At 33.0% G+C, this 230,686-nt stretch carries 204 protein-coding genes and 1 pseudogene (2 of these 205 only partly in view); 105 read left to right on the plus strand and 100 right to left on the minus strand.

Going from position 1 to position 230,686, the window contains the following annotated elements; all coding sequences use genetic code 11:
* On the minus strand, positions 1-357 hold the 5' end (the start) of the coding sequence (locus K1X16_RS10970; protein WP_225036196.1) for a 3-hydroxyacyl-CoA dehydrogenase family protein. 534 nt of this gene lie to the left of the window's left edge; 357 of the gene's 891 nt are visible here — the first part of the coding sequence; it begins with the start codon at positions 355-357; its stop codon lies off the left edge, out of view.
* 89 nt (positions 358-446) lie between these two features.
* Positions 447-1,406 (minus strand): Gfo/Idh/MocA family protein, encoded by a 960-nt coding sequence (locus K1X16_RS10975; protein ID WP_225036198.1) that lies wholly within the window; start codon positions 1,404-1,406, stop codon positions 447-449.
* Positions 1,407-1,669: 263 nt separating this feature from the next.
* On the opposite strand from K1X16_RS10975, the gene K1X16_RS10980 reads away from it, so the two are divergent.
* Positions 1,670-2,311, plus strand: a complete 642-nt coding sequence (locus tag K1X16_RS10980; RefSeq protein ID WP_195870963.1) for a protein-L-isoaspartate(D-aspartate) O-methyltransferase — start codon at positions 1,670-1,672, stop codon at positions 2,309-2,311.
* Between the two features lie 82 nt (positions 2,312-2,393).
* Here K1X16_RS10980 and K1X16_RS10985 read toward each other — a convergent pair whose 3' ends face one another.
* The 6 genes from K1X16_RS10985 to msrB form a co-directional block, all read right to left on the minus strand.
* Complete coding sequence (locus K1X16_RS10985) at positions 2,394-4,235, minus strand: Xaa-Pro dipeptidyl-peptidase (RefSeq protein ID WP_225036200.1); 1,842 nt, start codon at positions 4,233-4,235, stop codon at positions 2,394-2,396.
* A 121-nt stretch (positions 4,236-4,356) separates the two neighbouring features.
* Positions 4,357-4,875 carry a hypothetical protein gene (locus tag K1X16_RS10990; protein WP_225036202.1) on the minus strand — a complete coding sequence of 173 codons (519 nt, stop codon included), beginning with the start codon at positions 4,873-4,875 and terminating at the stop codon, positions 4,357-4,359.
* Between the two features lie 27 nt (positions 4,876-4,902).
* Entirely contained in the window at positions 4,903-5,424 is a 522-nt protein-coding gene (locus tag K1X16_RS10995; RefSeq protein ID WP_225036203.1) for a DUF4348 domain-containing protein, read from the minus strand.
* Between the two features lie 21 nt (positions 5,425-5,445).
* A complete protein-coding gene (locus tag K1X16_RS11000) occupies positions 5,446-7,911 on the minus strand; it encodes a DUF5686 and carboxypeptidase regulatory-like domain-containing protein (RefSeq protein WP_225036205.1) in 2,466 nt (821 codons plus the stop codon).
* Between the two features lie 173 nt (positions 7,912-8,084).
* Positions 8,085-8,543, minus strand: a complete 459-nt coding sequence (gene smpB, locus K1X16_RS11005; protein ID WP_225036207.1) for an SsrA-binding protein SmpB — start codon at positions 8,541-8,543, stop codon at positions 8,085-8,087.
* Positions 8,544-8,686: 143 nt separating this feature from the next.
* On the minus strand, positions 8,687-9,205 hold the full coding sequence (gene msrB, locus K1X16_RS11010; RefSeq protein ID WP_195870957.1) for a peptide-methionine (R)-S-oxide reductase MsrB: 519 nt from the start codon (positions 9,203-9,205) through the stop codon (positions 8,687-8,689).
* A gap of 130 nt (positions 9,206-9,335) precedes the next feature.
* On the opposite strand from msrB, the gene K1X16_RS11015 reads away from it, so the two are divergent.
* From K1X16_RS11015 to K1X16_RS11040, 6 genes are all read left to right on the plus strand, one after another.
* Positions 9,336-10,739 (plus strand): glycogen synthase, encoded by a 1,404-nt coding sequence (locus K1X16_RS11015; protein ID WP_225036209.1) that lies wholly within the window; start codon positions 9,336-9,338, stop codon positions 10,737-10,739.
* Between the two features lie 23 nt (positions 10,740-10,762).
* Positions 10,763-12,028, plus strand: coding sequence for a glucose-1-phosphate adenylyltransferase (locus K1X16_RS11020; RefSeq protein ID WP_195870955.1), 1,266 nt, complete (start codon positions 10,763-10,765; stop codon positions 12,026-12,028).
* Between the two features lie 18 nt (positions 12,029-12,046).
* The gene (gene glgB, locus K1X16_RS11025) at positions 12,047-13,984 is read left to right on the plus strand and encodes a 1,4-alpha-glucan branching protein GlgB (protein ID WP_225036211.1); all 1,938 of its coding nucleotides are present in this window, start codon (positions 12,047-12,049) and stop codon (positions 13,982-13,984) included.
* A gap of 380 nt (positions 13,985-14,364) precedes the next feature.
* Complete coding sequence (locus K1X16_RS11030) at positions 14,365-16,782, plus strand: glycoside hydrolase family 31 protein (RefSeq protein ID WP_225036212.1); 2,418 nt, start codon at positions 14,365-14,367, stop codon at positions 16,780-16,782.
* A gap of 74 nt (positions 16,783-16,856) precedes the next feature.
* Entirely contained in the window at positions 16,857-17,684 is an 828-nt protein-coding gene (locus tag K1X16_RS11035; RefSeq protein ID WP_195870952.1) for a M48 family metallopeptidase, read from the plus strand.
* 98 nt (positions 17,685-17,782) lie between these two features.
* Positions 17,783-19,072, plus strand: coding sequence for an MFS transporter (locus tag K1X16_RS11040; RefSeq protein WP_195870951.1), 1,290 nt, complete (start codon positions 17,783-17,785; stop codon positions 19,070-19,072).
* Positions 19,073-19,284: 212 nt separating this feature from the next.
* Here the strand turns inward: K1X16_RS11040 and K1X16_RS11045 are convergent, their stop codons facing one another.
* Genes K1X16_RS11045 through K1X16_RS11060 form a run of 4 tightly spaced genes read right to left on the minus strand, consistent with a single transcriptional unit; the run spans position 19,285 to position 22,235 of the window.
* Positions 19,285-20,010: a head GIN domain-containing protein gene (locus K1X16_RS11045; RefSeq protein ID WP_225036215.1), complete on the minus strand. Its 726-nt coding sequence runs from the start codon at positions 20,008-20,010 to the stop codon at positions 19,285-19,287.
* Between the two features lie 35 nt (positions 20,011-20,045).
* Positions 20,046-21,137: a hypothetical protein gene (locus K1X16_RS11050; protein WP_225036216.1), complete on the minus strand. Its 1,092-nt coding sequence runs from the start codon at positions 21,135-21,137 to the stop codon at positions 20,046-20,048.
* Entirely contained in the window at positions 21,121-21,678 is a 558-nt protein-coding gene (locus K1X16_RS11055) for a hypothetical protein (protein WP_225036217.1), read from the minus strand. The genes K1X16_RS11050 and K1X16_RS11055 overlap by 17 nt, the downstream gene beginning before the upstream one ends.
* A 2-nt stretch (positions 21,679-21,680) precedes the next feature.
* Positions 21,681-22,235, minus strand: a complete 555-nt coding sequence (locus K1X16_RS11060; protein ID WP_225036219.1) for an RNA polymerase sigma factor — start codon at positions 22,233-22,235, stop codon at positions 21,681-21,683.
* Between the two features lie 390 nt (positions 22,236-22,625).
* Between K1X16_RS11060 and lon the strand changes: the two genes are divergently transcribed.
* From lon to cmk, 4 genes are all read left to right on the plus strand, one after another.
* Positions 22,626-25,079: an endopeptidase La gene (gene lon / locus K1X16_RS11065; RefSeq protein WP_195870946.1), complete on the plus strand. Its 2,454-nt coding sequence runs from the start codon at positions 22,626-22,628 to the stop codon at positions 25,077-25,079.
* Positions 25,063-25,659, plus strand: a complete 597-nt coding sequence (locus K1X16_RS11070) for a LysM peptidoglycan-binding domain-containing protein (RefSeq protein ID WP_225036221.1) — start codon at positions 25,063-25,065, stop codon at positions 25,657-25,659. Before lon ends, K1X16_RS11070 begins: the two co-directional genes overlap by 17 nt.
* A 73-nt stretch (positions 25,660-25,732) precedes the next feature.
* Positions 25,733-26,767: a type IX secretion system protein PorQ gene (gene porQ, locus K1X16_RS11075; RefSeq protein WP_195870944.1), complete on the plus strand. Its 1,035-nt coding sequence runs from the start codon at positions 25,733-25,735 to the stop codon at positions 26,765-26,767.
* A gap of 301 nt (positions 26,768-27,068) precedes the next feature.
* Positions 27,069-27,758 (plus strand): (d)CMP kinase, encoded by a 690-nt coding sequence (gene cmk, locus K1X16_RS11080; RefSeq protein WP_225036223.1) that lies wholly within the window; start codon positions 27,069-27,071, stop codon positions 27,756-27,758.
* Between the two features lie 87 nt (positions 27,759-27,845).
* On the opposite strand, the gene K1X16_RS11085 is transcribed toward cmk, so the two are convergent.
* Positions 27,846-28,223 (minus strand): LysM peptidoglycan-binding domain-containing protein, encoded by a 378-nt coding sequence (locus K1X16_RS11085; RefSeq protein ID WP_225036225.1) that lies wholly within the window; start codon positions 28,221-28,223, stop codon positions 27,846-27,848.
* A 283-nt stretch (positions 28,224-28,506) separates the two neighbouring features.
* Here K1X16_RS11085 and rpsA point away from each other — a divergent pair, with 283 nt between their 5' ends.
* Entirely contained in the window at positions 28,507-30,339 is a 1,833-nt protein-coding gene (rpsA, locus tag K1X16_RS11090; protein ID WP_225036227.1) for a 30S ribosomal protein S1, read from the plus strand.
* 682 nt (positions 30,340-31,021) lie between these two features.
* On the opposite strand, the gene K1X16_RS11095 is transcribed toward rpsA, so the two are convergent.
* From K1X16_RS11095 to K1X16_RS11120, 6 genes are all read right to left on the minus strand, one after another.
* Positions 31,022-32,509 carry a S10 family peptidase gene (locus tag K1X16_RS11095; RefSeq protein WP_225036228.1) on the minus strand — a complete coding sequence of 496 codons (1,488 nt, stop codon included), beginning with the start codon at positions 32,507-32,509 and terminating at the stop codon, positions 31,022-31,024.
* A 122-nt stretch (positions 32,510-32,631) separates the two neighbouring features.
* Positions 32,632-33,672, minus strand: a complete 1,041-nt coding sequence (locus K1X16_RS11100) for a GMP reductase (RefSeq protein WP_225036555.1) — start codon at positions 33,670-33,672, stop codon at positions 32,632-32,634.
* A 214-nt stretch (positions 33,673-33,886) separates the two neighbouring features.
* Complete coding sequence (locus tag K1X16_RS11105; RefSeq protein ID WP_225036229.1) at positions 33,887-34,657, minus strand: TIGR02757 family protein; 771 nt, start codon at positions 34,655-34,657, stop codon at positions 33,887-33,889.
* Positions 34,658-34,722: 65 nt separating this feature from the next.
* Positions 34,723-35,778 (minus strand): GNAT family N-acetyltransferase, encoded by a 1,056-nt coding sequence (locus K1X16_RS11110; RefSeq protein ID WP_225036230.1) that lies wholly within the window; start codon positions 35,776-35,778, stop codon positions 34,723-34,725.
* Positions 35,779-35,919: 141 nt separating this feature from the next.
* A complete protein-coding gene (locus tag K1X16_RS11115) occupies positions 35,920-36,300 on the minus strand; it encodes a RidA family protein (RefSeq protein ID WP_195870937.1) in 381 nt (126 codons plus the stop codon).
* 225 nt (positions 36,301-36,525) lie between these two features.
* Positions 36,526-39,288: a putative LPS assembly protein LptD gene (locus K1X16_RS11120; protein WP_195870936.1), complete on the minus strand. Its 2,763-nt coding sequence runs from the start codon at positions 39,286-39,288 to the stop codon at positions 36,526-36,528.
* A gap of 110 nt (positions 39,289-39,398) precedes the next feature.
* Between K1X16_RS11120 and K1X16_RS11125 the strand changes: the two genes are divergently transcribed.
* The 11 genes from K1X16_RS11125 to bshA all read left to right on the plus strand — a co-directional run bounded on the left by K1X16_RS11125 (position 39,399) and on the right by bshA (position 52,295).
* Entirely contained in the window at positions 39,399-40,514 is a 1,116-nt protein-coding gene (locus tag K1X16_RS11125; RefSeq protein ID WP_225036231.1) for an N-acetylmuramoyl-L-alanine amidase, read from the plus strand.
* A 55-nt stretch (positions 40,515-40,569) separates the two neighbouring features.
* A complete protein-coding gene (locus K1X16_RS11130) occupies positions 40,570-41,517 on the plus strand; it encodes an MlaD family protein (protein WP_195870934.1) in 948 nt (315 codons plus the stop codon).
* Positions 41,518-41,528: 11 nt separating this feature from the next.
* Positions 41,529-42,842: a (Fe-S)-binding protein gene (locus K1X16_RS11135; protein ID WP_225036232.1), complete on the plus strand. Its 1,314-nt coding sequence runs from the start codon at positions 41,529-41,531 to the stop codon at positions 42,840-42,842.
* Between the two features lie 87 nt (positions 42,843-42,929).
* Complete coding sequence (locus K1X16_RS11140) at positions 42,930-43,712, plus strand: (Fe-S)-binding protein (RefSeq protein ID WP_195870932.1); 783 nt, start codon at positions 42,930-42,932, stop codon at positions 43,710-43,712.
* A gap of 10 nt (positions 43,713-43,722) precedes the next feature.
* Entirely contained in the window at positions 43,723-43,920 is a 198-nt protein-coding gene (locus tag K1X16_RS11145) for a hypothetical protein (protein ID WP_195870931.1), read from the plus strand.
* Between the two features lie 42 nt (positions 43,921-43,962).
* The gene (locus tag K1X16_RS11150; RefSeq protein ID WP_225036233.1) at positions 43,963-44,481 is read left to right on the plus strand and encodes a PH domain-containing protein; all 519 of its coding nucleotides are present in this window, start codon (positions 43,963-43,965) and stop codon (positions 44,479-44,481) included.
* Entirely contained in the window at positions 44,468-45,973 is a 1,506-nt protein-coding gene (locus K1X16_RS11155; protein ID WP_225036234.1) for a PH domain-containing protein, read from the plus strand. Before K1X16_RS11150 ends, K1X16_RS11155 begins: the two co-directional genes overlap by 14 nt.
* Before the next feature lie 162 nt (positions 45,974-46,135).
* Positions 46,136-46,621: an ABC transporter ATPase gene (locus K1X16_RS11160; RefSeq protein ID WP_195870928.1), complete on the plus strand. Its 486-nt coding sequence runs from the start codon at positions 46,136-46,138 to the stop codon at positions 46,619-46,621.
* An 80-nt stretch (positions 46,622-46,701) separates the two neighbouring features.
* The gene (gene serB, locus K1X16_RS11165; RefSeq protein ID WP_195870927.1) at positions 46,702-47,925 is read left to right on the plus strand and encodes a phosphoserine phosphatase SerB; all 1,224 of its coding nucleotides are present in this window, start codon (positions 46,702-46,704) and stop codon (positions 47,923-47,925) included.
* Between the two features lie 131 nt (positions 47,926-48,056).
* The gene (locus K1X16_RS11170; RefSeq protein ID WP_225036236.1) at positions 48,057-51,014 is read left to right on the plus strand and encodes a glycoside hydrolase family 3 N-terminal domain-containing protein; all 2,958 of its coding nucleotides are present in this window, start codon (positions 48,057-48,059) and stop codon (positions 51,012-51,014) included.
* Between the two features lie 144 nt (positions 51,015-51,158).
* Positions 51,159-52,295, plus strand: coding sequence for an N-acetyl-alpha-D-glucosaminyl L-malate synthase BshA (gene bshA / locus K1X16_RS11175; protein WP_195870925.1), 1,137 nt, complete (start codon positions 51,159-51,161; stop codon positions 52,293-52,295).
* Positions 52,296-52,488: 193 nt separating this feature from the next.
* Here bshA and K1X16_RS11180 read toward each other — a convergent pair whose 3' ends face one another.
* Positions 52,489-53,010, minus strand: a complete 522-nt coding sequence (locus K1X16_RS11180) for a hypothetical protein (protein ID WP_195870924.1) — start codon at positions 53,008-53,010, stop codon at positions 52,489-52,491.
* Positions 53,011-53,141: 131 nt separating this feature from the next.
* Between K1X16_RS11180 and K1X16_RS11185 the strand changes: the two genes are divergently transcribed.
* A complete protein-coding gene (locus K1X16_RS11185; protein ID WP_225036237.1) occupies positions 53,142-54,704 on the plus strand; it encodes a hypothetical protein in 1,563 nt (520 codons plus the stop codon).
* Between the two features lie 169 nt (positions 54,705-54,873).
* Complete coding sequence (locus K1X16_RS11190) at positions 54,874-57,216, plus strand: ATP-dependent helicase (RefSeq protein WP_195870922.1); 2,343 nt, start codon at positions 54,874-54,876, stop codon at positions 57,214-57,216.
* Here the strand turns inward: K1X16_RS11190 and K1X16_RS11195 are convergent.
* A complete protein-coding gene (locus tag K1X16_RS11195) occupies positions 57,213-58,076 on the minus strand; it encodes an alpha/beta hydrolase (protein WP_225036238.1) in 864 nt (287 codons plus the stop codon). The two genes, K1X16_RS11190 and K1X16_RS11195, sit on opposite strands and share 4 nt — an antisense overlap.
* A 50-nt stretch (positions 58,077-58,126) precedes the next feature.
* Between K1X16_RS11195 and K1X16_RS11200 the strand changes: the two genes are divergently transcribed.
* Positions 58,127-58,747, plus strand: a complete 621-nt coding sequence (locus K1X16_RS11200) for an L-threonylcarbamoyladenylate synthase (RefSeq protein ID WP_195870920.1) — start codon at positions 58,127-58,129, stop codon at positions 58,745-58,747.
* On the opposite strand, the gene K1X16_RS11205 is transcribed toward K1X16_RS11200, so the two are convergent.
* The 7 genes from K1X16_RS11205 to K1X16_RS11235 form a co-directional block, all read right to left on the minus strand.
* Entirely contained in the window at positions 58,744-59,955 is a 1,212-nt protein-coding gene (locus tag K1X16_RS11205) for a multidrug effflux MFS transporter (protein ID WP_195870919.1), read from the minus strand. The two genes, K1X16_RS11200 and K1X16_RS11205, sit on opposite strands and share 4 nt — an antisense overlap.
* Positions 59,956-60,247: 292 nt before the next feature.
* A complete protein-coding gene (locus K1X16_RS11210) occupies positions 60,248-61,789 on the minus strand; it encodes an acyl-CoA carboxylase subunit beta (protein ID WP_195870918.1) in 1,542 nt (513 codons plus the stop codon).
* Between the two features lie 134 nt (positions 61,790-61,923).
* Positions 61,924-63,363, minus strand: a complete 1,440-nt coding sequence (gene accC, locus K1X16_RS11215) for an acetyl-CoA carboxylase biotin carboxylase subunit (protein WP_225036239.1) — start codon at positions 63,361-63,363, stop codon at positions 61,924-61,926.
* A gap of 84 nt (positions 63,364-63,447) precedes the next feature.
* Positions 63,448-63,927 (minus strand): biotin/lipoyl-containing protein, encoded by a 480-nt coding sequence (locus tag K1X16_RS11220; RefSeq protein ID WP_225036240.1) that lies wholly within the window; start codon positions 63,925-63,927, stop codon positions 63,448-63,450.
* A gap of 83 nt (positions 63,928-64,010) precedes the next feature.
* Entirely contained in the window at positions 64,011-64,688 is a 678-nt protein-coding gene (locus tag K1X16_RS11225) for a PrsW family intramembrane metalloprotease (protein WP_225036241.1), read from the minus strand.
* Entirely contained in the window at positions 64,685-65,242 is a 558-nt protein-coding gene (locus K1X16_RS11230) for an NUDIX hydrolase (RefSeq protein WP_225036242.1), read from the minus strand. The genes K1X16_RS11225 and K1X16_RS11230 overlap by 4 nt, the downstream gene beginning before the upstream one ends.
* A 182-nt stretch (positions 65,243-65,424) precedes the next feature.
* On the minus strand, positions 65,425-66,513 hold the full coding sequence (locus K1X16_RS11235; protein ID WP_225036244.1) for a M42 family metallopeptidase: 1,089 nt from the start codon (positions 66,511-66,513) through the stop codon (positions 65,425-65,427).
* Positions 66,514-66,643: 130 nt separating this feature from the next.
* Between K1X16_RS11235 and K1X16_RS11240 the strand changes: the two genes are divergently transcribed.
* The 4 genes from K1X16_RS11240 (at position 66,644) to trhA (ending at position 72,779) form a co-directional block, all read left to right on the plus strand.
* Positions 66,644-67,534: an ABC transporter ATP-binding protein gene (locus K1X16_RS11240; RefSeq protein ID WP_195870912.1), complete on the plus strand. Its 891-nt coding sequence runs from the start codon at positions 66,644-66,646 to the stop codon at positions 67,532-67,534.
* 22 nt (positions 67,535-67,556) lie between these two features.
* Positions 67,557-71,240 (plus strand): ABC transporter permease/M1 family aminopeptidase, encoded by a 3,684-nt coding sequence (locus tag K1X16_RS11245; RefSeq protein ID WP_225036245.1) that lies wholly within the window; start codon positions 67,557-67,559, stop codon positions 71,238-71,240.
* Between the two features lie 219 nt (positions 71,241-71,459).
* Positions 71,460-72,149 (plus strand): DUF4294 domain-containing protein, encoded by a 690-nt coding sequence (locus K1X16_RS11250; RefSeq protein ID WP_225036247.1) that lies wholly within the window; start codon positions 71,460-71,462, stop codon positions 72,147-72,149.
* A 3-nt stretch (positions 72,150-72,152) separates the two neighbouring features.
* Positions 72,153-72,779, plus strand: a complete 627-nt coding sequence (trhA, locus tag K1X16_RS11255; RefSeq protein WP_195870909.1) for a PAQR family membrane homeostasis protein TrhA — start codon at positions 72,153-72,155, stop codon at positions 72,777-72,779.
* On the opposite strand, the gene K1X16_RS11260 is transcribed toward trhA, so the two are convergent.
* The 17 genes from K1X16_RS11260 to K1X16_RS11340 form a co-directional block, all read right to left on the minus strand.
* A complete protein-coding gene (locus K1X16_RS11260; protein WP_225036249.1) occupies positions 72,776-73,540 on the minus strand; it encodes an SOS response-associated peptidase in 765 nt (254 codons plus the stop codon). The two genes, trhA and K1X16_RS11260, sit on opposite strands and share 4 nt — an antisense overlap.
* Positions 73,541-73,606: 66 nt before the next feature.
* On the minus strand, positions 73,607-74,605 hold the full coding sequence (locus tag K1X16_RS11265; protein WP_225036251.1) for a lipoate--protein ligase: 999 nt from the start codon (positions 74,603-74,605) through the stop codon (positions 73,607-73,609).
* A gap of 573 nt (positions 74,606-75,178) precedes the next feature.
* Positions 75,179-75,343, minus strand: coding sequence for a hypothetical protein (locus K1X16_RS11270; protein WP_225036253.1), 165 nt, complete (start codon positions 75,341-75,343; stop codon positions 75,179-75,181).
* A gap of 89 nt (positions 75,344-75,432) precedes the next feature.
* Positions 75,433-75,630 carry a hypothetical protein gene (locus K1X16_RS11275; protein ID WP_225036255.1) on the minus strand — a complete coding sequence of 66 codons (198 nt, stop codon included), beginning with the start codon at positions 75,628-75,630 and terminating at the stop codon, positions 75,433-75,435.
* 218 nt (positions 75,631-75,848) lie between these two features.
* On the minus strand, positions 75,849-76,298 hold the full coding sequence (locus K1X16_RS11280; RefSeq protein WP_225036256.1) for a DUF1440 domain-containing protein: 450 nt from the start codon (positions 76,296-76,298) through the stop codon (positions 75,849-75,851).
* 4 nt (positions 76,299-76,302) lie between these two features.
* Positions 76,303-76,911: a peroxiredoxin-like family protein gene (locus tag K1X16_RS11285; RefSeq protein WP_225036258.1), complete on the minus strand. Its 609-nt coding sequence runs from the start codon at positions 76,909-76,911 to the stop codon at positions 76,303-76,305.
* 3 nt (positions 76,912-76,914) lie between these two features.
* Positions 76,915-77,517 carry a YceI family protein gene (locus K1X16_RS11290; RefSeq protein ID WP_225036260.1) on the minus strand — a complete coding sequence of 201 codons (603 nt, stop codon included), beginning with the start codon at positions 77,515-77,517 and terminating at the stop codon, positions 76,915-76,917.
* A 95-nt stretch (positions 77,518-77,612) separates the two neighbouring features.
* Positions 77,613-78,161 carry an RNA polymerase sigma factor gene (locus K1X16_RS11295; RefSeq protein WP_225036262.1) on the minus strand — a complete coding sequence of 183 codons (549 nt, stop codon included), beginning with the start codon at positions 78,159-78,161 and terminating at the stop codon, positions 77,613-77,615.
* A gap of 204 nt (positions 78,162-78,365) precedes the next feature.
* Positions 78,366-79,271 carry a helix-turn-helix domain-containing protein gene (locus tag K1X16_RS11300; RefSeq protein WP_225036557.1) on the minus strand — a complete coding sequence of 302 codons (906 nt, stop codon included), beginning with the start codon at positions 79,269-79,271 and terminating at the stop codon, positions 78,366-78,368.
* Positions 79,272-79,296: 25 nt separating this feature from the next.
* A complete protein-coding gene (locus K1X16_RS11305) occupies positions 79,297-80,031 on the minus strand; it encodes an Atu4866 domain-containing protein (protein ID WP_225036264.1) in 735 nt (244 codons plus the stop codon).
* Positions 80,028-80,873 carry an SDR family oxidoreductase gene (locus tag K1X16_RS11310; protein ID WP_225036266.1) on the minus strand — a complete coding sequence of 282 codons (846 nt, stop codon included), beginning with the start codon at positions 80,871-80,873 and terminating at the stop codon, positions 80,028-80,030. Before K1X16_RS11310 ends, K1X16_RS11305 begins: the two co-directional genes overlap by 4 nt.
* Before the next feature lie 255 nt (positions 80,874-81,128).
* Positions 81,129-81,842: a DUF1570 domain-containing protein gene (locus K1X16_RS11315; protein ID WP_225036268.1), complete on the minus strand. Its 714-nt coding sequence runs from the start codon at positions 81,840-81,842 to the stop codon at positions 81,129-81,131.
* 343 nt (positions 81,843-82,185) lie between these two features.
* Positions 82,186-82,443 carry a DUF6952 family protein gene (locus K1X16_RS11320; protein WP_195870899.1) on the minus strand — a complete coding sequence of 86 codons (258 nt, stop codon included), beginning with the start codon at positions 82,441-82,443 and terminating at the stop codon, positions 82,186-82,188.
* Between the two features lie 147 nt (positions 82,444-82,590).
* Positions 82,591-82,899 carry a thioredoxin family protein gene (locus tag K1X16_RS11325; RefSeq protein ID WP_225036269.1) on the minus strand — a complete coding sequence of 103 codons (309 nt, stop codon included), beginning with the start codon at positions 82,897-82,899 and terminating at the stop codon, positions 82,591-82,593.
* Between the two features lie 61 nt (positions 82,900-82,960).
* Positions 82,961-83,599, minus strand: a complete 639-nt coding sequence (locus K1X16_RS11330) for a peroxiredoxin (protein ID WP_195870897.1) — start codon at positions 83,597-83,599, stop codon at positions 82,961-82,963.
* A 140-nt stretch (positions 83,600-83,739) separates the two neighbouring features.
* Positions 83,740-85,410, minus strand: coding sequence for a Na+/H+ antiporter NhaC family protein (locus K1X16_RS11335; RefSeq protein ID WP_225036270.1), 1,671 nt, complete (start codon positions 85,408-85,410; stop codon positions 83,740-83,742).
* Positions 85,411-85,557: 147 nt separating this feature from the next.
* Positions 85,558-86,757, minus strand: coding sequence for an aminotransferase class I/II-fold pyridoxal phosphate-dependent enzyme (locus K1X16_RS11340; protein ID WP_225036271.1), 1,200 nt, complete (start codon positions 86,755-86,757; stop codon positions 85,558-85,560).
* A gap of 163 nt (positions 86,758-86,920) precedes the next feature.
* Between K1X16_RS11340 and K1X16_RS11345 the strand changes: the two genes are divergently transcribed.
* From K1X16_RS11345 to fabV, 5 genes are all read left to right on the plus strand, one after another.
* Positions 86,921-87,382, plus strand: coding sequence for an Lrp/AsnC family transcriptional regulator (locus tag K1X16_RS11345; RefSeq protein ID WP_195870894.1), 462 nt, complete (start codon positions 86,921-86,923; stop codon positions 87,380-87,382).
* A gap of 33 nt (positions 87,383-87,415) precedes the next feature.
* Complete coding sequence (locus K1X16_RS11350) at positions 87,416-88,186, plus strand: LuxR C-terminal-related transcriptional regulator (protein ID WP_225036272.1); 771 nt, start codon at positions 87,416-87,418, stop codon at positions 88,184-88,186.
* A 324-nt stretch (positions 88,187-88,510) separates the two neighbouring features.
* Positions 88,511-90,124, plus strand: a complete 1,614-nt coding sequence (locus tag K1X16_RS11355) for a S41 family peptidase (protein WP_225036273.1) — start codon at positions 88,511-88,513, stop codon at positions 90,122-90,124.
* Between the two features lie 124 nt (positions 90,125-90,248).
* Positions 90,249-91,649 (plus strand): dihydrolipoyl dehydrogenase, encoded by a 1,401-nt coding sequence (gene lpdA / locus K1X16_RS11360; protein ID WP_195870891.1) that lies wholly within the window; start codon positions 90,249-90,251, stop codon positions 91,647-91,649.
* Between the two features lie 9 nt (positions 91,650-91,658).
* On the plus strand, positions 91,659-92,852 hold the full coding sequence (gene fabV / locus K1X16_RS11365) for an enoyl-ACP reductase FabV (protein WP_195870890.1): 1,194 nt from the start codon (positions 91,659-91,661) through the stop codon (positions 92,850-92,852).
* A 946-nt stretch (positions 92,853-93,798) separates the two neighbouring features.
* Here the strand turns inward: fabV and K1X16_RS11370 are convergent.
* On the minus strand, positions 93,799-94,389 hold the full coding sequence (locus tag K1X16_RS11370; protein WP_195870889.1) for a hypothetical protein: 591 nt from the start codon (positions 94,387-94,389) through the stop codon (positions 93,799-93,801).
* A gap of 100 nt (positions 94,390-94,489) precedes the next feature.
* Positions 94,490-94,627 carry a LytTR family transcriptional regulator DNA-binding domain-containing protein gene (locus K1X16_RS18090; protein ID WP_225036274.1) on the minus strand — a complete coding sequence of 46 codons (138 nt, stop codon included), beginning with the start codon at positions 94,625-94,627 and terminating at the stop codon, positions 94,490-94,492.
* Positions 94,628-94,834: 207 nt separating this feature from the next.
* On the opposite strand from K1X16_RS18090, the gene K1X16_RS11380 reads away from it, so the two are divergent.
* The 3 genes from K1X16_RS11380 to K1X16_RS11390 are packed head-to-tail and all read left to right on the plus strand — an operon-like array spanning position 94,835 to position 96,443.
* Complete coding sequence (locus K1X16_RS11380) at positions 94,835-95,428, plus strand: RNA polymerase sigma factor (protein WP_195870887.1); 594 nt, start codon at positions 94,835-94,837, stop codon at positions 95,426-95,428.
* The gene (locus tag K1X16_RS11385; protein WP_195870886.1) at positions 95,412-95,582 is read left to right on the plus strand and encodes a hypothetical protein; all 171 of its coding nucleotides are present in this window, start codon (positions 95,412-95,414) and stop codon (positions 95,580-95,582) included. Before K1X16_RS11380 ends, K1X16_RS11385 begins: the two co-directional genes overlap by 17 nt.
* Positions 95,583-95,615: 33 nt before the next feature.
* Entirely contained in the window at positions 95,616-96,443 is an 828-nt protein-coding gene (locus K1X16_RS11390) for a mechanosensitive ion channel family protein (RefSeq protein WP_195870885.1), read from the plus strand.
* A 231-nt stretch (positions 96,444-96,674) separates the two neighbouring features.
* Here the strand turns inward: K1X16_RS11390 and K1X16_RS11395 are convergent, their stop codons facing one another.
* Complete coding sequence (locus tag K1X16_RS11395; RefSeq protein WP_225036275.1) at positions 96,675-97,694, minus strand: formimidoylglutamase; 1,020 nt, start codon at positions 97,692-97,694, stop codon at positions 96,675-96,677.
* Between the two features lie 112 nt (positions 97,695-97,806).
* Here K1X16_RS11395 and K1X16_RS11400 point away from each other — a divergent pair, with 112 nt between their 5' ends.
* Positions 97,807-98,694 carry a chromosome partitioning protein ParA gene (locus K1X16_RS11400; protein ID WP_195870883.1) on the plus strand — a complete coding sequence of 296 codons (888 nt, stop codon included), beginning with the start codon at positions 97,807-97,809 and terminating at the stop codon, positions 98,692-98,694.
* Between the two features lie 65 nt (positions 98,695-98,759).
* Here the strand turns inward: K1X16_RS11400 and hutI are convergent, their stop codons facing one another.
* From hutI to fumC, 3 genes and pseudogenes are all read right to left on the minus strand, one after another.
* Positions 98,760-99,995, minus strand: a complete 1,236-nt coding sequence (gene hutI / locus K1X16_RS11405) for an imidazolonepropionase (protein WP_225036276.1) — start codon at positions 99,993-99,995, stop codon at positions 98,760-98,762.
* 100 nt (positions 99,996-100,095) lie between these two features.
* Positions 100,096-100,242: pseudogene (locus tag K1X16_RS11410) on the minus strand (T9SS type A sorting domain-containing protein); the annotation flags it as partial.
* 139 nt (positions 100,243-100,381) lie between these two features.
* Positions 100,382-101,779, minus strand: a complete 1,398-nt coding sequence (gene fumC / locus K1X16_RS11415; RefSeq protein WP_225036280.1) for a class II fumarate hydratase — start codon at positions 101,777-101,779, stop codon at positions 100,382-100,384.
* Positions 101,780-102,207: 428 nt separating this feature from the next.
* Between fumC and K1X16_RS11420 the strand changes: the two genes are divergently transcribed.
* Complete coding sequence (locus tag K1X16_RS11420; RefSeq protein WP_225036282.1) at positions 102,208-104,604, plus strand: DUF2339 domain-containing protein; 2,397 nt, start codon at positions 102,208-102,210, stop codon at positions 104,602-104,604.
* Positions 104,588-105,820, plus strand: a complete 1,233-nt coding sequence (locus K1X16_RS11425) for a DUF3999 family protein (protein WP_225036284.1) — start codon at positions 104,588-104,590, stop codon at positions 105,818-105,820. Before K1X16_RS11420 ends, K1X16_RS11425 begins: the two co-directional genes overlap by 17 nt.
* A 5-nt stretch (positions 105,821-105,825) precedes the next feature.
* Here the strand turns inward: K1X16_RS11425 and K1X16_RS11430 are convergent, their stop codons facing one another.
* Together K1X16_RS11430 and K1X16_RS11435 are read right to left on the minus strand one after the other, a co-directional pair.
* Positions 105,826-106,488: an ABC transporter ATP-binding protein gene (locus tag K1X16_RS11430; protein ID WP_195870974.1), complete on the minus strand. Its 663-nt coding sequence runs from the start codon at positions 106,486-106,488 to the stop codon at positions 105,826-105,828.
* A gap of 51 nt (positions 106,489-106,539) precedes the next feature.
* Positions 106,540-108,984 carry a DUF5916 domain-containing protein gene (locus K1X16_RS11435; RefSeq protein ID WP_225036286.1) on the minus strand — a complete coding sequence of 815 codons (2,445 nt, stop codon included), beginning with the start codon at positions 108,982-108,984 and terminating at the stop codon, positions 106,540-106,542.
* A gap of 263 nt (positions 108,985-109,247) precedes the next feature.
* On the opposite strand from K1X16_RS11435, the gene K1X16_RS11440 reads away from it, so the two are divergent.
* A complete protein-coding gene (locus K1X16_RS11440; RefSeq protein ID WP_195870877.1) occupies positions 109,248-109,532 on the plus strand; it encodes a hypothetical protein in 285 nt (94 codons plus the stop codon).
* Between the two features lie 81 nt (positions 109,533-109,613).
* On the opposite strand, the gene K1X16_RS11445 is transcribed toward K1X16_RS11440, so the two are convergent.
* The 8 genes from K1X16_RS11445 to K1X16_RS11480 form a co-directional block, all read right to left on the minus strand.
* Positions 109,614-111,884 carry a TonB-dependent receptor gene (locus K1X16_RS11445; RefSeq protein WP_225036288.1) on the minus strand — a complete coding sequence of 757 codons (2,271 nt, stop codon included), beginning with the start codon at positions 111,882-111,884 and terminating at the stop codon, positions 109,614-109,616.
* Between the two features lie 50 nt (positions 111,885-111,934).
* On the minus strand, positions 111,935-112,276 hold the full coding sequence (locus K1X16_RS11450) for a hypothetical protein (protein WP_225036290.1): 342 nt from the start codon (positions 112,274-112,276) through the stop codon (positions 111,935-111,937).
* On the minus strand, positions 112,273-112,767 hold the full coding sequence (locus K1X16_RS11455; RefSeq protein WP_195870874.1) for a DUF6787 family protein: 495 nt from the start codon (positions 112,765-112,767) through the stop codon (positions 112,273-112,275). The genes K1X16_RS11450 and K1X16_RS11455 overlap by 4 nt, the downstream gene beginning before the upstream one ends.
* Before the next feature lie 49 nt (positions 112,768-112,816).
* Positions 112,817-113,254, minus strand: coding sequence for a DUF6146 family protein (locus K1X16_RS11460; protein WP_225036292.1), 438 nt, complete (start codon positions 113,252-113,254; stop codon positions 112,817-112,819).
* A gap of 213 nt (positions 113,255-113,467) precedes the next feature.
* Positions 113,468-114,103 carry a DUF937 domain-containing protein gene (locus K1X16_RS11465; protein ID WP_225036293.1) on the minus strand — a complete coding sequence of 212 codons (636 nt, stop codon included), beginning with the start codon at positions 114,101-114,103 and terminating at the stop codon, positions 113,468-113,470.
* A gap of 104 nt (positions 114,104-114,207) precedes the next feature.
* Positions 114,208-115,158, minus strand: a complete 951-nt coding sequence (locus K1X16_RS11470; protein ID WP_195870871.1) for a D-2-hydroxyacid dehydrogenase — start codon at positions 115,156-115,158, stop codon at positions 114,208-114,210.
* A 120-nt stretch (positions 115,159-115,278) separates the two neighbouring features.
* Complete coding sequence (gene serC / locus K1X16_RS11475; RefSeq protein ID WP_225036295.1) at positions 115,279-116,340, minus strand: 3-phosphoserine/phosphohydroxythreonine transaminase; 1,062 nt, start codon at positions 116,338-116,340, stop codon at positions 115,279-115,281.
* Between the two features lie 284 nt (positions 116,341-116,624).
* On the minus strand, positions 116,625-117,686 hold the full coding sequence (locus K1X16_RS11480) for an acyl-CoA reductase (RefSeq protein ID WP_225036297.1): 1,062 nt from the start codon (positions 117,684-117,686) through the stop codon (positions 116,625-116,627).
* Between the two features lie 155 nt (positions 117,687-117,841).
* Here K1X16_RS11480 and K1X16_RS11485 point away from each other — a divergent pair, with 155 nt between their 5' ends.
* The 11 genes from K1X16_RS11485 (at position 117,842) to K1X16_RS11535 (ending at position 129,186) form a co-directional block, all read left to right on the plus strand.
* Positions 117,842-118,198, plus strand: coding sequence for a 4Fe-4S dicluster domain-containing protein (locus tag K1X16_RS11485; protein ID WP_195870868.1), 357 nt, complete (start codon positions 117,842-117,844; stop codon positions 118,196-118,198).
* A gap of 164 nt (positions 118,199-118,362) precedes the next feature.
* Positions 118,363-118,692: a hypothetical protein gene (locus K1X16_RS11490; protein ID WP_225036298.1), complete on the plus strand. Its 330-nt coding sequence runs from the start codon at positions 118,363-118,365 to the stop codon at positions 118,690-118,692.
* Positions 118,693-118,721: 29 nt separating this feature from the next.
* Positions 118,722-119,099 (plus strand): hypothetical protein, encoded by a 378-nt coding sequence (locus K1X16_RS11495; protein ID WP_225036299.1) that lies wholly within the window; start codon positions 118,722-118,724, stop codon positions 119,097-119,099.
* 581 nt (positions 119,100-119,680) lie between these two features.
* Complete coding sequence (ychF, locus tag K1X16_RS11500; protein WP_225036300.1) at positions 119,681-120,775, plus strand: redox-regulated ATPase YchF; 1,095 nt, start codon at positions 119,681-119,683, stop codon at positions 120,773-120,775.
* A 262-nt stretch (positions 120,776-121,037) separates the two neighbouring features.
* Positions 121,038-121,634 carry a hypothetical protein gene (locus tag K1X16_RS11505; RefSeq protein WP_225036301.1) on the plus strand — a complete coding sequence of 199 codons (597 nt, stop codon included), beginning with the start codon at positions 121,038-121,040 and terminating at the stop codon, positions 121,632-121,634.
* Between the two features lie 21 nt (positions 121,635-121,655).
* The gene (locus K1X16_RS11510; RefSeq protein WP_225036302.1) at positions 121,656-122,129 is read left to right on the plus strand and encodes an SRPBCC family protein; all 474 of its coding nucleotides are present in this window, start codon (positions 121,656-121,658) and stop codon (positions 122,127-122,129) included.
* Positions 122,130-122,176: 47 nt separating this feature from the next.
* On the plus strand, positions 122,177-123,073 hold the full coding sequence (locus K1X16_RS11515) for a DMT family transporter (protein ID WP_225036304.1): 897 nt from the start codon (positions 122,177-122,179) through the stop codon (positions 123,071-123,073).
* A 210-nt stretch (positions 123,074-123,283) separates the two neighbouring features.
* A complete protein-coding gene (locus tag K1X16_RS11520) occupies positions 123,284-125,143 on the plus strand; it encodes a DNA topoisomerase IV subunit B (protein WP_225036309.1) in 1,860 nt (619 codons plus the stop codon).
* A 10-nt stretch (positions 125,144-125,153) separates the two neighbouring features.
* The gene (locus K1X16_RS11525) at positions 125,154-126,038 is read left to right on the plus strand and encodes a hypothetical protein (RefSeq protein ID WP_225036311.1); all 885 of its coding nucleotides are present in this window, start codon (positions 125,154-125,156) and stop codon (positions 126,036-126,038) included.
* 13 nt (positions 126,039-126,051) lie between these two features.
* Positions 126,052-126,522, plus strand: a complete 471-nt coding sequence (locus K1X16_RS11530; RefSeq protein WP_195870859.1) for a hypothetical protein — start codon at positions 126,052-126,054, stop codon at positions 126,520-126,522.
* 6 nt (positions 126,523-126,528) lie between these two features.
* The gene (locus tag K1X16_RS11535) at positions 126,529-129,186 is read left to right on the plus strand and encodes a DNA gyrase/topoisomerase IV subunit A (RefSeq protein ID WP_225036313.1); all 2,658 of its coding nucleotides are present in this window, start codon (positions 126,529-126,531) and stop codon (positions 129,184-129,186) included.
* On the opposite strand, the gene K1X16_RS11540 is transcribed toward K1X16_RS11535, so the two are convergent.
* The 4 genes from K1X16_RS11540 to K1X16_RS11555 form a co-directional block, all read right to left on the minus strand.
* The gene (locus K1X16_RS11540; RefSeq protein WP_195870857.1) at positions 129,175-130,125 is read right to left on the minus strand and encodes an SGNH/GDSL hydrolase family protein; all 951 of its coding nucleotides are present in this window, start codon (positions 130,123-130,125) and stop codon (positions 129,175-129,177) included. The genes K1X16_RS11535 and K1X16_RS11540 overlap by 12 nt on opposite strands.
* A 3-nt stretch (positions 130,126-130,128) precedes the next feature.
* A complete protein-coding gene (locus K1X16_RS11545) occupies positions 130,129-131,538 on the minus strand; it encodes an MBOAT family O-acyltransferase (RefSeq protein ID WP_195870856.1) in 1,410 nt (469 codons plus the stop codon).
* Between the two features lie 226 nt (positions 131,539-131,764).
* On the minus strand, positions 131,765-132,151 hold the full coding sequence (locus tag K1X16_RS11550; protein WP_195870855.1) for a hypothetical protein: 387 nt from the start codon (positions 132,149-132,151) through the stop codon (positions 131,765-131,767).
* 40 nt (positions 132,152-132,191) lie between these two features.
* Entirely contained in the window at positions 132,192-132,572 is a 381-nt protein-coding gene (locus K1X16_RS11555; protein WP_195870854.1) for a helix-turn-helix domain-containing protein, read from the minus strand.
* 303 nt (positions 132,573-132,875) lie between these two features.
* Between K1X16_RS11555 and K1X16_RS11560 the strand changes: the two genes are divergently transcribed.
* The 3 genes from K1X16_RS11560 to K1X16_RS11570 all read left to right on the plus strand — a co-directional run bounded on the left by K1X16_RS11560 (position 132,876) and on the right by K1X16_RS11570 (position 135,167).
* Positions 132,876-134,018 (plus strand): M14 family zinc carboxypeptidase, encoded by a 1,143-nt coding sequence (locus tag K1X16_RS11560; RefSeq protein ID WP_225036316.1) that lies wholly within the window; start codon positions 132,876-132,878, stop codon positions 134,016-134,018.
* Positions 134,019-134,100: 82 nt separating this feature from the next.
* Complete coding sequence (locus K1X16_RS11565; RefSeq protein WP_195870852.1) at positions 134,101-134,580, plus strand: Lrp/AsnC family transcriptional regulator; 480 nt, start codon at positions 134,101-134,103, stop codon at positions 134,578-134,580.
* A 68-nt stretch (positions 134,581-134,648) separates the two neighbouring features.
* Positions 134,649-135,167 (plus strand): DinB family protein, encoded by a 519-nt coding sequence (locus K1X16_RS11570; RefSeq protein WP_195870851.1) that lies wholly within the window; start codon positions 134,649-134,651, stop codon positions 135,165-135,167.
* Here the strand turns inward: K1X16_RS11570 and aroB are convergent.
* Positions 135,164-136,234, minus strand: coding sequence for a 3-dehydroquinate synthase (gene aroB, locus K1X16_RS11575; protein WP_225036320.1), 1,071 nt, complete (start codon positions 136,232-136,234; stop codon positions 135,164-135,166). The two genes, K1X16_RS11570 and aroB, sit on opposite strands and share 4 nt — an antisense overlap.
* A gap of 100 nt (positions 136,235-136,334) precedes the next feature.
* Between aroB and K1X16_RS11580 the strand changes: the two genes are divergently transcribed.
* On the plus strand, positions 136,335-137,507 hold the full coding sequence (locus K1X16_RS11580) for a proline dehydrogenase family protein (RefSeq protein ID WP_225036321.1): 1,173 nt from the start codon (positions 136,335-136,337) through the stop codon (positions 137,505-137,507).
* A 94-nt stretch (positions 137,508-137,601) separates the two neighbouring features.
* Here K1X16_RS11580 and K1X16_RS11585 read toward each other — a convergent pair whose 3' ends face one another.
* Genes K1X16_RS11585 through K1X16_RS11600 form a run of 4 tightly spaced genes read right to left on the minus strand, consistent with a single transcriptional unit; the run spans position 137,602 to position 143,809 of the window.
* Complete coding sequence (locus K1X16_RS11585) at positions 137,602-139,968, minus strand: GumC family protein (RefSeq protein ID WP_225036328.1); 2,367 nt, start codon at positions 139,966-139,968, stop codon at positions 137,602-137,604.
* 12 nt (positions 139,969-139,980) lie between these two features.
* Entirely contained in the window at positions 139,981-140,757 is a 777-nt protein-coding gene (locus tag K1X16_RS11590) for a polysaccharide biosynthesis/export family protein (RefSeq protein WP_225036330.1), read from the minus strand.
* A 35-nt stretch (positions 140,758-140,792) separates the two neighbouring features.
* Complete coding sequence (locus K1X16_RS11595; protein WP_225036334.1) at positions 140,793-142,688, minus strand: polysaccharide biosynthesis protein; 1,896 nt, start codon at positions 142,686-142,688, stop codon at positions 140,793-140,795.
* Positions 142,682-143,809, minus strand: coding sequence for a DegT/DnrJ/EryC1/StrS family aminotransferase (locus K1X16_RS11600; protein ID WP_225036335.1), 1,128 nt, complete (start codon positions 143,807-143,809; stop codon positions 142,682-142,684). The genes K1X16_RS11595 and K1X16_RS11600 overlap by 7 nt, the downstream gene beginning before the upstream one ends.
* A 391-nt stretch (positions 143,810-144,200) precedes the next feature.
* Here K1X16_RS11600 and K1X16_RS11605 point away from each other — a divergent pair, with 391 nt between their 5' ends.
* Complete coding sequence (locus K1X16_RS11605) at positions 144,201-145,172, plus strand: ATP-grasp domain-containing protein (protein WP_225036336.1); 972 nt, start codon at positions 144,201-144,203, stop codon at positions 145,170-145,172.
* Entirely contained in the window at positions 145,156-145,812 is a 657-nt protein-coding gene (locus K1X16_RS11610) for an HAD family hydrolase (RefSeq protein ID WP_225036337.1), read from the plus strand. The genes K1X16_RS11605 and K1X16_RS11610 overlap by 17 nt, the downstream gene beginning before the upstream one ends.
* A 3-nt stretch (positions 145,813-145,815) precedes the next feature.
* Here K1X16_RS11610 and K1X16_RS11615 read toward each other — a convergent pair whose 3' ends face one another.
* From K1X16_RS11615 to asnB (K1X16_RS11670), 12 genes are all read right to left on the minus strand, one after another.
* The gene (locus K1X16_RS11615; RefSeq protein WP_225036338.1) at positions 145,816-146,433 is read right to left on the minus strand and encodes a sugar transferase; all 618 of its coding nucleotides are present in this window, start codon (positions 146,431-146,433) and stop codon (positions 145,816-145,818) included.
* A complete protein-coding gene (locus tag K1X16_RS11620) occupies positions 146,430-147,509 on the minus strand; it encodes a glycosyltransferase family 4 protein (protein ID WP_317196438.1) in 1,080 nt (359 codons plus the stop codon). The genes K1X16_RS11615 and K1X16_RS11620 overlap by 4 nt, the downstream gene beginning before the upstream one ends.
* 75 nt (positions 147,510-147,584) lie before the next feature.
* The gene (gene asnB, locus K1X16_RS11625; protein WP_225036340.1) at positions 147,585-149,486 is read right to left on the minus strand and encodes an asparagine synthase (glutamine-hydrolyzing); all 1,902 of its coding nucleotides are present in this window, start codon (positions 149,484-149,486) and stop codon (positions 147,585-147,587) included.
* 8 nt (positions 149,487-149,494) lie between these two features.
* Positions 149,495-150,649 (minus strand): glycosyltransferase, encoded by a 1,155-nt coding sequence (locus K1X16_RS11630; RefSeq protein WP_225036341.1) that lies wholly within the window; start codon positions 150,647-150,649, stop codon positions 149,495-149,497.
* A 4-nt stretch (positions 150,650-150,653) separates the two neighbouring features.
* A complete protein-coding gene (locus K1X16_RS11635) occupies positions 150,654-151,703 on the minus strand; it encodes a sugar-transfer associated ATP-grasp domain-containing protein (protein WP_225036342.1) in 1,050 nt (349 codons plus the stop codon).
* Positions 151,700-152,782 (minus strand): glycosyltransferase, encoded by a 1,083-nt coding sequence (locus K1X16_RS11640; RefSeq protein ID WP_225036343.1) that lies wholly within the window; start codon positions 152,780-152,782, stop codon positions 151,700-151,702. Before K1X16_RS11640 ends, K1X16_RS11635 begins: the two co-directional genes overlap by 4 nt.
* 21 nt (positions 152,783-152,803) lie before the next feature.
* Complete coding sequence (locus K1X16_RS11645; RefSeq protein ID WP_225036344.1) at positions 152,804-153,607, minus strand: ATP-grasp fold amidoligase family protein; 804 nt, start codon at positions 153,605-153,607, stop codon at positions 152,804-152,806.
* Positions 153,608-153,777: 170 nt separating this feature from the next.
* The gene (locus K1X16_RS11650) at positions 153,778-154,362 is read right to left on the minus strand and encodes a serine O-acetyltransferase (RefSeq protein WP_225036345.1); all 585 of its coding nucleotides are present in this window, start codon (positions 154,360-154,362) and stop codon (positions 153,778-153,780) included.
* A 16-nt stretch (positions 154,363-154,378) separates the two neighbouring features.
* Positions 154,379-155,593 (minus strand): O-antigen ligase family protein, encoded by a 1,215-nt coding sequence (locus K1X16_RS11655; protein ID WP_225036346.1) that lies wholly within the window; start codon positions 155,591-155,593, stop codon positions 154,379-154,381.
* A gap of 7 nt (positions 155,594-155,600) precedes the next feature.
* Complete coding sequence (locus K1X16_RS11660) at positions 155,601-157,139, minus strand: lipopolysaccharide biosynthesis protein (protein WP_225036347.1); 1,539 nt, start codon at positions 157,137-157,139, stop codon at positions 155,601-155,603.
* A 2-nt stretch (positions 157,140-157,141) separates the two neighbouring features.
* Positions 157,142-158,080 carry a glycosyltransferase gene (locus tag K1X16_RS11665; protein ID WP_225036348.1) on the minus strand — a complete coding sequence of 313 codons (939 nt, stop codon included), beginning with the start codon at positions 158,078-158,080 and terminating at the stop codon, positions 157,142-157,144.
* 377 nt (positions 158,081-158,457) lie between these two features.
* A complete protein-coding gene (asnB, locus tag K1X16_RS11670; RefSeq protein ID WP_225036349.1) occupies positions 158,458-160,260 on the minus strand; it encodes an asparagine synthase (glutamine-hydrolyzing) in 1,803 nt (600 codons plus the stop codon).
* Positions 160,261-160,589: 329 nt separating this feature from the next.
* Here asnB (K1X16_RS11670) and K1X16_RS11675 point away from each other — a divergent pair, with 329 nt between their 5' ends.
* Complete coding sequence (locus tag K1X16_RS11675; protein ID WP_225036350.1) at positions 160,590-166,166, plus strand: Ig-like domain-containing protein; 5,577 nt, start codon at positions 160,590-160,592, stop codon at positions 166,164-166,166.
* A 77-nt stretch (positions 166,167-166,243) separates the two neighbouring features.
* Here K1X16_RS11675 and K1X16_RS11680 read toward each other — a convergent pair whose 3' ends face one another.
* The 8 genes from K1X16_RS11680 to K1X16_RS11715 form a co-directional block, all read right to left on the minus strand.
* Positions 166,244-167,623, minus strand: a complete 1,380-nt coding sequence (locus K1X16_RS11680; protein ID WP_195870827.1) for a nucleotide sugar dehydrogenase — start codon at positions 167,621-167,623, stop codon at positions 166,244-166,246.
* A 159-nt stretch (positions 167,624-167,782) separates the two neighbouring features.
* On the minus strand, positions 167,783-168,802 hold the full coding sequence (locus K1X16_RS11685; RefSeq protein ID WP_225036351.1) for an NAD-dependent epimerase: 1,020 nt from the start codon (positions 168,800-168,802) through the stop codon (positions 167,783-167,785).
* Positions 168,803-168,888: 86 nt separating this feature from the next.
* A complete protein-coding gene (locus K1X16_RS11690; RefSeq protein WP_195870825.1) occupies positions 168,889-169,266 on the minus strand; it encodes a hypothetical protein in 378 nt (125 codons plus the stop codon).
* A gap of 48 nt (positions 169,267-169,314) precedes the next feature.
* Positions 169,315-170,508: an alanine dehydrogenase gene (locus K1X16_RS11695; RefSeq protein WP_195870824.1), complete on the minus strand. Its 1,194-nt coding sequence runs from the start codon at positions 170,506-170,508 to the stop codon at positions 169,315-169,317.
* 109 nt (positions 170,509-170,617) lie between these two features.
* Positions 170,618-171,151, minus strand: a complete 534-nt coding sequence (locus tag K1X16_RS11700) for a hypothetical protein (RefSeq protein ID WP_195870823.1) — start codon at positions 171,149-171,151, stop codon at positions 170,618-170,620.
* Positions 171,114-171,260 (minus strand): hypothetical protein, encoded by a 147-nt coding sequence (locus tag K1X16_RS11705; protein ID WP_195870822.1) that lies wholly within the window; start codon positions 171,258-171,260, stop codon positions 171,114-171,116. The genes K1X16_RS11700 and K1X16_RS11705 overlap by 38 nt, the downstream gene beginning before the upstream one ends.
* A 163-nt stretch (positions 171,261-171,423) precedes the next feature.
* A complete protein-coding gene (tsaE, locus tag K1X16_RS11710) occupies positions 171,424-171,882 on the minus strand; it encodes a tRNA (adenosine(37)-N6)-threonylcarbamoyltransferase complex ATPase subunit type 1 TsaE (RefSeq protein ID WP_195870821.1) in 459 nt (152 codons plus the stop codon).
* Positions 171,883-172,105: 223 nt separating this feature from the next.
* On the minus strand, positions 172,106-173,653 hold the full coding sequence (locus K1X16_RS11715) for a bifunctional response regulator/alkaline phosphatase family protein (protein WP_225036352.1): 1,548 nt from the start codon (positions 173,651-173,653) through the stop codon (positions 172,106-172,108).
* Between the two features lie 41 nt (positions 173,654-173,694).
* On the opposite strand from K1X16_RS11715, the gene K1X16_RS11720 reads away from it, so the two are divergent.
* From K1X16_RS11720 to hisIE, 18 genes are all read left to right on the plus strand, one after another.
* Positions 173,695-174,924: an HD domain-containing protein gene (locus tag K1X16_RS11720; RefSeq protein WP_195870819.1), complete on the plus strand. Its 1,230-nt coding sequence runs from the start codon at positions 173,695-173,697 to the stop codon at positions 174,922-174,924.
* A gap of 157 nt (positions 174,925-175,081) precedes the next feature.
* Positions 175,082-176,110, plus strand: a complete 1,029-nt coding sequence (gene lpxD / locus K1X16_RS11725; RefSeq protein ID WP_195870818.1) for a UDP-3-O-(3-hydroxymyristoyl)glucosamine N-acyltransferase — start codon at positions 175,082-175,084, stop codon at positions 176,108-176,110.
* Positions 176,097-177,503 carry a bifunctional UDP-3-O-[3-hydroxymyristoyl] N-acetylglucosamine deacetylase/3-hydroxyacyl-ACP dehydratase gene (locus K1X16_RS11730; RefSeq protein WP_225036353.1) on the plus strand — a complete coding sequence of 469 codons (1,407 nt, stop codon included), beginning with the start codon at positions 176,097-176,099 and terminating at the stop codon, positions 177,501-177,503. Before lpxD (K1X16_RS11725) ends, K1X16_RS11730 begins: the two co-directional genes overlap by 14 nt.
* An 85-nt stretch (positions 177,504-177,588) precedes the next feature.
* Positions 177,589-178,374 (plus strand): acyl-ACP--UDP-N-acetylglucosamine O-acyltransferase, encoded by a 786-nt coding sequence (gene lpxA, locus K1X16_RS11735; protein ID WP_195870816.1) that lies wholly within the window; start codon positions 177,589-177,591, stop codon positions 178,372-178,374.
* A 111-nt stretch (positions 178,375-178,485) separates the two neighbouring features.
* On the plus strand, positions 178,486-179,052 hold the full coding sequence (gene efp / locus K1X16_RS11740) for an elongation factor P (protein WP_225036354.1): 567 nt from the start codon (positions 178,486-178,488) through the stop codon (positions 179,050-179,052).
* Positions 179,053-179,120: 68 nt separating this feature from the next.
* The gene (locus K1X16_RS11745; protein ID WP_195870814.1) at positions 179,121-180,056 is read left to right on the plus strand and encodes a UDP-3-O-(3-hydroxymyristoyl)glucosamine N-acyltransferase; all 936 of its coding nucleotides are present in this window, start codon (positions 179,121-179,123) and stop codon (positions 180,054-180,056) included.
* 277 nt (positions 180,057-180,333) lie between these two features.
* Positions 180,334-181,206 (plus strand): succinate--CoA ligase subunit alpha, encoded by an 873-nt coding sequence (sucD, locus tag K1X16_RS11750; RefSeq protein WP_195870813.1) that lies wholly within the window; start codon positions 180,334-180,336, stop codon positions 181,204-181,206.
* A 192-nt stretch (positions 181,207-181,398) separates the two neighbouring features.
* Positions 181,399-182,145 (plus strand): 3-oxoacyl-[acyl-carrier-protein] reductase, encoded by a 747-nt coding sequence (fabG, locus tag K1X16_RS11755; protein WP_195870812.1) that lies wholly within the window; start codon positions 181,399-181,401, stop codon positions 182,143-182,145.
* A 49-nt stretch (positions 182,146-182,194) separates the two neighbouring features.
* A complete protein-coding gene (locus tag K1X16_RS11760; RefSeq protein WP_225036355.1) occupies positions 182,195-184,228 on the plus strand; it encodes a VWA domain-containing protein in 2,034 nt (677 codons plus the stop codon).
* Between the two features lie 10 nt (positions 184,229-184,238).
* Positions 184,239-185,054: a prohibitin family protein gene (locus K1X16_RS11765; RefSeq protein WP_225036358.1), complete on the plus strand. Its 816-nt coding sequence runs from the start codon at positions 184,239-184,241 to the stop codon at positions 185,052-185,054.
* Positions 185,055-185,387: 333 nt separating this feature from the next.
* Complete coding sequence (gene hisG, locus K1X16_RS11770) at positions 185,388-186,245, plus strand: ATP phosphoribosyltransferase (RefSeq protein WP_195870809.1); 858 nt, start codon at positions 185,388-185,390, stop codon at positions 186,243-186,245.
* 48 nt (positions 186,246-186,293) lie between these two features.
* Positions 186,294-187,583 (plus strand): histidinol dehydrogenase, encoded by a 1,290-nt coding sequence (gene hisD / locus K1X16_RS11775; RefSeq protein ID WP_225036360.1) that lies wholly within the window; start codon positions 186,294-186,296, stop codon positions 187,581-187,583.
* Positions 187,584-187,639: 56 nt separating this feature from the next.
* On the plus strand, positions 187,640-188,686 hold the full coding sequence (hisC, locus tag K1X16_RS11780; protein ID WP_225036361.1) for a histidinol-phosphate transaminase: 1,047 nt from the start codon (positions 187,640-187,642) through the stop codon (positions 188,684-188,686).
* A 90-nt stretch (positions 188,687-188,776) separates the two neighbouring features.
* Positions 188,777-189,910: a bifunctional histidinol-phosphatase/imidazoleglycerol-phosphate dehydratase HisB gene (gene hisB / locus K1X16_RS11785; RefSeq protein WP_225036363.1), complete on the plus strand. Its 1,134-nt coding sequence runs from the start codon at positions 188,777-188,779 to the stop codon at positions 189,908-189,910.
* Positions 189,911-189,999: 89 nt separating this feature from the next.
* The gene (gene hisH / locus K1X16_RS11790; RefSeq protein ID WP_225036365.1) at positions 190,000-190,581 is read left to right on the plus strand and encodes an imidazole glycerol phosphate synthase subunit HisH; all 582 of its coding nucleotides are present in this window, start codon (positions 190,000-190,002) and stop codon (positions 190,579-190,581) included.
* A gap of 156 nt (positions 190,582-190,737) precedes the next feature.
* Positions 190,738-191,499 (plus strand): 1-(5-phosphoribosyl)-5-[(5-phosphoribosylamino)methylideneamino]imidazole-4-carboxamide isomerase, encoded by a 762-nt coding sequence (hisA, locus tag K1X16_RS11795; protein ID WP_225036367.1) that lies wholly within the window; start codon positions 190,738-190,740, stop codon positions 191,497-191,499.
* 90 nt (positions 191,500-191,589) lie between these two features.
* Positions 191,590-192,345 carry an imidazole glycerol phosphate synthase subunit HisF gene (hisF, locus tag K1X16_RS11800; RefSeq protein WP_225036370.1) on the plus strand — a complete coding sequence of 252 codons (756 nt, stop codon included), beginning with the start codon at positions 191,590-191,592 and terminating at the stop codon, positions 192,343-192,345.
* A 57-nt stretch (positions 192,346-192,402) separates the two neighbouring features.
* Entirely contained in the window at positions 192,403-193,038 is a 636-nt protein-coding gene (hisIE, locus tag K1X16_RS11805; protein ID WP_225036558.1) for a bifunctional phosphoribosyl-AMP cyclohydrolase/phosphoribosyl-ATP diphosphatase HisIE, read from the plus strand.
* A 58-nt stretch (positions 193,039-193,096) separates the two neighbouring features.
* Here hisIE and K1X16_RS11810 read toward each other — a convergent pair whose 3' ends face one another.
* Both K1X16_RS11810 and K1X16_RS11815 read right to left on the minus strand, forming a co-directional pair.
* Positions 193,097-194,044 carry a DUF5694 domain-containing protein gene (locus K1X16_RS11810; protein ID WP_225036371.1) on the minus strand — a complete coding sequence of 316 codons (948 nt, stop codon included), beginning with the start codon at positions 194,042-194,044 and terminating at the stop codon, positions 193,097-193,099.
* Between the two features lie 95 nt (positions 194,045-194,139).
* On the minus strand, positions 194,140-194,937 hold the full coding sequence (locus tag K1X16_RS11815) for a LytTR family DNA-binding domain-containing protein (protein WP_225036373.1): 798 nt from the start codon (positions 194,935-194,937) through the stop codon (positions 194,140-194,142).
* 70 nt (positions 194,938-195,007) lie between these two features.
* Between K1X16_RS11815 and truA the strand changes: the two genes are divergently transcribed.
* Entirely contained in the window at positions 195,008-195,793 is a 786-nt protein-coding gene (gene truA / locus K1X16_RS11820; RefSeq protein ID WP_225036375.1) for a tRNA pseudouridine(38-40) synthase TruA, read from the plus strand.
* A 60-nt stretch (positions 195,794-195,853) separates the two neighbouring features.
* Here the strand turns inward: truA and K1X16_RS11825 are convergent, their stop codons facing one another.
* Together K1X16_RS11825 and K1X16_RS11830 are read right to left on the minus strand one after the other, a co-directional pair.
* Positions 195,854-196,279: a hypothetical protein gene (locus K1X16_RS11825; RefSeq protein WP_225036378.1), complete on the minus strand. Its 426-nt coding sequence runs from the start codon at positions 196,277-196,279 to the stop codon at positions 195,854-195,856.
* A 127-nt stretch (positions 196,280-196,406) separates the two neighbouring features.
* The gene (locus K1X16_RS11830) at positions 196,407-196,628 is read right to left on the minus strand and encodes a hypothetical protein (RefSeq protein ID WP_195870797.1); all 222 of its coding nucleotides are present in this window, start codon (positions 196,626-196,628) and stop codon (positions 196,407-196,409) included.
* Positions 196,629-196,973: 345 nt separating this feature from the next.
* Here K1X16_RS11830 and K1X16_RS11835 point away from each other — a divergent pair, with 345 nt between their 5' ends.
* From K1X16_RS11835 to K1X16_RS11845, 3 genes are all read left to right on the plus strand, one after another.
* Positions 196,974-197,873 (plus strand): mechanosensitive ion channel family protein, encoded by a 900-nt coding sequence (locus tag K1X16_RS11835; protein WP_225036380.1) that lies wholly within the window; start codon positions 196,974-196,976, stop codon positions 197,871-197,873.
* A 100-nt stretch (positions 197,874-197,973) separates the two neighbouring features.
* The gene (locus K1X16_RS11840) at positions 197,974-198,141 is read left to right on the plus strand and encodes a hypothetical protein (RefSeq protein WP_225036382.1); all 168 of its coding nucleotides are present in this window, start codon (positions 197,974-197,976) and stop codon (positions 198,139-198,141) included.
* 98 nt (positions 198,142-198,239) lie between these two features.
* Positions 198,240-198,917 (plus strand): DUF2461 domain-containing protein, encoded by a 678-nt coding sequence (locus K1X16_RS11845; protein ID WP_225036383.1) that lies wholly within the window; start codon positions 198,240-198,242, stop codon positions 198,915-198,917.
* A gap of 45 nt (positions 198,918-198,962) precedes the next feature.
* On the opposite strand, the gene K1X16_RS11850 is transcribed toward K1X16_RS11845, so the two are convergent.
* The gene (locus K1X16_RS11850; protein ID WP_225036561.1) at positions 198,963-199,379 is read right to left on the minus strand and encodes a glyoxalase; all 417 of its coding nucleotides are present in this window, start codon (positions 199,377-199,379) and stop codon (positions 198,963-198,965) included.
* Between the two features lie 193 nt (positions 199,380-199,572).
* Here K1X16_RS11850 and K1X16_RS11855 point away from each other — a divergent pair, with 193 nt between their 5' ends.
* Positions 199,573-199,962, plus strand: coding sequence for an acyl-CoA thioesterase (locus K1X16_RS11855; protein ID WP_225036384.1), 390 nt, complete (start codon positions 199,573-199,575; stop codon positions 199,960-199,962).
* Here K1X16_RS11855 and K1X16_RS11860 read toward each other — a convergent pair.
* Positions 199,955-201,196 carry a mechanosensitive ion channel family protein gene (locus K1X16_RS11860; protein ID WP_225036385.1) on the minus strand — a complete coding sequence of 414 codons (1,242 nt, stop codon included), beginning with the start codon at positions 201,194-201,196 and terminating at the stop codon, positions 199,955-199,957. The two genes, K1X16_RS11855 and K1X16_RS11860, sit on opposite strands and share 8 nt — an antisense overlap.
* The gene (locus K1X16_RS11865) at positions 201,183-201,485 is read right to left on the minus strand and encodes a DUF3817 domain-containing protein (protein WP_225036386.1); all 303 of its coding nucleotides are present in this window, start codon (positions 201,483-201,485) and stop codon (positions 201,183-201,185) included. The genes K1X16_RS11860 and K1X16_RS11865 overlap by 14 nt, the downstream gene beginning before the upstream one ends.
* Positions 201,486-201,618: 133 nt before the next feature.
* Between K1X16_RS11865 and K1X16_RS11870 the strand changes: the two genes are divergently transcribed.
* The 5 genes from K1X16_RS11870 to K1X16_RS11890 all read left to right on the plus strand — a co-directional run bounded on the left by K1X16_RS11870 (position 201,619) and on the right by K1X16_RS11890 (position 206,795).
* A complete protein-coding gene (locus tag K1X16_RS11870; RefSeq protein WP_225036387.1) occupies positions 201,619-204,087 on the plus strand; it encodes a zinc-dependent metalloprotease in 2,469 nt (822 codons plus the stop codon).
* A 12-nt stretch (positions 204,088-204,099) separates the two neighbouring features.
* Positions 204,100-204,561, plus strand: coding sequence for a hypothetical protein (locus K1X16_RS11875; protein WP_225036388.1), 462 nt, complete (start codon positions 204,100-204,102; stop codon positions 204,559-204,561).
* Between the two features lie 327 nt (positions 204,562-204,888).
* Complete coding sequence (locus tag K1X16_RS11880) at positions 204,889-205,347, plus strand: cold-shock protein (RefSeq protein ID WP_195870788.1); 459 nt, start codon at positions 204,889-204,891, stop codon at positions 205,345-205,347.
* Between the two features lie 271 nt (positions 205,348-205,618).
* Complete coding sequence (locus tag K1X16_RS11885) at positions 205,619-206,194, plus strand: fasciclin domain-containing protein (RefSeq protein ID WP_225036389.1); 576 nt, start codon at positions 205,619-205,621, stop codon at positions 206,192-206,194.
* A gap of 130 nt (positions 206,195-206,324) precedes the next feature.
* Positions 206,325-206,795 (plus strand): GyrI-like domain-containing protein, encoded by a 471-nt coding sequence (locus K1X16_RS11890; RefSeq protein ID WP_225036391.1) that lies wholly within the window; start codon positions 206,325-206,327, stop codon positions 206,793-206,795.
* Here K1X16_RS11890 and K1X16_RS11895 read toward each other — a convergent pair.
* Positions 206,785-209,025, minus strand: a complete 2,241-nt coding sequence (locus tag K1X16_RS11895; RefSeq protein WP_225036393.1) for a type IA DNA topoisomerase — start codon at positions 209,023-209,025, stop codon at positions 206,785-206,787. The genes K1X16_RS11890 and K1X16_RS11895 overlap by 11 nt on opposite strands.
* Positions 209,026-209,204: 179 nt before the next feature.
* Entirely contained in the window at positions 209,205-210,131 is a 927-nt protein-coding gene (locus tag K1X16_RS11900) for a peptidoglycan DD-metalloendopeptidase family protein (protein ID WP_225036395.1), read from the minus strand.
* Between the two features lie 213 nt (positions 210,132-210,344).
* Between K1X16_RS11900 and K1X16_RS11905 the strand changes: the two genes are divergently transcribed.
* The 6 genes from K1X16_RS11905 to lpxD (K1X16_RS11930) all read left to right on the plus strand — a co-directional run bounded on the left by K1X16_RS11905 (position 210,345) and on the right by lpxD (K1X16_RS11930) (position 217,405).
* The gene (locus K1X16_RS11905) at positions 210,345-211,898 is read left to right on the plus strand and encodes a DEAD/DEAH box helicase (RefSeq protein ID WP_225036396.1); all 1,554 of its coding nucleotides are present in this window, start codon (positions 210,345-210,347) and stop codon (positions 211,896-211,898) included.
* An 87-nt stretch (positions 211,899-211,985) separates the two neighbouring features.
* Complete coding sequence (locus tag K1X16_RS11910) at positions 211,986-213,536, plus strand: SDR family NAD(P)-dependent oxidoreductase (protein ID WP_225036398.1); 1,551 nt, start codon at positions 211,986-211,988, stop codon at positions 213,534-213,536.
* A gap of 137 nt (positions 213,537-213,673) precedes the next feature.
* Complete coding sequence (locus K1X16_RS11915; RefSeq protein ID WP_225036401.1) at positions 213,674-214,267, plus strand: DUF4251 domain-containing protein; 594 nt, start codon at positions 213,674-213,676, stop codon at positions 214,265-214,267.
* Positions 214,268-214,580: 313 nt separating this feature from the next.
* On the plus strand, positions 214,581-214,964 hold the full coding sequence (locus K1X16_RS11920; RefSeq protein ID WP_225036402.1) for a hypothetical protein: 384 nt from the start codon (positions 214,581-214,583) through the stop codon (positions 214,962-214,964).
* A gap of 135 nt (positions 214,965-215,099) precedes the next feature.
* Positions 215,100-216,218, plus strand: coding sequence for a DEAD/DEAH box helicase (locus tag K1X16_RS11925; protein WP_225036403.1), 1,119 nt, complete (start codon positions 215,100-215,102; stop codon positions 216,216-216,218).
* Between the two features lie 197 nt (positions 216,219-216,415).
* Entirely contained in the window at positions 216,416-217,405 is a 990-nt protein-coding gene (gene lpxD / locus K1X16_RS11930; RefSeq protein ID WP_225036404.1) for a UDP-3-O-(3-hydroxymyristoyl)glucosamine N-acyltransferase, read from the plus strand.
* 154 nt (positions 217,406-217,559) lie between these two features.
* Here the strand turns inward: lpxD (K1X16_RS11930) and K1X16_RS11935 are convergent, their stop codons facing one another.
* Positions 217,560-217,823, minus strand: coding sequence for a hypothetical protein (locus K1X16_RS11935; RefSeq protein ID WP_195870777.1), 264 nt, complete (start codon positions 217,821-217,823; stop codon positions 217,560-217,562).
* Positions 217,824-218,247: 424 nt separating this feature from the next.
* Here K1X16_RS11935 and K1X16_RS11940 point away from each other — a divergent pair, with 424 nt between their 5' ends.
* The 11 genes from K1X16_RS11940 to ppk1 all read left to right on the plus strand — a co-directional run.
* Entirely contained in the window at positions 218,248-218,754 is a 507-nt protein-coding gene (locus K1X16_RS11940; protein WP_195870776.1) for a peroxiredoxin-like family protein, read from the plus strand.
* Between the two features lie 121 nt (positions 218,755-218,875).
* Entirely contained in the window at positions 218,876-219,751 is an 876-nt protein-coding gene (locus K1X16_RS11945) for a YihY/virulence factor BrkB family protein (protein WP_195870775.1), read from the plus strand.
* An 817-nt stretch (positions 219,752-220,568) separates the two neighbouring features.
* Positions 220,569-221,975 carry an FAD-dependent oxidoreductase gene (locus K1X16_RS11950; protein ID WP_225036407.1) on the plus strand — a complete coding sequence of 469 codons (1,407 nt, stop codon included), beginning with the start codon at positions 220,569-220,571 and terminating at the stop codon, positions 221,973-221,975.
* A 4-nt stretch (positions 221,976-221,979) separates the two neighbouring features.
* On the plus strand, positions 221,980-222,351 hold the full coding sequence (locus tag K1X16_RS11955; protein ID WP_195871859.1) for a hypothetical protein: 372 nt from the start codon (positions 221,980-221,982) through the stop codon (positions 222,349-222,351).
* 12 nt (positions 222,352-222,363) lie between these two features.
* Positions 222,364-224,313, plus strand: coding sequence for a thiamine pyrophosphate-dependent enzyme (locus tag K1X16_RS11960; protein WP_225036408.1), 1,950 nt, complete (start codon positions 222,364-222,366; stop codon positions 224,311-224,313).
* Positions 224,314-224,464: 151 nt separating this feature from the next.
* A complete protein-coding gene (locus K1X16_RS11965) occupies positions 224,465-225,652 on the plus strand; it encodes an NADP-dependent malic enzyme (RefSeq protein ID WP_225036409.1) in 1,188 nt (395 codons plus the stop codon).
* Positions 225,642-226,661 carry a S1C family serine protease gene (locus K1X16_RS11970; protein WP_225036410.1) on the plus strand — a complete coding sequence of 340 codons (1,020 nt, stop codon included), beginning with the start codon at positions 225,642-225,644 and terminating at the stop codon, positions 226,659-226,661. The genes K1X16_RS11965 and K1X16_RS11970 overlap by 11 nt, the downstream gene beginning before the upstream one ends.
* Before the next feature lie 6 nt (positions 226,662-226,667).
* The gene (locus K1X16_RS11975) at positions 226,668-227,333 is read left to right on the plus strand and encodes a potassium channel family protein (RefSeq protein WP_195871863.1); all 666 of its coding nucleotides are present in this window, start codon (positions 226,668-226,670) and stop codon (positions 227,331-227,333) included.
* A 1-nt stretch (position 227,334) separates the two neighbouring features.
* On the plus strand, positions 227,335-228,582 hold the full coding sequence (locus K1X16_RS11980; protein ID WP_225036411.1) for a cation:proton antiporter: 1,248 nt from the start codon (positions 227,335-227,337) through the stop codon (positions 228,580-228,582).
* Positions 228,579-229,466, plus strand: a complete 888-nt coding sequence (locus tag K1X16_RS11985; protein ID WP_225036412.1) for a DUF6268 family outer membrane beta-barrel protein — start codon at positions 228,579-228,581, stop codon at positions 229,464-229,466. The genes K1X16_RS11980 and K1X16_RS11985 overlap by 4 nt, the downstream gene beginning before the upstream one ends.
* A gap of 5 nt (positions 229,467-229,471) precedes the next feature.
* Positions 229,472-230,686, plus strand: the 5' portion of a protein-coding gene (gene ppk1, locus K1X16_RS11990) for a polyphosphate kinase 1 (protein WP_225036413.1). The gene runs 780 nt beyond the window's last position; only the first 1,215 of its 1,995 coding nucleotides appear in the window; its start codon is at positions 229,472-229,474; its stop codon lies off the right edge, out of view.

A 230,686-nucleotide genomic window follows, 5' to 3' on the forward strand; every position in this document is an offset into this window, starting at 1 on the left:
AGACGATGTGTTTGTAGCTAAAATGGTATCAGCATTACAAACGTCGTCGAGTTGTTTAAAGATTTTTAATTTTAAATCTAAATTTTCTGTGGCTGCCTCAACAACCAAATCAGCATTTTTTACACCTTCTTCTGTTTTTGTGAATGTGGTAATGTTTGCTAAGGTTTCAGCTTTATCAGCGTCACTAATTTTTTCTTTAGCCACCATTCTGTCTAAATTTCGAGCAATGGTATCCATGCCTCGTTTTAAAGACGCATCACTAATATCGATAAGTTGAACGTTAAATCCTGATTGTGCAAATGTGTGTGCAATTCCATTTCCCATGGTTCCTGCACCTATAACTGCTATATTTTTCATTGAAAATTTATTTTTTATTCCCGATAAATCGGAAATCTATTCTTTTATAACTTTGGAATATTATTTTGAGATTCCCCTTTTTATAGGAATTAAAACTGATTAATAATCATATTGGCAACACGTAAGGCTTCCGTACCATCATGTAAAGTTACAATTGGCTTTGTGTTATTGTTAATAGCGTCTGCAAAGGTTTCTAGTTCGTCTAAAATAGCGTTATTGTTGGTTATATTTGGATTGTCAAAATAGATTTGTTTTTTAATACCTTCTGCATTTTGAAGAATCATATCAAAATCACCAGGATTATTAGGTGCATCCTTCATTTTTACAACTTCACATTTCTTCTCAAGAAAATCTACAGAGATGTAAGCGTCTTTTTGGAAAAAACGCGTTTTACGCATGTTTTTTAATGAAATTCTACTCGCTGTTAAGTTGGCAACACAGCCATTTTTAAACTCTATTCTTGCATTAGCAATATCGGGAGTTTCACTCACCACTGATACACCACTTGCAGAAATATGCTTTACAGGAGACTGCACTACAGAAAGAATAATATCAATATCATGAATCATTAAATCTAAGACCACAGGCACATCTGTACCACGAGGATTAAACTCAGCCAATCTATGACATTCTATAAACATCGGACTTTTTATTTGGTCTTTAACACCAATAAACGCAGGATTAAAGCGCTCTACATGTCCAACTTGGCCTTTAACTTCATTTTCAGCAACCAAAGTTCTGATCGTTTCTGCTTCTTCAACCGTATTGGTAATTGGTTTTTCTATAAAAATATGTTTCCCTTTTTTGATGGCTTTTTTTGCACAATCGTAGTGCGAAAGGGTAGGGGTTACAATGTCTACGACATCAACAGCATCTATTAAATTGTCTATTGAATCGAAATACGTATAACCAAATTCTTCAACTACACGTTTAGCATTTTCAGGATCTGCATCGTAAAAACCTATAAGGTCGTATTTATTAGATTGATTGAGTAATCTTAGATGAATTTTACCAAGATGACCAGCACCAAGAACACCAACTTTGAGCATATTTTTATGTTTTTAACAAAAATAGTAGATTTGAATTAGATAATTCGTAAAGAATGACTAAAAGTTCATTGTCTAAATTTTAAACATGATAAATTGTTTTCTTTCGTATAAGTTTTAAAATTAAAAACATTTCATCTTATTAATGTGATTAGTTTTAGTTTATGAAAATATCATCAAAATTTGAATTTCATTTTAAAATTTGAACTTTTTGAGGTTGGAAATTGCTTTTCTTTGAGCTATTTTTACAGAAACTAAACTACGCTTTGAAAGATACATTTAAGCATCAAGGGATGCGACAGCAACTTGTTGAAACACTAATAAATAAAGGTATTAAAGATAAATCTGTGTTAAAAGCAATTGGAAAAATTCCAAGGCATTTATTTATGGATTCAGGATTTATAGATTATGCCTACCAAGACAAGGCATTTCCTATTGCTGCTGACCAAACCATTTCTCAGCCTTATACTGTTGCTTTTCAATCTGAATTATTGCAAGTGCAACCAGGTGATACTGTGTTAGAAATTGGTACAGGTAGTGGTTATCAAACTGCTGTACTTTTAGAACTTGGTGCTAAAGTTTACAGCATAGAACGTCAGCATGAACTCTTTAAAAAAACGTCTAAATTTCTTCCTAAAATAGGCTATAGAGCAAAGAAATTCATCTTTGGAGATGGTTATAAAGGTTTACCAGTTGAAGCTCCGTTTCAAAGTATAATCGTAACAGCAGGTGCTCCTTATGTACCTAATCCGCTGTTGAGCCAATTAGCCATTGGTGGCCGTTTAGTAATTCCTGTTGGAGATGATGTACAAGTAATGACCTTATTTATTAGAAAAGGACCAAAGGATTTTGAAAAACACGAATTTGGTGATTTTAGGTTTGTTCCAATGTTAGAGGATAAGAATTAATGTATCCTCTGAAATAGAGTTTAGATTTAAACGTCCTTCACACCTCGTAAAATTTACTAATATCGTCTGTTGAAAGGCAACACTAGTTTGTAGCCTTTACAAAAGCCTCTTTCCCACCAACCACAGGTAAGGTTAATGACGTATCACCCAAGTGAATTGTTAGTTCTGTTCCAGGTTTTGGGTGCAAGGTAAATTCTTTATCACTTGAGAATATTAAAAAACCTATTTGTTGTCCGGCTTTTATAATCTGATCGTCTGGTTGTAAATCAAAAGAGACGGTGTAATCTTCACCAACGACTAAATCTTCTTCTTTAGTCAAAGACTTATGATTTTTAGGATCTGCCCAACCACGTGTAATAATATTGTCTGTAATTTTAATGTCTTCTCCCTCTTGCCATGGCAAAGAAACTAACCAAACTGATAAATTGGCTGCAGGTTTACTACTAGCTAATGAGATTGTAACATTTGGAACACCTGAGATATGAAGGTCTTCTTTTAATTTTGGAGTTACGTATAGTAGTCTGTTTTTCGAGGTTGTTGCTTTGGCATGCTCGCTTCCTGAAATTGAAGCGTCATCAGAAAACATTTCTTCTGCCTCTGCAACTTTATCTAATGTTAGGCCTCCAATAGAAGCTCCTCCAGGTGTTAAATGTAAGGTTACATCTGAAGCGTCAGGATTTGGATAATCTTTATATGCTGTTGGTGCTTGTGGATCATCATGTTCTCTAACAATATAAGATTTGTTTTCTTCCTTTTCAACACCATTATCAACACCATGAAGATATTTAGTAAACCAACGATTCATCAATGTCATTGGAGGTGGTCCACCGTGTCCGTTTTGATGATAAAATATTTGAGTTGGTAGTCCTTTTTCTTTTGCAGCCTTATAAATTCGATAACTGTGTTCTGGCATAACATTCCAATCGTTAAAACCATGTGCCATTAGCAAGGCAGCTTTCATGTTATCCATTTGGTTAAGGTAGTCTCGTCCTGCCCAAAACTCGTTATAATCTCCAGTTTCTCTATCCATACCGTTTTTCATTTCGGTATCTCTCACAGTCTTATTATTGTAAGGCCTGTTTTCTTCTTTTCCGCTATGTACAAAGTCATACAGCACATCAATATCTTCACCTAGATAACCACCTGGCGAACGAACTAAACCGTTAGAACGGTAATAGTGATAGTACGATGTGTTTGGTGCAATAGGAATAATAGCTTCAAGACCTTCAACACCTGTAGTTGCTGCAGCTAAAGGTAAAGTTCCGTTATATGACGTTCCTGTCATACCAACTTTTCCGGTTGACCAATAGGCTTTAACTTCTTCATTTCCTTCGCGCTCAGTGTATCCTTTTGCGCGTCCGCATAACCAGTCTATCACTGTTTTTGGTGCTAACGTTTCATTTTCTCCACCAATGGTTGGTGCTCCGTCAGATAAACCTGTTCCTGGTGACGAAGAATGCACAACAATATAACCTCTTGGAACCCATTTTCTAAGATGCGAATTAGAAATAATTGGTCGTTGTCCTCGTCTTGTAACTTCAGGGTGAACACGCTCTTTTCCTGTTTCTCCTAGTTCAATATTAACGTCCCACATAACTCCTGGTAAATCTGATGCCACTCCAGCAAAATAAGGACTTGTAACGTAAATTACAGGTAGCTTTAAACCTTCTGTTTCAGTTTGTTCTGGTCGTGTTACAGCAACGTGCATACGATCTGGTTGACCATCTCCATCCGTATCAAACTCGGTTTCTACCCATAAATCGTGACGAATCCATTTATTAGTGTCTACAAAGGCATCAACAATTTGTGCTTCTCCATCTTTAAAAATGGGTGTTGCTTTTTCGGTTGTATTTTGAGCACAACTTACTATTGAAATTGATAAAGCAATCAGTACTATTGAAATGGATTTTGGTGAGATGATCATTTAAATAATGTTTTGAAAGTGTTTTGATAAAAATAGGTTGAAAAATATAATACCTAATTATGATTCTCTTAAATTTAATTAAAGTGGATTCTTGCCTTGTTAGGAAATGTACATAATAGCATTAATTTTTAGGCAAATAGTCTTCTGGAATAGGAAAATCTTCAGATTCTTGTTTCCAATACAAGTTAATAATCCACCAACGTGTACCATCATTAAACAACTGAATGCTGTTAATGCCACGCATAAAAGGTGCTTTGTCGTCTTTACTTTTATAAGCTTCGTAGGTGCTAAAAACCTGCGTTAAATTTCCGAAAGTTTGTGTCTCTCTTTTTATTTCTATTTCATGAAATCCGTTTTGCTGTAACCAATTGCCTGAAGTTTTAATATAGTCGCTTGGTGACATATAACGAACGGTTGTTTTTCCATCTTTTACACCTATTGGAATTAGTTTCGCATCTTTTCGAAACAAATGCTTAAATAAATCCCAATCACGTGCTTCTTCTTTATCTCCAGAAATGACTGAATATAAGGTTGCAACTGTGCTATCTATAGTTGTGACTTTACTTGAGTAATCTTTTTTTTCTTGTGCAGCAACACTTAGTGTAATGAGAAGTAAAAGTATTGTGATATTGGTTTTCATAATTTGTAGTTTCATTTGAAAATTAATTTAATCTCCAAGTTGCTCTTTTTTAACTAAATACCATTTCCCTTTTTTTCCTGAAAAATAATATTTTGAATCGCCTCCTGTTTCAATACCATACCAATGGATAACCCGTTGGTTTGTTGGTCTTAAATTTAAATCAAAGTTATCATATATTTGGGTTCTTTCACTTGCTGTATTAATAAAAAATGAATTGTATGTCCATTTGTCTTTATTTAAAGATAATGTGTCAATTTTTCCACCTAAATCATCTTTCCATGTTATATAAGTAAGTGGGAATATAATTCTTTGTTTTTGAAAGGTTGAATCTGTCATAAAGTTCCAAAAAAATGAATTAAAATTCTCATTAAATATGGATTTTTCTTTTTTACCAGCTTCTGTTTTTAGTATTTCTATTTTATTATTTGATTTTGTTAATTCAATTTTTAAACTGTCAATAGTGCGATTTAAATCAGAGTTATTGGTATTAGTGTTGGATTCACAATTAAATATACATAACACAAAAACTAACAATAGTAATTTTTTCATTGATAGAAATTTTTAATAAAGTTAAAAGAATTTTAAACCAAACATAATAGCATCACTCTGAAATCCGCTTTGATAAGAACGTATATAATCAACTCTTAAGAACCTCCATTTTCCCCAACCAATATTGTCAATACCTACAGAATATTCTTGATAAGGACTAAAATCTGGTTTTGCTAAAAGATGAGCACCTACTACTAAGTTAAAATTAAGTTTATTGAGTAAAGGTGTTTTTCCAAGTAAAAAGCCATTAAAATCGTGTTCCACATGGCCTTCAAAATAGGTGTCGTTTGTACTTGCCGAATAATAATCTAAATTGTTGAATACATTAGTATAGTTGCCTTCTGTGCTGACATGTGTTTGGTTGCCATTAAAATGTTGGTAATCCATAAAGGCAATATCTTCGGCATTAAAAAAGGTTCCGGCTTTTACATTATACATAAATCGACCTTTGTCTTTTATATTAAACGATTGCCTTAAGCTTGCTTTTATTTGATCGAAATTATAATCACTATTTGTAGCACCAAATCCTTTTTCGTAACCCAAGTATAAAGTCGGATAATCATCATTACTAACATTGTATTTAGCATCTGGATAACTTAAATATTCTTGACCAAAATTAATTCGGGCATCTACAGAACCTTTTACAATATTGTGTGTTTCAAATGGTGCTATACCAAATGCTGTATCGTTTAGTGGATTATTACTAGTGTAAACATCATTTTCTTCATTTATAAATGTTTGGTCTGTTGTGTTGAAGAGTGCTTTTCGTCGCTCGTAACTTAAACCTGCGTATAACCTGAAGCCGTTAAAAAGTTCTTCCGAATAATTTAAAGCCAGATAACTTTTGTCGTACAATTTTATGTAATTATCTTCAAAAAAGAGCGTGCTTACAGAATTGATTAATGGTGAAATAGGATTTGAAGGATTAAATTGTTCCGCTGAAACTCCACCAGACAACGACAAGAATGAATTGCTAATGCTATTAAATTTATACGTTAATGAGCCTATTGCTCGTAAACGTTCATCTGAAAACCCGTATTGAAAGTTCCCATTAACGCTTAAGAAACGATTAAAATCGTCATAATTTTTTGTGTAGAATACATTAGCATTAGCTGTATAGCCTTGTACAGTATTAAACTGAACTCCTAATAACGGAATATCATAACCCAAACGGTAATCCTTATGTGAATTTTGATAGGTGTAGCCTAAGATACTTCCTAGTTTGAATTTATTTCTAACATTATCTATAGAATCTAAATAGGGTTTAGACTCTCGTAGAACCTGAATACTATCTTTTTTTACGTAATCTGTACGTTCTTCTGAAGTTAGAGGTACAGGTCTAATGGCATTCCAGAATATAGAATCCTTTTTGTTGGCCTCTTTTTCAAAAGCGACAATTTCTCGGCTAAAATCACTTCTTGTAAGTCCTGAGTTAAATTCGTAATTACTATACACTGCTGTAAAACGACCTTCACCTTTAATTCCGAATAAAGCATATTTAAAATCGATACTTTGCGAAATTAGAGCCCAAATATCATCGGTTTCAGAATATGAAAAGCTCTGTTGTAACGAAATTATATCGACCATAGGAATACGTGCTTGGACTCCAGTAAGATCTAATTCTAGAGCGTAAATATCCCATTGGTCTTCAACAATATATATAAAGCCCGAAAAAACGGGGTCGTTAATACGTTTAGGAGTCACTCTAATTTTATTAATCAGGTTGCCTCTGTCATCATAAAATATACCTTCCAATTTATAACGATAATAACTAAAAGCATTATTTGCTATTGGTGAAATAATTTCATTTCCAAAATTCACCGAATTATTATAGAAATTGAAATTAACGTCTAGAGCGCTATTGAAACTGAAACCATTACTGTCACCACTTATTTTTGAAGCTGTTATTTTTTCTTTTAATTTATCTGGACTCAAAAACTGAAGATGAGAAATGGTTTCAGATAAGTAAACGATACCACTTCGGGTGGAGTCTAAACCACCTCCTAAGTCACCTACCTCTTGACCCATTATTTTTTCGGGAGCATCTTTTATTTTTATGAGTCCTCTGGAATAGAAATCAGCTTTGAAGGACTTAATTTTTTCAAGATTAGCTTTTCGTTGTGCTATGGCTTGTTGCATTATAGCGTTCGCCGGATCGTTTTCAGAGTCGATTACAACTTCGTTTAACGAGACAGATTCCTCAGTTAATGTAACATCTAGTTGATATGGAAATTGATCTACAGTAACTGTCTTTTTTACAGTTTTGTAACCTAAATAACTGTAAACAATGGTATATGTTTTTGGTGTTGAGATATTGAGGTCGTAATAGCCATCGTCATTACTTGTTGTGCCTTTGTAGGTATTCTCAATTACTATATTTACAAAAGGAAGTGCTTCGTTGTTTTGATCCGTAATGTTTCCTTTAATTTGTGCAAGAGCTAGTGTGCTAAAAGCAATTAGGAAAATATTGAGTAGTTTTTTAGTCATATAGTATTGATTGATTTGCTAAACACAACACTTCCAAGAATACATGCATCTCTCATAAAAACGATTATGAACCGTATTTATTTATAAAGACGCAAATAAAAATGAAATGGTTGCCTAATAGGTATCAAACTTAAACTATAATTTGTTGCCGTAAGGTAATAGTAATCTTAAATTTATCGGAAATTTTTCTTAATACGGTCTAAATTACGCTTGTTATCACGATCTTTTATGGTTTCGCGTTTGTCGTAGAGTTTTTTTCCTTTTCCTAATCCAATGATAAGCTTTGCTAAACCTCTGTCGTTAATGAATAATTTTAAAGGAATAATAGCATTACCTTTTACATCCATTTCTTTTTTTAGCTTTTTAAGCTCTCTTTTGTTCAAGAGTAGTTTGCGTTCGGCTTTAGGTCTATGGTTGTAGTAAGTACCGTATTTATACTCTTCAACCGTCATATTAATAACAAACAATTCACCTCTGTCGTTAAACTCACAAAAGCTTTCTGCAATAGATGCTTTGCTCGATCTGATGGATTTAATTTCAGTTCCAGTAAGTACAATTCCAGCCGTATATTTATCAAATATGTCGTACTGAAATTTTGCTTTCTTATTTAGTATGTTAATCGTTTTTTGCATGGATGCCAAAGATAGGAAAGTCAAATAGAAATTTGAATATTGACGGCTATAAAAAGTTTGAGCATAATAATACTGCTCGCAACCCATTTATAATTCAATTGCAAGAGAAAACTTAGTCTCAGAGATTTCTAACTTAAGGTAACTTAATCTTCAGAAGGTACAAACTTTAGTGCATCTCCATTAATACAATGGCGTTTTCCTGTAGTTTCTTTTGGACCATCATTAAATACATGACCTAAATGACCTCCACACGTCGCACAATGTTCTTCGTTTCTGGTGTAACCAATTTTAGTGTCTGTACTAAAAGCAACATTGCCTTCAATAACACGATCAAAACTTGGCCAGCCAGTACCAGAATCAAATTTGTGTTCACTTTTATATAATGGAGTATTACAGCCTGCACAATGATACACCCCTTTTTCGTAGTTTTTATTTAATGCGCTAGAGAATGGACGTTCTGTTCCTGCTTCTCTTAGAATGTGGTATTGATCTGCCGTAAGTTGTGCTTTCCATTCGGCTTCGGTTTTAGTAACCTTAAAGGTTTTATTTTCTTTTGTTTCTGTTTTTTGAGCTGAACTGTTACAACTTAAAAACAAACTTATAAGTGTTAATAATGCTATCTTTTTCAAAATTAAAATGTCTAAAATTATAGTTTGTTTCATTGGTCGTTGTTATTTGTTAATCATTACAATGTAATACCAATGTTAATTTTAAATTACATTCGTAATTATGCTTGTCTTTATTTTTATTATTGTTAAATTTAATGCATCAACAATTTGTTAATATTTGTCAATGAAAATAATACATATAAGTGCAGAATGTTACCCAATTGCAAAAGTAGGTGGTTTGGCTGATGTTGTTGGCGCTTTACCTAAGTACCAAAATGAAATTGGTGCAAACAGTTCTGTTATAATGCCTTTTTATAACAATAAATTTACCCAAGCACATAAATTTACTTCGGTTTATGAAGCTGATTTAAGACTTGGTAATAAAGAATTGAATTATAACATATTAAAAATTGATGGTTCAGTTTTAGATTTTGATGTTTTCTTTGTGCATGTTGAAGATTTGCTTTACACTGAGAGTGTGTATACAGATAACGATACCGATCGTTTTTTAGCCTTTCAAATTGCGGCTTTAGATTGGATATTAACTTTAAAAGAAAAGCCAAATATTATTCATTGTCATGACCATCATACGGGCTTAATTCCATTTATGGCCCAAGAAAGTTATACCTATGAATCGCTGAATAAAATTCCTGTAATTACGACTATTCATAATGCTCAATATCAAGGATGGATGGCTTATGATAATCTGTATAAGATTCCAAGTTTTAATATTGAAAATGTTGGACTAATTATGTGGGAAGACATGATTAACCCATTAGCAGCAGCAATAAAATGTGCTTGGAGAGTTACAACCGTTTCTCCAAGCTATATGGAAGAATTAAAATATAGTGCTAACGGATTAGAGTCGTTATTATATCACGAAAACTTAAAAGCTGTAGGAATTTTAAACGGAATAGATTCTGAGGTTTGGAATCCAGAAACGGATAAATACATTGTAAAGAATTATAAAAAATCGACTGTTGAATCGGGGAAAAAAGCCAATAAAAAATGGTTGTGTGCACAGTTTAATTTAGATGAAAGCAAACCGTTATTTGCATTTATTGGTCGATTAGTTGGCGAAAAAGGCGCTGAACTTTTACCTTATGCAATAGATTATGCACTGCGCTCTAAAGACATATCTATTATTGTTTTAGGTTCAGGCTCTAAAGAGACAGAAGGACAATTACTTGAATTAATACCAAAACACAGCGGAAATTATAACGCATTCATTGGTTATGACGAAAAGCTCTCTCATATTATTTATGCAGGAGCAGACTTTTTACTAATGCCATCTCGTGTTGAACCTTGTGGCTTAAACCAAATGTACTCTCTAAGATATGGAACCGTACCTGTTGTAAGACGTATTGGTGGATTAAAAGATACAGTTATTGATATTGGAGACGATGGTTTTGGAATTTGTCATAATGAAGTTTCTGTACATGACGTTTTACACTCAATTAACAGAGGAAAAGAATTTTATAAACAACAAAAGAAATTTAAAGCGAATAGAAAACATATAATGAGTATAGATCATTCTTGGAAAGTCTCTGCAAGAGCGTACATAGAATTATATTCATCAATAAAATAAACTAACTAAACTAAATAAGTACTATGATAAATGATGAAGTATTGAGCATCATTCTTGGTGGAGGCCAAGGATCGCGATTATATCCCCTTACAGCAGATAGAGCTAAACCAGCAGTTCCTATTGCCGGAAAATACAGATTAGTAGATATTCCTATTTCTAACTGTATCAATTCAGATATTAAGCGAATGTATGTATTAACACAGTTCAATTCGGCATCTTTAAATCAGCACATAAAAAACACATATCACTTTAGTTTTTTTAGTAGTGCTTTTGTAGATGTTTTGGCAGCAGAACAAACGATGCATAGCGACGAATGGTTTCAAGGTACAGCTGATGCGGTAAGACAAAGTATGCATCATTTTTTACAAAATGATTTTAAATATTTTTTAATTCTCTCTGGAGATCAATTATATAATATGGATCTTGAAGATATGATTGAAAAACACAAAGAGAGCAAAGCAGAAATCACAATTGCCACCCATCCTGTAAATGCTAAAGATGCTACCGGCTTTGGATTATTAAAAACGAATGAAGAGAATGTCATTACGTCTTTTATAGAAAAACCAGGTTCAGATCTTTTACCAGATTGGACATCTGAAGTTAGTGATGAAATGAAACATGAAGGTAGGCATTATTTAGCTTCAATGGGTATTTATATTTTTAATAGAGACTTGTTAGTAGATTTAATGAGTAATCCAGATACTAATGATTTTGGAAAGGAAATTATTCCACAAGCCATACATAAGCACAAGACTTTAAGTTATCAATATGAAGGCTATTGGACAGATATTGGGACAATAGATTCCTTTTTTGAAGCCAATTTAGGATTAACAGATGATATTCCTAAATTTAATTTATATGGTGAAAACAGAGTATATACAAGAGCTAGAATTTTACCTACATCCAAGATTTCTGGGACAACAATAAATAACTCGGTTATTGCAGATGGTTGTATTATTCATGCAGCTAAAATTGAAAGAAGTGTTATTGGAATTAGATCTAGAATAGGTAAAAATTCTATAGTACAAAACACGTATACCATGGGTAATGATTCCTACGAATCTTTGGCAGATATGGAATCCAAACATATTGAAAACCTTATGGGAATTGGTAAAAATTGCTTTATTAATAACTGTATAATTGATAGGAATTGTAGAATAGGAGATAATGTTAGGATTGAAGGAGGTGCAGGTTTAAAAGAAGCAGAGACCGATCAGTATTTTGTAAAAGACGGTATTGTGGTGATAAAGAAAGGTGCAACGATTCCAAAAGGCACAGAAATTAAATAATATATTCCACAACAATAAATGGCAGAAGTAATTGCACATAGTCGTTTTACAGATTTTGATATTGATCTTTTTAAATCAGGAAAGCATTATCGTTTATATGAAAAATTTGGTTCTCATATTACTACTTTAGATGGAGTCGAAGGAGTGTATTTTGCGGTCTGGGCTCCAACCGCAAAAATGGTATCCGTAGTAGGAGATTTTAACTTCTGGACAGAAGGCGAGCATAAGTTAAATGTACGCTGGGATTCTAGCGGTATTTGGGAAGGATTTATACCAGGTGCAGGTAAAGGCACCAAGTATAAGTATAAAATCCTAAGCAGTAATAACGATATTAAAACAGAAAAAGCAGATCCTTACGCAAGACGTGCGGAGCACAATCCTAATACTGCCTCAATTGTTTGGGACGATAATTACAAATGGAAGGATTCTAAATGGATGAAAAAGCGTAAAAAGAATAATGCATTAGACGCACCTATTTCTGTTTACGAAGTGCATTTAGGCTCTTGGAAAAAACAAGTGGAAGAGAATCGATTTATGTCTTATGTAGAACTGGCGGATGATTTGGTCAACTACGTAAAAGAGATGAACTTTACACATGTAGAGTTAATGCCAATTATGGAATATCCTTATGACCCATCTTGGGGTTATCAGGTTACAGGCTATTTTGCTCCAACATCGCGATTTGGATACCCTGAAGAATTTAAATTATTGGTCGATAAACTTCACCAAAACGATTTTGGGATAATTCTAGATTGGGTACCATCTCATTTTCCTGAAGATGCACATGGACTTGGATTCTTTGATGGTTCTGCATTATATGAACATCCAGATAAACGAAAAGGTTATCACCAAGACTGGAAGAGTTTAATTTTTAATTATGGACGAAACGAAGTCAAATCATTTTTAATAAGTAATGCACTTTTTTGGCTAGACCAATACCATGCGGATGGATTTAGAGTAGATGCCGTTGCATCCATGTTATTTTTAGATTACAGTAGAGAAGATGGTGAGTGGGAACCAAACATGTTCGGTGGTCGTGAAAATCTAGAAGCCATGTCATTTTTAAGAGAAATGAATGAAGCTGTGTATGCTGCTTTTCCAGATGTACAAACTATAGCCGAAGAATCTACTGCTTTTCCTATGGTATCTAAGCCCGTATTTATGGGAGGTTTAGGCTTTGGAATGAAATGGATGATGGGTTGGATGCACGATACACTTGAGTATTTTAGTAAAGAAACCGTATATAGACAGTTTCATCAAAACGACTTAACGTTCTCAATGACCTATGTGTTTACAGAAAACTTTATGTTGCCTCTAAGTCATGATGAGGTTGTTTATGGTAAAGCTTCAATCTTAGGAAAAATGCCTGGAGATGAATGGCAACGTTTTGCGAACTTAAGGTTGTTATACAGCTATATGTTTACACATCCTGGAACCAACTTACTATTTCAAGGTTCAGAATTTGGGCAAAGTAGTGAGTGGAATTTTAAAACTAGTCTCGATTGGCATTTACTTCAATACGATCCGCATAAAGGAGTACAAGAATTAGTAAAAGATCTCAATGCACTCTATAAAAACGAACCTTCTCTACACCAAAAACAATTTGAAGCAGAAGGTTTTGAATGGATAGATTATGGAGATTCAAAAAACTCAGTTTACAGTTATATTAGAAAAGGAAAAGAAGAAAAGGACGATTTAATAGTTGTTTGTAATATGACGCCAGTTCCTAAGGAAAAGTATAAACTCGGTGTGCCTGACAAAGGAAAACTTAGAGAAGTTTTTAATAGTGACTTAAAGAAATATTACGGAACAGGAGACTATAAAAATAAATTAAAAACGACTAAAGCTGATGCGTGGCATTATAGAGATCATTCTATGGAAATTAATATTCCACCTTTAGGTATGGTTGCGTTCAGGTATGAAACCCGAATAAAACCTAAGAAAAAACAAAGTTAAAAGCCTAGACGTATTTAAATACAGCTTTTTTTATGGTGATATTTGATTCTAAAAAGGAATCATTTGATATAAACACAGCCCTTTTAAGTTGTAATACTTAAAGGGGCTTATGTGATTTTAAACTTTTCCAAAAAAGATTATGAAATTGACATAGGAGCACTAAATCAATTTACAGTGTTTTTACAAGAGCAAATAATTGAGCTAGACACTAGGTTTCAAATTGCATATAAAGCTAAATATTGGTCGATAATTAACAAAATCGCAAAGCGTTAAGCAAAAATCTAATAGTTAATAACAATTCTTAATATCCACCGCTAAGCCTTTCAGAAGTTGAAATTTTTCCGTTTTTTTGCGGGTGATTTTTGCTTAAAAATTGACCTATGATTGTAAATACTGAATTAGAAAATAAAGGGAACTTATTTCCTTCAAAAATAATAGACTTTAAAAAAGACGTCGATAAACTTTACTTCACAGCAGACAATGATGTTATTTTAGAGTTAACTGTTGTTAGAGATAGTCTGCTTCGCTTTAGATATACCACAGTTGGAAACTTTAATAATGATTTTTCTTATGCCATTACCCAATACGCAAGTATTGGCTATAACAAGTTAGAAATTAGCGAAACTAAAACTAGCTTTGAAGTTTTAACATCGAAATTGCGTTGTGAGATATCTAAGGAAGATATGAGAACTTCAATTTATGATGCCAAAGATGGAACATTAATAAACCATGATGAAAATGGTTTCCATTGGGAGGAAAGTTATGAACATGGTGGAAACATCGTAAAAATGAGTAAAGTTTCTAACGATGGCGAAAGTTATTATGGACTTGGTGATAAGCCAAACCATCTTAATCTTAAAGGGAAGCGTTTTAGTAACTGGGTAACCGATTCTTACGCCTACGGTAAAGACACCGATCCTATTTACAAAACCATTCCATTTTATACTGGTTTACATCATGGTAAAGCTTATGGTATTTTCTTTGATAACACATTTAAGTCGTCTTTCGATTTTGCACACGAACGTAGAAATGTAACCAGTTTCTGGGCACAGGGAGGCGAAATGAATTACTATTTCTTCTATGGCCCTAAAATGAACGATGTTGTAGAAAGTTATACGGATTTAACTGGAAAACCACATCATTTACCACCACTTTGGGCATTAGGTTTTCACCAATGTAAATGGAGTTATTACCCAGAAAGTAAAGTAAAAGAGATTACGTCAACATTTAGAAAACTTCAAATACCTTGTGATGCTATTTATTTAGACATCGATTATATGGAAGGGTTCCGTTGTTTCACTTGGAACAAAGCATATTTTCCTGATCCAAAACGCATGGTTAAAGAATTAATGGACGATGGTTTTAAAACGGTTGCTATTATAGATCCAGGTATTAAAATAGATAAAGAGTATTCCGTTTTTAAAGAAGCTTTAGAAAAAGATTATTTCTGTAAGCGTGCCGATGGTGATTATATGAAAGGTAAAGTATGGCCTGGAGAGTGTTATTTTCCAGATTTTACAAACCCAGAAGTAAGAGATTGGTGGTCTGGTCTATTCCAAGAACTTATTGAAGACGTAGGTATTAAAGGTGTTTGGAATGATATGAATGAGCCAGCCGTTATGGAAGTGCCAAATAAAACATTCCCGGACGATGTTCGTCATGATTACGACGGTAACCCTTGTAGTCATAGAAAGGCCCATAATATTTACGGTATGCAGATGGCGAGAGCAACGTACCAAGGACTTAAAAAATATTCATATCCAAAACGTCCTTTTGTTATCACACGTGCAGCTTATTCTGGTACCCAACGTTACACATCAACTTGGACAGGAGATAATGTAGCAACTTGGGAACACCTTTGGATAGCTAACCTACAAGCACAGCGTATGGCAATGTCTGGTTTCTCATTTGTAGGAAGTGATATTGGTGGTTTTGCCGAGCAACCACAAGGAGAGTTATTTACACGTTGGATTCAATTAGGAATATTTCATCCATTTTTTAGAGTACACTCTTCAGGTGACCATGGGGATCAAGAACCTTGGGCTTTTGATGAAGATGTGACAGCTATTGTAAAGAAATTTATAGAAATTAGATATAAATTATTACCGTATTTATATACGGCATTTTGGAATTATACAGATCATGGCACACCATTATTAAAATCTTTGGTGTTGTATGATCAAGATGATGTGCAAACACATTATAGGACGGACGAATTTATTTTTGGCGAACAAATATTAGCGTGTCCGATTTTAGAACCAAATGCTAAAGGTCGAAGAATGTATATTCCTCGAGGAAATTGGTATAACTTTTGGACCGATGAGGTTGTAAAAGGTGGTAAAGAAATGTGGGTAGATGCGGATATTGACAGTATGCCCTTTTTTGTAAAAGAAGGAGCAATAATTCCTAAATACCCAATTCAGCAGTATGTTGGTGAAAAGGAAATCACAGAAATTACATTAGATGTGTACTATAAAGATGGGAAAGAAGAAAGTGATTTTTATAGTGATGCTAATGATGGTTTTGATTATACAAAAGGGCGGTATAGTTTAAGAAACTTTAAACTTACAGGTAAAGGTAATGAGTTAATAATCAATCAACACAAAGAAGGTAAATTCATAACACCTTATAGTACTTTTAATATTCAATTTCATGGTTTACCATTCGATATAGTTGAGGTGCAGTTAGATAATGAAACTATAGCGCATAAAAGCTTAAGAGTTAATAATATAGAGTCTATTACTGTAGATAAAAACTTTTCTGAGCTACATTTAAAAGGAATTAAGTCACATTCTTAGTGACTATTTAATTAAATTAGTGTCAAATTAATAGTGTTAAACTTACCAATGGGTTTAATTTAAAACGTATACGTATGAAATTTAATAAAGTAGTGTTTAGTTTTTTGATTGTTGTTATCGTGGTATCGTGTGCAACAAATCCTTTTACAGGAAAAAAAACAATGGCATTTGTAAGTAACGATCAGTTATTTCCATCTGCATTTGCGCAGTACAATCAAGTGATGTCAGAAAGTAAAGTCATTACAGGTACAGCAGATTCTGAAATGATTAAACGTGTTGGTCAACGAATATCAGTTGCTGCAGAGCGATGGTTAAATGCAAATGGTCATCAAGGCTATTTAGAAGACTACAAATGGGAATATAACCTCATCGAGTCAGAACAAGTTAACGCATGGTGTATGCCTGGTGGAAAGATTGCATTCTATACCGGAATTTTACCTGTAGCAGAAAACGAAACTGCAATTGCTGCAATTATGGGTCATGAAGTTGTTCATGCCTTAGCAAATCATGGGCAGCAACGTATGAGCGCGGCTTATGTACAACAAGGCTTGGCTGTCGTTGGTAATGTAGCATTAGCTAATGATGAGCAATCTTTAGGGATTTTCAATCAATCTTTTGGTATCGCGTCTAACGTTGCTGGTATCTTGCCTTTTAGTAGAGCACATGAAACAGAAGCAGATAAAGTAGGCTTAATTATTATGGCTATTGCGGGTTATAATCCTGATGAAGCTCCTGAACTTTGGAAACGAATGAATGCAGCTAGTGGAGGACAAGCGCCACCAGAATTCTTAAGTTCGCATCCTGCAAACGAAACAAGAATTAAGAATTTACAAGAATTAGCACCAAATGCTAAAGCTGAAGCTAAAAAATTTGGTGTCACATCATTTAGACCAATAAACTAAGATTATAAATATATTTGTTTACTTTAGAAGCTGCTCAATTTGGGCAGCTTTTTTTATGAATTTTTTTGATATCTATAAAAGATAATTAACCTGCATTTATGAGTGAATTTAAAAAAGGAAGTAAAAAGCTTCTTAACGCCTGGGCGTTTTATGATTGGGCGAATTCAGTGTATACCTTAACGATTGCGTCTTCTATATTTCCTCTGTTTTATGCTTCATTATTTGAATCTAAAGAGACATTAGTATCTGCCTTTGGGTTTACAATGAAACAAGAAACATTAATTACAATTGTAACAGCGTTTACATTTTTAGTGGTTGCAGTTTTATCTCCAATTCTTTCGGGTATTTCGGATTATGTGGGTAATAAAAAGAATTTTATGAAGTTCTTTTGTTATGTAGGATCAATTGGCTGTATTGGATTATATTGGTTTAATCTTAGTTTTATTCACTTTAGTTTATTGTTCTATTTTATGGGCTTAATAGGTTATTGGGGAAGTTTGGTTTTTTATAATTCTTACCTTCCAGATATTGCTTTTGAAGACCAGCAAGACAGTATTAGTGCCAAAGGATTTTCAATGGGATATATAGGAAGTGTTCTTTTATTAGTTGTAAATTTAATTATGGTAATGACTCAAGAGGACGATGCTGATAAAATTGAAATGATGCGATATTCGTTTATTACTGTAGGAATTTGGTGGGCATTATTTAGTCAATATACATTTAGAATTTTACCAAATGGAGTCTCATCGGGTCATAAAGTAACTAAAGATGTTGTCTTTAATGGTTTTAAAGAATTAAAGGCTGTTTGGGTTCAGTTGAAGCAAAATTTAAGATTAAAACGCTACTTAAATGCCTTTTTTGTGTTTAGTATGGCTGTGCAAACCATTATGTTAATGGCAGTTTATTTTGGTGAAAAAGAAATTAATTGGGCTTCGGATGGTGAAAAAACTATTGGACTTATTGTTAGTATTTTAGTGATTCAGTTGGTTGCCATTCTTGGTGCTATTTTAACATCTCGGGCAGCTTCAAAATTTGGTAACATAAATTCACTTATCGCAATTAATTTTATGTGGATGTGCCTTTGTGTATATGCTTTTTTTATGAAATCTCCAATGCAGTTTTATATAGCAGCGGGTTTAGTAGGCTTAGTAATGGGAGGGGTTCAGTCCTTAGGACGGTCAACGTATTCTAAATATTTACCTGAAACGGAAGATACTGCATCTTACTTTAGTTTTTATGATGTAGCAGAAAAAATAGGGATTGTTATCGGTATGTTCATTTTCGCTTTTGTATCTGAATATTCCTCAATGCGTTATGCTATTTTATTCTTATTTGTTTTCTTTTTAATAGGTATTATCCTTCTGTTTAGAGTTCCTAAAGAAGAATAAATAAGGTTTGTCTTAAATTGGTTGATGCGCAATCCATGTGAAGTCCTTTCAGTAACCACTCATATTAAGTGTCTTGTTTTTGTGTCATAAGATTAGGATATTAATTACAGTAACATCAGAATAGGAGTTATTAAATCACTTTTAAGATTGAATTATAAAAAAAAGGACAAGTAAACCGCTTGTCCTTTTTTTTACATATATAATTATAAAATTTAATGACTTACACTTCCAGAACCTGAAATCTTGGTGTCTTTTTTTGTTGGATTTCCAGAATATTTAACATCCCCAGATCCTGAAATACGTACCTTTAATTCGCCGTTACAATGAACACTAATATCTCCAGAACCAGAAATTGTAGCGTCGACATTAGTGCTGTTTAAATCGTCACCATCAAAATCACCAGAACCTGCGATTGTTGTTGTTAAGTTCGTCGTTTTTCCTTTTAGTTCAATATCGCCTGAGCCTGCTAAAGTACTTTCTATAGTTTTGGATGCAATTTGTAAATCAATATCACCAGACCCAGCTAAGGACACTTTAAAATGGTTTGCTTCTATGATACCTGAGTTTTCTACATCACCTGAGCCAGCCAAAGATACTGCACTGATAGACTCATATGGTATGGTAATAACAATCGTTTCTGTTGGTTTTAAATTATACCCCTTTTTTATTTTCACTAATAAAGCATTGTTTTTTACTTCCGTAATAATATAAGGTATTAAATTAGAATCTCCTTTAATTGAGATGTTGCCTTCTTTACCTTTTATAAGTTGAAAGTCCATAGATCCTGCTGTTTTTATAGCGTTGTAAGATGCTGTTGTTGCAGTTGAGGTTATAATGTTGCCATCACCTTTAATTCTCTTTGATTTTCCCCATTGCGCAGATACTAAAGTGGTGCTTAATAGAAAGATTAACACCGTAATTGATTGTAGTAGTTTCATGATTTTTTGATTTTAATTGATTGATAAATTATTTCTTAGTTGTTTTTAAAAGTTATGTTGCCATATTCAGACTCTATAAGCACAGCGTTGTTTGAGTTTGGTTTGCCGTGATAACCTACATATTTCTTTCCAAAATTATCAGTGTGTTTCTCTGTAAAGTGAAACCCATCAGATTCTCTTAAGGACCCAAATTCAATCTCAATATTAAAATCGAAATTATAATCACTATCAATGCCTACGGTAATACCAACAAACTCAGTGTCCATATTTATTTTTTTAGTGTTTGGTGTTAAGCGGTCTATTTTTATGGAACCATAATCTGCTTCTATTGTGGCTGTTTTGTAGATGGTGCCAAGTCGTAGAGCTAAATAATCGCCTTCTCCATCTAAATTGTTAATATTATCAATTTTAAGCGAACCATAATCACATTCATAAACGACATTTTTAGCAATTTCAATGACAGACGTTGTATAATCGGCTTCCAAATTTAAGTCTTTGACTTTCGCGATTGTAAACTCACTATAATCTGCTTCAATTGATGCGTTGTTTATATATTCAAAATAGCTGTTTTTTGTATAATCTAATCGTATGGTGTTAGATGTTCCCATGAGTTCTTTGGTGGTGACTTTACCATAATCACATTTTATATAGGCATTACCCTCAAGCTTGTCTAAATTGATGTAGCCATAATCGTTAAAGAGCTTTACGTTGTTTGTAATAGGCATCTTAACCAAGTAGTTAATTTCTATCTTTACATTGTTTCCTAGTTTTTTATTCCACCAAGACGTATCATAACTGTTGCCGCCAATTGATGTAATTGCTGAAACTTTATGAGGTGCAGATTGCCAGGCAACATCTAATTCGTTCAATCTTTCGTTAACCTTGTTTTCATTATTACCATTTACCTTAATGGTGACTTGGACATCAATACGATTTTTGTCCCATGTAATAATATCAATATTTCCATATCTGCTGGTAATATTAAAGGTAGCATCAGCATTTACGTTGAAAGATTTTTTTAGCGTTTTTTGTTTTTCATGTTTTGCCGCTTTAGGTGTCTCATTTGATGCTAGTAAAAGTGTAGGCATCAAGATTAGAAAAAAGCAGAGTTTATATAATGTTCTCATTGGAGTTGGATTTGTATTGTTTAACAGTTTCAATTTGTTCTAAAACGGTATTTAAAATGTCTATTCTGGTTTGAAAGTTAGAAATCATCGCATAAATAACACGTTGGTTTTTTCCGCTTTCGGTTAAATCTGTTTTTAATTTTTGGTAATCGGTTTCTAAAAGTTCTATTTGTACTAAAGCATCATTTATGATTTTGTTTGTTAAAGGTGAACGCGCTTTGTTGAGTTTTTTTAATTCATTTTCAATGGTAACCGTAAAAAAGTTTTGTGTTTCAGACATTTCTGGCGAAACATTGGCTAGATCTAAAGTTTTAGGTTCGTTTTGTAAGGTTGTATAAATGCTAAAACAGATGACCAATGATGCTGCAATTGCTAAATAAGGTTTCCAATTAAAACTAGTTTTCTTTTTACCTTTAGTAGAGGCTCCTTCACTTGCCTTCAACTTTTCTACAAACCTTTGTTTATGGTTATATTGAGGGGTTTCAATATCAAACTGATCCTTCAAACCATCAAATAAGCTATCTAAATTATCTTTTTCCATAATTATATTACTGCTAACTTTTTTCTTAAACTCTCTTTCGCTCGCGATATTAATGTTCTGCAATTGGCATAAGAGATATTCATAATCTCGCCAATTTCTTCGTAATCGTAACCTTCAATTAAATGCAGTGTAAGACTCAAATTGTAATTAGGTTTTAAAGTTTTCATAACATCTAAAATTTGTGTCACTTTCTCATTATGCTGTTCATGTTCCTCAATTCCGTCGTTACTGTTGTCTTCAACTTTATAGATAACCGTATCTAAAGGCACTTCATTATGCTTTGCCATTTTGTTGTAATAGCCAATACTATTGTTTATGACAATACGTTTTAACCATGCACCAAACATGTTGATGTCTTCTAATGTATTTAATTTTGTAAAAGCCGTTAAAAAGGACTCTTGCATGATGTCTTCAGCCTTATAAGAATCTTTTACAATTCTAAGGGCTGTATTATACATGGCTTTGTTATATCTGTTATAAATTTCCAACTGCGCACGTTGGTTTCCAGATTTACAAAGCTGTAATAACTGTTCGATATTTTGATTGGTTGATGTCAAAAAAAACAATTGCTTTTACTTAAAGATGATGTTATTTTAGTATTGTTACAGTTGATATAAAAAAAAGTTATTTATTGAATGCTTTTTGTCAGTTCGAGTGTTTTGAGAAGCATGAGCAAAATCTATAAAGAACATTTGCTAAGATGGCTTCTCGATACAAATTGACTCCATTATCACCGCATCAATTCACTCGAAGTGATGATCCTATTCAAAAAAAATCAAAATACTTTTAGTAAATCAAAGGTAATGGCATAACAATTGAAATTACTGTAGTGTGAATAACTTTGGATATCTTATAACCCTTTGATGTTCAATGTGAAATTAATTATTAATACATTTAAACGAATGCTTTTTTGTTGTGATTAATGACAGAATGGCTCAAAATTATATATGGCGAAATCAAATTTTTTAAACTTAGACAATCTGTCATTTCAGGATTTTGATGAGAATTCAGAATTAATTCCATTAATGACGCCTGAAGATGAAGAAGCAATAAACAATGAATCTTTACCGGAATCTTTACCAATTTTACCGTTGCGTAATACGGTTTTATTTCCAGGGGTTGTAATTCCGATTACAGCAGGAAGAGATACATCTATAAAACTAATTAATGATGCTAATAAAGGCGGAAAAGTAATTGGTGTCGTATCTCAAAAAGATGAAGCGGTTGAAAATCCAACGGCAAAAGATATTTATAAAACAGGTACTGTAGCACGAATTTTAAAAGTGCTCAAAATGCCTGATGGTAATACAACCGTTATTATTCAAGGTAAAAAGCGATTTGCTATTAACGAGGTAGTTGCTGAGAAACCGTATCTAACGGCAACAATTTCCGCTATTTCCGAAGCAAAACCTGCGAAAGAAAATGAAGAATTTAGAGCAATTATAGATTCTATTAAGGATTTATCTTTAGACATTATTAAAGAAAGTCCAAACATTCCTACTGAAGCAAGTTTTGCAATTAAGAATATTGAAAGCGATTCATTCTTAGTCAACTTTGTGTCGTCTAACATGAATTTAAAAGTGGAGGAGAAGCAAGAACTATTAAAGATTAATGATCTAAAAGAACGCGCGCTTCAGACGTTGAAGTTCATGAATCTTGAGTATCAAAAGCTTGAGCTTAAAAATGATATTCAGTCTAAGGTTCAAAGTGATATGAACCAACAACAACGTGAATATTTCTTACACCAACAAATGAAAACCATTCAAGAAGAATTGGGTGGTGGTGTGTCTTCTGGCGAAGAAATAGAAGAGATGAAAACACGTGCTAAGAAAAAGAAATGGGACGATAAGGTTAAGACTCATTTTGAAAAAGAATTATCTAAAATGCAACGTATGAATCCTCAGGTGGCTGAGTATTCTATTCAACGTAATTATTTAGACCTGTTTTTAGATTTACCTTGGAATGAGTTTAGCAAAGATAAATTTGATTTAAAACGTGCACAGAAAATCTTAGACCGTGACCATTTTGGATTAGAGGATGTAAAAAAGCGAATCATTGAATATTTAGCGGTTTTAAAACTGAGAAACGATATGAAATCGCCAATTCTTTGTCTTTATGGACCTCCAGGTGTTGGTAAAACATCTTTAGGGAAATCCGTAGCAGAAGCATTAGGTAGAGAATATGTGCGAATTTCATTGGGTGGATTGCGCGATGAAGCAGAAATCCGTGGTCATAGAAAAACCTATATAGGCGCCATGCCAGGACGAATTATTCAAAGTTTAAAGAAAGCACAAACGTCTAATCCTGTGTTTGTTTTAGATGAAATCGATAAATTGTCAACTGGTAGTCAAGGTGATCCGTCTTCGGCAATGTTAGAAGTTTTAGATCCTGAGCAAAACAACGAGTTTTACGATAATTTCCTAGAAATGGGATACGATTTGTCTAAAGTGATGTTTATTGCAACGTCTAATAGCTTAAATACTATTCAGCCGGCACTAAGAGATCGTATGGAAATCATTAATGTCACAGGGTATACTATTGAAGAAAAAGTTGAAATTGCTAAGCGTCATTTATTACCAAAGCAATTAAAAGAGCATGGTTTAGATGCTAAAGCTTTAAAAATAGGAAAGCCGCAATTAGAAAAGATTGTTGAAGGGTATACGCGCGAATCTGGAGTTAGAGGCTTAGAAAAGCAAATAGCAAAAATGGTGCGTTATGCTGCCAAGAACATCGCTATGGAAGAAGATTATAATATTAAAATCTCTAATGACGATGTTATTGAAGTTCTTGGAAGTCCAAGATTAGAGCGCGATAAATACGAAAACAATGATGTTGCAGGTGTTGTAACAGGTTTGGCATGGACAAGTGTTGGAGGTGATATTTTATTTATTGAATCTATTTTATCTAAAGGAAAAGGCACTTTATCCATTACAGGAAACCTAGGAAAGGTTATGAAGGAGTCCGCAACTATTGCAATGGAATACATAAAAGCAAATGCAGATGAGTTTGGAATTAAACCTGAAGTTTTTGAGAAATATAATGTACATATTCACGTACCAGAAGGTGCGACGCCAAAAGATGGTCCAAGTGCAGGTGTCACTATGTTAACTTCTTTAGTATCTTTGTTTACACAGCGTAAAGTTAAAAAGAGCTTAGCTATGACAGGTGAAATTACGTTAAGAGGTAAAGTATTACCTGTTGGTGGTATCAAAGAAAAAATCTTAGCAGCTAAACGTGCTCGTATTAAAGAGATTTTACTTTGTGAAGACAACCGTAGAGATATTGATGAAATTAAGCCAGAGTATTTAAAAGGTTTAACGTTTCACTATGTAAAGGATATGAGCGATGTTTTAAAACTTGCGATTACAAAGCAAAAAGTACAAAATGCGAAAAGGCTATAAACTAATACTAACATTTTTAATAAGTTTTACTTCGTTGATGGGTAGTTATGCTCAAGACGAAGTAAAATTTAAAGATGTTATATTAGATGGAAAGCCTGCAAAATTGAATATTATTACTGGTGAAATTGCACCTGTAACACTAGAAACTAAGGGTGTTGAAAGTGAAGTTGTTGAAACCAAAATAGATTCGGTAGACACAAAACCTATTTTAGAAACGGATTCTAATATAATAAAGGCATCAGCAAATACCGAAACTAGTTCTGATGCTGAATCTGATTTTCATATTGTAAAAGAAGGTGACAACTTATTTAAACTTTCCGTTCAATATAAGTCTAGTTTAAACGAATTAAAAAAAGCAAATCATTTAGAAACTACACTTATAAAAGTAGGGCAAAAGTTAAGAGTCCGAAATTTTGATAGCGTTAGTGAGGATAAAAACCCGTTAGTTTGGGTCGTTAAGAAAGGCGATAATTTATATAGAATCGCTATAGAAAAAGGAACAACCGTTAAAGCCCTTAAACAGATTAACGGTTTAAAGAGTGATGTTATAAAAATCGGTCAAAAGTTGAAATTACGTTAGAAAAATACAACACTCAAAAAATAAAAAAATCATATCATCGTTTTAAGATAGATTTAGTTATTTTGCAAAATCTATGATTAAGAGGATTCTCACCTTTCTTGTAATGTTTTTTACACTACCAATGTTCGCACAATTGGGTGGTGAGGCGACCTATCAGTTTTTGAATTTAGTATCCTCACCAAGACAAGCGGCTTTAGGCGGAAAAATTATTACCAACTTTGATCATGATGTTACAGAAGCGCTGTACAATCCTGCATCCATAAATTATCAAATGAACAATCAGTTGGCTGTAAATTATGCTAACTACTTAGGCGGTATAAGCTACGGAACTGCTGCTTACGCCTATACTTGGGATAGACGAGTACAAACCTTTCATTTTGGCGTCACTTATATTAATTATGGCTCGTTTGACGGCTATGATTTAAACGGAAATTCTACAGGAAGTTTTAGTGGTAACGAAACAGCTATATCTGCTGGTTATAATTACAAAATCCCGTACACCGATTTTTATGTTGGTGCTAATGTTAAAGTCATTACATCTGCATTAGAGCAATATAATTCTATAGGAGGAGCATTAGATTTTGGCGCCATGTATATTAATGAAAAACTCGATTTTCATGCGGCGTTAACCATTAGAAATGTAGGGACACAATTTTCAACATATGCAGGACAAAACGAACCGTTGCCCTTAGAGGTTAATTTCGGAATGTCTCAAACGCTAGAAAATGTCCCTTTACGTTGGCATCTTACTTTAGAAAATTTACAAAAATGGCCCATTGGTGTTTCTAATCCAGCTAGAGCAACTACAGATTTAGATGGCAACCAAACGGAAGAAAAAGTTGGTTTTTTGAATAAAGGATTACGGCATTTAATTTTAGGTGCGGAAATATTTCCTGAAGGTGGTTTTAATATTAGATTAGGTTATAATTTTAGACGAGCAGAGGAATTACGAATTGTAGACCAGAGAAACTTTTCGGGACTTTCAGTAGGTGTCGGAATTAAACTAAACAAAATGCGTTTTAATTATACGCATGCAAGATATTCAGGAGCTTCAAATACAAGTTTTTTCGGACTTCAAATAGATTTAGACGGTAGAAGACGATATTAAGTCGTTCAGTTTTTACCATGATAAAGTCATTTTTGAATTTATGAAAAGACTCGAATTTCATTTATTAAACAAGAACCTGAAAATTTTTAAAATAGGTTGATACGTTAGAATTGTCCCGTTGAGGGGACTTTAGGAGTGTTTTCAATACGTTTAAAGAAAGAAAAGCAATAGTAATATTAAGTTAGACAATTAAGAAAACGATGTTGTTTTAACGACATATGAAGTCAGAAAAATAAAGATTCCCTCGCGATAGCTATTGAGATTCAAAAGGGATTACTTACTGAATTAAATTCAGCATAAAATGAGAAAAATAATTATTGCCATAGACGGATTTTCATCCACAGGAAAAAGTACAGTTGCAAAATTACTAGCTAAAAGCCTGAATTATATATATGTAGATACAGGAGCCATGTATAGAGCTGTGACGTATTTTGCCTTAGAAAACGATTTAATTGGCGACGGTTTTTTTAAAGAAGAAGCTTTAATCGATAGGTTAGAAGATATAAGTATTAATTTTAAGTTTAGTAAAAAAGCCGGTTTTGCTGAAGTCTATTTAAACGGAATTAATATTGAAGCTGATATTAGAACACTTCGCGTATCTAAATTTGTAAGTCCTGTGGCAACTTTGTCTGAGGTTAGACGAAAATTAGTTGAGCAACAACAGCTTATGGGAAAAGGCAAAGGCATCGTTATGGATGGTCGAGATATTGGAACGGTCGTTTTTCCAAATGCAGAATTAAAAATCTTTATGACGGCTTCGGCAGAAACCAGAGCCAAACGTCGTTACAAAGAATTAATAGATCGTGGTCATAAGCTGAGTTATGAAGATGTTTTAGAAAATGTAACAACACGAGACCATATTGATTCTACACGAGAGGATTCCCCTTTAATAAAAGCAGAGGATGCTATTGAAATCGATAATTCTGATTTAACCATTGAAGCGCAGTTGGAGACCATTATTGGTATGGCTCAAAAAATTATTGAAAATTAAAAAAGCGATAAACACAAGGCTTATCGCTAATTTAGAAGTCTTTAAAATATATGTTTAAACATATTTAAATATACAATTTTTTTTTAATTAAAGATTAGGAATAACTAATTCCTGATCTGGGTGAATCACATCCGGATTTTTAAGGATATCAGTATTAGCAGCAAAGATTTCTTTATACTTCATAGCATCGCCATAATACTGCTTAGCAATTTTACCTAAAGTTTCACCAGAAGAAACCGTATGTCTTGCATAAACAGATTCGTCTTCAACTTTAATGTCAGCCATAATATCTGCAGGCTCATCTCCACCAATTTCTTTAATTTTATCCCAAATTAAGTTCTTATCGTATTGTGTAGCCGCTGTACCTTTTACTTGAAGTACACCGTCTTTTTCACTAACATCTCCGTTTTGGATATTTAGTTGTTCTCCTAAATCTAAAACACCTTGATATTTTGCTTTAACCATTTTTTTAAGTTTTTAATTGTTAATAGTATTGTAAAGATACCAATTTAAGTAATAACCTTAATAAGGCATAGCATTAAATTGATAGCTTATATATAAGACACCAAATATATTTTTAGGTCACATAATATAGTGTTTGGTTTTCAGGAGAATAAATAGTACTTTTGCACTCCTTTTTAGCGATGTTAAGAAAGTAAGGAAAGGAACAAAACAAATTTAATAATAACTTCTGTACGTTTTTCGCTAAACTTTTAAAAAACACAGAATACAAATTTTAATTCAGCACATGTCTGAAAAAGAAACAAAACAAGCTGAGGTTGAAGCAACTGACGCAGTAACAGTAGAAGCTCCTGTAGTATCTGAAGCTCAAGCAAATCCAGAAAAATTCTTAAAGGAGTTCGATTGGCACAATTACGAAGAAGGAATTGAGCAAGTTGCGGACACTAAATTAGAAGAGTTTGAAAAGTTAGTATCTGAAAATTTCGTTGACACTTTAGATGACGAAGTAGTAGAAGGTACAGTTATCACAATCACAGATCGTGATGCAATTATTGACATTAACGCTAAATCTGAAGGTGTAATTTCTCTTAATGAGTTCCGTTACAACCCAGATCTTAAAGTTGGTGACAAAGTAGAAGTATTAATTGATGTGCGTGAAGATGCAACTGGTCAATTAGTATTATCACACAGAAAAGCGAGAGTAATCAAAGCATGGGATCGTGTAAACAATGCACACGATACTGGCGAAATCGTTAACGGTTTTGTAAAATGTAGAACTAAAGGTGGTATGATCGTAGATGTATTTGGTATAGAAGCTTTCTTACCAGGTTCTCAAATCGATGTGAAGCCTATTAGAGATTACGATCAGTATGTAAATAAAACTATGGAATTTAAAGTTGTGAAAATCAACCACGAATTCAAAAACATAGTTGTTTCTCATAAAGCGCTTATTGAAGCAGATATTGAAGAACAAAAGAAAGAAATCATTGGTCAACTAGAAAAAGGACAAGTCTTAGAAGGTATTGTGAAAAACATTACGTCTTATGGTGTGTTTATCGATTTAGGTGGTGTAGATGGTTTAGTTCATATTACAGATTTATCATGGTCTCGTATCAACCATCCAAATGAGATTGTTGAGTTAGATCAGAAATTAAATGTTGTAATCCTTGATTTTGATGAAAACAAATCAAGAATCCAATTAGGTCTTAAACAATTATCTAAACATCCTTGGGAAGCTTTAGGTGAAGACGTAAAAGTTGGAGATAAAGTAAAAGGTAAAGTAGTGGTTATCGCTGATTACGGTGCTTTTGTTGAAGTAGAAGAAGGTGTAGAAGGCTTAGTTCACGTAAGTGAAATGTCTTGGTCAACGCATTTACGTTCAGCTCAAGATTTCGTAAACGTTGGTGATGAAATTGATGCAGTTATCTTAACTTTAGATAGAGAAGATAGAAAAATGTCTCTTGGTATTAAGCAATTAACACCAGATCCATGGACAGACATCACTACGAAGTATCCTGTAGGTTCTAAGCATTCTGGTATTGTACGTAACTTTACAAACTTTGGTGTATTTGTTGAATTAGAAGAAGGTATCGACGGATTAATTTATATCTCAGATTTATCTTGGACTAAGAAGATTAAGCATCCATCTGAGTTCTGTAACGTAGGTGATACTTTAGACGTAGTTGTATTAGAGTTAGACGTTGAAGGTCGTAAATTATCTTTAGGTCATAAACAAACTGAGGAAAACCCTTGGGACAAATACGAAACTGAATTTGCATTAGGTACAACGCACAAAGCTGCTATCACTGAGATGGTAGATAAAGGAGCGACAATTGATTTTAACGAAGATATCGTTGCATTTGTACCAGCACGTCATTTAGAGAAAGAAGATGGTTCTAAACTTGGAAAAGGTGAAGAAGCAGAATTCAAGATCATTGAATTTAATAAAGAATTCAAACGTGTTGTAGCATCTCATACAGCAGTATTTAGAGAAGAAGAAGCAAAAATCGTTAAGCAAGCTGTTAGAAAACAGGAAGCTCAAGCGGCAGAAGCTAAACCAACTTTAGGTGATGCAAATGATGCTTTACAAGCACTTAAAGATAAAATGGACGGGAAATAATCTCATCTCATTAATCTATATTATAAAAGCCTCTCGAATATCGAGAGGCTTTTTTTATTTCTATTATTTTGAAAAATGAATACATTAAAATACGTTGTAGTAATTGTTATTCCTTTCGTAGCAGTTGTTATACGATATCAACCGTTTTGAGAAATCTCATTAGATGTAGTTGAAACAGAAAATGTGGACTTAATAAGTAATAAGGTTTCAGATCAATTTATGTCAAAATTAATATTTGTACTTTAAATTGGCTTTATCTCTATTCTTTATTTAATTATTCAGAAAATTAAAAGACTTCCATTTTTAACAGAAGGTATTTATTCAATATTGTTTTTAGTTGGTTTTGGAATTCTATTCTGGATTTTTAGAGTGGTTTATATTTCTGAAAAATTATCGTTGATCTCGAGTTTTGATGTATCAGATGGCATTAAACCTAGCTGTCCAATTAATAGCTTCCATTTTGAATATTATCTGTTTTTAGGATTTTTATTTTGTACCTTAATTAGTATTTTAATATTCAGTTTAAAAAAGAAAAAGGCATAGCAAATGTCTAAACTATTATATCGTCATCTAAAATCTATCTAGTTGATAAGAGTTATTTCCCGTAAGAGTAAGCCTTGGAGTTTAGTTATTGTAATTTGAGATTTTATATTAAATTTCTAAAGTATAATAGAGATAATTCTTAATATTTAGCCGATTTTCCATTAGACAATGAATTCGCAATAAATTCGCGTAAATCATCATTTGCTTTAATGAGGTCTTCATTCCTTAAATACATCATATGTCCACTTCTGTAACCTTTAAATGAAAAACGATCTTTCATTTTGCCGCTAGGATCTACTTGCCATTGCGAATACTTTGCTGCAAAATACGTAGTTGCACCATCGTAATATCCAGACTGTGTCAATACTTTTAAATAAGGGTTTTGAGCCATGGCTTGGCGTAAATCATCTCTAGTAGTATCATTTGAATTATCCCAGCGACCAGTATTTCCAAAGACATTATATTTTACATCGGTTTTAAAGCCTAATTCATTTTGAATATAGTAATTAATAGCAGGAGTGAATGAATGTAACCAAGAGGTGAGTTCTGCGCTGTAATCTGGACGCGTTCCAGTTTCAACCTTGTCTATCCCAATATATCTCGAATCTAAGCGTCCAATCGTTTCACCCGTTTTATCACGGAGTAGCTCTTTCCAGAAAAAGCGTGTAGGAACATTTAAATTTTGTTGTAAAATCACCTTTTCAGACAAACCAGAATAATAACTCATCTGTTTGGCAATTGCGTTCTTTTCGGCATCTGAAATAAATCCACCTTTAGCAATAGCAGGCATTAAATCGTTAATGGCAAAATGCTCTACTTCTGGTAATATCTCTAATAAATCTTTGTCTTGAAGCACTGGTGGAAGCATGTTGTGGTACCATGCTGCAGCTGTATAATAAGGTAAATTTAAACTTGACGATAATGGACCTCCAACACGAAGCACTTTATAATCTGCAGGAGATACTAAAATTACGCCATTAAGATACATCCATTGACTGTTTTGAAGTTCTAAAGACAGACCCATTACACGTGTGCCTCCATAACTTTCTCCAATAATGTATTTTGGAGATTGCCATTTATTATGTCTTGTGGTAAAGGTATTCATCCAACTGGCGAGATATTTAATATCTGCATTTATACCAAAAAACAATTTGTTGTCTGGCATTTTGCCATCCTTATCCGCCACTTTTCTAGAATAGCCTGTGTTTACAGGGTTTATAAAAACAATATCGGCAACATCTAAAATAGAGTTTGGATTGTCTTTTACACCATAAGGTTGCGTTGGATAACCTTCGTCATCTATATTTAGAACCTTTGGTCCTGTATAAGCAATATGCATCCAAAGCGACGCAGAACCTGGACCACCATTAAAAGAGTAAATAATTGGTCTGTTGCTGTTATTTGTGTCGTTTGTACGTTTGTAATAGGTATAGTAAAGCGATGCAATCATTTTACCTTGTGAATCCCAAACGGGCTGGAATCCGGTTTCAGCTTCATACGTTATTTGCTTTCCTTTTATGGTAACAGAATGTTCAGTAACATAGGCTGTATCTACAGGAATTTTTAAATCTTGAGCGAAGCTGAATGTAAAGCAAAGTAGAAGTACGAGAGTAAAATGATATTTCATTTGAGTTGGATTTTTATTTGAAAAGCTTAAAGATACTAAAATGAAACCTGAATTTAGAACTCTTGAATAGCCCTAAATAAAAAATTTATTTTGTTGGATATTAATTCTATTGACAGAACACGTTAACCATTATAAACCTGATTTTCTTGCTCTGCAACACGAATAAACGTGGTGCGCTTGGTTAACTCTTTTAAACGTTGTGCTCCGACATAAGTACAAGTACTTCGTAACCCTCCTAAAATATCTTGAAGCGTATTTGCAACATCACCTTTGTATGGTACTTCAACGGTTTTACCTTCACTAGCTCTGTATTCTGCGACTCCACCAACATATTTATCCATTGCAGTTGCAGAACTCATACCGTAAAATTGTTTGTATTGTTCTCCGTTTCTAGTAATTAGCTCTCCACCACTTTCAGTATGCCCAGCAAACATACCACCAAGCATAACAAAGTCAGCACCTGCGCCAAATGCTTTAGCAATGTCACCTGGAGTTGAACAGCCACCATCGCTAATAATCTGTCCTCCTAAGCCATGAGCTGCATCTGCGCATTCTATTATAGCTGATAATTGCGGATAACCGACCCCAGTTTTTACACGTGTTGTACATACGCTTCCAGGACCAATACCAACTTTTACAATGTCGGCTCCAGAGAGTAGTAATTGCTCCACCATTTCACCAGTTACAACATTGCCAGCGATAATAACCTTATCAGGATATTGATTTCGTGTTTGCTGTAAAAAGTCTACAAAATGTTCTGAATACCCATTAGCAACATCAATACAAATGAATTTTAATTCAGGATGACTTTTAAAAACCGTTTTAAGTTTATCTGAATCCTCCTTGCCAGTTCCTGTGCTAATTGCGATATAGTTTATAATGTCTTTAGGAGCTGAATTTAAAAAGCTGTCCCATTGAGCTGTTGTATAATGCTTATGTATCGCAGTAAATAGTTTTTGTTTAGCTAATACTAAGGCCATTTCAAAAGTCCCAACCGTATCCATATTGGCAGCCATTATAGGAATGCCATTCCAAGTTGCTGTGCTATTTAAAAATGTAAAATTACGTTCTAATGTCACTTGGGATCTGCTTTTTAGTGTAGAGCGTTTTGGGCGAATCATGACATCTTTAAAGCCTAATTTAATATCGTTTTCAATATACATGTTTGGAGAAAATTTGGTTACACTCAAAAATACAAGTTATTAAAAAAAAGGACGTTTACATTTGTACGTGTCTTATGATGTTTTATTAACAATTGTTTATAGTAGAAGTGTTAGCGTAGATTAATGTTGAACATCCTAACTGTGTTACATATTAACTAATGTCAAAAGAATTCTGTATTTAAATATTCTTGAAAACACGAGGTGTCATATAAACTTAGAAACCTTCAAAAACACCCAATCCAAATAAAGCAAAGTCGTATTTTACGGGATCTTTTGCGTCTAGTTTTCTTAAGGCTTTATCTAATTCGGCTAAAGCTTTTCCATCATTTTGCTTGCGTTTAAGTAAACCTAATTTTCTAGCCACATTACCTGAATGTACATCCAATGGACAGCTTAATTGCGATGGAGATAGTGATTTCCAGATTCCAAAATCGACACCATTGTTGTCATTACGGACCATCCAGCGTAGATACATATTAATGCGCTTCGCTGCCGAATTTTTAAGAGGATCGCTCACATGTTTTTGTGTCCGAGCTAAATGCGGAATATCAAAAAATATGCTTTTAAACTGATGAATGCTATTTTGGAGAGAATCTTTTTCGGCATGTTTTAAAAATACAGGTTCTAAACCATTATGATTTTTATAGATGTGTTGTAGGCTTTTTATAAACTGCATAAAATCATCACCATTAAATGTGCGATGTACAAAAGGACTCAACTTTTCTAAATCAGATTCTTGGTGTTGCATAATAAACTCAAAAGGGGAGTAGTCCAACAACTCAACCATTCGATTGGCATTTTTTATAATGCTTTTTCTGTTTCCCCATGCAATAGTCGCAGTTAAAAAAGCCGCAATTTCAATATCTTCTTTTTTAGAAAATTGATGTGGGATTTGAATTGGGTCGCTCTCAATAAATTTTGGGGTGTTGTAGAGATTGACTTTTTCGTTTAAAAAATCTTTAAGTTCTGATGTTTTGAATTTCAATAGTAATGGTCTTTAGACTGCAAATTTATGATATTGATTATGTAATTCAATACTAAAGCTCCGTCTTAAGAGATACAATTGGATGTTATAGGAGCGCGATAAGCCGGGAAATATCCTGCATTCAAATTCTCATGATCTATTGATTTTCCTAAATGATTTTCTGTCAGTGCGATATAGTTCTCTTCATCAACAATATGTTTCCAGATTTTAAAGGATTTAAAATCTTTAGAAAATCCACGCTTAAACCTGAACAAAGAATCTTCTTTACTTCCTCTTCCACCACCAAGATTTAAATATCTAAAACCGTCCAAGGTAGATTGAATTCGCTTTTCGTCGATAATTAACTTAATAGGGTTGAGTTCAAAATAATCTTCGTTTAGACCTGATAAATGATATTGAACGATGTCTCCTGTTTTTATAAAAATAGCACCTGCTATATCCTCTTGGGTTTCGTTGAGTCTACAGAGTAATAACTTAGCGTCAATATCGTCACTCGTTAAAAGTTGATGAAAATAATCTGTACTAAAAAAGTAACTGTCGTCCGCGTCTATGCGTTTCATGTTTTCTGTATACAATTGAATAAAGGATTCAAGATGCTCATTTACATTGCCTTCAATTACAGTACAAAGTTTGCGTGATTTATTTAAATATGTTTTTAGTCTTCTATTATATGATGCTCTTTGGTCTTTTAAGGGTTTATTCAAATCTATATAAACCACTTTACCAAGGGACTCCATATGTCCTAATCCTTCTAAAACAGATTCTTTTTCATCTATAAAAGGATGCAGTCTAGAAAAGACGGCAATAATTTTATTGTCCTTAAAAAAGGAATTGAGTGATTTATGAAATTTTATGAAGTCAAACTGCTCATCTAAATTAATAGTTAGTGGTCCTGCATATCCATAAACAGATGTAACATCTTTATAGCTAGAGTTTTTTATTTTTCTGAGAAGGAAAGGTATAGCAACAGTAGTATTACCATCCTTATATGCTAAGAGAATTGGCTCTTCATCTATTTTTTTTGAAAGTTGATGGTAGTCATACGTATGATAAAAATCGGCATGCTCTACCTGAGAGACAAGTGTTCTCCATTCATCTTTATTTTTAAGGACTTCAATCAATTTGGTTAGGTTTTAAGATTTAAGTTAATATTATTTACGGTTAAAACAATTATGCTTATAACTTAAAGGTATTTCGAGTTGAAAAATACAATAATTTGAAGATAAGCACTTACATTAGCTGAAGTTTAAATAGTTATATAGCTATTTTATTGCGATCATACTAATTTCAACATTTACAAACTTAGGTAAATTTGCCACCTCAACAGTTTCTCTTGCAGGTGCAGAAGCTTCGTCAAAATACTTACCGTAAACTTCATTGATTTGCTTAAAGTTATTCATGTCGCTAATAAATATAGAGGACTTAATAACGTTTTCAAATGTCATGTCCGCCGCTTCTAAAACGGCTTTCATATTTTCCATAACCTGTTTGGTTTCCGACTTTATATCATCAATAACCAATTCCATTGTTTTAGGGTTTAAGGCTATTTGGCCTGATGTATATAAGGTATTTCCTGATAAGATAGCTTGATTATATGGTCCTATAGGAGCAGGTGCATTGGTGGTGTTTATAATTTTTTTCATGCTTTTATTAATGGAGAAAACTATGTCTCTTTTTAAGTTTGTGTGTAACACAAATTTAGTAATACATTTTCACTTCAACAAGTTCAGTATGATGCTATTATTAACAAACAGGAAAAGAATGTTCAGCTCAGCTTATTTCAGAATGCAGAAATAATAAAAATATTCAGGAGTACTATTCTGGTGTCTAAATTGTTTTGAAAAATAAGCTACACTAACAAAAGCCCTTTAGTTACCCAATCGTTGATCTGGTTGTTTACGTTTATCGTATTTTAGGTCTTTAAGTAGATTCGATTTTATACCAATAAAGAAATTCCACGAGCTACGATTACTAAATGGTATCCATGAGAAATTCATACGCCAACTTAATAAGTCACGCTCAAAACGTAATTGCGTATAGGTAAAACCTTGATTAAGAAAATCGTACCCAGAAGATGCACCTAGACTCCATTTAGGTGATATATCAACATCTCCTGAAAACATTAATGAATGTGACGAAATTTCATCTTCACGACGTGTATTTGTATAATTTGCAGAATATGCCAGTCTTAAGCTCCAGGGCATTTTGTAGTTATAAAAGTCGTTGTTTTCTTCGTTTTCCTTATCGTTATCTCCATCAGATAACCGTTTGTCTGCATAATCTTCTGAGCGACCAAATAAGTCGTCTGTTCGTCCTCCGGATCGCGCAGATTCTTGTGCAGATGCATTTTTTTCTTCAGATGCGCCACCAGAAAAACTATCGTTAGATAATGTGTAACTCATATTTACGTTGGCAGATGTAAGCCTAAATAGACTTCCTCCATTATTAACATTAAAGGTATTAATAACATTATTATTGCTATCTAATGCGTAGGGGTTTAGGGTCATACCAAAGTTAATACTCATTTTTTTATTTAAAATTTGAGTACCACCGCTCATACGAACAGGACTCCAATGTAATGAATCGGCAGCAATATCATACGACGTAGAAAAATTGAGATTGTTTAATATAAATATTTTTTCTGGCTCTGCTTTTGTGGAGTCTTTAGCTCTAATTTTAGCTTCAAGATTATTTCCTAACGATATACCAACACTACTAGAATAACGATTACCAGGTCTTCCAAAGAGAGAGTTCTCAAATCGTGTATATTCCACCTGATCGGAAGTGGTTCCATCGGCATCAATGACGTCATAAGTTTCATAATACTGATCAAAAGCAGGACTAATAGAATAGCTAATAGACGGTCGCATTACATGGCGTATCGCTTTTATTTTTTTATCCTCGCCTTCTTCTTCAAAATTATACATTCCGTATATGGTAGTTCCTACACTTGCTCCAACATTATAGGTTAAAAAACGATCAAAACCACTTTGATCTACAGAAACGACCTCTTCTAAAGATTGGTCGTAGAATTTTTTAACGGTATTAAGTGTCCAAGTTTCTTCAAAATTGGCATTAGCACTAACACTAAAATAATCGAAAACCTTAAAGTTGGTTGTTACAGGTATGCTGTGTCGCATTCCGGTTATAGCATCATCAAACATTTCAGCTTTACCAAATATAGAATCGTTAGTTTTTATGCTGTATTCTCCTCTAGAGGAGACCTGAAAATTTATATTATGAATAGCACCTTTTTTAGTTCCTGTTTTAGGCGCAAAAGGATAAATTCTACCTATCGACGCTTGCATTGTAGGTAAGGTTAAATCAATATCACCTGTATTGGTATTTTGTCTATGTGTTGCTGTTAAACTTAAGTTGACTTGCGGTTCGCCTGCAAACGTTTTTGAATAGGAAACCGACGATGCTAAGGTGTTATTTAAAAAATTAGACTGGTTCAATTGGTTAATAGACTCTTGGTAATATGAGCTACTACCTAAATTAACCGATGCTGAAAACCGAGAATTAGGATTCGCCTTAGCGTCTTGATTGTGTGACCACCTCAGGTTATATATAGTACTTTGACTAAAATCTGGAAATCCGCGTTCGCTATTTAGTAAATTTTCATATCTAAAGCTTAAATTACCTCTAAACTTATAACGTTTTGCATAATTGTTTTCTATTCGCAAACCATAACTACCGTTGGTGTAATAGTCACCTAAAACTGCTAAATCTAAATAATCGCTAATGGCAAAATAATAGCCACCATTTTGTAAATTATAACCTCTATTACTATCCTCACCAAAAGATGGGAAAATAATACCAGAGGTTTGCTTTTGTGTCATAGGAAAAAACGCAAAAGGCAATGCGATAGGAGTAGGAACACCATAAATTTCCATATAGGTTGGACCAACAATTACTTTTTTATTAGGAACCAATTTCATTTTACTTGTTACGAATTGGTATTCGGGATCTTCTTCATCTTCAGCCGTTGTAAATCGACCTTTTTTCATAAAGTAAACGGAATCATTTTCTTTTTTAGTGATTGGCGAATACACTTTAAAACCTTGTTGCTCTGTTCTAGAATTAAAAACGAGTGCTTTTTTAGTTTCAGTATTAAAAATAATAGAATCTGGTTCAATAACATTTTCACCTTGCGTAAAAACAGGGCGCTGCGTGTAACCTGTAGAATCTTTTAAACGGCCAGCATAAACTAAGTTTTTACTATAATCAATGACAATAACGCCAGCCTTAATTTCCATGTCTTGGTATAACACTTCAGCTTCGTTATATAAACGTATGGTTTTCATTTTTTGACTCAAGGAAACATAATCTTTAGCTTTATACTTTACAGTACCTTCTAATAAGCCTTTTTGTTTTACAGAGTCCTGTTGTGTAGAGTCAATCTCTTTTGTGTTTAATGGAGGCTTAATAATGGAATCTACAGCAATATGAGCAGAATCTTTGCGTTGCTCAATTGGAATCGTTCCGTTCTTTTTAGGTAATTCTTGAGCGAAGCTAAAAGTGTTGATAAACACTGTAAAACTCAAGGTAAAAAGTATGTGTAAGCTTTTTGTATGCAATGCTTTTAAATGTATTTTTGTAAAAGTATGGCTCGGTTTTTGAAACGCCAAAAGTACAGCTATTTTTTTGTGTTTAATTTATAATAATTAGAAATTAAAAAATACTGGTTTACAATATAGCGCTAAGTAATAAATCGAGTTGATAAACCATTAAATTAAATATGCAAACGACACTAAAACCTACAATAGTATTTTTAACCTTTTTATTTATAACTACTTTAACATCTTTCAATGTGTTAAATGCACAGGAAGAAAAGTTTGTCGTGGTTTTAGATGCAGGACATGGCGGCAATGATCCTGGAAACACAGGTAATGGTCATAAGGAAAAACACATTGCGCTTGAAATCACCTTAGAGGTAGGACGTGAATTAGAGAAAAACCCAGATATAAAGGTCATTTACACACGTAAAACTGATGTTTTTGTGGCGCTGCATGAGCGTGCTAATATTGCCAATAGAGCGGATGCCGACTTGTTTGTATCTATTCACTGTAATGCACACAGCTCACAGGCTAGTGGCACTGAGACCTTTGTGTTAGGTGAAAAAAATACGGGACGTAATTTTGATGTTGCCAAGAAAGAAAATGAAGTGATTTTTCTAGAGGATAATTATGAAGAAAATTATGCTGGGTTTGACCCTAGTTCACCAGAATCCTCTATTGCTATTGGTATTGAACAGGAGGTTTATGTAGAGCAAAGTGTTGTTTTAGCTCGTAAAATTGAAGATAATTTTATTAACAAGGCCAAACGAAAAAGTAGAGGTTTAAAGCAAGCTAGTTTACTTGTTATCAGAAATACTTATATGCCAAGTGTTTTGGTTGAAGTAGGATTTTTAACCAATAACCAAGAAGGTAAATATCTAAATTCAAAAGCCGGACAATCAAAAATGGCAAGTTCAATAAAAAAAGCAATTCTAGATTTTAAAGTAGAACTCGATCAAAATGTTGGGAGTCATATTCTTCAAGTAGATGCAGAATCTATGGTAGAAACAGAAGAATCACCTAAAATTATAGAAGGTGTAACATTTAAAGTTCAAATTGCTGCAAGTTCTAGAGCTTTGGAACCCAAATCTTATAATTTTAAAGGTCTGTCAGGTATTTCTAGAGAAAAAGTTGGGACTATTTATAAATATTACAGTGGAGAAACGTCCGATTACAACAAGGTAAGGGAACTACAAAATGAAGCTAAATTAGCAGGTTATTCAGGTGCATTTATCATTGCGATTAAAGGTGATAAAAAAATTGATGTTTCCGAAGCATTAAAATCTACAACAGATTAGAATCATTATTAGTATATTTATTCCTAATTTTGTTAGGAAACTAAATTGAAGCCCATTGAAAATTTCAAGAGAAGTAAAAACAGCGGTATTAGTCTTAGCTGGTATCACCTTTTGTATATACCTATTCACATACCTTAAAGGTGAAGACCTGTTCGATAATTCAAATACTTATTATACAGAATTTGATTATAATGCCTTAAAAATGTCATCTCCTGTAACTATAAAAGGAAATAAGGTTGGTGAGATTGAAGACATAAATTACGATTTCGATTCTGGTAAAACACGAGTTGCATTTACGGTAACTCCGCAATTAAAATTCTCAAAAAATAGTACTATTCGCTTATACCAAGATGGTTTAATGGGAGGCAATGCGTTGTCTATTGTTGAAGCCAATGATGGCGAAATTGCGCAATCTGGAGATTTTATTTCATCTGAAGTTAAACCAGGCATGATTTCAGCATTAGAAAAGAATTTTTCTGGTATTAGTGAAGATTTAGGAACAACGCTACGGTCTTCAGATACCTTAATAACCAACTTAAACGCAATGGTTATAGATGAGTCAGATGATGGCCTAAAGCAAACTATTGCCGAATTAAACGCCACTTTAAAGTCCTTTAAAAATGTGGCTTTTAAAGCCAATACACTCATTAGTGACAACGATGAAAAGATTTCTTCTGTCTTAGAAAATTTTGATAAAACAAGTGCCGAATTAGCCATTTTAATAAAAGATTTAAACGATGCAAAATTGTCTAATACGGTAAAGAATTTAGACGACATGGTTTTAAAACTTAACCAAGTAGTCACAGGCCTGGCTGCAGGGGAAGGTTCTATGGGTAAATTATTAAACGATGATGCACTTTATGATAATTTAGAAAATGCATCAAAAGAACTTCAATTATTACTTTTAGATATCAAACTTCATCCTGCGAGATACAGACGTATTTTGTCTAAAAGAGAGATTCCTTACGAGGAACCAACACAAGAGCAAATAAACAATAACTAGATCCATCAATCATGGAATACTTACCGAATATCATTTTTGCAGTTATCCTAATATTAGGCATAGGCTATTTTACAAGAAACGTTAAAAAGCTTATTCGAAATATAAAATTAGGACATAAAGTTGATGCAAGTGATAATACGTCGCAACGTTGGAAAAACATGGCTTACATTGCTTTAGGTCAAAGTAAAATGGTAAAACGACCAGTTTCTGGTTTTCTACATGTCATTGTTTATGTTGGATTTATAATCATCAATATTGAAGTTTTAGAGATTATAATCGATGGTCTTTTTGGAACACATCGTATTGGTCAACAAGTATTACCAGAAAGTTTATATGGTTTCCTAATTGGGTCCTTTGAGATTTTAGCCGTTTTAGTTTTAGTTGCCGTAACTGTATTTTGGTTGCGTAGAAATGTGATTAAAATTAAACGTTTCTTAAGTTCAGAAATGAAAGGCTGGCCAAAAAGTGATGGTAATATTATTCTGTATTTCGAAGTTGTATTAATGTGTTTATTCTTAATCATGAATGCTACTGACATGGTATTTCAAGAAGCAAATTCAGGTAATATAATATCACAATTTATAGCACCTTGGTTCGAAGGTTTATCAGAAGGAACACTAACTATAATTGAAAGATCAGCTTGGTGGCTACACATCGTTGGTATACTTGCGTTCTTAAATTATTTATACTTTTCTAAGCATTTACATATTTTATTAGCATTTCCTAATGTGTATTTTGGAAAAGTGGAACCAAAAGGAAAATTCAATAATCTTGAAGCCGTTACTGCTGAAGTAAAATTAATGATGGATCCAGATGCTGATCCTTACGCAGCACCTCCTGAAGCAGCAGAAGATGAAGTGCCAGCAAAATTTGGAGCAAGTGACGTTATGGATTTGACTCAAATACAACTTCTCAACGCCTATTCGTGTACAGAATGTGGTCGTTGTACAAGCGAGTGTCCTGCAAACCTTACCGGAAAAAAATTATCACCTCGTAAGATTATGATGGATACGAGAGACCGTTTAGAAGAGGTTGGAAAAAACATCGATGCCAATAATGGCGAATTTAAAGATGATGGTAAACAGCTTTTAGGAGATTATATAACCAACGAAGAACTTTGGGCTTGTACCACTTGTAATGCTTGTGTAGAAGCTTGTCCTGTGAGTATAGACCCTTTATCAATTATTGTAGAAATGCGTCGTTATTTGGTTATGGAGCAAAGTGCAGCGCCAATGGAACTAAATAATATGATGACCAATATAGAAAACAACGGAGCACCTTGGCCTTACAACCAAATGGACCGTTTAAATTGGAAAGACGAATAAAATAAAGTCAGTTGGTTTATTCTTAATATCAGGTAGAGACCAGTCGAAACCTATTTTGAAACTAACTTTGAATTTTAAACTAAAAGTATGAGCGAGCAACTAATAGTGCCAACCATGGCAGAGATGATGGCAGAAGGCAAACAACCAGAAATTTTATTTTGGGTTGGTTCTGCTGGTAGTTATGACGATAGAGCAAAGAAAATTACCAAAGCTTTTGTAAAGATTCTTAATAAAGCAAATGTCAATTTTGCCGTTTTAGGAACCGAAGAAAGTAATACAGGTGATGTCGCCAAACGCGCAGGCAATGAATTCTTATTTCAAATGCAAGCCGTTATGAATATTGAAGTGCTTAACGCTTACGAAATAAAACGTATTGTCACTTGCGATCCACATTCTTTTAATTGTATTAAAAACGAATATCCAAGTTTAGGTGGTAATTACGATGTTATTCATCACACACAATATATAAAAGAACTGATGAGTTCTGGTCGTTTAAGCTTAGAAGGAAATACATACAAAGGCAAACGCATTACCTTTCATGATCCTTGTTATTTAGGTAGAGGAAATGGTGTTTACGAAGCACCAAGAGATGTGCTTAAAAAAACAAACGCAACACTTGTTGAAATGAAACGACACAAAGGAACTGCCTTGTGTTGTGGAGCAGGAGGAGCGCAAATGTTTAAAGATGCAGAACCTGGAAACAAAGAAATCAATGTTCTTAGAACTGAAGACGCCATAGAAACTCAACCCGAAATCATTGCTACAGGCTGTCCATACTGCAACACTATGATGACAGATGGTGTAAAGTTTAAAGAAAAGGAAACTGCTATTAAAGTTTTAGATATCGCAGAGTTAATTGCTGATGCATAAAACCATGGTTATGGGAAATAATATCGAAAAATTACCATTAAAAAAGAGGATTATTTCGGGTATTGCAATAGGCTTATTATATGCCTCACTTATGGCTGGTTACGATTATGTTACCGAGGATTCATTTTCTTTAGTAAAATTTATATTTAATAGTCTCTTCTTCGGACTTGTTATGAGTTATGCTTTTAGGTATAAAGTCAGTAGATGAGATTGTTTCTACGATATTAATTAAAACAATTCATTATAAAAAATGACATTCACTAACCCTCAAATACAAACAGAAGACTTACCCAATGTCGAAGATGTGGTGTTAAAACCGATTTCAAAATCGTATTTAAAAATCATAGCATTAAATGGATTGGCATTTTACAGTCTAATTTTAGGTGCTTTGTTTGGATTAAAGTACCTCATTAAAGAAGCGCCTTTTCAAAATAATTTTTGGTATCTGTTTTTTGGAGTTTTAGGACTTTGTATTTTCAGCTTTATCATGTCTATATTAGCGTTCAAAAAACGTAAGTATGCTGTTCGTGGCTATGACGTTATTTATGCGAAAGGTTTAATTGTCCATTCTGTTGTAACCGTACCAATTTCTAGAATTCAGCATGTTGAAGAGTCTCGAAGCTGGTTGGCACGACATTTTGGTTTATCTACGCTCAAAATATTTACAGCTGGTGAAGCCGGAAGTGACTTAAGTATAAGGGGACTTCAACATCTTGAAGCAAAAAGTATCAACGATTTTATAAGTTCTCAGGTTGATGGAAACAAATGATTTCTCACAACCCATAAGGCAATCGACTAAAGGCATTCTTGTAATTTTTGCATTCAATTTAGTCAAGTTTGTTAAAAAGTTCTTTGTGCTTTTTATCGCATTTGGTGTTTCTGTATTTAGAAATAAATCTATAGGAAATATAACGCCAACAATGGTGATACTGGCTTTAATTGGAGTATTAATAATTATTCTCATCATTGCCATTTTAAAATATCTCAATTTTAAATTCCATATCAGTAAAGACGATTTTCATTTAGCAACCGGAATCATTAATAAGGATAATACCATAATCCCGAAGTCTAAAATCCAGAATGTTTACATCAAGCAAAATTTTCTACAACAAATTATAGATGTAGTTTCCGTTAAAATTGAAACGGCAGGTGATAAAAAATCTGAAATTGAAATAAGCGCATTAGACAAACCAACCGCGTTATTATTAAAAAAGAAACTGTTCAAAAAAGCACAGATTGATACCGAAGCGATAGAAGATGCGGAACAGGTTAATGAACCAGAAGTCTTTTTTAAAGTGACACCAAAACGCTTGTTATTAGAAGGGTTGTCTCAAAACCACTTTAAAAGTTTCCTTTTAATATTTGGTTTTGCTTTTGGTCTATATAGTGAATTTAAAGACTTTTTAGTAGAATTAGAGTTAGAAAATCACATTGAAGGTTTAGTTGAATTAGACGAAACCGCAATTCTCAATTTAATAATTACTAATGTCATTATAGTTATTGGCGTGGTGTTGGTTTCATTTTTGTTTTCGGTAGTAAAAACTTTTATTATCAATTTTAATCTCGAAGTTGTTGAGCATCAAAAAACAATAGAAATTAATAAAGGCCTTTTTAACAAAGTGTCCTTGAGTTTAACACCAAGTCGTATTCAGAATTTGGTAATAACCACTAATCGACTTAAACAGTATTTTGGATTGCACACCTTAGCTGTAAAACAAGCTATGGTGAATGTTAAGCAGCAAAAAAACTTCAATATTGTAGCCTTAGAAAAAGCACAGCTCAATTATTTGGTAGACAAACTCTTGTCTAATTACGTAGAAGACAAAAGCAATGTCGCGAAACCAAGACCTTATTTTATGCGAATTTCGGCATTAGAAATGTTCATTTTTGGTGTCATAATTAATGCTTTGGCATGGGCGATCTTCGGTATGGAAATGTTGTGGATTAATACTGTTTTTCTACCCTTAGCGGTTTTGTATGTCTATATTGCATATAAAAAAGCCTATTACATAATTTCAGAAGACTTTGTAACCATAGGCAGTGGAGTCATTGATACCACAACCAATATTCTAGAAATCCATAAGATTCAAAGTGTTAAGCTAAAACAAACAATTTTTCAAAGACCTAAGGCTATTGCATCAGTTGTTATATCCACAGCTTCAAAATCTGTGACGATTCCTTATGTGCAAAAATCTGAAGCCATATCAATTTATAATTTCTTGCTATATAAGGTCGAATCTCAAGACAGAGATTGGATGTAATATTGTACTTTTGCTTCGCATTTATGATTAAAGCGAAACACCAAGTTTCTTAGAAAGATAACTTTTGTCAGTTAGTTAGAATTTAGTCTTTATTCTAAGTTCTAAAAGCAAAGCGGTCTTTTGTCTTTACATTACATACGAATAGAATAAAATAATAGAATTATGCTAGTAGATTTTAACACGTTGCCAGAAGACTCAAGAGTTTGGATTTACCAAGCTAACCGTTCGTTTTCAGACGACGAATTAGAGCAACTTAAAACACAGTTAGACACGTTTATTGAAGCGTGGACAGCACATGGAAAAGACTTAAAAGCGGGTTACAAGCTTGTTTATAAACGCTTTATTGTTATTGCAATGGATCAAAGTTTGAATAGTGCAACAGGTTGTTCAATAGATTCTTCTGTGGCATTTATTCAGCAATTAGAACAACAATACAATGTTGATTTAATGGATAAAATGAATGTATCGTATAAGCAAGGTGAATTTATTGCGTACAAACCATTGACTGATTTTAAGAAAATGGCACAACAAAGAGCCGTTTCTAAAAACACAATTGTGTTTAATAATTTGGTGACCAATATTGCCGAATTCAATGAAAATTGGGAAGTACCTGCGAGTGAAAGCTGGCATAATCGATTTATTAAATAACTCTTCACAAAAAACTTTCATAGTTCAACTAGATTGGTCACTTTTACAACCAAGACCAATTTAACAACAAACGTATTACAGTGGCAACAGACATTTTTTTATTAAACATTTCAGGACAAGATAAACCAGGATTAACATCATCACTTACTAGCGTTTTAGCAGAATATGACGCAAAAGTATTAGACATTGGTCAAGCTAATATTCACGATACCTTATCCTTAGGTATCATGTTTGAAATTAAAAAAGGTAAAAAATCTTCAGCAGTTCTTAAAGATTTATTGTTTAAAGCTTATGAACTTGGTATCAAAGCTAAATTTAAACCCATTTCACTCGAGGATTATGAAAATTGGGTTAACCAACAAGGTAAAGATCGCTATATTATTACCATTTTAGGTGAAAAATTAGCGGCTGAACAAATTTCTGAAGTCACTAAAATTATTTCTGACAAGAACTTAAATATCGATTCAATTAAGCGATTAACAGGTCGATTATCACTGGTTAAAAAAGAAGAATACCCAAGAGCTTCAATTCAATTGTCAATTAGAGGAAAAATTGGTGATAAGACCGATTTTACTAAGAAATTCATGGAGATATCGCGCGAGTTAGATGCAGATATCGCTTTTCAAGAAGATAATATTTTTAGACGTAATAGACGTTTGGTTTGTTTTGATATGGATTCAACCTTAATTCAAACCGAAGTAATTGATGAGTTGGCTGATTTGGCTGGAGTAGGGGACGAGGTGAGAGCTATTACAGAATCTGCTATGCAAGGTGAAATAGATTTTAATGAAAGCTTTAAACGACGAATGAAACTCTTAGAAGGCTTAAAAGAGTCGGTTTTACAAGAGGTGGCAGAACGTCTTCCAATTACAAAAGGTGCAAAACGATTAATAGACACCTTGCATTATTACGGCTTTAAAACGGCTATTCTATCTGGTGGATTTACTTATTTTGGGCATTATCTTCAGAAAAAACTCGATATAGATTTTGTCTTTGCTAATCAATTAGAAATTAAAGATGGTGCACTAACAGGTGGTTATCTTGGTGATATAGTAGACGGAAATAAAAAAGCAGAATATCTTCAGTTACTTGCAGATGATATGAACATAGATATCAGTCAAACCATTGCCGTTGGTGATGGAGCAAATGATCTACAAATGCTTAATCTCGCTGGTTTAGGTATTGCGTTTCATGCTAAACCTAAAGTTAAAGACAATGCACAAAGTTCTATCTCTAGTATTGGATTAGATGGTGTATTGTATTTATTAGGCTATCATGATCGCCAGATAGATTTGGTATCTTAATCTTAAAAATAGTCATATATCTAGTATATAAATCTATCTTAAAGTCTTTTTACTTACTCTTAAATATGCTAATTTGGCACAATATTCGTTACGATTAATGTGTTCAACCTATAAACGAAAAAAGTTTGCTAATGCGTTACCTTGCCCTTATTCTTATATGTACTTGTTTTCAATTTAATTTTGGGCAAGACCTTTCTAGTAATCCACTTCAATCTAAAGATCCAATTCTGCAACAGCGATGGGTAGATAGTTTATATACGTCAATGTCTCTTGAAGAAAAAATTGGGCAACTTTTCATGGTTCAGGTATTTTCAGATAAAGGAAAAGCACATGAAGTAGGTATAGCAAACCTCATTAACCATCAGCATATTGGTGGTTTAATTTATTCTAAAGGAGGGCCAGTGCGCCAAGCAAAATTAAATAACGAATTACAAGCAGCATCTAAAATACCATTGTTAATAGGAATGGATGCAGAATGGGGTTTAAGCATGCGTTTAGACTCAACATATGCGTTTCCATGGAATATGACACTTGGTGCAATTACGGATGATAAATTGGTTGAACAAGCCGGAAGACAAATTGGAGAACACTGTAGGCGTTTAGGTGTGCATTTTAATTTTGCACCTGCAGTAGATATAAACACAAATCCTAAAAACCCAATTATTGGTAACCGTTCTTTTGGTGAAGACAGAGATAATGTTACGGACAAAGGGTTAGCCTTTATGAAAGGTATGCAAAGCGCAGGAACCTTAGCCAATGCCAAGCATTTTCCTGGTCATGGTGATACGGAAGACGATTCACATTTAAAATTACCAACGATTAATTTTAGTGCTAAACGCATCGATTCCATTGAAATTTACCCTTATAGAAAACTTATTAAAGAAGGATTAGCAAGTGTCATGGTGGCACATTTAAACGTGCCAAGTTTAGAACCTCGAAGAGATTTTCCATCGTCATTATCTAAACGTATTGTTACAGATATTTTGAAAGATAGTTTAGGATTTAATGGCTTAATTTTTACAGATGCCTTAACCATGAAAGGTGCAGCAGATTATGTTGAAAAAGGTGTAGATGGTACAACGACTAAGAGTTTAATAAAAGGTGGGGAAATTGATTTAATGGCATTTTTAGCAGGTAATGATGTGATGCTTATGTCAGAAGATCCCAAAAAAGGAATTGCTAAATTTGTTGAAGCCTACACTAACGGCACAATCACTGAAGAACGTTTAGCGCACTCTGTTAAGAAAATATTGATGGCTAAATACAAGGTTGGTCTTAATAATTATTCGCCAATCGGAATTTATGATTTAGAAAAAGATTTAAATAGACTTAAAGACGATTTGCTCTATGGAGAACTCATGGAAAACGCTATTACCGTAGTTAAAAATACCAACTCATTATTACCACTTCAAGATTTAGAAACGAAGAAAATTGCGTATGTGTCATTGGGAGATGACGATGGGTCGCCGTTTTTAGATGAATTAAAAAAATATACTAAAGTCCACGAGATTAAAGCAGATAAACTCGATGGTATAATTTCAAAACTTCAAAATTATAATACGGTTGTTGTTGGTTTTCATAAATCGAATGCAAATCCTTGGAAGAGTTTTAAATTTTCACAAAAGGAAATGGCGTGGTTGTATGAAATTGCCAGAACCAATACCGTTATTTTAGATGTTTTTGCAAGACCTTATGCCTTAAACGATTTGTTATCGGTTGAAAACATTGATGGGATTGTAATGAGTTATCAAAACAGTAAAATAGCTCAAGAAAAATCAGCACAACTTATTTTTGGATCTATTCCTGCAAAAGGTAAATTACCTGTTAGCGCAGGTCCAAACTTTCCAGTCGGAACAGGAGAAACATTAAATTCTATATTGAGCTTAAGTTATGGTTTGCCAGAACGTGTTGGTATGGATTCTGAACTTTTAAGTCGAATAGATTCTGTAGCAAACTATGCAATAAATGGTAAGATGACACCAGGAATTCAACTATTAGTAGCGCGTAGAGGAAAAGTAGTTTACAATAAGAATTTTGGGTATCATACCTATGAGAAAAAGCAAAAGGTTGGTTTTGACGATGTTTACGATGTGGCGTCGTTGACAAAAATATTAGCAACACTTCCGGTTTTAATGGAATTAGAAGAGCAAGGTTCTATTTCTTTAGATGATAAATTAGGTGAATTAATTCCAGAGTATAGAAACACAAATAAAAAAAATGTAACACTTAAAAGAATGTTATCCCATTATGCGAGGCTCAAACCTTGGGTACCATTTTACTATGCTACATTAGATTCTGTAACTAAGAAGCCAGACCCTAAATATTATAGAAAATCACGAACGGAAGGCTTTACAGTAGAAGTGACTAATACGCTCTTTATGCGCGATGACTACAAAGATTCTATTCAAAAAGTAATTCGTGATAGTGATTTGTTACCAAGCTTAAGATACCGTTATAGCGATTTGCCTTATTATATTCTTAAAGATTATCTCGAAGATTTTTATGCAAAACCATTAAGTGAAATTACAGAAGATCGTTTTTATAAATCTTTAGGAGCCAACTATACCACATATAATCCACGAAAAAAATTCAGCTTAAAAGATATTGTACCTACAGAAATAGACAATTACTATAGATACAAAAAAGTGCATGGTTATGTGCACGATATGGGAGCTGCTATGCAAGATGGTATTGGTGGACATGCAGGTATTTTTAGTAATGCTAATGATGTCGCCAAAATAATGCAGATGTACCTGCAAAAAGGATTTTATGGTGGCAAACGCTATCTAAAAAGTGAAACCATAGATAAATTTAACTACTGTTACTATTGTGGTAACAATAACAGGCGAGGAGTTGGGTTCGATAAACCTCAGTTAGGTGAAGAAGGTCCAACCTGTGGCTGTTTATCTATGACCAGTTTTGGACACTCAGGCTTTACAGGAACGTATGCTTGGGCAGATCCTGAAGAAGAACTTGTATATGTATTTTTAGCAAATAGAACCTATCCAGAAGCTGGAAAAAACCTATTGCTAAGAGAAGATATTAGAACTAATATTCAAGCCTTAATATATGAGGCCATTATAGATTAATTTTTAAAATTGTAAGTTTTCAAATTCATTTTGGACTATTAATTAAATTTTAATGTCTGGTTGAGTGCAGTCGAAACCTATTTTAGTTGAATTATTAAAACCTTTCAACTACGCTCAAGAAGACATCATTGATATTATATAAACATGAAAATAGGAATAGTTTGTTACCCAACATTTGGTGGAAGTGGAGTTGTAGCTACAGAATTGGGCTTAGAGCTTTCAAAACGTGGTCATGAGATTCACTTTATAACCTACAGTCAACCAGTACGATTAGAATTGTTGAGTAATAATGTTCACTTTCACGAAGTTCACGTACCAGAATATCCTTTGTTTCTATACCAACCATACGAACTTGCCTTATCTAGTAAATTAGTAGATATGGTGAAACTACATGGTATTGAATTGCTGCATGTACATTATGCCATTCCTCATGCTTACGCTGCGTATATGGCGCAACAAATGCTAAAAGATGAAGGTATTTTTGTTCCTATAGTAACAACATTACATGGTACAGATATTACTTTAGTTGGTAGCCATCCGTTTTACAAACCAGCCGTAACGTTTAGTATTAATAAATCTAATGCAGTGACGTCGGTTTCAGAAAGTTTAAAGCAAGATACCTTGCGCTTATTTAATGTAAAAAGAGATATACATGTCGTTCCAAATTTTATTGATTTAGAAAAACACGAATATAATTTTACGGATTGTCAACGCGAAATGATGGCTGAAGATGACGAGCGTATTATAACACATATCAGTAATTTTAGGGAAGTGAAACGCATACCAGATGTTATTAAGGTGTTTTATAACATTCAAAAAGAATTACCAGCAAAATTAATGATGGTTGGAGAAGGGCCTGAAAAAGAAGCTGCTGAAAAATTAACTGAAGATTTAGGAATTTCAGATCGCGTTATTTTCTTTGGAAATAGTCATGAAATAGATAATATATTATGTTTTAGTGACCTGTTTTTGTTGCCATCACAAACCGAAAGTTTTGGTTTAGCAGCTTTAGAAGCTATGGCAAGTGGTGTTCCTGTCATTTCTACAAATACAGGTGGCTTGTCTGAGGTTAATGAACATGGTTTTTCTGGTTATTTGAGCGATGTTAATGCTATTGAAGATATGTCAGATAATGCCATAAAAATATTAGCAGATTTAAATACCTTAAGTCAGTTTAAGGAGAATGCCAAAATACAATCTCAAAAATTTGACTTGCACAATATCGTTCCTAAGTATGAAGCTATTTATGAAGAAACGTTAAAGAAGTTTATGGTTCATTAGGAACTAGTTATTAGTCCAAAGTTCGCAGTCTCTACTCAGAAAATAAATTATAGGGTTATGTAGCCAGTTGGCAAATAGGTCCTTGTGTAACTTTGTACAAACTTGTTGTGGCTTTACGCCATTTTTTATAGCATCCAACTTCCAACTTCCAACTTCCAATTTCCAACTTCGAACTTCGAACTTCCAACTTCACCTACCACATATCGCTAACTTCCTGTTTTATAAAAGCAAGCGCAGCATTACTAGGAGCAGGTTTGTCCATAAGTTCGGTTAAAATAACTTCACGAAGCTTGTTTGCAGTATCTGTATTTTCGTGTTGTGTCGCTTTCCTAATCAACTGAATTGTTGCATTTTTTGCAGCTTGTGTAATAGACCAACATTGATCGCTAACATAAATTTGTTGCGATAAATTATGTTCAAATTCTTGCTCTATGGTTGCGATAAGTAAACTTTCGTAATCTTCTTTATTTGAAGATGTTGGATGAACTCTTGTGAGTAGTTTTGCCGGAGCAATTCGCTCTAAAAAAAGAGCCATACGTTCGTAGGCTTGTAAACGTAATGGAAAGGTTTCTTTTTGCAAATCTTTTTGTAACAAGAAACGTCTACGGCTATTTTCATTTTCTATGTGTTGTTTAAAGAAATAGTAAGCAATTGCACCAACGACTAATGCAGGAGCAATACTAAATAATAATTCGATAATGTTATCAATATCCATTTAAACTGATTTTTTATGAGTTAAGATTAATTATGAAATCGTTAAAATACATAATTTGATTTGAGTAATTTAAAACATTAAAATGTAAAGTTAATTTAATTTAAAGATTTAGAAATTTTATCACCATAAATATGAATTCAAAATATAAAAAATCTGGAGTTATAATCGCTGTTGTAGGTGCTGTAATAATGATCCTCACCTTTATAACAAATATTATAATTGAACGTAAAATAAAGAATGCCATCGACGACCTGCCAAAAACAGTAGATGTAACATATGCTTCAATTGAAGCTTCAGTATGGAGTGGTAACTTAACATTGTTTTCGCCTTATGTTATCGTTAATGGTGAAACTACGGATAAAGTAATTCTTGAAACGGAATCCTACACCATAGAAGTTAATAGTCTAAGCTATTGGGACTTTCTTTTTAATGATAAAATTTCAATGGAATCTATTGTAGTTAATGACTTAATTTCTAAATACAAACATAATCCATTGGTGAAAAAGGACGATTATAATAGAAGTTTTCTAGATAAAATTAAAAAAGCTATTCAGGTTGATAAAATTGAAATTAAGGATGCAGATGTTCTCATTTCAAATTATGATACCGACTCATTACTATTAAGTATTCCAAAGTTTAATTTTAAGTTATTAGATTTTAAAATCAATCCAAACGAATCTAAAACAAATAAAAACATCACTTTTAAAGATTTTGAATGCAATGCTCAACACATAAAATGGGCAACCAATGAATTTGAAAACATAACAATAGATTCAGCGCATGCAACACATCATAATGCCAATTTTAAAGGCTTTGAGCTAAAGACAAAATATACAAAAGCGGACTATTCAAAAATTCTAGAAAAGGAACGCGATCATTTCAACTTAGCGGTAAAAGAGATTCAAATTTTGGATATGGATTTTGGTTATAATGATGAGGATGTGTTTTATTTTATGTCAGAAAAAATCGATTTAAACACACCTGATGCAGAAATTTATAGAGATAAGTTAGTAGCTGACGATTTTTCGTATAAGCCGTTATACGGCACATCACTTAGAGATTTAGATTTCAATTTAGGGTTAAAAAGGGTTGAAATTATAGATGGCAAAATATCGTATTTAGAAAAAGTAAAATCAGACGAAGAAGCTGGTCGATTAGATTTTGCAGCTATGCAGGCATCATTTACTAACATTGGAAACACCTTTGGTAATGATGATACTGTGATTCAAATTCAGTCGACTTTTATGGAGAATTCATCTTTAAATGTCGATTGGAATTTTAAAGTTGCAGACACAACAGATCAGTTTATTTTTAAAGCAGATTTAGGGCTTTTTGATGCGACACAAATGAATCAGTTTACCCAACCTAATCTATATGTTGGTTTAGATGGTGAATTAAAACAAACATACTTTACTATTAGTGGTAACCCAATAGCATCTCGTATTGATATGAAAATGAAGTATGACGAATTTGAAATTTCAGTTTTAAAAAGCAACGGGAAAGAAAAAAATAAATTCTTATCTAGTTTAGCTAATCTTTTCGTTTCAAAGGATAGCGAAGACGATAAAAAGAAGTATCGTTACGGTCAAGCAGAAGAGGTAGAACGAGTCACTAATAAATCGGTATTTAACTTTATATGGTTAAGTATTAAAGCGGCTTTGCTTTCTGCAATGACTGGAGATGGTAATAAATAAACGGTTTGTACGCTTTTAGGTCAAATAAAATTTATATCTCAGTAATTTATATATAAGTTATTGATATGTATACAACTACAATTCTTAATAGTTTGTTTATAATTTATGTCATTTCAATGAGGTAAACTATAGTAGTATCCGTAATTTTACTCCTTCAAAAATTTTTAAATTGGAAAAGTATCTCAGTCAACTTAACGATGCACAATTAGAACCTACAATTCAGGTGAATGGACCAATGATTATTATTGCTGGTGCAGGTTCTGGTAAAACACGTGTGCTTACGTACCGTATAGCTTATTTATTGAGTAAAGGTATTGATGCCTTTAATATTTTAGCATTAACCTTTACGAATAAGGCTGCCAAAGAAATGAAAGGTAGAATTGCAGATATTGTTGGTGATGAAGCAAAAAACCTTTGGATGGGAACATTTCACTCTGTTTTTGCAAAGATTTTACGTTTTGAAGGCCATCATTTAGGATATCCAAGCAACTTTACTATTTATGATACTCAGGATTCTCAGAAATTAATGGGTGCTATAATCAGAGAAATGGGGCTTGATAAAGATATTTATAAAACGAAGCAGGTGTATAGCCGCATATCATCTTATAAAAACAGTCTTGTAACCGTAAAAGCCTATTTTAAAAACCCTGAGTTAATGGAAGCAGATGCCATGGCAAGGAGACCTCGAATGGGTGAGATTTATAAAGAATATGTCGATCGCTGTTTTAAGGCAGGTGCTATGGATTTCGATGATTTATTGCTGAGAACCAATGAGTTATTAACACGTTTTCCTAATGTGTTGGCGCAATATCAAGATAAGTTTCGATATATCTTAGTAGACGAGTATCAGGATACGAACCACTCACAATATTTAATTGTCCGTGCTTTGGCAGATCGTTTTCAAAACATCTGTGTCGTTGGTGATGATGCGCAAAGTATTTATGCGTTTCGTGGTGCCAATATTAATAACATTTTGAATTTTCAAAAGGATTATGATGATGTTAAAATGTTTCGATTAGAACAAAATTACCGCTCTACTAAAAATATTGTTGGTGCGGCAAATTCTGTAATTGAACATAACAAAACAAAGATTGATAAAATCGTTTGGACAGCTAATGTTGAGGGCGAAAAAGTAATTGTACATCGCGCAATGACAGATGCCGATGAAGGACGTTATGTAGCAAGTACTATTTGGGAAACCAAAATGAACAATCAGCTTGATAATAGCGATTTTGCCGTTTTGTATCGTACCAATGCGCAATCGAGAGCAATTGAAGATGCCTTAAGAAAACGAGATCTTCCATACCGAATTTATGGTGGTTTATCATTCTATCAGCGTAAGGAAATTAAAGACGTTACCGCTTATTTGCGTTTAATTCTTAATTCTGCAGATGAAGAAGCTTTAAAACGAATCATTAATTATCCGGCACGAGGCATTGGCCAAACTACACTAGATAGGTTAGTGGTTGCAGCAAATGCAACAGGAAAAACAATCTATGATGTTATAAAGGAAATTGATTCCATTTCTATCAATATTAATAATGGAACTAAAAATAAACTACGCGATTTTATTACGCTTATAGAAAGTTATAAGGTGATGAATAAAACAGCAAATGCCTTTGATTTGGCAGAGCATGTTTCAAAAACAAGTGGCTTAGTTAAGGAATTAGGTAAAGATGGAACGCCAGAAGGTGTTACTAAAATGGATAATGTTCAGGAGTTACTTAATGGTATTAAAGATTTTGTGGAAGGGCAAATTGAGTTAGCAGACGCAGGCGATTCTTTAGCAGAGTTTTTAGAAGATGTAGCGTTGGCAACCGATTTAGATGGTGATAAAGGTGATCCAAACCATGTGGCTTTAATGAGTATTCACATGGCAAAAGGATTAGAATTTGGGCACGTTTTTATTGTAGGAATGGAAGAAGATTTATTTCCAAGTGCCATGAGTATGAATACTAGAAGCGAACTAGAGGAAGAACGTCGATTATTTTATGTAGCTTTGACGCGGGCCGAACAACAAGCCTATTTAACATATACACTATCGCGTTACCGATGGGGAAAACTGATTGATGCCGAACCAAGTCGTTTTATCGAAGAAATTGATGATGAGTTTGTTAACATCGTTACACCTTTAAAAGAACGTCATAACCCTATGTTAGACGCGTCTATATTTGACGATGTTGAACCAAATAAAGTAAGATTCAAAAAACCTAAAACAGCAAAACTTCAGAAAAAAGAAGCCATGAAGAAACCTGAAAAATTTATAATTAGTACACCAAAAAAGTTAAAACGCGTAAAACATGCAAAAGTTAGTGATGATTCTAATGCTGTAGACTCTAAACTTACCGTAGGTAATACCGTAAACCACCAACGTTTTGGACGTGGACAAGTTATTAAATTAGAAGGTACTGGAGCAGATGCAAAAGCTGAGATTAAATTTCAGAATGGCGATACTAAAAACTTACTCTTACGTTTTGCTAAGCTTGAAATCTTAAGAACAAAGCACGACTAAAGATGCGTTTCAATAAACGTTTGCAGTTTTATTGTTGTATCTAATAAGTTAAGACCATCCCAACCGTGTCCTTCAGTAGGATATAATGTAAATTGATGCGTAACACCTAAGTCTTCAAGTTGATCTCGCATTGCTGTGCCTTGAGTTGTAGGAATTAAAGGATCTTGTCCGCCATAAAATAAAATAGTTGGCGGCGAGGTCAATGTAGCTCGGTGATAAGGACTCACTTCTTCTAAAAATGAGGTTGAAGCGTCTATTCCATAGGAGCTTAGAAGTATTTGAAGCAGTGGATCAGTATTATTTAAGTAAGCAGGATCAGTAAAGTTGGTTGGTCCAACAATACTTGCAACCATGTCAACATTACTGTCAGAATCAAAAGCATAGCTATATAATAAGGATAAATGCGCGCCAGCACTAGTGCCAATAAAGCCTAGATCGTTTGATATTGTATAGTCAGATTGATTAGCTTTTAAATGATTTACAACACTTGTAATATCATTAATTTGCATTGGATATGGAGGATTATCCGCATCTGCTAATCGGTAATTTATATTAACCACAGCATAGTTTGGCAATTGATCCTTTATAAAATCTTTAATTTCATTCATATCAGCTTTATCGCCAGACGTCCAACCGCCTCCATGAACAAGAATTATAGTTTTTGTATCCATTGTGCGATTGGCAGGCAAATATAAATCAAAAACCTGATCGCTATCATCACCATAAGAAACATTTAGTTCTTCGTAGGATGCATTGGTGTTTGTAGGCGCTATGTTTCCATCATCAGTTTGATCAGATGAACATGATAAATATGTTGAAATTGATAAAAAAAAGATGGATATAAATATTAGTCGTTTCATATTGAAAAAAATATAGTTACTTTGTATAACGTGTTTGAAAGATACATATTATGGCTGAGTTTATTAGAATATATTCCGAAAATCCGAATCCAAAGGAAATTCAAAAAGTAGTTAAAGTGTTGAAAAACGGTGGATTGGTAATTTATCCAACCGATACCGTATATGGTTTGGGGTGTGATATTACCAATATCAAAGCCTTAGAGCGTATTGCTCAAATAAAAGGAGTGAAGTTAGAAAAGTCTAATTTTTCATTTGTTTGTAAAGATTTAAGTAATCTAAGCGATTATGTAAAGCAAATAGACACTACAACATTTAAAATTTTGAAACGTGCTTTACCAGGACCATATACGTTTATTTTGCCTGGTTCTAAAAATCTGCCAAATCCATTTAAGAAACGAAAAACCGTAGGTATAAGAGTACCAGATAATTCTATAGCTTTAGCCATTGTGGAAGCTTTAGGTAATCCTATAGTGTCTACATCTATTAGAGATGACGATGATGTTTTAGAGTACACTACAGATCCAGAATTAATTCTTGAAAAGTGGGATAAACTAGTTGATTTGGTTATCGATGGTGGTTATGGTGATAATGAAGCGTCAACTATAATCGATTTGTCCGTCGATCCTCCAGAGGTTATCAGAGAAGGTAAAGGTGGATTGGAGATATTTTAGTTCTTGTGATACGCTCCTCTTATAGGTTTTTTTACACTATAAAATAAAACCAAGCCAATTATTCCTGTCACAAAAAAGCCAATAAAAAGAGGTAATACTGAAGTTTTAATAAAACTACCAATAAAGTTAGCAATTGGTACAGCCATTACGGTTGAAATAAACCCGTTTAGTGCAGCGCCAACACCAGCAATGTGTCCCATTGGCTCCATAGCTAAAGCTCTATAATTTCCAAATAAGAAAGCAACACTTGCAAATTGAAGCATTAAGAAGACCATCAAAACTTCTATAGGTGGATTTATACCAGACCAGAACGTAATTACAAAAATTAGAGAATTGACGACAAATACAATTAACGCAATATGTACTAAATTCCACATACCAAATCGAATAACAATGGCGCTATTTAAAAATGTTGATAATCCAATAGTGATGGCTAAACTGGCAAAAATGTAAGGGAATAAATCTCCTAATTCGTATTGAACTTGAAAGATTTGTTGAGATGTACTCAAATACACCATAAAAGAACCTGTAACTAAACCAGAAAGTAGCGTATAAATTACTGCCGATTTTATTCTAAAAAAGGTAATAGCTCCAGCTTTAAAATTAGTGAATCGAAACGTTTTTTTATATTTTTCATGAAGTGTTTCGGGTTGTCGTTGCCAAAACCATAATATGATCAACGAGCCAAAAGCTAAGTTTACCGTAAAAATAGAATGCCATCCAAAATGATTTAATAAAAATTGACCTAACATTGGTGCAATTACTGGAACTAAAATAAAGGTCATGGTGACGATAGACAAAATTTTAGCCATATGGTCACCACTATAAGAATCCCTTACAATAGCAGTACTCATAGTTCGTGGTGATGATAACCCAACGCCTTGTAAAACACGTCCAAATAGCATCATTTCAAAATTTCGAGTTGTAATGCAAATAATAGAAGCGATAACAAATACGGCAAAACCAAAATAGACCATAGGTTTACGACCAAAACTATCAGACAATGGCCCAAAAATGAGTTGTCCAAAACCTAATCCTAAAAATATAGCTGTAATTAGTTTTTGATTTTCGGTTTCGTTTACACTACTTAAATAATCACCTATTTCTGGTAAAGCAGGTAAAACTGCATCGATTGATAGTGCTACAATAGACATTAAAGCTGCCATTAACACTACAAATTCTAGTTGGGACCGTTTTTGATTTTGCATGGCGCAAAAGTAAGAGAATAATCACCTATTTTTTACTAGAAATACTGCGAATATTAAAATATCATTCAACATGTTAACAGATACATTATTATCAGTGTTTAAAAGAGATTTTAATAAATTAATCGAAGAAATAAATTTGTATAAAGATGTATTTGGTTGGTCCTAGCATAACCGTTTATTGGATTAACTATATGTAGAAAGACCTACTAGGTTTCGGAAACCTAGTAGGTCTGGATATTTTCAATAATAAAAGTATTAAAAACTATATGACTCCTGTCGTTTCGCGACTGTGTTACAAAGGGATATTCCCATGCTTACGATTTGGCTTCGCAATTGTTTTATTTTCTAGCATACTGAATGCCTTAATCAATTTACGTCTTGTGGTTTCAGGCATAATAACTTCATCTACAAAACCACGTTCGGCTGCACTGTAAGGATTTGCAAACAATTTAGCGTACTCGGCTTCTTTTTCTTTCCATTTAGCTTCCTTGTCATCGGCTTTAGAAATTTCACGTTTAAATATAATTTCTGCAGCACCTTTAGCTCCCATCACTGCGATTTCGGCATTTGGCCATGCGAAATTCATATCAGCTCCTATATGTTTAGAGTTCATGACATCATAGGCTCCTCCATACGCTTTTCTTGTAATAACGGTAATTCTTGGCACAGTTGCCTCACTAAAAGCATATAATAATTTTGCACCATTTACAATGATACCATTCCATTCTTGATCTGTTCCTGGTAAAAATCCTGGTACATCTTCTAAGACTAATAACGGAATATTAAAACAATCGCAAAAACGGACAAATCGTGCTGCTTTTTTAGAGCTATCCACATCCAAAACGCCTGCTAAAAACATAGGTTGATTTGCAACAATTCCGACACTTTTTCCACCTAAACGTGCAAAACCAACAATAATATTTTCGGCATAATCCTTATGGATTTCATAGAAAGAATCTTCGTCAATGATACCTTCAATCACCTGATGCATGTCATAAGGTTTGTTTGGATTTTCAGGAACAATGTTAGAAAGCGTATCTCTAACTTCATCTTTAAATTCAAACGAGATATCATCTGCTTTTTCTTTATTACTTTGCGGTAAGTAGCTCAATAGCTTTTTAATATCTTCTAAACACTCTACATCATTGGTCGACGTTTTATGAGCTACACCAGATTTAGAGGCATGCACACTTGCTCCACCTAATTCTTCACTAGTTACTTCTTCATTTGTTACGGTTTTTACCACATTTGGTCCTGTTACAAACATATAACTAGTATCTTGAACCATCAGCGTAAAATCTGTCATGGCTGGCGAATAAACCGCTCCACCAGCACAAGGTCCCATAATGGCAGAAATCTGAGGAATCACACCCGAAGCTTGAACATTTCTATAAAAAATATCAGCATAACCACCCAAAGAGCGTACTCCTTCTTGGATTCTTGCTCCACCTGAATCATTAAGACCGATTAGTGGTGCGCCAACATTAACCGCCATATCCATTATTTTGCAAATTTTTTCGGCATGGGTTTCAGATAAAGAACCACCAAAAACCGTGAAATCTTGAGCAAAAATGTAAATCAATTTACCATTAACCGTACCATAACCAGTGACGACACCATCTCCATAAAACTGTTGGTCTTCCATTCCAAAGTCTTTGGCTCTATGCGTAACTAAGGCTCCGATTTCTTCAAATGAACCTTCGTCCAATAAGTACATTACACGTTCTCTAGCGGTTAGTTTTTTCTTTTGGTGCTGTTTATCTATTCTCGCCTGTCCACCTCCTAATTTGGCTAAAGCTAGTTTATCGTTTAAGGTTTTTATTTTGTTATCCATGCTTTTTTGTGTTTCTCGCTTTTTCTCGCAAAGTTGCTACAGTGTAGCTGTATGTGATAATCGTTTGTGTTTTTAGTTGTATTAACGTTTGTTCTATTAGTGACTATAAGTGACACTAATAACAACGCCATTGACTAATTAGGTATGCGTAATATTTTCTGTTCTTCTAAATAATGTTTCAATGCTATTTTAGCCGCTATTTCAGCTTCTATGTGTTCTTGTTTTTCTAAGAGACTAGGTGAGTAGTACTTTTTTACAAAATGGGTATCAAAGTCTCCACTTCTAAAAGCGTCATGCTCGCAAACAAAACGTCCAAAAGGTAAAGTGGTTTCTACACCTTTAATCTCGTAGTCGTTAATAGCTTTTATCATAAGTTCAATAGCTTCTTCACGTGTGTCGCCATAAGTAATTAATTTTGAAAGCATTGGGTCGTAATAAATTGGAATATCCATACCTTGTTCAAAACCATTATCTACACGTATATTTTTACCTTCAGGAAGTTTGTAAACATCTAAATTTCCTACGCTTGGTAAAAAGTCGTTCATCGGGTCTTCTGCATAAACACGAAGTTCTAATGCGTGGCCATTGATTTTTAAATCCTCTTGTTTAAGCGATAAGTGTTCACCTCTGGCAACTTTAATTTGAAGCTCCACTAAGTCAACTCCAGCAATCCATTCTGAGACAGGATGCTCAACTTGAAGCCTTGTATTCATTTCTAGAAAATAGAAATTTAGATTTTCATCTAATAGGAATTCTACAGTCCCAGCACCAATATAATCACAAGAACGCGCTACGTTAATAGCAGCTTGTCCCATTTTTTCTCTTAATTCTGGTGTTAAAACGGCAGAAGGTGCTTCTTCAACAACTTTTTGATGACGTCGTTGTATAGAACATTCACGTTCAAATAAGTGAATCACCTTACCGTACATATCAGCCATTATTTGGATTTCGATATGTCTTGGTGATGCTACATATTTTTCAATAAATACAGAACCATCTCCAAAAGCATTTTTTGCCTCACTTATTGCTCTGTCCATTTGCGATTCAAATTCTGCTTCGTTTTCTACGATTCGCATGCCTTTTCCACCACCTCCAGCAGACGCTTTAATCAGAATAGGAAAGCCGATGTCTTCAGCTATTTTTTTAGCTTTAGGAATGTCTGTAATCGCTTCGTCTGTACCAGGAACCATAGGAATATTGTAAGCTTTTACCGTTTCTTTTGCAGCCAATTTGCTTCCCATTACTCGGATAGCTTTAGAGCGTGGGCCAATAAATAGAATATCATTGGCTTCACATAATTCTGCAAAATCAGCATTTTCACTTAGAAATCCATAGCCTGGATGAATACCATCTACATGAAGTGATTTTGAAACTTCAATAATTTTATCCCCTCTTAAATACGATTCATTTGAAGGAGCAGGACCAATGCAAACGGCTTGATCTGCATATTTTACGTGAGGTGAATTACGGTCAGCTTCAGAAAAAACAGCGACTGTTTTAATGCCCATTTTTTTTGCGGTTCGCATGACTCTGATGGCGATTTCCCCTCTGTTTGCTACTAATATTTTTTTCATTTTATGCTGAATTTGTTTCAGTTTCTATTCTATTTCAGTAGAATAGTTGTTTTGTTAAATTCAAAATTATTTAAGACCTTTCGACTACGCTTCAAACGCAATTAAAAGCATATTCTTATCTACTGTTTCACCTTGCTTTACCTGAATAGATTTTATAACACCATCTCGTGGTGATTTAAGAACGTTTTCCATTTTCATGGCTTCTAAAATTAATAAAGGATCGTTTTCTGTAACGGATTGTCCTTCTTTTACGTTAATTTCTAGAATTAATCCTGGCATTGGTGCTTTTATATCATTGACTTGTTTAGAAGCTCCAATTTCAAAACCTAAGGCTTCAATTTGTTGATCTAAAGCATCATAAATATCAACGTTATATACCGTATTATTCACCTTAATGGCATATAATTTTCTATTGAAGTTAGATGTTACAATTTCGGCATGTATGGGTGTATGGTCTTGAAGAATATGATAATTGTTATTTGCTGACTTTACAGTATCTAGTTCTTCCAAGCTTTCTTTTGTGACATCGAAAGTATGAGCCGAATTAACTTTTATTTTATACATAAACTGGGGTTTTTTACAGTATTTACGATTTATGGTTTAATCTACTGCAAAATATGAAATTATTAAGTTTTATTTTATGAAATCTATAAAGTTTTAAAGTTTGAGTTTTTCTGATGGACTTTTATGGCTTTTCGAGATAGAATAATACCAATGGCTAATGAGATAAACGCACCAATTGAAATTCCGGGAATAAAATTAATGAATAGGAAAAAATCATAGGCTCCATGAAACAGTACAGCGAGAAATAATCCTGTTAGATTAAGCACGACTCTATTTTTTGAGAATTTTGCTTTTCCCATATAAAAGCCCATAAGGATGCCGAAAGTTGCATGAGCAGGCACAGCTGTGAATGCTCTTAAAATAGCAGTAAGGTGCCCACCTTCAATAACGTACATTATGTTTTCAGTACAAGCAAAACCCATGGAAACCATAACAGCATAGACAATACCATCATAAGGTTCATTAAATGCTTTTTTAGGTTGCGCGAAATACCTTACGATGACATATTTGCTAAATTCTTCGGCTAAAGCAACTACAATAAAGGCTTGTATAAATTGTTGCCATATGCTATAATTATCTGTTATAGGAATTAATCGTCCTGTAAAAAGATATAATACAAAGACAATTATAATGCTTAAAGTAGCACCAAAAAGAAAACTTTTAATTAGTAATCCTCTAGGTTCTTTTTCATATTTATCTTGAATGTAGATATATAAAAGTATGGCAAGAACAGGAGCAATGGCAAATAAAAGTAAACTCATATCAGTGTATGATCTTTAATTGTTTTCAATATAAATTTATAATAGGTAGTATTACTTGTTACAAAATGCATATTGCTTTCACTGCCTTTTAATAAGCTTTCAAACGCATCTAACGACACTAATTTTACAGCTTCAACTTCGCTTTCCTGAATAATTAAATCTGTTAAATCGACAGTCAATTCAGCAATAAAGACTTGATGAAACTCATTATCTTGAATTTTACCGTCATTATAACTGGTTTCATGAAGAAAAACACCAACTTGTTTTAGATTATGAGGTTCTAATTTTAGCCCGATTTCTTCTTTAGTTTCTCGTAAAGCGGCTTCAATAAACGATTCGCCAGCATCAATATGTCCTGCGACTGAAACATCCCAAAGTAAAGGGAATATAGTTTTTTTGTGCGAGCGTTGTTGTAGTAGAATTTCACCACTAGACGTAAATAACCATAAGTGAATGGTATTGTGATACAACCCTTTGGCATGTGCTTCAGATTTTAAAGCTGTAGTTCCAGTTGGTTGACCGTTTTTATCAACGATGTCTATAATTTCGTCCATAGTTTATTAAGAGACATTTTTGTGTTGAAAAACACCCCTAAAGTCCCCTCAAGGAGACAGTCTCACTGTTGCGCTTAAAAAAATCTGAAAGATTTTTTTAAGAATTGTCCCCTTGAGGGGACTTTAGGGGTGTAAACTTGTATAATGTTCTTCTTTTGACAACTGCTCCACAGTTCTGATTACTATTTGAAATAGCTAAACGTTTCTCCGTCTTCTATTTTCAATAATGTTTCATAAATTAATTTAATCACATTTTCCACATCATCTCTATGAACCATTTCTACAGTAGTGTGCATATATCGTAATGGTAATGAAATTAGAGCAGAAGCGACACCTCCATTGCTATAAGCAAAGGCGTCTGTATCTGTTCCTGTTGCTCGCGATAACGCTGCACGTTGAAATGGTATTTTCTTAGCTTCAGCCGTATCTGTAATTAAATCTCTTAATTTTTGTTGCACAGCAGGTGCATAAGCTACCACAGGTCCTTTTCCGATTTCAGCATAACCTTGTGTTTTTTGCTCAATCATAGGTGTTGTAGTATCATGCGTTACGTCTGTAACAATAGCTACATTTGGCTTAATAGTTTGCGTAATCATTTCAGCACCACGCAATCCAATTTCTTCTTGAACGGAATTAGTAATATAAAGCCCGAATGGTAACGTTTTTTTATTCTCTTTCAATAAACGCGCTACTTCAGCAATCATAAAACCTCCCATTCTGTTGTCTAAAGCTCTACAAACAAATTTGTCTTTATTCAGAATATGAAATTCATCTGGATACGTAATAACACAGCCTACATGAACTCCCATTTTATCCACCTCTTCTTTGTCTTTTGCTCCGATATCAATCGTAATATTATCTGGTTTTGGAGCTTGTTCTTTCGCTTTACTTCTGGTATGAATTGCAGGCCAACCAAAAACACCTTTAACAATGCCGTTTTTGGTATGAATGTTTACAATTTTACTTGGTGCAATTTGATGGTCACTTCCTCCATTTCTAACCACATAAATTAAACCGTTATCAGAAATATAGTTGACATACCACGAAATTTCATCAGCATGTCCTTCAATAACAACTTTAAATTTTGCCTTTGGGTTAATCACTGCAACCGCAGAGCCATAGGTGTCTGTTATAAATTCATCTGCATATGGTTTTAAGTAATCCATCCATATTTTCTGGCCTTCCCATTCGTAACCGGTTGGTGAAGCGTTGTTTAAATATTTTTCTAGAAAATCGAGTGATTTTTTATTGAGTATGCTTTTTGAAGCCATAATAAATGTTTTGAGTTTTTGTAAAAATAATAGGATTTCCTAAGCTTTAATAGCTTTTAAAATTTTTTTGTAACAAATTCTACTATTTTTACACTAATACATCAATAATCTTAAACATAATTTCGAAACGATGAAGCTAGTAATTACCAACCTTACTAAAACGTATAAAAATGGTGTAAAAGCCATAGACAATCTTAATCTTGAAATTGGAACAGGAATGTTCGGTCTTTTAGGTCCAAATGGCGCTGGTAAATCTTCATTAATGCGAACGATTGCCACATTACAGAGTCCGGATTCTGGATCAATACAATTTGGGGATATTAATGTTTTAGAAGACAAAATGGCTTTACGAAAAGTATTGGGGTATTTGCCGCAATCGTTTGGTGTTTATCCTAAAATGTCCGCAGAAGCCTTGTTAGATTATTTTGCCACCTTAAAAGGAATAAGTTCAAAAACAGACCGACAAGCTATAGTAAAGGAAGTGTTAGATATTACCAATTTGTACGATGTACGTAAAAAACACGTCGCAGGTTATTCTGGTGGAATGAAACAACGTTTTGGTATTGCGCAGTTACTATTAAACAATCCGAAATTGATTATCGTCGATGAACCAACAGCAGGCTTAGATCCAGCAGAGCGTCATCGTTTTTTAAATGTTCTGCGAGAAGTTGGCACCAATTGTACAGTCATATTTTCGACACATATTGTTGAAGATGTTAAGGAACTATGTAACGATATGGCCATTTTAAATGGTGGACAAATTTTAAAACAATCGACGCCATCGCAAGCAAGAGCAGAACTGCAAGGTCGTATTTGGACTAAGGTTATTGATAGAGATGATTTAGAAGCGCATGAAACGCAATACAATTTATTGTCCTCTAATTATAATGAAGATAACTCACTGAATATTCGTGTGTTTAACGATTCGCAACCCAATGAAGATTTTGTATCCGTTGAGCCACAATTAGACGATGTGTACTTTATAGCACTTAAGCAAGACGAGCCAGTAAGTGCGGTTTAATTTTAATCTAAAAAGTACATTTATGTTTTCTACAATATTTTTTTATGAATTGAAGTACTGGTTAAAACGACCTGCGACTTACATATACATGGCTATTTTCTTTATGCTATCTGTTTTAATGGCTGCAACCACAGCAGGCATATTCGATAGTATTACAGCAACAACGAGTTCTGCACGAATAGTGAATTCACCAATTGCAATAAACAACCTGTTTAATTCCGTTGCTATTTTAATTTTCTTTTTGTTTCCATCTATTATTGGTGCGTCTATTAATAGGGATTTTAAAAGTGAAATGCATTCCATTTTATATTCGTATCCATTTACCAAAGCCAATTACTTATTTGCTAAATTTTTCAGTGCTATCGTGGTGGTTACGCTAATTGTATTAACTATTGGTATAGGCATGTTTATAGGTTTTAGACTACCAGGTACCAATTCTGATTTGGTGACTGCGTTCGATTTTAAATCGTATTTTAATGCCTATTGGCTTTTTATCTTACCTAATATTTTATTGTTTGGAGCCATCGTTTTTGCAGTCGTTACATTTACAAGAAACATTGCGGCAGGATTTATAACCGTTATTCTATTGTTGTTTGTACAAGGTGTAACGGAAAGTTTATTATCAGATCCAGATAGTCGCTATTTATCTGCCTTATTAGATCCTTTTGGAGGGTCAGCATCTAACTATTATACACGGTATTGGACGGCTTACGAACAAAATGAATTGCATATTCCGATAAAAGAAGTGATTCTCTATAACCGTTTAATTTGGTTAGGAGTAGCAAGCTTGGTGTTTGGATTGGTGTATAAGTTTTTTACATTTAGTCAGAATGCCATGTCCTTTTCACTCTTTAAAAAACAGAAAGGAGAGCGATCTACGAAGCGTAATTTTGGAGGAATCACAAAAATTAACCTTCCTAAAGTTACTAACGATTATTCATTTATTCAAAATTTAAAAACAACTTGGAATATTTCGAATATAGAGTTTAAGTACATCGTTAAAAGTTGGGCATTTATATGTATTGTCTTGGTTGGCCTTATCGTTGTGCTCATTGCATTGTCCGATTTTGGAAATCCAACAGGAACCGCATCTTACCCAAGAACTTGGTTGATGCTACGAGGAGGAAGCGCCTTTGTGTTTGCTATTAATATCTGTACATTTTTATATGCAGGTATGTTAGTCAACCGAAGCAAAATAGCCAATGTTAACGGGTTAGAAGATGTAACACCAATCCCAAATTGGTCGTTGTTTTTATCTAAATTCATTGCCATAGTTAAAATGCAAGTGTTATTACTTACTGTAATTATGATTGCAGGTATATTGTTTCAACTGTATAAGGGCTATTTCGATATTGAAATCGGTTTATATATAAAGGAACTCTTCGGGTTAAAACTGATTAATTATGTGATTTGGGCATTCTTATCATTAATGATTCAAACCGTAATTAGAAATCCATATTTAGGATTGTTTATATTGTTAGTCATTGCTGTAGCGATTCCATTATTAAGTTTGGCAGGAGTAGAGCAAGCAGTATTTAAATACAACGAAGGTCCAGGATTTAGTTATAACGATATGAATGGTTACGGAGATTCCTTAGCCAGATACTTAACCTATAAATTCTATTGGGTTCTAGGTGGTTTAGTATTTATGCTTATTGCAGCTCTATTTTGGGTACGTGGATTACCACATTCATTTAAAGAACGTATAAAAATTGCAAAACAACGTTTTACAACACCTGTTGCAATTGCATTTATAGTACTCGTTGCTGGATTTTTAACCATGGGATTCACCATTTACAAAGGCACTAACATTAATAACGATCGTTACTCTTCAAAGGAAGCTGAAGAACTGAGAGTTAAATGGGAAAAAACGTATAAAAAATACGAAGATTATGCGCAACCACGTATTGTTGCTGTAAACGTAAATATGGACTTGTTTATAGATGAACGTAATTTTGAGTCGTCTGGAGAATATACAATGATCAACAAAACGGATAAAGCCATTGACAGTATTTTCTTAAATCATAACGATTATCCTAGTACGTTTAAATTTAGTCGTGAAAACGCATTAGTTTCAGAAGATACCATATACCATTTTGATATTTATAAGTTGAAACAGCCCATGATGCCAGGCGATACCATGACCTTAAACTTTACGGTTAAGAACAAGCCAAACACCTTATTTGTTTCTAATTCTCCTGTAATCGAAAACGGAACGTTTATAAACAATATGACGTTGTTTCCGAGTTTAGGTTATAATGGTGGAGAGCTTACCGATGATAAAACACGTGAGAAATATGATTTACCACCAAACAAGCTAAAACCGCATCCATCAGATTCTACAGCCTTAGGAAACACCTATATTTCTAAGGATAGCGATTGGATAGATTTTGAAGCTACAGTAAGCACAAGCGAAGACCAAATTGCTATTGCGCCAGGCTATCTTCAAAAAGAATGGGTTGAAGATGGCAGGCGTTATTTTCATTATAAAATGGATAGTAAAATCTTGAATTTTTACGCCTTTAATTCTGCAAAATATGAAGTTAAAAAAGATAAGTGGAACGATGTTAATCTCGAAATTTATTATCACAAAGGTCATGAGTATAATTTAGAAAGCATGATGGATGGCATGAAAACCTCCTTGGCATACAACAGTGAAAATTTCAGCCCATACCAGCATAAGCAATTGCGAATTATAGAGTTTCCGAGTGGAGGATTTGCACAGTCATTTCCTAATACAATACCGTTTTCTGGTGATGTAGGTTTTATCGCTGTTGTAGACGAGGATGCAGACGAAGATGATGCTGGCTTAAACTTTATGTATGCAATTACAGTTCACGAAGTTGCACACCAATGGTGGGCACACCAAGTTATAGGAGCCGATGTTTTGGGTGCAACTATGTTATCTGAAAGTTTATCGGAATACGTCGCTCTAAAAGTGTTAGAAAAAGAACTTGGAAAAACGCAAATGCGTAAGTTTTTGAGAAAATCATTAGATGATTATTTACTCAGGAGAACCTTTGAGCGTAAGCGAGAAAAACCATTAATGTATAACGATGGTCAAGGTTATATTCGCTATCAAAAAGGCTCATTGGTGTTTTATGCATTGAGTGATTATATTGGAGAAGATGTGCTAAATGGAGCGTTAAAAACTTATGTTGAAAAAGTGAAGTTTCAAGAGCCACCTTATACCACGTCTATCGATATGGTCAATCATATTAAAGCTGTAACACCAGACAGTTTACAATATGTAATTACGGACATGTTTGAAACCATAACGTTATATGACAATAAAACTAAAAACGTAACCACTACCGAATTAGCTAATGGAAAATATCAAGTAGACATTGAGTTTGAAGTGAGTAAATACAGAAATAACGAAAAAGGAAAGCAGATTTTTACTGACAAAGGAAAAGATTCCATTTCGTTTTTAGCAGAAGGGAAGGAGAAGCCAATCTTATCATTACCACTTCAAGATTATATAGATATTGGGATTTTTACAGAACATGAAGTCGATGGAAAAATGAAAGAAAAGGAACTTTATCTTAAGAAACATAAAATCACATCAATAGATAATACCGTTTCAATTATTGTCGATGAAAAACCAACTGAAGTAGGAGTAGATCCGTACAACAAATTAATTGATAGAATGTCAGGAGATAATCGTCAGTCCATTGGGAGCCTGACGGAAAGTACAGAGGACTAACACGCCTTGTAATAATTTAATTGAGAAGCTGAATTGATTCAGTGAAACATCATACTAAGACCTTTCAAATCGTTTGCATTTGAAAGGTCTTTTGGTTTATAAAAGTTTGAAAAAGTTTTATAATATTAATAATAATTTAAGGGTATAGACTGTAAATATTACTAATTTTGAAATTGTTAAGAATGTAACATTGGAACGATTTTGGCGTTAGACTAGTTCATGAAGTATATTACCTATATAGCATTGTTTTTTTCAGTTGCGATAAGTGCACAAGAAGATCCTGTAAAACAAGATTCTACAGAAGTGCATTATATGATTATTGAAGGAGATTCCGTGCCTGTAACGTCGGTAAAATTAAAGGAAGTTCTAGTGTTACCTAATTTAAAGTTTGAGGACAGAGCCGCTCGAATTCGATACATTATTTTAAGACGAAAAACTCTAAAAGTATATCCTTATGCCAAGTTGGCTGCAGAACGATTAGAGTCTTTACAAGAGCGCTTAGATGCTTTAGAACGCAAGCGTGACAAAAAACGGTACGCTAAAATTATTCAGAATTATATTGAAGACGAATTTTCAGCGGAATTAAAGAAACTCACCAAAACCGAAGGCCAGATTTTAGTGAAACTCATTCACAGACAAACCGGAAAAACAACCTTTGAGCTTATTAAAGAATTACGAAGTGGTTGGCGAGCCTTTTGGTTTAATAGTACAGCAAGTTTGTTCGATATTTCTTTGAAAAAAGAATTTAGTCCAATTAATGAAGAGGAAGATTATTTAATTGAAGATATTCTACAGCGCGCTTTTAGAAATCAACAATTAATACGACAAGAACCAGCTTTTGAAATTGATTTTTACGAGAGTTTAAACAAATGGTCTCAACCAAAAAACACGATTAATTCTAAAGAATAAACCATGCGCATTCAATCTCAATTTGAAGAACAATTAAATGCTTGGACACATGGAATAGGAGCTGCATTAGGAATTGCTGCATTGGTGTTATTGACTGTAAAAGTAGATGATACAACACCTTGGAGTTTATTTAGTGTCGTTGTTTACGGAATTTCTATAATAGTGCTTTTCTTAGCGTCTACATTTTATCATGCCGTAAAAGGGGAGAAGCGCAAGCATTACTTTAGAATTGTAGATCATATAAGTATCTATTTACTTATTGCTGGCACCTATACACCAGTTTTATTAATAAGTCTTACTGATAGTTTGGGTTGGCCATTATTTTGGACAGTTTGGGGAATTGCGGCTTTTGGTGTCATTATTAAGCTCTTTTTTACAGGTCGTTTTGAGGTTATTTCAACATTACTGTATTTGGTAATGGGTTGGCTTATTATTTTCGATTTTTCTAATGTCTCTGAGGCACTTGGTCCAAATGGTATTCTGTGGTTGTTTGCTGGCGGAATGTCATATACAGTCGGTATAATTTTCTATGCCATTCAAAGAATTCCGTTCAACCATGTGATTTGGCATTTGTTTGTTTTAGGTGGAGCAATTTGCCATTTTTTTATGATTTACCTGTTCGTGATTTAGAATTCTAAGTCGTCATAAATTACTTTCTCAGAAATGCCTTCAACATTACCACTATACGCTTTACCTCTTAATTTATTAACGGTGTGAAATGCTAATGCTTCAGATGGAAACTTCTTAATTAATTCTTGAATGTTGATTTTATCCGATTCATTTTCAATGTTATGTAACCATTCATCCTCTTGATTTTCGAGTAAAATTAAAGGCATTCTCGAGGTTTTTAACTTTGGGTTATTATGAATTTTAGACATTACAGCATTTCCTTCAGTAGTTACAATAGAAAATGTATTCATTAATCCGCCAGTTTCAGGATTGGTCCATTCGCTATACAAACCAGCAAGTGCCATAGGTTCGTTATCTTTTCTGTGAATATAAAACGGATAGATCTTGTTATTATAATGGTGATGTTCATAGAAACCATCAACATAAATAATACATCTGTGGTTTACTGCCGAAGTTTTAAAGGATGCTTTTTCAAAAATGGTTTCACCTCGTGCGTTTAGCGTATTGTTCCAGAATTTTTTTTGTTGTTCTACATCATTAATCCATTCTGGTACTAAACCCCAAGTTGCAACTTCCGGAAATTCGGGTTGTCGGTCTGTATAAATTAATAATTCTGGATGATTAAAACCAGACACATGATGCAACGGTAAATCAGTCAAAGGAATTAAATCTTCAATAATTTCTTCAATAGCAGAAAGGTCACCTTTTCGTTTGGCACGTTTTAACTGACTTTCTAAACTGGCTTTAATGTCGTAACACATAATTAACGATTGAACTTTTTGGGTTTTTAAACTCGTTTTAAAATCAGTTTTTATAACACCTAACCCTTAATCGTCCCCATAAACTAAATCAATAAAATCAGACTTTTCTATAGTCCCGAAATAATTTTCAATGGACACCTCTTTTAAGGCTTTACTGATTTCATTTTTGTCATAAGGCACTCCAATAAGCATCGCTTCGAGACTTGAAACGGGTTGTCTACCAAAGAAATCACCAAAGACTTTAAAATCTGAAATATGTCCTTTTTCAACAAAAATACGAAGGTCAATTTCACCAATAGGAAAACGTTTGTTGCGTTCGATATTGAATTTAGGGGAACGTCCAAAATTCCAATCCCATAAATCATATTTTTCAGCTTTTAAATCGTAAACAGCTTTCCATTCTTCTTCCGTTAATTTATAGGTCTCAAACGGTTCGCTGGCTTCGTACAAGCCTATGAGTAGTTGTTTTTTAAAGTCGGCCATAGAAATTGGCGTCTTTAAGAATTCGCTGATATTCGCCACACGACTTCTAACCGACTTATGACCTTTAGATTGAATTTTGCTCATTTTTACCTGAAGCGCTTTAGCGACCTCACTCATGTCTGTATCAAATAGTAAGGTTCCATGACTAATCATTCGTTTTCCGGTAGAAAATTGAGCAGTACCAGAAATTTTCTTCCCATCTACCAAAATATCATTCCGACCTTTAAGTTCGGCAGCAACTCCCATATCGTTTAACACTTTAATGACAGGTGCCGTAAACTTCTTAAAGTTACTAATGCTTTTTCCATCGTGATTAGTAATAAAACTAAAATTCAAATTTCCTAAATCGTGATAAACCGCTCCACCACCAGAAATTCGTCGTACCACATGAATATTATTGGCCTCTATATATTCTTGGTTAATTTCCTCTAAGGTATTTTGATTGCGCCCAATAATAATGGAAGGTTCGTTGATGTAAAACAACAAATAATCCGTAGACGTATCAAAATGTCTTAAAGCATATTCTTCTAAGGCTAAGTTTAATTTTGGGTTGGTTTGCCCTTCGTTATCAATAAATATCATAAAGTTTATCTCGTTTGGTAGCTAACAAAGATAATAATTTGAAATGGCTGAAATAAATAGCTGTTGTTTTATGATTTAAAATTTTTATTGGTTTGATCTAAAAATAAAATTAACTCTATTGCTTACAGTCGTTTTTAATACGTTAATAATGTTGTATCCAAAGCTTGTGTACGATTCGTACATTTTTTCGAATGTAAACACAGCTTCAATTATAAGTAAAATAGATCCTCTTCATTTCAGTTGTTTGCTCATTTTCGTATTCTAAATTAAAACCAGTCCAAATCCATAGAAAGGTATGGCAAAACTCACTGAAGATGACTTTAAAACAAAAATTGAGGCCAACGCTAAATATTTGTTTTCCTCCAATTTTTTAAATCTTAGAAAAGGATATTTTATTTTTCACTCGATTATGTTCTTAATAGAGTGTTTTATTTAATTAGTGCTAGCGGTATTGTCTAAATTTAGTGGCGTAGTTTGGTAACTAAAACAACGTAATTAATTATACAAGGTATTGGCATTTCGTTGTTTTTCACCTCATCAATTTGAATTAACTTTAAATTCTAATTGTTGTATTTAATTCCTAAATTTTCTTTCAGAATATTGCCCTAAGAAATATGCAATTATAATAGGAAGTATCGAAAAAGCGATATAGTTTTCTAAAACGCCATATTCAGATAATAATATTAATATTGCTGTTGATAAAACGATAAAAATGATATCAAACGTTCTTTTTCTCATTATGTGCTATTTTTAAATTCCGATTGAGTGAGCACTACTGCAATCAGTTGATTTAAGTATTTTTAAATATATTAAGCCTGAAATTTATTTTACTTCGTTGCTTTTCTATCTCTTAATAATTTCATCAATAATCCATACACTAAACCTCCAATCAACCAAATTAGAATTTTTATCCAAAAGCGGTCAAAAGTAAAGTCATCCGTAATCAAATCAAGAATACTTGAAAAAACTAACATAATTATTCCAAATATTAAACCTTCTACAACCCAATTAATTTTTGTGTTCATAATTTCGTTTTTAATCTAGTTTAGGATTGCGTAAACAAGCTTAAAATTATATTTAATTTTTATCTCGTCTGCTTTATGAATGCCAACGGCCTCATAAAAATGCAGTAGCGCAGTAAAAATTATTGTTTCTAGATTTGCAATATACTTAATTAAACGCAAAAACGGTTTAAGTTTGCACTCAAGCCGCTATTGCGTTTATACAATGTAGTAAGCAGTTTTTATTTCGTTTTGCAAGTTCCACTATTACAATAAGCTTCTCCAACAGTTTTAGCAACTGCCATTCCAAATATTATGTGTCCCATTAAACTTCCTATTGCCATTAAAACCATAGAGCCATCCATTTTTGGCATTGGCATCATCATTCCCATTATTCGCATCATAACCTGTGCAATTACAAAGGCAATAATTCCAAATACAGCTCCTTTTAACCATACATTGCTAATTTTATGTTTAAAAATACATAAGTAGGTGTACGCAAAGGCAAAGATTATACCTATCATAAAGTGCATTATCCAACCTATAAAAACTGGCATTCCTAACATTCCTGAAAGCATTTTAGGTGGTGACATTTTCGGCATTCCCATCATTGGAGCTACTATCATTACTGCAGTCATTATGACTGTACCGATAATTCCCGCTAAAACTGATTTTTTAATTCTATTGTTCATAATTTTAATTTTTTATTGTTTTTAATACTGCTAATAGCATTTCACCTCCGATTCTTTCTTTATAATTTGGGTTGATGTATTCAAAAAGAATCTTACCTTCTTTGTCTAAAACCATTACCGTTGGTACTGGCATAACTTCAGATGTATCTCCTTTTTGTCCTTTAGCAGCAATAAAACCTTTCAACATTGTTGGCGTTTTAAAGCCAATTCCCACTTGTTGGATAAATTTTGCGTTTGGGTCAGAAAGTAGTGTGTAATTGATACTGTCGTTACTTTTTGTAGATTTTAAGTTTTTATAATCATCTGGACTTATCGCAACGATCTGATAACCCATATCTAAAATATCGTTTTCAATATCTACTAATCCTGAAAGTTGCATATTGCAATATGGACACCAACCACCACGATAAAACACCAAAATAGTAGGCTTTTTCTTTATTAGTCTTTTAAGTTGTGTTAGATTTCCATCAGAATCTTGTAAAGTGGCACTTGGTATTGTTTCTCCAATGAGTAAAGGTGAAATATCTTCTGCATTATTGGGTGCTTGAGCAGAAACCGGTGTTGAACACCAAAAACAAAATATGCCTAATAATGATTTAAAAAACAGCCTCATAAGTTAGTTTTTACGATTTAACTCCATTGGGATGTGAATTTTTACTTCATCGCCAACAACCATAGTGGCTGCCCAATCGCCTGTACCAACTCCGTAGTCTGTTCTATCGATTGTAGTATCAATAACTACTCCTAAAATGATGGTTCCTTCCATCATTGGATGTTCCATTTCTCCCGTAATCTTCATAGGAAGAACCACATTTTTAGTGACGTCTTTAATGGTTAGTTTACCATGGATTAAATATTCTTTGTCTGATTTTTTTTCAAATTTTGTAGATTGAAAAGTCATTTTAGAAAACGTATTTGCATCGAAAAACTCCTTTGATTTTAAGTGCTCATCTCTCTTTTCATCATCCGTATTTATACTGTTTATAGATACCGAAAAATCAGCTTTACTTCCTTTTAAATTGTTTTGGTCGAAATGAATCATACCGTCAAAGTCAGTAAATTTTCCTGGAACAGAAGAGAAGAAGTGGTTGATTGAAAAATTAACAGACGTGTGAGATTTATCAATTTTCCACATTGTAGCATCTTGTGCGTTTGCAGAAAGTGTACCTAATGCAGTAATTGCTACTGCCAAAACCATTGTTTTAAATGTTGAAACCATTGTTTTAATATTTTAAAAGTTATGATAGTCAAAATGAACTATCTATACCTTTATACCAATAGTTTCAAAAAATCACCCAAGTTGGGTAATTTTTTTTATATTTTTTTTTTTTGCTTGTCTTCCTCCTTTACTTTTCTGATTTGTTCAACACACTTATGTTTTTGATTTTGAGCGTTATGTCGCGTAGAGTAGCCATAATCTTTTTGAATTTGGTCTATGGCTTTTTCTTTAAAAAAAATGTCGTGAATAAGTCGGTTACAATGGTCTGTTATTTTAAGTAAGTACCCTTTTAGTTTTTCTAAATACGTTTTTTCCTCTTCAATGGAATCATTAATAGAGGTTAAGAAGTCAAAAGATTGTAATTCGTCAACGGAAAGTTCATAATTTTTGTCTCGAAGCTTTTTGAACCATAGATTTTTACAAATGGCATAGACATATGTATCTATTGAAGCCGTCAATTGAAAATCATCTTGACGAAGTTTTTCAACAAGCACCATCATTGCTTCCTGAAAAAGGTCTTCTGCATCGGCTAAATTTCCGCTGTTGTTTTGCACGAAATTTGAAATTTTACCAAAATTATCTTGGTATAACTTTCCAAACGCAAAGTTGTTTTCAGTTTTTAAGTCGACTATTATGTTATTCATATTCTATTTGTCGTTGGTGTATTCCGGACCTTAACGCAATGAGTGATTTTTGCAAATTGGCTACGTGTTTATGTATGGTTAGTTACTTGGTTTAAGCAACTAATTTAGTAAATAATTACCGACCAAGAAAGTCCGCGAGGACTTTCGAATGTAAGCAAGAAGCAGCAATAAATTAGATACGGTGTTAGCGGTAGTACTTTATATTCAATTAAAAGACTGTCTAAATGCAATAGGTGAAATATCAGTTTTATTCTTAAATAACTTACTAAATGAAGCAGGATATTCAAAACCTAATTCATAAGCGATTTCGCTTATACTTAATTCTGTAGTAGATAATTTTTCTTTGGCCTTTTCAATTATCTTGTTCTGTATATGTTGTTGTGTGCTTTGGCCGCTAATCATTTTCAGCATACTACTTAGGTAATTGGGCGAAAGGTTTAAATCATTTGCGATTTGGGTAACCGTTGGAACGCCATTAATTAGAATCTCACTACTTTTAAAATAATTATTTAATTTTTCTTCGAGCCTTGCAAGGATTTGATGATTACTGATTTTTCTTGTAATAAATTGTCTCTCATAATAACGTTCAGCATAATTGAGCAATAATTCAATCTGCGAAATGATAATGTTTTGACTGAATTTGTCAATATTAGACTGATATTCTCTTTGTATATGTTTTAAAATGTCAATGATAATATGTTCCTCTTTTTCAGAAAGAAAAAGAGCTTCATTAACCGAATATCCAAAAAAGTCATAATTTTTAATAGATTTTGCTAACGATGTATTCCATAAAAAGTCTGGATGGATAAGAAGAAGCCATCCAGACGCATTTGCTTTTATATTCTGATTTATTTTAATCGTAAGCATTTGTTTTGGTGCAACAAACGAAAATACACCTTCATTAAAATCATATTTTTGTTGTCCGTAATTAAACTTCTCACTGACATTCCGCTTTAATCCAATCGTATAAAAATCTTGAACCCATTTAATTTCATCTGAATCTGTAGGGTAATTAACTTCACTGTAATCTACTAAACTAATTAATGGGTGTTCTGGTTTTGGTAAATTACTATACCTATGAAATTCACTAAGAGATTTAAATTGATACATTGTTTTCATTCCATAAATTTAAGCATTAATTTTCTTTGTACAGTACCATTCCTGCGTGATACAAAATTCCATTTTTGAATTCTCCATCTGCTGTAAAGCCAGTATCATCTTTATAATCAATATGATTTCCAGTAACCTTATAGTCGCCTTGATAAGCACTTTTCTTGTTTCCTCTTGCTTCGTCATAGCGATTGTTAGGCAATAATTCGTGACGTATATTACCACCTTCTGTTACCCATATACCGATGTATTCTTTGGATTCTTCTATGGTTTCAATAGTGTTGTTTGACATATCTTTTAATTTTGAAAGTTCGTAGCTATCTAAAAAAGCGTTAGCTTTTACAATAGAATCGTTTTTGAAAATAAGCATCCAAGCATAATGATTTTCGTATGTTTCATCTGTTATCGTGGTTGCTGTTCCTTTCCAATTTAACCAAACCACATCATCTTCTGCTGTAATTGCTATTAATGCTGGTTTTATATTGTTTTTTAAATTAGAAGTAATGGGAATCACCGCGTTTTGCATAAAATCATTTTTGCCTTTATAAACTCCTGAATAAGGTGATTTCCCAGTCACCGTCCATATTACATCATTAGCTAACAGATCAAAAAAACTACTTTCTGAAGTTGTCCATTTTTCAAATGCTATTTTAACTGTATTCTTATTTCTTTCGGTTTGATTCATTTCTTGACAACAAGCCGTAGTACATATTGTAAATAAAATAAAGATGAATATTTGTGATGTTATTGAAGTTTTCATTTATTAAATCCTGTTGAAGTTGCTAAATTCTTATTTTCCGCCATTGCATTTTGAATTGTTTCAATTTTAAGATTCGCATAATGATAGGCATCTTCTCCCATAAAAAAGTGAATTGGTGGTTGCTCTTGTTCGCTTAAAGCGATAAAAACTTTAGCAGCTTTTTCTGGGTCATTGGGTTGATTGCCATTAATATCTTTTAAGTGTGCCTGTTCCATTTCACGAGCAGTTTTATAAGCTTCAATAGGTTTAGCAGGTGTTTGAACAGAACCTTCGGCTAAAAAATTGGTTCTAAAATATCCAGGATACACTAAAGTGGTATGTATGCCAAACGGTTTCATTTCTTCTGCTAATGCTTCGGTAAAACCAGCAACCGCAAATTTTGTTGAACAGTAAATACCAAAACCAGCAAAATTTCCTGTATAACCACCTATGGAAGCAATATTGAAAATATGTCCAGAGTTTTGCTTGCGTAGATAAGGTGTGGCATTTCTAATAACGTTTAATGAGCCGAATACATTTACTTTAAAGTTCGCCTCTACTTCCGTTTCGGAAAGTTCTTCTAATGTCCCAATCTGGCTATAACCAGCGTTATTGACTAAAATATCTAACTTGCCAAAATGGTTAATTGTAGCTTCAATAGCTTTTTTAACATCTTGGTTTTGGGTTACATCCATTTCAATGGGTAAGAATGTTTTATTCTCTTCTCCAATAGCAGTAACTAAGGATTGTTTGTTTCTAGAAGTAGCAGCAACACTAAATCCTTCTGCTAATAAATTTTTGGCTAATGTTAATCCCAGACCTTTTGATGCACCTGTAATAAACCATACTTTTTTTGTATTCATTGTTTTTTATTTAAAATTAGAATACAAAGTTGGCTCTAAAATGCTCCTTTCACTTTTCCAAATCTAAGAATGATATAGTCAAACCTACTTTGTCTGATGATTTTTGGTCGTATTACGGCCAACGTGTTTGTGTATGATTTCGTTGCGTGTTTAAGCACTAAATTTAGCAAATAAATCACAGATAGAAAGTCCGCAAGAACTTTCGTAAGTAGGTTATAACTAGCAATGAATTATACACGGTGTTGTAAGTAGTTTTTATTTTCCATAATATTCCATAAAGTCATTTTCAAACTTATTTAAACCTCCTGGGTAAGAATTATTTATTGCTTCTTTAGAACTTTTTCCCAGCTTAATTTCAGTCAGCATCTTTTTATTGATATTTGGATGTTCTAATTGTAAAAAATAAATAATACAGTACGATACTGCGTAAGAAAAATTTTTTGGACTTTTATTCATTGCTAACCACTGTTTATTTGAGAGATTTAAAAAGTCATTTATTACAAGTTTATTTGTTTTAATCCAATTCCTTACTTTATTTATCTTTTTAATTTGAATATTTATTATCATTTTATTATTTAAAAAATAGAATCCTTCAAACCATTCTGCGAAACCTTCATTTATCCATTTTGGTACTGGGTTAATTGCGCTTCTCATAATTACATGACTTACCTCATGGGAAATAGTTTTAATGAAGTTTTCATTTTTATAAATAACAGCTGTTTTTAATTTTTGAGAATAAAAACCAGTATTAGAATTGTTTTTCGAAATACGTTTTTGATACATTTTATACCTTCTATAGTTGCCAAATATTTTAATTTTTACAATCAATTTTTCGGGATTTATGTCCAACATTTCTTTGTAAAATTCAGATTCAAATTGAATAATATTTTTAACATCCATTAATTCATTCTTTGACAGTTTGCAATTAATTTCTTCAATTTTTATTGATTGAGAATAACCTATAATCACAGAATAAAATATTAATAATATAGTTAGTGTTTTTTTTCATAAATTACTTACAACGTGTTATATATAAATATTTATCATTCAGACCCCATATATAAAACCTATTATAATAGGTTACTCATCTTTCTGAGGTAACAATAACAAATCTAATTCTTTTACCTCTATAAATCAATACGTAACGTTACGTATAGGTCTCGTATTCAACAGCCAAGATAAACGGTTCTAGTAAAAAGTGCTTACGGTAAACCGTAATGCTCAAAACTCATATTCCAAAACCCTATAAAATGCAAAAACCACCAAGCTATCGCCAAGTGGTTTTTATATTCGATAATTTTTCTTTTTCTACTTACTTATCAATAGAGCCTAAAACGCGTTTCATAAAGTCGTTAACAGCATCTTTTTTAGTGGCACCATCTTTAATCATTTTATGGACTTCAATAGCTCCGTACATATTAGAAATAAGTTCTCCAATAACGTCTAGTTCTTCATCTTTAAGTGACGGCACTTCTGTTAAGTGTTCTAAAGTTTCAATAGTTTCAACGATGTAATCTTCATCATTATCTTCAATGAATTGCGTTAAGTGTTTTATTACAGGTAGTTTCATGTGCTAGTGGTGTTTTGTGTTGTTATGAGGTTTCGACTTACGTTGTAAGCGATCTTTGCTCAAAACATATTTTGATCTCGCAAATGCGCAAATTAACAGTGGTGTCTATAGCGAGGTTTGGATTGTGCTCAATCTGCCAATTGGGTGTTAAATGACATCGTCAACAAGTTCTTTTAAAACATCGAACTTATTGGTTTGTACTTGGCTTTTAAATTCGCCACTTTTAAATGTTGCAAAGGTTGGTAAATTGTCAACACTTGCTAATTTTCTACTTTCAGGAAACTTTTCTGCATCAGCGATAACAAACGTTGGACCTTCATTTTCTGTTGCTAACTTCTTAAATTTAGGTTTCATTATACGACAATTGCCACACCATGTCGCAGAATACTGAACGATTACTGTATCATTACCATTAATAATATCTTGAAGATTATCTTGTTCTAATTCTTGTATCATAGTTTGATTTTTTTTATAAACCTGACAGATTTTTAAAACCTGTCAGGTCTAAAATTAGCTATTAATGAGACGCTAAGTATTCAGCAGTTCCCTTAGCATTGGCTTGCATAGCATCTTTACCTTCTTCCCAGTTTGCAGGACAAACTTCACCTTTTTCTTGTACATGCGTTAACGCATCGATAATTCTCAAATATTCGTTAACGTTTCTACCTAATGGCATGTTGTTAACGCTTTCATGTTGAATTGTTCCTTCTTCATCAATGATGTAAGTTGCTCTGTAAGTTACGTTGTCACCTTCAACAGTTACTAATCCTGTTTCTTCATCAAATTGCTCATTAAATGTATCTAAGATACCTAATGCTGACGCTAAGTTACGGTTAGAGTCTGCTAATATTGGGTAGGTTACGCCTTCAATCCCTCCATTATCTTTAGAGGTGCTTAACCATGCAAAGTGAACTTCTGCAGTATCACAAGATGCACCAATAACGATAGTGTTTCTTTTTTCGAATTCACTTTGTGCTGCTTGGAAAGCATGTAATTCTGTTGGGCAAACAAAAGTGAAATCTTTTGGATACCAAAAAAGGACTACTTTTTTATTGTTGTTTTTTGCTTCTTCTAATACATTTACCTTAAAAGTATCGCCCATTTCATTCATTGCGTTTACTTCTAAATCTGGGAATTGTCTTCCTACTAATGCCATATTTTTATAGTTTTAAATGGTTAATTATTTTCTACTACAAAGATACCTTTCATTAGTGAAATAATGCGTTAAGTAAATTTTAAATTTTAATAAAGCAATAGATTTTAGCTATGACAATTTTTAATTGTGATAATTAAAAACTATTTATTTTTTAGCATCTTAATTTTAATTCTAAATGCAGCAAAAACTAAAGTTGTGAACGGACTTAACCAGTTAAAAATGGCATAACCAATGTATTCGCCCACACCGACACCTAAAACACCACTTTGGTAAGCACCACAGGTGTTCCAAGGAATAAGAACAGAGGTTACGGTTCCAGAATCTTCAAGCGTACGACTTAAGTTTTCTGGTGCTAAGCCTCTGTCTTCATAGGCTTGTTTAAACATTTTTCCGGGAATGACAATCGCTAAATATTGATCTGAAGCCACAATATTAAGTCCTATACAACTCAAAACGGTACTGGTGAATAGTCCAAATATAGAAGTCGCTATAGACAATAAGGCTTTTGTGATTCTAGCTAAAGCTCCGATTCCATCCATTACTCCTCCAAAAACCATGGCACACACAATTAGGTATATGGTCCAAAGCATGCCATTCATACCGCCAGCACTAAATAATTTTTTAAGCCTTTTAATAGTTATTAGTTTATCTAAATTTTCTGCCTTATTTGCAATTATTGAAGTGTCGTCATAGTCTGTAGAGAAAAATTCTTTAAGTGTCTGTAAAGTGTAAACTCCTTTTAAATCATCATCCGTAAATAATTTTTCGAGTTTACCTTCGTCATTGTTAATTCTTTTTATATCAGCTTCAGATAAAGCAGCTAAATAATTTTCATCTGAGATAGTGATATTAGTATCGGTTAATATTGAATTAACTATAGTGGTTGTAGACGAATCGGTTATAGTACTAATTAATTTAGGTTGAAAAATAAATGCAAAAATAATAGCCATCAAAACTCCTGAAACCAAAGCAACTAATGGCTTTGCTTTTAATAATATTAAGCCTACAACTGCTACTGGAACTAAAAATAACCATGGTGTAATATTAAAATAAGTATCTATTGTGCTCAAAATAAAGGTAGTATCAGAACCTCCTTTAGGATCAATATTAAAACTAATAATACCAAATACGATTAATGTTATAATTATGGTTGGAACCGTAGTAATCGCCATGTATTTAATATGCGTAAATAAATCGGTACCAGCCATGGCAGGAGCTAAATTGGTGGTATCACTTAATGGCGACATTTTATCTCCAAAATAAGCGCCAGATATTACAGCACCAGCAATCATACCTGGATTAATTCCTAAGGCTGTTCCGATACCCACTAGGGCAATACCAACAGTTGCCGAGGTGGTCCAAGAACTCCCTGTTGCGATGGATATTACAGCGGCAATAATAACAGAAGCTGGTAGAAATATTTCAGGACTTAAGACTTTTAAGCCATAATAAACCATGGCGGGAATCACTCCGCTCACTAACCACGTACCGGACAGTGCTCCGACCAAAAACAAAATCATAATAGGCACAAAAACGCTTTTAAGGTTTTCCCAAACCTCTTTTAGCATGGTTGTAAGACTCACTTTATTAAAAAAACCAACACCAGCTGCGATTCCGCCACCAATTAATAAGATGATTTGATTGGTGTAACCACCAAACCATTCTTGATCTTCAACAAAAAAAATGTTATAAGCTAATAGTCCTACTAAAATGACAACAGGAATGAGGGCTTCAAGAAAACTAAGTTCTTTATTATCTATAATTTTTTGATCTTCGAGTTGGATCTCACTTAGTTCGTCGTTGTCTTGCATTTTCATTCAGTTTAGTGTTGTAATGTTACGATTTTGTGAAGTCAAATGCAAATGGAATACAAATCATAGAATATGACGTAAAAAAAAGGTTAGACGCTTATTGTTGTATAAGGATCTAACCTTTAATTGTATACGTATGATTTTTACTTAAAGAATATTCAATTTTTCCATGCAAGCTTTCATCGTTTTATAAGTACGTTCAATATCGGCATCTAACCCAATTGAAAATCGAATTAAACCATCACTCAAGCCCATGGCTTCTTGTTCATCTTCAGGGATTTCAGAAGAGGTAGAGCTTCCTGGTGCACTAAATAAGGTTTTGTAGAATCCTAAGCTTACTGCCAAATAGCCAAGGTTGCGTTCTTGCATCAGTTCCATTAAGGCATTTGCTTTATCTAAAGATCCAACATCGATCGTCATCATACCTCCGAAACCATATTTTTCATTCATCATGGATTTGAAGAACTCGTGCGATGGGTGAGAGGCTAAGCCAGGATACACCGTTTTTAATCCATCGTTTTCAAAACGCTCTGCTAAATACGATGCGTTATAACTGTGTTGCATCATTCTAATATGTAGTGTTCTTAGATTTTTTAATACCGAAGCCGAACGCAAACTATCCATCGTGGACCCTAATAACATGGCAGCACCACTATTGACGTTCCGTAAATCATCTATAAATTCTTGTGAGCCACAAACCACACCACCAACAGTATCAGAAGAGCCATTGATGAATTTGGTTAAACTATGAATGACAATATCGGCTCCCATATTAACTGGAGAAATGGATAGTGGAGAAAACGTATTATCTACAACTAATTTTAGATTGTGCTTTTTTGCTAGTAGTGCCAAACCAGTTATATCGGCGACTTCGAGTAATGGATTGCTAATTGATTCACAGTATAAAATCTTTGTTTTAGGTGTTATTGCGGCTTCAACACTAGCAAGTTTAGTAATATCTACAAATGTTGTGTTTATACCTAAACGTGGAACAAAGTTTTTTAGGAACGCATACGTACCTCCGTAAATCGTTCTGCTACTTACCACATGATCTCCAGCGTCACAAAGCTGCAATACAACCGGAGTAATGGCTCCCATTCCAGAAGCTGTAACGGTTGCCGTTTCTGTACCTTCCATTGCTGCTAAAGCTTCACCTAAATATAAATTTGAAGGCGACGAATGACGCGAATAAAGGTAACAACCATCAGCATTACCTTCAAAGGTATCGAACATTGTTTTTGCTGATAAGAAGGTATAGGTTGAAGAATCTGAAATAGATGGATTAACTCCACCAAATTCGCCAAAGTACTGTAAATCTTGAATGTTATTTGCCGGTTTAAAAGTCATAGTAGCTGTTTTAGTGTTTATGTAGTTCAAATTTCGATATATTTAGATGATATATCAATGATGTAGGTAATATTTAGATTAATATACTGTAAAAACTAATAGTTATAGTTTTGTTTTAATTATATTTGGATGAATTACAATTATTTCCGAAAAAACAACACCTATGATTTTTGATGCCATTGACAGAAAACTTCTTCATTTACTTCAAACCGATAGTAAACAGACCAATAAAGCCTTATCAATGCAGTTAAATTTATCAGTAACTGCCGTTTATGAGCGTATTAGAAAACTCGAGAAGAGTGGTATCGTAAAGCAGTATGTTGCGTTGGTTGATAAGAGTAAAATACAAAAAGACTTTGTTGCGTTTTGTCATGTAAAATTGGTACAACATTCACAAGATTATGTGGTGATGTTTGAACGTGAAGTAAAACAACTAAATGAGGTTTTAGAATGCTATCACCTCAGTGGTGATTACGATTATTTACTTAAAGTTCTAGTCAAGGATATGACAGCGTTTAGAGAATTTATGGTAGAAAAGCTAACCAAAATAGACCATATTGGAAGTACACATAGCATGTTTATGATAAATGAAGTAAAGCATACCACTGCAATTTCATTAATGTGATTATGTTTTAAATAAAATTTTTAATTTTAGCATATGAAACAAACGCATATCAAAGATTTATATAAACTTATATTTAAATCTTACGATACACCTTCGCTAAAAGAACATATAAAAAAGATCATGGAACTCGATGCGTTTCTACCATATAGTTCTACGTTTTTTTGTATTACAAATACACAAAATTTAACCTTTGAGTATATTAGTAAAAATTATACGGCTTGTCTTGGGCTTGATGCTCAGGAGTTAAAAGTACATGGCATGCGTTATTTTTGGAATAGAATTCACCCAGACGATATTGATGCTTGGCTTAGTGCACTTAATAGTTTAATGGAATTTACACTTAGTGAAGTTTCAGTACATAAACGTAAAGACACAAATTACACTTGGAATTTTAGGATAAAAAATGCGAATGATGTTTATGTTAATATCATTCAGAATACCACACCTTTGGATTTCGATTCAGACGGAAAACCAATAATAGGATTAGCACATTACACCGTTTTAGATCCTCATATAAAAATGGATATTACTGCATCTGCTAAAATTCTAAATGCTAATAACGAATATGAAACACACTATTTTAATAACTTTTCTCAAAAGTTACTAACTGAAGATGTTAGTAACAGAGAGCGCGATGTCATCAGGTTATTGGTGTTGAATCATACGAGTAAACAGATTTCTAAAAGACTAAGTATCAGTCCTCATACGGTTGATACGCATCGAAGAAATATATTAAAAAAGTTTAATGTGTCATCTACAGGAGAGTTGATTGGCATGCTAAAAGTGAATCAACATTGGTTATAAATACGGTAAAATACTCAAATTGAGTATTGCTAATTTTTGTTTTAAAATGCAATTTTGAAGTGCTATTAGCGATTAAGGGGAAAATATGTCCATTCTATAAGATTATTTTTTAATCTCATAGTTTGGACTATTTTTTTGTTCAAATTTGTGTCCATCATCTTGTTATATAATTCCAATAAATTAGAGAGTTTTTCGCTTTTATACCTAAAATTATATCCTAATTTTCCTTTAAATTATTTCATAAAGCAACGATTAGCAATATTTTTACGTCTATTCTTAAAAAAGATCTAATTAAATCATCAATCAGTTTTAAAATCAATTCCTATGAGAAAAATAATATTACTACCCCTTAGTCTCATATTAGTGCTATTATCATCTTGTGCGAGTGTTGAAAAACATAACTATCAAGTCACAAAATTACATGCCGTAAAACATTTACACCAAGACATAGATAAAGTTTACGAGCAGCTTCAAAGACACCATCCACATTTGTATCAGTTTACATCTAAAGCCATTTTAGATTTTAAATTTGATAGCTTAAAAAAAGCCATTGATGAACCAATGGATAGTAGAACTCTTTACAAACAATTAGCGGCAGTAACTAAATATGTTGGTCAAGGCCATATGTCGTTGTCACCTCCTAGCAAACAGTTTACACGAAAAGAAAGAAAGGCATTAAAGGGCTCAAAATTTGACATCAATAATTTAGATTTCGAATATTTAGACGAAAAGCTTTTTATTGTGAACGCTAGAGGAAACGACTCGGTTTTAATTAATGCCGAAGTATTAAAAGTAGCGGATGAAACGCCACAAGATTTAATTAAAGAATACAATAAAATTATAGCATCAGATGGTTATAATACGACCTTTCATAATAGAGTTGCAGGAAACCGTTTCTTAGCGTATTATGTTAAAGATAAAGGCCGATTTGATAGTATTAGTTTTACACTTAGAAACTTAGACTCAATTTTTATTAAAAGTTATAAACGGGTTTTAAAGACGGACGCTATGCAATTAAAGAAAGACTCTATTAAAATGGATTCTTTAGACGCCCTAAAAAAGAAGCTACCAAAACTTACAAAATCTGAGAAAAAAGCGAAAAAAATAAAATTAAAGGCTGAGAGAAAGTACAAACGGGATCACGGATTTATTTATGACAGAAATGAATACACTAGAAATTTAAAGTTTGTCGGTAAAGATAGTTCGGTTGCATTGTTGAAAATTAGAGGTTTTACTAGAGGAAACTATAAAAACTTTTACGAAGAAAGTTTTAAAACCATAGACTCGCTGAAATCTGAAGCACTAATCATCGATTTACGAAATAACTTCGGTGGACGATTAAAAGAAATTACTTATCTCTATTCTTATTTAACCGATAAAAACTACACCATGATAAATCCAAGTGAAGTCAACACTAGATTTCCATTATTAAAAAGTTTAATGAGTAATACGACACCAACAGGGTTAAAGATTTTGGGAGGTTTAATAGCACCAATAATTGCTCCTATTGAGTATCTAAAATCTAGTAAAAAAGATGGACAATTATATTACAGGTTTAATTCAGCAAAAGAAAAAGAACCTAATTCGTTAAATTTTAAAGGCAAAATTTATGTGTTAATTAATGGAAATTCATTCTCCGCTTCTTCTATTTTATCGTCAAAATTGGATGGAGACAATCGCGTAACTTTTGTTGGCGAAGAAACAGGAGGTGCATATAACGGAACCGTTGCAGGAATGTATAAAGTTTACGAGCTGCCAAACACAAAAGTACGTGCTAGAATAGGACTTGCACATATAGATGCACCTCATAAAATAACTCCAGACGGTTATGGCGTAAAACCAGATGTAGAAATCCTACCGAGTTATGAGGATCGCTTAAATAATACCGATCCAGAATTGGATTGGGTTTTAGAAGATTTAGGTAAAAATAATTACTAATTTTGTTTCTGATTAAGCAGTTTTAAAATTCGTGAATTATTAATCAAAAGTGTATTTTTGTATTCGCTTTGTCATGCTGAGCTTGTCGAAGTATCTCTTTAATTATTAGAAAATTTATATATATATGAAATCATACGATGTAGCAATAATTGGTTCTGGACCTGGAGGTTATGTAGCAGCAATCCGTTGTGCGCAATTAGGCATGAAAACTGCCATTATTGAAAAATATTCAACACTTGGTGGCACCTGCTTAAACGTAGGTTGTATTCCAAGTAAGGCGTTGTTAAGTTCTTCGCATCATTATGAAGAAGCCACTAAACATTTTGAAGATCATGGTATCGAAATTCCTGGAGATATTAAAGTGAATCTTGAAAAAATGATCGGTCGTAAACAAGCTGTTGTAGACCAAACTACAGGTGGAATCGATTACTTAATGAAGAAAAATAACATCGATGTATTTGAAGGCTTAGGATCATTTAAAGATGCGACTCATATTACTATTGAAGGTAAAGATGCGCAAGAGATTGAAGCCAAAAAAATCATTATCGCTACTGGTTCTAAACCTTCTAACTTACCATTTATTGAGTTAGATAAAGAACGTGTAATTACATCAACAGAAGCATTAGAGCTAAAAGAAATTCCTAAACACTTAATTATTATTGGTGGTGGAGTTATTGGGTTAGAACTAGGACAAGTGTACCGTCGTTTGGGTGCTGAGGTTACTGTTATAGAATATATGGACAGAATTATTCCTACTATGGATGCTGGTTTGTCTAAAGAATTGAATAAAGTCTTTAAGAAAGCGAAATGCAAAATGATGCTCTCTCACAAGGTGCAATCTGTGGATCGTAAAGGTGATGAGGTCATCGTTAAAGCTGAAAACAAAAAAGGCGAAGTCGTAGAATTTAAAGGCGATTATTGTTTAGTATCTGTTGGTCGTCGTCCTTATACAGATGGTTTAAATCTTGACGCTGCAGGTGTAAAAATGAACGATAGAGGACAGGTTGAAGTCAATGAGCATTTACAAACCAATGTATCTAATATTTATGCGATTGGTGATGTTATTAAAGGGGCGATGTTAGCTCACAAAGCTGAAGAAGAAGGTGTTTTTGTTGCTGAAACTATGGCAGGACAAAAACCACATATAGATTATAATTTAATTCCAGGCGTGGTTTACACGTGGCCAGAAGTCGCTGCTGTTGGTAAAACAGAAGAAGAATTAAAAGCCGATAATGTAGATTATAAAGTGGGACAGTTTCCATTCAGAGCATTAGGACGCGCAAGAGCCAGTGGAGATCTTGATGGTTTTGTAAAAATCTTAGCCGATAAATCTACAGATGAAGTATTAGGTGTACACATGATTGGTGCACGTTGTGCCGATTTAATCGCAGAAGCCGTTACAGCTATGGAATATAGAGCTTCGGCCGAAGATATTTCGCGTATGTCTCATGCACATCCAACATTTGCAGAAGCTGTAAAAGAAGCAGCATTAGCGGCAACAGATGATAGAGCATTACACGTATAGACTTTAGATATGATAATAGAACCAAAAACAAGAGGATTTATTTGTTTAACGTCGCATCCAACAGGTTGTGAAAAAAATGTATTAAATCAAATTGATTATATAAAATCAAAACCATCAACAACTAATGGTCCAAAAAAAGTATTAGTTATTGGAGCATCAACCGGTTTTGGTTTAGCATCGCGTATAACGAGTGCTTACGGATCGGAAGCTTCGACCATTGGTGTGTTTTTTGAAAAACCACCATCAGAAGGTCGTCCTGCCTCACCAGGTTGGTACAATAGTGCTGCTTTTGAAACCCAAGCGCATAAAGATGGTTTATATGCTAAAAGTATCAATGGTGATGCGTTTTCGCACGATATAAAAGCACAAACTTTACAATTAATTAAAGAGGATTTGGGTGAAATTGATATGCTAATATACAGTTTGGCATCACCTGTAAGAACGCATCCAGATACTGGAAAACGTTATAAATCCGTATTAAAACCAATAGGTGATACATTTACAAACAATACTGTAGATTTTCATACTGGAGTTGTAAAAGAGATTTCAATAGAACCATGTTCAGGTGACGACATTGATAATACTATTGCTGTAATGGGTGGCGAAGATTGGCAAATGTGGATTGATCTTTTAAAATCTGAAAATGTTTTATCTAAAGATTTTAAAACGGTGGCCTATTCTTATATTGGGCCTTCATTAACTGAGGCGGTTTATAGAAAAGGCACCATCGGTAAAGCTAAAGACCACTTAGAAGCTACAGCGTTTAAAATCACAGATTCTCTAAAAGACATTAACGGAAAAGGGTATGTGTCTGTAAATAAAGCTTTAGTAACACAGGCGAGTTCTGCAATTCCGGTAATTCCGTTATACATTTCATTGTTGTATAAAGTGATGAAAGAAGAGGGCATTCATGAAGGTTGTATTGAGCAAATTGAGCGTTTATTTAACGAGCGTCTATATGCTGAAGACTTGCAATTAGATGACGCTGGAAGAATACGTGTCGATGATTGGGAAATGCGCGATGATATTCAAGCTAAAGTTTTAGAACTTTGGAAGGACGCTACAACCGAAACTTTACCAAATATAGGCGATTTAGAAGGTTATAAAACCGATTTCTTTAATCTCTTTGGTTTTAATGTTGAAGGAGTTGATTACGATAAGGATGTTAATGAAATGGTTGCAATTCCTGGATTACAAGAATAGTAATTTTTCATTGTAAATAATTCAAAAGCGAATTTCTGATAAAGATTTTCGCTTTTTTTTTGACAAGAGCTTCTTGAAAAAATTCTACAACCAAAACTTAGGGTCTTTGCGGCTTCGCAAGAAAAATATTTACACTGAGTATCACGGAGTTTGCACGAAGATTCACTGAGAAATTCTTTTAAGCTTCAACTTTTTAGTAGTTATCAATAACTTATTAAAACCTGATACAGCTTTTTTAAGGATTTAAGTTTTTGCGTCTTTGCGGCTTCGTGAGAAAAATATTAACGCTGAGTTTCACGGAGTTTGCACGAAGATTCATGGAGAAATTCTTTTAAACTTCAACTTTTTTAGTAGTTATCAATAACATATTAAAACCTGATACAGCTTTTTTGAGGATTTAAGTTTTTGCGTCTTTGCGGCTTCGTGAGAAAAATATTAACGCTGAGTTTCACGGAGTTTGCACGAAGATTCATGGAGAAATTCTTTTAAACTTCAACTTTTTTAGTAGTTATCAATAACATATTAAAACCTGATACAGCTTTTTTGAGGATTTAAGTTTTTGCGTCTTTGCGGCTTCGTGAGAAAAATATTAACGCTGAGTTTCACGGAGTTTGCACGAAGATTCATGGAGAAATTCTTTTAAACTTCAACTTTTTTAGTAGTTATCAATAACATATTAAAACTTGATACAGCTTTTTGAGGAGTTAAGTCTTAGCGTCTTTGCGGCTTTGCGAGAAAAAATATTAACGCTGAGTTTCACGGAGTTTGCGCGAAGATTCACTGAGAAGCCTTGCTAAATAATATAGATTATTGGTTTTTTATTTTCAGTATGTTGAATTCAAAAGAAGTATATTACTGAACACTGAACACTGAACACTGAACACTGAACACTGAACACTGAACACTGAACACTGAACACTGACCACTGAGAACTGACCACTAATCATCAAAGTTCCTGAATCAAATCTTCAATTCGTAAGCGATTACTGTAATCATATTCATTAACATCTCTTACAAAACAATAGGCACTGATGTCACCTGTTTTTACTTTTTCGGCTAAAACTTCCACTTTATATGGCCCAAACTCTTTTGATTTTTCAATGTAGTAGAATTCGTGATCATAAATGATGGTACTCACTTTCTTTTTGTATTTATCTTTTAAGAAAGCCTGAATGTCTTCTACTGAATTTAAATCATTATCATAGTTGGAAGCATTAATGTACATCGCAAACTCGTCTTTGTCTTGGTTGTTAAGAACTAATATATCATCATCTTTAAAAAACGCCTTTACAGTTATAATGCCATCTTCAGTTTTAATTGTGAAACTATTCTGAATGTTAATATTCCAAAATGTTTTAATGACATTATTTTTTCTAGAAATTTCAAGAATATTATCTGCTTTAAACGTATAAATAGATTTCTTTTTAGAAATACCATTGACTAAAACCCATTGTTTATTTATAAAGTGAGAATCGTGATGACGCTCATAATTAAAAGGTTTTAAATTAGGAATAGTATTATGTAGGTAATCTTTCATATAACCATATTTCTATCCAAAAGCAGATGCTGTATAACGTTAAGATTTGGGTGTTTATTTCTTAAAGTTAATCTTTTTATAGACGTTTCAAAACTTCTTTCTAATAACTTCGACTAATGGAAAGCGCTTTTCGACTAACTGTAACGTGTTCATTTGTATATGACTGTATTTTTGATATAGCAACGATGTAAGAATGATGAATGCGTAAAAATTTGTGATTTAGGCAACTTAGCTTCAATAGTTGTTGTGGTTTCTCTTGTTACTAAGGTTTTAAAACGCATGTGTTCTAAGCTAATATAATCCTCAATATGTTTGATTTCATCATCTAAAAAGCATTCTTAAAAAAGCGAACTTAAAAAAGTTCGTTTTTTTGTGCTTAATTGTGACCTTAATTAAATTATTGTGTCTTACATTTAAATACTAACTGAAAAGATCAATTTACCCCTTGACAAAAGACGCTATTCAAACCCTAACCGATGAAGCGCTTGTAGAAGCAATCGTGAAAACAAACGACACTATGTTGTTTGAGGTGCTCTATGATAGGTATGCTTCAATGGTTTATAATAAATGTTATGGGTTTGCTAACGGTGTCGATGAGGCTAAAGATTTAACTCAAGATGTATTTTTAAGAGTATTTGTAAAATTAGCTAGTTTTAAAGGCAAGTCTAAATTTTCTACATGGTTATATGCATTCACTTATAACCATTGTGTAAATTACGTCACTAGAAATACGGCAAAAAAGTTTGAAAAGAAATCTGTTAGTTCAGAATATGTAGATATTGAAAATATAGGTGAAGATGTAGATTCTACTCGCGAATTTCAAAATATGAGGGTAGGGCAGCTAAAGGAAGTCATGGAGTTGATTTCGCCTGATGAAAAAATGATTTTATTATTAAAATATCAAGATAATTTATCTATAAAAGAATTAGCTGACGTTTTAGATATTGGAGAAAGTGCGGTAAAAATGCGAATCAAACGAGCTAAAGAAAAACTAGTACTCAAGTACACAAACTATAAGAAAGATGGAAAATCCATTTAAGAACATTGACCAGCCGTTGCAAGAAGTTCCGCAAGAACTGAAAGGAAAAGTTATGCACGATATTGCTATGGCTAAGCTCTTAATGGAGTTGGCAGAACTATTCTCGTACAATATTGGTCATATAATAGATAGTGTCACTAGTAAAAGAAAATAACAAACACCTAACATACCCTAACAAAAAAGTAATATGCAAAAAGTAACAGAATTTAAAGATATAGCCATGCAGTCTTTAACAAACATGTGGTTTGAGATGACTAAAATATTTCCGAATATTTTAGGTGCACTTATTGTTTTAATTATTGGTTGGATAGTCACCAAGTTAGTTATTAAACTTATAAAGAAAGTTTTAAAATTAGCCAAAGTCAATAAATTAGATGATAAACTTAATGATATTGAAATAGTAGAAGGTAAAAAGTTCAATTTTGATACTGTCAAAATTATTTCAAAATTTGTAAAATGGATACTGTATATTATTCTTATTATAACAGCATCAGACATAATGGGATTAGAAATTATATCTAATCAGATTAGTGCTTTATTAGCTTATTTACCACATTTATTCGCTGCGCTAATTATTTTTATTCTTGGTTTACTTTTTGCCAATTTTGTTAAAAAAGGGCTAAGGTCATTATTTGAATCTATGGATTTATCAGGAGGAAAATTGATTAGCCAGATTGTCTTTTTCCTATTGCTAACATTCATTTCAATTACAGCTTTAAATCAAGCTGGTATAAATACTGAAATTATTAGCAATAATATAAATATGATTATTGCTGGCTTCCTATTGGCATTTGCCATAGCCTTTGGTTTAGGAGCAAGGGAAGTTGTGGCTAAATTATTGAACACTTTTTATGCACGTAAGACGTTTGAAGTTGGACAGAAAATTACCTTTAACGATACGATTTATACTATAGATGCTGTAAAAAGTATTTCAGTAATACTCAAAAATTCAGAAGGAAAACTAATTGTTCCGATTAAAGATATAGTAGAAAATCAAGTACAAATGCAGGATTAACTATAAGGTTAGGGTTATAGATTTTATGTTTACATAGAATACAATCCTGCACGTGCTTGATGTTTTTAAAAGCCCCTTTTTCATGAATTTGAAAGAGGGTTTTTATTTTAAATTACTTTTATTAAGTATACAAAGCTATTACCAATAAAGAGATATACCTATAAGATTAATGATTTAAATCCTACAATAGGACTTAATGTTGAGCAATTTGGAGTATTAATTATAACGCTATTATGATTTTTGGGCTCTAATAAAATCAGTAATTAAATACGTAATTAGCTTTCCTATTTTAGTTTCAGATTTTTTTGTTGGTGCCGCTTCACAAATATGTAGATATGTAGCATTGGCGTCTTTACCAAAGTAATTTACAAATTGCCTAGCTTGTTTTACGCTAAAACCACTTGGAGTCATAGCGCTACTTTGTATGTTTTTAATAGCGTCACAGTCAATTTCAATTCCAAATTTTTTATCAGAAACATGATTTAACGCGTTTTTCATTTCAGAGGTATACTCAAGTTCATTTCTAATTTCAATAGCTTCGTAAGTATTGTAGTTTATTGATTTTACTTTCTTTAGTGTATTTAGTAAATTACTAGACGTATAGTTTTCATGTAACCCGAAAATAAAATAGTTTTTTAAAAACCCTTCAGCATAAGCATAACTAAACCCATTGCCACTATGTCTGCCTTCTTCTGCTCTAAAATCAGAGTGCGCATCAAAATTCACAACATTTATTTTTTCGTTATTAGCTAGAGCACAACCTTTAATATTTCCATAGGCGTTGTTGTGACCACCTCCTATAATAATAGGTGTTTTACCAGCTTTAATAATTGAAGATACCAAATGCGTTACATCTTTATCTATATCTTCAACAAGGTTTCTAACTTTGGAAAGTTGCTTTTTTTTGGATACATCTAAATCTGCAATCGCATTACGTTGTTTTGTGTAATCTAAATGCCCTAATATTAAAACGCGTTTAGCATTGGTAAGCGCATTACTCTGTATGTTTAACAAAACTTTTAGAGTCGCGTCCCAAGCCTTGTAAGCCCCTGTTTTTCCGAGGTTTGCCGTAATTCCAATATCTTCATTAATTCCAAATACAACGTAATCAACATCTAAATTAACAATATCAACGTATATCTTAGTGAGGTTAGGAATTAACTGAATATGTTCTCCAAATTTTGTTTCACCTTTACGTTTCTTTAAAAGTTGTTGTTTTTCTTTTTCTGTAAATACTATAAGATGTTGCATTAGGATCGATTATTAGAAATATAATATTAAAAGTACATTTTTATTTAGTTACTTTGACCTTAAATCAACAATAAAAAAACAAGAATTAACAATACTTAAAATCAATTAACTTATGGAAGGTTCACAAAAATCGAATACAGGATTAAAGGTAGGATTAGGCATATTATTAGTATTATTTATAGTCACTGCTTTTTATACCTCTAAACTTTACAATGAAAAGCAAGAGAACGAAAAATTATTAGTGAGTGAAAAGAATCAAGTCATGAACGACCTTAATAACATGGCTAAAGATTATGACGAAGCTATTGCAGAAAGCGAAGTGAAAAATCAAGATTTAATGGCTGCTAGAGAGCGTATACAAGGCTTGATGGATTCGTTAAAAGTGTCTCAAAATAGCGTTGGTAGTTTATGGAACTACAAAAAGAAGTACATGGCTTTACAAGAAGAGATGGATGTGTTGTTGACTGAAAATGATCGTTTAAAAGGTGAAAACCAATACTTAGCATCGTCTTTAGATAGTACACAAGTTCAATTAGCTGAACGTACTATGTTTACGGATTCACTTTTAGTACAAAATACAGAACTGGCTACAGTTGTTGAAGATGCAGCAGCATTACAAACCGTAGGATTAGTAGGAATGGGAGTTATTGAAAGAAATAATGGTAAGCAGATACCAACGGAACGTGCAAGACGAAGCGATAAAATTAAAATTTGCTTTACAGTAGCTAAGAATATGCTGGCTGAAGGTGGAGATAAAGAATTATATGTGCAAGTCATAGACCCAAAAAACAACGTTTTAGGGACTAATGATCAGATAGAGTTTGAAGATCAAGTTCTAAACTACAGTTTAATTAGTAGATTTAATTATGAAAACAGAAACTTAAACATTTGTGAGTACATCAATGAATTAGAGGACTCTAAGTTTGAGGAAGGACGTTATAAAGTAAATGTATTTAGCGATAAGGCCTTAATATCTTCTTCAGAATTTGAATTGAGATAATTAAGAGTTATTTAATTAATTCATTTTAAAAATCCAGAAGTTCGCTTCTGGATTTTTTTTTTTTGTTATACCTGTTGACCATTAATAATCACTTGCTCTATTGGGTTGTGAGCAAACGCATAAGGTATTTCGCTATAGTGATTCATTGGTTTTGTAATAATAATATTCGCTTTCTTTCCTCGCGTTATACTGCCGTACATATTACTAATTCCCATGGCATAAGCTCCATTTACAGTTGCAGCATTTATGGCTTCTTCTGGTGTTAGTTTTAATTTCACACACGCTGCACTGACTATAAAATTCATATTTCCGCTTGGTGAAGAACCTGGATTATAATCGGTTGCAATGGCTAAAGGTAAACCAGCGTCAATAATTTTTCGAGCTTGGGTATACGGAATACTTAAAAAATAGGAGCAGCCAGGTAAAGCAACAGCAATAGTGTTACTGCCTTTTAATGCTTCAATGTCGTTGTCGTTTATTTCTTCTAAATGATCTACAGATAACGCATTGTACTTTACACCAAGAGCAATGCCTCCTAGAATATTGAACTGATTAACATGTAGCTTAGGCTGTAAATTAAATGTTTGTCCTGCTTTTAAAATGGCTTCAGTATCATTAATATCAAAGTAGCCTTCTTCGCAAAACACATCGACAAAATTTGTAATATTTAATTCTGCTGCTTTAGGAATTAACTCGTCAGTGATATAGTTGATATAATCTTGTTTCTTAGATTTAAATTCTTCCGGAATAGCATGCGCAGCCAATAAAGTAGGAATTATTTTTGCTAAACTTTCTTGCTTTAAGCGTTTAATAACGCGAAGCATTTTTAACTCAGCTTCAACCGTTAACCCGTAACCCGATTTTATTTCAACAGCTCCAGTTCCCATAGCAATGAGCTCGTTTAATCGCTTTAAGGATTGTTCAAATAATTCATCTTCCGAAGTATTTTGAAGTGTTTTAGCAGAGTTTAAAATTCCACCACCTTTTTGGGCGATTTCAGCATAAGACAGCCCATTAATGCGGTCTACAAATTCAGATGTTCTATCACCTGCATAAACAGTGTGCGTATGAGAATCGCACCACGTCGGTAAAACTATTTTGCCAGTGGCATCAATAATGGTTTCTGCATCAAAACCTTCACAATTATTCATTTCTCCAAACTCTATTATAGTGTCGTTCTCAATGTAGAGGTAAGCGTTTTCTATAATTGGTAAATTTTTCATGTCGCTACCTTTAATAATGGTAGTATTATGTTCATGAACTTGAATAAGTTGTTTGATGTTGGTGATCAGTAAAGACATATAAATGATGTGTTTTTTGTAAAGATTGCTATTTTTTTGAATAAAAAAAAACGCTAGTAACAATTAACTAGCGTTTTTAATATTTTATGAAAGGATTTCTTTATGCTTTTATGAATTTTGAAGTCATTTTATTATCGATTTTAATAGTATAGATACCTGATGCTAATTCCGTAACATTTAGGAGTTCACCATCGGCAAAGTTTCTATCGAGCACTAGTTTACCTAATACATTATAAACGGACACATTCCGAACTTTTCTTGTGTCTACCGCTACAAGATTTTAGTAAACGATTCTGTACCATCTGTTGCGAGATTATTCCTAAATAATTCAATAACATCAGCTCAATGAAAATCGAAGAAATGCATATGTCATCGCTTTACTATTTTTATTTTAAAGCACCCACCATATTTTCTGGTTTTACCCATTCGTCATAATCTTCAGCAGAAACATAACCTAAATTAATAGCTTCTTCTTTTAAAGTGGTGCCGTTTTTATGTGCTGTATTGGCAATCTCAGCGGCTTTGTAATATCCAATTTTGGTATTTAGTGCAGTGACTAACATTAATGAATTGTTTAATAATTCTTTAATGACTTGGTGGTTTGGTTCAATACCACTAGCACAATGCGCTTCGAAACTCACACAAGCGTCACCTATTAATTGTGCCGATTGTAAAATATTGGCAGCCATCATTGGTTTAAACACATTGAGCTCGTAATGGCCTTGCGTTCCACCAACAGAAACAGCAACATCGTTACCCATAACTTGAGCGCAAACCATAGTTAAGGCTTCACATTGTGTTGGGTTTACTTTTCCTGGCATAATTGAACTTCCAGGTTCGTTTGCAGGAATAATAATTTCTCCAATTCCAGATCGCGGACCAGAAGCCATCATTCTAATATCGTTTGCAATTTTATTTAATGAAACCGCTAATAATTTTAAAGCTCCATGGGTTTCTACTATCGCATCGTGCGCTGCTAAAGCTTCAAATTTATTTTCTGCAGTTACAAACGGTAATCCTGAAAATTCTGCAATGTATTTAGCAACCAAAACATCGTAACCTTCTGGTGTGTTTAAGCCAGTTCCTACAGCTGTTCCTCCTAATGCTAATTCGCTTAGGTGTGCTAAAGTATTTTCTAAGGCTTTTAATCCGTGATCTAATTGCGATACATATCCTGAAAACTCTTGGCCTAAAGTCAACGGAGTCGCATCCATTAAATGTGTACGACCAATTTTTACAACCGTTTTAAACTCTAAGGACTTTTTGTGAAGCGTGTTTCGTAATTGAATGACACCAGGAATCGTTGTTTCTACAATTTTTTTATAAGCAGCAATATGCATTCCTGTTGGAAAAGTATCATTAGACGATTGTGATTTATTAACATCGTCATTGGGTTGAATCGTTTTTTCTCCTTCACCTATAACATGGCCTGCAATTTGATGTGCTCGGTTGGCAACAACTTCATTAACATTCATGTTACTTTGTGTACCAGAGCCCGTTTGCCAAATCACTAATGGAAATTGATCGTTATGCTTACCTTCTAAGATTTCATCACATACTTGTGCAATTAAATCGCGCTTTTCTTTAGATAGCACATTTAGCTCACAATTCGTATATGCTGCAGCTTTCTTTAAATAAGCAAAACCATTTACAATTTCTAATGGCATAGATGCAGAAGCACCAATTTTAAAGTTATTACGAGAGCGTTCTGTTTGTGCTCCCCAAAGTTTGTCGGCAGGTACTTTTACCTCACCCATTGTGTCTTTTTCAATTCGGTAATTCATGTGTATTGTATTTATTGCTTTACAAAATTAAAGGTTTTGTGAGTTTAATTAGATATAATGTTTGGTTTTATTTAAACAGCTTTTAAGTCAAATAGTTAATAAGTTTTAAATTGAATTGATAAGTATTTTATCAATGACTATTTAATGGATTTATGATGTCCGATTTCAAAACAAAAAACAGAACTCACTGCTACTATCGGTGGATGATATTCTAAATTTATTAGTGTTATTTAAGCAGGAAGGGTGCATGTTGATATTGGCCTAGATGTGTTCAAATTTCAAGAGCTTATCGTTAAAAATAAAGAGCGATAGCCGCTATAAAACATGGTAAATAAGTAGAACTTCCGTACGCAAAGTTGACTGTTCAATTTTTTAAAAGTATTTTAGCTTAGTCTTTTTATTAAAAAAGATAACCAAATCAATCGTATATGGCAACAAATCAGGAGCTTATTGATAAACTTATTGAGAAGTTAGAGCTGCTTTTTAAGAAGCAAGCCGAGTTTTCTTCAGAAATAAATAGTCTTAAAGAGGAATTGTATCGCTTAAAATCTGGATCAACTGAGGATGAAACAATTCCAATAAAAGCGTCTACAGAACCAGACCCTTTACCTAAAACAGAAAACGAGAAATTAGAAGCGTTTAATGACAACGTAGAAGAGCCAGTCGTTGAAACATTAGAGCCTGTTTTAGAAACCGAATATCAGGATGAGTTTGTTGCACCTAAAGAAACGTCTGTAGAGGAAAATAAGCCAAAACGGAAATCGAGCCTTGAAAAATTTATAGGTGAAAACATTCTGAATAAAATTGGTATTATTATCACTATTATTGGTGTGGCCATTGGTGCAAAATATTCAATAGAGAATGATTTAATTAGTCCGCTAACCCGAATCATTTTAGGCTATTTTACAGCTATCGGGTTACTTGGTTTTGGTATTAAGCTAAAAAAGAAATACGAAGCTTACAGTGCTGTTTTAGTCAGTGGCTCTATCGTAATTTTATACTTTATTACGTTTTTTGCTTATAATTTTTATGATTTAATACCGCAGCTTCCCACATTTGTGCTCATGGTGATTTTTACAACATTTACGGTTGTTGCAGCCATAAGTTACAATAGACAAGTTATTGCACATATAGGTTTGGTTGGTGCTTATGCTGTTCCGTTTTTATTAAGTAATAATTCAGGACAAGTAGAAGTACTCTTTAGTTATGTGGCGATAATTAATATTGGAATTTTAGTTATTTCTTTCAAAAAATATTGGAAATCGCTCTACTATTCAGCCTTCATATTTACATGGCTAATATATTCAACTTGGTTCATTTTTGAATATTTTGAAGAGGAACAAATCGGTATAGCTTTAAGCTTTTTAAGTCTATTCTTTGTCATTTTTTATATAACATTTTTAGCTTATAAAGTACTGAGAAAGGAAATGCTAAAAACAAGTGATGTCGTTTTATTACTTTTTAATTCCTTCCTGTTTTACGGCTTAGGCTTTGCTATTTTAGAAAACCATGATACCGGTTCGCAATTATTAGGTCTGTTTACACTTGGCAATGCGGTAATTCACTTTATAGTGAGTGTCCTTTTCTACAAATTAAAATTAGGCGACAAAAACTTATTTTATCTCGCTTCGGCAATGGTTTTGGTATTTATTACCATTACCATTCCTGTGCAGTTAGATGGTAATTGGGTAACACTATTATGGGTAAGTGAGGCCGCATTATTATTCTGGTTAGGGAGAACAAAAGCGATTAAAGTGTATGAGAAATTGTCGTATCCATTGATGATTTTGGCATTTTTGAGTCTTTTACAAGATTGGTCGTTTGCCTATAGTGCTTATTATGGTATAAATGAAGACGAACAAATAACTACGATTTTTAATATTCACTTTTTAACGTCCTTGCTGTTTGTAATTGCGTTTGGGTTTATTGTTTGGTTGTCTAGAAAAGAAAACTATACATCAACATTAAAACCAACCTCAATATGGTCTCGATTGTTGACTTATGGTATTCCAGCACTATTTGTATTCAGTGCCTACTATGCATTCCGATTAGAAATTGAATTTTATTGGGATCAATTATATCATACTTCAAGCATATCAACGCCTTCTGAAGACGTTTATAAGAGGAGTATCTTTAATTATGATTTAAGAGATTTTAAAACCATTTGGGTGCTCAATTATTCATTGCTATTTATGGCGCTATTAGCTATGGTTAATTTTAAGCTGATTAAAAACAAACTTTTAGAGAAAATTACGTTAGGACTAACAGTCGCCAGTATTTTTATCTTTTTATCGCAAGGTTTACTTGCCATTAGCGAGTTAAGAGAAAGCTACTTGAATCCTTCAGAATACTTTCAAGAAAATAGCTTTTACTTATGGATTCGGTATGTGTCGTTTCTCTTTTTAGCTTTCGCATTGTACACGTGTTATAAGTTTATTAAGCGCGAAGGCATTTCAAAAGGCTTTAAAATTGGGTACGATATTCTATTGCATGTGACTATTATTTGGGTGTTGAGTAGCGAGCTAATTCATTGGATGGATATGGCTGAATCTACGCAATCTTATAAATTAGGGTTAAGCATACTTTGGGGAGTGTATTCCTTCCTGTTAATTGCTTTTGGCATTTGGAAAGACAAAGTATATTTAAGAATCGGTGGCATGATTTTCTTCGGAATTACTTTAATAAAATTATTCTTTTACGACATTGTGCATTTGAATACCATTTCTAAAACCATTGTGTTTGTGTCGCTTGGTGTGCTACTTTTAATCATTTCATTTTTATATAATAAATACAAAAACCAGATTACGGATGACTCTAACAACTAAGCTATTTCTAAGTTTTCTAATTGGTTCTATGACGTTTTGTGCTGCACAAATGGAAACGTATAACTATAAAAGAGCGTTACAAAATGTGAATGATGAGTGGCATAAAATCACCTTACCAAATGCTGTATTTGGAAAGGTGAACCCAGATTTATCAGACCTTAGGGTTTATGGGTTTACGGCTCAAAACGATACTATTGAAGCACCTTATATTTTACGAATCCTTTCAGACAAAGTTGTTCATAAGTCTATTCCATTCGATATTATTAATAAAACAAAAGGGAATGCTGGTTATTACTTTTCGTTTCAGTTAAATTCTGAAACGATAATCAATCAAATTAACTTAAATTTTAAAGAGCAAAATTTTGATTGGAAAGTGGAATTACAAGGCAGTCAGAATCAACAAGAATGGTTTACAATACTTGAAGATTACCGTATTCTATCCATTAAAAACCAAACAACGGATTATAAGTTTACAAAACTCGTTTTTCCTGATGCTAAATATGGTTTTTTTAGACTTATTGTAAAACACAATAAGCAGCCACAATTAGTATCTGCGCAACTATCTAAACATGAAGTTTCTGGTGGACGTTTTGTTGAACACAAGATTAAGTCTAGTGAAAGCAGAGCACTTAAACAGACTAAAACCACTGAGATTAAATTAGAGTTAGAAGAACCTGTTTCATTAAGTCAAATTCAAATAGATGTGAGTGATACGTTTGACTATTATAGACCGTTAAAAATCGAATACAAAAATGATAGCGTTAAAACAGAAAAAGGTTGGAACTATTACTATAAGACCATTGGCAATGGCACACTAAATTCGCTTGAGGCAAACCATTTTAATTTTGAAAACACTATTGCAAAACACTTAAAATTAACAATTTACAATAATGATAATCAGCCATTATCTATAGAAAATGTTTCTGTTAAAGGTTATGAACATCAGTTAGTTGCTCGTTTTACAGAGCCTGCAGATTATATGTTGGTTTATGGAAACGCTTCTGCAAGTCAACCGATTTATGATATTACTAAGTTTAAAACAAATGTTCCTAAACAATTAAAGGCTCTGAAGATAGGAGAGGAGGATGTTATTCTGCATACAATACAACCAAAAGTGAAACCCTTATTTGAAAATAGTTATTGGCTTTGGGGAATAATTGGAGTCGTTATTTTGTTGTTGGGAGGCTTTACTTTAAAAATGTTGAAAAAGAATTAAGGTATTTAACCTACAATCTTCCCGTCGACCATAGTTAACTTGCGGTCTGCCATAGCAGCTAATTCTTGGTTATGGGTTACAATTACAAAGGTCTGATTAAACTCATCTCTTAATTTAAAGAATAAGTTGTGTAATTGATCTGCAGACTCACTATCTAAATTTCCAGAAGGTTCATCAGCAAAAATAATATTCGGATTGTTTATTAAAGCTCTTGCCACAGCAACACGTTGTTGTTCACCACCAGACATGCTATTTGGTTTGTGATGGATGCGTTCACTTAAACCTAAATACTCTAGTAATTCTTTGGCACGTTTTTCGGCATCAGCTTTTGGAGTATTATGAATAAATGCCGGAATACAGACGTTTTCTAAAGCTGTAAATTCAGGTAATAACTGATGGAATTGAAAAATAAAACCAATGTTCTTATTTCTAAATTTTGCTAATGCTTTATCATTTAAGGTTTTAATCGATTGGTCGTTTATAACTAGTTCAGTGTTTGATGTATAATCGGGTTTATCTAAAGTACCCAAAATTTGAAGTAGTGTGGTTTTACCGGCACCAGAAGCACCAACAATAGAAATTACTTCACCTTCTAAAATGGTTAAGTCGACACCTTTTAAGACCTGAAGATCTTTATAAGCTTTCTTAATCTGTTTTGCGGAAATCACTGTTTTACTCATACGATGTGAAATTAATACTTAATGCCTAATTCTACAAAACTAAGCATCAGATTTATTAGAATTGAAAACAGATTTTATTCCATTAAAGTCTAAAAAATATTGAAGACGTACAGAAAACGTATGTTGCATAGGTTGATCGAACAACTTATCAATGCTTTGCGAATAATTATACTCAGCAATAGCATCTGAATTAAATAATTGATTTCTATACAAAGCGGTTAAAAAACTGCCTGGTGCAAATTGCCATGAGTAACTCAAATCTATATTCCAGGTGCTAAAGTTAATATTAGGATCGTTACTAACACTATCTACAGTATACCCAGCATCTGTAGTTAAGCGACCAGAATCTAACAACGTAAATAAGTCGTTATCATAGCTAACCGTATCCCAATAATGTCTAAAACTAAGTGATAGAGAATTATAAGGATTAAAGGCGTAGTTTGAAGATATGCTGTTTGTTACAATCTGTCTGTTGCGTTCTCCAAAAATAGATTGTTCATCTTCTCGTGTTGCAAAACCTCGTCCTCCGTTAGTAAAGTCGTAGTAAAATTGATAAATCAATAATAGTTTATCGTTGATTCTTACGCGAGGTTCAACTTCAATATCATAGGTGAATTTATCTCTTCCCGTTTCAAATAGTGCTCCAACATTAGCTCTAAGGTCTAATGCAAAAGTTCGGTTGTAATTGGAAGAAAGATAACCTCCTGTAGTAACAAAATTTTCGTAGATAAATGGTCTACCATCACGAGATTCAAAATAATCCTTTTGTTTGCCTGGTTCTATGTCAAAATTAAAACCAAATCCATCTAAACCTTTGGTTGTCGCTCTATAAGAAACTCCTAAGTTAAATTGCGAATACACATTAGGCTCTACGAGTCTGTTATAGTTAAAATAGGTGCTAATAGTGTAGTTGTTTAGATTTCCACTTGGTTCAAAAGTTTGGTATGAAATATCTGTACCAAAATTATTGTAATTATTTCTGTAAAGTAGTCCTAAGTCGTTAATGTCAAATTTGGTGTCTGCGTAACTATGATCAAAACTATAACGCAAATTGCCATGAATTTTAGCAAGTCTCAAATAGCTGCTGAAACCCCTTTCATTAGAGGTGTTTTGGTAATTAACATTACTCATTCGTAAATCAGTAGCGATACTAAACGTGTTACGTTTATTAATTAAGTTAGCCACCAAAGCTGTCGCATTGGCATCTCTAAAATGCCCTTCTCTAAGTACATTGGTGTTTATTAAACTTACAGACGAGTTGCCATTGAATTGCTGATCTACAACCAAAATATTGTAGTTAGTGAAAGGCTCTACAACTGCACTTCGTTTTTCGTCAGTAAGCGTGTTTTTTATATTCGCCGTCGTCTTTTCTGTAATAGCATTAAAAAAGCCAATACCTAAACCATTTTTGGTTCTACCAGAGACTTTTACTGCATTTAAAACTTTAACTTCATTGGGAACATTGGCTTCTTCGTTCTCATTAAGGTTGAGTCTACCACTTGGTCTGTTTCCAATACGTCTAGAGAAGAATAAATCTCCTTTAGAAAATAAATCGACTCCTTCAGTAAAAAATTGACGTTGCTCCGAGAAGGTTTGTTCAAAAGGACCAAGGTTTAATTCTACATTATCAAATCCGGCCTGACTAAAATCGGGAACCAAAGTGGCATCTAAAGTAAAATTATCTGTAAGTCCGTATTTAACATCCATACCGAATTTTAAATCAGTGTCTGTGTCGCCGTCAAAACTATTTATTATTCCTGTGGTAAAAGGGTAGAGGTTTAATCTAACAGGTGGTTTTACATCTTTTAGACCTTTTACTTCAGCATGGTATAATCCGGAATAACCTTGAGTTGGATCAACAGGATTCCAGGTAAATCGTGCTCTAGATCGTCTAAATTCTCTATGAAACTGAACTCCCCAAGTCGGCTCGTCTTGATCTGAAAAACGCAAGGTTCGGTAAGGGATTTTCATTTCTACAATCCAACCGTCATCCATAATTTTAACAGCACTATCCCAAACAGCATTCCAGCCAAAATCTTCTCCTAAAGTAGGGTTTTGAAGTGCATCTGCTTGCTGACCTGAACTAAACACGTAAAAAGCCGTGTCGTTTTGCGCGTCGTTATTTGGGTTGAGCACTAAAATAAAGTAATCGGTTTGTCCAAAATTATCTCTACTAGTGAGCTGTTTCATTATTTTGGTTGGATCGTCATAGAGGTATGCCGCAACATAGATTGCGTTATCGTCAAAAGTCATTTTTACTTCGGTACGCTCATCATGTGGAGCTTGTTGACCAATTTCAGGTCTTTGGGATACAAAACCAGTAGCTGTCTCTGCATTTTGCCAAATAGTATCATCTAAAATGCCATCTATTTTAGGTGCTAAAGTAGCACGATGAATATTTAATGTTTTTTTATTTTGAGCTAAGGTGACATTGACCAAACACAAAAGTGTAGCAATAAAGACACATAGAGAACGTGCGTTCATAGTTAGTTTATGGTAGTTTTGTTTAGTGTAAAGATGTAAGTATTTAGCGGTTGTTACATCTTAATTTTACAAAACTAAGTTCTCAGATTGGTCAAACCTCTTAATTAAACGTTAAAAACGACGTGAGTTTTATGATTTAAAGGTCTTAATTGTAAAATGGCAGTCTTTTGTGCTTTGGAATAATTATTGTTTTAGATTAGCCAGTAATTAATACAAATTTTGGGAAATCGATTTTTAGAGGTCCTGAGATAAATTCAGGATAAATGAACAAATACAAAAAATTAGGATTAGGTCTTCTCTTTGACGCTTTAGGATTAGTGTCTTTTATAATACCTGGAATCGGAGAATTTTCAGACGTTGTTTGGGCGCCAATTTCAGCATGGTTAATGACCAAATTATATGCTGGAAAAGCAGGTAAAGTAGCAGGAGTGATAACTTTTGTTGAAGAAGCCTTGCCTGGCTTTGATGTCATTCCATCATTTACATTAATGTGGTTGTACACTTATGTTATTAAAAATGAAAAAACGACGAAAGAAATTGAACGTTAAACAGATAAATTAAGCGTTATATTAAGCACAGTTGAAAATGAATTTATAGAGTTTTCAACTGTGCTTTATATGACATTAGTACTACAATGTGTAGTTTACACCAATATTAATATTACGTCCCATATTTAAAATACCATCTGGTTTTAATCGAGATAAATGATGTACATATTCTGTATCTAATAAGTTAGTTGCAGAAATTGAAACATTTGTATCATTATTAAATAGTTTGAATGTACCTCCAACACCAACACTTAATAAATTATAAGCATCTGAAGTGGTTTCAAAAGCATTCACATTATTTTGTGCAAATGTCGAACGTAACTTTACAAAAGCATTAATGTTTTTAATGCTTTCAGAGTTAAATTCTACACGAAACGTATTGGTTAATGAATTTGCAGGAATTAATGGCAAGTATTCATCGTTATCTTGTTGTCCGGTAACCGTTTCAAAACTACTTTCTAAGTGCAACCAGTGAATTGGGTGTGGATGAAAATGCAATCCGAATTCTCCTCCGTATAAGGTTGCATTTTCTTGCTCGTATAAAAACACAGGGTCATCATTAATTAATTCACCGTTTGGATTTAAGAAAATATAGTCATTCACTATATTATAAAAGCCATTAGCAAATAATTCTATGTGCTTATTTTTATATTCTAAAGCCAAATCAACTTGAAAGTTTTGCTCGTTGCTAAGATTCATATTTCCAATTTCGTAGCGATTTGTACCATGGTGTGAACCATCAGAAGCCAACTCTGACAGGTTTGGTGCTCTAAACCCTGTTGCTAAATTTAGTCTTGCGGTAACCTTGTTAAAAATATCTGTTTTAACACCTAAAGCTCCATTAAAGGAATTGAAAGTATTGTCGCTATTATTTTCAATTGCAATAGATCTATAATCGTAACGCGCTCCTAATTGAACATCTAGCGTTTCAAAATGAATGTGTGACGTGGCTAAAACACCAAAATCGTTTGTTGTTGCGTTTGGAATTAAAACCTCTTCTCCATAATTGGTATTCACTTGATTCATACCTTGTACACCAATAATAGTTTCAAATTTGCCAAGCGTAGGAAGGTTGTACTTTACGTCGTAGCTAAAGGTTTTTAACTTCATATTTAAAGCTGCTTCTAAAATCTCATGCTCGTCGTGTTCATCATGCTCATCATGCTCATCGTGATCATCATGGTCGTGGTCATGATCGTGGTCGTGGTCATGGTCATCATGGTCGTCGTGATCATGATGCTCTTCAAATTCTTTTCTATTATTATAGATGTAACCCAAAGTGACATCTAAACTAGAGTCTTCAAAAAACAAGGTCGACTTTGAGCTAAAAATATGATTGTCGATATTTTGATATGGTAATAATGGTGTTTTTGCCGTTGATTGAACTCCAATTTCTTCAGGTAAACCTAATTTAGAGTTATTTAAATTATATCGAAATTCTGTTTTAAAATGTGAATTTTGATAGCCTAAGCCAGCTTTAAAATCTTGTTCTCTATAACGTGTATTGGTTACACGATAGTTTTTAGTGTCGTAATCGGAATGTTCTGTTAAACTTCCTCTAAATAAAAATTTGAATCCATTACTAGACGATTTATAACCTGCGTTTGTAGAATAGCCTTTAGTGTTAGTAAAATAATTTACAGAAGCATCTGCAGACGACTCATTTTCTTGAGCAAATCGTTCAGGGTTTAAATACAAAACACCACCTAAAGCATCGCTACCATAGAGTAGGGAAGCAGGTCCTTTTATAACTTCGACGCTCTCAATACCAGCGTCATTGATACCAAGTCCATGTTCGTCTCCATATTGCTGGTTTTCTAAACGTACCCCTTGTGTATACACTAAAACACGGTTAGAACTCAGTCCTCTAATTACAGGTTTACCAATGCTGTTACCAGTACTTATGCTTTCTACACCAGCTATTGAGGTTATGCCTTCTGCAAGTGTTACAGCTCCGGAAGCTTTTAGTTCTTTTAACTTTTTTTGTTCAACCTTCATGACGTTTTCACTCTGAAGTTTATGAAAAGGTGTAGAGATAATAACCTCTTCCATTTCCATAGCAGATTCAGATAATAGAATAGTTAACGTCTCTTCTGAAGGAACCGTTACCGTAATCGATTGGGATTGAAATCCAATGTATGAAACAACAACTTTAAATACGCCTTTCTTTAAATCTAGGCTAAATTCACCTTTGTCGTTTGTTGTTGTACCTGTTTCTAGTTCTGGTAAATATATAGTTGCAAACGGAATTGCTGCTTGAGTGGTGTTGTCTAAGACTGTACCTTTAATAGTGTTTTGAGCATAGGTGTTTATAAACACAATGCTGAATACGATAACTAATAATCGCTTCATAAATAAATGATTTAATAATAAGTAATAAATGAAATTTTAATTTCTGGGCATTAAATCAGTTGAGGAGGCCCTCTAAGTACTGTTTGAAGTTTTTGAAAATCACTAACAAATTCATATTGAGAATTTGTTATTTTGAAATTCTCTTCTTCTGAGACTAGTGTATCTAACTTATTTTTGAAGTAAAATTGTGTAGTAAGCTTAAATTTATAGAAATCACAATCGATATCAGCTTCGTGAAAATGTGTGGTTAAAGAGCCATCATCGTCACAAACGTTATGCGTGTGGTGTGAAAACGCATGATTTAATTTTACAGCCGAAGGAAACAGTACAGCTAAGACTAATAGCAAAGTAAAAGTCTTAAATAATACAGTTGTAAGGGTGTTAATATTCAATCGAAAAAACGTTTTAATCCTAATCTTCTCAGCATTTTCTTTTCAAATTCCCAAAAAAACTTGAATTGCCCAAAAAGCCATCCAAACGTTACTAAAAGGATTTGGTAGAAAACGAGCCCAATGATAATGAATAAAAACCAATAAAGAATAGGGTTTAAGTTTTCTTTAGTAATTCCCATAAGTACCATAATTGGTCTGCCAACAAACAAGGATGATGTCCCAGTAAACGCAAATACCATAAAGACACGAATCATTTCCCACTTATAATCTAAAACCCACTTGGTTTCTAGCTTTTTGAATAGGAATAAGGTCAATTTTAATAGTAAAAAGAAAATAACAATTGAGACACTTAGTATTGGAGCTAAGCCATACTCATTAAGTAGAGCATTTGAGATTTTAATAGCCGAATAGCCTAAAATAAGTAAACCAAAAAAGGGAAATAACAACTGCCAATTATGTTGAATTTCCCAATGTTTTTTAAATTTTTCCATAGCACATTTTCAGTGCTGCAAAATTAGTAAATTAAGATGTCTTTTTATACTAAATTCTGGGTGTAAACGAAGATAAGCGTTGTTTGTACTTTAACTGAAAATAGAGAAAGTAATTGTATAGTTTATAGTTAACCTCGTAACCGTAATCTGTACGTGTATCGTAGTCTATTCTAACTTCATATAGATTAGGGTCGTAGGTGTAAGGTTGTAAATTTCTTTGATTCCATCCTTGCACTAAAATAGCATTTCTAGATTCTAACCACTCTTGAGTATGGTAACCTTCTGGTCTGGCTGTAGATAATAACCACGCGTTAAATCCTGGTTCTATGATTATGATTTCGTAATCATTTTCATCGCTACTAATAGAAACAGTATCACTTTGTACTAAGCTGTGTTCGTTAGCATTATTAATGGTTGGGGTGCTATTATACGACTTACAACTTGCAATAACAATAAGGATAATAATAAATGGGATAATCTTTTTCATATGTATTAAAGGTATTAAAAAATTGAATGAACTTTTAAGATTTTAGGTCATTTTAACACTACAAATCAATGCGATTTTTAATAGACATACAATTATAACTACGTAAACTATAGGTTTTAATGCGTGAAACAATCGTTTTTAAAAGTCTACACGTTTAGCAACAAAAAAAGCAGCTCGTTAAAACTGCTTTAATATCTAAAAAAGGATAGAATTTTATTTTCCGAATAATCCTCCTAAAAGTCCACCAAGACCTTCTTTACTCTTATTTCCTCCTAAAACCATACCAGCGACATCGTCAATAACGCTTCCGTCACCATCTGCATCTAATATTTTTTCTAAGAAGCTTTGTTCGTTAGCCGTATCATTACCACCGAGTAATCCACCTAACAGTCCACTAATGTCTGATTGTGAACTTACATTGTTTTGATTGGCTTGTTTTCCTAAAACTCCCATTAAAATTGGAGCCGCTACTTTAAGAATGTTACTAACAGAACCAGCATCTACACCAGCTTTCTGACCAATAACTTGTTCTACTCCTTGTTGTTTACTACCTAAAACATGACTAAGAATTTTAGATCCATCATTTTTTACGTTATCATCAACACCACCTCCAAATAAACCGCCAAGGTTATCTAGGATACTTCCGTCATGTTTGCTATTTAAAGCTCCCATAAGACCTGCAGCACCTTCTGGTGTAGAAGCGTTACGCTCCATTGCTTTCATAAGCACAGGTAATGCCATAGTTAAAACGCTACTTGTTTTATTTTGATCTGTTCCTGTAGAACCAGAAACACCACTTATGATATTTTTTCCTAAATCACTGTTTAATAAATCTAATATTCCTGCCATTTTTATGTTTATTTTAAGTTAAAAATTTTTGAATGTTTCAAGGTACAAAAAAAAGTCCCACAAATGTAGGACTCAGTTTATTCCATTAGGTCACAATTTATTTGTTAACCTAATATTGTAATGATTTGTTCAGCCAGTTCTACACCAATTCTATCTTGTGCTTCATTTGTTGCTGCACCTGTATGAGGTGTTAATGATAACGCAGGATTCATTAATAATTGAATTTCTGGTTGTGGCTCTTTTTCAAAAACATCTAAAGCTGCTCTTGCTACTTTTCCACTTTCAATAGCTTTAACAAGGGCTATTTCGTTAACAACTCCACCACGTGCGGCATTAGCGATAATAACACCATCTTTCATTTGCTTGAATTCAGCTTCGTCTATTACGTAATCTTTTTGTGCTGGTACATGCAATGTTAAAAAGTCGGCTTGTTTTAAAACTTCTTCTTTTGAAATTGTTTTAATTTCAAAATTCACTTTTTGACCATCAAAGAAATCAAGTTGTAAATCTGCTTTTTCTAAATAAGGATCGAAAGCAACAACTTTCATTCCTGCACCAATTGCCACTTTAGCTGTAGCCTGACCAATACGTCCAAAACCTAAAACACCTAAGGTTTTACCTTTCAGTTCTGTTCCTTTAGCGTAAGCCTTCTTTAAGTTTTTAAATTTAGAATCTCCTTCTAATGGCATATCGCGATTAGAGTTATGTAAATAACGTGCTAAACCAAAAAAGTGACCAAATACTAATTCTGCAACAGAATGAGACGATGCGGCTGGAGTGTTAATTACACTTAGTCCTTTGCTACGAGCATAATCCACATCGATATTATCCATACCAACTCCACCACGACCAATAATCTTTAGGCTAGGGCAGTTGTCTATTAAATCTTTTCTTACCGTTGTTGCACTTCTAACTAATAAAACAGCAATGTCATTGTCGTTAATGTAGTTTTGTAATTGTTCTTGTGCTACTGTTGTTGTGATAACTTCGTAACCAGCAGCTTCTAATGCATTAATTCCACTTTGAGAAACTCCGTCGTTTGCTAATACTTTCATTATTTTATTCTAGATTTAACGTTTAAAATTCAAAGGTGGTAACTATTGAACTTCAACTATTTTATTATTTTTATTTCTAAAAAGAGTAGGCAACTTCAAATTGCGATTAAGAACTCTTATTTAAGCTTTGCTTTCTAATTCGCTCATAACTTCAACCAGTGCTTTAACACTGTCTAAAGACAACGCGTTATACATAGATGCTCTGTAGCCACCAACACTTCTATGTCCATTTATACCATTAATACCAGCTTCTTTGGCCATAGATTCAAAAGTTTCCTTAAGGTTTTCGTTTTCTAAAGTGAAAGTAGCATTCATATGAGAACGATCTTCTTTAACGGCGTAACCTTTAAACAACGGGTTTAAATCAATTTCAGAATAGATTAAGCTTGCCTTCTTTTCATTTTCTTCTTCAATGGCTTTAATACCACCTAAGTTCTTCAACCATTGTAAGTTTAACATAGACACATAAACAGCAAAAACTGGAGGTGTATTAAACATACTTCCTTTGCCAATATGTACTTTGTAATCCATCATAGAAGGAATCTTACGAGATACTTTTCCTAAAATATCTTCTTTAACAACCACTAAAGTCGTTCCGGCAGGTCCCATATTTTTTTGTGCTCCAGCATAGATTAAATCAAATTTTGAAAAATCTAACTGACGTGAAAAAATATCACTACTCATATCACAAACCATTGGAATTGGTGAGTTTGGAAAACTCTTCATCTGTGTACCAAAAATGGTATTGTTAGATGTACAGTGAAAATAGTCGTAATCTTCAGGGATTTCGTATCCTTTTGGTATGTAGTTGTAGTTAGCATCTTTAGAAGATCCTAATTCGTATATGTCGTCGTAAATTTTAGCTTCTTTGATTGATTTATCAGCCCAAGTTCCAGAGTTTAAATAGCCTGCTCTTTTTTCTAATAAGTTTAAAGCTACCATTAAAAACTGCGTGCTGGCTCCACCTTGAAGAAATAATGCTTTATAGCCTTTACCTTCAAGACCTAAAAGTTCTAAAGCTAAGGAACGTGCATTTTCCATGACATCTACAAAGGGTTTACTTCTGTGAGAAATCTCTAAAAGAGAAAGTCCGTCGTCAAAGTTTAAAACTGCTGCTGCTGCTTGTTCCATTACGGATTTTGGTAATACGCATGGTCCTGCACTGAAATTGTGTTTTTTCATGAAAAATTTATTTTAATTTTCGATAATTCGAAAACCTATATTAGATTAATATTTAAACAGATACAAAGGTGCTAATTTATTGCCTAAAAGATGTTACGAAAATGATAATTTTTAGCCCATGTTTTAATGAAATTATCTTTAAATTTTCATCTGCTTAAAAAATCTTCATTTCGCAATATCTCTTTAGCTTTTTAGGCCGTTTTTCAATAGCATATGGTTATGCTTAAATAGGTTTAAATTTATAATATTACGAGGGAAATCTTTTTCTATTTGAAAGTATAAAATTAAGATAAATGTAATAAGAAATCTATAGTGTCTACATTATCAGCATAGTCCCAAAGTTGCGGGTTTTGGGTGTCTCCAAAAGCAATTTCGTTAGCTGTAAAACCATTAGAAACAATACATTGTATTTTGTCTGAGTCGGTTTCTAATTTTTGTTGTAATTCTGCAAGATCATTATATTTTTCATAGAATAAGGTGGCGATGGGTGAAGCGTAACTATCGTCTTCCTTAATCATAAGAAAGCCATTTTCTAGCATATCAAACTCACTCATTAAATAAACCGCTTTATTGTAATCGTAATTATTAGCATACTTAGATTCATTTATAATAGGGTGCCATTTGTAGACCGCATTAAAGAAAGCATCAAAGTTGTAATCCTTAGGTATAAAGAATTTAGAGACATTTCTACAACCTAAACCGTAGTATCTAAAAATATCATCAGAAAGCGCTGCTAATTCCGCATCAGATTCTTCGCCTGTTAATACGGCTACTGAATTTCTGTTTTTACGGATTATTGAGGGTTTGTCTTTAAAATAATATTCGAAATAGCGCGCTGTATTATCACTTCCTGTTGCAATAACAGCATCGAAGTTGTTTAGCTTTTCTTCTGTGAATTTGATTTTGCCTTTAAACTCAGGTTCTATAACCTCTAAGTATTTAGCTAAAAAGGGTAAAATATGCTTATCGTTAGACGACTGTTTTACTAATACATTATGACCAGAAATAAGCACGCTTAAAAAATCGTGAAAACCAACGAGAGGAATATTTCCTGCCATAATAATAGCAACTGTTTGTGGTTTTACAGTGTTAAAGTTGTACTTGCTTATCCATTGGTTAATGTTTTTGTTTATCAATGCATTAGACCAATTTGAAAGCGTAAATGTGATGTTCTTTTTTGTAAACCAACCGTTATGTTCTTGTGCAAGTTTGAGTTGGTGCTTAAAGCCATCAAAAAACAAATCATTTGCTTCTATAGAGTCATTTTTTACGACGTCATTATTTTGAAATTGATTTAAAAAGGCACCTAATTTTACAAATGCATTAATTCTTTGTTCTAATTCCATAATGGGTTTGGTTATGCGATGTTTTGGCTTTATTTTTGCAATTGCAAATTTAAGCAAAGCAAATGAGCGAGAAAAGGTTTGATTTTGATAATAAATTAAAATTATAAGAATTAGAAGCTGCTCATTATAAATGATTAATAAAAATAGAAATTACTATGGCAATTATAATCACAGACGAATGTATTAATTGTGGAGCGTGTGAGCCAGAATGTCCAAATACTGCTATTTATGAAGGTGCTGATGATTGGCGTTATGCTGATGGCACAAGTTTAGAAGGTAAAGTTGTTTTACCAAACGGAAAAGAAGTAGACGCAGAAGAAACACAAGAGCCAATAAGCGATGAAGTGTATTACATTTCACCAGACAAATGTACAGAATGTATGGGCTTCCATGAGGAGCCACAATGTGCTGCAGTTTGTCCGGTTGACTGTTGTGTGCCAGATGAAGATCATGTAGAAACAGAAGAAGAGCTTTTAGGTAAGCAACGTTTTATGCACCCTGATGGTCATTAACGTAACACGTTATACTTTATAAACCATATAAACCCTGAGTCTTTGGCTTGGGGTTTTTTATGTAAAATATAAATGATGTCTAGATCTCATATAAAATACAGAACAACTAACTTTGCACTTTACTTATAGTGACTATTTAAGTGGAGTGAATTAATTATAAAGCTATGGAACAATCAGAATTTTTAGAAAAACATATATTTAACGATTTAGAAAATGTAAACGATGGTTTTGATGATCCGTCTATACACTATTTTTCAGAAACTGATTTTGAGACCGTGCTAAAAAGAGCAGAACATTTTGGACTTAGTGTTTATGGAATAGAACCTTGGTTAAATGGTGAAATCTTTGGTGTTTTTTCTCATGAGTCCTATAAAAAGAAAGCCACAGACCCTAAATGGTGCACTAAAGCATTTTCGGATTTTAAGAAACGCCAAGAAGGATTAGTGTATGCTGCGACTTACAAAGTGTCAAAAAAGCTTTTAGAACGCGAGTAAGAATCTAATGATATTATAGTTTTAAATGTATGACTTATCAAGATGTTTTTGTAGAGTTCTGGGAACAAGTAAAAGAAAGTGTAGCAGCAGGTACGTTTGCTAAATTAACGATGGCTAAAACCATTGGTAAACCCGAATTAAAGAATATTTTTATCAGACCTATTTATGACAAAGATGATTTTAGGGTGATGCTAAAATACAGTTTCAGACCAAGAGAGGTTGAAGACATAGAAGAAGAAATGACTTTAGACGAGGCCTTAATTATCTTAAAATCACATTTAAAATCCTCTTTTTTATCAGTTATATTGTTTACTACTATAAAAGATGTCACTTTTAAAGTGAATAAAAAAGGAGTTGGTAGTATTACTGAAAGTTCGCCGACGTTTAAGAATGTAGTGCAAGCCTAAAAATTTGCATTGGAGGCAACCAACAGAAATCTTATAATCATTATAGCTATTTTAAAATCCTGAGTCTTTGGCTTGGGATTTTTAAATAACAGTTTTAAAAACCATTAATTTTGGTTTTGTGTCATTTCGAACGTTAGTGAGAAATCCCATAATAAGCTTGAGTTAGTGTTATGTGATTCCTCGTGCCTCGGAATGATAAACATGTTATTTTTAATCTATTTTTCTGTATTTAGAAATAGGTTTGAGAATTTTATAAAACAAGAATAAAGGCATGCTTCAGTTCATTAAGTTTCTGTTATAAAAATGGTGTCTTCGTCCGTAATTATTTTTTTAGAAATAACCAACACGTGTAGTATGTAATAGGAAGACCATAGGTAGGTTGTTAAATGAATAGTTAATAAATTAATACACGAACTTAATCTGATGGAATTAAAAACACATTTTCTTAAATTCATCCAAAAATCATTTCAAAAAATATAATTCAAACTATTCCACAAATAACTTACATTTGCACTCGCAAAATTTGCGATTAATAATTAACAAGATTCCCACTTGTGTGGGAACGAAAAACAAGTTTTTCGATGAAAGCTGGAATTGTAGGATTACCAAACGTAGGAAAATCAACCTTATTTAACTGTTTGTCTAACGCTAAAGCGCAAAGTGCTAACTTTCCGTTTTGTACTATAGAACCTAATATAGGTGTGGTAAATGTACCTGATCCAAGATTAGAGAAATTAGAAGAATTGGTGAAGCCAGAGCGCGTATTGCCAGCAACCGTAGAGATTGTTGATATTGCAGGTTTAGTAAAAGGTGCTTCCAAAGGTGAAGGTTTAGGAAATCAGTTTTTAGCTAACATTAGAGAAACTGATGCTATACTTCATGTATTACGTTGTTTTGATAATGAGAATATTGTACATGTTGATGGTTCTGTAGATCCTATTAGAGATAAAGAAACTATTGATATGGAGTTGCAGCTTAAAGATTTAGAAACGGCTGATAAAAAGCTAGACAAAGTAAAACGTGCTGCCAAGACAGGTAATAAAGAAGCCCAGAAAGAAGAAGCTGTGCTTTTAAAAATAAAATCAGGATTAGAAGCTGGTACTTCAGTAAGAGCATTAGAGTTTTCGGAAGAGGATTACGAGGAATTTGTAAAGCCATCTCAGTTTATTACAGATAAGCCGGTGATGTATGTTTGTAACGTGGATGAAAGCGCTGCAAATACAGGAAATGCTTATGTGGATAAAGTGAAAGAAGCGGTTAAAGACGAAAATGCTGAAGTTTTAGTGTTGGCTGTTGGTACAGAAGCTGATATTAATGAATTAGACGATTATGAAGAGCGCCAAATGTTTTTGGCTGATATTGGTTTAGAAGAACCAGGTTCTGCTAAATTAATCCGTTCAGCTTATAAATTATTGAATCAGCAAACCTATTTTACAGCAGGTGTGAAGGAAGTAAGAGCTTGGACGGTTAATGTTGGTGCTACAGGACCACAGGCTGCAGGAGTGATTCATACTGATTTTGAAAAAGGATTTATTAGAGCAGAAGTCATTGCTTATAATGACTATGTGGAATATGGAAGTGAAGCTAAAGTAAAAGACGCTGGTAAAATGCGGGTAGAAGGGAAGAACTATATTGTGAAAGATGGTGATGTAATGCATTTCTTGTTTAATGTGTAACTTGCACAAATGATAGAGTATTTAAAAAAGATAAGCTTTAAACAGATTCTATTTTTTTTGGTGTGTTAGTCGTAGAGTTTCTACTTTTTGTTATTTCCAATATGAAAAGTTAGGCTGGTTTTTAATTTCTCAAAATGAAAACTATAATGCACATAGGCAACCTGTTGCTTTTAAGCAGTTGTTTGTCAATAGCATTGTTTATGCTAAGTGCTTTCTAGAATACGGACGCTTTATTATTGCTTTGTTTTTATTGCCCTTATTGGTGAAATACTTTAAAAACAAATCGAATAAAACAATTAAAATCGATAGAATAGCCATCGCGTTTTTTGTATTTGCGTTTATCTTCTTTATAGGTATGGTGCCGTTTTCTAACCCAATTGGTGATCGGTATTTTATGATTTGTTATTTATTGGCCGTTATTTTACTCATCAATTTAATTACGCATTTTAATTTGGCTAAAAAACGACTGATGTATTCTGCTGTGGTGGTAATGTTTGTTTTGGGCCATTTTTGGATTTATCCTGCGACGATTTCTCAATCTTGGGATAGTTCGTTAGCGTATTTAAATAGTTATGAGGTTGAAGAGCAAATGGAACGTTACATAGATTCCGTTGGAATTAAGCCTTCTGAAATAGGTACCCGAATTCGTTTTAACGAACGGAATTTTTCAGAATTTAAAGTGCTGACTGAAGCAGAGCGTTATACGGATTTTAATATAGAAACAAATCAATTCATATTACTCTCTAATATAGATAATCAGACTAAAGATGATGAGTTGAATGAAATCATGTCGAATTGGACTTTGGTAAAGCGATATTCGCAGTTAGGAGTTTTTATGGAATTGTATAAAAGACAGTAGGTTGTTTTATTTAATAGAATCATGCCAATCATAGAAATAAAAACAATAATCAAAGCCGATATTAAAACTTGCTTCGATTTGTCGCGTAATATTGATTTTCATCAGCACAGTTTAGAACATTCTAACGAAAAAGCTATTGCAGGGAAAACTTCAGGCTTAATAGAATTAGGAGAGTCTGTAACTTGGGAAGCTACTCACTTTGGTGTAAAACAAAAGCTAACGTCAAAAATTACAGCATTTGAAAGGCCTTATTATTTTGTAGATGAAATGACTTCTGGCGCTTTTAAATCGTTTAAACACGAACATATTTTTAAATATGAAGAAGGAAAAACCTTAATGGTTGATAAGTTTCAGTTTGAATCGCCTTTTGGTATTTTTGGAAAACTCGCTAATATTTTATTTCTGAAACGATATATGAAAAATTTGTTAACGACTAGAAATGAGTATCTAAAAATAAAAGCCGAAGAGATTATACCACTTGAACATCGTAATTAATCAGTTGTAAATTTCTAAGTATAAAAATTCTACTATAGTTTCGTTAAATGAAATCGCAGCAAAATGTTATTTATGGTGTTTTAATTGGTGTTTTGGGGATCGTCTTGTTTTCCTCAAAAGCCGTATTGGTAAAATTAGCCTATCGGTATAATGTAGACGCGATTAGTGTTTTGCTACTAAGAATGCTGTTTTCGTTTCCATTTTATATCATCATAGTCTATTTGTATAGGAAGGAGCAAAAAGAAACCACGGTTCCTAAAGATTATGCGTGGCTCGCTTTTTTTGGAATCGTAGGTTATTACTTAGCAAGTTATTTTGATTTTGTGGGTTTAACGTATATAAAAGCGAGTTTAGAGCGCATTATTCTATTTGTTTACCCGACTATCGTATTATTATTTAATAAGTTGTTTCTGAAGAAAGCCATAACTAAAGTTCAAAAATTAGCAATATTAATTACGTATGTTGGTATTGTAATCACCTTTGGAAGTGAGGTTTCTATGTCTGGAAAAGATACTTATTTAGGCGGTCTTTTTGTGCTGCTAAGTGCTATAACTTACGCTTCGTATCTTGTAGGAAGTGGTTGGTTAATTCCAAAATTTGGAGTCATGCGATTTACGGCTTATGCGATGTTAGTGTCTTGTGTTTGTGTTTTTGTTCATTTCGGCATTTTTTCTGATGTTGATATCTTTAACTTTACTTGGGAAGTTTATGTTTTAGGCTTGTGTATTGCGGTTTTTGCAACAGTAATTCCATCGTTTTTAGTATCTATATCCATAAAATTAATCAGTTCTTCTAATTTTGCTGTAGTTGCTGGTATTGGTCCAATTTCAACGATTATTCTAGCTGTAATTTTCCTAAATGAAAGTTTGTCACTTCTTCAGGTTATAGGAACAGTTGTCGTTATTTTAGGAATTCTAATGGTTTCAAAAAGTAAAACAACGTAATTCAATTTATTATTAGGGGAATTCGGTGTTGTCATTTCAGAATAATAGCAGCAAATTCGTGCTGTACGTGTCAATTTGATGCAATTTTGACCTTATTTTCGATATCAACTTCAATTTCTCATAAGTTGTTAATTACTTTACGTCTTCAATATTTCATGTTTTAAGCTATAGTATTATATTTAGCCTTTCATCTAAATTTTGCCCACTTTTATGTCAGATCAGACTAGCTATACCGAAGATAACATACGCTCACTCGATTGGAAAGAACACATCCGAATGCGACCTGGTATGTATATCGGAAAGTTAGGTGATGGTTCATCTCCTGATGATGGTATTTATATTCTTCTAAAAGAGGTTTTAGATAATTCCATTGACGAATTTGTGATGGGAGCTGGTAAAACCATTGAGATTTCTATTCAAGGTGAACGCGTTATTGTGCGCGATTATGGTCGCGGTATTCCATTAGGAAAAGTGGTGGATGTAGTGTCTAAGATGAATACTGGTGGTAAGTACGACTCAAAAGCCTTTAAAAAATCAGTTGGTTTAAATGGTGTTGGTACCAAAGCTGTAAATGCGCTATCGTCTTATTTTAGAGTAGAATCTACAAGAGATAGCAAATCGGCATCAGCAGAATTTGAGCAAGGAAATCTTACCAATCAAGAGCTTTTAGATGAAACGTCGCGAAGAAAAGGAACAAAGGTGTCTTTTATTCCTGATGAAATTATATTCAAAAATTATAAGTTTCGAAGCGAGTATGTCGTTAAGATGCTTAAAAACTATGTGTATCTAAACCCTGGGTTGACCATTGTTTTTAATGGTGAAAAATTTTATAGTGAAAACGGTCTTAAGGATTTATTATCTGAGAATATTAACGAATCAGATATGTTGTATCCTATTATTCATCTTAAAGGAGATGATATTGAAATAGCTATTACGCATAGTAGAACACAGTATAGCGAAGAGTATCACTCGTTTGTTAATGGGCAAAACACCACGCAAGGGGGAACGCATTTGTCTGCATACCGAGAGGCGTTAGTGAAAACTATAAGAGAGTTTTATGGTAAAAACTATGAAGCTTCAGATATTAGGAAGTCCGTTGTTTCTGCAATTGCTATAAAAGTCATGGAGCCTGTGTTTGAGAGTCAGACAAAAACAAAGTTAGGTTCTACGGATATGGGTGGCGACTTGCCAACAGTTAGAACTTATATCAATGATTTTGTAAAAACATATTTCGATAACTTTTTACATAAAAATCCAGATACTGCAGAAAAAATCCAACGAAAAATCCTTCAGGCTGAACGCGAGCGTAAGGAATTATCTGGAATTAGGAAGTTAGCCAAAGACAGAGCGAAGAAGGCAAGTCTTCACAATAAGAAGTTGCGCGATTGTCGTGTGCATTTCGGTGACACAAAAAAGGATGGTTATTTAGACACGACTTTATTTATTACTGAGGGAGATTCGGCTTCGGGAAGTATTACAAAGTCGCGCGATGTTAATACACAAGCAGTTTTTAGCTTAAAGGGGAAGCCTTTAAATAGTTACGGTTTAAGCAAAAAAATCGTATATGAAAATGAAGAGTTTAACCTTTTGCAAGCGGCTTTAAATATTGAAGAATCGCTCGAGGATTTACGTTATAATAATGTGGTTATCGCAACGGATGCCGATGTGGATGGTATGCATATTAGGCTATTGTTGATTACGTTTTTCTTGCAATTTTTTCCTGAAGTTATAAAAGATGGTCATTTGTACATTTTGCAAACTCCTTTATTTAGAGTTCGAAATAAAAAGGAAACGATTTATTGTTATTCGGAAGAGGAGCGACGCAACGCCATGGAAAAATTAAAGCCAAAACCAGAAATCACTCGATTTAAAGGTTTAGGTGAGATTTCACCAGATGAATTTGTGCATTTTATAGGTGAAGATATTCGTTTAGATCCTGTGATGTTGGATAAAGAGATGTCTATTGAAGAGTTATTGTCTTTCTACATGGGGAAAAATACACCGACACGTCAAGAGTTTATTATTGATAACTTAAAAGTTGAACTTGATGTTATTGAGGAAGATGTTTAAATTATTTAATTTGAAATTCATTTCGATACTATTCGTGTTTTTTTATTTTTCAAGTAGTATAAAGGCTCAGAATAAAGAAATCCCGATAGATAGTATAGATTATGAATTGAGAGCAAATGCTTTTCAATATGCTTTTGGAGCATTGAATTATTGTGAGTTAAGCGATTTTCCTAAGCTAGATGAAAGCAAGGCAACCAGTCGATTTTTGAATAGGTTCATTCCACAAAGAATTTACGATATGTGTGATTGGCTTTTTGATAGGTTTGGAAAGGTCAAAAGCGTTAAATTAAAAAATGTTGTCATTGACAGTTTAGACCGAATACACTTTAGGTATAAAGCTAACTATGCCGAATTTGATAGGGTTGTCGATTTTCGGGTTGTTTTTAATAAGGAAAATAAAGTGCATTGGATGCATTATCAAACACATTGGGATGAAGATTTTAGTTTTTTTAGTGACGAAGAGCTTCAAGTAGTACGCATTGATGACTTACCGTATACTTTAATGGAGCAGCATAAGGAGTTTGTGTTAAGTAATTATCAATATAAAGATTCTACTTTTTTAAACTATATTAAACCAGAGCTATTAGCTTACCCAAAAAAAGTTAAGTCTTGGACCGCAGATATCGTTCATGAGCGTGATTCTATTTATACAAAGTTAGGTGATTTTGAAAACCTAAAACTCAAAGAAAAACTTATTTCAAATAATGATTATTTAGTATATCGTTACAGTGTTAATTTTGATAAATTAGATGACCCTTCTGAGGTTAGACTTTATTGCGATTTAAAAGATAGATATGTAGGGGTTAGAGTGGTTGATATTTGGTGTAATGAATATTATAAAGCAGATGTCAGTTTGAAAGAAAGAATAGCGAAAGATATAATTAAAGGTAAATAATGACAGTAGTTGCATGAGAACAGACAATAGAGACATAAAAAATACTATAATTTCCATTTATTTTATATTAATCATTGCTGCCGTCTTATTGGCTACGGTTTTTCAATCGTATAATTTAGTAGAAGGGAGTTCGCTTTATGTTCTAATAGGCTTATTAGTAGCTGTTGTAGTTGTGCATTTTGTTGCTCGATTTTTTGAATATGATAGTGATGGTGCTAAGGTTATTATTACAAATAGTGGATTAATAGTTGCTGATTTTTTTAATTATAGAGAGAATAAAATTGAAGTCGCAAGAGAAAAAATATCTGGTTATAAAATCAATAACTATTTTCTATATAAAAGCTTAGTTGTTTATACAACATTAAGTAATGGAAAAATTGCGAAAGAAAGTTTTAATATCACCCTTTTAAAACGAAAAAAGGTGAAATATGTGAGGCAGTCGCTCAGAAAGATTATAAAAGAAAATAAAAGTATAAAGTTGTAAAGATAGATGATAGAAGAACATGACGAGTTGTTAAATGAAGACGACGGTAACCAGGAAACGATTACTAAGGTTACCGGAATGTATAAAGAATGGTTCTTAGATTATGCATCCTACGTAATTCTAGAACGTGCTGTACCTGCGATTGAAGATGGGTTTAAGCCAGTGCAGCGTCGTATTATGCATTCTATGAAAGATTTAGACGATGGTCGTTACAATAAAGTAGCGAATATCGTTGGTCATACCATGCAATACCATCCGCATGGAGATGCGAGTATAGCAGATGCTATGGTGCAAATTGGTCAAAAAGATTTACTCATAGATACGCAAGGAAACTGGGGTAATATTTTAACAGGAGATCGTGCAGCAGCATCACGTTATATTGAAGCACGACTTTCTAAGTTTGCTTTAGACGTAGTTTATAATCCGAAAATTACAGAATGGCAAGCCTCATATGATGGCAGACGTAAAGAGCCTATAAATCTTCCAGTGATGTTTCCGTTGTTATTGGCGCAAGGAGGTGAAGGAATTGCAGTTGGTTTGTCTACAAAAATATTACCACACAATTTTATTGAACTGATTGATGCTTCGGTAAAACATCTAAAAGGAAAACGATTTACAATTTTACCCGACTTTCCAACCGCTGGTATTGCAGATTTTACCAATTATAATGACGGTATGCGAGGTGGAAAGGTGAGAGTTCGTGCGCTAATTTCGCAACGCGATAAGAATACCTTAATGATAACAGAGGTGCCTTATGGAACAACTACATCATCGTTAATTGACTCTATTCTTAAAGCGAATGATAAAGGGAAAATTAAAATAAAGAAAATTGAAGATAATACTGCAGCTGAGGTTGAAATTTTAATTCACTTGCCTTCAGGATTATCACCAGATAAAACAATTGATGCCTTATATGCCTTTACCAATTGTGAAACTTCAATTTCACCACTAGGTTGTGTTATTGAGGATAACAAGCCTTACTTTGTAGGTGTTACGGAAATGTTGCGTCGTTCTACAGATAATACTGTACAGCTTTTAAAAAGTGAGTTAGAGATAAAGTTAGGAGAATTTCAAGAACAATGGCATTTTGCATCGCTTGAGCGTATTTTTATTGAAAATAGAATCTATCGCGACATTGAAGAAGAGGAAACTTGGGATGGCGTTATTAATGCGATAGATAAAGGTTTGCAACCACACATCAAACATTTAAAACGTGCCATTACAGTTGAAGATATAACGCGTTTAACAGAAATTAGAATTAAGCGTATTTCTAAATTTGATATTGATAAAGCGCAGCAAAAAATAGATGCGTTAGAAGATCAGATAGCTGAAGTAAAACATCACTTAGCGAACCTAATTGATTATGCTATAGCGTATTTCGAAAGATTAAAAGCCGACTACGGAGAGGGGAAAGAGCGTAAAACAGAAATCAGAATATTTGATGATGTCGATGCAACAAAAGTAGTAATAAGAAATACAAAACTTTACGTTAATAGAGCAGAAGGTTTCATTGGAACATCGTTAAAACGCGATGAGTATGTCTGTGATTGTAGTGATATTGACGATATTATTGTGTTCACCAACCAAGGTACTATGATGGTGACAAAAGTAGATTCTAAAACCTTTATTGGGAAGAACATTATTCATGTTGCTGTTTTTAAGAAAAAAGATAAGCGTACGATTTATAATATGATTTATCGCGACGGTAAAGGAGGTCCTTCGTATGTAAAACGATTTGCCGTAACGAGTATGACGCGTGATCGTGAATATGATTTAACTAACGGAAATAAGGGGTCTGCGCTATGGTATTTTTCTGCAAATCCTAATGGTGAAGCTGAAGTTGTAACGATTATGTTGCGCCAAGTTGGTAGTATAAAGAAGTTGAAGTGGGATTTAGATTTTGCTGAAATTCTTATAAAAGGAAGGTCTTCAAAAGGAAATCGTGTAACAAAATACGCAATTAAGCGTGTGGAGTTAAAAGAAAAAGGAGTATCCACATTAAAACCACGTAAAATTTGGTTTGATGATACCGTTCGGCGTTTAAACGTTGATGATAGAGGTGAGTTAATAGGAGAATTTAGAGGCGAGGATAGATTGCTTGTTATTAACCAATCGGGAATTGTAAAAACAATCATTCCAGAATTGACAACGCATTTTGATAGCGATATGATTGTGTTAGAGAAATGGATTCCCAAGAAACCAATATCTGCCATTTATTACGATGGTGAAAAAGAACGCTATTATGTAAAACGTTTTTTAATAGAACAAGAAGGTAAGGAGGAAGATTTTATTTCAGATCATCCAGATTCTCAATTAGAGATTGTTTCAACCGATTGGAAGCCAGTGGTAGACGTGGAGTTTACTAAAGAACGCGGTAAGGATCGTAAGCCTAATATGGAGGTGAATCTTGAAGAATTTATTTCAGTTAAAGGGATTACAGCTTTAGGGAATCAGTTAACGAAGGATAAAATAAATCAAGTAAGTCTACTAGATCCGTTGCCTTATGAAGCACCTGAAGAAGTTCCTGCAGACGATATAGAGGTTGTTGATGAAGAAACACTTAAGTCTACAAAGTCTGAGTCCGACGAAAAACCGCAGTCTAAGAATTCGTCAGAGAGAGATGATGTCGATTTGGGGGATAAAGGGCAGGGGTCATTGTTTTAACTGAAATGACTTATATTTTTGCAATAAATGGTTAGAAAAGGCTTCAGCACCTTTGTTAGACATGTGAGTTGCGTCTTTCCAGTAAGAATTATCCTTATTGTCCTTGTAAAGATTTGTGAAATCTGTATAAGTCAAATTCAATTCTTGCATTATTTCGTTAAGCATTTTGTTATCAATTTCACAGGTGTCATGATAAATTGGCGAGGTAATAAATATAAAAGTCTTATTTGGTGCTTTTTCAGAAAATGATTTAATAGATTTTAAATAGTTTAAAGCGGTTGTGTTGATTTGATGATTGTCAGTGCATTCTTTGTTTGAAATTGATTTAGCTAAAACTATGTCTCTTATTTTTTCTTGAGAAGAAGTGACCACTAAACCGTCATAGCCATTATAACTTTTGAAGTTATAATTTGGTCTAAAATAGTTTTTGAGTATACCTATAGATGTTCCATTGTAATTCATGCTGTAGTAGAATTTTTGTAAAGTAGACAGCTGACTCGTACTATCTAACACTTTTGTAATAATTGGGTTTCGGTGAAACTTTGTTTTTAAAGCATTAACATCAGATCCGGTATAATCATTATCAAAAAAATTCTTTGTATCAATGTGGACTAACACTATTTGTTTCAGGTCTTTGTTTAGGGTGTTAATCAGTGTGCTATTATAAGCAACACCAATGCCGTCAATACCCATGTTAAAGCCATTTTTGCTCAACATGGCAACATCTATGTGTCTGTTGGCTCGTGAGTTGCCAAATACTAATAAATTGGTAGAATCTTTTAATGATAAGAAATGGTTGAGTTTACCTATAGCTTGACCTGTCATTACTTTATCGCTAACCTTATTTAAACTGAAAAAGACTAGCTTATCCAGTCCATAACTTATTACTAATGTAAGTACAATGATTTGAATAATTTTTTTAGTTATATCTGAGTTCATCGTTTAAAATTGAAAATAAATAAAGTTTTCTGCTGTTGAATAGAATAGGCAGAGCATTATGATAATAACCGAAACAATAAATGTTAGTTTTATAGTACTGAATCGAATACCGTAATCTTCTAATGTAACATTAGATCTAAATATTTTTAAATCTATTAAAATACCAATTAAAAGTAATAGCAATCCGTTTACAAAAGCATTTATATCACCAATAAAAAGTGAGCCGTAATTGAAGCTAAATAGCTCTGTTATAATTGTTGATGCAGAATGAAAATCAGGAGCTCTAAAAAACACCCATGAAATAAGAACAACAATAAATGTGTACAAGTATCCAAACGTATTAAATGTTCTAATTTTTAACGCGGAAAACGTGTATTTTTCAAGACTTAGGAAAAGGCCATGAATTCCTCCCCAAATTACAAAATTCCAAGAGCTGCCATGCCATAATCCGCCAATCAACATTGTTAGAAGTAAGTTTCTGTATGTTATTATAACTCCTTTTCTGTTTCCTCCTAGTGAAATATATAAATAGTCTCGTAACCAAAAAGAAAGCGACATGTGCCATCGTCTCCAGAACTCAGTAAGTGTTTTAGAGAAATACGGAAAGTTAAAATTCCTATTAAATTTAAATCCAAACATTTTGGCACTTCCAATAGCTATATCTGAATAACCGGAAAAATCAAAATATATCTGAAAAGCATAAAAAATAGTTGCAACTAAAAGGGTGGAGCTGTTATGTATTTCATAATTAGCATATACTGAATCAACATAGACACCTAAGTTGTCAGCGATAGCTACCTTTCTAAATAATCCGATAAATATCTGAAAAACACCTGTTTTTAATAAAGTAAGGTTTAGGTTTCTTTTGTTTTGAATTTGTGGAATCAAATTAGAGGCGCGTTCTATCGGACCTGCTACTAGCTGTGGAAAGAGACTCACAAAAGTGAAAAAACTAACAATGTCTCTGCTAGCCTTTATTTGATTTCTATAAATATCAATACTATAGCTTAAGGTTTGGAAGGTATAAAAGCTTATTCCAACGGGTAGTATTATATTTAAAGTTAGATCGTTTACTTCCCATCCTATAGAAGACATAGAAATAGCAAAAGTATCGGCAAAAAAATTATAGTATTTAAATATGCCTAGTAAACCTAAATTAGAGCAAAGGCTTACTAACAACCAACGCTTTTTGTGCTTTTGCTCTTTGGCTTCTTCAATTCTTTGTCCAACATAATAATCTAAAAAAGAACTGAATATTATAAGTGATAGAAATCTATAGTCCCACCAGCCATAAAACACATAGCTTGAAATCAGTAATAAAATATTTTGATTCTTATAATTTGCTTTAAGAGTCCAATAGATGATAAGTACTATTGGTAAAAAGATAAGATATTCTATTGAATTAAAAAGCATTAAATCAGCGTGTTATTTATTTGGAGTCTTAAGGTGTCTATATTAAATATTTACGAAATATAAGGAATCCAAATTTACGCATCTTAAAGTTCTGACTAATATTAGTTAAGCGGCTCTTAATTAACGTTCTATTGCTTTGTGAGGTTTATTTGTTGTTTTAACTTTTAGTAAAACCTAGTTTGATCTTAAGACAAATTAAAGCTAAACTTGGGGTGCTAGTAAGAGATCAATCTACTTTTACAGCAACCCCTTTTTCAACCCTTGAAGCTCTGCTAGGTCTTTTTATAGCGAGTTTATATTCAAAAGTATAAGAATCTTCTGTTGTAGACAGAATTTTCATGTGAATAGCCTCTTTTTCGGAGTTGTTTGTTGGGTGTAATTTCTTTAATATAAATTCACAATCATTAATCCATCGAATAGATGATGAATCTGCTTCTTCTTCATGATAATCAATGTTGAAATTCTCAGTGCGCTTAAAACGTGAAGTTTGCTCAATACCATCAACGATATATGTAAACTCAAAAGTCCCTGTTTTAAAATCGGAACAATTACGCTCTATTGAGTAGCAGCTTGTTAATAAAATCAACACTAACATTGAAAGAAAAAACTTCATATAAATCTTTTTGTAAAGATAATGAATAGTGTAATTAATACTAAGGCTTGTAGCTCTTAAAAGTTCCATTTTTATAAAAGATTACAATTTTATCAATTTCAGAACTAGATTCAGGCATAGAATTCGGACTAGGAAGATCAGGCTTTTTTTGTATTTCTGATTTGTTTGAGTTTGGAGATTCTGAAATTTTAGGTTGACTAGGGAAGTTTCCTTTCCCATTCATAAGCCAATACAATTCTACTTCCGGATAGGTGTTTAGTACCTTCATTACAAAGTCTAAACTGGGCTTGTTTCTGCCACTTAAAATGTGTGAAATACTTGAGCGCTGAACCCCGATTTTTTCAGCGAAACTTGAAGCAGATTCACTGTAAAAATCGATGACTTTTTGTAGTCGTTTTGTAAAATCGACAGAGTTTATCATTGTAAACTTGAGTTTTGTGGATGTAACGATACAAATGTAAACAATAGTATTTGTATAACCCTTAAATGTAATTAAATATTTGAAACACTATTAAAGTTTAGGTTTGGTGATCTGATATTGAGTACTGATAAAGAGTATTTTACGGTGTGGAATTAATTCCTGTTGAATATTTTTCAATTAACTTTAGTTGTGATAGCATTTCAGAAGTCAAGGTTGTTTACCGTTGTAACGTTTTGTTGACTTTTGGTTGTTTACAATTGTAATTAATCAAATGATTACATTTGTAACCACTAATTTAGTCTTATGAATCTAGAGCTTTTAAATCGTCTCTTTGTAGAAGTTAAAACACCAGAAATTTTTGGTCGTTATATTACCAATTCTGATATAGAAAAATGTTTTGGAAATTTGTTAAAACCTCAAATTTCTTCACTTGGCTATTCGGTTGAGAAACGACCAATATATAGTTTGAAAATTGGTAATGGACCAATTAAAATTTTGTTGTGGTCGCAAATGCACGGCAATGAATCTACATCGACAAAAGCACTTTTTGATTGTTTTAATCTATTTGAAACTGAACATGAAATTTCAAAACTAATTTTAGAACAATGTACTTTAGTAGTTATTCCTATTTTAAATCCTGATGGTGCTAAATGTTTTACGCGTATAAATGCAAATGAAATTGATTTAAATAGAGATGCGCAAAATGTATCTCAGCCAGAAAGTAAAATACTACGTCAACTTTATATCGATTTTAAACCCGATTATTGTTTTAATCTTCATGGTCAACGAACCATTTTTAGTGCTGGAGAGACAGAAAATGTTGCGACACTATCATTTTTGTCGCCTGCACAAGATCAAGGTCGTCAGTTAACAACGAATAGAAAAGCTGCAATGACTATAATTGCCGAAATCAATGATTTGCTGCAAGCAGAGATTCCAAATGGAATAGGGCGTTATGATGATGGTTTTAATCTGAATTGTGTTGGAGATACTTTTCAAAGTTTTGGTGTGCCTACGTTATTATATGAAGCAGGACATTTTAAAAATGACTACAATAGAGAAGAGGTGAGAAGATTAATGTTTATTGCTATTTTAAAAGGGATAGATGTTATTATAAATAAGGTTGATATTGGTAAGTACGAAGCGTATTTTGATATTCCAGAGAATGCTAAATGTTTCTATGATATAATTATTAGAAATGCAAAATATAATGGTGTAGTTGATTTAGTTGATATTGCTATTCAATATAAAGAGACATTAATTGATGGTAAATTAGAGTTTGTTCCAGTTATTGAAGAAATTTCAAAACTAAATAATAAGTATGGACATAAAGAAATAGAAGCCAACGGGTACGTAGTGAAAACTACAGAGGGTTTTGACTTAAAAATAGGTTTCGAAATCGATTTCGTAATAGTGAATAATGAAAGAATCTCATTAAAATCGTAAAAATATTCAGTTATAATGCATAATTGTTAATGTAAATGTTTTATTTTTGCATTTACTTTAAAGATTATACAATTATACAATTATGGCAAAGTTTAAATTAGATGAAGTTGATCACCAAATTCTCGATATGCTTATCGATAATACGCGTATTCCTTTTACAGATATTGCGAAGAAATTATTGATTTCTGCAGGTACTGTTCATGTACGTGTAAAGAAAATGGAGGAAGCAGGGATTATAATGGGGTCATCATTAACCTTAGATTATCAAAAGCTAGATTATTCATTTATAGCTTATGTTGGGGTTTTTTTACAAAACACATCGCAAACTAAATTTGTTTTAGAGCGAATATCAGAAATACCTTATGTTACTGTAGCGCATATTACAACAGGGAAATTTAATATTTTCTGTAAAATTAGAGCTAAAGAAACCATGCACGCTAAAGAGATTATTTTTATGATCGATGACATTGATGGCGTTTATAGAACTGAGACTATGATTTCTTTAGAAGAAAGTCTTAATGATAAAAAACGATTGATGCATACTATTTTTAATGAACTATAATCATTAAATTATATTTTAACAAATGCCCTTTGTTTTTGTAACTCAGGGCATTCTTTATTTAAACGAATATGAGCTTGAATTCTATAAGTACGTCAGAATACAATACTTACTACCAACCCTATATTGATGCTATCAATGAGGATATAGGTATTTGTGAAGGATTAAAGCAAAATCAAAATTCTGTTGTTTCTTTTTTCTTAAGTATTCCTAAAGAAAAACATAGTTATGCTTATGCTGAAGGCAAGTGGACCATAAAAGATGTTCTGCTTCATGTTATTGATACGGAACGTATTTTTACATATAGAGCATTAAGGGTTGCTAGACGTGATAAAACAATCCTCCCAGGTTTTGAGCATGATGATTATGTAGTACATGCTGGAGCTAAGAACCGTTCTTTTGATAGTTTGTTAGAAGAATATAAGGCTGTAAGGCAGGCGACGCTTACTTTGTTTAGTACGTTTGATGCTGGTACATTAAAACTTATAGGTAATGCTTCGGGTTCACCAATTTCTGTTAGAGCAATAGGTTATATCCTTTTAGGCCATGAAAATCATCATATCAAAACTATAAAAGAACGTTACCTCTAATTCGCATAATAATCAAATGCTTCTAAAATTAGGTCATTACTGATGACACAGTCTAATTTTGGTTTCCCTATAGCTTCTAAAAGCACAAATTTTACAACACCATGGCTGTTTTTCTTATCATATTTTAATAATTCTATGATATGGTTTTGATCTGCTTTATTTATTTCGACTTTAGAGAATGTTTTTAAAATTCCATTAGTAATTTCAGCTAAATGCTCATTGCTTAGTCCACAAACCTTGGTCGATAAATAGGTTTCTAAAATCATACCTATAGCAATGGCTTCACCATGTAATAATGGAGTTTTGTCTGCATTTTCCAGGAAGTAGCTTTCTATAGCATGGCCAATCGTATGTCCAAAATTCAATATTTTTCTTAAGCCTTGTTCTTTAGGGTCCGATGTTACGACGTGGTTTTTTATGACAATAGACTCATAAATTAAACGGTCTAAGTCTGAAATGTCTAATTTTTCGAGATGTGTTAACGTATTCCAATAGACTTCGTCGTAAATTAACCCATGTTTTAGCATTTCGGCAAAACCGGAAACCATTTCGTTTTGCGGAAGCGTGTCTAAAAATGATGTATCAACACCTACCAATTCACCTTCATTAATCACACCAACTTGATTTTTTAAAGCACCTAAGTCAACACCTGTTTTTCCTCCAACAGATGCGTCAACCATAGCTAATAAGGAGGTTGGTATATTAATGTAAGGAATTCCACGCATGTATGTACTTGCTACAAAACCACCTAAATCTGTAACAACACCACCACCTAGATTAATCAATAAACTTTTGCGATCTGCGTTATATTCGGATAAAGCTTCCCAAACACCAGTGCAAATATCAATGGATTTATGTTCTTCTCCATTTGGCATTTCCATGACTTCAACGGCTATTTCGTCAGATTCTAATCGTTCTAGAAACTTAGGTAGGCAATAATCGTGCGTATTTGTATCTACCAGGACAAATATTTTAGACGGTTTTTTTGTTTTTATATAGTTGTTTAATTCTGTATAAACCTCAGAGTTAAAATGTACTACGGCATTTTTTGTTGAAATAGATTCCATAATAAAATTTATAAGCGAAAAATATGATGTGAAAATACTTCCTTTTTAGAAAAAAAAGTAAGACTATAATAAATATATTTGCATTTATATTCTTTAGCTAATGATAAATCGCTCCCTTTTTGAGGATACAGGTACGGCATTTACTTTAAAATCTGATTCAGAATTAGAGCGTGCCTATTTTTTGTTTAAAATGATTTCTTCAGAACCATTGGTTAGAATTGGGACTGTAGCAACGAGGTTTGCTTTAAAAGCACATTTGCCAGTAGAGAAATTAATTAGAGCTACAGTTTTTGATCATTTTTGTGGTGGTGTTAATGAAGAAGATTGTTTGTCGGTAATAGATAATTTATACACAGAAGGTGTTAGTTCTGTTTTAGATTATTCTGTTGAGGGTAAGGCTGAGGAAAATCAATTTGACAATGCACTTGAGAAAATATTGAAAATCATTCATTTTTGTGATGACAGAGAAGCTATGCCTATTGTTGTTTTTAAACCTTCTGGTTTTGGGCGGTTTTTGTTGTATCAAAAAAAAACAGAGGGACAAAAGCTAACAGCAGAAGAAGAGGCGGAGTGGGATAGAATAGTAAATCGATTTGATACCGTTTGTAAGCTTGCTAAAGAAAAAGACGTTGAAGTTTTAATTGATGGTGAGGAAAGCTGGATGCAAGATGCTGCTGATGATTTAGTAGAAGAAATGATGTTGCGCTATAATAAGGATGTTCCCATTGTTTATAATACGTTACAATTATACCGCTGGGATCGTTTAGAGTATTTAAAAGCTCTGCATCAACGAGCTAAGTCTAACGGTTTTAAAATTGGAATGAAAATTGTTCGTGGCGCTTACATGGAAAAAGAACGAGAAAGAGCACTGGATAAAGGATATGACTCTCCAATTTGCGAAAACAAAAAAGCAACCGATGATAATTTTAATGATGCGCTTAATTACATTCTTAATAATTTAACAGATATTTCGGTTTTTATAGGAACTCATAATGAAGCGAGTTGTTATTTGGCTATGGACTTGATGGAAACCAAAAACATTTCTAAAAAAGATAATAATGTATGGTTTGGCCAGTTGTATGGTATGAGTGATCATATTAGTTTTAATTTGGCAGCTCAAGGTTATAATGTTGCAAAATATATTCCTTTTGGCCCAGTAAAGGATGTAATGCCTTATTTAATTAGAAGAGCAGAAGAGAACACCTCAGTAGCTGGACAGACGAGTAGGGAGTTGTCGTTATTAAAATCTGAAAGGCGTAGACGGAAGTTGTAGTTATTTTTTGAATTGTTTCTATTTAGAATTAAATTTAAAAATTCACCATAATTATATATAGTGGATTTAGTTATTAGTATTAAAAGCGACTTATTTAAGCTTTGCCAAATTGATACCATTTCTTCTTTTTATGAGGGTTGTCCCCATAACCGTAACCGTAGCCGTAGCCTTTTTTATCAAAATCAGTTCCGTTTAATAGCATATTCATATTAGGTAGTCTGTTATCGTCATAAAGTGGTTTAGCAACTGCTGATAATTGTCTTTTATCAACGTTATTTGCGCCAACGACGTAAATAAACATATCTGCAAATTTTGAGATTAACATGGTATCGCTTACTAAGCCTACAGCTGAAGTATCTACGATTATATAATCATATTTACCTTCGAAATAATCAAATAAATCTTTAATTCTATCACTCATTAATAATTCGGAAGGGTTTGGTGGGATGGAACCCGAAGGGATAATATCTAAATAACTGTTAGTTTTTAATTTATTGACTATTTCATTTGGCTTGATTGATTTGTTGGCAATATAGTCTGATAAACCAATCTTTGATGTTGGTTTTTTATTAAGATATTGCATTATTTTTGGAACTCGGATATCCATTTCAATTAGCAGTACAGATTTTTCTGAAAATGAAATTGATGAGGCTAAGTTGGTGCTTGTGTGCGACTTACCTTCTTGAGCTCTTGTGGATGTAATAAATACTTTTTTAGTTTTAGAGTCATTGTTTTTTAACAAGAAATCAATGTTAGATCTAATAATCCTGAATGCTTCAGCCTTCGGAGAATAGTCCACCTTAGTAATTAGCTTAGATTTTTTACTCGTTAACGGTATGTCACCTATATATGGAATGTTCACCACTTCTAGAAGGTCGTCTTTATCATAGATTTTTGTGTCTAAAAGGTCTTTTAGGTAAATAAAACCTACAGGTATTACAAGACCTATTAAGAAAGCGGCTAAATAGGTGAACATTTTATTGGGGAAAACTGGCGCATAGGAAGAGTAAGCAGAGTCAATAACTTTAGCGTTAGGAGTAAACATACCTAATGTAATTGCTGTTTCTTCTCGTTTCTCTAATAAGTATAAGTAAAGCGACTCTTTGATGCCTTGTTGACGCTCAATATCTCTGAGTTGTCTTTGCTTTGTCGGTGCCGAATATAGCTGACCTCGAATCCTTGCGTCTTCTTTGTTTAAGCTATTGAGGGTGATTTCACTTGATTTTCTCATGTTTTCAAGTGAACTCGATAAATTTTCTTTTAAAGCATTTATTTGGTTGTTTAAATTAATGACAACAGGATTACTTTCAGTAGAGTTTTTTAATAGTTTATCTCGTTCGGCTACTAGCTCGTTATGATTTCTTGTGACTTGAGCAATGTTTCCGTCGGATAATCCAACTGAAGGCAAAAGGTCAGAATTTTTATTTTTCTCTTTTAATTCCTGTTGCATGTAATCAATTAACTGTATGTTATTGGTGGTACTGTTTATTTTGGATTCAGTTTGTCTTTCACTTTGTAAATAAATATCTGCCTGGGAAGCTAAAGCTGTTAAATTATTTCGTTTTTGAAGCTGTTCTGCAGTAAAGTCGACCTCTTCTAATTCTTTAAATACTAATTCTAATCGGTTATTAATAAAGTCGGACGTTACTTTTACAACCTCCTCTTTATCTGTAATAATGTCGTTATTATATTCCCTTATGATTTGGTTTAAAATATCTATCGCTCTTTTAGGGATGTTATCTTGGAGGCTTAATTTCACAACACTTGACTCATCTCCAGTTGAGGCTAAAAGGTTTGATTTATACTTCCCTATTAATGAAGAAATTCGTTTGATTGAAACTCTTAAATTACTACCTATCTTTGGGCTATGTTTTCCACTGTTAGGAATAATTACGACATCACCAAAGCCTGTTTTTATGCGATCACCAAAAGAGAAAGATCTACCTAAAGACTCATCACGATTTATAAGTGATTTCCCATCATCTTTAAATAATAAAAACTCCGAAGGAGATTTAATTTTAATATAAAGCGTTGTGTCAATTTTATGTATAATAGAATCGTTGACGAAAAAATTAAGTTTTACAGGAGGGTTTTCATATATTTCTTGTTCCTTTATTTTACCTTGTTCAAAATAAGTAATGTTAAGTTCTAAATCCTTAACTATTTTAGAAATTAAAGTTCTAGACGTCATTACAGCTATTTCGTCTTTTATAGCACTCGATTTACCAGATAAAAGACTACTGCCACTTAATTCAGCTAAACTTGGTAGCTTTTGAGATTCCTTATCATCTTTAATTCGTATTGTGGCGGAAGCTTCAAACTGAGAGGTTGAATAACGCAAGTGAATATACGCTAAAGCTAAAGCAATTATAACGAAAAAAGAAATTAACTTCCATCGTGATAGGTATAGACTCAATGTTTTTTTTAGCGCTTTCGTTGAAATAATATTTCTAGACTCCATATTTAACTATAATTATCTTATTAAAAATACAGCAATAATTGTAGTTAGTGTTCCAATAGCAGAAATCAATACACTATTATTTTGGTTGTAAGTAGATGAGCGTATTTTAGCATTATTAGGTTCTACATATATTACATCATTTTGTTGTAAGTAATAAACAGGTGAGTTTACGGAGTTAATTGAGGTTAAGTCGATATTAGCAAATTTCTTTTTCCCTTCAACTTCTCGTATTAATTTAACGGTTTTTCTTTTTCCGAAAATGGTTAAATCATTTGCGTAACCTAGTGCTTCTAAAATAGTGACTCTTTCATCTTGCATTGTAAATGTGCCTGGATTAGAAACCTCTCCAAGTACTGTAATTGTAAAATTTGCTAATCTTACATTCACAATTGGATCCTTTGCCATTGTACTAATACGGTCAGTTAATAAAGTAGTTAATTCTGATCGTGTAAGTCCTTCAACCTTTAGTGTTCCAAAAACCGGAAATTCGATATTTCCATTGTAATCAATTAAATAAGTTTGTTGCGTTAAACTTCCTTGAGCACTTGTTAAATTTGATGTGTTATGTGAAACCACAGGTAAATTAAAAGGCATAACAGTCGCTGGATCTGATCCTGTTACGTTAATTGTTAAAATATCGTCTGGTTTGTAAATAATTTCTGTTGGTTCAGGAGATAATTGACCTTCTGAAAGCGGCTCATCTTGAAAGTAGATAAAGTCTTTTCGTGAGCTACATGATGTCGCTATAATTAGTGCTAGTATAGAAATAATTAGAATACGTGGTTTCATATAAGTAGTTGTTATAAGTTTGATAAAAGTGATAATTATTTTTTAATATCTAAAACTTCGTAAGTAGAATTGTTTGAGATATATTCTGGAATTAAATGCTTTATCGAAGATACAATTTCTAATGGTTGTGTTAAAGAATTTACAGCGGTTAGTTTATTAATCTGTTTTTCAGTACTATCGATATCAATATGCCTTGATTTTGCAATCATAATTTTATCATGATAGGTTTTTTTTGTGTTTTCCCCATCGGCTAAAAGTTCTTCATAAATCTTTTCACCAGGTCTTAAACCTGTGATTTTTATGTCAATATCTTCAGGGTAGCGTAAGCCGGATAAAATAATCATATTAATAGCAAGATTAAAAATCTTTATAGGCTCTCCCATATCAAAGACGAAAATCTCTCCACCATTACCCATGGCTGCAGCTTCTATTACTAATTGACAAGCTTCTGGAATTGTCATAAAATAGCGTGTGATATCCTTATGAGTAACTGTTAATGGTCCTCCTTTTTCAATTTGTTTTTTAAATAACGGAATTACAGATCCATTAGAGCCTAATACGTTTCCAAATCTAGTGGTAATGAATTTTGTATGACCTTTCCCTTTTAAGCAGGTGACATAAAGTTCGGCTATACGTTTTGTAGCTCCCATTACATTTGTTGGGTTTACTGCTTTGTCGGTGGAAATTAAAACAAACTTGTCAACACTATGTTTTACTGCGATATCTGCAACATTTTTTGTGCCTCCAATATTTACACTAACGGCTTCAAATGGATTGTTTTCCATTAAAGGAACGTGTTTGTATGCAGCAGCATGAAAAATTACTTTAGGTTTATAATTATCGAATATTTGATCTATTCTACTTCTGTTACGAACATCTGCAACTATAGCTTCTACGTTTTCTAGACCTTGTTGTCTAAATTCTTGTTGAATATCATAAAGTGCAGATTCTGCATTATCAACTAAGATTAATTTTTTATAATTATAGAGACTAACTTTTCTGCTAATCTCACTTCCTATTGAACCAGCAGCACCAGTTATCAAAATTACTTTGTTATTATATAAGTCCTCAAGATCCGGGTTTTTTATATTAATTGGATCTCTTCCTAATAGGTCTTCAATTTTAACTTCTTTTATCTGTCCAACACTTAAGTCACCATCTATCCAACTTTGTACAGGAGGTACTATTTTTACTTTTAGACCTAATGAAAAAAGGTTTCCTGTAATTTGAAGTAATCTTGTAGGATCTATGTTTTGAATTGAAATTATAACGTCTTCAATATTTTTTCTTTTAATGAAACTTTCATCAATAGATTCTATACCATAGACTTTTAACAAGTTTATTTTCTTGCCAATTTTACGTTCATCATCATCAATAAAACCAACAACTTCAAAGCCACTTTTAGTGTCATTTTGTATAGCATCGTAGGTTAACATTCCGGAACTACCAGCTCCAAAAATCAGGACCTTTGAAACTGACTTAAAGTCTTGGGTGATATGGTTGTATATTGATTTTATGAATAGTTTTGCGCCTATAAGGAACAAGATGTTTAAAAGTAAATTGATGTAAATAATTGAACCCGAAATATTGAAAATACTATCATTACCTAATGTCTTTCGACTTAAAAAAGTACAGAAAATTAGAATTGTTGCTAAAATATTTGCGCCAATAATAATATTTACAATGTCTTTGAAACCTGTAAACCTAACAACTCCTTTGTAAGAGCCAACAGCAATAAAACTAATTGCAGCAACAATTGCCACATATGGAATTTGATTTAAAAGGTCGATAAAGTCAAACTCTATTTGAAAATTAAATCGAATTAAATATGCTAGGAAAAATGAAGCTATTACAATCACGACATCAAACAATAGCACAAGCCATTTTGAAGCATATTTTTTCGATATTTTATCTAATAGTTTAGTTAACATGTTACAAAATACGCTTTTATTGTAGAAATAACTCTTTCTAATTCATTATTAGTAAGGTTTGAGCCACTTGGCAAACATAAACCTTTGTTAAATAATGCATCAGAAACACCATTAAGATAGCTAGGGTGTTTTTTAAAAATGGGCTGTTGATGCATCGGTTTCCATAAGGGTCTAGATTCAATATTTTCTTTTTCTAGTGCTAATCTTAACCCTTCACGTGTATTTTCAGAATCTAAAAGAATACAAGATAGCCAGCGGTTTGAAAAATAACCTTCAGGTTCATTAAGAAACGTAATTTTATCAATATGTTTTAGGGAGTTTGAGTATAACTGATAATTAGAGCGTCGTTTTGCAACATGACTATCTAAAATTGTCATTTGTCCACGGCCAATACCTGCAACAATGTTAGACATTCGGTAATTATAACCAATCTCTGAATGTAAATAGTGAGGAGCGTTATCTCTAGCTTGTGTTGCCAAGAAAACTGCTTTTTCTTTAAGTTTTAAGCTTTTTGTAACAAGAGCGCCACCACCAGAAGTGGTTATAATTTTATTGCCGTTAAAAGATAATATTGAAAAATCACCAAATGTTCCACAATTCCTACCATTATATTGACTTCCTAACGATTCAGCACTGTCTTCTACAATAGGAATATTATATTTTAAAGCAATCTTAGTAATTTCGTCAACGTTATAAGGCATACCATATAGGTGTACAGCAATTATAGCCTTGGGTTTTCTGCCTTTTGCTATTCTATCTTTGATGGCTATTTCTAGTTGTATAGGACACAAATTCCATGTGTCTTTTTCGCTATCCACAAAAACAGGAGTAGCTCCTTGATAAATTATAGGGTTAGCAGATGCAGAAAACGTTTTACTTTGACAAATAACTTCATCACCATAATCAACGCCTAATAAAATAAGACTTAGATGTAAGGCAGAAGTACCAGATGCTAATGCTGCAACATATCTATCCTCCATAAGGTAAGACTGTAAATCGTTTTCAAACCCATTAACGTTAGGGCCTAAAGGAGCTACCCAATTTGAATTGAAAGCTTCATTAATAAAAGGTAATTCATTACCACTCATATGTGGTGCGGAAAGCCATATTTTAGGTTTCATACGTAAAAATTGTTAAGTAATTAGTAAATTACTATTCAATTTCATGTCAATAGAGGGATCTGGGACACGATCTAATTAAAAAGTAAATATGCTTTTTATAATAGTACAACCCAAATTAAAACGATAAACTGTAAATATTTACGTTCTTTATTGTAAAAAAATATTTAAATGGATTGAATGCTGTTTGTTTGTAATAATGTTATTTAACTTGCCTATTATTAATAAATTGGGAATGCTAGTTCTTTAATTGTGTATGATTTTATTATTTACAGTTAATATATTTACCAATTTATAGACTTTATACGATTTATGGAATAAAAATAGTACGAACTACACTATATTTATAACCTGATAAAGTTAAAATGCTTAAATGTTAACTTAAATTATTTGAATGAATATCTTAATTACTTCAGCTGGGCGAAGAGTTTCACTGGTAAGGTCATTTCAAAAAGAATTAAAAAAAATAGACTTAAAGGGTGAGGTGTATGCTTCAGATGCAAATCCTATGTTATCAGCTGCTTGTCAGATTGCTGATGGGTTTTTTAAAGTCCCCATATTAGGTGCTACTGATTATATTGACGTACTATTTGATTTTTGTAAAAATTATAAAATTAGTTTAGTTGTTCCAACTATTGATACGGAATTACTTCAGCTTGCTATACATAGAGATAAATTTAAGCAAGAAGGAATTGAGGTTGTAATTTCATCAGTTGATTTTGTTTCAAAGTGTAGAAATAAACGCGTCATGCATAAGTTTTTTGAAACTCATAATGTTAAAGTAGCAAAAGAATATCCCAAGAAAAATTATAAACTACCTCTTTTTATAAAGCCAGTTGATGGTAGTAGGAGTGTGGATACTTATGTAATAAGATCTAAAGAGGACTTAACAGAATATCATTTCGCAAATAATAAACTGATGTTTTTAGAGTATTTAGATCATGACGATTTTGATGAATACACATGTGATTTATATTATAATAAAGCTCATGATTTAAGATGTGTAGTACCTAGAAAAAGACTTGAAGTTAGGGATGGTGAAGTCTGTAAGGCGCTGACTGTTAGTAATACATTGGTGGATTATATAAAGCAAAACTTAAGACAAATAGAAGGGGCCTTAGGTTGTCTTACAGCTCAGTTTTTTTTACATAAAAATGATAATCAAAAAATTTATGCCATTGAAATTAACCCTAGATTTGGTGGTGGGTACCCCTTATCATATTTATCTGGTGCTAATTTTACAAAATGGATAATTGAAGAATATCTACTAGGAAAAAGCATTGAAGAAAAATTTGATGTGTGGGAAAAGGATTTATTAATGATTCGTTATGATGATGAAATTTTAGTACATGGATATAAAGGTTGATTATAGTACAGTAATAGTTTTTGATTTAGACGATACCTTATATAATGAATTAGATTTCTTAAAATCTGCCTATAAGGCAATCGCGGAATCCGTAGAACCTGAAAATTGGAAAGCCTTATATTCTAAAATGTTTTCTCTCTATAGATGTAAAGTTAACGTCTTTGAATTTGTTGCTAATACTTATAATATAGAAATAGGTCAGCTTATTGAAAAGTACAGAAATCATCAGCCTGATATTCAATTGTTTGATAGTGTGTTAAATGTTTTTGATGCTATAAAATCTAAAAAAGGAAAAATAGCAATAGTTACAGATGGTCGTTCAGTAACACAAAGAGCAAAGTTAAATAGTTTAGGTATTTTAAATTATTTAGATAAAATTATAATTTCCGAAGAGATTGGATCTGAAAAACCAAATTTATCTAATTTTGAGGCTATCGAAAAGGCAATATCTGGAACTGAATATTATTACATTGCTGATAATTTAAAGAAAGATTTTATTGCTCCAAACGCTTTAGGATGGAAGAGCGTAGCGCTAATAGATAACGGAAAGAATATTCACTTTGAATCTTATAAGTACACTAATTCTCAAAATTTGCCACAAGAATTTATTGTTGACTTTAAGGAATTAAAGATTATTTAATACTTAAGATTCATTAGTTCCTGTAAACTCTGGCATATCGATATTTTCAGAATTGTTAATGTCTTTTCTATTTATAACCTTATCTATTGTTTTGAGAAGTATTCTAAAATCTATAAAAAAAGACTGATGTTCTACATAGTAAACATCATATTCAAACTTTTGTTCCCAACTAATAGTGTTTCTTCCGTTAACCTGTGCCCAACCCGTAATACCAGGTAATACCTCATGTCTTCGATACTGTCTTTTATTGTAGCGTTCTAAGTATTCAGGTAAAAGTGGACGAGGTCCAATCAAGCTCATATCTCCTTTAAGAATGTTGAGTAATTGAGGCAATTCGTCTAATGATAATTTTCTACAGATTCTTCCAACATTTGTGACCCGTTCCATGGCAGGTAATAAATCGCCATGTTCATCAGTTTTATCTGTCATGGTTTTAAACTTTATAATTGTAAAAAGCTTCCCATTTTTCCCAGTACGTGTTTGAAAGAAAAAAGGTTTACCATTATTAAGTATTAAAAGACTTATAATAAGAAAAACGAATAATGGTGAAATAATTAGAAGTCCAACAGATGCTGCTAAAAAATCGAAAAAACGTTTTATAATGTTTGTATAGAGTTTCATTCTAATGATTTATATAGTTTTAGAGTCTCATTCCAGATATATTCTCTTTTATACTTTTTTACAATGTTTTGTCTACAATTACTAGCTAACTTAAGTGTTTGGTCAGGATTGTTTAGTAGGTTAAGCATTGCTTGCTTAAGAGAAATGATGTCTTTAGGTGGTATAATTAAACCATTATAGTTGTGTGTTATTAGCTCATTATTCCCATTGATATCAGTTACTATACATGGTTTTTCCATGCTATTTGCTTGTAATATGACATTAGGGAACCCTTCTCTATAACTAGGAAATACAAAAATGTCGCTAATAAACACATAAGGTCTAATATCTACTATACTTCCTACGGCATGAATATTTTTGTTGTTTTTTATAATTTGTTCTGTTTGCGGATCAATAGGGTCTAGGTCTTTTTCACTTGGGCCAACAATTATAAGTTTTGTATTAATGTTAGATTTGCTAATTTCATTAAAGGCAGCTACTAGTTCATTTATCCCCTTATCTGCGACAACTCTGCCAACGAAGACAAAAACAGTGTCTTTTTCTAAAATGTTAAGTTGTTGTTTTAAAAGGTTGGCTTCATTTAGATTAACTCCTTGGTTACTATAATGATTAACATCTATTCCGTTTGAACTTCCATTGCCTAAAACTTTAAGTTTAGGTGCTTTGCAAAAATTATGTTCTAAAATAATATCTCTTAGCCCAAAAGAATTTGGTAATACTAGTGTTGCACAAGCATAAGTGAATTTTTCTACAAAGTTTAAAAGTTTACGTTTGTTGCCACTAGTTTCTAACAATGGTAAACCTGCAATGGTATGTATTCTATTGGGAACACCAGCCAATTTTGCGGCTAGCATACCTAAAGTTCCTGCTTTTGGAGTATGAGAATGAACAATAAATGGTTTTTCTTTTTTAATTACTCGATATAATTTGTAGACGGCTACTAAGTCTTTAAAGGGAGTTATTTTTCTTGTCATACTAACGGCAATAGTTCTTATGCCTTCTGCTTTTTCTACATCCTTTAAGTTCTCACCATCATCACTACTCGCGACACCAATCATTTCATAATATTCATTCATAAAGTTTAATTGGCCCTTCAGCAAAACCTCTAATGAACTAGCAATTGTCGTAATCCTTATAATTTTTCTCATAGGTTATAAAATAGAATATGTGTTTAAATACCATTTTTGAAATGTATAAAAACACCACACCCTCATACTATTGTCTTGTTTTGAATTTATATGGTTATTAACCAATTTTGAAATATAATCAATATTAAATAAATTTTGAGATTCAATAAATTTTGGATCGATATATGACAGGAGTTCTGGCTTTAAGCTAGATCTTAACCAGTCTCCTACAGGTACTCCAAATCCTTGTTTAGATTTATCTAAAAATTTAGGTTCAAATTTATCAGCGAAAGCTTCTTTTAGGATATATTTCTTATTCCACCCTTTCATTAGGTAGTTTTCTGGTAAGGAGTTTGATAAATCCCAAATTGCTTTGTTTAAAAAAGGAGCTCTGCATTCTAATGATGAGAACATACTTGTTCTATCGACTTTAACAAGCATATCTCCTTCTAGACTCACGTTTTTATCAACCATTCTAAAATCAGTTAGATTTTTTGGTTTGTGTTGATTGTGTTTATCCTTTAAATCTAAAAATGTATCTTTAATTAAAACATTGTTATTAAACAATTGAGATTTTTCCTCATCTGTAAACGCAAGTGAAATAATATTCCAATATTGGTTACCATCGTAATTAAATGCTTTTAATAATCTATTTAATTGAAACCTTCGACCTCTATTGTCATCTTTTGTCTTTAAAAATGAAGAAGATAACTTTAAAATCTGTTGATGTACGTTTTTATGAACAATAGAAGTGTATCGGTTGTTTAATTTGCCCATATAATATTTATTATATCCGCCAAATACCTCGTCGCCTCCATCACCAGTTAATGCCACTTTTACAAAGTCGCTTGCATGTTTAGATACCAAATATGTTGGTAGAGCAGAGGAGTCTGCAAATGGTTCATCAAAATTTAATAAAATATCATCTATATTATTTTTAAAGTCAGACTCCTTAACTATAAATTCATGATGGTTACTATTTACTAATTTAGCTACCACTTGAGACTTATCCGTTTCGTCATATATTTGTTTTTCAAATCCTATTGAAAATGTTTCTATTTTTTCACTAGAAATTTCTGCCAAACAATGGGTTACTACTGAAGAATCTACACCTCCTGATAAAAATGTTCCAAGAGATACGTCGGCAATAGATCTAGTTTCTACACTTTTCATCACCTCATCATGCACTTTTTTTTTGGCGTCATTGAATGAGATATCTAATTTTTCTACTGGTTTTTGTTTTTCTATATCATGAATTGAAAATGTGTCAGAAGTTAAATCAAATTCAATATAATGATTGCTTTCTAATTTGTGAATATTCTCATAAATAGAGTAGGGAGCGGGTATATAGGTTAATCTAAAATATAGATTCATACCTTCAAGGCTTATACTTGGTTTATTAGGAAGATAGTTTACAATGGATTTTAACTCCGATCCATAGATGAAATCTGTTTTAGTTTTTGTGTAATACAAGGGTTTCTCTCCAAAAAAATCTCTCGCTATAAATACTTTATTTTTTGTTTTGTCATGAATGCTAAATGCAAACATACCATCTAACTCCTTAAAAGCATCGACACCTTTTTGTTCATAAAGTTTAAGAATGACTTCTGTATCACTTGTAGTCTTAAAAGTTACACCAATATTTTCAAGTTGTTGTTTTAAAATTCTATAGTTATAAATTTCACCATTAAAAACTAAGCCTAAATTATTGTCATCAGAGTACATAGGCTGTTTACCTGTACTTAAATCTATAATTGATAAACGACGCATTGCCATAGCAACTGATGCTGATTCTGAAATATCTAAATAAAATCCATCTTCATCTGGACCTCGATGAAAAATGAGTTGATTCATTTTTGATAATTCACTATGCAGTAAACCATATTCTTTATGTGTGTTGCTAATAATTCCGTTTATTCCGCACATAATGGAGTCTAATGTTTTTGTAAATATTGGTTAAAAATAGAATAAATAGTGTCAATTTGATATTCCTTAGATCTTTTTATACTTAATCTGCTGTATTTTTCTCGTTCTTTCGGATGATCTCTGAAGTAGACTATAGCATTGCGTAAGCCTAAATGATCATTATTATTAACTAAAAGTCCATATTTCGCAATAATAAATTCTCCGTCACTTATTTTTACAGTTTCATTTTCGTTTAAAAGTTCTAATGGACCCGACAAACAATTGGTTGAAATACATGGAAGACCTACAGCCATGGCTTCTAAAAGCGCATTTGGAAATCCTTCTGTAAAAGAAGATAGCACAAAGCAATTGCTTTTAATAAAGTAATCGTTTACATTGCTTACTATACCACCAAGCGTTATTTTGTCTGTTAAGTTATGTTTAATGATTTCATTTTCTAAATAACTTTTGAGTTCTCCTCCTCCTAAAATGGTTAAATTTATGTTGCTATTTTTTATACCTGCAAAAGCTCGAATAATCATAATATGATTTTTCCTTTTATTTAAAGTTCCTGCAGTAACAACTCTCATAGATATCTCATTGTTATTTAATGTTTCGGGCTGTATTGCTTTTATTGGAATTTCAATAGGATTATAAATTACTTCCATAGGTATCTTAATTCCAAAATTATCTTTTAAATCTTGATTTATGTGTGTTGAATTTGAAAACAAAGCATCACATCTGTTATAAAAAATAGGATAAAAGATTTTTGATATATATAGAGAGAGTTTATTTGTAGTGTTATCGGAAGGGAAACCACGTTCACTAATTATAGTTTTAACTTTTGCATTGAGTATTGCTATAATACCGTTCATAAGATTTGGAAAAGCTAAGAACGAAACCGCAATATTGATGTTTCTTTGTTTTATTAGTTTATTGTATTTAAAAAGAAATGTTAGAAAGTCAAAAAATCTTAAATAATAAGGTCTATTAACACCTTTTTTAGAGAGTGTTATTACATCAACTTCCTCTGGTATTGGAAAGTGAATAACGTTATAAAAAAGAACTAAACTGACGCTATAATCATTTTTTAATTCTTTTATTAATAGGCTAATTACTTTTTCAGCACCACCACTGCCTAGAGATAAGGTTAGTATGCTAATATTTGGTTTTTTGTTTTTCAAATGGTTATTTTTTTAAATTTTCCCAATTTAAATCTTTAAAACATGGGCCATATACCATTTCATGAAATTTTATTCCATTGTGACCACCATTCAATTCTATTAATTTAATCTTATCATTTTTATCTACAATAACGTCCCACCCAACACACCTAACAAAAGGAATACGACGATGCATTTTTTTTATTTCAGCTAAACAATCATCAAATAGCGGTATTGATTTTCCTGCAAATGAAATGTTGTTGTCTGGTAGCTGTTTTGTTGTAGACCAATTCGGTAGATAGGCGTCTTCCATTAATTTGCCATTTTTAATGTTTATTGGAATTTTTATTGCTGAAGCGGTTTTGACATGTGTATCACTTTTACGACCGAATTTTAAAAAACCTGCTCTTACATCAATATCTCCGTTATCATTAGAGGAAGATGTTATACGTATAGTGGATACAGATGATTTATTGAATTCTGAAAAAAATGAATGTTGTTCAATAAATTTTTGAAAAACTCCATTGCCTAGTTTTTTTATAGTGGTTATATCAAATGAATTTTTATCAAAGAAATAAATACCTTTTCCTTGAATTGAATTCTCAATTTTAAATACAACTCTCTCATATTTTGAAAAAAGTATACTTCTTAGTTTATCTTCATTTAAAACTATATATTCTGGGTTAAGAAATAATTTATTAACATAATAACATATGTCTAAAGAGTCTGATTCTTCTATAATTTTATTAATTACTGCGTTTCTGTCACCTAATTTACCATAATCGCCATTTAATTGAGGAACAACGACTTCACCATAAAAATTATCTGGAATCCATCCTTCTTTAAACTCCTTTGCAAATGCGCTATAAGTATAAAGCCACGGAGCATATTTTTTATCTCCAAAGGTATCTAGAGCATATTCCTTACATATTTTTTTAACATTAGAATTAAGTTTTCCTTTTTGCAGTTCAACTACTTTTAAAATATTCTGTGCAACTTTGTTTTGTTCATAATGGTACACATATGATGTACCATAGCCCACAATACCTTTGGAAATATTTTTTAATGAACTCATTTTATCAATTTTTTAAATAATGTTTCGTAATCACTCAAAATTTTATCAGTACTAAATTTTTTATAAACAGATTCTCTAATCTGTTTTGGATTCCAATCTTTTTTATCGTTAAGCCTTTCAAGAAACTTTATCTCGTCAGCAACAATAAAACCATTTATTTCATCTTCAATTATTTCTTTGGTTCCCCCAGGTGCATCAAAGGCAATAACAGGTGTGCCAACAGCACAACTTTCTAATAATGCATTTGGGAACCCTTCTGAATAAGAACCTTGCAAAAACATGTCACTCTTAACCAGATATTCTGAAACGTTATTGGTATAACTAATAAAACTCACTTTATCTTTAAGCCCAAGCTTTTCGACCTCGCTTAAGATTTCATCATATTGTGGACCTTCCCCAATGATTAAATACTTAAAAGGAAAAGTTAATTTACTTAGAATACGAAGAATTCTAACCTGCCCTTTTTCCTTACTTAACCTACCTACGGTAATATATTTTTTTGTAGAGTTTTGAGATTTTTTTGTTTTTATAATGTCATAATTGGTAATGGGATTATTTATTACACTAATAAATTGGCTATCAATGCCAAAGGCTTTCATTACATTTTCCTTTTGATCATTGGACTGACATATAAAATGATCTATTTGTTTGGTTCCAAATAAAAAGTAATTAAAATGTTTTTTTAAAAATGATTTTTTTCTTTTGTAAGTTTCATCATAAAACGAAGCTGATCCTGAAAACCCGGCCTGTCTACCAATAAAAATAGTCTTAGAAAAAAAGAGAGAAATTAACCCTGTCATTGCAATTAAATGGGAAATTGAACTTACAACTATATCTGGTTTTTCTTTTGCGATAAGCCTAGAAAGTGAAAAGGCACCATTAAGTACTCGTGATTTATTGAGAAAAATAACAGGGCATCCCGTTATTTTAAATTTACTATCTTTCTCGAGACCAATAACAACTAATGTAACATGGAACTTTTCCTTATCTAAGTTCTGTGATACAAATGACATGACACGTTCTGCACCTCCCGCATAGAGAGTGGGTAACACAAAGTATATTTTTATTTTTTTTGCCATTAATTAGAGTGTTCAACTTTCTTATATTGTTAATAATAATTGCTTTCCTAAGTTTTCATCCCATTCCTTAGGAAGAATAGGGCTCGTTCCTCCGTCGTGATGAAAGGTAAGTTCTCCAAAATACAGTTTACCATCCACATCGTACCAATCTACTCTCACATAAATAAAATCCTCTGAAAGCTTTTCTGATAGTTGAATCATGTTATCAAGAGTATCAGGTCTATCAATTTCATAATCACTTGGGTCTGTATACTTCCCATTACCTTTAGAAGAAGACCACTTATATGGTTCTCTTTCCCATTTAGCATTATACCAATTTCTATAATGACTATCAGAATTTCTATCTATGTCAACTTGAATCATTCTTACTTTGCCATTGAAGCAATGTATTTTATAGTCAAATGGTATTTTTTCATTTTTATCAGTTAATAATTTTTCTGCAATAATTGTTGGTTTTATATTTTTATACTGCCATTCTCTAGAGCTGTAGAAATAGTTTTCTTTTAATCGTTTTTTAAATTGCTGTTGTATTTTTTTCCAGTTGATATCAGCCTTGTTTTTAACTATTTGACCACCAGAACTGTCGTGGTTAGCTTTAATTATAAATGGTATATCTGGAAGATTTTCAGGCAATAACTCTTTTGGATTATCACTTTGAAATAATAAAGGAACTAAATATTGTTCTCCAATTTTACTCTTTATATAATCTCTAACTTTAAACTTATCCGCCACTGTGGTATGCAAGTCTTTTCTATCATACAGCTTTAGCCAATTTATCTTTTCATTTAACGTTATTGGGTTGTCTAAATCTAATTTGTAACCCATAAATTCTTTAAATTTACTTTTAATAATATACTCGTCTGATACATTTTTTAAAAAAAATTCATATAGCTTATAGATAGGTCTAACTATAGAGTAACCTATATCAGAATTTCTATAAATTCTAGCAATTATATGTTTCAACTTACCCATTGTCAATAATTGTGTTAACAATATTATTTAATATGCTTAATAACTTTTTTTATATCAACTTCACCAATAATTTTAGCTGGAACTCCAGCAATGGCCATGTGCTCTAAATCAAAAGATTTGTTGACTACAGCGTTTGCACCAATGGCAGTATTGTTAGGTATTTTAATATTACCATAAATTTTTACACCGGGTGCTATATATATATTGTCTCCTAATTGTGGTGCTTCAACCTCACCGCTAGATGCTCCAATGTTTACACAGGCATGCATCCTACAATTTGATCCAACTTTAGCATTACTATTTATCACAATTGTACCGTAATGTACTATAGCTAAGCCTGGTCCGAAAACATTTGGTGGGATAGAAAAACCCAGTTTTAGCGATAAGTTTTTAAATTTGTACCTCAAATAGTAGTAATAAATTTTAGCAATTTTTGAATTTTTACAATTTTCATAGTACTCTACTTTTCTTAAAAGCTTTTGAAATTCCCATATAAAATTAGGCGAAAAAAAATATAAAAATTTAGCACTTAAACTTAACGATTTTAGTCTTAAAGCAACTTTATCTTGCTTCAAATAGTTTTTGTAATCTAATTTTGATTGTATCATGATTATAATTTAAAAATCAATTAGTTTGATTTATACTTTTTCTATAAATCAAACTATCAAAAAATGCCAAACTAATTAGCATACACCTATTAAAGAATATTGAATGAGCAACAAGTCCCTCAAACATTAAAAGAACAATAAAAATTAAATAGTAAAATTGGTCATTCTTGATGGATAGATTCACACTTACAGCTAAATAAATAAAATAAATTAGTAACGCTATAAAACCAAGGTTTACCGCATAGTATAAGTATTGATTGTGTGTGTTATGTGTTGTATATCTCATATCACTAGTATGGGAGGTTCCATAACCTAAAGGGTTTTTGATAAACTTATCGAGAAACTTTAAAAACAAATCTCCCCGTCCACCACCCGAACCCACATCTTCCGCTATTACATTGCCTTCACTTTGACCTGTCAACAAATCAATACGGTCCGCCATAGCTCCCTTGGCTAATTCGGGAAATTCACGTTTTATAATTCCTGCAAAAAATACTAGACCGACAAATAGAAAGAAAAACATAAAAATCATTTTAAAGGAGCTTTTAAACAGGCTCAAAGGATTAATTTTAAATTGAGAACCCCAATTGTTTGCAGTGCCTAAAATTAATATGAGAATTATCGAAATAATACCACTTCGAGAAAAAGTCATAAATACTGACATTATCATTATTATTATAAATAGAAGTCTTTGCGTCTTGTTCGTTTGTAAATATACCAAAACGCATAAAGCCAAAAATTTCAAAGCTGACGAGGCTTGATTTGGGTTTTCACCAAAACCTCCTTTACGAGCCATTCCTTCTAGAGCCTCAGTAAATTTAGGTAATCCAATGATGTAATCATACCACACACTTAAAGCTAACACAGTAAACGCGGAAAACACAACTAATAAGACAAACTTTTTGTCTTCGGTTCTAAAAAAATGCACAACGAATACATACATCACTAATGTAAAAATATTAAGTACTATCTGAGTTATAATTTTTTCGTATGGTGCTGTAGATACAGCACTGTAAACTATGGTTAAAAATAAGAGTACAGCAAACAATTTAAATGTGTGAGATTTAACAATGTCTAGCATGTCAATTATTGGGTATTTAATAATGCATACGACAAAAAATAAAGGAATTAAAAGCTCAGATGGCTGAACAGGGATGATTCCAATTCTAAATAAAAAGATATCAGCAAATGATGCAAAAAGTATAAGTAAAAAGGCTATTATATACTTCATAATAAGTTTACTTAATTTTTTTAATTATAAGTTTATAAAAACGTGCAATTAAATTTTTAAAGCCTAAGCTGAGTATTGCTAATATTGAAAAATAGATTAAAAAAAACAACACGCCATACTTTAGTAATTGTCCAAATAGAGCAAAAATACTTGCGTTAGGGCTCATGATGAAATTTATTGAAATAAAATAATAAATTACATAAGCTAATGCTAAATATAATAAATGTAATCCAAAACCTTTCCAGTATATACTGTGATTTATTTTAAAGCCATATTTAAAAACATAATATGGTCTCCACAACATGACAATAATAAATTGACTAATCATAGTTCCTAAAAAAACACCTAATACACCGTACTTTAGAACAAATATTATAGAAAACGATAAATTAATTATACTTTGTATTACTGGCGACCAAATATCATCATAAAGGCCATAAGCTTGCTTAAAACTATCTATGGGCTGTCTTACTTGTAGCATAAAAAATATAATAATAAGTACTATAAGTATGGTTTTAGAAAGCAAATAATCTTCACCAAGCCATAGTGTGATTAAATCATCAAAACCTATATAAAGTAAAACAGTTGAGCAACCTGCAATAAAAAAGCGAAGTGCCATAAACTCCCAAAAAACTTTTAGCATACTTTTTAAGTCATTTTCGGCAACAAGATTACCAACACTAGCATTAGTTCCATCAAATAATTTACTGACGAGAAGATTAATATTATTCATAATCATTTGATAGTTTCCCACAAAAGCAACCATTGCAGGGTTGACCATAGAAAAAATAATGATATTATCTGTACTATTACTCACAAACGTACCTAATTTATGAAAACTGATTTGTTTTATTTTTTTTAACAATCCCTTTTGTTTATCACGGATAACCTTTGTAACCTTAAAATTAAGTATTAACCATGGATAGGTTTGTCTCACTTTTTTTCTTAAAATGAAAACATAAATAAAAGGTGTTAGTAACTCTAACAAAATCCAGAGTAAAACATCTTCAAAATAAATAAGTACAATACATTGTAAAAACAATCGTAATATAAAGACGGATTGGCCTATCGTAACATTTATATAACTTTTTTGATCGGCTTTAAAAAGAAACGTATAATACGCAAAAAAGTAACTTAATAGATTGCTAATGAGTAATGCTATAAAAAGAAATATGATAGTTGTGAGGTTTATACTTTTATTATCAAAGAAATAAGGGAAAAACAACATGAGAAGTAACGAAGCACCAAAAACGAAGACCCCGATGCGTTTATAAAGAAAACCTAAATATCCAACAATTTCATTTATAGCATTCCTGTTTTTATCATATATAGGTTTGTATAAGGTAAAACCAACTGCAGTTCCAATGCCGAGTTCAGAAAGGTTCAAGAATTGTAGAATACTCTTTAGTGTGTCAACTGTGCCAATAAAATCATCCCCTAATTTCTCAAGAAAGATATCTCTTGAGAAAAATTGAATAATGATATATAGTAATTGGAATACTAAAGCTATCCACGCGTTTTTAAGTGTCAAAGCAACTCTAGACATAATTACTTTGAAGTTATTGCTTTATAACCAGAGGAAATATACTCCATGACTTTATGCGGTAAAACTACAGCCATAAGAGCTCTTAAATTGTAATTTTTAAAGTTTATTGCGCTCCTTATTGAATTTCTCAACTTTTTTCTAAACTCTTTGTTTGGATCTATACAGACATTCCTAGAAAGCAAAAAGTAATGATCCGTGTAATAATGAGTTATATAATTATTAACAACTTTTTTTAATATAGGTTGTTTTGGCGTATTGGTTATGATGTACTCGGTTGCTTTAATACCAATTGTAATTTTCTCTAAAGAATAGTTACTTCTAATAATACTTTCATTTTCGGTATTGTAATTATAAAATTTACTATTTAAATAACCTAATTGATTAATTCTATTTAGAACATCAACGGTGTAGAACACGTCTTGATGAATAATTTTGGGTATAAAACGTAAATCTTTAACCAAGGATGTTTTATATAGACGACGCCAAACTGAAAATGCAGTTCCTTGAATAACTCTCTTAAATGCATTAGTTTGGTTTTGAATTTCAAAGCTATCATCAGAATTAGAGCTGTTATTTATACTCCTAGGTTTAATCTCTACTACATCTAAATTAAACTCTAATAGCTTCTCTAACATTTTCTCGAGCATTGATTGATTTATAGAATCATCACTATCTACAAAAGAAATAAATTCACCTGACGCAATATCTAATCCAGCATTTCTAGCGCAACTTGAACCCTCATTTTTTTTATGTATTACAATAACTCTATCATCCTTTTTGGCAAACTCATCACATATTTTTCCTGAACTGTCAGGAGAGCCATCATTAACAAGAATAATCTCTAAGTTACTATAAGTCTGTTTAACAATACTATTAACACAATGATGCAAATAGTTTTCAACTTTATAAACAGGTACTATAACGCTTATTTTATTTTCCATAAAATCAAAGAATAATTGGCATTACATTTATTAACTGAATCAGAACTTAACAAGGTAAATTTGTCATTTAAAAAATGCTATTCTGATTTGAATTTAATGAGGGAATTTGATACGCGAACTTAGAGATTTTTTAAATTAAAACTAAATTCTATAATTCTTTTTAAGAAATTAATATTTTCTAGTTTAAATTTAGATGTCATTGAATGGGCTATAATTTAATTTTATCCAAATTTGAAAGAAATAATTTAAATATTATAAATTTTCATATCAATGACCCATTTTCAACGATAAACTCCAAATACAATTTAGAATGGGTTAAAAATATCGATAAAAATATATATTGTATATAATTAAATCACTAAATTAAACTCATGCCTTTAGAACTTAAATTCGTCATACCACTTACTTAAAACAAATAACTTCCAAATATACACTCTATGATCCGCTTTACCACTCATATGTTCATTATACAAACGTTTAAATTTAGTAATATTTAGATTTGGTACTCGGTTTAAAAACTCATCATTTAGTGTTTGGTCAAACTCGACTCTTAACTCATTACGCATCCAATCTCCTATAGGTACTGCAAAACCTCTTTTTGGCTGGTTAAAAACGTCTTCGGGTATATATTCTTTTAATATATCCCTTAATATTTTTTTCTGTCTACCACTTTCATACCTATATTTCATTGGAAGTGTTCTTGCGTACTCAATAACTCTATAATCTAGAAAAGGACTACGTACTTCAACAGAATAAGCCATACTAGCTCTGTCAACCTTTACATTACTATTATTCTCTAACCATAATTTTATATTTAAATCAGCCGCTTTTTGTAAAAAAATATTGGACCATTTTTGATACCCTTGATAATGCTTCATCCAGTCTTGTCTCTTTTCTTTTAATAAGAAGCCTTTACGAGAATAAATATTCTCAATAAAATCGTTTCTAGTTTTTGTATTTAAAGCATTTCTCACTCGGTGTGAGTTTATACCAAAAATCTTCAGAAAAGTAGGGTTCGCCAAAAACTTTCTAATTGGATAAGGAATGTCAATAATATGTTTATTCTTAATTAATGAGTCAAAATATGGATAACCGATAAAACTTTCATCACCACCATCGCCAGATAGAGCAACAGTGACATATTGTTTTGTTATTTTATTTAATAATAATGACGGTAAGGCAGAACTATCAGCAAAAGGTTCATCATACACTTCCGTAAGTTTTGGAATTAACTCCAAAATATCACTAGGTCTGCAAATTGTAGTTGTGTGATTAGTTTCTATAATATCAGCATATTGCTCTGCTATTTTGCTTTCATCGTATTTTGGGTCTTCAAAACCAATTGAGAACGTATTGACCTTAGTAGGAGACACTTTGGAAGCAATACTAGAAACCAATGAAGAGTCAATTCCACCTGACAGAAATGAACCAATCGGGACATCAGATTGTAGTCTGATTTTCACAGCATCTTTTAATAATTCATGAAGTTCAGTTTTAGCATCTTCATAAGTAATGACTTTTGTTTTTACATTTTTTAAGTTCCAATATTCATTAATAGTGAGATTGTTTGTGTTAAAGTCTATCTCCATATAATGCCCAGAAGGAAGTTTGAAAACATGTTCTGCAATGGTATAAGGACTGGGTATATAATCCGTATCTAAGAACATTGATATCGCATCATCATTTATAGACTTACCTTTTAAGAGTGGTCTAATTTGACTACAAAGTTCTAGCTGGCCTTTGTGCCAATAATAATAAAAAGGTTTTACACCAATTCGGTCTCTTGCGGAAAACAGTTTGTTTGTTTTGGTGTTGTAAATACTAAACGCAAACATACCATTAATCTTATCCAGAATAGCTTTGCCCCAATGATTATAGCCTTTTAAAAGAACTTCAGTATCACTCTCAGTTTTAAAGGTATAACCTAAATCCTTAAGTTCACCTCTAATGGTTTTGTAATTATATATTTCGCCATTAAAAACTAAAATAAGATTTTCAAATGACATGGGTTGATGAGATCTAGTATCTAAATCTAAAATAGATAAACGAAGATGACCAAAAGTAAGCTCATTTACTTTTTCTATACCAGTATAATCAGGTCCTCTAAAAGAAATTGATTTTAATTTCTCTTCTACTAAACCATTATCAAAAGGTATGTTGGTTAGGTATATACCACACATTATTTAAATGTTTTTGTAAAAAAACACATTTTTAATCAAATATCATCAGGTTTTATAAAAAACCATTTAAAATTAAAAATTATAAAAATTGATAATCAAAAAACGTGTACAATTTCTTCATTCTGTTAAAACTTGTTTTTTAAACGTCTAATTTTTGCTTTTAGTCGTAATTAAATTGACAAACTAAAATTATAATGTAATTAATCTTACAAAAAAATGCGTTATATCGAATTTAAAGGCTTTTTGTCTTTTGTTCGTTGTGTTTTTTTATAGATTGCTATCTGTTCGAAAATTTAAACAGATTAGTCCCCTAATTAAGCCCCAAATAAATGAAGAATCTTCTATTTGCCCTATTAACAAGTGTATCCCTATATTCCTACACTCAACAATGTAAGATTTATACCTCTACAAGTAAAGATTTTGTAGCCCTAAATGATGACATAGGAACAACCTATGAAATTCGGAGGGCGTTTGAAGCTGATGGAGCCTTTAATACAGATTTAGAGGTTTATTATACTGTAAGTGGTTCAGCTGCTGATTACGTAAATTTGGAATCAGGTAGTGCGATAATACCAAGTGGTAAATCTTATGTAGAAATTCCGATAATATTAGATAGTGCTAATTTCTTAGACAACAGTTTATTGATAATCACAATAACTCCAAATGTTAATTATACTATTTCTAACGATATTGGGATTGATAAAGGAATTATTTCCATTCCTGTTCTTGATGAGGTACCGTTAAAAGCTTTTCCTACAGCCTATGGTCCTGGCGCGTATTCAAAAGGTGGTAGGGGTGGTAATGTTTATCATGTTACTAAATTAAATGATGATGGTTCCGAAGGAACTTATAGATGGGCGTTAGAGCAACCTAGGCCAGCTACTATTGTGTTTGACGTATCGGGTATAATAGTCTTAGAGCAGTCACTTATCGAACCATACAATGATTTGACAATTGCCGGACAAACTGCTCCAGCTGGAGGAATTACTTTAACTACGGATGGAGGAATAGGTCAAAATAATGCTGTTTATTCTATAGATATACGAGGTGAGTCAGATGATTTTATAATGAGGTATTTTAAAGTAAGACCCCAATTAGGAGGGGATGGAATGGGAATTTATAGTAATTTTGGTACAGGTCGTAATATAATAATAGATCACTGTTCTTTTTCTTGGGCGAATAATGCTTCTTTTAGTGTAAGGGGGAATTTAACTGAAAATATTACATTGCAAAGAAATATTTTTGCGGAGTCAAAAGTTGGTAATTTATTTGGAGACAGTCAACAACATGAATACAGTGGAAATTTAGCGGCATATAATAATTTATGGTATAATACGTCTCATAGAGTGCCTAACTCGGGAGCTAATGGTAGAGTTGATAATATTAATAATTTTATTCATAACTGGAGGTTTAGAATGTCTTTTATAAATGGAGATAATAGATATAATCATATTAATAACTATTATTCGGCTGGTAGCATTACTTCCATAGGTCCAAATTATTGGGGTAATGCTAGGCCAATAAATCAATTAAATAGTGGAAATAGTCCAGATGCATACGAAAATACACCTTATGACTATGAAGTCTATACTAGTGGTAATATTGTAAGTAAAGGTATTCATGGTATAACTGATGATAATAAATTGCTTTGGGGAGAATTTGATCTAGGCAACCAAAGAGACTTGGCTCCAGATTATGTTTTTACTGATTCTCAACATTCATTGTTAGGGGCTTCATTACCTATAAAGACAGCTGATGAAATTAATACGGAAGTAAGAACTAACCCAAATTTAGGTGCAAATGCTTCACTCAATGGAGACGGTAGTGTGATTAGAGATTGGGATTTTATCGATGATGAATATTTAGCAGTCTTAGCTCAAGGTGAAGAAGCTTATGAAGATTACACGACTTCATCTACAGCAGAAAATAGAAGTCATTATTATACACCACGTTTTAATAATTTTGTTGCCAGTATAAGTACAACACCAATCAACACAAGACCAGACAATTTCTACAACCCAGAAAAAAGCGAACATATCCCAGAAGAATTCTATGATTTATTTATGCCAGAAGGAGCTTCACACAACGACATAGCGCCAAGCGGCTACACTTGGTTGGAAGAATACCTAAACCAAGTAGATGCTGATGATACTGTTGCCGCAATTGGCGTAGAAAGCGTAGCAGTAACTCCAAACCCTGCAGAATTACAAATAACAAACACACTTCAGCTAACAGCAACATTTACACCGTCAAATGCAACAAATCAAAACGGAACATGGACCTCTAGTGATGAAGATATTGCCACAGTAGATGCTAATGGTCTTGTAACACCTGTCTCTATAGGTGAGGTCACTATATCTTTTACAACAGAAGATGGTGGCTTTACAGATACCTCCGAAATAACGGTTTTTCCTGAGGCGCTCAATCCGAGCGCAGGTGATGACCAACAGATTTGCGAAGGGGAAAGCATCACACTAACAGCTAGTGGTGGGACAAGTTATGTTTGGAGTACAGGTGAAACTAACGAGAGTATCGAAGTTACACCAGAAGAAACAACGTCTTATACAGTTACAGTCTCTGATGATTTTGAGCAGTCAGAAGAGGTTAGTGTTACAGTTATTGTAAATCCTATTCCAATTGCAAATGCCGGAGAAGATCAATCTATTTGTGAAGGTGATACAGCAACATTAACAGCTACAGGTGGAAACTCTTACTTATGGAGCACAGGTGAAACTACTGCTTCTATAGAGGTGAGTCCTACAGAAGAAACGAGCTATAGTGTTGAAGTGAGTAATTCTAATTGTTCAAGTGTTGACGACATTATAGTTTTTGTAAATACAGCTCCGCAACTTGTAATTTCTGAAGATACTGTAATTGTTGAAGGCGCATCTGCAACGCTTAATGTTAGTGGTAGTGATACGTATGAATGGAGTACTGGAGAAACATCCGAATCTATTACAGTAAATCCAATTGTTACAACAAATTATACGGTGAGCTCAATTGGACCAAATGGTTGTTCAAGCAACGCGGAAGTTACAGTTACAGTAATTCCAGAAGTTGTAGCTAATGCAGGTGAAGATGTCACCATTTGTAGTGGTGAGTCTGTTACGTTAACTGCTTTAGGTGGGTCTAATTACACATGGAATACAGGTGATTTAGAATCAGAATTAACTGTAAATCCAACTGAAACTACAACATATACTGTTACCGTTGAAGATGATTATGGTTATACAGATACAGACGAAGTTACTGTTTTTGTAAATGAAATACCCACTATTACAATTAATAATGAGGTTTTCATTATGGTAGGAAACACTGCTACACTTACAGCTTCAGGCGGAAATACATATTTTTGGAATACTGGTGAGACAACTTCTGAAATAAGTGTAAGTCCAGAAGTAACAACTACATATACCGTAACTGGGGTTTCTGAAAATGGATGTCAAAATACTGCTGAAGTTATTGTTAATGTTATCGAAGAATTAAATGCTAATGCAGGAGAAGATACATCAATTTGTTTAGGAGAAAGTATTACTTTAAGTGCCTCAGGTGGAATAACGTACACATGGAACACTGGAGATACAGGTGCATCACCAACATTTACACCTACAGAAAGCACAACATATACGGTTACTGTTACTGATGATTTTGGAAATACAGATACAGATGAAGTTACAATTACAGTTAACCCTGTCCCAATTGCAAACGCAGGAGAGGATGTGACAACGTGTGAGGGTGAATCGGTTACTTTAACTGCAGAAGGAGGTGATTCATATTTATGGAGTACAGGTGCTACAACACAATCTATTTCTGTAAATCCTGAAGAAGACACAACATATAGTGTTGAGGTATTTACGAATTCATGTTCAGATATCGATGAGGTTACTGTTTTTGTATCACCTAAACCAGATTTAACGGTTAGCGAAGAAATTGTTATTGTAGTAGGTAGTGCCACTACGATTGAAGTTTCAGGTGCCGATACTTATTTATGGAGTAATGGTGAAACTTCAAGCTCAATAGAAGTTAGTCCTAGTGAAACAACTACTTATTCGGTGACTGGTTTTTTAGCAAGTGGTTGTCAAATTACTGAAGAAATTACAGTTACTGTATTGCCAGAGGTAAATGCAAATGCTGGTAACGATGTGTCTATATGTATTGGTGAAACTGTAATTTTAAATGCTACTGGTGGACAAAATTATGAATGGAGCACAGGAGAAGCAAGTGCATCAATTAGTGATAATCCAACTGAAACAACAACATATACCGTAACAGTATTTGATGATTTTGGAAATTCGGATTCTGACAGTGTAACTGTTACAGTTGATCAATTGCCTAGTTTAACTATAACTGACGATATTACAATTCTTGAAGGCGAAAGCACAAATCTCTCTGTAAGTGGAGCTGAAAGCTACCAATGGAGTACAGGTGAAACGTCAAGTACCATAACTGTTTCACCATTAGAAACAACAACATATAATGTTGCTGGTTTCTCAGTTAATGGATGCGAGGCAATAGAAGAAGTGACTGTAAATGTTGTTGCTGAAGTTGATGCAAATGCGGGTAATGACGTGTCTATCTGTATTGGTGAAACTGTGACACTAAACGCCTCTGGTGGTTCTAATTATGAATGGAGTACAGGTGAAACTACAGCGTCGATAACTGTTAATCCTTCGGAAACTACAACATACACTGTTACAGTATATGATGATTTTGGAAATTCGGATTCCGATAGTGTAACTGTTACTGTAAATGCCTTACCAAGTATCTCTGTTAGTGAGGATATCACTATAGTTGAAGGTGAAAGCACAAGTTTATCAGTAAATGGAGCAGAAACGTACTTATGGAGTACTGGAGATACTTCAAGTTCTATTACTGTAAGTCCGACACAAACTACTACTTATAATGTCATAGGAATAACAAACTCATGTAGTAGTGAACTCGTAGAAGTAACTGTTACTGTAGAAGCGCTATTTCAGGCAAGAGCAGGAAATGACGAGCGTGTGTGTGATAATGAAAGCTATGAAGTTATTTTAACTGCAAATCAAGGTGATAGTTATTTATGGAGTACAGGAGAAACTACACAAAGTATTTCCGTTAGTCCATTGTCTACAACAACTTATTCGGTTACGGTCTCTCTAGGAGAGCAATCAGATTCAGATGAGGTAATGGTTTATGTGGATCCTAGTCCAGAAGTTGTGATTGCAAATGGTGATAGTGTTGAAATCTTGAATGGTGACTTTGTTACGTTATCTGCTTCTGGTGCAAATAGATACGAATGGAGTAATGGTGCAACACAACCTAACGTTGCTGTAAGTCCGTCTTCAACTACGACGTATGAAGTGAAAGGATTTATTGGGGAATGTTATGATGATAAGCAAGTCACTGTAAATGTTTTACAACCAGTTGTAGCAGATGCTGGTGAAGATGTTATGATCTGTGTAAATGATGTAACAACCTTAACTGCCAGTGGTGGAGATGACTATGTTTGGAGTACTGGTGAAACTACAGAAACAATTGAGGTGTCTCCTACTGAGACAACGGAATATACCGTTACCGCCTTCAATGCCTTAGATTTTGATGAAGCAACAGTTAGAGTAGAGGTAGACCTAAACTGTGCTATAGATTCAAATGGTCCAATAGAGGATGACACAGAGTTGTCGTTTGATATTTATCCTAATCCAGCTTCAGATTTAGTAAATGTAAAAATAACTGGGGCATTAAATGTTTCAGATATAAACATCTATGATGTGACTGGAAAGTTAGTTAAGCACTCTAAAATTACTAATGAAAACTTAAGTTATACGACAACGACTCAAATAAGTGTAAATTCATTTCAATCAGGTGTATATTTCGTTAAACTCATTGATAAAGATAAAGTGATTACGAAAAAATTAATTATAGATTAAAGTGAATTTATATAAAATGAAAAAGCACTAATCTCATAAAAGGTTAGTGCTTTTTTCATAAATCATTTTAAATGAGATTATTTCCCTATTGAAGAATACTCAAATCCAATACTTTCCATTTCAGTTTTATCTAATATGTTTCTACCATCAAAAATGAATGCTGGCTTTTTCATGTTGTCATATATTTTTTGCCAATCGTAGGTCTTAAACTCATCCCATTCGGTCATAATAGCAATCGCATGAGCATCTTTTGATGTTTCGTAGGGATCATTATATGATTTTACTAAGGTGTTATTTTCTTCCGCAGTTCTTGTGTTAAGGTAGTTAAGGTCTGCTTGTACTTTTTTACTAGTTACTTTAGGGTCGTAAACAGCTATATTTGCTTGTTCGTTCAACAAGTGATCAGCAACATAAATAGCGGCTGATTCTCTAGTATCGTTTGTGTCTTTTTTGAAAGCCCAACCTAACATTGCTATCTTTTTACCAGAAACAGTATTGTATAATGTGCTTATTAAATTATCAGAAAAGCGTCGTTTTTGATGATCGTTTAATAAAATGACTTGTTCCCAATAATCGGCAACCGCGTTTAGACCATAACTTCTAGCAATATAAACAAGATTTAAGATGTCTTTCTGAAAACAAGAACCTCCAAATCCTATTGATGCGTTTAAAAATTTTGGTCCAATTCTAGAATCCATACCAATAGCTTTCGCTACTTCATTAACATTTGCTTCCGTATGCTCACATAACTCCGAAATAGCATTAATTGAAGATATACGTTGCGCCAAAAATGCATTAGCTGTGAGCTTAGATAGTTCTGAAGACCAAACGTTGGTTCTTAATATTCTGTCTTGAGGTACCCAACTTCCATATATATTCGCTAAACTTTCAATCGCGTCTTCAGATTCTCCTCCAATTAATACACGATCAGGATTTAACAAATCTTGGATTGCAGTTCCTTCTGCTAAAAACTCTGGATTGGATAGTATACTGAAGTTGACACCATTTCCTGTATTGTGTAAAATACTCTTTATTGCTTGGGCTGTTCGTACAGGTAAGGTAGATTTTTCAACAACTATTTTGTCGGTTTTTGCTACTTCAGCTATATTCCTAGCACATAATTCTACATACTTTAAATCTGCAGCCATACCTTTACCTTTGCCATAGGTTTTAGTTGGAGTATTTACTGAGATAAAAATCATTTCAGCTGCTGCAATAGCCTCATCAATTGCTGTAGAGAAAAATAGGTTTTTTCCTCTTGTTTCTTCTACAATTTCGGCTAAACCTGGTTCATAAATTGGTAGTTTGGATACATCTTTATCATTCCAGGCGGCAATACGCTCTTCATTAATGTCAACAATTGTAACTTCAATGTTTGGATTCTTTTTTGCTATTACAGCCATCGTTGGTCCACCAACATAACCAGCTCCAATACAGCAAATTTTTGTAATTTTCATATTTTATTATTTGTAATGATTTGAGTCAAATTTTCTAATATGTGTGTGAAATTGACGTTTTTAATTTAATTCAGTAAATATTTTATATAAACGACACCTTTTCAACGATAAGAATCCTATTCATACTTTCAAAAAGGTGTTTTTTTTTAATTTAAGCTATTAATTGTAATAGTCTTTAAACCAATCTACGAAAGATTTTACACCAACTTTTATTGATGTATTTGGTTTGTAATCGTAATCTTTAATCAATTCATCTACATCTGCCCACGTGCGCTCTACATCGCCTGGTTGCATTTCCATCATGTCTTTTGTGGCATTTTTACCTAAGTTAAGCTCTATTTCTTTTATAAAATCTAATAACTTCACTGAGTTATTGTTTCCAATATTATAAATTTTGTAAAAGTCCTTAGTCTCTACTCGTTTTGCGGATGATTTTTCTATAATTCTAACGACACCTTCTACAATATCATCAATATAGGTAAAGTCACGTTCCATATTCCCATGATTAAACACTTTAATAGGTCTATCATTTACTATGGCATCTGTAAATAAAAACATGGCCATATCTGGTCTTCCCCAAGGACCATAAACGGTAAAGAATCTTAAGCCAGTGGTTGGCACTTTGAATAAATGACTATAGGTGTGTGCCATAAGTTCATTGCTCTTTTTAGTGGCAGCATATAAACTAATTGGGTTGTCTACATTGTCATCAGTTGAAAACGGAATTTTTTTATTCATTCCATAAACACTAGAACTACTAGCATATACGAGATGTTTAATGGCGTTATTTCTACAACATTCTAGAATGTTTAAAAATCCAACCACATTAGAATCTACATAGGTTTCAGGGTTTTCAATACTATAGCGGACTCCAGCTTGTGCAGCAAGATTACATACGATATCAAATTTTTCATTTTTAAATAGCTTTGGCAATTCCTCTCGATCTTCAAGATTCATTCTTATAAACTTGAAATCGCCAGATTTACTTTTACAAATCGTGTTAAACTCACTGGCTTCCGTTTTGTCTATTCCTAATTCATAAAGTCTATCATATTTTAAGTTAATATCATAATAGTCATTTATATTGTCTAGTCCAACGACTTGATGACCTTTAGATATTAGAACTTTTGAAGTGTAAAATCCTATAAAACCTGCTGCTCCAGTGACTAATATTTTCATATGATAGGTGTTTTAATTAAATGGTGCTTCAAATATTAATATTTAGATTGTAACCTCTAAATAAATCATGAAACAATTTCAGCTTATTAGTTGTTTGTATAATTAATATCGAGGATTGTCGCTAACTCATCACAGTTTTTGACTTTTAATTCTAAATTTCGTTCCTTATAGCTATTCTCAATGCGATAAATTTTACAAGAATCTATTTTCGTTTTACTCTCAGAAAAATCTACATCTCCATATTTGACGAGGTTTTTAACCACGGTAGAATCTAATGATTGCTCTGTTATAAAAATGGCAGCATTATCAGAATATTGAAACGGTTTAGAACTAATATTTTTAACTGTTCTGGCATTTGGCCCATAATCACATGAAGCATCTTTACCGTTTAAAAAAAACATAAGAAGTATTAATCCAAGGGCAAAACCACCTAAATAATAGGCAAAACGATGTATAAATTTCATAGAAGAGAAAACTTTCTGATAGACGGTAATTGGTTAATTATAAGCAGATTAAAAAATTAATAAGTTGGCGTCACTATATTCTAACCCAAACCATTCTGCAACGGATTTGTTAGTTAAAATGCCGTGGTAAAAATACAAACCATTTTTTAAACCGCGATCAAAACGAAGCGCATTTTCTAAGCCACCATATTCACCGATTTCTAATAAGTATGGTGTAAAAATATTGCTAATAGATACGGATGCCGTTCTAGAATATCGTGCAGGAATATTAGGAACACAATAATGTACAACCCCATTGTATTCAAAAGTTGGTCGGTCGTGTGTGGTAACTTCGCTTGTTTCAAAGCAGCCTCCCATATCTATACTAACATCAATAATAACAGAACCTGTTTTCATGTTAGAAACCATACTTTCTGTTACAATTACTGGAGCACGATTAGTTCCTCTTACAGCACCAATGGCAACATCGCACCGTTTTAAAGCTTTTATAAGATTTTTGGGTTGCATGGTTGAGGTGTAAATAGTACGTCCCAAATTATTTTGAAGTCGTCGTAGTTTGGTAATTGAACTATCGAACACTTTTACATTTGCGCCTAAGCCAATTGCAGAACGCGCGGCAAATTCACCAACAGTACCTGCACCTAATATAATTACTTCAGTTGGCGGAACACCATTGATATTACCCATCATTAAGCCATTACCACCATTTACATTAGAAAGCAGCTCTGAAGCAATTAATATAGAAGCAGTACCTGCAATTTCACTTAAAGAGCTTACAGCTGGATATTGACCATCATCATCTTTAATATATTCGAAAGCTAAGGCTGTAATTCGCTTTTTTGCTAATGCTTCAAAATAAGATTTATCTTGAGTTTTTATTTGAAGTGCAGAGATTAAGATGGTCTGCGGATTAATAAGCTTTATTTCATCTAATGAAGGTGGTTCAACTTTTAGAATAATAGGGCAGGAGTACACTTTTGAAGTGTCTTTGGTAACTTCCGCACCAGCTTCACTATAATTTTTGTCTTTAAAATTTGCACCTTCACCAGCACCGGACTCAAATAGTACGCGATGTCCATTAGCTGTTAATGCTGAAACGGCGTCTGGAGTTAAACAAACACGGCGTTCTTGAAAATGCGCTTCTTTAGGAATGCCAATGAAAAGCTCCCCTTTTTGTTTAAGAATTTCTAAGGTTTCTTCTTGTGGTAATAACTGGGCTTTGGTAAATGGTGATATACTCATTAAGTCGAATGCTTTAGTATTGTCTTTGCAATATAACGAAATACGCAAAACAAAGGGCAGTAATAAAACAACTTAAATTACGAATATTTTTTGAAAATGAATTCTAACTCTAAAAATACTGTTTAATTTTTCCCCAAACACCTTTTGGTTTAATCATAAATTCTTCTTCGAGTTCTTCTAAGGTTTTGTTTGCATTGTTAATCTTGTTAAACATTTTAGCTCTGATAAGATATATTGAAGGAACTACAATTACTAAAACAGGAAGTAACACTACAAATGTGCCTTCATCAATATTTCCAGCTTCACCATTCCAGCTTATAACCGCTTGAAATGCAAACATGACAATAGGTACTAATATGGCATGATACCACCAATGGCGGCACGTAAAAAACCAAATAATCATTAATATAAGGGGAATAATTTTACTCGTATAAACCCACATAGCATATTGAGCATCTTCCCAAACTCCACTCTTATAGGTAAACAAGAAAGTGTCCCAAACTGCATCAGTCGGAACACTTTCATGTAAAGAATATAAAAGAGGAGTAGAGGCTATAATTGTAGCAATAAATGTTCCTACAACGACACTTCTACTTAGTTTACTACTATCCCCATTTGATAAGCTTTCTTTTCTTCTTTTCAATTTCTGTTGTTGTCTGTCCATCTAAGTCAATTAGATTAGTTGCTTGTACAGTAAATAAAACTCCACCGAAGATTGCGATTGCAAGGACTAAATTTTTTTTTGTTTTCATAATTTAAAGGGATTTAATTAATTAATTACTTCAAATGTAGGGGCATAGCTAAACCCTTACAAATCAGAAACTGTTAAAATCCAAAAAATATGAAATTGTAATTACGGTTTTTCCGTAACACTAGTCCAATCTTGTAGGAAAAATAATATAGTTTTATTTAAAACTACTGTAATATCATAGCTGAATTTTCGGTTAAATTGTTTGTGTTTATAGTTAGTTTGAGGGATCTCTTATTGTCTCGTAAGTCAGTAATAGTGATGGTTTGTGAATTAGTGGGTAAAAGTTCTTCAATACGTTCTGCCCACTCCATAAATAACCAATGTTTACTGTTTAAATAATCTTCTATTCCAAAATTATAAGCTTCATCAATAGATTCCACCCTATAAAAGTCAAAATGATAGACTTTATCATTAGGTAGACTATATTCATTCACAATTGAAAATGTTGGACTGGTAGCAACATCGTTACTTTGCATTGCTTTTAAAAGAGCACTTATAAATGTTGTTTTTCCAGCTCCCATTTGTCCATTAAATAGCACTATTTTGGTGTTTAAATGCTCTAAAACCTGAGCCGCAACAGTGTCTATATCATCTAAATGGTATGTAATTTCAATTGTTTTCAATTTATAAAATAAACAGATTTAGGTTACAATAGTAGGAATATTATTTGAGATAACCTAAGAAAATGTGCATTTCGTCGGGTTTTTGTGCGTTTAAAGGATTTTATTGACAATAGTCTCAATAAGAAGTCAATAGTGTTTTGCTTGTTACATTTGGTTTATAAAAAAATGATGCAAAATTAAATCCTGCATCATTTATTGTTTCCAATGTGTTAATAAAGATCAGTTATTTAGGATCCATCACTACAAACGGAATAATCATTTCTTCTAACGAAACACCTCCATGTTGATAGGTGTTTCTGTAATAGCTTACATAATGATTAAAATTATTTGGATAGGCTAAAAACAAATCACCTTTTGCAAAAATAAAAGAGCTACTCATTGTTAACGATGGTAAATGAATAGATTTCGGATTCTTAACGGCTAATACATCTTTGTTTTCATATGTTAAACTACGACCTGTTTTGTAACGCAGATTTAAACTTGTATCTCTATCGCCAATCACTTTTGTTGGTGCTTTAACGTTTATAGTACCATGATCTGTCGTTAATATAAGTTTAAAGCCTAGTTGTTGCGACAGTTGAATCATTTCTAATAAAGGCGAATTCTTAAACCAACTCACAGTTAGTGAACGGTACGCTTTATCATTAGATGCTAACTCTTTAACCACTTCCATTTCGGTTTTTGAGTGCGATAGCATATCAACGAAATTATATACAATAACATTAAGGTCATTGTTTTTTAAGGACTTAAAGTTTTCGACTAATTTTTTTCCAGCCTTAAGATTGGTGATTTTATGGTATTCGTGTGTAATGTGTCCTAAGCCTAATCGTTTTAGCTGTTCCTTTAAAAAATCACCTTCGTGCATATTTTTACCACCTTCATCTGTATCGTTTTTCCAGTATTGCGGAAATAAACTTTCCATATCAGCAGGCATTAATCCAGAGAAGATAGCATTACGTGCATATTGTGTTGCCGTTGGTAGAATACTGTAAAATGCCAATTCAGACGCTTTCTTATAGTAATTATTAACTATTGGCTCAAAAGCTTTCCATTGATCATATCGTAAATTATCTATAACCACTAAAACTGTGGGCTGTTTGTCGCTTAGCTCTGGTACTACTTTGTCCTTAAATAAGGTATGAGACATAACAGGAGCATCGGTTTTAGGTTGAAACCAATCCTCGTAATTTTTCTCAATAAATTTACCGAACTGCATATTGGCTTCTGTTTTTTGCGACTCTAAAATATCAGTCATTCCAACATCTTCAATACCTTCAAGTTGTAATTCCCAATAAATTAATTTCTGATATAATTCTACCCATTCCTCATAAGAGTTTACCATAGATAAATCCATTGCAATTTTCCTGAACTCTTGCTGATAATTAGATGTTGTTTTTTCAGATACCAACCGCGAATGATCTAAATTCTTTTTTAAGCTCAATAAAATCTGATTTGGATTTACAGGTTTTATTAAATAATCAGCAATTTTATTACCAATGGCTTCTTCCATTATATATTCCTCTTCACTTTTGGTAATCATTACAATGGGTAAATTAGCACGACGTTCCTTAATTTCGTTCAAAGTTTCTAATCCAGTTAATCCTGGCATATTTTCATCTAAAAAGACGATATCGAAATTAGTATCTGTAATAATTTCTAAAGCTTCAGTACCACTTTGGCATTTTGTTACCTGATATCCTTTTTGCTCTAAAAACATAATATGCGGTTTTAGTAAATCGATTTCATCGTCAACCCAGAGAATATTTATCATGTTATGGTATATTTGTTTATTAATTTTTGAATTCTATAATTTTGCCTACAAAAAATAAGCTTAAAATATTTAACGATCCAATTTACGGATTTATTACGATTCCAAATTCGTTAATTTTCGATATAATCCAACACAAGTACTTTCAAAGATTACGACGTATTAGTCAAATGGGATTGTCGTATTTGGTTTATCCAGGCGCACATCATACTCGTTTTCATCATGCATTAGGATGTATGCATTTAATGCAAAAATCTATCAATGTACTTCGTTTTAAGGGGGTTGCAATATCTGATAAGGAAGAAAATGGCTTGTTAATCGCAATACTTTTACACGATATTGGCCATGGTCCTTTTTCACATGCCATGGAGCACAGTATTGTAAATAACGTTTCTCACGAGGAAATTTCGCTGCGATTTATGGAAGAACTCAATATAGAGTTTAACGGAAGTTTAACGTTAGCCATTTCTATTTTTAAGAAAGAATATCCGCGTCAATTTATGTGCGAGCTTATTTCTAGCCAATTAGACATGGATAGAGCCGATTATTTAAAACGCGATAGCTTTTATACAGGAGTTGCTGAAGGAAATATAAATAGTGAGCGACTAATTACTATGCTTAATGTTGTTGACGACCAGTTAGTGGTTGAAGAAAAAGGTATTTTAAGCGTAGAGAAATTTTTAATAGCAAGACGTTTTATGTATTGGCAAGTTTATATGCATAAAACGGGGGTTGTTGCAGAACAGTTGTTAGTTGGAACTTTAAAAAGGGCCAAAGAATTAGTGCAACAAGGTGTAAAGCTAAATTGTAGCGATGCTTTGTTTTACTTTTTGTTTTCTGAAATAAATGCCGATAATTTTAATATTGAAACTTTAGCCGTTTTTTCAAAATTAGATGATTATGATATTGTCGCAGCTTTAAAAGATTGGCAAAATCACGATGATTTTGTATTGCGAAATCTATGTCAAATGATTCTTGAAAGAAACTTATTAAAGGTGAAGCTAAAGAATAAACCTATTAAGTCTTCTGAACTAATCACACATTCAAAAGCATTAATTAAAAAATATAATATCTCTCAACATGAAGCTGATTATTTTGTGTTTCAAGGTGAGTTAATTAATCAAGCCTATCAGAATAAACATCAAAAGATCAACGTTTTATTTAAGTCTGGAAAAATTAAAGATATCGTTAAAGCATCAGATCAATTAAACCTTAAAGCACTAAGTAAACCTATAACTAAATATTATATGTGCTATCCTAAAAAGAAAATGTAATCCTTTTTTTCTATTTTTGCGAAACGTAATCGAGACTTTAAAATCAATTTGTTGAAACATCTCTATAAAAAATATAAAAAGGATGGTTATTTGGAATGTTTCATGTCTGTGTTAAGCACAGTCGAAGTGTTACCGTTGAAGAACAATAGATAAACACATGAAATTTACAGCAGAACAAATAGCAGACATTCTAGAAGGAACAGTAGTTGGTGACCCAAATATTGAAGTTACTAAACTTTCAAAAATAGAAGAAGGTACACAAGGAACGTTAACATTCTTATCCAATTCAAAGTATACACCTTATATATATTCAACTAAAGCATCTATAACAATTGTAAACGAAGATTTTACGCCAGAAAAACCAATAGAGACAACACTTATCAAAGTTGACGATGCTTATGAAGGATTTTCAAAATTGTTAGAATATTATAAGCAAATTAAGATGAATAAACTAGGTGTAGAGCAACCTAGCTTTGTTTCAGAATCGGCTAAGATTGGAGATAATATCTATATAGGCGCATTTGCATATATTGGTAATAATGTCGAAATTGGTAATAATGTAAAAATTTATCCAAACGTTTATATTGGCGATAATGTTCAGTTAGGCGATAATACAGTAATTTTTTCTGGTGGAAAAGTCTATTCAGATTGTATAATTGGTAAAAACTGTGTTATAAACTCTGGTGTTATTGTTGGAGCCGATGGGTTTGGATTTGCACCTAATAAAGATGGTGGTTATTCTAAAATTCCACAAATTGGAAATGTCATTTTAGAAGACGAAGTAGATATTGGAGCAGGTACAACTATAGATCGCGCAACAATGGGCTCAACCATTTTAAGACATGGTGTAAAACTAGATAATCAAATTCAAATTGCTCATAATGTAGAAATTGGTAAAAATACTGTGATTGCAGCGCAGTCTGGTGTTGCCGGTTCTACAAAAATTGGAGAGCATTGCCAAATTGGAGGCCAAGTTGGTATTGCTGGTCATTTAGTTATTGGAAACAATGTAAAAGTACAAGCACAATCCGGAATTGGGAGAAATGTAAAAGATAATGAAGTTTTACAAGGCTCACCTTCTTTTGGGTATGCTGATTGGAATAAATCTTATGTGTATTTTAAAAATTTACCTAAGCTCGCAAAAACTATTAACGAATTAGAAAAAAAAGTAGATGGCCATAATTAAAACGGAAACGAAACAAAAAACCATTGAAAAAGAAGTTACACTTACAGGTGTGGGACTTCATACTGGTGAAAATGTAAAATTAGTATTTAAACCTGGTGCGGAAAATACTGGATTTGTATTTCAACGAACAGATTTAGAAGGGTCGCCAAAAATAGAGGCAGACGCTAATTATGTTACAAGTACGCAACGTGGTACTTGTTTAGAGAAAAACGGAGTCACTATTCAAACGTGTGAGCATGTATTAGCTGCTTTAGTTGGTTTAGATATAGATAACGCACTTATAGAACTCAATTCTTCTGAGCCACCAATTATGGATGGGTCGTCTAAATTCTTTGTAGAAGCTATAGAAAAAGCAGGTGTTGTTGAGCAAAATGCGTTTCGTGAGGAGTATGAAATTACGCAAGTTGTGTCTTACACAGATGAAGAGTCTGGAAGCGAAATTATTCTAATGCCTGCAAATACATATCAAATTACAACCATGGTAGATTTTGGGACTAAAGTTTTAGGCACTCAAAACGCAACTCTTAATAAGGTGTCAGATTTTAAAACTGAAATTGCAGATGCCAGAACATTTAGTTTCTTACACGAGATTGAAATGCTATTAGAGCATGGTTTAATTAAAGGAGGTGATTTAAATAATGCCATTGTGTATGTCGATAAAGAATTGTCTACAGAAACCATGGAAAAATTGAGAATTGCGTTTAATAAAGATAATATTGCGGTTAAGCCAAACGGTATTTTAGACAACCTAACATTACACCATCCAAATGAAGCTGCACGTCACAAATTATTAGATGTGTTAGGTGATTTAGCTTTAATCGGAACTCGTATTAGAGGTAAAGTTATAGCTAATAAACCAGGACATTTTGTAAACACTCAGTTTGCTAAAAAAATGTCTAAATTAATTAAAAACGAAAGACGAAATAACGTTCCTCAAGTCGATTTGAATTCAGAACCTTTAATGGATGTGAATCAAATTATGGATATGTTGCCACACAGACAACCTTTCTTACTGTTAGATAAGGTTTATGAGTTAACTGACAATCACGTCATTGGTATGAAAAACGTGACCATGAACGAGGAATTCTTTAAAGGTCATTTTCCAGGTGCACCAGTAATGCCAGGTGTTTTAATTGTGGAAGCCATGGCGCAAACAGGTGGTATTTTAGTATTAAGCACTGTGCCAGATCCAGAGAATTACTTGACATTTTTTATGAAAATGGATAATGTAAAGTTCAAACAAAAAGTAGTTCCTGGCGATACCTTAATATTTAAGTGTTCGTTAATTACACCGATTAGAAGAGGTATTTGCCATATGCAAGGTTATGCTTATACTAACGGTAAATTGTGTGCAGAAGCCGAATTAATGGCACAAATATCAAAAGTTAAATAAAATACGTTGAATTACTGTTAAGCTGTTTAGTCGTTAAGTCGAGCAAATCAGCAGCAAACACGTCAACTACAAAATATATATTAAAATGAACCAACCGTTAGCTTATGTGCATCCTGGTGCAAAGATTGCAAAGAATGTTGTTATAGAACCTTTTACAACCATTCATAATAATGTGAAAATTGGAGAAGGTACCTGGATAGGAAGTAATGTAACGATTATGGAAGGTGCTCGTATCGGTAAAAACTGTAACATCTTTCCTGGCGCTGTTATTTCGGCAGTACCACAAGATTTAAAATATAACGACGAAGACACAACTGTAGAAATTGGTGATAACGTTACAATTAGAGAGTGCGTAACCATTAATAGAGGGACCACAGATAAAATGAAGACTGTAATTGGCGACAATTGTCTTATTATGGCATATTGCCACATCGCACACGATTGTATTGTTGGTAATAACTGTATCTTTTCAAACAATAGCACGTTAGCAGGACATATTAGTGTTGGCGATTATGTGGTTTTAGCCGGAATGACAGCAGTTCACCAGTTTTGTTCTATAGGAAATCATGCTTTTGTAACCGGAGGATCTTTAGTGCGTAAAGATGTTCCGCCTTTTGTAAAAGCAGCTCGTGAACCATTATCTTATGTAGGAATAAATTCTGTAGGTTTAAGACGACGAGGATATTCGTCTGAAAAAATTAGAGAAATTCAGAATATATATAGAATATTATACCAAAAGAATTACAATAACACTCAGGCTGCAGATTTAATAGAAGCAGAAATGGAAGCCACTCCAGAACGTGATGAAATTCTTCAATTCATTAAAAATTCGCATCGTGGAATAATGAAAGGTTATTTTAAATCGAATTAATTCTTAGTATTTTATAGACTAAAGAAGAATAAAAGGTTTTCTGATTAAGCAAATAGGATTAGGAAAACAACGCAACAACAAACAATTTAATAAAAACAATAAATTAAAATTATGGCAAGTACTTCAGATATTAGAAACGGATTATGCATCAGATATAACAATGATATTTATAAAATTGTCGAATTTTTACACGTAAAACCAGGAAAAGGACCAGCTTTTGTAAGAACTAAAATGAAAAGTGTGACTACAGGTAAGGTTTTAGATAATACGTTCTCTGCAGGTCATAAAATCGAAGATGTACGTGTAGAAACACATAAATTTCAGTATTTATATAATGATGGTGAATTTTACCACTTTATGAATGAATCTGATTATACACAAATCCGATTATTAGAATCTGCGATCGATAGAACAGATTTAATGAAAGAAGGGGAAGTCGTTACAATTCAAATTAATACCGAAGATAATATGCCGTTGTCTGTAGATTTACCAGCTTCTGTTATCTTAGAAGTGACAGCTACAGAACCTGGCGTTAAGGGAAATACAGCAACAAATGCAACCAAACCAGCAACTGTTGAATCTGGTGCAGAAGTTAATGTACCTTTATTTATCAATGAAGGTGATAAGATTAAAGTTGAAACAGAAAAAGGAACGTACAAAGAACGAATTAAAGAATAATCTCAGTTGGTAATCACAGTCCTAATAAGGCAGGCTGTAAACAATAACTGAGCATTGTAAACTGAGAGATGAAATTTCCAAAACCACATACTTTAAAACAAATTGCAACTTTAATTGATTGTGAATTTAGAGGTTCAGAAGATTTTGAAGTTTTAGGCATAAATGAAATTCATGTCGTAGAACCTGGCGATGTTGTATTTGTAGATCATCCTAAATATTATGATACAGCATTAGAATCTGCAGCAACTATTGTTTTAATAAATAAAGATGTTCCGTGTCCAGAAGGCAAAGCACTTTTAATATCAGATGATCCGTTTCGAGATTTTAATAAGATTACGGCTCACTTTAAGCCTTTTAAAGCTTCAAATAGTGCTATCGCTACTGATGCTGTAATTGGAGAAGGAACGATTATTCAACCCAACTGTTTTATTGGAAATAATGTAAACATTGGTAAAAACTGTACTATTCATGCTAACGTGAGTATTTATGACGATGCTATAATTGGCGATAACGTTACGATTCATGCAGGAGCAGTTTTAGGTGCAAGTGCATTCTATTATAAAAATAGACCAGAAGGTTACGATCAGTTAAAATCTGGTGGTCGTGTTATTATCGAAAACAACGTAGATATTGGTGCACTGTGTACAATAGATAGAGGTGTTACAGGAGATACAACTATTGGAGAAGGCTCAAAATTAGATAATCAGATTCAAATTGGGCATGATACCATCATAGGTAAAAAGTGTTTAATCGCATCTCAAACAGGAATTGCTGGTTGTGTTGTCGTTGAGGATAATGTTACTATTTGGGGACAAGTAGGCATAAAGAGTGGTATTAAAATATCAAAAGGAACAGTAATCTATGCGCAAGCAGGATTAAATAATTCAACAGAAGAAGGTAAAACATATTTTGGTACTCCGGCACAAGAAGCAAGAGTATCTTTTAAGGACCTTGCTTATGTGAAAAAAATTCCTGAAATTCTTCAAAAATTAAAAAATATATAATGTCAGCTATAGAGGTGATTAAGCGATTTTACGATTCAGATATAGCTATTGATTCTAGTTTGGTTGCTTCTCATTCTAGCACATTTCTCAACAATTTGGGAAGTTAGAGATGGTAAATTAAATCGTGGTTTTGAGAGGAGTCATCAAGCTGATGAATCTGATTAAAAAAGCATAGAATCCTATAAAGAAATAAAAATATAAAAGAGGTCGGTTTTGCATTTAAAATCTCTTATTTTTGCAGAACGAAATACATAAAACTTAAAATCAACAATATCAAATGAGCGTTTTAGTTAATAAGAATTCTAATATTATAGTTCAAGGTTTTACAGGTAGTGAAGGTACTTTTCATGCTGAACAAATGATTGAATATGGTACAAATGTCGTAGGTGGTGTAACTCCAGGAAAAGGTGGTCAAACACACTTAGACAAACCTGTTTTTAATACCGTATCAGAAGCTGTTGAAAAAGTAGCTGCAGATACTACAATTATTTTTGTACCACCAGCTTTTGCTGCTGATGCTATTATGGAAGCTGCAGATGCAGGTATTAAAGTAATTATTACAATTACAGAAGGAATTCCTGTTGCAGATATGATTAAAGCGTCAGACTATATCAAAGGTAAAGAATGTCGTTTAATTGGTCCTAACTGTCCTGGTGTTATTACTCCTGGTGAAGCTAAAGTTGGTATTATGCCAGGTTTTGTATTCAAAAAAGGAAATGTTGGTATCGTTTCTAAATCGGGTACATTAACGTATGAGGCTGCAGACCAAGTTGTAAAACAAGGTTTGGGAATCACAACTGCTATTGGTATTGGTGGAGATCCAATTATTGGAACAACAACAAAAGAGGCGGTAGAGTTATTAATTAACGATCCAGAAACTGAAGCTGTGGTAATGATCGGTGAAATTGGAGGTCAATTAGAAGCTGATGCTGCACATTGGTACAAAGATAGTGGAAGTAAAAAACCAGTTATTGGTTTTATTGCTGGTGAAACTGCTCCTGCTGGTCGTACAATGGGACACGCTGGTGCTATTGTAGGCGGAAGTGATGATACTGCACAAGCAAAAAAGAAAATAATGAAAGCATGCGGAATTCATGTTGTGGATTCTCCTGCTGAAATAGGAAAGAAAGTAGCTGAAGTTTTAGGCTAATCAATAACCTATGCATAAAAATTGATGCTGAATCTCATTCAGCATAAACATAAAAAAACCTTACAAAATCTTGTGAGGTTTTTTTATGTCGCACAATTTGTAATTGCTATCTTTGAATTAGGTCTCAATGTGTAAATTTCTTGAAACCTTTTTTAATATTATATTGTAACACTAACTAATTATAAATTAATAATGAAACTTTTAGAAGGAAAAACAGCCATAATTACAGGCGCAAGTAGAGGTATAGGAAAAGGTATTGCAGAAGTGTTTGCTGACCATGGTGCAAATGTTGCATTTACATATAGCTCTTCAGTAGAAGCTGCAAATGCATTAGAAAAAGAATTAAATTCTAAAGGAGTAAAAGCAAAAGGTTACCAAAGTAATGCTGCAAGTTTTGATGAATCTCAAAAGTTAGCAGAAGACGTGTTAGCAGAGTTTGGTTCTATAGATATATTGGTGAATAACGCAGGAATCACAAAAGACAATCTCTTAATGCGAATGGGAGAAGACGATTTTGACAAAGTTATTGAAGTGAATCTTAAATCGGTTTTTAACATGACCAAAGCAGTTCAACGTACTATGCTAAAACAACGTAAAGGATCCATTATAAACATGAGTTCTGTGGTAGGTGTAAAAGGTAATGCTGGCCAAACAAATTATGCAGCCTCTAAAGCTGGAATCATAGGGTTTTCAAAGTCAGTTGCCTTGGAATTAGGATCACGTAATATTAGAAGCAACGTTATCGCTCCAGGTTTTATTGAAACCGAAATGACTGCAAAACTAGACGAAGAAACCGTAAAAGGTTGGAGAGCAGGAATTCCATTAAAAAGAGGAGGTTCACCAGAAGATATTGCCAACGCTTGTGTGTTTTTAGCAAGTGATTTAAGTGCCTATGTTACAGGACAAACACTTAATGTAGATGGTGGTATGTTGACTTAAACTATCATTCCTGCGAAGGCAGGAATCTTATGATACTCGTGAGATTTTAATGAATAACTTAACAATAATATACATAACAATTGCTGCAATTACAGCGCTTTTATTAGCGCTGTTTCAGTATTTGTATAAATCGAAATTAAAGTCGAATCTCAAATACGTACTTATAGCATTGAGAGCGATTTCTATTTTCGGTATTCTAGTATTGCTTATCAACCCAAAGTTTGAATCCTTTACGTATTTCGATGAAAAACCAACTTTAGTGGTTGCTGTCGATAATTCGGAATCGGTTTCCTATCTCAACCAAGATGAAAAGGCTAGGGAAGTGGTCAATGCTTTAAATACTAATTCAGCATTAAAAGACCGTTTTGATATTCAGACGTATAGGTTTGGAAAAACGGTAAACACTTTAGATAGTTTAAATTTTAATGAACGCCAATCTAATATGGCATTGGCTTTAAAACAGTTTGGTGAAGTGTATGCCAACCAAACAGCACCAATTGTAGTGTTGAGTGATGGTAACCAAACCTACGGTTCAGATTACAGTTACATAGCAAAAGGTGTTAAACAACCAATTTATCCTATAATTCTTGGAGATTCTACAGTGCATTCAGATTTAAGTATTAAACAGTTGAATGTAAATCGTTATGTGTACTTAAAGAATAAGTTTCCTGTAGAAATTATTGCCAATTACAGTGGAACTGAAGCGATAAACACAGAACTAAAAATTTGGTCTGGTAATTCTGTTGTTTTTAGAAAAAACCTTCAGTTTAATGCTTCCAAGTCATCTGAAATTGTGTCTACAGCTTTAATGGCAAATAGTGTTGGTGTAAAAACATATCGTGTAGAGTTGGTGGCTTTAGATAATGAAAAGAACAAAGTCAATAACATTAAGAATTTTGGAGTAGAAGTTATCGACCAGAAAACAAATGTAGCTTTAGTTTATGATCGTTTACATCCAGATTTAGGAGCCCTTAAAAAGGCTATTGAAAGTAATGAACAAAGCAGTGTTTCAATACTAAGTCCTAAAGATGTTTTGAATAAGGTAAGTGATTTTCAATTAATTATACTGTATCAGCCGAATAATAACTTTAAGTCCTTATTAAAAGAAATTAAAGCACAAAAAATTAATACATTCATCATTTCTGGCGCAACTACGAGTTGGAGTTTATTGAATCAGACACAGACCTATTTTAAGCAAGCCATTACTAATCAAACCGAAAATTTTCAACCTAGTTTAAATAGAAATTACGGAACGTTCATTGTAGAAAATTTAGATTTTAATAGTTTTCCACCTTTAATATCTGAATTCGGGGCACTTCAAATTTCGGTTCCGCACGAAACCTTATTGTATAAAAGTGTCAACGGAATTACAACAGAAGATATATTGTTAGCGACATTTGAAGTAGATGCTACAAAGCATGCCATCTTAAACGGTGAAGATATTTGGCGCTGGAGAGCACAATCATTTCTAAACACTAATAGTTTTAGCAATTTTGATGAATTTATTAATAAACTCGTTCAGTATCTAAGTTCAAATAAAAAAAGAACACGAATTAATATCGATTACAAATCGTTCTATAACGGTAATGATGATGTTATAATTTCAGCGCAATATTTCAATAAAAATTTTGAGTTTGACAATTCGGCTTCATTACGAATTGAATTAAAAAATAAGGATAACCAAAGTGTAAGAGAGGTGCCTCTTCTTTTAACTAATGGAAATTACACAGTCGATTTAAGTGGTATAAATGCTGGTTTATATGACTTTACAATTAAGCATAATACAGAATCGGTATCGGCCTCGGGAAGCTTTCGAATTCTGGAATATAATGTAGAGCAGCAATTTTTAAATGCAGATATTTCAAAATTAAAATCTATAGCAGCTCATAGTAATGGAGCTGCATATTTTTCGACACAAACAAAAGATATCATAAATGCTTTAGTTAGCGATAATCGTTACAAAACCATTCAAAAAAGCACTAAAAATATTGTATCTTTGATCGATTGGAAATATTTGCTCGGTTTAATTGCGTTAAGTCTTTTTATTGAGTGGTTTATTAGAAAATATAATGGATTAATTTAAATTTAAAATAATGGAAAAATTACCAAAGGTTGGCTTGCCAATTTTAATTGCAATAGTATTATTAATAATCGTTTTAGCTAAGTCTGCTGTCACTATAGACTCAGGTCATGCAGGCGTGTTGTATGAAACCCTTAATGATGGTGTGAGTTCTGAAAAAGCGCCATTAGGTCCTGGTTTTCATATTATAGCGCCTTGGAATCGTGTGATTGATTATGAAACACGCCAGCAAGAAATGCCAGAAAAAATGTCTGTATTGTCTTCAAATGGATTAGATATAAAACTAGATGCTTCTATATTATTTCAACCAGAATTTAATAGTTTAGGAAAATTGCATAACGAGAAAGGAGAAAGCTATGTTAGTAGAGTGCTTCAGCCTGCTATAAGAAGTGCAGCAAGAAGTGTTGTAGGTCGTTATACGCCAGAGCAATTATACTCAAGTAAAAGAGATGCCATTCAAGAAGAAATTTACGAAGAAACTAAAAAGCTTGTTGAGCCACAGTTTATTCAATTAAATGATATTTTAATTAGAGATGTGACGTTACCACCTACTATAAAGCAAGCAATTGAGCGTAAACTGAAGCAAGAGCAAGAGTCTTTAGAATACGAATTTAGATTAGTAACCGCACAGAAAGAGGCCGAAAAAGTAATTATTGAAGCACAAGGTAAAGCTGATGCTAACCGTATTTTAAGTGCTTCGTTAACAGATAAAATCTTACAAGATAAAGGTATTGAAGCTACGGTGAAATTATCAGAATCACCAAACAGTAAAGTTGTGGTTATAGGTTCTGGAGATTCAGGAATGCCAATTATTTTAGGAAATCAATAATATTTAGGGCAAATATTAAAATTTCATTAAATATTTAATTTTATTAATATTTAATTAGGATTAGTGATTTTATTTAGAAATATTTGCACTATCAAATAAAAACAATGACTCTTATTCAATTACATCATCATTTTCATATGATCGCTCAAGCGAGGTGAAATTGTATTGAATAAATTCAAAATATATTTTAAAACCCGTTTGAGAAATCAGATGGGTTTTTTGTTTCCAATCATTTTGTAAATGATTGGAAAAAGTACCAACGAAGGTTGGGATCTCAAAAAAAGTGTCAAAAATAAATTTCCGATTATTCGGAAACAAAAAATAAATTTTTCGATGAGTAAATTAAAAATTGCAGTTCAGAAATCGGGTCGACTAAACGAAGACTCTATGAAAATTCTAAAAGAAATAGGTATTTCTGTAGATAATGGCAAAGACCAACTTAAAGCTTCGGCACGTAACTTTCCACTTGAGGTGTTCTATCTTAGAAATGGAGATATCCCACAATACTTAAGAGATGGAGTGGTTGATGCCGCTATTATTGGCGAAAATGTCTTAATAGAAAAAGGAAACGATTTAAAGATTGTTGAACGTCTAGGATTTTCAAAATGTAAAGTCTCTATTGCGGTGCCTAAATCGTCTAAGGTTAAAAGTTTAAAAGAATTAGATGGTAAACGTATTGCGACATCGTATCCAAATACAGTGAATCAGTTTTTAGAAAAAGACGGTGTTAATGCTAATTTACACATCATTAATGGTTCTGTAGAGATAGCACCAAATATTGGACTTGCAGATGCCATTTGTGATATCGTTTCTAGTGGAAGTACACTTTTTAAAAACGGCTTAAAAGAAGTCGAAGTGCTTTTAAAATCTGAAGCTGTTTTGGCAACATCACCTAAGATTTCAGAAGAAAACCAAGCATTGATTGATAAACTTCAATTTCGATTAAAATCTGTTTTAAAAGGAAGAGAAAGTAAATATGTTTTGCTCAATGCACCAAATGATAAATTAGATGATATTATAAAAATTCTTCCAGGTATGAATAGTCCTTCTATTTTACCTTTGGCTCGTGAAGGTTGGAGTTCTGTCCACTCTGTTTTAGATAAGAATGATTTTTGGAATATTATAGATGAATTAAAAGCCAATGGCGCAGAAGGTATTCTGGTTTGTCCTATTGAAAATATGGTGCTGTAAAAATGTCACACGGAGCACGGTCGAAGTGCTTTTAAAATTAATGATGAAATGAAACAATACATTAATCCACCAAAAGAAGAATGGGAATCTTTATTAACACGACCAACAAAATCGGTTGAAGTTATAGAAGATACTGTAGATGAAGTATTCAAAGCAGTTCAAGAACATGGAGATAAAGCGATTAAAGAATTTACGCTTAAATTTGATGGAGTAGAACTAGAATCAAATATAGTTTCTCAAGAAGAGATTCAATCTACCTTACAATTAGTAAGTGAAGATTTAAAAAACGCAATATATTTAGCAAAGACGAATATTGAAAAATTTCACAGTGCACAAAAAACGAGCAAAGTAGAAGTTGAAACCATGCCAGGTGTTCTCTGTTGGCAAGAGAAGCGACCAATCCAAAAAGTTGGCTTATATATTCCTGGAGGAACAGCGCCTTTATTCTCTACGGTTTTAATGCTGGCAGTTCCTGCACAGATAGCGGGTTGTAAAGAAATTGTTTTGTGTTCACCACCCAATAAAGAAGGGAAAATTGCGAATGAAATTTTATATGCTGCGCAATTATGTGGTGTCACTAAAATTATCAAAGTAGGAGGAATACAGGCGATTGCAGGTTTGACCTTTGGGACAAAAACAATTCCCCAAGTACATAAGATTTTTGGTCCAGGAAATCAGTTTGTTACCGTTGCAAAGCAATTATCTACTAAATATGGTGTCGCTATTGATATGCCAGCTGGTCCAAGTGAATTATTAGTCATGGCTGACGAATCAGCAAATGCGGCTTATGTGGCTTCAGATTTATTAAGTCAAGCAGAGCATGGAAGTGACAGTCAAGTTATTTTAGTGACAACATCTCAAAATTTTGCAAACGATGTTTCTATAGAAGTTAATCAGCAATTAGAGGCGTTACCAAGGAAAATAATGGCAGAAAAAGCGATAGCAAATTCAAAGTCCATTATTGTGGATTCTAATGAGATTGCATTAGAATTAATAAATGAATACGGTCCAGAACATTTTATTGTAGCGACAACTAATAATGATTTCTTTGTAGAGCATATTAGTAATGCTGGTTCGGTATTTATCGGGAATTACACACCTGAAAGTGCGGGAGATTATGCCTCAGGAACCAATCATACATTGCCCACTAATGGATTTTCAAAAGCCTATTCTGGAGTTAATTTAGATAGCTTTCAAAAAAGCATGACATTTCAAAAAATATCAAAAGCAGGTATTCAAAATATCGGAAATGCAATTGAGCTTATGGCAGAAGCAGAAGGTTTACAAGCTCATAAAAATGCAGTGACCTTAAGATTAAACGATTTAATTAATGAGTAACCTCGTCACTTCGAGTGATTTTGAGGAACGAGAAATTGTATCGAGAAGCTACTAAAATGAAAGAAAATTTCAACATAAATAATCTCTTAAGAGAAAACATCAAAAACATCAAGCCTTATTCTTCAGCACGAGATGAATATAAGGACATCACAGATGGAATGGTTTTTATTGATGCCAACGAGAACCCTTTTAATACGAATGTGAATCGTTATCCAGACCCTCAACAAACGAATGTAAAAGCACGTTTGTCTGAATTGAAAGGTATTCCGACGAACCAAATTTTACTAGGCAACGGAAGTGATGAAGTTTTAGATTTAATATTTAGAGCGTTTTGCGAACCGAATCGTGACAAGATTATCACATTGCCACCAACATACGGTATGTATAGTGTTTTATCAAATCTTAATGCGGTTGAAAATATTGAAATTCCATTAACTAGCGATTTTCAGCCAGATTTTGACGAGATATCACGTGCAGCGCATTCACATACTAAACTGCTATTTTTGTGTTCTCCAAATAACCCAACAGCAAACAGTTTTGAAGCTGATGTAATTGAAGAACTAATAGAAGAGTTTCAGGGAATTGTAGTTATAGACGAAGCTTATATTGATTTTTCAAAGGATGAAAGTTGGTTAAGTCGTTTAAGTGAATTTCCGAATTTAATTGTAACACAAACGTTATCAAAAGCGTATGGTTTAGCAGGAATTCGTTTGGGGATTTGTTATGCTTCTAAGGAGATCATTTCAGTTTTGAATAACATAAAACCACCTTATAACATCAATCAGCTGACGCAAGCAAAAGCTTTAGAGCGGTTAAATGATATGGATGCTGTTCAGAATGAAGTGAAAAGTATAATTTTTGAAAGAGAAAAACTTAGTAAAGCCTTAAAGTCAATTACTTTTGTAAAAAACGTATTTCCTTCAGATGCCAATTTTATTCTAGCAAAAGTAGATGACGCTAATAAACGCTATCAGCAATTGATAGAAAAAGAAATTGTGGTAAGAAATAGAACCAATCAACTTTTGTGTGACAAATGTTTGCGATTTTCAGTTGGGACTAAAGCCGAGAATGAGAAATTAATCGAAGTATTAAATCAATTATAATAAAGCTTGTCATTCCTGCGAAGGCAGGAATCCAAAATGATAAACTATAATTTAAAATAGATTCCTGCCTTCGCAGGAATGACAGAAAAGATGAAACCAGTATTATTCATAGACAGAGACGGAACACTAATTAAAGAACCAGCAGACGAACAAATTGATTCGTTTGAGAAATTAGAATTTTATCCAAAGGTATTTCAATATTTAAGCAAGATTGCTAAAGAATTGAATTTCGAAATTGTAATGATTACCAACCAAGATGGTTTAGGAACAGAAGTCTATCCTGAAGATACCTTTTGGCCAGTTCATAATTTTGTTTTAAAAACTTTTGAAGCCGAAGGAGTTGTGTTTAAGGAGCAGTTTATAGACAGAACATTCGCCAAAGACAATGCACCAACACGTAAACCAAATACAGGATTATTAACTAAGTATTTCTCTGAGGATTATGATTTAGCAAATTCTTTTGTGATTGGTGATCGTCTTACCGATGTTGAATTAGCAAAAAACTTAGGTTCTAAAGGCATTTTTATCAATGATAACACCAATTTAGGAACCGATGAAGTTACGGTTAGTAATAATGAATTAGAAGATTACACCGCTTTAGAAACCAACGATTGGGAAGCGATTTATAAATTTTTGAAAACGACGGAACGCGTAGGAAGTATTGAACGCAACACCAACGAAACAAAAATTAAAATTGATATAAATTTAGACGGTACCGGAAAGAGTAACATCGATACAGGTATTGCTTTTTTTGATCATATGTTAGATCAAATTTCGAGACATGGTCAAATAGATTTAGATATTAAAGTGGATGGGGATTTAGAAGTTGATGAGCATCATACTATAGAAGATACGGCTATTGCTTTAGGAGAAGTATTTGCAACCACTTTAGGTAATAAATTAGGTATAGAACGTTATGGGTTTTCATTACCAATGGACGATTGTTTAGCGCAAGTAGGAATAGATTTTGGAGGTAGAAATTGGCTTGTTTGGGAAGCGGAATTTAAACGTGAAATGATTGGAAAAATGCCAACTGAAATGTTCTATCATTTCTTTAAATCCTTTACAGATGGAGCCAAATGTAATTTGAATATTAAAGTAGAAGGAACAAATGAACATCATAAAATAGAAGCGATTTTTAAAGCTTTTGCGAAAGCGATTAAAATGGCTGTAAAACAAGATGTGGATAAGATGATTTTACCATCAACAAAAGGAATGTTGTAAACCTTTGTCATTCCTGCGGAAGCAGGAAGCCACTTTGAAACATAAAATAATTAGATTCCTGCCTTCGCAGGAATGACAACAAATTGTCAATGAAATTATCAATAGTAAACTACGGAGCAGGAAATATCAAAAGCATTCAATTCGCATTTAAGCGTTTAGGTGTTGATGCGGTTTTAACGGATAATCCAGAAGAAATAATGGCATCTGATAAAGTGATTTTTCCAGGCGTTGGTGAAGCAGGTTCTGCTATGAAAATGCTAAAAGAAAGTGGTTTAGACCAATTAATTCCGACATTAAAACAACCCGTTTTAGGGATTTGTTTAGGTATGCAATTAATGTGTAAATATACAGAAGAAGGGAATACTAAAGGTTTAGGTATTTTTGATGTGAATGTAAAACGCTTTTCAAATAAAGTAAAAGTGCCACAAATGGGTTGGAATACGATTTCGAACTTAAAATCAGATTTGTTTAAAGGCATTAAAGACAATGAGTACATGTATTTAGTCCATAGTTATTATGCTGAAAACTGTGTGGAATCTATTGCGACTTCAGATTATGAATTAGTATACGCTTCTGCTTTAGAAAATGATAATTTTTATGGCGTTCAGTTTCATCCTGAGAAGAGCGGAAAGGCAGGAGAACAGATATTGAAAAATTTCCTGAATCTTTAATGGTAAGATTGTCCCCTTGAGGGGACTTTAGGGGTGTTTTTTTAATTTTAGAAGGTTTCAAAATCTTTACGGATTGTCACCTTGAGCGCAGTCTCGAAAGGTCTTAAAATATAAAATACTAATTAAAAAAAGATTCCTGCTTTCGCAGGAAATGATATGAAAATAATACCAGCAATAGACATCATAGAAGGAAAGTGCGTACGCCTCACAAAAGGAGATTACGACACCAAAAAAATATACAACGAAAACCCATTAGAAGTCGCCAAGTCTTTTGAAGATGCTGGCATCGAGTATTTGCATGTTGTGGATTTAGATGGAGCAAAAGCGAGTCATATCGTTAATTATAAAGTGCTAGAAAAGATTGCAACTCAAACCAATTTGAAAGTTGATTTTGGTGGAGGACTTAAGTCTGATGAAGATTTAAAAATTGCGTTCAATTCTGGGGCGAATCAAATTACAGGTGGTAGTATTGCGGTTAAAAATCCAGAAATATTTCAAAACTGGATTGCTAAATATGGGTCTGAGCGCATTATTCTTGGTGCCGATTGTAATAACGAGAAAATTGCAATTAGTGGATGGCAAGAAGAGAGTAGTTTGGAAGTAGTTCCATTTATCAAAGACTATCAAACTAAGGGTATTCAATATGTGATTTGTACAGATATCTCTAAAGATGGTATGCTAGAAGGTCCAAGTTTTGAGTTGTATAATAGAATTTTAAAGCAGAGTACTATCATTTCGACAGAGCGTAGCGACGAGAAATCTCATCATTTAAAACTAATAGCGTCTGGTGGTATTTCTAAGTTTGATGAATTACCAAAACTAAGAGAAATGGGTTGCGAAGGTGTCATCATTGGTAAAGCCATTTACGAGAATAGGATAAGTTTGAAGGAATTAGAGAATTTTATAATTAAAAAATAATTAAAATGTTTTCATTCCTGTGAAAGCAGGAATCCACATAGAAAAAATAAAATAATTAGATTCCTGCCTTCGCAGGAATGACAGAAAAGTATGTTAACAAAAAGAATAGTCCCATGTTTAGACATTAAAAACGGAAGAACCGTAAAAGGTGTCAACTTTGTAGATTTAAGAGATGCAGGAGATCCTGTTGTTTTAGCGAAGCAATATGCAGATTTAGGTGCCGATGAATTGGTGTTTTTAGATATTTCTGCAACACTAGAAAATCGTAAAACCATGCATGATATGGTTTTAAAAGTGGCAGAACAAGTTAATATTCCATTTACTGTTGGTGGTGGGATTTCATCCGTAGCAGATGTCGATGATTTGCTGCATTGTGGTGCAGATAAAGTGTCTATTAATTCATCAGCAGTAAAACGACCGGAACTGATTAATGAGCTTTCAGATAAATTTGGAAGTCAATGCGTGGTTGTTGCTATCGATGCCAAAGAAGTGGATGGTGAATGGTTAGTTCATTTGGCAGGAGGAACGATTCCAACTGAAATTAAACTATTTGAATGGGCAAAAGAAGTAGAGCAGCGCGGAGCAGGTGAAATTCTTTTTACTTCCATGAATCATGATGGTACAAAAGCTGGTTTTGCAAATAAAGCCTTAGCGAAATTATCTGATCTAGTGAATATTCCTATTATTGCATCAGGAGGTGCAGGAAATATTCAACATTTTGCAGATACATTTAAAGAAGGAAAAGCAGATGCAGCATTAGCAGCGAGTGTTTTTCATTTTGGTGAAATTCCAATTTTAGAATTAAAAGAAGCATTAAAAAATAAAGGGATTCCTGTAAGAATATAAATGTCATTCTGAGCGAAGTGAAGAATCTCGCAATTAAATATGAGATTTCTCGTCGCTATGCTCTGTCGAAATGACAAAAAAGAAATAATTATGAACGTAGATTTCAATAAAAGCCCAGATGGACTTGTGCCAGCAATAATCCAAGATGCCACGACCAGCAAAGTTTTAATGCTTGGCTACATGAATGCTGAAGCACTTAAAAAAACGTTAGAATCTAAATTAGTCACGTTTTTTAGTCGAAGTAAACAACGGCTTTGGACTAAAGGAGAAGAGAGTGGTAACGTACTGAATTTAGTGGATATAAAATTAGATTGCGACAGTGATTCGCTATTAATTAAAGTCAATCCAAAAGGACCAACGTGCCATAAAGGAACAGATACATGTTGGAATGAAGCTAACGAGCAGTCTTTTGGTTTTATTTCTCAACTTGAAAACACTATTACTTCTCGAATTAATGAAGCGAATTCAGAAACCTCTTATGTTGCGTCTTTATTTGCAAAAGGCATTAATAAAGTCGCTCAAAAAGTAGGTGAGGAGGCAGTGGAAGTTGTTATAGAAGCTAAAGATAATAATGACGACTTGTTTTTAGAGGAAAGTGCTGATTTACTATTTCATTACTTAATGTTACTTCAGGCAAAAGGTTTTAAATTGAATGATGTGGTTTCTGTTTTAGAACAACGAGAGAAAAAATAAGCTGCCAAAACAATTAAATTTCGGCAGCTCTCTGTTCTAAATGAATAGTTAAGAAAGTTTATTCACTAACAAGAACAACTCTAAGATCAGGATAATTTTCCTTTAATTCTTTTTCTAAACCAATGACATGAGCTGCACCAACAATTACAATGTTTCGTTGTGAATTTGAAGCCGTAACTTGTTCACCAATGTTTTTGGCCATTCTCATATTGCGTTCATTCCAATAGCGTTCACCTTCTGTACAGCCTTCAGTTTGTACAGTAACATAAGTGAATGAGCTCGATTTATGCAGTTGTTCTAATGATTTTCGCTTATTAGTATGTTTTCCTAAGCCTCTAAAAATAGCTGGAAGGATGGCAGAATTGTAGGCTTTTTTGTTCATTTTAATGTTAATGGCATTATTCCCATTAGACCGTCCTTCTTTACTGCATTTAGTCCAAGCTTCATGATATTCCTTATTTGTTTGTTGGTCGTCCATAGACTGTAACAATTTTATATTTTGATGTAAAGCTAGTTTAAATGTGAGATCACCATCTTCATGTTGTGTTGGTTTTTTAGAGCCATCAATTCCATAGGTTTTTATATAACTGTAAAATTCATAATTAGCATTATCTCTCCGGTAAGCAAAAGTCGTTATCAAATACTCTAAGTCATCAGAAGTCATGTCTGAAAATTCTTTATCAAGAATAGCATTGTATCTATCCATATTTGGTGTAAATACTTGTTGAATCGAGTCTGACAAATAATAAAAAGCTTTGTAACTTTTAGACCAGCCATCTTTTAAATAGTCCCAACTTAAGGAGTCTTTACCTTGTGGACTTTCAACATAAATTGCTGTAGGATTGTAATTTTTTGCACGTCTCAACATCGGTTTATAGCTTCGTTTTACAATATTTGGGACTTTATGCATTGTGCCTACAATTACTATTTCTTTTTGTGTGTCTTGTGCGTTTCCGGTTAAGGATGACATAAATAATACGGTAATAATAGCGAATAGTGTTCTCATAATTAATGTGTTTTAGTGTTAAACTTTCTTGAAACAAATTTAATTATGAAAAGTAAAAGACATCAGTAATAATAGGTGTTTGGGGCGAAATGACCTTAGTTTGTGGTGGAATTAATCTGTGCTTTTATATCTTTTTGATAGGTTTTAGAAATAGGGACTTCGATGTGGTGGTTTAGTATTACAGAAAGCTTCCCGTTTTCTGATTTCCATTGTTGAAAATGAAAAGGATTAATAAGATAAGAACGATGTGCACGACGGAATTCTGGAAATTCATCTGCAACAACAGAAAGTTTATTTCTAATTAGTGTTTTCTTTAAGCTGTTTCCAGAGAGATAAAAAACTTCAATATAATTGTCTGACGATTGAATGCTAATCACATCATTTAATTGTAATCGTAAACCCTCATAATTGCCTTCACCTTTAATTTCTATTTTCTGATCGTCTAACTGTTTTTCATAATATTTTCCGAAACCGAAACGTCCAACTAAAATAATAGGTAAAATCGTAGCCATGGCAGGAAGTAATATAGTAGTCAGCATGTAGCCCAAAGTATAAGGGTTAGGTTCATTTGCCACAACGATAAATAAATAATAACAACGTGCAATTATAATAGTCACAATAGAAAACGTGAGTATAAAAGCTAATTCACTAAAAACTGTCCATTGTTTTTTAAACGAATGATATAAATACTGTTGAAAAGGTAAAAAGAGTAAATAGCAAAAGCTAGCCACCAACCCATAACCTGGTAAATAAATTAGTTTTTCATTATTTGATAACTCATTAACGTCTAAAGGCTCTGTGAAAAATAAAAATACAAACACCCAAACGCCCAACAGTATACTAATGATAACGTGGTGTTTTATTAAAGGATCGAATGGATAATGTCTTTTCAAATTTAGAATTTTGAGCCATAAAAGTAAGGATTGCTTTTGGAATGGTAAATAAAATTGCGTTCTTGTCGCTATGTTTGATAAACGCTACTATTACCTTTTAAAAATTCAATATTTAGGCTATCGTTTTCACGGTTGGCAAAAGCAACCTGATGTAAAAACGATTCACTTAATGATAGATCGTACGTTAAAATATATTCTACCAGATGTTAGGTTTAAAACCTTAGGTGCAGGACGAACAGATGCCATGGTATCTGCTAATGATGCGGCTTTGGAGTTGTTTATTTATAACGAACCTATTCAGGATTTTGAAGAATTTTTAGCTTTATTCAATCATAATTTACCGCAAGATATTCGTGCTTTATCTATAGAGGAAGTTGATAAGAAATTTAATATCATTCAAGATTCTAAGTTAAAAGAATACCATTATGTATTTTCTGAAGGCCAAAAGAATCATCCATTTTGTGCACCAATTCTAACCACTATATTAGAACCACTAGATGTTGAATTAATGAAAAAAGGTGCCAAATTATTTGAAGGAACTCATAATTTTAAAACCTATTGTTATCGTGCTACAGATAAAGGCGAATACGTACGGACAATTGAATCTTCCGAAATTGTAGACAATGATTTATATACGGCTAATTTTTTTCCCGAGAAATCTTATGTGTTAAAAGTTGTAGGAAAAGGGTTTATGCGAAATCAAATCCGATTAATGGTTGGCTGTCTAATAAAACTAGGTAGAGGAGATGTGACGTTAGATTATATTGAGAATACGTTGAAAATGGAAAGTACAGAAGTGATGGATTATATTGCGCCAGCTTCAGGATTAATTCTGCATTCCGTAGATTTTAAATAAAAAAGGCACAAGTTTTATAAAACGAGTACCTTTTTTGGGATTGGTTGGTTATTTTTTTGATTACTTAATCCAGCCTTTAGATATCGATTTTTTAGAAAACCAGATTAAAAAGAGACAAACTAAAATGACCATAATTGGCATTATTAGCGTTGTCGTAGACATTTCAACATTTAGAAATAGGTACATATGCTGAACAATAGCACCTATTGCAGAAAAAACGAATAATACATAAGCCCATTTTTTTCGAATTAATAGCATAAAACACCCTAGTGCGCCACAAAAAACGGCTAAGGCGAAAGCTGCTGTATACCATACGGGGTAGTCTACTAAAAATTCCGCTTGTTGCTCTTTTGGTAATTGTGCAATTTGGTCATCGGTAATAAAGGCTCTAAATAGGTATGCCATTACACCAACAATATTCCATATTAATGCTAAGACACTAATAATCCAAAAACTAATAGGTGGTTTATTTCTTAGAGTTGTCATAAATTTAGTTGATTAGTCAGTTAAAAATTGGCACTAAAAAGCACCATACGAATCAACAATGTATGAAAAAAATAAGAAATATTATTTCTTGTAAAAAATTAACTGAAAAATTAAGGCTTAGAAAGCTTTATTCTGCAACGTGAACTTTTGGGTCTTTATCTACAAATTTACCATCTACAGATTCACCTAAAATAATAACTTCTTTTGAGCGTTCGTACATTTTTATAGCACGATGCATTTGTAATTTGGTGCCGCTATAGAGTTTAACACCCGATTTTGAGCCTTTGTTTCTGATCTCAATATAGTAACCGTCCTTTAGTTTTGTTGGTCTTGTTGCTGGTCTACCCATAAAAGTATTGTCTAATTTAAAAGTAGTGCATAATAGGCAAAAATCTCAAAATCCACAAGTTTATTTCAAAACATTTATTAATGTAGTTATTTACATTCTTAGATAGAGTTAATAATCAGTGTATTACGGTAATGGTATAATTGTCGTTTAAACCTTATAATCCCTGAATGATTTGACTTAGTAAAAAATCTATATGTTGAACATAACTGTTACTTTTTATATAAAAATGACAATTAGAGAACAATAATGTGATAGCGTTAAAACTCCTGAGAATAGAGCTAATAATATAATCGTTTCATTACGATATTCATACCTATAATTTTTTAAATTAAATAAATTACTATAATGAAAGAACAATTTAATAAATCATTAGGAAACTTAATAGACAAACTAATCAGGTGGTTTAATACAATTATAGAGAACATACCAAACTTTATTCTTGCTATCTTAGTAATGATAGCAGCATATTTTACTGCTAAATATATTAGTAAACTAGTGGTTAAGCTTGTTGGTAAAAAAGTAGAACAAGACTCTATAAAAAAGGCAATTGCCAGAGTAAGTGCAGTAGTGGTTGTAACCTTAGGTTTATTTGTGGCGCTAGGTGTTTTAAATTTAAGTAAAGCGTTAACATCGTTACTGGCAGGTGCTGGTGTGGTTGGTTTGGCTATTGGTTTAGCTTTGCAAGGCACCTTGGCAAATACGTTTGCGGGTCTCATGTTGTCTTTTAGAAAAAAAATACAAATCGGTCATTGGGTAGAAACTACAGGATATTCAGGTGAAGTTATAGACATTAATCTAAAGGATTTTACTTTAAAAGAAGCTGATAATAATTTGGTTATCATTCCTAATAAAACCATTTTAGAAAATCCCTTAAAAAACTATTCTTTAACTACGAGAATGCGAGTGTTTCTTGAGTGTGGAGTTGGCTATGAATCCGATTTAGAAAAAGTGGAACAATTAACGAAACAGGTTATTGCCAATTCTTTTGATCAGGTAAAATCTGCTGACGATGTAGAGTTTTATTATACTGAATTTGGAGATAGTTCTATAAATTATTTGTGTCGTTTTTGGATTGAAGCAGAAAGTATGCTTGCAAAATTAAGAGCCAAAACCACAGCTATAATTGAAATTAAAAAAGCGTACGATAAAGAAGGTATAAACATTCCATTCCCAATTAGAACTTTAGAGTTTAATAATAAATTAAACCTTCAATCTAATCAAGAGTCAAGCAAACCTTCTAATTAAGCGTTTATTCTATTGCGTTAAAAGTCTTAGGATTAGAGCAAAGTTTATCTTTAAAACAATACGATATTTGAATAATAGTAACCACTAAAAATCAAAAACAATGAAAAAATTTAGTTATTTATTTATAGCCTTATTTAGTCTAAGTATTATGACAACAACAAGTTGCAGAGAGCAAAAATCTACAGGAGATAAAATAGAGGATGCTGTAGACGATACGGGAGATGCAATTGAAGATGCTGCAGATGATGTAGAAGATGCAATTGACTAATACATCTTAACTCAAATAATATAATATTAAAGCCATCTAGTCGATGGCTTTTTTTATTTTTATAAAAAGAAATTCTAGACTTATAATATATACATCGAATGAACCATACCATACCAAAAGACATATTCCCATTTTTAATAAAACTTAAAAATAATAATGAACGCGAATGGTTTAACGAGCATAAACCAGAGTTTAAAGCACTAGAGACAAAAATGAAAGTTGCTTTTAACCATTTAGGTGAATTAATGAATGTTCACGATCATATTGAAAAAATCAAAGTATTTAGAATTTATAGAGATGTGCGATTCTCTAAAAATAAGTTACCGTACAAAACGCATTTTGCTGGTTCTTTTGCAAGAAAAAAACCTGAGCTTAGAGGAGGTTATTATGTGCACATTCAACCAAATAACGAATCTTTTATTGCAACAGGGTTTTGGGATCCTAATAAAGAAGACTTATTACGAATTAGAAAAGAATTTGAAACAGACGATAGCGAAATGCGAGCTATTTTAGAAGATTCATCTTTTAAAAATACTTGGGGAGGTTTTACAGGCGACGAATTAAAAACAGCACCCAAAGGTTTTGATAAAACTCATCCGTCAATAGACCTTATAAGGAAAAAGCAGTTTATCTTTGTCAAAACATATACAGACCAAGACGTTTTAGCAGCTGATTTTCTTCAAGAGGTTAATGATGCATTTAAAACGGTGAGACCATTTTTTAATTACATGAGTGATGTGCTTACCACGAATTTAAATGGTGAATCCTTATTATAAAATAGCGTAACTGATCGTTTAAGAAATGGTTGGCTATGCTACAGACTAAGCTTCCTGAAGAACTTCTGGCACAGTAAATAATTGAATACTTTGAATCAATCGCTCTTTTACAATAGTCATCATGCGTTTATTTAAAGCAGATGAATTTTTAATATACGTTTCATATTCTTCAACTGTAAATTGGCCAATAACCATACCTTTTAAAGAATTTCTGAATTTTATGTCTTTCTGAATAGCGTTGCCAATATACTTTAGTTGTTCTTCTAGAGTCAGATCGTAGAAAACATTTTTATGTTTTACTACATAATTTTTAAAAACAGCAATAAACAAATCGTGTTGTAATTTAATTATTGGTCGTAATGTTTTGTTTTGAAATGCTTCGTCTGCACTTGTTTCATTATAAATTTTTGCAGATAAAATTTCGGGTCTAATGGAGAGTAGGTTATTAAATCTTGTAGTCATCATGAAATGATTTAAGGATTAATTTGAAATAAAAATACGGAATTAGGTAGCGCTTCAATTTGTATGCGTATTATCTTGTTAACGGTCTTATTAACATAGCATATTTTATTATTCAAAAATCAAATAGAATTAAACGCCATAAAAACGAATGAAGTTTTATCTTTATGCTGAACAAGAATTTTAAAGAAAAACTATGAGATTTCACACAAGAAAATGGGTAAAACCCGAAGATTTAAATCCTAATGGCTCACTGTTTGGTGGACGACTGTTAGCATGGATAGATGAAGAAGCAGCACTCTATACAACCATTCAGTTAGAAAACTCTAAAGTGGTTACTAAATACATTTCTGAAATTAATTTTATGGCTTCCGCTCGTCAAGGTGATATTGTAGAAATTGGTATCGACGTTAAAAAGTTTGGCAGCTCGTCATTAACCTTAATTTGCGAAGTTAGAAACAAGATGACAAGAGAGACGATTCTTACCGTAGATAATATTATTATGGTCAACTTAGGAGCCGATGGAACTCCATCTCCACACGGAAAAACTAAAATTGAATTTGTGAGAGATAGACTGCCTAGTTAGTATTATTTCCTAACGAAAGCTCGTAAATTTCCAAATCAAAATACTTTACCGAAGCTAGAATATGGTCGAAGATATCACCTAAGATATATTCATAATTCTTCCAGCGTTGATCGCTACTAAAGGCGTAAATCTCCATTGGTATGCCTTGAGGAGTAGGCTCTAATTGACGTACCATTAAAGTCATGTTTTTGTTTATGGCCGAGTGGTTTTCAATATAGGTTTGAAGGTATTTTCTAAACACACCAAAATTAGTAAGGTTTCTACCATTAATTAAAACAGATTTGTCAATATCGTGTTGGTTATTAAAGGTTTCAATTTCGGTAGAACGTGTTTTTAAATAGTCAGAAACTAATTGAATTTTACTCAAACGCTCAATATCTTCAGGGGTTAAAAAGTTGATCGTAGATGTTTTTACAATAACAGATCGTTTAATACGTCGTCCTCCAGAATCCATCATGCCTCTCCAGTTCTTAAATGAATCGGAAATTAAAGCATAGGTTGGAATGGTAGTGATGGTTTTATCCCAGTTCTGAACTTTTACAGTTGCCAAGTTAATTTCTATAACATCACCATCTGCACCATACTTTTCAAAGGTAATCCAGTCTCCAATACGTACCATATCATTTATAGACACCTGAAGACTAGCTACAAAACCTAAAATGGTATCTTTAAAAATTAATAGAATAACGGCAGAGGCTGCACCTAAAGTTGTGGCGAACTTAATAAATGAAACACCTGTAATAATGGCTAAAATTGAAAATATCCCAAGGAGCCATGCAAAAATCATAAAGACCTGAACATAACTATCAATAGGTTTGTCTTTATAATTCGGTAAGGTTTTTAGGTAATCTTTAATAGAGCTTAAAAAACTTCTTATAATTTGAAGTGTAAGCACAATAGTGATAATTACTATGGTTTTTTCGATGATAATATTTGCAGTATCGAAATCTGAAAATACCTGAGGCACAAATTCTATTAATAGTAATAATGGAATTATATGCGCTATGTTTCTTGGTAATTTATTGGTAATTAAAATATTGTCAAAATCGGTTTTAGTTCGTTTTGCAATACTTGCCGAAAATCGCCAAAGGAATCGTTTCGTAATATAGTCAACTATAAACGCAATTAATATGAGCGCTAATAAAAGTCCCAGCATATTAAGGTACTTGGCAGTATCTTCTGAAAAGCCTTTTTCTATTAAAAAATGATATAAAATGTGTTTAATGTTTAGCACGTCCAGACTTTGTTAAATATTTTTTATCAATATAAAATGTACCGAAAGGAATGATAGAAGCAAATAAAACAATCCAAAGTGTGCGTGTTGGCCACTTCATATCAGAACTTATTAATACAGCAATTACAACATAGGCCATGAATAAAATACCATGCGGCATTCCTAGCATTGTTACATATTGTGGATCGTCAGATAAATACTTTATCGGTGTAGCAATAAACAACAATAATATGTAAGAAACCCCTTCAAGCAAAGCTATAATCCTAAAAACAGGTAATAATTTTTGCATAAAATTAAATTTTACGCAAAAGTACTTTAGAATTAACTAATAAGAGAAGAATTTAACAGCTTTTAAGAAATTTTAAAGAACTAAATTTTTATTATTTATTTTAGACAAAATTTTAACCAACTAACTTTTAAACATGAAAAAAATTCTAGTCCTTGTCGTCTGTTCGTCTATCATTTTATCTTGTGCAACAGCACAATCTGCTGGTAAGAAAAAAGCCAACAATCAATCAGCACAAGTGCAATCAAAAATGTCTAAAAAGACTAATGGCAACATTAAAGACTACGAAAAAGTGATAACTAAAGATGCCATTTCAGATAGTGGTTTATTTGATGTGCATATCGTAGGTGAAAAATACTATTTTGAAATCCCAATGGAACACCTCAATACCGATATGTTATTGGTGAGTCGTTTTGCTAAATTACCTTCAAATTTAGGTGGAGGTTATGTTAATGCTGGTACAAAAACCAATACGCGAATGATTAATTGGGAACGTTTTAAAAACAAAATTTTAATTAAGGAAAAGTCATCAAGTGCTGTGGCTGCAGATAGTTTACCTATTCATGTTTCGGTAAAGTCTAATAATTATGAACCAACATTATATGCTTTCGATATCGCAGCATTTTCAAAAGATTCATCTGCTGTAGTTATTGATGTTACCAGTTTCTATAGCTCAGATGTAAAATCTATTAGTGGCTTGTCTTCAAGATTGCGTTCTTCTTATAAGGTGAAAAATTTAGACAAATCGAGAAGTTTTATTAATTCGGTTAAAAGTTTTCCTGAGAACATAGAAGTTATTCAAGATTTTACTTATAACGCTGCAGAACCTCCGGTAAATACTGGTGATGAAACGATTAGCGTGCAGATGAATCAATCTATGATTTTATTGCCAAAAACACCGATGCAACCACGTCTTTATGATGAGCGCGTAGGTTGGTTTACAACAAGTAAATATGATTATAGCAGTGAAGAATTAAAGTCTGATGAAAAGACCTATTTAAGACGATGGAAATTAGTTCCAAAAGATATTGCAGCGTATAATCGTGGAGAACTCGTTGAGCCTGTAAAGCCAATCGTTTACTATTTGGATCCAGCAACTCCAATGAAATTTAGATCGTACATGAAAGAGGGTATCGAACTGTGGCAAAAAGCTTTTGAAGCAGCAGGATTTAAAAATGCTATTATTGCAAAAGACCCTCCAACTAAAGAAGAAGATCCAGATTTTAGTCCAGAAGACATAAGGTATTCAGTAGTACGATATGTAGCGAGTACAACAAGAAATGCAACAGGACCAAGTGTTTCCGATCCTAGAAGTGGAGAAATTATTGAAAGCGATATTATTTGGTACCACAATCATTTGCGTTCGTATAGAAACCGTTACTTGTTAGAAACAGGAGCTGCAAATCCTTTAGCGAGATCTTTAAATACACCAAAAGAAGAAATTGGTGAAATGATGAAAATGGTTATAGCACATGAGGTTGGACACACCCTAGGTTTACCACACAACATGAGTGCAAGTTACGCTTACGATGTTGAAAGTTATAGAGATGGTGACTTCACACAAAAAAATGGCATCGCGGCAACCATTATGGATTATGCACGCTACAATTATATTGCGCAACCAGGTGATGAAAACATTAGGTTTATTAGACAATTAGGACCTTATGACGCGTATGCCATTAATTATGGTTACCGCTATATCGATGGAGCAAAATCGGCAGAAGATGAGATAGAAACCTTAAAAGGTTGGGTGAATGAAAAAGCAGGTAATCCAATCTATAAATTTGGTGCTCGCGGAAGCCACGATCCTACTGCACAAACTGAAGACATTGGAAATAATAGTATTAAAGCAAGTTCGTATGGACTCAAAAACTTAAAAATAGTCGCTAAAAACTTAACAAGTTGGACGAGTGATAAAACAGATAACTATGAAGACCTTGAAGAGCTTTATGGTGAATTACTAAGTGTTTGGAGTCGTTATGTTGGACACGTTGTAACTCATATTGGTGGAGTAGAGGAAGTTACAAAAAATCCATCTCAAGATGGTGATGTTTTTAGTCCTGTGTCTAAAACATATCAGAAATCAGCATTACAATGGTTGCAAGAAAACGCTTTTGAAACACCAACGTGGTTAATTGATAAGTCTATTCTTCAAAATATAAATTATGCAGGTTATACAGATCGTATTAGAGGTTTGCAAGCAAGACACTTAAATAACATATTGAGTTTTGAGCGTTTAGGCCGACTTATAGATCATAATGCGTTAGATTCTAAAAACTATTCAGCATTAGAATTATTGACGGATGTAAGAGCAGGAATTTGGTCTGAAGCAAAATTAGGTGCCAATGTTTCAGTTTATAGACGTAATTTGCAACGTGTTTATTTAGACGCGATGTTCGATTTAATGACAGACGAATTAGATCCAAAACGTAGTCGACAATATTTTAACGTTAATCAATCTGATATTAGAGCTTTGGTTAGAGGTGAATTAAATGTTATAAAACGCATGCTTACATCAGCATCAAAAAGAAACATAGATACTGAAACAAAATACCATTATCAAGATGCTATTGAACGCATTAATACTATCTTAGATCCAAAATAAGAATTTTAAACTATGAAAAAATTAATTTTATTAGCACTACTATTTAGTCTTTCCGCTTCAACTTTTGTAATGGCGCAGTCTAAAAAAAGCCAACAGGAACTATTTGCTTCAACTTATCACAATTCAAAAGTGGCCGTTAAATCACAACATTATCAATTTGTTGCAAATGTTGTGCATAACAGTCAAGAAAGAGAAATTCTAGATGGAGCAATCAACCAATTACGTATTAATAAGTTTGAGGTTGAAGGTCAGTTGCATGAGTTTTCAAAAACAGGTACTATTCACACTATAAAAGACGACAAAAGTAAAATTAACACCGCTTTTGATGATGAAAAACAGCAGATATCAATTGTGATGAAAACTACAGATTACGCGATTGCTATTGATGTAAAACCAAATGGAAACGCTTTTTTAACTTTAACAGGAAATGGCTCAGCTAAAGTGCTATATACAGGTAAGTTAGTTAAGTTGTAGTCGCTATGATTGTTCAATAAGTTAATGAACATAAGTCACCGATGATTTAAAAGCATTGTGTAATTTAGGTGTCGAAAATGAGGTGTTAAAACACTCTAATCACAGCTCTAGAGTACATTTAGTAATTGTTTATAAGCTTTAAAATTTAATATTTGGTATAGAAATTGTATCTTTGTAATCAGTTTATTGAAGATATACTACACAAATAACATTATTCTTAAAGTTATTTTTCTAGATTTTAATACTATTCATTGTTAAGTTGATTAACTTGTTTGCATTATAGATATTTTCAAAAGCACACACACATATTAATTTTTAAAACTACGAATGGCTAAATCACAACAGACTTTTAGTAAAAGTGAAAAAGAAAAAAAACGATTAAAAAAACGAGAAGATAAGCGTAAGAAAATGGAAGCGCGTAAACTCGAAAAAGAAGAAAACGGTACAGGAGGAATTCCTATGGCTTATGTAGACCATAATGGAAATCTTACAGACACACCACCAGATCCTTCAATGAAGGTGAAAGTTAAGGCAAAAAACATTGTACTTGGTGTACCTACAAAAGAAGAGTCAGACGAAGAACCGTTTGATCCAATTAGAACAGGAAAAGTTTCTTTCTATGATAATTCAAAAGGATTTGGATTTATTATCGATACAGAAACGAATGAAAAGCATTTTACGCACGTCAGTGGTATTATTGATGATATTGCAGAAAACGACAAAGTTACTTTTGAATTAGAAAAAGGACAACGTGGAATGAATGCTGTAAGAGTTAAGCAAGCGTAACAGTTTTAGTTACAATACAACACATATTAAAAGCCATTATCTATGATAGTGGCTTTTTTTATTGCAACCCGTTTTACCGTAACATACAGGTTTCGAAACCTATTGGAATCAAAATTATAGTTCTGGCGTTTGGTTAAATGTACTTACCATGTCAATAAATAAAACCTTTCCAATTAATAAAAGCACTTGTTAGATTAAATAATTAAGTTTTTTAAAACCGCTCTATCAAAAACGTCGTAGGTAGAGAAACAATTCATTTAAAACTTAAACTATGAAAACGAGAACATTTATTTCAACATTAACATTGGCAGCAGCATTACTAGTAGGAACAACAGTAACAGCTCAAAGTAAAATGCAAAAGGACACAAAAATGGTTGGTGGTGCAGAAATGTATCCTACTAAAGATATCGTGTCTAACGCATTGAATTCTAAAGATCATACAACTTTAGTTGCTGCAGTAAAAGCTGCAGAACTGGTAGAAACATTACAAGGAGATGGACCATTTACTGTGTTTGCACCAACAAATGCTGCATTCGAAAACTTACCAGAAGGAACTGTTACAGCATTATTAAAGCCTGAAAACAAAGGAACGCTACAATCTGTATTAACCTATCATGTTCTTGCTGGAAAATTTAGTAGCAAAGATATAATGAAGGCCATTAAAAAAGGCGGAGGAAAGGCCACTTTTAAAACGGTAAACGGAGCCATGATATCAGCTATGTTGGACGGAAAAGAATTAATACTAAAAGATGTTTCAGGTAATACATCTACAGTGACAATTGCAGATGTTAACCAGTCTAATGGTGTTATTCATGTCATTGACACTGTAGTGTTACCGAGTAACTAAAACATAATTTTTAGTTGGATAAAGAATTAGTATAAGATTATTGGTTGGTGTTCATACTAATTCTTTTAAGCACAAGTTTAAACGCTTGTGCTTTTTTTATATATTCACGATTCAAAAGTCCTTTAGTCCTATGATTCCTAAAATAAAAACCTGCTCTGAAATCAAGATAATTGGTTTGTCTGCTAAAATTAAAATGAACGAACAGGACAAAATCATGGCGCTTTGGAAACAGTTTATGCCGAGAAAACATGAAATAGAGAATTTGGCGTCTGAAGACTTAATCTCCATACAAATTTATTCTGATTTCAACAATCTCGAAACGCCTTTTGATATTTGGGCATGTGCAGAAGTTTTAGATGGTCATAATCTTCCAGAGGCTATGGAAACGTTTATGATTCCCCAAGGAGACTATGCTATATTTAATCATAAAGGAATGGATGCAGGTGCAACATATCAAAAAATAATGACGGAATGGTTACCAACATCTGGCTATGACATTGACGCTAGACCACATTTTCAAGTGATGGGAGAAAAGTATAAAAATGGTAGTTCAGATTCTGAAGAGGATTTTTATGTACCTATACGTTTAATTAAAAATTAACCCTAAAATCACAACCACTTTTATAATTACTACATCCAAAAGCTGTTTTTCCTTTTAAGATTTGTCCTGTTTTACATTTAGGACATGTGTCGCCAGCTTTAATTGTTGTTTTTTTTGCAGTTTGTTTAGGTTCAAATTTTAATTTAAAAGCTTCATCAAAACGCAGTAAACCTTGTTGTGTGCTGCCATCAATTTTAAAGCCTTTTAGATTTACTGTAGACCCTTTAGTTAATAAACGAATGTATTGCTTTTCAGAAATTTTCTTATCACCAAAGTTAAATGGTAAAGTAAAATCACAAGACTTACCGTATAGGTTACAACCATAAGCCGATTTTCCTTTTAATAGGGATCCGGTTTTACATTTTGGACAAGCGCTACCTACCAGTGTTGACGTCTTTGATTTCGTTTTCGGCTTCGATTTCGATTTCGAAATGGGTTTATTGTTTACCGCAGAAATTCTAGTTTGTACCTTTTCACTTCGTACTTCATAAACTAAAGCATCAACCATACGTTTCATGCCTCTTATAAATGCACTCGCGCTAAATTCACCTTTTTCAATATCCTTTAATTGCTTTTCCCAAGATCCTGTGAGTTCTGCCGACTTTAGTAATTCGTTTTGAATCGTATCAATCAACTGAATTCCTGTAACTGTTGGTAAGATCTGTTTCTTATTTCGCTTTATGTATTTACGTCTAAAAAGTGTTTCAATAATATTGGCACGTGTAGACGGACGACCAATACCATTTTCTTTCATTAAATCTCTTAATTCATCATCCTCAACTTGCTTTCCAGCGGTTTCCATAGCACGCAGCAGTGACGCTTCTGTATACTGTTTTGGTGGCTTGGTTTGTTTCTCTAAAAATGAAGGTTCGTGTGGTCCTTTTTCACCTTTTTCAAAAGTAGGAAGTAGTTTGTCTTTTGTTGTACTTAGCGCAGTCGACGTGTCTTTCTTTTCAAAAACAACGCGCCAACCTTTAGATAAAATTTCTTTTCCAGTGGTTTTAAAATTAACATCGGCCGCTTTTCCTATCACTGTAGTGTTAGATACTTTACAATCGTCATAAAAAACAGCAATAAAACGTTTTACAATAATATCATAAACCTGCTGCTCATTGTACTGCAGATGTGTTTGCATTCCGGTTGGAATAATAGCATGGTGATCGGTTACTTTTTTATCATTAAAAACACGCGACGACTTCTTTATTTTTTTGTTTAGAATAGGCTCTGTAAGCGTCGAATAATCAGTTAGTTTTGATAAAATACCTTTTACTTTTGGGTAAACATCATTTGGTAAAAATGTGGTATCAACTCGCGGATAGGTTACCGCCTTTTTTTCGTATAGTTTTTGCGCAATTTTAAGTGTATCATCGGCCGAGAATCCAAACTTTGTATTGCAATACACCTGCAATCCTGTGAGGTCGAATAATTTTGGTGCGTATTCTGTGCCTTTCTTTTTGGTAATAGACACAATTTCAAAGTCGTGTTCTTTTACTTTATTTGCTAAAACTTCACCATCTTCCATCTTGAGAAAACGACCTTCTTCATAACTAAAAAGGGTATCTCTATAGAGTGTTTGTAATTCCCAATACGGTTGTGGTACAAAGTTTTCAATCTCTTTAAAACGATTCACCAGCATCGCCAATGTTGGTGTTTGCACGCGCCCTACAGATAGTACTTGCTTATAGCCACCATGTTTTACAGTGTATAATCGTGTTGCATTAATGCCTAAAAGCCAATCGCCAATAGAACGCGAAAAGCCTGCATAATACAAATTGTCATAATTCTCAGCAGGTTTTAAATTATTGAAACCTTCCTTTATGGCTTCGGTAGTTAATGATGAAATCCATAAGCGCTGTACTTTACCGTTATAATTGGCTTTGTTAATAACCCAACGTTGAATTAATTCTCCCTCTTGACCAGCATCACCACAATTTATAACGACATCTGCTTTATCAAATAAACTTTTTACAATTTTGAATTGCTTTTTAATGCCTTCATTATTGGCCACCTTTACCTCAAATTTTTCGGGTAGCATAGGTAAGTTGTTTAAATCCCAACTTTTCCAATAGGGCTTATAATCTGCAGGTTCAAATAAGGTGCAAAGGTGTCCGAAGGTGTAGGTTACAGCATAGCCATTGCCTTCGTAGTAGCCATCACGCTTGGTGGTAGCTCCTAATACAGAGGCGATTTCTCTAGCAACACTTGGTTTTTCGGCAATACAGACTTTCAATTTGGATTATTTTTTAGAACGTGCAAATTACAGAATTTTCAAAATACTAAACGAAAAATATATAAATAGATTCTCTTAATTTCCTTTGGCATTTACAGTCAATAATCTATCATTTTTTAGATTATTCAGAATAAATTTTAATTCTCAATGCTAACAGCGAAGTGGTATTTTGGCTTAATTTATATTTCTAAAACTAATTTTTGACCAATTTTTAACGGAGACGATTGTTTAATGGCATTAGTTTTACAAAGTCTTGAAATAGACATGTTGTTTCGTCTCGAAATCCCATAAAGTGTATCTCCCTTTTTAACAATATACATTTTAGGTCGACGGGCTAAACTTTCTAATGCAGCTTCGTCTGCCGATTTTATAACTTTAACCTTGCTCACACGTCTTGAGTTATGAAACCTAGCATGTGTCCACTTTTGGGTAACCCAAACCTGCTCTGATCTTATAGCATTCTTTGACGAAAAATCGAAAAGATATTCAGGGTGAATTTGCTCGCCTTTATAACTCAATTCTAAATGGAGGTGACTGCCTCTAGAATTTCCGGTGTTGCCACCTTTTCCAATATATTGACCTTTAACTAAGGTGTCGTTAGCCTTAACTCCAATATGCGATAAGTGTGCATATGTCGATTCTAAACCATTAAAGTGTCGCACTACAACCGCGTTTCCAAAGCCATTGGTATATTTCGCAAAACGCACAATGCCATCTAAAATTGTAACCACAGAATCACCAGTAACTAAATCGATATCAATGCCATTATGTGGTCGTCCTCGCCGCCAGCCATAACGCGATGTCACAACTTTTACATGCGGAACAGGTGACGCATACGTGCTGTCTGTGAAATTTAATTCTAAAGGAAATTGTTGAACGGTATCTACATAAGGATTGTGAACACTAGTATCCCAATGATCTGCTTTAATATCAATAGCTAACGCTTTTTTTGTTACTAAAGGAATTTCAACGGTCTCAATGACGAGTCCTCTTTTAATTTTATAAGATTGTAATTCAATTTTTAAAGCATTGGAAATCGAATCGTTTTGAGTAAATGCGAATAATGAACTACACAAAAAGACAATACTAATAAGAAGGTATTTCATAGAGGGAAAAAAAATCTAATAAATAGTGGAAACGTAAATATATGATAAAATATTATTTGAGAATATATTTTTTTTTAATCTCCTCAGAACTTTTAAAGTTTAAAAAAATATAACTTTCATGAAACTGAGTGCTTATCAATTGCTGTGATACTTTTTTTGTGTTATAAAGTGTTGTAAATTTGCAATTTCAAAATATAATCCGAAACTAAATTTATGTCTCAAACAAATCAAGCTGTTCAAGAAAAAAAAACCGATAAAGAATTATACGACTACCAACAAGGTGCCATAAGTCAGATTTTCGAAAAGTTTGATAACGAACGTGATGATTATCACTTATTATACCAGCTACCAACAGGTGGTGGAAAAACGGTTATTTTCTCTGAAATGGTACGTCAATACCTAAAAAATCATAACAAGAAGGTTTTGATAATGACGCACAGAGTGGAGCTTTGTAACCAAACATCTAAAATGTTAGATGGTTTTGGTGTGACCAATAAAGTGGTGAATAGTAAGGCGAATTTAGATGACCAAGCAGAATATTCTTGTTTTGTTGCAATGGTTGAAACTTTAAATAATCGTTTAAATGATGATAAATTAGATATTTCAGATGTTGGTTTAGTGATTATTGATGAAGCGCATTACAATTCTTTTACCAAACTTTTTAAGTTTTTTGATAAATCATTTATCCTTGGTGTTACAGCAACTCCTTTAAGTTCTAATAAAGAGTTACCAATGAAGGATAACTACGATGAACTTATTACAGGTGAAACGATTGAAAACCTTATAGAGAATGAGTTTTTAGCACGAGCAGAAACATATGCTTATGATATGGGTTTAACATCATTAGAAGTGGGCTCTAACGGAGATTATACGGTAAAATCGTCTGAGGATTTATATTCGAGTCCAGCGATGTTGCAGAAACTAATCGATGCTTATAAAAAACACTCGCTAGGGAAGAAGACACTAATTTTTAATAATGGTATTAATACGTCTATTAGTGTGTATTATGCATTTCGTGAAGCCGATTTGCCAATTATGCACTTAGACAATACGGCTACGAAAAAACAACGTAAGCAAATTTTACAGTGGTTTCATGAGACGCCAAATGCCATTTTAACATCGGTTAGTATTTTAACAACTGGTTTTGATGAACCAACAATTGATACCATTATCTTAAACAGAGCAACAAAATCTTTGACCTTATATTATCAAATGATTGGTCGTGGCTCTCGTATTTTGAATAATAAATCGAAATTTACAACGATTGACTTAGGAAATAATCTTTATAGATTTGGACCTTGGGGAGCAGATTTAGATTGGCAGCTTATTTTTAAATCACCAAATTGGTATGCTGATAGAATTAAGGATGATGAAGCCATTGAGTCTAATTTTAAGCACGATTTATCAGATGAAATTAAAGAAGAGTTCTCAAAGTCTGAAGATACCTATTTTGATATTAAGAAAACCTACAAAGATGCTGTTGATAGTGGAGAATCTTCAAAAGTAGTTTTAGAACGGTCTATTGAGCACCACGCTAAAATTTGTATAGAAAATAGTGAGGATGTGTATGATGCCCTTGCCTTGGCTAAATTATTGAAAGAAGACATAGACAACAGAATTGCAGTTTATGCCAAATGTATTAGTAGAAGTACGTATAATTTTCTTAAATGGCTGAAAGATGATTATAAAAAGAAATTAAACTCGTATTTAAGAGTTAATTTTGATGAGAAATTTGAGGAAATCCACGGGTTTCCGCCAGAGGATTAGTTGCTTGAGTTATTGTGGGATGTGGTTTAATTAACTGGTTTAACCAATAACTTATTTTATGAAAAAAATGTATTCTTAAAAAAAGAAATGAAAAACGATAATTCCGAGCAGAAAGCTGACATCCCAATCGAAGAGATTGAAAATTGCATTTCTATTTTAGAACGCTTAGTTACTGATACTGATCAAATTTTTGAAATTCCAAAACCGCAAAGAACGGCTTTAATAAAAGCTTCTGGACAATTATCTAGGCCAAGTAGAGACGAGTTTTCGCGTCGAAAAAAAGACGCCAAAAAAGCGGCCAAACGTAAGCAAGCTGCTCGCGATAAAAATGCACGAAAAGAAACAGGAATTAGAAGTGCACGAGAAGCACATGTTTTCGTGGCTCCAAAATTATTGCCTGAAGCAGAATTAAAAGCCAAAGACCAATTAGAACTAGAATCACCGCGAAACTGCTACGTTTGTAAAACCTTATTTACCAAGTTGCATCACTTTTACGATACCATGTGTGAAGACTGTGGTGATTTTAATTATGCCAAACGTTTTCAAACTGCAAATGTAAAAGGTCAGGTGGCTGTAATTACAGGCTCACGATTAAAAATTGGTTATCATATAACATTGATGTTATTGCGTGGAGGTGCCACTGTTATTGCAACCACGCGATTTCCTGTGGATTCTGCCTTACGTTTTTCTAAAGAAGAGGACTTTACAGAATGGGGTCATCGCCTAAAAATCCACGGCTTAGATTTAAGACATATTCCGAGTGTGGAAATCTTCTGTAATTTTATAGAACAACGCTACGAAAAGCTCGATATTCTAATTAATAATGCGGCACAAACTGTAAGACGTCCAGCAGGTTTTTATAGTCATTTAATGCCAAATGAAGAGCGACCGATTGAGGAATTACCTAAGTTTGCTCGCGATTTATTGAACGACCACACAGAGTGTTTAGTAGAATTAAAGCAATTAACTTCAGGAGCATCCCCTAATAAAAATATGCCTGTGACTTGGCATGGGCCAGAACCAGGAATTGGATTAAGAGCTTCGGCTAAATTATCGCAAATTCCATATAGTTTTGATAATACATTAGTATCACAAGAAGTCTTTCCGGAAGGGAAATTAGATGCCGATTTACAACAAGTTGATTTAAGAAAAACCAATAGTTGGAGACTTAAATTAGGTGAAATTGAAACCACGGAAATGATTGAAGTTCAGTTGGTTAATTCGGTAGCTCCTTTTGTGTTATGTAATCGTTTATCTGAAGTTATGAAAAAACATCCTACAGGTCAGAAGCACATCATTAATGTTTCTGCGATGGAAGGGAAGTTTCATTCGTTTTTTAAGGAAGACCGTCATCCACATACCAATATGGCAAAAGCCGCTTTAAATATGTTAACGCATACAGCTGCAGGAAGCTTGGCTAAGGAAGGGATTTTTATGAATGCAGTGGATACCGGTTGGGTAACCGACGAAGATCCTGCGGAATTGGCAAAACGCAAACAAGAGTTACACGATTTTCAACCACCATTAGATATTGTTGATGGTGCTGCTCGTGTAATGGATCCACTTTTTGACGGTATTAATACAGGGAAACATTGGGCAGGAAAATTCTTGAAGGATTATCGCCCAATTAGCTGGTAATACATTATCAACCGTTTCATATTGGCTTTATGCTTTAGGTTGATAACTTAAATCTAGAAATATTTAGAACTGCTTTATATTTAAAAGACTGTTAATGTCATTGTAATTTCAAGATTTAGGTAGTATCTTAAGTCATTATGATTAAAAGACTAAATAATAAAAAACTAGGCATACTTTTCGGTATAGCTGTGCTCGGTTTGTTGTGGAATTGTAAATCTACCGACGTCACTAAGGGTGAAAGCTACCTTAGCGAGATTCATAGTTTAGAACAGTTAATGCAAAACGACACTTATTATATAGAAGTCGATGTAGCGTATCCGTTTGTAACTGCGGCAACACAACAAGTGGCTAATGCCATATTAATGCCTGGAACTGGAAATAGTGCGAGTAGAATTGATGTGGCTGGCGATGGTCATTTTATTGAAATACAAGCCGATACTGTTAAAGGTGATTTATCCTTTTTTGGTGAAAGACGTTTAAATGGCGGTTCATATGGACGTGCCAATGGCGGAATTGTTTTTGAAGGTATTCCTAAAGCCTATGAGAAAACAATCAATAAAAAGAACAGAACGCTTAATATTGAATTTAATATAAGTGGTGAAGGGACCGAGAATTACGATATAAACCTTAAAGTATATCCAAATCAAAAAGCTGTTGTGGACGTGAGGTCTAATTTTAGAACTGTGATGCGTTATGATGGGCGGCTTAAGCCTAAGGATGACTCCAAATAATAAACATTCATAAACCTTAGTTTTTAAAGTCATATTTTCTAGTTAAAACAAACGATTTCTTCCGAAGTATAATTACATTAATTCATCTGTATAAGGATGAATTCAATGCTGAAAAAATAATGGTCTTAGTAATTTCATAAATGCTTTTTTAGATAAAAAATAGTGTTTAATCGATTGTTGTTTAAAAGCTTATAAGTGCTTATTGCAACTATTAATTCATTGTTAAATTTAACGGTTTAAGGTTAAGTTTTCTTAATTTTTTTGTTACTCATAGATGATTTTTTTAGCTTAAAGAGAACCAAAAAATTTAATGATGAAAACGATATTAATTATAATAACCTTCTTATTTACCTTTAATGTATCTGCTCAAGATCCGATATTACAAAAGGACCATAAAGCTTTAGAAGCTGTGGCTACAAAAATCACCAAAACTTATGATGATCAATTAGGATTAGATGGCAAGCAATTTATTCTTTTCGAAAAAAAAGTTGAAGAATTTTTAATCAAAGAAGAAAATATTCATGGCCAGTTTGAAGGGGAAGAAAAACTTAATATGTTATATAAATTACGAAAAGCAGAAACTTTAGAAATGCGAAATGTGTTGACTCAGCCACAATTTGATTTATACAAACGTATTAAACCACAACTTCAACCTATAGCCATGATAATTTCTACTGATGATACGGACCATAAATAGTCGTTCATTTTATTAAGACAATTAAAAGACACTCTAATTACGGTTAGATGGTCTTTTTTTTATTGTATAATATTAGTATTATAGACGTATAATACCACGTGTTAAAGTTACCTTTGTATTTTTTAATTATAAATTATGACAACATTTTCAGAACTAGGCGTTCACAAATCTTATATAAAAGGCTTAAAAGAGCTTAATATTGTTAAGCCAACGGAAATACAAGAAATTGCTATTCCCATTTTATTAGAATCTAAAACCGATTTAATTGGTTTAGCACAAACGGGAACGGGTAAAACAGCCGCTTTTGGGTTACCGGTTTTACATACTATAGACCCGAATAATTCAGATGTTCAGGCATTGATTATTGCACCTACACGAGAGTTGGTGCAGCAAATTCAAAAACAACTCTTTAGATTTACAAAGTATATAGATCACAAGATATTTGCTGAAGGTGTTTATGGGGGTGAAAAAATAGACAAGCAAATTCAAAATTTAAAAAGAACCACGCATATTGTGGTAGCCACTCCAGGACGTTTACTCGATTTAGTAGAACGAGGAGCTGTAGATATTTCAAAAGTAAAGACCTTAGTTTTAGATGAGGCTGACGAAATGTTAAGTATGGGTTTTAAAGAAGATTTGAATAAGATTTTAAAATTCAACACGTCTAGACGACAAACATGGTTGTTTTCTGCAACGATGCCAGACGAGATTAAGTCGATTATAAAGAATTATATGTCACCAAATGCAGCTCGAGTAGAGGTGAACAAAAATGCCTTAGTCAACGAAAATATTTCACATCATTTTATTCATACGTCTATAAAAGACAAAGTGAATATGATTATCCGTATTTTAGACAAACGTCAAGAAGAACGTGGAATTATCTTTTGTAGAACCAAAGCAGGTACAAAAGTCTTAGCCGAACAATTACAAAACGAAGGGTTTGCTGTTGGTGCATTAGAAGGCGACATGCAACAAAAGGAACGCGATAAAGTAATGCGCGCGTTTAAGAATGAAAGTTTACAAGTTTTAATTTCAACAGACGTTTCAGCGAGAGGAATCGATGTTAATAATCTTGCTTTCGTACTTCACCATCAATTACCAGAACAATTAGATTACTACACGCATCGCAGTGGACGAACAGCCAGAGCGGGTAAAACAGGGCAATCTATTGCATTAATCATTCCAGGGGAAATGCAAAAGATCATAAATACACAAAAAGCTTTAGGGATTACCTTTAGAGAAATAACGATGTAATTGTTTTGAACAGTTCGTTGTCATTTCAATAGAACGAGGAACGAATGATATGTAAATTAATTTGTAACATGCTGTAATTCAATACGGTGTGTCTTTGTGTGTTGTAGCATTCCGACTGACCAATAAGAAGCGGTTGTAGTTTCATATTATTAGTATTACCTTGTCTCTCTAAATAATAAATACTCAAATTTACACCTATGAAATCATTTTCAATAGAAGATATTAATGCCATTATTAACGGAGAGGTTTTTGGCGAAACCACCAATGAAATTACAGGATTAGAGCAAATTCAGAAAGCCAATAAACATCAGGCTACCTTTATCGGAAGTCGGAAATTTGCAGGGTTATGGAAAGACTCAAAAGCCAGTTTAGCTATTGTTAATGAGAATATTGATATTGAACCAGGTGACAATCGTGTGTTTATTAAAGTAAAAAATGCCGATTTAGCCATGGCAAAATTACTAGAAACGTTTACGCCAAAAGCACCACATTTTGAAACTGATATTCATCCTTCAGCAACCATAGATCCTTCTGCTAAAATTGGCAGTGGAAGTAGAGTAGGTGCAGGTTCTTACATTGGTAAGGATGTGGTTTTGGGAGACCATGTAACGATTTATCCAAACGTGACTATTTTAGATGAAACCACCATTGGAGATCATACTACAATTTGGTCTGGAACCATAATTAGAGAGCGCTCTGTCATTGGTAGTCACTGTATTTTTCATAATAATGTGAGCATTGGAGCCGATGGATTTGGATATAGACCAAGTGACGATGGAAGAGGACTGGTTAAAATTCCACATATAGGAAATGTTGTGATTGGGAATGCTGTTGAAATTGGAGCCAACTCTTGTGTAGATCGTGGTAAATTTAGTTCTACGATATTAGGAGACGGCTGTAAGATCGATAATTTGGTTCAAATTGCGCATAACTGTGTGCTTGGACGATCTTGTATTATGGCAGGAAGTTCAGGTTTAGCAGGTTCAGTGACCTTAGGAGATGGTGTTGTTATTGGTGGTTCTGCATCCATAAAAGATCATACGACTATTCATTCTGGAGCGACTGTTGGAGCAGGTTCTGGAGTGATGAACGATGTAGAAGCTGGAAAAACAGTCTTAGGATATCCTGCTGTAGATTCTAGAGAAATGTTGAAGCAGTGGGTAGCATTGCGCAAGCTTGCGCGTTAAATGATATAACACTATTTATACTAAACTATAATGTCACTTCGAGTGCCATTCCTTTTTCTGGAATTTATTATCGAGAAGTTTTTGAAAACTAATTGTTCTCGATACCAATTTGCTTAGGCAAGTGCACTCGAACTGACGTTTATTTGTTATACGTTTAAGCTGTTTTTTGTTCTACATTTTGCTTTAAATGTAATAATCCGGCGACCATACCATCTAGTTCGTGTTCTAAGAAGGTGGCATTTCTTTTGCTAAATCCTTTAATGGTATTGGAGTATAGTTCTACACCACAATGCTTTACACAAACACTGTACGTGTCGTTTTCTGCATCTAATTTTACTGAAGTTCTGTAATCGCTTGATACTAATAACCAGTAACATAAACTATTAATCTGGTTAAACAATGAGAATTTTGTTTCCATAATATTTAGATTTAATAGATAGAGGGAGATCTGAGGTCAAAGTTATAAGGAATTGGTTTTGAGATACAACTTGTTAGCTGTAGGTTCTGATTATTCCGATAAACCGTATGTAATAGCTCAAAAATCAGATAATTAACACCTCAAAAATTGTTGGCACCATATTTGAATACTAAAATGTAATGTCGTAGCATTCGAGCTTACAGAAGGCAAAAAAGGATTAAACGCGATAAACATAAAAGTTATCTAAGACATATATATAACTTAACCTCAGTTATAGGGCTCATTACAGATTGTGATGGGCTTTTTTTATGGCATTAATCTTTCGGGTTAAGAGAATTTGCAAACGCGACAATAATATCGCACTACAATAATTAATTTAGAGCATTCCGATATTGGAATTTAAGACTATAAAAAAGAAAACGACATGTTAAAACCAAGACAGAAAACACCAGATTTATCTATAAATTTAACGAACGGTACAGAGTGGACCTTAAGCAAACAAGACCCAGAAAACTTTTCACTAATTATTGTTTATAGAGGCTTGCACTGTCCGGTGTGTAAAACATACTTAGAAGAACTACAAACCAAATTACCTAAGTTTAAAAAGCTCGGAGTTAATGTGGTAGCTGTTAGTAGTGAAACAAAAGCATTAGCAGAGAAAACTACCGAAGAATGGGATATAGGCGACGTACCTTTGGGCTATGATTTTCCGATTGAAGACGCTAGGGAATGGGGTTTATATATTTCTAAAGGCATAAAAGATGAGCCAGAACTGTTTATTGAACCTGGTTTGTTTGTGATACGTCCAAATCAAGAGTTGTATTGTGCGTCTATTCAAACGATGCCCTTTGCACGACCAGAATTAGATGATGTTATTAATGCTATAAAGTTTGTGTTGCATAAGGATTATCCGGCTCGAGGAGAAGCTTGATTTTTAGGGATTAGGCATTAGGTATTAGGCAATAGGGATTAGGGATTAGGTGTGAGGGATTAGGGATTAGGTGTGAGGGATTAGTCGTGTTAATTTGGTTAAAAGAAACAATATATATGATATGAGTGAAGCTCAAAACTTTAAAATTCAGCATTTACCTAAATTATTAGTTGCTTCTGGTCAATCGTGGTTTAATGGAGAGCCATTTCAGCGTAGTGCTATTGTAGCTTACTATGCTGTTTTGTCTTTACCAGCTTTGATAATTATTATTCTCAAAATTGTGGGCAGTGTTTGGGGAGAAGCTATTGTACAAGGTGAGTTGTTAGCTGAAATTTCTAAGGCTATAGGAAGTGATGCTGCAGATGCCATAAGAACCATGATTGAAAACCAAAGTGGGGAAAACACGTCAATTTTTGCCACTATAATTGGTATTGGAACCTTACTATACGGTTCTACAGGAGTGTTCTTTCAATTACAATCTGCTTTAGATAACATATGGGAACAAGAACCCTCGTATAAAAATGATGTTGTTGCGACCTTAATGAGTCGTGTGAAGAGTTTTGGGTTTATTTTAATTCTAGGGTTTTTACTCTTAACAAGTTTTGTCTTAACCTCATTACTCAGTACGTTTAGTAGACAGTTAAGTCAATTTTTACCAGATAATTTATTCGATTATTTATTTGTAGTCGATTTTTTGGTGTCCTTAACGTTTATCTATGTGCTTTTTGCAACGATGTTTAAATATTTACCATCAGCTAAAATATCATGGAAATCCGTAAGTGTAGGTGCCGCCTTAACAACAATTCTGTTTTTAATTGGTAAGTATCTTTTAGCTTTATATTTTAATACTATGGAACCAGGCTCAACATACGGAGCAGCAGGCTCTATTATTTTAATTATGTTATGGGTGTCGTATTCGAGTTTAATTTTATTGTTTGGTGCACATTTTACCAAGCAATATGCTGATAAGTACGTTAAAAACGATTACATCTCGTAATGTTATTTCTAAGACTAGACTAGTGGTTGCTGAAATTGTATTTTACATAATATAAATTATAGGACAATTATAACCCTTTGTAGAATAGCGCCTTTTAGCGGTTTTTGACGTCATCATAGTTCTTTGACAGCTATGCTGTTATATAACGACAATGATTATGTGCAAGCAAATTGTGTGTTTGAAACGCTATCGTATTGATTTACAAAACCTATATATTCTTACAGGACAATTATAACCATTTGCGGATTAGCGCTTTTTAGCGGTATTTGCTATACGCATTGACATTATATGATGAGTTTGTAACGTTCCTGTAATTGCATACTTTAAAATTGTTTTCCTTTAATTGTGCTATATGATTTTATAACATTTATACCGACATTTACCCGAATTAGACACGGCTTTCATACGGAGTTAACACGAGGTTACTACGGGTGAACCTCTAAGTTACTATGCTTAATTATGGCCTTCGCGTCGCTGTTAAATGCCTTTGTTTGTTGGGATTTGAGCTGTTTTTAGAGGTTGTAATATAATGTTTTAGTATTTAGGAGCGTTTTAGGGCCTCGTTTTTATGCTTAAAAGTGTGTGTTTGACAGCTTATATTGATCCGTTTAGTAGCGTATTATCTGTATGAAAATTCATAATTCCATTCAACTAAGTTTTTAGTTTATTAACCGCTTTTCTTGCGGTCTGGTTGAGATACTACATTCTAAAAATCAGTTGGATTTACTGGTGCAATTCTCAATGCTGATAATCTCGTAGTAGCCGATGGTGTTGCGTTTTTTGAAGATGCCATAACTCAACTTAAGAACAATTCATAATGAATACTATAGATTTATATGGTGCCGATTGGTGTCCTGATTGCCAAAGAGCAAAAGCTTATTTAAAAGATAATAATATCGATTTTAACTTTATCGATGTCGATTTAGATAAAGCTGCAACCGCTCGTGTAGAAGATATTAATAATGGCAAACGTATTATACCAACCCTTCTAATTAACGAAAAACCATATACCAATCCCGATAATAGTGTTTTAGCAAATGTATTAGGGATTAATGACGCAGGTCGTGTTATTTTATATGGCGCTGATTGGTGTCCAGATTGCCAGAGAGCAAAAGGCTATTTACAAGACAATCATATTAATTTTCAATATATAGAAGTCGACAAATACGATTGGGCAGCCAAAAAAGTAGAAGAAATTAATAATGGAAAACGTATTATCCCTACCCTATTTATTGGAGATAAAAGCTATACCAATCCAGATAATTCGATTTTAAAAAGCGTATTAAATATTGGTAAAGAATCAGAGAAAAAGGTTTACGATAGTATTATTGTTGGTGCTGGTGCCGCAGGGTTAACGGCTTCTATTTACATTCAACGCGATCGTTTTAGTTCTTTAATTCTTGAAAAAAAGAATATTGGCGGGAATGCCTTTTTAACGCAAAAAATTGAAAACTATCCTGGTTTTACAGAAATTTCTGGTCCTAAATTAATGCAACGTATGGCAGAACAAGCCAAGGTATACGGCGCAAGTATTGAAACTGGTGTCGAGGTAAAAAGCATTTCTAAAAACGGAAACTTATTTGATATTGAATCTAATATGGGCACATACCAAAGTAAATCTGTGGTTTTAGCTTTAGGGTCTACTTACCGAAAATTAGGGATTACCAATGAAGAAGATTTAATTGGTGCAGGTATTCATTTTTGTGCCACCTGTGACGGTGCTTTTTATAGAGATAAAGACGTTATTGTTATTGGAGGCGGAAATAGTGCTTTGGAAGAAGGTATCTTTTTAGCTGGCTTTTGTAAAAAAGTAACCATTGTTAATCGTGGTGCAGCATTTTCAGCTTCGGAAACCTATATTGAAAAACTACCTTCTATAAAAAATATTGAAACCCATTTGAATAAAGCATCTTTAGCGTTTACCAAAGATGAAAAAGGCAATTTTAAAGGCTTGGAGGTTAAAGATAAAACCACTGGAGACGTTGAAGAATTAACGGCAGATGGTGCTTTCATCTTTATAGGGTTAATTCCAAACACAACGAGTGTAAAAGGTATTATTGACTTAAATAAAAACGGATTTATTACCACAACTGCTTTAGGGGAAACCAATGTACCTGGTGTTTTTGCTGCTGGTGATTGTCGTGAAGGAGCAATCGCACAAGTTGCTGCAGCGACTGGTGAAGGTGTATTAGCAAGTTACGGTGTGCGTAATCATTTAAAATAGAAACATGGAAAACTGGTATTTACCAATTACAATTGTGCCGGGTTTGGGACTGCTTATTTTATCGACTTCAAACTTAATGGTCACCTTAAGTAATGAAATAGATGCCATGATTGAAAATTCTAAACAAGAAGCGACCATTGTTATAAAATTAAAGCAATTGAAATTGTTAAATATGGCCATGGTATTTTTCTATGTTGCAGTCGCTCTTTTACTAGTTTCTGCAGTTGGTAACGGTTTGTATACCATAGATAAAGCCTCTTTATACATCAGTGTTTTGGCAATTATTTTCGCGCTCATTGGGCTTATTTCTTTGATTATCTATTCGTTTAGAGCTGTAAGCATTCGTCAAAACCAATTTAAAAATAAACAAGATTAAATCTAAAATATTATGAAGAAAACAACAAAATGGTATCGTGTATTAAAAGATAAGAACACTTTACCAGAAGGCCGTGTACAGACGGTAACCGCAGGTCATCAAGGTATTTGTTTAACACATTATGATGGTAAGTTTTCGGCATTAGATAATAAATGTCCGCATCAAGGTGGCCCATTAGGGGAAGGTTCTATTGAAAACGGGATGCTACGTTGTCCTTGGCATGGTTGGGATTTTCATCCCTGTTCTGGTTTACCACCTGGAGGTTTTGATGATGGTGTTACAACTTTTGAAGTAAAAGAAGAAGGTGACGAAATTTTTGTTGGTGTTTTAGAAGAAGAAGCACATCAAGATACCATCTCGGATGTGATGATGCAGACTATGGTAAATTGGGGCGTTGACACCGGTTTTGGTATGGTTGGCCATTCTAATCTTGCGGTTGCCGATGCTATGATGCGTTTAGAGCAACAAGATAAATTTCAGTTTTTTGGTATTCGTCATGAAGGAGCAGCCGCTTTTGCAGCTTCAGCTTATGGAAAGTTAATGGGGAAACCTGCCGTTTGTTTTGGTATTGCAGGTCCAGGGTCTACCAATATGTTTACAGGCATGTGGGATGCTAAAGTAGACCGCTCACCAATGTTAGTGTTGTCTGGTCAAGTAAATACGCAAGTATTGGGCACAGGTGCGTTTCAAGAAGTAGATTTGGTAGGTGCGTTTCAAACGGTAGCTAATTTTAATCATAGCGTTCAACAAAACTCAAAACATAGCGAGTTAATGAGTTTAGCTATAAAAAGTGCTTTATTAAACAGAGATGTTTCGCATATAACATTTCCAGATGAGGTTGCGTTTATGCCCAAACCAGAAGGAGAAGAAGCGCAAACACCAGAAAATAGAATAACCCCTATGAACATTTCGCCACCAAGGCAAATGGTCGCAAAGGCCGTTGGCATGTTAGAAAATGCTAAAATGCCAGCTATTATTGTTGGCCATGGTGCACGTTTTCATATGGATGCTATTACCGCTTTTGCAGAACAATTAAACTGTCCAATAATTACAACGTTTAAAGGAAAAGGCTTAATAGCCGATAATCATGCATTAGGTTGTGGTGTACTCGGACGAAGCGGAACACCAATAGCTTCTTGGTTTATGAATGAAAGCGACTTATTACTAGTCTTTGGAGCTTCGTTCTCTAATCATACCGGTATTACCCCTAAGAAACCAATTATTCAGGTGGACTACGATCCTGCAGCTTTAAGTAAGTTTCATAAAGTAGATGCTGGACTTTGGGGAGAAATTTCAGAAACTTTAGCATTAATAGAAGAACAAACGCAAGGAAAACTGAATACAGTCGACAGAAGACCAGAGATTGCTGAGCGTTGGGCCATTTGGCAAGAAGAAAAAGCAAGTCGATTAAAAGACGAAAGTAACGTTGGATTAAGTTCTATTGCTGTTTTTGAAGCTATGAATAAAGTGGTGCCAGACAATGCCGTTATGGCTGTAGATGTTGGGAATAACACCTACTCTTTTGGACGTTATTTTGAACCTAAAAATCAATCGGTTTTAATGTCTGGTTATTTAGGGTCTATAGGTTTTTCATTACCTGCGGCAATGGGAGCTTGGGCAGCGCAAGGAAAAGACAGACCCATTTGGTCGGTTTCTGGTGATGGTGGTTTCGGACAGTATTTAGGTGAAATGATGACATTGGTGAAATACAATATGAACATTAAGCACGTATTGCTTAACAACTCAGAAATTGGAAAAATTTCAAAAGAACAAAAAGCAGCAGAATTAGATGTTTGGAAAACCTCTTTACACAATGCTAACTTTTCTAAATATGCCCAAAACTGTGGAGCACTAGGTATAAGAGTTACTAAAAAAGAAGAGCTCCTACCCGCTTTAGAACAGCTAAGAGATCATAATGGCCCTGCTTTATTAGAAATAATTACTGATGCCACTTTAATATAAATAAAATTTAAAAGACGGAACTGCAGCACAAAGATATGACGTGGTTTCGTTCTTTAATAGTAGTTCTAAACAAGGGAACGAAGCTTATACTTCAATTGATAACGCTACAAAATACTTTAGCAGATACTATTTGCGCTAAAATGAATGCTTAATGACAAAACACGATTTTAATAAGGAATCCTTAGAACTTCATAGACAATACAAGGGGAAGATAGAAGTAGTATCTAAGATAGACGTAAATACTACAGACGATCTTTCTCGAGTATATTCACCAGGAGTCGCTGCACCCTGTTTGGCTATTGCAGACAATGTAGAAGACGCTTATAATTTAACAATTAAAGGCAATACCATTGCAGTGGTTACAGACGGCACAGCTGTTTTAGGTCTAGGGAATATTGGTCCAGAAGCTGCTATTCCTGTTATGGAAGGTAAAGCCATGTTGTTTAAGAAATTTGCAAATGTTGATGCATTTCCTATTTGTTTAAATACCACTGTTGCTTCAGAAATTATTGAAACCGTAAAGCGAATAGCACCAGTGTTTGGCGGTGTTAATCTCGAAGATATTTCGGCGCCACGTAGTTTTGAAATTGAAAATGCTTTGCAAGACCTTGGAATTCCTGTATTTCATGACGACCAGCATGGAACAGCAATTGTTGCTTTGGCTGGGATTTTAAATAGCTGTAAGGTACTGGGTAAGTCTATTTCGGATTTAAAGATTGTGATTAATGGAGCTGGTGCTGCAGGCATTGCTATTTCTCGTTTATTGCGATGTATAAGTATAGATCCTGATGTGTGTATTCCGGTAAAGCAAATTTTAGTGTGTGATAGTAAAGGCATCATTCATAAGAACAGAACAGATTTAAATCCTGTAAAAATTGAATTACTAAAGTATTCTAATCCAGAAAATGTTGAAGGTAAACTTAAAGACGCGATTCAAGGTGCTGACGTCTTTATTGGTGTTAGCGTTGCTAATATTTTAACAGCAGAAGATGTTAAAACCATGGCTAAGGATCCGGTTATTTTTGCACTAGCCAATCCTAATCCTGAAATTATGCCAGAAGAAGCTCTAAAAGGTGGGGCTGCAATAATAGCAACAGGCCGAAGTGATTATCCTAATCAAGTGAATAATGTATTAGCTTTTCCTGGGATTTTTAGAGGTGCGCTAGATTGTAGAGCAAAGCGTATTACACCAAAAATGAAAATTGCGGCAGCCTATGCTATTGCCGATTGCGTAATAACGCCAGATAGAGAACACATTATACCAAAAAGTTTAAATAATCAAATTGCTTCAAAAGTTGCAGAAGCTGTAAAGGGCGCCTATAAGAATTATGAAGAATAAAATAAAAAACATTAGCTACTTAATCGTATTGTTAATAGGTTTTACGACAAGCGTTAATGCGCAAGACTTATCGCTGTTATTTGAACAACTTGATCCGTCAGTTGTCACTATAGAAGTTGTAGAATATAAAGTAAAAGACAGGCAATTAACAAGTACAGGTGGTTTAGGATCTGGCGTTATCATTAATAAAGAAGGGTTTATTATTACAGCGTCACATGTTGTTGAATCTGCAAATGAAATTTCTGTTAAGCTAAAAGATGGTACAACCATGCCTGCTGATGTCATCTCAAGTTCCACTGCAGCAGATGTAGCACTTCTTAAATTAAGAGTAGTACCACCCAACCTAAAACCGGCAACCGTAGGCGATTCTAGTAATTCAAAAATTGGAGAGCAGATTCTTATTATAGGCGCACCTCGTGGCCTTGAGCATTCTTTATCTGTTGGTCACATTAGTCGTAAGATGGATAAAAACATGGTTTCTAATGGTGAGGTGGCTGGTTTTATACAGACCGATGCGTCTATAAATCAAGGCAACTCAGGTGGACCAATGTTTAACCTAAAGGGTGAAGTTATTGGTATTGTTAGTTTTATATTATCTAATAGTGGCGGGTTTGAAGGTCTTGGATTTGCTGTGGATATTGATACGGCAAAGAAGGTTTTATTTGATGTTAATAGTTTTTGGACAGGGTTTGATGGTGTTTTATTAAGCGAAGGCTTAGCAGGAGTTTTTAATACACCACAAAAATCAGGAGTCTTAGTGCAACGTGTAACTCCTAATTCTTTTGCAGATAAAATTGGGTTGAAGCCTGGTGTTTTTCAAGCGGAAATATTAGGTCAGAATCTATGGTTAGGCGGAGATATTATTTTAAGTATTCAAGGATTAAGTTGTAATTCACCTCACGACTTGGGTACGATTAAAACGCAAATTGATAATCTTAAGGTTGGCGGCCAAGTACTTATAGAAGTATTGCGAAAAGGAGAAGTAATAACACTTGAAGCTAATTTATAATATCAAATGGAGTTACAATCAATAATTAACTGGAAGAACGTCACGAGATATAAGTATTTTATTGCGCTCTTGGCCACTTTTAATTTTTTGTTGACTCCGATACATATGGCTTTGAGTGGCTTTAGTCCTGCTTATGTTGTTGTTATTAATTATACTTTGGTTATTTTAAGTAGCGCATTACTGGCGTCTAAGAAATTAGCAAAACTAACGACCTACATTTTAGGGATTTTAACGTTAGCCGCTATTTGGTTAGAACTGTCTAATGAAAACTCTCAACTTATTTTAATATGTAGATTGGTTTTTTCGTTTTTGTTATTTGCGTGCTTCTGTGTCATTTTAATACGGCAATTATTAAAAGTAAAGGAGATTAGCTTACAGTTTATTTTAGGACCATTATTAGGATTTCTTTATTTAGGCATACTTGGTGGGATTCTGTTTGAAACTATTAATTTCTTTGATTCAAATTCATTTGAACTCATTAAAGGGTTTTCTGGCTTTAGCTTTTACTATTTTAGTTTTATAAGTATTACTACGGTTGGTTATGGGGATATTACTCCACTGACAGCCCCTTCACAATCGCTTACACTTGTTATGAATATCATCGGACAGTTTTACCTTGCCATTGTTATAGCTGTTTTTGTTGGAAAATATATTAATACAAAATCAAAATAAAATGTTCGAATCTTTCAGTATAATTTTTACCCTAGCAGCACTTTTTAACTACGTTAATTATAAGTGGTTAAAACTACCAACCACGATTGGATTAATGATTCTGAGTCTACTTTTAATGATTCCTATAACGTTCAGTGAAACTATTTTTCCTGAATTTTATAAATTCTTTTGTGACATTATTGTCAACGCAGATTTTAAAACATTGTTACTCGATGGTATTTTAAGTTTTTTACTATTTGCAGGTGCATTGCACGTTAATTTAGGAGCCCTTAACAAAGAAAAAAAATCAATTTTTCTATTTGCAACTTTAGGAGTTCTCATCTCTACGTTTATAGTTGGTGGCTTAGTATTTTTGGGTGCACAATTATTTAGTTTAGAACTCCCGTTTTTACATGCCCTCTTATTTGGTGCTTTAATTTCACCTACGGACCCCATTGCCGTAATGGCTATTTTAAAGGAGGCAAACATCTCTAAAAGTTTGGGTATAAAAATAGAAGGAGAATCCCTGTTTAATGACGGTATTGGTGTTGTTGTTTTTTCAGGTATATTATTAATTGCTACGGCTACAGGAGAACACAGTTCTGCGGAAATAGGTGGTGAAATAGGAACCTTGTTTCTAGAAGAAGCCGTTGGCGGATTACTTTACGGATTACTCATTGGTTTTCTAGGCTTAAAATGTATACAATCTTTAAAGGACAACCCACAGTTAGCTGTAATGATTACACTTGCTATAGTTATGGGCGGAACATCGAGCGCATTTATGCTGCATATATCTGCACCCCTAGCCATGGTCGTTGCTGGTCTGTTTATAGGAAACAAAATACATATTAGTGAAAATAAAAACCCAGTACAAAAAGCGATCAATTCTTTTTGGGAAATTTTAGATGATGTTTTTAATGGTATTTTATTTGTTCTTATTGGGCTTGCTATGCACCTATTAGATTTTAATACTAACTATATATTATTAGGTGTCGTGGCCATTATAATTGTGCTATTTGCACGGTTTGTTTCGGTGTTTTTACCGTATTCATTATTAAAACACGAAGAAAAAAAACCTATTAAAACGATTGCTGTTTTAACTTGGGGAGGCCTACGTGGAGGTATTTCCATTGCCTTAGCCTTAAGTCTAACGGAAGCGCTTTCGGGAGATTTAATACTTCATATCACTTATGTTATCGTGTTATTTTCAATTATTGTTCAAGGTTTGAGTATTGGTAAAATTGTAAAGAAATTGTATAAACAAAAATGAAAAACTTTAAATATGCGTGTTTAATATGTGTTGTATGTATTACAAATTTTAGTTTCGCCCAATTAAGCGATTTGGCTAAAATTGATTACACCATTCTTCCTAGAGGAAACTCGAATATAGAATATAGTCGTATACGTGGATTATTTAACTACCCTATTGCCCTAAAAAAAGAAGGCTCTTATCTGTTATTAGGTCTAGATTATTCTAATATAAAGCTTGTAATGGATGATAATCCTTCTTTTGATAAAGAAACGATTGGTGATTTTCAATTGCTAGATTTTAATATTGGTTATACTACACTTTTAAACAATGATTGGCGTTTGGGTGTGCAATTAACACCAGGTTTTAGCTCTAATTTAACGGCTAATGATTTAAGTTTAGAAGATGTTATCATCTCTGGAGATGTTGTTTTTATTAAAGATAAGACTAAGGATAAGGCTGTTAAAAAACCTTGGAGACTTATTTTAGGAGCTTCCTACTCTGGAAATCGAGGTTACCCTTTCCCCTTACCTTTTATTAGTTATTATAAAAAGTTTCATTCCAAATGGTCCTATAATATTGGGATTCCAAAAGCCAATTTTCAATATCATGCTTCTAGTAAACACCGATTTAAATTGTATGCAGAGCTCGATGGTTTTACAGCCAATCTACAACGTGGTGTCCCTATAGATAATACTTTAGAGGCCAAAAGTATTAATATGTCTTTAGTTTTAGGTGGGTTACAATATGAATATCATGTTTCAAAACACATACAGTTTTATGCAAAAGCCTCGTATATTTTGAATAATTCTGTGAATTTAAGAGCTAAAAACAAAGATGATATTTTAGAACTAGATAGTTCAAATGCCTTATATTTAAGAACAGGAATTAGATTTAAAATTTAAGAATAATGCTGAATAAAAAGGACTATTATAATAGAGATTTATCATGGTTACGGTTTAATCATCGCGTACTTCAAGAAGCCACAGATCAAAGGAATCCATTGTATGAGCGTATTAAGTTTTTGGCTATATTTTCTTCTAATTTAGATGAGTTTTTTAAAGTTAGAGTCTCAGATATTAGAAAAATAAAGCAGTTAGATAAGCCACTTAGAAAGCGTTTAATTACCAAGCCAAATAAATTATTAAGAGAAATTAAGAAGCAAGTTGATCTTCAACAAAAAGAATTTGGACGTGTTTTTTTTACCGAAATTATTCCGGCCTTACAAAACGAAGGTATTAATCTATTATCTTATAAAGCGTTTAACGAAGAGCAGCAGGCTTTTAGTAAAACGTATTATGAAGAACATATTCAGCCTTCACAGTCTTTAAACTTTAGTAAAAACAAACCTTTTCTTGAAAATGAAGCCCTGTATTTAGTTTCCCAAATGGAAGATGGTATGCTACTTTGGGTAAAAATCAATAAGAACTCACCTCGATTTGTGGTACTTCCTTCGGCAAATAATAAACACTGTATAACATTTGTAGACGATATTTTAAAACAGCATCTCAAAACGATTTATAAGCAAGATTTTTATAGTATAAAAATTTCAAGAGATGCTGAGTTGTATATAGACAATGAATATTCTGGTAATTTGTTAGATAAGATTAAAAATGCTTTACCTAATAGAGTTAGTGGTCAAGTTACAAGAGCTTTAATTGATGGGTTGACCCCAAACAAACTACAATTAAAGTTACATGAAGTTTTAGATATTAATGAGACAGATATTATAAAAGGCGGTACATATCATAGTTTTAAAGACCTGTTTAGTTTCCCTAATCCAACCTCTAAAAACTTGTCATTTTTAGAGCTTCCCCCATTATCAAATAAGGCGCTAGATGAGTATTCTAGCATGTTCAAGGCCATTACAGCTAAAGATCGGCTGTTGTGTTTTCCTTACCAATCTTACCGGCCGGTGCTACAATTGTTAGACGAAGCCTCTAATGATGCTAATGTTTTAAAAATTAAAATTACTTTATATCGCATATCGAACGATTCTCAGGTTGCCAAAGCGCTTATAAATGCAGCTAAAAACGGAAAAGATGTATTTGTATTTATTGAAACCAAAGCACGTTTTGATGAAGAAAATAATATTAAATGGGGAAAAATATTAGAAGAAAATGGG

The organism is Winogradskyella sp. SM1960 (genome assembly GCF_020179375.1).
GTDB lineage: Bacteria > Bacteroidota > Bacteroidia > Flavobacteriales > Flavobacteriaceae > Winogradskyella > Winogradskyella marina.

What these genes read in the sequence shown, in the direction of transcription:
- K1X16_RS11620 (WP_317196438.1), bottom strand. Translation starts at nt 147,509, where the DNA reads ATGAATGAATATTATGAAATGATTGGTGTCGCGAGTAGTGATGATGGT.
- K1X16_RS11055 (WP_225036217.1), bottom strand. Translation starts at nt 21,678, where the DNA reads ATGGAAAAAGATAATTTAGATAGCTTATTTGATGGTTTGAAGGATCAG.
- aroB (WP_225036320.1), bottom strand. Translation starts at nt 136,234, where the DNA reads ATGGAATCTATTTCAACAAAAAATGCCGTAGTACATTTTAACTCTGAG.
- K1X16_RS11555 (WP_195870854.1), bottom strand. Translation starts at nt 132,572, where the DNA reads ATGATAAACTCTGTCGATTTTACAAAACGACTACAAAAAGTCATCGAT.
- K1X16_RS11050 (WP_225036216.1), bottom strand. Translation starts at nt 21,137, where the DNA reads ATGAGAACATTATATAAACTCTGCTTTTTTCTAATCTTGATGCCTACA.
- K1X16_RS11400 (WP_195870883.1), top strand. Translation starts at nt 97,807, where the DNA reads ATGGAAGGTTCACAAAAATCGAATACAGGATTAAAGGTAGGATTAGGC.
- K1X16_RS11935 (WP_195870777.1), bottom strand. Translation starts at nt 217,823, where the DNA reads ATGGAAACAAAATTCTCATTGTTTAACCAGATTAATAGTTTATGTTAC.
- lpxA (WP_195870816.1), top strand. Translation starts at nt 177,589, where the DNA reads ATGAACCAACCGTTAGCTTATGTGCATCCTGGTGCAAAGATTGCAAAG.
- K1X16_RS11335 (WP_225036270.1), bottom strand. Translation starts at nt 85,410, where the DNA reads ATGCAAGACAACGACGAACTAAGTGAGATCCAACTCGAAGATCAAAAA.
- accC (WP_225036239.1), bottom strand. Translation starts at nt 63,363, where the DNA reads ATGAAAAAAATATTAGTAGCAAACAGAGGGGAAATCGCCATCAGAGTC.
- glgB (WP_225036211.1), top strand. Translation starts at nt 12,047, where the DNA reads ATGGCAGAAGTAATTGCACATAGTCGTTTTACAGATTTTGATATTGAT.
- K1X16_RS11020 (WP_195870955.1), top strand. Translation starts at nt 10,763, where the DNA reads ATGATAAATGATGAAGTATTGAGCATCATTCTTGGTGGAGGCCAAGGA.
- K1X16_RS11320 (WP_195870899.1), bottom strand. Translation starts at nt 82,443, where the DNA reads ATGAAACTACCTGTAATAAAACACTTAACGCAATTCATTGAAGATAAT.
- K1X16_RS11465 (WP_225036293.1), bottom strand. Translation starts at nt 114,103, where the DNA reads ATGGCAGGAATATTAGATTTATTAAACAGTGATTTAGGAAAAAATATC.
- K1X16_RS11730 (WP_225036353.1), top strand. Translation starts at nt 176,097, where the DNA reads ATGGCCATAATTAAAACGGAAACGAAACAAAAAACCATTGAAAAAGAA.
- efp (WP_225036354.1), top strand. Translation starts at nt 178,486, where the DNA reads ATGGCAAGTACTTCAGATATTAGAAACGGATTATGCATCAGATATAAC.
- K1X16_RS11100 (WP_225036555.1), bottom strand. Translation starts at nt 33,672, where the DNA reads ATGTATATTGAAAACGATATTAAATTAGGCTTTAAAGATGTCATGATT.
- K1X16_RS11680 (WP_195870827.1), bottom strand. Translation starts at nt 167,623, where the DNA reads ATGAAAATTACAAAAATTTGCTGTATTGGAGCTGGTTATGTTGGTGGA.
- K1X16_RS11610 (WP_225036337.1), top strand. Translation starts at nt 145,156, where the DNA reads ATGGATATAAAGGTTGATTATAGTACAGTAATAGTTTTTGATTTAGAC.
- K1X16_RS11250 (WP_225036247.1), top strand. Translation starts at nt 71,460, where the DNA reads ATGAAGTATATTACCTATATAGCATTGTTTTTTTCAGTTGCGATAAGT.
- fumC (WP_225036280.1), bottom strand. Translation starts at nt 101,779, where the DNA reads ATGAATTACCGAATTGAAAAAGACACAATGGGTGAGGTAAAAGTACCT.
- K1X16_RS11345 (WP_195870894.1), top strand. Translation starts at nt 86,921, where the DNA reads ATGATTTTTGATGCCATTGACAGAAAACTTCTTCATTTACTTCAAACC.
- lpxD (WP_225036404.1), top strand. Translation starts at nt 216,416, where the DNA reads ATGAAATCATTTTCAATAGAAGATATTAATGCCATTATTAACGGAGAG.
- K1X16_RS11580 (WP_225036321.1), top strand. Translation starts at nt 136,335, where the DNA reads ATGATAAATCGCTCCCTTTTTGAGGATACAGGTACGGCATTTACTTTA.
- K1X16_RS11830 (WP_195870797.1), bottom strand. Translation starts at nt 196,628, where the DNA reads ATGGGTAGACCAGCAACAAGACCAACAAAACTAAAGGACGGTTACTAT.
- K1X16_RS11355 (WP_225036273.1), top strand. Translation starts at nt 88,511, where the DNA reads ATGAGAAAAATAATATTACTACCCCTTAGTCTCATATTAGTGCTATTA.
- K1X16_RS11205 (WP_195870919.1), bottom strand. Translation starts at nt 59,955, where the DNA reads ATGCAAAATCAAAAACGGTCCCAACTAGAATTTGTAGTGTTAATGGCA.
- K1X16_RS11000 (WP_225036205.1), bottom strand. Translation starts at nt 7,911, where the DNA reads ATGACTAAAAAACTACTCAATATTTTCCTAATTGCTTTTAGCACACTA.
- K1X16_RS11845 (WP_225036383.1), top strand. Translation starts at nt 198,240, where the DNA reads ATGAACCATACCATACCAAAAGACATATTCCCATTTTTAATAAAACTT.
- K1X16_RS11300 (WP_225036557.1), bottom strand. Translation starts at nt 79,271, where the DNA reads ATGTATCAATTTAAATCTCTTAGTGAATTTCATAGGTATAGTAATTTA.
- K1X16_RS11220 (WP_225036240.1), bottom strand. Translation starts at nt 63,927, where the DNA reads ATGTATAAAATAAAAGTTAATTCGGCTCATACTTTCGATGTCACAAAA.
- K1X16_RS11645 (WP_225036344.1), bottom strand. Translation starts at nt 153,607, where the DNA reads ATGGGTTACAAATTAGATTTAGACAACCCAATAACGTTAAATGAAAAG.
- K1X16_RS11185 (WP_225036237.1), top strand. Translation starts at nt 53,142, where the DNA reads ATGAATTCAAAATATAAAAAATCTGGAGTTATAATCGCTGTTGTAGGT.
- rpsA (WP_225036227.1), top strand. Translation starts at nt 28,507, where the DNA reads ATGTCTGAAAAAGAAACAAAACAAGCTGAGGTTGAAGCAACTGACGCA.
- K1X16_RS11925 (WP_225036403.1), top strand. Translation starts at nt 215,100, where the DNA reads ATGACAACATTTTCAGAACTAGGCGTTCACAAATCTTATATAAAAGGC.
- K1X16_RS11510 (WP_225036302.1), top strand. Translation starts at nt 121,656, where the DNA reads ATGCCAATCATAGAAATAAAAACAATAATCAAAGCCGATATTAAAACT.
- K1X16_RS11420 (WP_225036282.1), top strand. Translation starts at nt 102,208, where the DNA reads ATGGCAACAAATCAGGAGCTTATTGATAAACTTATTGAGAAGTTAGAG.
- K1X16_RS11915 (WP_225036401.1), top strand. Translation starts at nt 213,674, where the DNA reads ATGATTAAAAGACTAAATAATAAAAAACTAGGCATACTTTTCGGTATA.
- K1X16_RS11940 (WP_195870776.1), top strand. Translation starts at nt 218,248, where the DNA reads ATGTTAAAACCAAGACAGAAAACACCAGATTTATCTATAAATTTAACG.
- K1X16_RS11480 (WP_225036297.1), bottom strand. Translation starts at nt 117,686, where the DNA reads ATGGAATTAGAACAAAGAATTAATGCATTTGTAAAATTAGGTGCCTTT.
- K1X16_RS11325 (WP_225036269.1), bottom strand. Translation starts at nt 82,899, where the DNA reads ATGATACAAGAATTAGAACAAGATAATCTTCAAGATATTATTAATGGT.
- K1X16_RS11085 (WP_225036225.1), bottom strand. Translation starts at nt 28,223, where the DNA reads ATGGTTAAAGCAAAATATCAAGGTGTTTTAGATTTAGGAGAACAACTA.
- K1X16_RS11665 (WP_225036348.1), bottom strand. Translation starts at nt 158,080, where the DNA reads ATGGAAAATAAAATAAGCGTTATAGTACCTGTTTATAAAGTTGAAAAC.
- K1X16_RS11295 (WP_225036262.1), bottom strand. Translation starts at nt 78,161, where the DNA reads ATGAATAACATAATAGTCGACTTAAAAACTGAAAACAACTTTGCGTTT.
- K1X16_RS11240 (WP_195870912.1), top strand. Translation starts at nt 66,644, where the DNA reads ATGAAGCTAGTAATTACCAACCTTACTAAAACGTATAAAAATGGTGTA.
- trhA (WP_195870909.1), top strand. Translation starts at nt 72,153, where the DNA reads ATGCGCATTCAATCTCAATTTGAAGAACAATTAAATGCTTGGACACAT.
- K1X16_RS11835 (WP_225036380.1), top strand. Translation starts at nt 196,974, where the DNA reads ATGAAAGAACAATTTAATAAATCATTAGGAAACTTAATAGACAAACTA.
- K1X16_RS11445 (WP_225036288.1), bottom strand. Translation starts at nt 111,884, where the DNA reads ATGAAGCGATTATTAGTTATCGTATTCAGCATTGTGTTTATAAACACC.
- K1X16_RS11490 (WP_225036298.1), top strand. Translation starts at nt 118,363, where the DNA reads ATGGAACAATCAGAATTTTTAGAAAAACATATATTTAACGATTTAGAA.
- serC (WP_225036295.1), bottom strand. Translation starts at nt 116,340, where the DNA reads ATGAAAAAACACAATTTCAGTGCAGGACCATGCGTATTACCAAAATCC.
- K1X16_RS11150 (WP_225036233.1), top strand. Translation starts at nt 43,963, where the DNA reads ATGACATTCACTAACCCTCAAATACAAACAGAAGACTTACCCAATGTC.
- K1X16_RS11035 (WP_195870952.1), top strand. Translation starts at nt 16,857, where the DNA reads ATGAAATTTAATAAAGTAGTGTTTAGTTTTTTGATTGTTGTTATCGTG.
- K1X16_RS11495 (WP_225036299.1), top strand. Translation starts at nt 118,722, where the DNA reads ATGACTTATCAAGATGTTTTTGTAGAGTTCTGGGAACAAGTAAAAGAA.
- K1X16_RS11440 (WP_195870877.1), top strand. Translation starts at nt 109,248, where the DNA reads ATGAACAAATACAAAAAATTAGGATTAGGTCTTCTCTTTGACGCTTTA.
- K1X16_RS11705 (WP_195870822.1), bottom strand. Translation starts at nt 171,260, where the DNA reads ATGAAAACAAAAAAAAATTTAGTCCTTGCAATCGCAATCTTCGGTGGA.
- K1X16_RS11660 (WP_225036347.1), bottom strand. Translation starts at nt 157,139, where the DNA reads ATGTCTAGAGTTGCTTTGACACTTAAAAACGCGTGGATAGCTTTAGTA.
- asnB (WP_225036349.1), bottom strand. Translation starts at nt 160,260, where the DNA reads ATGTGTGGTATATACCTAACCAACATACCTTTTGATAATGGTTTAGTA.
- asnB (WP_225036340.1), bottom strand. Translation starts at nt 149,486, where the DNA reads ATGTGCGGAATAAACGGAATTATTAGCAACACACATAAAGAATATGGT.
- msrB (WP_195870957.1), bottom strand. Translation starts at nt 9,205, where the DNA reads ATGAAACAAACTATAATTTTAGACATTTTAATTTTGAAAAAGATAGCA.
- K1X16_RS11230 (WP_225036242.1), bottom strand. Translation starts at nt 65,242, where the DNA reads ATGGACGAAATTATAGACATCGTTGATAAAAACGGTCAACCAACTGGA.
- K1X16_RS11545 (WP_195870856.1), bottom strand. Translation starts at nt 131,538, where the DNA reads ATGCTTTTTAATTCAATAGAATATCTTATCTTTTTACCAATAGTACTT.
- K1X16_RS11155 (WP_225036234.1), top strand. Translation starts at nt 44,468, where the DNA reads ATGGAAACAAATGATTTCTCACAACCCATAAGGCAATCGACTAAAGGC.
- hisD (WP_225036360.1), top strand. Translation starts at nt 186,294, where the DNA reads ATGAAACAATACATTAATCCACCAAAAGAAGAATGGGAATCTTTATTA.
- K1X16_RS11640 (WP_225036343.1), bottom strand. Translation starts at nt 152,782, where the DNA reads ATGGCAAAAAAAATAAAAATATACTTTGTGTTACCCACTCTCTATGCG.
- K1X16_RS11855 (WP_225036384.1), top strand. Translation starts at nt 199,573, where the DNA reads ATGAGATTTCACACAAGAAAATGGGTAAAACCCGAAGATTTAAATCCT.
- K1X16_RS11235 (WP_225036244.1), bottom strand. Translation starts at nt 66,513, where the DNA reads ATGGCTTCAAAAAGCATACTCAATAAAAAATCACTCGATTTTCTAGAA.
- K1X16_RS11515 (WP_225036304.1), top strand. Translation starts at nt 122,177, where the DNA reads ATGAAATCGCAGCAAAATGTTATTTATGGTGTTTTAATTGGTGTTTTG.
- K1X16_RS11595 (WP_225036334.1), bottom strand. Translation starts at nt 142,688, where the DNA reads ATGTTAACTAAACTATTAGATAAAATATCGAAAAAATATGCTTCAAAA.
- K1X16_RS11675 (WP_225036350.1), top strand. Translation starts at nt 160,590, where the DNA reads ATGAAGAATCTTCTATTTGCCCTATTAACAAGTGTATCCCTATATTCC.
- K1X16_RS11330 (WP_195870897.1), bottom strand. Translation starts at nt 83,599, where the DNA reads ATGGCATTAGTAGGAAGACAATTCCCAGATTTAGAAGTAAACGCAATG.
- K1X16_RS11305 (WP_225036264.1), bottom strand. Translation starts at nt 80,031, where the DNA reads ATGAAAACTTCAATAACATCACAAATATTCATCTTTATTTTATTTACA.
- K1X16_RS11945 (WP_195870775.1), top strand. Translation starts at nt 218,876, where the DNA reads ATGAGTGAAGCTCAAAACTTTAAAATTCAGCATTTACCTAAATTATTA.
- K1X16_RS11270 (WP_225036253.1), bottom strand. Translation starts at nt 75,343, where the DNA reads ATGAGAAAAAGAACGTTTGATATCATTTTTATCGTTTTATCAACAGCA.
- K1X16_RS10995 (WP_225036203.1), bottom strand. Translation starts at nt 5,424, where the DNA reads ATGAAAAAATTACTATTGTTAGTTTTTGTGTTATGTATATTTAATTGT.
- lpdA (WP_195870891.1), top strand. Translation starts at nt 90,249, where the DNA reads ATGAAATCATACGATGTAGCAATAATTGGTTCTGGACCTGGAGGTTAT.
- K1X16_RS11145 (WP_195870931.1), top strand. Translation starts at nt 43,723, where the DNA reads ATGGGAAATAATATCGAAAAATTACCATTAAAAAAGAGGATTATTTCG.
- fabG (WP_195870812.1), top strand. Translation starts at nt 181,399, where the DNA reads ATGAAACTTTTAGAAGGAAAAACAGCCATAATTACAGGCGCAAGTAGA.
- K1X16_RS11825 (WP_225036378.1), bottom strand. Translation starts at nt 196,279, where the DNA reads ATGACAACTCTAAGAAATAAACCACCTATTAGTTTTTGGATTATTAGT.
- K1X16_RS11485 (WP_195870868.1), top strand. Translation starts at nt 117,842, where the DNA reads ATGGCAATTATAATCACAGACGAATGTATTAATTGTGGAGCGTGTGAG.
- K1X16_RS11970 (WP_225036410.1), top strand. Translation starts at nt 225,642, where the DNA reads ATGAAGAATAAAATAAAAAACATTAGCTACTTAATCGTATTGTTAATA.
- K1X16_RS11910 (WP_225036398.1), top strand. Translation starts at nt 211,986, where the DNA reads ATGAAAAACGATAATTCCGAGCAGAAAGCTGACATCCCAATCGAAGAG.
- porQ (WP_195870944.1), top strand. Translation starts at nt 25,733, where the DNA reads ATGATTAAGAGGATTCTCACCTTTCTTGTAATGTTTTTTACACTACCA.
- hisH (WP_225036365.1), top strand. Translation starts at nt 190,000, where the DNA reads ATGAAATTATCAATAGTAAACTACGGAGCAGGAAATATCAAAAGCATT.
- K1X16_RS11565 (WP_195870852.1), top strand. Translation starts at nt 134,101, where the DNA reads ATGGCAAAGTTTAAATTAGATGAAGTTGATCACCAAATTCTCGATATG.
- cmk (WP_225036223.1), top strand. Translation starts at nt 27,069, where the DNA reads ATGAGAAAAATAATTATTGCCATAGACGGATTTTCATCCACAGGAAAA.
- K1X16_RS11715 (WP_225036352.1), bottom strand. Translation starts at nt 173,653, where the DNA reads ATGATAAATATTCTCTGGGTTGACGATGAAATCGATTTACTAAAACCG.
- hisC (WP_225036361.1), top strand. Translation starts at nt 187,640, where the DNA reads ATGAAAGAAAATTTCAACATAAATAATCTCTTAAGAGAAAACATCAAA.
- K1X16_RS11200 (WP_195870920.1), top strand. Translation starts at nt 58,127, where the DNA reads ATGGCTGAGTTTATTAGAATATATTCCGAAAATCCGAATCCAAAGGAA.
- K1X16_RS11760 (WP_225036355.1), top strand. Translation starts at nt 182,195, where the DNA reads ATGAATAACTTAACAATAATATACATAACAATTGCTGCAATTACAGCG.
- K1X16_RS11285 (WP_225036258.1), bottom strand. Translation starts at nt 76,911, where the DNA reads ATGAGGCTGTTTTTTAAATCATTATTAGGCATATTTTGTTTTTGGTGT.
- K1X16_RS10990 (WP_225036202.1), bottom strand. Translation starts at nt 4,875, where the DNA reads ATGAAAACCAATATCACAATACTTTTACTTCTCATTACACTAAGTGTT.
- K1X16_RS11955 (WP_195871859.1), top strand. Translation starts at nt 221,980, where the DNA reads ATGGAAAACTGGTATTTACCAATTACAATTGTGCCGGGTTTGGGACTG.
- hutI (WP_225036276.1), bottom strand. Translation starts at nt 99,995, where the DNA reads ATGTCTTTACTGATCACCAACATCAAACAACTTATTCAAGTTCATGAA.
- K1X16_RS11590 (WP_225036330.1), bottom strand. Translation starts at nt 140,757, where the DNA reads ATGAAACCACGTATTCTAATTATTTCTATACTAGCACTAATTATAGCG.
- K1X16_RS11550 (WP_195870855.1), bottom strand. Translation starts at nt 132,151, where the DNA reads ATGAAGTTTTTTCTTTCAATGTTAGTGTTGATTTTATTAACAAGCTGC.
- K1X16_RS11140 (WP_195870932.1), top strand. Translation starts at nt 42,930, where the DNA reads ATGAGCGAGCAACTAATAGTGCCAACCATGGCAGAGATGATGGCAGAA.
- lon (WP_195870946.1), top strand. Translation starts at nt 22,626, where the DNA reads ATGGCGAAATCAAATTTTTTAAACTTAGACAATCTGTCATTTCAGGAT.
- K1X16_RS11840 (WP_225036382.1), top strand. Translation starts at nt 197,974, where the DNA reads ATGAAAAAATTTAGTTATTTATTTATAGCCTTATTTAGTCTAAGTATT.
- K1X16_RS11095 (WP_225036228.1), bottom strand. Translation starts at nt 32,509, where the DNA reads ATGAAATATCATTTTACTCTCGTACTTCTACTTTGCTTTACATTCAGC.
- K1X16_RS11975 (WP_195871863.1), top strand. Translation starts at nt 226,668, where the DNA reads ATGGAGTTACAATCAATAATTAACTGGAAGAACGTCACGAGATATAAG.
- K1X16_RS11960 (WP_225036408.1), top strand. Translation starts at nt 222,364, where the DNA reads ATGAAGAAAACAACAAAATGGTATCGTGTATTAAAAGATAAGAACACT.
- K1X16_RS11885 (WP_225036389.1), top strand. Translation starts at nt 205,619, where the DNA reads ATGAAAACGAGAACATTTATTTCAACATTAACATTGGCAGCAGCATTA.
- K1X16_RS11370 (WP_195870889.1), bottom strand. Translation starts at nt 94,389, where the DNA reads ATGAAAGATTACCTACATAATACTATTCCTAATTTAAAACCTTTTAAT.
- K1X16_RS11615 (WP_225036338.1), bottom strand. Translation starts at nt 146,433, where the DNA reads ATGAAACTCTATACAAACATTATAAAACGTTTTTTCGATTTTTTAGCA.
- K1X16_RS11435 (WP_225036286.1), bottom strand. Translation starts at nt 108,984, where the DNA reads ATGAACGCACGTTCTCTATGTGTCTTTATTGCTACACTTTTGTGTTTG.
- K1X16_RS11180 (WP_195870924.1), bottom strand. Translation starts at nt 53,010, where the DNA reads ATGGATATTGATAACATTATCGAATTATTATTTAGTATTGCTCCTGCA.
- K1X16_RS11650 (WP_225036345.1), bottom strand. Translation starts at nt 154,362, where the DNA reads ATGATACAATCAAAATTAGATTACAAAAACTATTTGAAGCAAGATAAA.
- K1X16_RS11655 (WP_225036346.1), bottom strand. Translation starts at nt 155,593, where the DNA reads ATGAAGTATATAATAGCCTTTTTACTTATACTTTTTGCATCATTTGCT.
- K1X16_RS11210 (WP_195870918.1), bottom strand. Translation starts at nt 61,789, where the DNA reads ATGGATAACAAAATAAAAACCTTAAACGATAAACTAGCTTTAGCCAAA.
- K1X16_RS11030 (WP_225036212.1), top strand. Translation starts at nt 14,365, where the DNA reads ATGATTGTAAATACTGAATTAGAAAATAAAGGGAACTTATTTCCTTCA.
- lpxD (WP_195870818.1), top strand. Translation starts at nt 175,082, where the DNA reads ATGAAATTTACAGCAGAACAAATAGCAGACATTCTAGAAGGAACAGTA.
- truA (WP_225036375.1), top strand. Translation starts at nt 195,008, where the DNA reads ATGTTTGATAAACGCTACTATTACCTTTTAAAAATTCAATATTTAGGC.
- K1X16_RS11245 (WP_225036245.1), top strand. Translation starts at nt 67,557, where the DNA reads ATGTTTTCTACAATATTTTTTTATGAATTGAAGTACTGGTTAAAACGA.
- K1X16_RS11530 (WP_195870859.1), top strand. Translation starts at nt 126,052, where the DNA reads ATGAGAACAGACAATAGAGACATAAAAAATACTATAATTTCCATTTAT.
- K1X16_RS11125 (WP_225036231.1), top strand. Translation starts at nt 39,399, where the DNA reads ATGCAAACGACACTAAAACCTACAATAGTATTTTTAACCTTTTTATTT.
- K1X16_RS11765 (WP_225036358.1), top strand. Translation starts at nt 184,239, where the DNA reads ATGGAAAAATTACCAAAGGTTGGCTTGCCAATTTTAATTGCAATAGTA.
- K1X16_RS11850 (WP_225036561.1), bottom strand. Translation starts at nt 199,379, where the DNA reads ATGACTACAAGATTTAATAACCTACTCTCCATTAGACCCGAAATTTTA.
- K1X16_RS11520 (WP_225036309.1), top strand. Translation starts at nt 123,284, where the DNA reads ATGTCAGATCAGACTAGCTATACCGAAGATAACATACGCTCACTCGAT.
- K1X16_RS11280 (WP_225036256.1), bottom strand. Translation starts at nt 76,298, where the DNA reads ATGAACAATAGAATTAAAAAATCAGTTTTAGCGGGAATTATCGGTACA.
- hisB (WP_225036363.1), top strand. Translation starts at nt 188,777, where the DNA reads ATGAAACCAGTATTATTCATAGACAGAGACGGAACACTAATTAAAGAA.
- K1X16_RS11170 (WP_225036236.1), top strand. Translation starts at nt 48,057, where the DNA reads ATGCGTTACCTTGCCCTTATTCTTATATGTACTTGTTTTCAATTTAAT.
- K1X16_RS11965 (WP_225036409.1), top strand. Translation starts at nt 224,465, where the DNA reads ATGACAAAACACGATTTTAATAAGGAATCCTTAGAACTTCATAGACAA.
- K1X16_RS11905 (WP_225036396.1), top strand. Translation starts at nt 210,345, where the DNA reads ATGTCTCAAACAAATCAAGCTGTTCAAGAAAAAAAAACCGATAAAGAA.
- K1X16_RS11685 (WP_225036351.1), bottom strand. Translation starts at nt 168,802, where the DNA reads ATGAAAATATTAGTCACTGGAGCAGCAGGTTTTATAGGATTTTACACT.
- sucD (WP_195870813.1), top strand. Translation starts at nt 180,334, where the DNA reads ATGAGCGTTTTAGTTAATAAGAATTCTAATATTATAGTTCAAGGTTTT.
- K1X16_RS11470 (WP_195870871.1), bottom strand. Translation starts at nt 115,158, where the DNA reads ATGAAAGTATTAGCAAACGACGGAGTTTCTCAAAGTGGAATTAATGCA.
- K1X16_RS11275 (WP_225036255.1), bottom strand. Translation starts at nt 75,630, where the DNA reads ATGAACACAAAAATTAATTGGGTTGTAGAAGGTTTAATATTTGGAATA.
- K1X16_RS11535 (WP_225036313.1), top strand. Translation starts at nt 126,529, where the DNA reads ATGATAGAAGAACATGACGAGTTGTTAAATGAAGACGACGGTAACCAG.
- K1X16_RS11695 (WP_195870824.1), bottom strand. Translation starts at nt 170,508, where the DNA reads ATGAGTATATCACCATTTACCAAAGCCCAGTTATTACCACAAGAAGAA.
- K1X16_RS11070 (WP_225036221.1), top strand. Translation starts at nt 25,063, where the DNA reads ATGCGAAAAGGCTATAAACTAATACTAACATTTTTAATAAGTTTTACT.
- K1X16_RS11310 (WP_225036266.1), bottom strand. Translation starts at nt 80,873, where the DNA reads ATGAATACAAAAAAAGTATGGTTTATTACAGGTGCATCAAAAGGTCTG.
- K1X16_RS11540 (WP_195870857.1), bottom strand. Translation starts at nt 130,125, where the DNA reads ATGAACTCAGATATAACTAAAAAAATTATTCAAATCATTGTACTTACA.
- K1X16_RS11865 (WP_225036386.1), bottom strand. Translation starts at nt 201,485, where the DNA reads ATGCAAAAATTATTACCTGTTTTTAGGATTATAGCTTTGCTTGAAGGG.
- K1X16_RS11385 (WP_195870886.1), top strand. Translation starts at nt 95,412, where the DNA reads ATGGAAAATCCATTTAAGAACATTGACCAGCCGTTGCAAGAAGTTCCG.
- K1X16_RS11810 (WP_225036371.1), bottom strand. Translation starts at nt 194,044, where the DNA reads ATGAGAACACTATTCGCTATTATTACCGTATTATTTATGTCATCCTTA.
- K1X16_RS11560 (WP_225036316.1), top strand. Translation starts at nt 132,876, where the DNA reads ATGAATCTAGAGCTTTTAAATCGTCTCTTTGTAGAAGTTAAAACACCA.
- K1X16_RS11985 (WP_225036412.1), top strand. Translation starts at nt 228,579, where the DNA reads ATGAAAAACTTTAAATATGCGTGTTTAATATGTGTTGTATGTATTACA.
- K1X16_RS11040 (WP_195870951.1), top strand. Translation starts at nt 17,783, where the DNA reads ATGAGTGAATTTAAAAAAGGAAGTAAAAAGCTTCTTAACGCCTGGGCG.
- K1X16_RS11290 (WP_225036260.1), bottom strand. Translation starts at nt 77,517, where the DNA reads ATGGTTTCAACATTTAAAACAATGGTTTTGGCAGTAGCAATTACTGCA.
- K1X16_RS10985 (WP_225036200.1), bottom strand. Translation starts at nt 4,235, where the DNA reads ATGATCATCTCACCAAAATCCATTTCAATAGTACTGATTGCTTTATCA.
- K1X16_RS11350 (WP_225036272.1), top strand. Translation starts at nt 87,416, where the DNA reads ATGAAACAAACGCATATCAAAGATTTATATAAACTTATATTTAAATCT.
- K1X16_RS11605 (WP_225036336.1), top strand. Translation starts at nt 144,201, where the DNA reads ATGAATATCTTAATTACTTCAGCTGGGCGAAGAGTTTCACTGGTAAGG.
- K1X16_RS11460 (WP_225036292.1), bottom strand. Translation starts at nt 113,254, where the DNA reads ATGAAAAAGATTATCCCATTTATTATTATCCTTATTGTTATTGCAAGT.
- K1X16_RS11745 (WP_195870814.1), top strand. Translation starts at nt 179,121, where the DNA reads ATGAAATTTCCAAAACCACATACTTTAAAACAAATTGCAACTTTAATT.
- K1X16_RS11900 (WP_225036395.1), bottom strand. Translation starts at nt 210,131, where the DNA reads ATGAAATACCTTCTTATTAGTATTGTCTTTTTGTGTAGTTCATTATTC.
- K1X16_RS11635 (WP_225036342.1), bottom strand. Translation starts at nt 151,703, where the DNA reads ATGAGTTCATTAAAAAATATTTCCAAAGGTATTGTGGGCTATGGTACA.
- K1X16_RS11455 (WP_195870874.1), bottom strand. Translation starts at nt 112,767, where the DNA reads ATGGAAAAATTTAAAAAACATTGGGAAATTCAACATAATTGGCAGTTG.
- K1X16_RS11045 (WP_225036215.1), bottom strand. Translation starts at nt 20,010, where the DNA reads ATGAAACTACTACAATCAATTACGGTGTTAATCTTTCTATTAAGCACC.
- K1X16_RS11015 (WP_225036209.1), top strand. Translation starts at nt 9,336, where the DNA reads ATGAAAATAATACATATAAGTGCAGAATGTTACCCAATTGCAAAAGTA.
- hisIE (WP_225036558.1), top strand. Translation starts at nt 192,403, where the DNA reads ATGCTCTGTCGAAATGACAAAAAAGAAATAATTATGAACGTAGATTTC.
- fabV (WP_195870890.1), top strand. Translation starts at nt 91,659, where the DNA reads ATGATAATAGAACCAAAAACAAGAGGATTTATTTGTTTAACGTCGCAT.
- K1X16_RS10975 (WP_225036198.1), bottom strand. Translation starts at nt 1,406, where the DNA reads ATGCTCAAAGTTGGTGTTCTTGGTGCTGGTCATCTTGGTAAAATTCAT.
- K1X16_RS11690 (WP_195870825.1), bottom strand. Translation starts at nt 169,266, where the DNA reads ATGAAATTTATACATCGTTTTGCCTATTATTTAGGTGGTTTTGCCCTT.
- K1X16_RS11225 (WP_225036241.1), bottom strand. Translation starts at nt 64,688, where the DNA reads ATGAGTTTACTTTTATTTGCCATTGCTCCTGTTCTTGCCATACTTTTA.
- K1X16_RS11425 (WP_225036284.1), top strand. Translation starts at nt 104,588, where the DNA reads ATGACTCTAACAACTAAGCTATTTCTAAGTTTTCTAATTGGTTCTATG.
- K1X16_RS11870 (WP_225036387.1), top strand. Translation starts at nt 201,619, where the DNA reads ATGAAAAAAATTCTAGTCCTTGTCGTCTGTTCGTCTATCATTTTATCT.
- bshA (WP_195870925.1), top strand. Translation starts at nt 51,159, where the DNA reads ATGAAAATAGGAATAGTTTGTTACCCAACATTTGGTGGAAGTGGAGTT.
- K1X16_RS11260 (WP_225036249.1), bottom strand. Translation starts at nt 73,540, where the DNA reads ATGTGTTACGACATTAAAGCCAGTTTAGAAAGTCAGTTAAAACGTGCC.
- K1X16_RS11135 (WP_225036232.1), top strand. Translation starts at nt 41,529, where the DNA reads ATGGAATACTTACCGAATATCATTTTTGCAGTTATCCTAATATTAGGC.
- K1X16_RS11600 (WP_225036335.1), bottom strand. Translation starts at nt 143,809, where the DNA reads ATGAAACCTAAAATATGGCTTTCCGCACCACATATGAGTGGTAATGAA.
- K1X16_RS11950 (WP_225036407.1), top strand. Translation starts at nt 220,569, where the DNA reads ATGAATACTATAGATTTATATGGTGCCGATTGGTGTCCTGATTGCCAA.
- K1X16_RS11340 (WP_225036271.1), bottom strand. Translation starts at nt 86,757, where the DNA reads ATGACTTTTAAACCGGCAAATAACATTCAAGATTTACAGTACTTTGGC.
- hisF (WP_225036370.1), top strand. Translation starts at nt 191,590, where the DNA reads ATGTTAACAAAAAGAATAGTCCCATGTTTAGACATTAAAAACGGAAGA.
- ychF (WP_225036300.1), top strand. Translation starts at nt 119,681, where the DNA reads ATGAAAGCTGGAATTGTAGGATTACCAAACGTAGGAAAATCAACCTTA.
- K1X16_RS11265 (WP_225036251.1), bottom strand. Translation starts at nt 74,605, where the DNA reads ATGATATTTATTGATAACGAAGGGCAAACCAACCCAAAATTAAACTTA.
- smpB (WP_225036207.1), bottom strand. Translation starts at nt 8,543, where the DNA reads ATGCAAAAAACGATTAACATACTAAATAAGAAAGCAAAATTTCAGTAC.
- K1X16_RS11570 (WP_195870851.1), top strand. Translation starts at nt 134,649, where the DNA reads ATGAGCTTGAATTCTATAAGTACGTCAGAATACAATACTTACTACCAA.
- K1X16_RS11195 (WP_225036238.1), bottom strand. Translation starts at nt 58,076, where the DNA reads ATGAAACGACTAATATTTATATCCATCTTTTTTTTATCAATTTCAACA.
- K1X16_RS11980 (WP_225036411.1), top strand. Translation starts at nt 227,335, where the DNA reads ATGTTCGAATCTTTCAGTATAATTTTTACCCTAGCAGCACTTTTTAAC.
- hisA (WP_225036367.1), top strand. Translation starts at nt 190,738, where the DNA reads ATGAAAATAATACCAGCAATAGACATCATAGAAGGAAAGTGCGTACGC.
- K1X16_RS11160 (WP_195870928.1), top strand. Translation starts at nt 46,136, where the DNA reads ATGCTAGTAGATTTTAACACGTTGCCAGAAGACTCAAGAGTTTGGATT.
- K1X16_RS11390 (WP_195870885.1), top strand. Translation starts at nt 95,616, where the DNA reads ATGCAAAAAGTAACAGAATTTAAAGATATAGCCATGCAGTCTTTAACA.
- K1X16_RS11585 (WP_225036328.1), bottom strand. Translation starts at nt 139,968, where the DNA reads ATGGAGTCTAGAAATATTATTTCAACGAAAGCGCTAAAAAAAACATTG.
- K1X16_RS11880 (WP_195870788.1), top strand. Translation starts at nt 204,889, where the DNA reads ATGGCTAAATCACAACAGACTTTTAGTAAAAGTGAAAAAGAAAAAAAA.
- K1X16_RS11395 (WP_225036275.1), bottom strand. Translation starts at nt 97,694, where the DNA reads ATGCAACATCTTATAGTATTTACAGAAAAAGAAAAACAACAACTTTTA.
- K1X16_RS11890 (WP_225036391.1), top strand. Translation starts at nt 206,325, where the DNA reads ATGATTCCTAAAATAAAAACCTGCTCTGAAATCAAGATAATTGGTTTG.
- K1X16_RS11115 (WP_195870937.1), bottom strand. Translation starts at nt 36,300, where the DNA reads ATGAAAAAAATTATAAACACCACCAATGCACCTGCTCCTATAGGACCA.
- K1X16_RS11875 (WP_225036388.1), top strand. Translation starts at nt 204,100, where the DNA reads ATGAAAAAATTAATTTTATTAGCACTACTATTTAGTCTTTCCGCTTCA.
- hisG (WP_195870809.1), top strand. Translation starts at nt 185,388, where the DNA reads ATGAGTAAATTAAAAATTGCAGTTCAGAAATCGGGTCGACTAAACGAA.
- K1X16_RS11920 (WP_225036402.1), top strand. Translation starts at nt 214,581, where the DNA reads ATGAAAACGATATTAATTATAATAACCTTCTTATTTACCTTTAATGTA.